The organism is Agrobacterium sp. CGMCC 11546 (assembly GCF_013365515.1).
Classification (GTDB): Bacteria; Pseudomonadota; Alphaproteobacteria; order Rhizobiales; family Rhizobiaceae; genus Agrobacterium; species Agrobacterium fabrum.
The window spans coordinates 1,356,511-1,580,333 of the sequence record NZ_CP047387.1 but is presented as its reverse complement, the minus strand read 5'-3'; the positions used below and the strand labels follow the sequence as shown (position 1 = coordinate 1,580,333).

The window sequence follows — 223,823 nt, the reverse complement described above, 5'->3', positions numbered from 1 at the left end:
GGTATCGGCTGCCGCCTTCAATGCCTTTTGGTGGACTGAAGTCGAGCCGCGCAACGCGTGCTGGATCCTGGTCGCCAGTTGTCCGCTAATGACGTTCGGCAGGTCAGACGGCGCTTGCGTCACATAAATCAGGCCGACTCCCTTAGATCGAATAAGCCGCGTGATTTGCTCGATACGTTGCACAATGGCAGGGCTTGCGCCGTCGAAAACCAAATGCGCCTCGTCGATCATGACCATAAGACCAGGCGTGCCAGCGTCGCCAATTTCACCTAGGCCGCGATAGAGCGACTCCAGCACATGCGCGACAAACGCGCCATAGAGGCCGGGCAGGCGGGTTAGGTCTGAGACCGCATAAACGGTTATGCCTGCCGTGTCCCTTGGATCATGCCGGGCGCTGCCGAAAGCCCACGCTGCGCCGCGCTCGAGCCGCAACATGGCACGTTGAACGGCAGAAACGGAAACAGGCGATATCAGGCCATAGGAATCGGAAAGGTTCGCCCGCGTGGCGTCGTTCAAGAGCTGTCGCAAGTCCTGCAGCGTGGCGACGGCGCGACCGGTATCTTCAGCCCATGCAAGAGCAATGGCCAATGCGCCCGCTTGCGCTTCGGATAGATTCAAGGCGCGTGCGATCAAGTCCGCCCCCAAATCATCGATGCGCATTTGCGGGTATATCAGAGTCGAGCCTAGCGACTCCAAGTCGCCTTTTGCATCCAGCACCAAAACCGGACACGGGCAGCGTTCCGCGATTGCTCCTAGCGTCGTGGTTTTACCCGTGCCCGTGGCGCCGAAAATGCCGACATGGCGCGACAGATAGCGATAGGGAATCTGTGCGCCCGGTCCGATGGAAAGGGAATAGGTCATTTGCCGAAAGCCATATAGAGCATGGCGAGAAATCCGCCCAAACCAAGACCCGTCACAACTGCAAGGGCAAAACCGTTAAAGGCGAAACGGTCTTTCTGATAATCATTCTTTTCCGCCACGTATGCCGCATGGTTTTTAATCAATGCGATGACAGCGGGAAAACCGATTGCGCCAAACATGGCAGCGACAAAAAGCAAGGGGCCGGTATTAGACATTGGATAACTCCTCTTGAATCCGTCGCAACCGGCTTATTCATACAGCCGGTTGAAAGAGACTCAAGCCGTGGCGTAGTCGCTCATGCTTTGATGAAGGAAAGCGGGCAGGGTGGTTTCATCGCTCGACTCGTCCGCCGCGTCATATTGGTCGCGCCACGTGCTGGCGTCGTCTCCCTGCAGAAAGAATTCCCGCCCGTCGGTTTCATTGACGACGGCATAGGCAAGCCCGTTGCCATATGAGGTGATAGAAAACGCGTCGATTTTCCAAGTTACCTGTTTCATGGCTCAATCCTTATCTTCCCGGTATTCCTGCCGGGCCATATCAAGCGCCATTTCGATTTGAGCGGTCGCACCTTCAGGCGTCATGCCGCATTCGAGCCGCAAGAAGTGCCAGACGTTGCCGATAAGGTCGCGGGCTTGTGCTGCCGGGTCTTCGCTTTGCGAGCGCGTCGCGAATGCGTGAGTTTGAATGCATCCGCTTGCCCATGCCGCCCGTGTAGAATTATTAATATCCATGGCAGAATTCCTCTTTAAACGTGAAATATTAGGCGTAGCGAATGCGAATGATTTTGGTGCTAACCTTGGCCGTGGCGAACGTATCGGACGGCAATGTTTCCAAGGTTTCAGCGTCGGCATGACTGAACGTGACAGGCACAAGCGCAACCAGGGTTGCGGATTCGGAATGCCCGTTTCTGCCCATGAGTGAGACCGCCGCCGCGATATGCTTTCGAACTTGGCTAAAGGGCGGGTTCATGATGATACGCGGGAATTCTACCTTCCCGCACGCATCCGCCGCATATTCGAGAAAGCAGCGGTTGATAACCGGACCGAGTGAGTGAAGACCTTGCGCCAGCTTAATGTGACGTTCAACCATGGTCATTTCAAACCGGCTATGACCGGCCGCATAAAGCGCCCGCACCAATTGCCCGGTTCCCGCGCTCGGTTCCAAGGTCAGATAGTCACCTTGTGGACCTAGATATTCAACCATGCGCGCCGCCACGTCGTCGGGCGTCACGTGGCATTCGGTGGCTGCGTCTACGGCGAGGGGCTCGGGAATGGATCCCGGCTTGATTTCTGCAAAATCGGTTCGGCTTTGAACCGGAACAAACATAGGCTTTGCCGGGCGGGAATAAATTGAAGGCCGCGCCATTACACGGACTCCTTTGACTGCATTTCAGTGTAACTCTCCGGGCGGGCGTGCTCTTTCGAATCTGTCAGAAACACGGCGACCCATGGGCGGGAATAACCCGGACCCTCATGAAAGGGATTGGGGCAAATCTTGAAACGATATTCGCCACAAATCGACGTGCGCGTGCCACGGCAATCTGAACTGATTTTACCGTACTGCGCTTTGGTCATTTCGACCTGTTGGAATTCCCGCAATTCCTTGCCGTTCCACCCGGCATAGCAATAGAATTTCGGTGCCCGGAAATTGAGAATAGGCGGCAGGGCGTCTTTCTTCGCTGGCACTTCATAGCCAACGGAATGCATAAGGTCCCGCCATTCGTCTGCCGTCATTTCGAGCGATGCGCCGTCCGCCAAATGAAGCGGCAAAGCAACTTTGCTTTCAAGCTGGAACGAGTCGCCGTCAACCTTCGTTGCTTGCGGTTTATGGGCGCCATGTTCACGGGCGAACGCCTGAATGATGACCGGCGTAACGTCACCTTCAAAGCGCTGGACGGTGCCTAACAATTCCCGCTCATAGCTCAAACGGTTCAAAATATGTTCGATCCAGCGACGGCGCTTGGCACTGTTAACGACGCGTTCCGCGCCCGCGATGCAGGCGGCGCGGGCTTCCTGCATGGTCCAGCCTTTTTCACGAATGGTGCTGTGAAGGCTGTACGGCGCAAGAGCGCCGGTTTCGAGCACACCCATATCAATGGCGGCCTGAATTTGTAAGTCTTCGGTGATTTTCGCCCAAACCTTCAGGCACAGATTTGCATGGTTGATATCGCGCTGCAGGTCGCGCAATTCGGCCAGCAATGTTTTGATGCGGTTCGCCCGGACTCGCGGGTCGTTTTTCATGTTGGCGTGGCACTCAACGCCTGTAGCGCGATAGAGCCAATAATTGGCAGCCTTGGACGCTTTAACTGCATTCGTCATTGCAGAATGCATCCGCTCTTGCGTCTTACGCGCCTTCCGTTCGGAATGATGACCGACAAGGATAGGCTGCCCCATATAGAACGCTTCTGATAGCTCATTTGCAGCCGCCTGAAATGCGTTTGCCTGTTGCGCCCGCTTGTGAGCGATACCGTCCAGGCGATCCGCCTTCAGTTGCGCGCGCTCGGCAAGCGTCATCTCTTCAGGTTCAATTTCGCCCGCCAGTTCAAGCGCCAAATCTTCCCGGTCTGGCGTCCACTTAGGTGCAACAAAAAGTTCCTGTTTTGGAGCCCACGAAAAACCGGCAGCTTTAACACGTGCATAGGTTTCCGCATCAAGGCGGGTCGACGCGTACAGGCGCAATTTGTTGTCTTCGGGGCTGTAGGTGGCGGAAATTGTCATATCTCGAATTCCTCTTAAAACGTGAAAGTTAGCGCAAAACGACGCGGTCGGCGCCATCGTTGAAAGCAGCCTGAAGGCGTTCGTCGCCCGCCCAGAAATAGAGCGTGTCCGCTTCGCCACTTTTGAGGCGTTCCATGCGCTGGAAAATGGTTTCCCGTTCGCTCAATTCCGCTTTGATGGACGAACGCAGCCGGGCTTTCAGGCTATCGGGCAGGGCGCGCAACGTGGCGCATGCGCCTTTCATGTCGCGGATGGTCTGGCGAACTGACTCACGGATTGCGGCCAAGTCCTGAAGGCAACCGGCATATTGAGAACCGGCCTGCCATGCGGTTTGATATTCGCGTTCCTTTTCAGCTTCCGATTCTGCGAAATCATTCGCGGCGCGTGCGGCTTCTTTCTTTGCCGTCTCATGCGCGGATTCAGCCCAATAACCGGGTTTCAGCATGGCGGGCGTCTGATAACGCTTGCTGATAGTTTCTAGCGCTGTGAACATTTCGTGTTTGAAATTGGACCGGTAAACCGTGGAAAAGTCGACATATGCAGGACCGCCGCAATCTGCCGCGCCGTTATCCTCATTGTCATGTGCGGCCACAAAGCGCGCCTTACCGCCACGGCCGGGCAACTGATACACGCAGCCGCGAATCTTGCCGTCTTGATGCGGGTCTGTGAACCATCCCGTATGACGGATGGAGTCGCTGATAACGTCGCAATATCCGACGAAACGGAGTCCCATTGCGGCGGGATTCTCGATCCACCTGCAACCGCTTTCCGTGCTGCCGTTGGTGACGGGCTTTGCCCATGGGCTGGATGCATACCGGCGTACCGAATTCACAGCGTCACGGCGGGCCTTATCAAGGGCAGCAACTGCAAACGTCGTCGGAATACCCTTAAGCCCGTCACGGGTAGGGTTCCAACGCGAAAGCGCCGTGGCGCGATGATAGCGATACGCCGATAATAATAACTCGTTCATGGTTGAATTCCTCTTTTAAGTTGAAAGTGTGCTTACAGAAAAAGCGGCGCTATGAGCTGGCCGAATTGGAGACCGGCTAACAGAACTGCAGGGAGGGCGACGGGTAATAAAAGCGGGTGGATCATGGCGACACCTAAGCGAAGAATTCAGCCGCCTTGGCAATCTGCCATGCGTCATTCCAGAGGGCCAAATCTGCCGCTTCTTCGGGATTGGTAAGGAATGCCGGTTCCCGCTCGAAAGTGACTTTGAAAGCGTCAAGCATCACCATGTTGGCGTCGCAAAAGTCATGTGTGTGGCAGGCGGCGGAGTCGTTCCGGTTCAATTCCAGAACGGCGCGAAAGTCCGCACGGCTCAATTCCTCTTGCACCTTGCTACCGAATTCGCGGGCAAGGCGGATTTTATCCATGGTGACAACGTCCGTTGCATCCAAAGACGGAATGCGTTTCTGCAGGTCGACACGATCAAGCACAGCCTGCCAATCGTTCGTATCCACCAATGTGAAGAACTCGCCGTCTGCCCGGACCGCTTGCAGAGAGAAACGCGTGGGCGAGTCGGGGAATTCCCGAAGCACTGTATCAGCGTAGTCTACATACACGTGCCATTGCGGCAGCACTTCAAAGGAAGGGCACGTATCATTGTGCCATGAAATATCCTGCCAATCGTCGGGAATGGCGGGCAGGGTGGAAAGGTCAAAGTCGGGGAATTCCCGTGCCAAATTGCTGAAGCGTTCCACGTGGTGCGTCTCCTTATTCAAACTCGGGGAATATGCCGATTGCGGGGCATTCCCGTTCCACAAACCATTTGCGTGCCGTCTCTGCCGCCACCACGTCAAAATCACTGACTGTCATCGGCGCTGTGCTAGATTGGACGCGTTTGAAACCGGGCAGGCGATAGTAGAAATCAGCGCCGTCTTGCTGGACAATCGTCTTTTTCATTCGCCCGTTCTCCGTTTCGATAATTCCAATCTAAACGTGAAATATGCGAAGCGCAAGAGATATTCACATTAAAAGTGAAAGTTAGTCTGTTCGGCCTGGTTTCGTGCAGGCGGATATAATGAGGGCCATTGCTGCCCGCCTTCCTGCTTACATCATCGACGATACATGTTGCTGCGTCTCAATGCGTCCGTGCGTGTGTTGAGCTGGCATCACTGTCTCTATGCGTCTCGTGGCACTGCTACGGGGCAACACGTCTCTATGCGTCTCGATAAGGTGCAAATGGGCTGTATCGCATCATGCGATAGGATCAATTATCGCTAAAAGATAAACTAAAACAATAACATAGTGGCTTTGGGTCCTTCCTGGGGGTGGCCTGCGGGGGGCGGGAGACACCGACCGCGATTCACGCGCAATTTGAAAATTTCGGCAACGAAACGACTTTTGAGGCGTAATACTGTAACGTTTGGCAGAGAAAATGGGATACAATCGAACAGGGAAACGGCTGATACAGTTGGATTTAGACTGTATCGGGCAACTGTATCGGAAATTTCCCTTTAAAATCAATGCTTGATACAGTGAGTCAGTCAATACAGTAGGATTCTATATAGTTGTTTATAGAGAGGTATAAGCAGTGCGGAGCACGAACCAGTGGGAAACGCAAAAAGGGGTAAATAAGGAAAAGATATAGGAATCCGTATGTATTGACTGTATCAACTGTATCGGACGGGATAAGCTACTGATTTTTAATATGTATTTGCGATACAGTTGCCCGATACAGTTGCCTTACCCCCTACTGTATCGGTCGTTTCAGGATGCAATACAGCGTATTTTCGGAGTAAATAGGATACAGCGCATCTCAGCAAAAACCCCGCCGTAGCGGGGTCAAATGCGATACAATCCAAGATCGATCCTAGTCGATTTCGTCAGGTCGCGTATAAACGCGGCATTTTCCGTATTTTTTATTGATCTCCAGACCTGTGACCATGCCCTTTGATCTGTCCCACCCGACGATCTGCATAGCGCGGCCGATCTTGATGGTTTCGGTGTGAGGAACGGAACCGTCTCGCCCCATCATCTCTCGCCATATCTGAGCGATGCAGGTATCTTCGCGGTAAATCTTCGGTAGATCGTCGTCCAGGTCATCGAATTCAGCCCCTAGCGGAGTGTCCAGCCACGCGGCTATTTCGCCAGCCAGTGTCTCTTCAGAAGTCTCGACACGACGGCTTTCCTGCATCTCGTGGGCTATCTGAGCAGCTTCGTCCTGCATGTAGAGCGGCAGGGCTGGTAGATGTGCGTAATCCTTCGACATCTGCTGATAGATCGACACCGCCTCGGCCCAAATCTGCATGACGTTGGCCCGGAATTTCAGATTGTCGATCTGCCTGTCGCCGGGAAGGTTGCAGACGATAGGCCAGAAGCGCCGGCCACCGGTCTGGTCTCGCAGGTACTCGCGGTCGTTGGTCGATCCGATGAAGATGCACTGGCGACCGAACTCTTTCGCGCGCTTCTCCCACGCCAAGCGGGCTTTGTCGTGCGTGCGGCTAACGAATGCCTTCAGGTCGTTGACCTCGGATCGCTGCATGGCGGAAAGCTCACCCAGTTCAAGGATCCATTTGCCCTGCATCACCTCGATCATCTGCTTTGGGTCACCGACATCACCCGTCAGTTCGCCATACCATTGGAGCCCGAGGACTTCGATGAAGGTGGATTTACCCTTGCCCTGAACACCTTCCAGGATCGGGACGAAATCAAACTTGTGACCGGGCTGGAAGATGCGCGCCACGGCGCCGACGAGAGTGAGAAGGGCGGCTTGTCGGTTGTAGGTGTTGTCCTCGCAGCCGAGATAGTCGACGAACATCGTCTCTGCGCGGGGAACCCCGTCCCACTCGACGGACGTGATGACTTCCTTGACCGGGTGAAACGTCCGCTTGTGGGCGGCCATGTCGATCGCGCCGTGTAAATCGCGGTCGGAAACCTTGATGCCGTAGCCTTGAAGCTGCGTTTTTGTCTCGATCAGCGATCTGATGGCGATATCGTGGCTGTCGGTCCAGTTATCACCGTTCAGTTCGTCTTTCACCTTCCAGATCGAACTGTCGAGGTTGACCGGCTCGTAAGCAGCGTCGCGCTTCTTTTTCGCCCGCTTAGGTGCTGCTCGAAGCACCACTTCCTGTGCAAATTCGTTGAAATGGGCGATCCCGCGGACGCGCAGATCGTTTTCGACGATGAGATTGATATTCGGAAGGGTGGTTTTTAACTCGCCTTCCTCGTTGCGATGAAATCGCTGCATCCAGTTGGGGTCGATCTCGTCGACAATCTCCGCTTTCGCGGGAACTGGGGAGGGCGCATCGCCTAAAAGGTCGGAGAGATCAACGACCGGTTTGTCAAAGTCAGTTTCGATGTCGAGATCGAGATCCTGCGACATGCGATTGCTGTTTGCGGCCTGGATCAGCGTGCGGAAGGTGACCGGGTGCGGCTTGCCCTTGAAGGAATTCCACCTGACCTCGGAATATTTACGGTCAAACTTGGCAGATTGCTCGGACCAATCGCACCAGGCCTCGAAGCCTTCATCCTCGCCACGGAACTGGTGATGGAAGGCCATGCCGACGGTCAGCCAGTAATCGCGATCTTCGACCCAGTCTTCCGGCAGGTCGTCGAGGATGGCTTGAATTTCTTCTTCGTCGATGTCGAGTGGGTCGGCGCGGACGATTGCAAAAAGGTCGTCATCGTCAGGCTCGGCAGCCGCTGCGCGGGCGCCGCTGATCTTTGCGACCATCAGTTCTGTGAAATCCAGATCGAGCGGGCGCTCCCACCGATAGGGTTTACCGGTGTCGGGATGGATTGAAGGTGGAATGGCGACTTGGGTTCCGGTTCCCTTGAGGTCGATTTCCCAGTCGTTCTTTTTTACATCACGACCCTTTTTCGGGTCGAATACCATCTCGAAGCCGTCAGACTTCCGCAGCTTTTTGCTGGCGAGAGGCTCGGTCGAGAGAAAGTAGATGTGGCGGCTCTCTCCGCCCGAGCCTGAGATAACCCGAGGCAGGTTTTTCGCTGCCGGCATCATTTCTAACAAGGCTGACCATGCCTCGTTTGCTTTGGCAGGTTTGCGGATATCGAGGTCGATGACATGGAGATATAATCCGTCGATTTTTGACGGTTCTCCGGTTCTCAGGCCGACATTGTTGCCCTGACGATATGAGCCTCGAAGCTGCTCGGCCGAGTAGCGCGGTGCGGTAGACCAATAGTCTTCGATCGGCATCTTGTCGCGAGGTCGCAGCCAATGCAGCGCGGCACCCGCGTCGACGAGAGCGAGGTTTTCGGTGAGCATGGATTACTATCCCGTTCGATCAGGGAATGGGGAGGAACGGAATCAGGTCGGTTTTAGTGAGTCGGTCCTTTTCGTCCGGTCGATCGGCATTGGCTGAAACCTCCAGAAGCGACGAAATTGCCTTCGGAGATAACTTGTTCTCATGGAACCAGCGATAGATCGTGAAACGAGCGTTTTCAGTGGCTTCGCTTAACAGGCGCGTATTCACCTTCCCATCGTGAACGTACTCCGATGGGAGCTTGTCGCGCAGGAGGCTGTAAAGCGCACCTTCGTACAGCTCCTTGGTATTCGTAGGCTGATCCATATTCAAACCCCTAATGAAACATGGTGGCACCTTAGTCGTGCGAATTCAAAATTTCAACATAGGTGAGAAATAATTCCAACAGAGTGTTGCAACTTACGTCGGCTCGTGCCATAAAAATTGAAATTGCACGAGAGAAGTGTAATTCAACGCCGACCCATGGAGACATCAATGAGCTTAGAAGCCGCCGTTACCGAACTGACTTCGTCCATCAACAAGCTGATCAATATTACCCAGGCGCTGCACGATCTCCGCGCCGACGCCATTGAGAAGACCACGGCAGCCGCCGCGACCGGGTCCAAGTCCACGACGAAAGCCGACAAGACTGACAAGACTGCCGCCGACAAGGGTGCAATCAGCGACAATCCTGACAACCGCGTCAATCCGATCGACGCGCTGACCGACGCCGCCAGCGATTACATCGGCGCCAGCGATCGCGAAGAAGAGCGCGCTGCTCGTAAGGAGAAGGTCAAAGCTCTTCTCAATCACGAAAAAATCCGCGATCCCAAGGTTGAAGCCGGCAAGGGCCTATTCAGCACGATCCAGCCCGAAGCCCACGATCTTTTCAAGTCGCAGATCGCGAAGCTCAAGGAAAAGGGCGACATCACGACGCCGAAAAAGGCTGACGACGACCTCCTTGACTGATCCGGCCCCAACGCTCTCCGACTTCGGTCGGGGGCGTTTCGGCGGGAAGCGCAGAGCAGGACTGCAATGTTCTCCTCCTCCCGACAGAGTGGTCCAGGTTCCACCGCCTCCCATCTCTGCGCTTCCTCCCCAAACGCCTTCAGGAGAATGACATGCCTTCCCCGATTATGAAGTATTTCACGTTCGAGCACCTCCGCGACCCCGGTCTCAAGGAAGTCTCTCGTCAGTGCTCGTCGTTGGCGCGTGCGATGGAAGAAGAACTGCCCGACGGCCCGGAAAAATCGGCCGGCCTGCGGCTCCTGTTGCAGGCGAAGGATTGCTTCGTCCGCGCCAAGATGGACTGATCCATGAAGGCGCACGCTCGATTATCACCCTCATCGGCAGATCGGTGGATGACCTGCACGGCCTCGGTCGCGCTGATCGACCACCTGGTTAGCAAGGGAGAGCTGAGCGAAAGTGACCTCGATGAGGATTGCAATGCGCCGGCCGTCGAGGATGAAGATGAGCAGGATTACTCCGCCTATGAAGGCGAGACGCTCGATCTAAACAGGGATTCCACCGCCTATTCGGCGGAAGGAACCGTTATGCATGAGATCAGGGAACACTGCCTTGATCTCGGATGCGATCCGCATCACTTCGTCGGAGCCACGCTGACCGCCGACGGTCATTCGTTCGAGATTGACGACCATATGGCCGATCGTCTGGTTGCCGGCATCGACTGGATCCGCCAGCACACCAGCAATCCGCTGGTTGAGATACGCGTTGACCTGTCACGCTGGCTGCCCGGTCAGTTCGGAACCTGCGACACGGCGTTCCTGTATCGAAAGATGCTCGGGGTCAGCGACTATAAAGATGGGGCAGGGGAGCCGGTTGAGGTTGTCGGCACAAGGCAACTCCGTCTCTACGCCCTCGGCGCTTGGGAACATCTTGGTCGGCCGGAAGTTGAGGATGTCGTTCTCAATATCGACCAGCCTCGCGCGGGCGGGATGAAGTTTTGGGAAATCACGCTCGATGAGCTGCTGGAGTTCGGCGAGGAAGTGAAGCGGGTATTCTCGCGGATCGAGCGCGGCGACGTGGAATTCGTTCCCTCGACAAAGGGCTGCCGCTGGTGCCCCGTGCGCAAGACGAAGCGTGGTTGCGCGGCGCGCAATCAGTGGCTCATGCAGATGTTCGGCAGTGCGCTGCTCGACCCGAGCGAGCCTGAGCCGAAGTTCAAGGACCCTGCGCAGATGCCGCGTGCGCTGCGCTTCTACATCGTCAATCATTCCAAAGCCGCACGTGCCTGGCTTACCGAACTGCACCAGCAGTCGCTTCAGGCGGCGCTGGATGGCGACCCTGATCCCGGTTCCAAGGCGATCGATGGCGGGCTCGGAAATAGGTATTTCACCGCGCCTGCGGAGGCGGAGGCCATTCTGGTCGGCGCGTTGGGGGAGAAGGCTTACAAGCCTAAACAGCTTATCGGGTTCACCGATATCGACAAGCTCATGAAGCCGGGCAAGCGAAAAAAGGGCATGCCCGAACCGTGGGATGCTCTGCAGGAACTGGTCGACCGACCAGACGGGAAACCGAAACTGGTTCCCGTAGACCATCCAAAGCCGGCGTTAGAGGTCACGCCGATTGCGGATCAATTTGACGACCTCGACTAACCACAGCCGCTGCAACCGAACTACCGTGAAAAAGGAAACCGACAAATGGCAATCGAAGAAAAGTCCGACGGTCGCACCGTCCAGTTGAAGCGCGTTCGCCTCTCCTTCACCGACTCCCTGAAGGACAAAAAGAAGACGAGCGACGATCCCAAGGCCCTTCCGAAACACGGCTTGAACGTGATCAACGAGAAGGATTCGCCCTATTTTGATGAGAACAACAAGAAGATCATCGCTGCGATGAAGGCTGCTGGCGAAAAGGAATTCAAAAATCCTGACGCCTATAAGACCATCGCTGAAGATAACCCCAAGCGTGTTTGCTTTAAAAAGGGTGAGCGATTCAAGAACAAGGAAGGCAAGGTTTATGCGGGTTACGAAGGTAACACTGCATTTTCCGCATCAGGCCCGTCGGGCGGCCAGAAGCGGCCAAAACTTCTGGATCGTCGGAAGCGGATTCTCCGTGAACAGGCTGCAAAAGAGCAGTTGCAGGCGGGGAAGGTGTTCGAAGAAGCCGAAATCCTCGATATCTTCTACGGTGGCGTCATTGCCGACGTGATTGTTTCGTTCTTCGGCACGAAAAAGGGTTCGAACGGCATCTTCGCTTCTGCCGAAGCTATTCGCTCTCACGAGGAAGGCGAACGCATGGGCGGCGGTATCTACGTCGACGCAGACGACTTCGACGATCTCGAAGAAGATGACAGCTTCGACAGCGGTCCATCGACCTCCTCGGAAAAAGAGACCAAGTCCTCTGACGACGACTTCGACTTCTGATCCAGCGGAACTGGCGACGCAGAAACGTCGCCAGTTTCAACTTTCGAGAGGAATTTCTTGAGCCATGGGTGCGAAGCCATATGCCCTCTACAACGAGAACGACGAACACGCCGCAGATTGGCTCGAAAACCTTATTGCCCTTGGAGTCATTGCGCCGGGCATTGTCGATCGACGAAGCGTCGAAGATTTGCGTGGGGATGACCTTAGAGGATTTCGACAGGTTCATCTTTTCGCTGGCATCGGAGTGTGGAGTTACTCCCTCCGTCGCGCTGGCATCTCGGATGATACTGCAGTTTGGACTGGAAGCTGCCCCTGCCAACCTTTCTCCGCGGCAGGCAAAGGAGCAGGGATGGATGACGAGCGGCATTTATGGCCTGCGGTCCTCCATCTCCTCGGAGAGTGCCGCCCTGACATCTTTCTTGGAGAACAGGTTGCAAGCGCTGACGGCCTCGGTTGGCTCGACCTTGTACAAACTGACCTGGAAGCGGCGAGCTACGCCATCGGGTCGGTTGATACCTGCTCTGCGGGCAGTGGCGCACCGCACATCCGGCAAAGACTCCGTTTCAGTGCCTACGATATTCGATCTGCCTCAAGTCGGCGATCCGACCTGTCGATCCTCAGACGGGACTTCGGGTCCGGATTACGCGGGAGGATTATCGCTTCCGACAACAGCACAATTGTCGAACTGGGGAACTCCCACGGCGACGGAACCGGGCGGAACGGCCGAGGCGTATGTCGCTCGCTCAATCGAAAAAACGGGGAACCTGGCGCCGACGATGCTAGCGCATCAAGCGCCATTGGCGGGATGGACTACAGCTTCAGCGAGGGACTGGAAGGATTCCGGAGCGGACATATCTCCGAGACCGGACAACGGCAAAGAGCGACTGGATCAACTCCCACGACAGGCGAATTTGGCCGGTTGGCCGACGACAGATGCAAACATGGGATCGGGAGGCCGGAAGCCGAAAGACCAACTCAAACTCGTTCGGGAGAATGGCAGCAAAGTCCAGTTTACGATCAATCATGCTGCATTGTTGAGCGGCTGGCCCACGTCGACGACGACCAACAACGGCAAGGGCGAGACACCGGAGGCGCGTCAGGCGAAGGGATTTGGTCTGAACCTCGCGGACGCGACGAGTTTGACGGGATGGTCGACACCCACCGTGGCGGAGAGGGAGCGACGACCGGAAGTGATCGAGAAGATTGCACGGGATCGCCTCGAGAAACACGGTCAGACGACAGTGCCGCTCTATCACTGCGAACAGGCTCAATTGGCCGCGTGGCAGACGCCGACACTGGACAATTTCCGGAAGAGGGGCGGGGATCGCAGCGACGAGTTGGGGCCGCAGGAACTGGTCGACTGGACGAAGGTGTCTTTGTTGGCCGAATTGAACGGCCCGGCCCGACTAACGGCTTTTGGCGAGATGCTGATTGGCTCTTTTGCCGAGATGGAAAGTGGCGGCCAGTTGAGCCCTGCACATTCCCGTTGGTTGATGGGGCTGCCTTCCGTTTGGGATCTGGCAGCGCCTTTGAAGGCAAGTCGCGCCAAGGGATGCTCAAAGGTTACGGGAACGCCGTCGACGCGGAAGCGACGCGCGTCTTCATTGAGGCTTGTGCCGACTTCTTTGCTGATTTGGATGCTCGCCGCGTGAAGGCGGAATTGATTGGAGACCTGCTATGAAATTCACCGACCTCATGATCGACTTGGAAACCCTCGGAACTGCTGTGAACGCGCCCGTGGTTGCAATCGGCGCCGTTTTCTTCAATCCCGAAACCGGTGAACTCGGTGAGACCTTTGATGCCGCGATCGATGTTGAAGACGCAATGCGCTACGGCAAGGCTTCAGGGTCAACGATTCGCTGGTGGCTCGGGCAGGGCGACGCGGCGCGCCAGAAGGTCGTGCGCGGCAAGCATCCGTCGCACCTCGTTTTCACGAAATTCCACGAGTTCTGCCTGAAGCACGGCGACAACGTTAAGCCTTGGGGCAATGGTGCTTCGTTCGACATCTCGATCCTCGAATATGCGTTCGGGCGGATTATTGAGAAATCGGCCCCATGGAAATTTTGGAACGTCTGCGACTGTCGGACGATCAAGCGTCTCGCCGACGGGATTGTTACTTTCGATGAAAAGCTCGAGGGAACGGCACATACGGCACTCGATGATGCCAAACACCAAGCTAAGTGGGTTTCCGTATACTGGAGGGGGTTACGTCGTCGAGTTCATCCAACACATGAGGAGAGGCAGGCTGCGCCTATGCCTGTCGTCAAGACATCATCGGACCTGCTTGACGGTCTCTGATGTTCCTTCGTACCCGCTCAGCCTTGCGTGCCGGCCAACAGGCAATCAGTCGCATCGTCCGCACTGAAAAGGCGAAGCTGATCATCAGCGGCATGGGTTCGGGCAAGACCGGAGCCACGCTGGACGGATTAACCTATCTGCTGAATCGCTTCGACGTGGAGCACGTCCTCGTGATAGCGCCGCGCTATGTTGCCTTGAACACATGGCACGACGAGGTGAAGGCGTGGGCACACACACAGGCGATTTCCTGTGCAGTCGCCGTGGGCGACGCCTCCGAGCGTGCCGCCGCTATCGCGCAGCGCGCCGAGATTACCACCATCAATCCCGAGAACCTTCCATGGCTGGCGAAGCATATCCGCACGGTTGAGAACTGGATTTGGGATACAGTCATCATCGACGAGTCCAGCCGCTTCAAGGCGGGTGAGGCCCGCACAAAAGCGACCAAGACGAAGCGCGCCGACGGAACTGTCCGTGCTTCGAAAGGTGGCAACATGACCCGGTTTGGTATCATAACGACGGCGCGCAGGAAGATCGAGCGCATATTCCTGTTGACCGGTACGCCAGCGCCGCAAGGTGTCATCGACCTGTGGGCGCAGTCATATCTTCTGGACCAGGGGAAGGCCCTCGGCCGCAGCAAGTCGGATTTCGAGAAAGAGTATTTTGACCGGGATCGCTACACGCATGCCGTGACGATAAAGCCGGGGGCGGAAGCAAAAATCCTGTCGAAGATTGAGCATCTCATCGTCACGATCCCGCAGGAGAAAGTGGCCGATGAACCTCAGTTCATTCCGATGCCGGTCGATCTGCCAGCGAAAGCATTCGAGGAATACAAAGACTTCGAGCGCACGCTTTACACCGAGCCTTACGACGTGGAGGCGGTTTCGAGTGGCGTCCTTGCGAACAAGCTCTTGCAATTTGCGAATGGCAGTCTTTACCGGGAAGATCGAAGCGTTGTTGAAATTCATGACGCCAAGCTGGCGGCATTGGAAGAACTCGTCGACACCGCACACGGCGAAAACCTGCTCATTTTCTACAGCTTCAAATTCGACAAGGATAAAATCAAGACCCGGTATCCCGATGCTGTGGTCGCAAACGATTATAAGGGTGATCTTGTCGGCGACTGGAACAAGGGAAAGATCAGAAAGCTGCTGGCACACCCGGCATCGATCGGACATGGCACCAATCTTCAATACGGCGGACATATTGCCGCCTGGTATGGTCTGACGTTCTCCCTCGAGCTTTGGCAACAGGCGAACATGCGGCTACCACGACCAGGACAGACGAATCAGGTCTTGATTTACCCTATAATTGCTCGCGGAACTTACGATGAAAGGGCGCTCTCAGTCCTCAATCGTAAGGAGGCGACGCAGGATCACATCATTCGAACCTTTGCAATGAAACCTTGACTTTCACATTAGATGTGACATTTCATGACGGTGAATCGGGCCCCTTGGGGTCTTGATATTCCGTTTTGAAAGGATTCATCGTGAGCGTTCCCTTCCGGACACCTGAGAAACAGGTGCATCCTGAGTTTGCCCGACGCCTGCTGCAGGCTGCCGACAGCAATCCCCAGGTGCCGGCGCCAAATGAAGGTCGGCTCCGCTGGTTTGTTGAACAGCTTGATCGCCGCGGCTACAAAACTTCGCTGGAGACCGTGCGAAAATGGCTTTCGGGCATGACAGTGCCACGGCAGAAGATGTACGTACCCCTCGCTGAGATCCTCAAGGTTGACGCCGGCTGGCTTGCTGCCGGCACACCAGCGAAGGCGACCGGTGCGCAACAGCGTGCAAACATCATGTCTGAGCAGGGTGCCGCTAACGTAGTTGCTGGCTTTATACAGATGGACGGTGGGCAGGTCGCGGTTCCTCAACCCGACGACCGTGCAGCGCACGATAAGTCTGTCGACATGCATGCAATCATCCGCGGTGCAAAATACGACCTCACGATAACGACTCTCGTTCAGGGTCAGTTTAGAATCCCCGTCAACGCATCTGAGAACATCATTCTTGCCGTCGCACGCGACCCAGACTCAAGCTTCGGCGTAAAGGTGCTGGAGATCGAGTGGGATCGAGCACTGGAAGCCGGAAAACTCGAAAACGGAGCAATCGTTTTGAGCGATGATCTTTCCCCTTGGAAGGAAATCAAGTCGTTCACGGAGAGGCTGTGATAGTGACTGTGGTATCGTCATTTTGATACCATGAAACATACCACAATCTTTGCGAGATTTAACGATCCGCTCCGAGACGCATAGATACGCACACCACCTGAGAATGCAGAGTTTCCCGGCTTTCTGAGACGCATACAGATGTTTGGAGAGGAAAAGTGGCGACCCCTGCAGGACTCGAACCTGCGACCTACTGCTTAGAAGGCAGTTGCTCTATCCAGTTGAGCTAAGGGGCCGTCATGCCGGGCAGCGATGCTGCCGGCGAAAACTGTAGTGTTTCAGTGCGTCCAAGGGTGGGTGCGGTTGAAACGGAAATTGTCGGTGTAGGAAACCACCTTGCGGGTTGCTTCCTTCGGCAGGATGACGCGGTATTCGATGCCCTTGCGCTGTGCATAGGCTTCGGCCTGTTCCTGCGTCTCGAATGTCAGCTTGACCTGCTGCTTCATGTCGGAGCTGGAGGTGTAGCCCATGATCGGATCGATCTTGCGCGGAACTTCGGCGTCGAATTCCAGAACCCAGACATTGGTCTTCGCCGTGCCGGATTGCATGGCGGTTTTTGCAGGGCGGTAAATCTTCGCAGACATGTCGAAACTGCTCCGGTTGGACAGTGGGGCGTTTACATCCCCGAATTATTCTTCACGTACCTGAATAGAATAACCAAATCGTGTCAGGAACGTTGAATTTGAAATGGACTGACTTCATGTGAGAGTCAAGACGATTATCCCGCGCTTTCCTTATCCCACCGCTGCCACCCCGGCCGTGGATTTTGCCGATCTAGGCCATGACTGAACAAAGATGAATTTCCCTGTTGCGGACTTCAGGTGAACCGTGTATTCCCCAGCCATCGCCTCGGCGGAGTGTAGCGCAGTCTGGTAGCGCATCTGGTTTGGGACCAGAGGGTCGGGAGTTCGAATCTCTCCACTCCGACCATTTTAAAGCTGAACATCAGCTTTCCGGCGTAACTCCCAGGAAATATTCTCAATTATTCCGCAGGCGGACCGGCCAGAGTGCTCTCCGCCGTCCCGATCGTCATGACATTGCCGCGCCATGCCACCGCGCTGCCGATCCAGCTGCGCGCCCAGACGACGGGCATGATCAGGTCGCGGGCGATCATGGCCGGCAGCGTATAGAGCGATACCGGCCAGCCATTGAGGGCAGCGAGCGCCAGTTCCGGGCCGAACATGAGGGCGAGGACGACAGAGGCGGTCGCGGCGAGGTTCACATCCATCATGGCGGCGGCGGTAAGCGCGAAAAGAAGCGGCGGCAGCGCGCCGGTCAGGATTTCCGGTGCGAAATATTGCGGAAAGGTCACGCGTCTCAGCCGCGCCCAGCGGGTCTGGCGTGACCAGATTTCGCCGGCATGGCGCTGGCCGAGCGGTTGCTCGAATGGGGCGGAGACCAGATGCACCTTGCGGCGGGCGCTCCGCACCAGCTTCGTGGACGCGGCGTCCTCGGCGATTTCGGCGGCGAGTGCGCGAATGCCGCCACGGTCCTCTAGGAACGGCTTGTTCCACAACATCGATTTGCCCTGTGCGAAACCGATGCCGATCGCTTCCGCCGCATATTGCCAGCGGCCCTGCGAGCCATTGAGGAAGGCGCATTCCACATTGGCCCAGAACCCCACAGGGCGGGAACCGAGCGGCGGAGAGCAGACCAGCCCGCTATCCGGCCGCCAGGCCGACATCATGGTGGCTATGTAGGACTTTGGCATCAGCACGTTCGAATCGGCGAGAATCACCCATTCATATTTGGCGGCGCGCCAGCCCTTGACGCAATTGTTCAGCTTCGGATTGGCGCTGACGCGGTCGTCACCGATCAGCAATTGCATGGAGACCGAGGGAAATGCGGCGGCGGCTTTGCGGACTTCCGCGATCACGGGATCGAATTCGTCCGCGACGCAGAACAGCAGCTCATAATCCGGCCAGTCGAGCCCGAAGGCGCGCGAGAGCGTCAGCGGCGTGAAGTTTTCGACGCCGCGTAGCGGCACCACCAGCGAGACCGGCGGCTTTTGCCGGACAAGATCGTTTTCCGCGTCCCGTCTCGTCAGTCGCCAGCCGGCGAGAACAATGCCGAGAAGATTGAAGGCGAGGAGCATAATTGCGCAAAGGGCAAAGACGGTTTCCATGCTGGCCAGTTCCACTCCCAAGCTTTCGGCGGTTCACCCGCCAATCGATTCCATGGAATTCGTCTCTGCCGATTATAACGTTTGCGTGACAGTTACATGTCATGATCGGCAGGCGCGAGGCTGCGCCGTGCATGAAAGCGCTGCGGAAGCCTCGCGCAAAGAAAAGCCCTTCATGAAGAAGGGCTCAATCATCATGACGGTCAGTGACTTTTAGTGGACGTTCAGGATATGGGCATGACTGCTTGCAACGAGAAACGATTCCCGTGCTATCTCGATGTCACATTTGCCGGCAATGGCATTGAGGCAGTTTCTGCGCGCTTCTTCATATTCAGGCCCATGTTCCTCGGGCCAGCGGTACATCAGCATGTCGAGCGCCACCAGCGGGCTGTAGATCTCCACGGCGACGCAAAGCGGCAGGTGGATGGCCACCGGTTTCATCCACGAGGCGTGGTGACACGGCTCTGTTCTGTTGATCAGCATGTCATTTTCCTCCCTGTTTCACGCGCCTTCATGGCGGTGTTTGCTCCCATGCGCGAAATGCTTGCCTCACGAAATGGTTCCCGATCACCTAAAATGTGATCGATCAGGGGGTTCCAATTTTCCAAGATGAATGGAAGATGAACAAATAGATGAACCGGAGATGAACAAAACCGCCCTTGAGGCGTTGTTGTGTCCATAAGAAGGAGAACGCATATGTTCAATTTGTCAGGCATTCAGGAAAGCTTCTTCGGAGACCGCATGGCCGGCGTATGCCAGGCGATTACCTCGGCGCTGGCCTTCGAATCGGGTCTCGAAAAGTCGCGCATTTCCGCAACCGTCGAAAATGACGTGATCTATCTGGAAGGCACGGCCGATTCGGTCGAGGCGATCGACATCGCCATCAATCTTGCCGCTTCCATCTCCAATTGCCGGATTTTGAGCCATATCGAGCCGGTTTACTGATTATTGCGCCAGCCGGGCGACAGGTCGTCCGGCTCATTCAGACACAATAACGCGGCAATGTTATTTCCGGTTGCCGATCTGCGCGCTGCGGACCATGTCGCCAGGCTTGATGCCATAACGTTTCGCGGCGCCGCCATTCAGCTCAAGCACAAATTTCACGGGCCCGCGGGAGCTGATGATCGCTTCCGAATGGGGAACCGCGTTTTCATGGATATGGGTGATTCGGCCGTCACCGGCGATGAACAGCATATCGAGCGGGATGAGGGTGTTGCGCATCCACATGGCGACGGCGCGTGTTTCACCAAAATCGAAAAGCATGCCGTTTTCTGGCGGCATGGACTTGCGGAACATCAGGCCCTGGGAGCGCTGGGCGTCGTCCAGTGCCAGTTCGGCAACGAAGTCCTGGGTTTTACCCGAGGTCGTCTCGATGGTCAGCGGCTCGGAGGTGAATTTCTGGCGTTCCTGAGAGTGTGCGGCGCCGGCTAGCGTGAAAAAAACAAGCGCCATGACGGCGCTTTTCAGCATGGGACGCAGGCCGGACATCAATGCGACATCCCGATGGAAACCGGGTTATCGGGATGGATTTCCGCCGCCATCAGGCCCTTGTCGCCATCGCCGTAACGCACCAGCACCACCTGGCCGGGGCGTAGCTCCGTCAGGCCGAAACGGCGCAGCGTTTCCATATGCACGAAAATATCTTCCGTTCCTTCGCCACGCGTCAGGAAACCGAAACCCTTGGTGCGGTTGAACCACTTGACGATGGCACGCTCAAGCCCGCTATGCGGCGTCACCTGCACATGGGTGCGCACCGGCGGCAGCTGCGACGGGTGAACGGCGGTCGACTGATCCATGGACAGGATGCGGAAAACCTGGAAACCGCGGTCGCGCCGCTGGATGAGGGCGACGATGCGCGTGCCTTCAAGGATGGTCTGATAGCCGTCGCGGCGCAGGCACGAGACGTGCAGCAGCACATCCTGTGTGCCGTTATCGGGCACGATGAAGCCGAAACCCTTGGCGACGTCGAACCATTTCACGACGCCGGTGATTTCGGTCAGGTCGACGGCATCGCCCGAAAGGTCCTCGACATCGACTATCGTTTTCGATGACATCCTATCAGCCATATCCTGCCAACCCCTCGATTACGCGCCATACACCGGTCAACTGATTCCTGTGCGCCAGATTAACATCTTGGTAACGGTTTCACGCAAGCCCTAGTTTTTGATTTACGCACCTGCTTTTATGTCGCCGTCCTTGTCCGGGGCTTGCCATCGTGCGTTTAAAGGCTTCGGACCCGTGTAATGGAGAGGAATAAAATGCGGTATCTGCACACGATGGTTCGCGTCAAAGACCTTGGCGAATCACTTAAATTCTACGTCGACCTTCTGGGTCTCACGGAAATACGCCGAATCGAGAATGAAAAAGGCCGGTTTACGCTGGTGTTTCTTGCCGCGCGCGACGACATTGCTGCGGCGAAGGAAAACAAGGCGCCGTGCCTGGAGCTGACCTATAACTGGGATACCGAGGATTATACTGGCGGCCGCAATTTCGGCCACCTCGCTTATGAAGTCGACAATATCTACGACTTCTGCGCGCGTCTTCAGCAGAGCGGCATCGTCATTAACCGGCCGCCGCGCGACGGGCACATGGCTTTTGTGCGCTCACCGGATGGTATTTCATTCGAAATTTTGCAGAAAGGCGAAAGCCTCGCACCAGCCGAACCGTGGATATCTATGCAGAATACCGGTTCCTGGTAGGGTTTTTTGAGCGAATACGGGCGGTTTTTCGCGCACTTGCCTTGTCCCGAGGGGATGAGGCATAGTCCGCGAATCAAAAACGGCCTGTTCCGTTTCGGGGAAGCGCACGATTCCGTTGCCGTGCTGCTGGTGAAAATGCAAGATACGGAGGCCATCCATGAAAACTGCAGAGAATGCGAAAGGACGCCTTTCCTGTAAGCGTTTTGTCGTCGCGGTTTCGCTGCTCGGGCTTTCCGGTTGCGTTTCGGCGGTGACGGATGACGAGATGGCCGCCACGACAAAGAAGCCGGAAATCGCCGCACAGCACAAGCCGCAGACGGCCGCAGCAGCCGTTGCTTCGCCGGCGACCGGCGCGCAGCCGGGGCATTATGTGGATCCCGCCGTCGCATCGGCGGCCGGCGTAAACAACGTTCCGGCCCAGCACCAGGCGCCCGGTAGTCCCGCACAGGGTTATGGTGCAGCCGCCGATATAGGCGGACTGACGACGCAGCCGACGGCGATTTCCGCCGGAACGTCCAGCATCTATTCAACAGCGACGCATTCCGGCTCTGCAGCCGCTCAAGGCATGGCCGCAGCCCAGGGCGGTTCCGCCCAGAAAATCATTCCCGCCGTCAGCAGCGTCTATTCCGCGCCGATACAGCCGTCCCAGCCGCAGCCCGTTGCCGCGCCGGTCGCTGTTCCGGTAGCCGCTCAGGTGCCGCCGGAACAGCATAGCGAAAATCGTCAGCCCGCTGCCGTGCCGGTGCCGCAGCCGGACCAGCGCGCGGCTGCGCAGCCTGCCACCAATGCCGGAGCGACGGTTGAGGGGCGGGAAGGCGAGGGCAGGAGCCTGACGCTTGCGGCGTTTTTCGCCGGTGCTGCCAAGAAGCGTCTGCCAAAGATGATCGAAAGCGGCACGGCCGGTAACACCGAGGTTGCCGCCTTGTCCGGAGCGGCTGACGGGTCGATGGGTATTGCGCTTTCCGGCCGCTCGATGATGTCCGAGGAATTCGACGACGCTCACCTCGATGAAGAGGATGACCAGCCCACCGGCCTGATGAAGCTTGCCTCCCTCTCGGGTCTCACCCGCGTTTCCCCGAACGGGCTTTTCCTGCAGACGGACCACGTCGAAGTCGGCTGTTTCAAGCCGGAACTGTTACGGATGATCAAGGATGTGGAGCGTCACTATAACAGTCCGGCGATCGTCACCTCCGGTTATCGCCCGCCGAAGGGAATTAGGCAGGGCTCCAAGCACTACACTTGCGATGCCGCCGACATCCAGATCAAGGGTGTTTCCAAATGGGAACTCGCCACCTATCTGCGTTCCCTGCCGGATCGTGGCGGCGTGGGCACCTATTGCCACACTGAGTCAGTGCATATGGATACCGGCGAAGCGCGGGACTGGAACTGGCGCTGCCGCCGAACCGCCGCGCGCAAATAAGCCCGCTCGTTTTTTCGGCATCACGGCCATTCGGCGCACCTTCCGATAAGACTGGAGATCGCAGCCGCATGGACGGATGGCCCGGCTTGCTATAGGAGGCGGTTCGTTATGTCCCGCTTATGGTGCCTTGCGAATGCAGCCTGTCTCGACTTTCCCGATCTATATCGTTTCGATTGCGCGCGCACGGGCGCGGCTGGAGAAGATGCTGGAAGGCGCCTCCGGCCTCGGTCTCGACCTGCGGCCAGTAGAGGGGGTGGACGGCAAGACCATTTCCCCTGATGACTGGCGGGATTTCGACCGGCGCGGCTTTGAGCTGCGCAATGGCCGCCACGCCCTGCCGGGAGAATATGGCTGTTACGCCAGCCATATCAAAGCGCTTGAAATCTTCCTCGCGACCGATGCGCCTGTCGCCGTGATCGTCGAAGATGACGTTGCCTTCACGCCGGATTTCTCGGAACGGGTCAAGGCCATGGTTGCGGTGATGCCTGACGACGCCATCGTGAAACTGACCAACCACCGTCGAAAGGGCTTCAAGGGCCGCAAAACCAGTGCCATTGGTGATACGTTCGGCCGGTGCATCTATGGCCCGCAGGGCTCAGCTGCCTGCTACATCATCTCTCGTAGCGCCGCGGAGCATTTCCTAAAGGTGGCACGAAGGATGACGCTGCCCTTCGACCGGGCTCTTGAATGCGGCTGGGGTTACGGCACCAAGGTTTACATCACCGACAAGGATTTCTTGCCATTCCGCGACCCGGATACTCTGATCGGCACGCGCGACGAATATAGGGGCAGCAAGTTCGCCCGTTTCAGCCGGGTTCCTGCTTATCTTTCCAGCTTTTACGACAATATCGCCCGGTACATCTACGCCTATCGGTAGGGATGGTCGTCCTGAGCCGGCAGGGCCGAAACATAGCGCAACCAATCGCGCGCTCTGATGGGAATGTTATGACCTGTCCGCGTCAAAATGCCTGATGTTGCGTGAGATAATTCTCCGTTACGATATACGCAGTTAAATCACAGCCTGGAAGTGTCCGAAATGTGGGATTTTTTCCCGATAGTCTTCTTGCCGTTCAAGCTTCTCGTGTTAGGCATCGGCATGTTTTTCGCCATCAAGTGGCATCACGATCAAGCCAAAAACAAGTAGAAAATCAGCGGACCCCAGCGCCCGTTGATCAGTAAAACACAACGCGTTCACTCCGGGTGGGGGCGTGCCGGCATGTTGAATTTATCGGCTGACAAAGACCGGAACCTGAACTAGACATAATATATTAGACGGCGATACTCATAACGTTGGATCGCAATGCTACTGCGCTGGTCTCTCATCGTCCTGCTAACTTTCGGACTTTCCCTCGATTCCGCCGCTGCGACGGAAACCGACGTGGTGGGCGCCTTCCACCACGCCGTTCAGGTGGGCGATGTCCAAACCATTCGAACCATGATTGCGGCTGACCCCGGTTTGGCCACGTCAAGGGACAAGTTCGGTTTCCAGCCGATCCATCTTCTCGACATGTACCCCGAAGAGGAGGTGCTCAACCTTCTGCTTAAAAATGGTGCCGACATCAACGCAGCGAACGACGAAGGCGTCACCATTCTCCATATCATCACCGATCCAGACACCGTTTCCCTGCTTGTAAAGCGCGGTGCGAATATCGAGGCCCGCGATGAGAGGGGATGGACGCCATTGATCATGCAGGCGAATAATCAGCAGAACGGTCCTGATGTGGTGGCTGCGCTTCTGGCCCAAGGCGCAGACCCGAATGCCGCGGGCTCCGCGGGTGAGACTGCTCTCTCATTTGCAAAACAAACTGGCGACGCGGCTCTTGTCCGTATGCTGATCGCAAGTGGTGCAAAGAAATAGCGCTGGCGGTTTAGAGAGTGTCTGTGCCGCCGCTACAAAGAAGCGAGGCTATGCATCACGTCGGTTACAGCAATGTCCGCAGCTCTGACAGGATCATTAGCTGCGACACATATGTGAGGATGATCTTACCGGCGTGAAGAGTATTTTCAACGGTAAGTGCTTGATTCCCTTGGTGAGAGCGCAGGGATTCGAACCCTGGACCTACTGATTAAAAGTCAGTTGCTCTACCGGCTGAGCTACGCTCTCCCATGTCCGGGCTTGGTTGCCCTTCGGAAGTGCGCGGAACATAGGTAGAGCGATCCGTTCGGTCAACCCAAAAAAAGCGGTTTCGACACGCAATACGGTTTTTTTTGTCGCACCCCCAAAAAGGTGATTGGAGAGAGGGGGCGGCTAGGGATAAAACCGGCTTCAGACGTGTCGGGCAGACGGGTGAAATCGTTTTGCAGCAATGACATGCACGAAAATGAAGCGTGAAGCATCGGCGATTATTGAGAATCGCCGGTCTTTGCGGGCTGCGGAGTTCTTTCTTGTCGATTGCCGATATTTCCCTGTTCAGCGCGCTTCTGGCTGGCGCTCTTTCATTTCTCTCGCCCTGCGTCCTGCCGCTGGTGCCGCCTTATCTCTGTTATATGGCGGGTGTTTCGGTCGAGCAGTTCAGGACGGAAGAGACTGCGCCGCGGCCGGAGGTTCGCAGGGCCGTGCTGTTTTCGGCTTTCTGCTTCACGCTGGGTTTCGCCACGGTGTTTGTGGCGCTGGGGGCCGGTGCCTCGACGATCGGTACGCTGCTGCGCCAGAATCTCGATATTCTCGCCAAAATCGGCGGTTTCATCATTATCCTCATGGGCCTGAATTTCCTCGGTGTTTTCCGCATCGGCCTGTTTTCGCGCGAGGCGCGGTTTCAGGGGGCGGGCAAGCCCGCCACGCTGTCCGGGGCCTATGTCATGGGTCTTGCTTTCGCCTTTGGCTGGACGCCCTGCATTGGCCCGGTTCTGGGGGCTATCCTCGGGGTTGCCGCGTCGCGTGATACGGTGGGGGATGGCGCGATGCTGCTTGCGGTCTATTCGCTTGGCCTTGCGGTGCCGTTCTGGATCGCGGCGGCGTTTTCCGGGTCGTTCATGCGTTTCCTCGTCCGTTTTCGCCGCCATCTTGGGCTGGTGGAAAAGCTGCTCGGTGTGCTGCTGGTGCTCACCGGTCTCGCTTTCATGTCCGGTTTCATCACCAATGTCGCGATCTGGTTCCAGGAGACCTTTCCGATCCTGATGCAAATCGGCTAAGCCTCTCGCGGATGTGAGGGAACGACCGTGGCTGATATCATTGGACTGCTGTTGCCGTTTTTTGGCCTGATCTTCATCGGCTACGGTGCAGCGCGCATAACAAAACAGCCGGTCGAGGCGATGGGCTGGCTGAATACCTTCATTATCTATGCCGCTCTGCCGGCGCTGTTTTTCAAGCTTGTCTCCAAGACGCCGGTGGAAGAGCTGGCGCGGATGGATTTTGTTGCCGCCAGCCTTGCCTGCACCTACGGCATTTTCTTGGCTGTGTTCGTGATCGGCCGATTCGTGCGCCGGAACAGCCTCGCCGAAACCACCATCCAGAGTTTCGCGGCCAGCTATGGCAATATCGGTTATATGGGGCCGGGGCTTGCGCTCCTGGCGCTTGGCGAGAAGGCGGCGGTGCCGGTGGCGCTGATCGTCTGCCTTGAAAACGCCGCCCATTTCATCGTCGCGCCGGCGATGATGGCGGTTGCGGGCGGGGACAAGCGCTCAGCCGGCAAGCTCGCGCTGGATGTGGCGCGCAAGGTCATCACCCATCCGTTCATCGTCTCGGTCATCGCCGGATTTCTCGCTGCGTCGCTGTCATGGCAGCCACCGGAGGCGGTGCAGCGGCTGGTGGATTATCTGGCGCAGTCGGCGGCACCCTGTGCGCTGTTTGCCATGGGGGTGACGCTGGCGCTGCGGCCGATGAAACGCGTTCCGGTGGAGATCAGCTATATCGTGCCGGCCAAGCTGATATTGCATCCGCTCGCCGCCTATCTGGTCCTGTCGTCGCTCGGGCGGTTCGAACCGGTGTGGATTTACTCCGCGGTGTTGCTGGCGGCGCTGCCGACCGCGACGAATGTCTTCGTCATCGGCCAGCAATATCATGTCTGGCAGGAGAGGGCGTCAGCCACGATCCTGATTTCGACGGTGCTGTCGGTCTTCACGCTGACTGGCGTGGTTTATTTCATCCAGCCTTTTTGAAGCTGCCGAACAGCAATGATGGCAAGGCCTTCAATCCGCGCCCCGGCTCGATGCCTTCGCGCATCACCATGCTTCTGAGCGTGCCGATGCCGGAGAGTACATGCAGACCGGCCGCGCGCGCCATCTGCACCGGCAGGAAATCGGAAAGCAGCGAGCGGTTCAGGAGATCAACGCTCAGCGTGCGGCTATAAACATCCGCCCGCCGTTTGCGGTCGAAGCTGCTGCCGGCGTCCGCCGCGATCGGCCGGTCGGAGACGGCGCCAAGCAGTTCCGTCAGTGCAATGATGTCGCGCAGGCTGAGGTTCAGCCCCTGCGCGCCGATGGGAGGGAAGCCATGCGCAGCTTCACCGATCAGGGCGACGCGGCCCTTGCCGAAGCGGTGCGCCGTCATGGAGGAGAGCGGCCATGCCTGCACGCTGTTTTCCACGGTAACCGCGCCGAGCATGGATTGCATGCGTTCCTCGACCTTCAGGCTCAAGGTTTCCAGCGGCAGCGCCGTCAGTTCTTCCGCCTGCTGTGGGGTGACGACCCAGACGAGGCTGGAGCGGTCATCCGGCAGGGGAACCTGGGTGAAAGGCCCCGTCGGTGTGTGGAATTCCGTGGACACATTGCCATGCGGACGGCTGTGGGAAAAATTCAAAACCACGGCGGTCTGCGGATAGGACCAGGATTTGACGCCGATGCCGGCCGCTTCCCGCACCATCGATTTCCTGCCGTCGGCACCGATCAGAAAATCGGCGGAAAGCACTTCACCATCCGCGATCGTGACCGAAATCCGGTCATTGCCGATGTCGATCGTCTCGGCGGTTGTGTCGAGGCGGGTAATATTGTGTTCCTGTTCCACTGCTTCGCCGAGAACGCCGAGCAGCGCCTCGTTCGGGATATTCCAGCCAAAAGCATCGAGGCCGATTTCGGAGGAGCGGAACTGCACGGTCGGCGCGCGCAGCAGGCGGTCGGTGCCGTCGATGATCTGCATGGTGGAAAGGCGTGCGGCGGACGGCGCGATGCGTGACCAGAGGCCGAGACGGTCCATGAAGCGAATGGACTGGTCCATCAACGCCGTGGTGCGCTGATCCTTCTTTTCGCTTGAAGGTGCGATGAGCGCCACATGGCGGCCGGCCCGCGCCAGTGCGATGGCCGCGATCTGGCCCGCAAGTCCCGCACCTGTTATGGCGATATCGAAGTGTCTCATGGTCGTGATCCATTGTTATTTCCAAAACATCATAGAGGCTTTGGGCGGGTAAATCCACTTTCGCGCCGAAACATCCGCACACAAACATTCGTTGGTTGCGACGCTATATTAGTCTTAGGATAAGCGGATTGAGCCGGTTGCAAAGCGTGGTGAATGGCCGCATACCGGAATGAACAGGGCGGATGGAAAAACGGGGCGCAGGCGCTGACCATGAAAATTTTCAACTATAAGCGTGTTCCCTATGCGGAAATCCGCGCCTTTTCCGTTCATATCTTGACTGCGTCCGGGTCGTTTCTGGCTTTTCTTGGTGTCGTCGCCGCGTCTGAGCACCGTTTCGTCGACATGTTCTGGTGGCTGGGGCTTGCGCTTCTGGTTGATGGTATCGACGGCCCGATTGCCCGCAAGGTGCGGGTGAAGGAAGTGCTGCCCAACTGGTCCGGCGATACGCTCGACAATATCATCGACTACGTTACCTATGTGCTCTTGCCCGCCTTTGCGCTGTACCAGAGCGGCATGATCGGCGAGCCTTTGTCCTTCGTGGCGGCCGGCATGATCGTGGTATCGAGTGCGATTTATTATGCCGATATGGGCATGAAGACGGATGAATATTTCTTCTCCGGCTTTCCGGTGGTGTGGAACATGGTGGTTTTCACCCTGTTCGTGATGGATGCCAGTGCAACCACGGCCATGACCGTCGTCACCGTTTCGGTGTTCCTGACATTTCTGCCGATCAACTTCCTGCATCCGGTGCGGGTGAAGCGGTTGCGGCCGCTTAATCTCTTCGTCGTGGCCATCTGGTGCGCGCTTGGCGGTTATGCGCTGCTGATGCATTTCGAAACGCCGACATGGGCGGTGATCGCCTTCGTGGCGAGCGGCATCTATCTTTATTGCATCGGTGGAATTTTGCAGTTTTTCCCCTCGCTCGGCGCGAAATAAGAAAAAGTTAAAGCCGTTTATTGCTTGTGCAAATTGCATTTAAGCAGCGTCTTTTTCAGTTGTGCGCAGCAGCAAAACAGTTATCAATACATCATGATGGCGCGGCATTGCATACGACTTGCGGCGCTATTGGGAACAATGACCGCGGCCGTTGAAACGCCTCGCAGAAGGCATGGACGTCCGGTGAGAGAGGGAACTCGTGACTGGAACTTTGGCACCGGAGGCCATGCCTCTCCTGTCCGTTCGCAAGCTGACCAAGCTGTTCGGCAATTTCGCCGCCTGCAACGGTATCGATCTCGATATAGCGCCGGGCGAAATCCATGCGCTTCTGGGTGAGAACGGTGCCGGCAAGTCGACGCTGGTCAAAATGCTATTCGGCGTGCTCTCGCCGACCGAGGGCGACATCATCTGGCAGGGCCAGCCGGTTTCGGTGGGCTCGCCCAGCGAGGCCCGCAGGCTTGGCATCGGCATGGTGTTCCAGCATTTTTCGCTGTTCGAGGCACTGACGGTTGCTGAAAACATTGCCCTTTCGCTGGACCCGAAAATTTCATTGAAGGAAATCGCCAGGGAAGCGGAACAGCTTTCGCGCGCCTACGGTCTGCCGCTCGACCCCAATGCGCATGTGGCCGATCTGTCGGTCGGCGAACGCCAGCGCATCGAGATCGTTCGCGCCCTGTTGCAGAACCCGCGCCTCATCATTTTGGACGAGCCGACCTCGGTCTTGACGCCGCAGGAGGCCGACAAACTGTTCGAGACGCTGGCAAAATTGAAGGCCGAAGGCCGCTCGGTGCTTTATATCAGCCATCGTCTCGAAGAGGTGCAGCGCATCTGCGACCGCGCCACCGTGCTGCGGCATGGCAAGGTGACGGGCGCCTGCGATCCGCGCAAGGAAACCCCCGCATCTTTGGCGCGCATGATGGTGGGCAGCGATGTCGCAAGCGTTTCGCGACCGACAGGCGATGCACTCGGTGCGCCGCAGATCGAGGTCATGGGGCTGTCGGTTGCGCCGCGCACGCCCTTTGCCGTGGCGCTTAAGTCGATTTCGATGAATGTCCGCTCCGGCGAGGTGCTGGCGATTGCCGGTGTGGCCGGCAACGGGCAGGGCGAGCTGTTCGATGCGCTTTCCGGCGAATATCCCGTCTACAATAATGATGCCATCCATCTGCGCGGCAAGCCGGTCGGTCGTCTCGGCATCAATGGCCGGCGGCTGATGGGCGCCGGTTTCGTGCCGGAAGAGCGGCACGGCCATGCTGCCGTTCCCGGCATGAGCCTTTCCGACAATCTGTTGCTGGCGCGGGCGCGGTCCGACCGCAAGGTGTTTCTGACCGGCGGTTTCCTGCGCATTGTAAGGGGCTCGACAATTAAGGCGGCGGCGCGGCGTATTTCTGAAACCATGGATGTGCGCAAAAGCGGGGCCGATCCGCTGGCGGGTTCGCTTTCCGGCGGCAACCTGCAGAAATTCATCGTCGGGCGCGAACTTGACCGTCAGCCTTCCGTGCTTGTCGTCAACCAGCCGACCTGGGGTGTGGATGCGGGTGCCGCAAGCCGCATCCGTCAGGCGCTGGTCGATCTTGCCAAGGCCGGTTCGGCGGTCATCGTTATCAGTCAGGATCTCGATGAAATCTTCGAGGTCGCCACCAATATCGCAGTCATTTCCGACGGCATGCTTTCCGAGGCCCATCCCGTGGAAGAGATGACGCTTGAAAAGATCGGCCTGTTGATGGGCGGCATTCACACGCCACAGTCGGGAGCCGCCCAGCATGCGCATTGAGCTTGAAAAACGGGCGGGGGTCTCCCGGCTTTTCACCCTGCTTTCGCCGCTTCTGGCGCTGGTTTTGACGCTGCTTGTCGGCGCCGTCATGTTCGCCATGCTCGGCAAGAACCCGCTCGATGCGCTTTACGCCTTTTTTGTCGAGCCGCTGCTCGAGGTCTGGTCGCTGCACGAGCTGGCGATCAAGGCAGCACCGCTGATCCTGATCGGCGTTGGTCTCTCGATCTGTTATCGCTCCAATAACTGGAATATCGGCGCGGAGGGGCAATTCACCATCGGTGCGATTACCGGATCCATCCTGCCGGTGCTTTATCCCGACTGGCACTCGCCGCTCATCCTGCCACTGATGATGGTGATGGGCGCCATCGGCGGCGCGCTTTATGCCGGTATTCCGGCGCTGTTGAAGACGAAGTTCAACACCAATGAAATCCTCGTCAGCCTGATGCTGGTCTATGTCGCGCAACTTTTCCTCGACTGGCTGACGCGCGGCATCTGGCGCGATCCCGGCGGTTATAACTTCCCGCAGACGAAACCCTTCAACGACAGCGCGGTGCTGCCGGAAATGCTGGCATCGGGCCGGGCGCATTGGGGTTTCGTGTTCGCCATCGTCGCCGCCATCGCGCTGTGGTTCATGATGCGCTACATGCTGAAGGGCTTTGAAGTCACCGTGCTTGGCCAGTCGGCAAGGGCAGGGCGTTTTGCAGGTTTCTCATCAAGCCGCATGGTGTGGTTTTCGCTGCTGCTGTCAGGCGCGCTGGCAGGGCTTGCCGGCATTTCGGAAGCCTCCGGTTCCATCGGTCATCTCCAGCCCAGCATTTCGCCGGGTTACGGCTTTACCGCCATCATCGTTGCTTTTCTCGGTCGTCTCAATCCGCTCGGAATCATCCTTTCCGGGCTGGTGCTGGCGCTGACCTATCTCGGCGGCGAGGCGGCGCAGCTCTCCATCGGCGTGTCAGACAAGGTGACGCGGGTGTTTCAGGGGCTGATGCTGTTCTTCGTCCTCTCCTGCGACACGCTGATCTTTTACCGCATCCGGGTCGTCTTCACCGGCAAGGCACATCGTAAAGAAGGAGCGGCATGATGGATATGCTTCAGGCCATTCTTCTCACCGTCATCACCGCCGCCACGCCGCTGGTCATCGCCGCCTCCGGCGAGCTTGTGGCGGAGCGCTCCGGCGTGCTCAATCTCGGCGTCGAGGGCATGATGATCATGGGCGCGGTCTGCGCCTTCGCCGCTACGCATATGACGGGGTCTCCCTATCTCGGCATTCTGGCCGGCATTGCGTCGGGCGCGGTCTTCTCGCTGCTGTTCGGTTTCCTGACGCTGACGCTTGTCACCAATCAGGTGGCAACGGGCCTTGCACTCACCATTCTCGGGCTTGGTGTTTCCGGCATGCTGGGCGAAAGTTTCGTCGGCCTGCCGGGCATCAAGCTGCAGCCGATCGTCTTTCCGGTTCTGTCGGAAATTCCCTTCATCGGGCCATTGCTGTTCCGGCAGGACCTGATCTTCTACATGTCCATCGCGCTGGTCTTCGGCATCAGCTGGTTCCTGTTCAAGAGCCGCGCGGGCCTGAAAATCCGCGCTATCGGCGATAACCACGCCTCGGCCCATGCGCTCGGCATCAATGTCATCCGCACGCGGTATCTGGCGGTCATGTTCGGCGGCGCCTGTGCGGGTCTTGCAGGAGCTCAGCTGTCGCTGGTCTATACGCCGCAATGGGTGGAAAACATGTCGGCCGGGCGCGGCTGGATTGCGCTCGCACTTGTCGTTTTCGCCTCTTGGCGTCCGTGGCGCCTGCTGGCCGGCGGTTATCTGTTCGGTGCCGTCACCATCGGCCAATTACATGCGCAGGCCTTCGGCATTGGCGTACCGTCGCAGCTGCTTTCGGCACTACCTTACCTTGCAACTATTGTCGTGCTCGTGATCATCTCGCATAATCGCCGCACGACCTTGATCAACACACCGGCATCGCTGGGCAAATCCTTCGTGCCGGACAGGTGAAGAAAAATCCTCAAGTCTCCAAACCAACAGGGGTAAAAATGAAAAAACTGGTCATCGCACTTGCCGCGTCCGTCGCGGCGCTCGGAGGCGTCGTTTCCTCCGCTGAAGCCGCCGACGCCAAGAAGGTCTGCTTCATCTATGTCGGCAGCCGCACCGATGGCGGCTGGACGCAGGCGCATGAAATCGGTCGCGAAGAGCTGCAGAAGCATTTCGGCGACAAGATCGAAACGCCGTTCCTCGAAAGCGTTCCGGAAGGCCCGGATGCCGAGCGCGCCATCGAGCGTATGGCCCGTTCCGGTTGCGAACTGGTGTTCACCACCTCCTTCGGCTTCATGGATGCGACCGTGAAGGTGGCCCAGAAGTTCCCCAAGGTGAAGTTCGAGCACGCCACCGGCTTCAAGACGGCTGAAAACGTTGCGACCTATAATTCGCGTTTCTATGAAGGCCGCTACATTCAGGGCCAGATCGCTGCGAAGATGTCCAAAAAGGGTCTTGCCGGTTACATCGCCTCCTTCCCGATCCCGGAAGTGGTGATGGGCATCGACGCCTTCGTTCTCGGCGCGCAGTCGGTGAACCCGGACTTCAAGCTCAAGGTCGTCTGGGCCAATACCTGGTTCGACCCCGGCAAGGAAGCCGATGCTGCCAAGGCGCTGATCGACCAGGGCGTCGATATCCTGACGCAGCACACCGACACGACGGCACCGATGCAGGTTGCAGCGGAACGCGGCATCAAGGCTTTCGGTCAGGCTTCCGACATGATCGCGGCCGGCCCGCAGACGCAGCTGACCGCCATCAAGGACACCTGGGGCGCCTATTACATCAAGCGCACGCAGGCGCTTCTCGATGGTACCTGGAAGTCCGAATCCGTCTGGGACGGCCTGAAGGACGGCATCCTGACCATGGCGCCCTACACCAACATGCCTGACGACGTGAAAAAGATGGCCGAGGAAACCGAAGCCAAGATCAAGTCGGGCGAGCTGCACCCCTTCACTGGCCCGGTGAAGAAGCAGGACGGCTCGGAATGGCTGAAGGCGGGTGAAAAGGCCGAAGACAAGGTTCTGCTCGGCCTCAACTTCTACGTTGCCGGCGTGGACGACAAGCTGCCGCAATAATGCGGATTCTCTTCCATTACTGATGAAAGGCCGCACATGAAACTCATGTGCGGCCTTGCTTATTTTCATACGTTTTATTGTGCGGATGAAGTTTGTCTTTGCTTTTCACGCCACTTGATGTTTTTCACTATAATCTGACTTGAGATACACACGTCAGGCGCGATTTTTTGAAATCGCCAGCCGAACGGAAGGAAATGACATTTGCAGCGCGGAATGCTCGATGCGGCGATCGGTTTTCGAAAGCTGCGGACAAATCATGCACAGGTCGTTCACAAGCTCGGTCTCGATATCGTCTCCGGCACCTTCAAGACGGGTGACATCCTGCCGGGTGATGCCGATTTGATGGAACGGCTGAAAGTATCCCGCACGGTGCTTCGCGAGGCGATGAAGACGCTCACCGCCAAGGGCATGATCTCCCCCAAGGCGCGCATCGGCACTCGGGTAACGGAGCGAGAAAGCTGGAACATGTTCGACAGCGAAGTGCTGCTCTGGCACTTCGAGGCGGGTGTCAGCGAGGAATTCCTGCTGCATCTCTACGATATCCGCCAGGCTTTCGAACCCTATGGCGCGGGTCTTGCAGCCACCAGAGCAAAAGATGCCGATATTGCGAGGCTCGTCGCTTACGCCAACGAGATGGGCAACACTGCCTATTCCAAGGAAAAGCGGGCGATTGCGGACATGAATTTTCATGTCCTTATTACCGAAATGTCCGGCAATCCGTTCATGCGCACCGTTGGTTCGTTGATCAAGGCGGCGCTGGCGGGCATTTTCCGGATGAGCAACCCGGAAGCCGATCCCAACGAGATTTCCGACGTGTCTGCCTCTCACCTGCGGCTCGTCGAAGCGTTTCGCCTGCGCGATGAGGTTGCGGCCCGGCGCGAGATGGAAAGGCTGATTGAAAACGGCCGTCAACAGATACTAGAATTCACGGCCCGAAACTCCTGCAGATAGATCATGCCAGCCTGCCGCCGATCACGTTTGATGAAAATCGGCGTGGAAATTTGGTGGAGATTTGCATGGTTTCTTAAGTGGGGCGCCGTTATAGCAGTGCCGGAAAGAAATCACCCATACGCCTGTCCGCGATACCGGCCGGCGTAAAGTCAAACATTGCCCCTGTCCGGGCCGCCTGTGGCCGGTGACGGGGTGTTGGAGGTCTTATGGAGCGTAGCTCTCTAGCCGTTATTCTCGCAGCGGGCGATAGCACGCGCATGAAGTCTTCGAAGTCCAAGGTACTGCATCCGGTCGCGGGACGTCCGATGATCGGGCACGTGGTGGAGGCGGTTGCTGGAGCGGGCGTCGGCGCGGTGGCGCTGGTCGTCGGGCGCGATGCCGACAATGTCGCTGCCGCTGCAAGTCTCAAGGGCCTCCAGGTGGAGGCCTTCCTGCAGAAGGAACGCAAGGGCACCGGCCATGCGGTTCTCGCCGCACGCGAAGCGATCGAACGCGGCTTTGACGACGTCATCGTTGCTTATGGCGATGTACCGCTCATCACCTCGGCCACGCTCGACAGGGCGCGCGAGGCGATTGCCGCCGGTGCCGATGTGGCTGTCATCGGTTTTCATACCGATCGCCCCACGGGTTATGGTCGACTTCTGGTCGAGAATGGCGAGCTGGTCGCGATCCGCGAGGAGAAGGACGCCACCGACGAGGAACGCAAGGTCACCTGGTGCAACAGCGGATTGATGGCCATTAACGGCCGCAATGCGCTGGATCTGCTGGACCGGATCGGCAATAGCAATGTGAAGGGCGAATATTATCTGACTGACGTCGTCGAGATCGCCCGTTCTCTCGGCCGCCGCGCCATCGCCATCGATGCACCGGAAAAGGAACTGACCGGCTGCAACAACCGCGCTGAGCTCGCCTTTATCGAGAGGCTCTGGCAGGAGCGGCGCCGTCACGAATTGATGGTCGACGGCGTTTCGATGATTGCGCCAGAGACCGTGTTCCTTTCCTTCGATACAAAGATCGGTCAGGATGTCCTGATCGAGCCCAACGTCGTTTTCGGTCCCGGCGTGACGATCGAGCCGGGTGCAACCGTTCATGCGTTTTCGCATCTTGAAGGCGCTCACCTGGCCGAAGGTGCGGTTGTCGGTCCGTTTGCGCGGTTGCGTCCGGGGGCAAACCTGCACGCCAATGCCAAGGTCGGTAATTTCTGCGAGGTCAAGAAGTCCGAGATCGGCGAGGGCGCCAAGGTCAACCATCTGACCTATATCGGCGATGCTTTCGTGGGTGCAGGCAGCAATATAGGCGCGGGTGCCATCACCTGTAATTATGATGGTTACAACAAGTCCGAAACGCGGATCGGGGCCAACAGCTTCATCGGCTCGAATTCGTCGCTGGTCGCTCCCGTCACCATTGGAGAGCGGGCCTATATCGCCTCCGGCAGCGTGATTACCGATGACGTGCCGGCCGATGCGCTGGCTTTCGGGCGCGCGCGCCAGGAGGTGAAGCCGGGCAGGGCGGTCGCCCTGCGTGAGCGGGCGAAAGCGCAGAAGGAAGCGAAGAAAAAGTCCTCTTGAGAGACGTTACCGAGCGATACTGAAAGTGACCGGCGGCATAATTGCCGATTTCAGAGAAACGGTTAAAGCATTTCCAGTAAAAGTGCGCAGCGGTTTTACGTCCGGAAATGCGTCAGAATAAAAAGGTGGAGTATTTTCGCATTTCAGGGAAAGGCGGAAATACTCTGGAAGTTTCGGCGAAGAGATCGCCGTCTGGAGAAATATATGTGCGGAATTGTCGGAATTGTCGGAACCCAGCCCGTTGCTGAACGGCTTGTCGATGCGCTGAAGCGCCTCGAATATCGCGGTTACGATTCGGCGGGTGTCGCCACCATCGACAATGGCGCGATGGACCGGCGCCGGGCGGAAGGCAAGCTGTTCAATCTGGAAAAGCTGGTTTCGGAAAAGCCGCTGCCGGGTGTCGTTGGCATTGCGCATACGCGCTGGGCGACCCACGGCGTGCCGAACGAAATCAACGCCCACCCGCATTTCGTTGATGGCGTTGCCGTCGTGCATAACGGCATCATCGAAAACTTCTCCGAATTGCGCGAGGAACTGAGCGCCGAGGGTGCAACCTTTACCACCCAGACCGATACCGAAGTGGTGGCGCAGCTTCTGGCGAAATACACCCGCGAGGGGCTTGGCCATCGCGAAGCAATGTTGAAGATGCTGAACCACGTAACGGGCGCCTATGCGCTGGTCGTGATGTTTCAGGACGATCCCGGTACGCTGCTTTCGGCGCGTTCCGGCCCGCCGCTTGCCGTTGGTTACGGCAGGGGCGAAATGTTCCTGGGGTCCGACGCGATCGCGCTTTCGCCCTTCACCAACGAGATCACCTATCTGGTCGATGGCGACTGCGCCATCGTGACCCGGGACGGCGCGGAAATCATCGATTTCTCCGGCAAGCCGGTGAAACGCGAGCGCCAGATTTCGCAGGCGACGGCTTTTGTGGTCGACAAGGGCAATCACCGCCATTTCATGGAAAAGGAAATCTATGAGCAGCCGGAAGTCATTTCCCACGCGCTCAGCCACTATGTGGATTTCGCCACCAGGACCGTGAAGGACGCCGATAAGGCGATTGATTTTGCCAGCCTTTCCGGCCTTGCCATCTCCGCCTGCGGCACGGCCTATCTGTCAGGCCTGATCGGCAAATACTGGTTCGAGCGTTATGCCCGCCTGCCGGTGGAAATCGATGTTGCCTCGGAGTTCCGTTACCGCGAAATCCCGCTTGTTCCCACGCAGGCGGCGCTGTTCATTTCGCAATCTGGCGAAACCGCCGATACGCTGGCGGCCCTGCGTTATTGCCAGCAGGAGGGGCTGAAGATCGGCGCGGTGGTCAATACACGCGAATCGACCATGGCGCGCGAATCCGATGCGATCTTTCCGATCCTCGCCGGGCCGGAAATCGGCGTTGCCTCCACCAAGGCCTTTACCTGCCAGCTTGCGGTGCTTGCTTCGCTGGCCGTTGCCGCCGGCAAGGCGCGCGGCACGCTGAAACCGGGTGAAGAAAAGCAGCTGGTGCAGCAGCTGATCGAGATGCCGCGCATCATGAGCAAGGTGTTGAACGTCATCCAGCCGCAGATCGAGGCGCTGTCGCGTGACCTGTCGCGCTTCAAGGATGTGCTTTATCTCGGCCGTGGCACCAGCTTCCCGCTGGCGCTGGAAGGCGCGCTGAAACTCAAGGAAATTTCCTATATCCACGCCGAGGGTTATGCCGCCGGCGAGCTGAAGCATGGGCCTATCGCGCTGATCGACGAGAATATGCCGGTTATCGTCATTGCCCCGCACGACCGCTTCTTCGAAAAGACCGTGTCGAACATGCAGGAGGTCGCCGCGCGCGGCGGCCGTATCATCTTCATCACCGATGAGAAGGGCGCCGCTGCCTCCAAGCTCGACACCATGGCGACGATCACGCTGCCCAATGTCGACGAACTGATCGCGCCGATGGTCTTTTCGCTGCCAATCCAGCTGCTCGCCTATCACACCGCCGTCTTCATGGGCACGGATGTGGACCAGCCGCGCAATCTGGCGAAATCGGTGACCGTGGAATGATCATCCGGCCGGAGCGGCAGGGTGATGAAGAGGCGATTGCTCGCGTTACGGAAGATGCCTTCCGTAACGTCGAACACCGTAGCGGGACAGAACAATTGATCGTCGCGCGACTGCGGGACGCCGGCGCTCTGACGGTTTCACTGGTTGCGGAAGACAGCGAAGGCATCATCGGCCATGTCGGTTTCTCGCCGGTGACGCTGTCGAGTGGCGAGACCGGCTGGTTCTGCCTTGCGCCGCTCTCCGTTACACCGGAAAGGCAGGGCGAAGGTGTCGGTTCGAGGCTGGCGCGTGACGGGCTTGCCGCGTTGGAGCGGCTGAGCGCTGCCGGCTGCGTCGTTGTCGGCGACCCCGCCTATTACGGCCGCTTCGGTTTTCACCCTGTCGCGGGCCTGAGTGCCGAGGGGATTCCTGACGAATATTTCACAGTTCTTCGCTTGCATGGCGGAACTCCATCCGGCATTGTCGGTTTTCATCCGGGTTTCGATGGCGACAACGCTTAATTCCGAACGGTAAATGACCGATATTCCAGTCAAAATTTCATTCGCAGCCCGTCTGCGCAACAGCTTCCTGACGGGTGTTCTGATCCTCGCACCTGTCACCATCACCATGTGGCTGGTGTGGAGTTTCTTGCAATGGGCAGATAGCTGGGTCAAACCCTATATTCCCGCCCGTTACGATCCCGAGCAATATTTCGATGTGGCGATCCCCGGTTTCGGGCTCTTGATTGCCGTCATCGGTATCACGCTCATCGGCTTTCTCGGCAATAACCTGATCGGCAAATGGATCGTCGGCGTCGGCGAATCCGTTCTCAACCGCATGCCGCTGGTGCGGCCGATTTATAAAAGCATCAAGCAGCTGTTTGAATCCGTGCTGAAGGAGCATTCGAACTCCTTCAAGAAAGTCGGCCTGATCGAATTTCCTTCTTCCGGCACCTGGGCGATGGTTTTCGTATCCTCAGAAGTCAAGGGTGAGCTTGCACACCGTTTCAATGAGATGGGCCAGCAGATGGTCGCGGTCTTCCTGCCGCCGACCCCGGTGCCGACGGCCGGTTTCCTGCTGTTCGTGCCGAAAGACAAGATCGTGATGCTGGACATGACGCCGGAGGACGCGGCGAAACTGTTGATATCAGGTGGTCTGGTGGCCCCGGACTTCACGCCGCCGAAGGTGATCGCGCCGGTTTGAGGCTTAAAGAACGCTGGCGATGTCGGTTTGAGAAAAGTCATTGCCGACATAAAGTAAAGGGCAGCCCTCTGTTTTCGCCAGTTCGTAGGCGAAACAGTCACCGAAATTCAGCCCTGCGGGGTGAACGCCCTTGCCCCACATACTATAAGCTTCGGAAATGCCATGCACTGATTTGGGGGTGACGTGTCTGATTTCGACGCTCAGCGCTTCGATCAGCATTTCGAACGCCCGGCTCCGGTTGCGCCGTTGCGCGACGGTCATGGCTTCCGCAAGCGTACCGGCGGAAATGAGCAGAGGCTCGTCCGTTGCGAGCGCTGCGGCACAGGCGTTTGCTCCGGGTTCTTCAAGCAGGATCGCCATCAAAGCCGACGTGTCGATGACGATCATTTAGGGAGGCCGTCGTCGTCGTAGAGAAAATCCTGACTATGTGCGGCGTCAGGGCCGTCATCGGCTTTGGTTGCTATCGCCGCACGCACTTTTGCAAGTGCGGCCCTGCGGGATGCCGCATTTCCCGCTGTAGCCACCGGAACCAGTCGCACGGCTGGATGACCATGCCGGGTGAGAATGATCTCATCTCCCGCTTCGGCGCGGCGTACCAATTCTGTAAGCTGACCTTTTGCCTCAGTCACGGATATCTGCATGGCTAACCTCAAGCGTAAAAGCCTGACATAAGTTAGACTATTCAGTGGACCAAATCAGTCTTCGTCATCCAGATCGTCCACCTCTGTCCCCGTGGTAGTCGCGTGGAAAACCGGAACGAAAAGCCGCATATAGACCAGCCGCACGGTCCAGCCTTCTTCCATCGCCTGCGCCCAGGCGCTCTTGCGGCCGGGTTTCTTGAATTGTTTGCCGATTGCCTTCTTCTGGCTTTTGGCGAAGGTGTCAGGTTGCAGGATATTCTGCGGCGAGCAGAGCGCATAACCCTTGCGGAAGGCGGGCGGTGGGCGGCGTGGGTCGATCATGTTCATGATTGTTCACTTTCAGCCGGCATGCAGGAAGCGGATCGCTTCGTCGCGGCGGTGCAGATAGAGCAGGGTGCGCAGGCTTTCCCCGCGCGGACCGGTCAATTCGGGGTCGCGCTCGATGACATAGGCCGCGTCCTTGCGGGCGATTTCCAAGAGATCGGCATGGGCTTCGAGGCTGGCGATACGGAAGCCCGGCGTGCCGGACTGGCGGGTGCCGAGCAGTTCGCCTTCTCCGCGCAGCTTCAGATCCTCTTCCGCGATCAGGAAGCCGTCCTCGCTGTCACGCAGGATGGAGAGCCGCGCGCGGCCGTTTTCGCTGAGCGGCCCCTTATAGAGCAGGATGCAGGTGGAGGCCTCATCGCCACGCCCGACCCGGCCGCGCAGCTGGTGCAGCTGGGCAAGGCCGAACCGTTCGGCATGCTCGATGACCATGATCGTCGCATCCGGAACGTCGACGCCCACTTCCACCACCGTCGTTGCCACCAGCAGCCGGGTTTCGCCACTCTTGAAAGCGAGCATGGCGGCGTCCTTCTCCGGGCCGCTCATGCGGCCATGGATGAGGCCGATATTTGCGCCGAGCACCTGCGAGAGAACCGCATGGCGCTCCTCTGCCGACATCAGGTCGGACTCTTCCGTTTCCTCAACCAGCGGGCAGATCCAGTAGGCCTTTTTGCCGTCCTTCAGCGCCGCACGCAGACGCTCGACAATATCGCCGATGCGTTCGGTGGGGATTGTGACCGTCTGGATGGGTTTGCGGCCAGCCGGTTTTTCGGTGAGTTTCGACACATCCATGTCGCCGAAGGCGGCCAGAACCAGCGTGCGCGGAATGGGGGTGGCGGTCATGACCAGCATATGCGGCGTGATGCCCTTGGCGGTGAGGCGCAGGCGCTGGTGCACGCCGAAACGGTGCTGTTCGTCCACCACGGCCAGCACGAGGTTTTTGTAACTCACGCTGTCCTGAAACAGTGCGTGCGTGCCGATGACGATCTGTCCTTCCCCTGATGCGACGCGCTCCTCGATTTCGCGGCGTTCCTTGCCCTTGGTGCGTCCGGTAAGCACCTCGACCGTGATGCCTGCGGCATTGGCGAGTTTCGAGATGGTGGCGAAGTGCTGGCGGGCAAGGATTTCAGTCGGCGCCATCAGTACCGCCTGTCCGCCGGCCTCCACCGCCGTCGCCATGGCCATCAGCGCTACCAGCGTCTTGCCGGCGCCGACGTCGCCCTGCAGCAGCCGCAACATGCGGTCTTCGCCGGCCATATCGGTCAGGATATCTTTCACCGCCGCGCTTTGGCTTGCCGTCAGCGAGAAGGGCAGCTGCGACAGGATTTTTGCGGCGATATCACCCTTGGTGCGGATCGGCTGGCCCGCCACCTTGCGCAGTCTTTGGCGCACCAGCGCCAGTGATAGCTGCCCGGCGAGGAATTCGTCATAGGCGAGCCGTCTGCGCGCCGGGGCCTGCGGGTCGATATCTGCGCTGTCGCGCGGGTCATGCAGCTCGCGGAAGCTCGATGCGACATCGCCGAAACCCTGTCGGGTCTTGAGCGTCTCGTCGATCCACTCCGGGAAGACCGGCAGCTTCGACAGCCCACCTTCGATCGCCCGCCGCAGCACTTTCGGGGAGAGCCCGGCCGTCATGGGATAAACCGCTTCCACCAAGGGCAGGTTTTCCGCCTCGGAAAGCTTCACCATGAAATCCGGGTGTACCATGGAGGCGCGGCCGTTGAACCAGTCCACCTTGCCGCTAACGAGAACCTCTTCATCGACGGGCAGGGCCTTGGACAGCCAGTCGCCCTTGGCGCGGAAGAAGGTCAGCGCCAGTTCGCCGGTCTCGTCATGCAGGAACACGCGATAGGGGGCGGAGCGATTGCCTGCGGGTGGCGGTTGGTGCCGGTCGACGCGTCCCTGAATGGTGACAATGGCGCCGGGGGCGGCAAGCGCGATGCCCGGGCGGTTACGCCGGTCAATGACGTTTGATGGCGCGTGGAACAGGAGGTCGATCACGCGGGTGTCGTCGGCGCTTTCCCGGCTCAGCAGTTTTGCCAAAAGGTCGGCAAGCTTCGGCCCCACGCCGGCAAGGGTGGAGACGGAAGCAAACAGCGGATCGAGAATGGCCGGGCGCATGGTCAGCAAAATCGGGGAAGGGGACGCGTTATGCAAGACGCGGGCCTCGACAAACGCGGTTTATCACCGGCAGATTTTAGCCGCCGTGGCATTATTTCGATAAAAACCGGTTTCAAGCGTTCGCCTCCTGTTCTATAGGAGGTCGCAATCAACATCCTGTTGAATAGCCAACCGAAAGGTGAATGCGATGACTGGACTGGTGCGCACGAGCGCTGACCTCGATCCGAGGCGCAGGCGGATACTTTACCGCTGCTGGCACCGGGGCATTCGCGAGATGGATCTTGTGCTCGGGCAATTTGCGGAAGACAATATTGCCGGGCTTTCCGACGAGCAGCTCGACGAGCTGGAAATCATCATGGCGGGAGAGGATAACGACCTTGTCCAGATGGTGACGGGCGCGCAGCCGGTGCCGGAAAAATTCCAGACGCCGCTGTTTGAGAAGATCGCCTCCTACCGTCCCGATTTCGATCTCGTCACCGCCGAAACCCTGAAGGCCTGAAACATGATAGCCGGATTCGATGCAAAGCTGGTGGCGTCGGCCGATACGCCGCTGACCATCGGAAACGTACCATCAGGCATGGAAGCCCTGCTGCTCGCCGACATGGCGCGGGCGGGGACATCGGTGGCTTACGTGATGTCGGACGGCCAGCGGGTCGCCGATCTCGAACAGATCCTTGGTTTTGTCGCGCCGGATATTCCAGTGCTGACGCTGCCGGCCTGGGACTGTCTGCCCTATGACCGCGTATCACCGAGTGCAGACACATCGGCGCGCCGGCTGGCAGCGCTTGCCGGCCTCATCAACCACGCCAAGAAGCCGCATCCGGCCATCGTTCTCGTTACTGTCAACGCCATGCTGCAGAAGATGGCGCCGCGCGACGTCATCGAAAGCCTCGGATTTTCGGCCAGGCCCGGCAACCAGATCCGCATGGAGGACATCGCCGCGCGGCTGGAGCGCAACGGTTTCGACCGGGTGGCGACGGTACGCGAAGTTGGCGAATTTGCCGTGCGCGGCGGCATTCTCGATGTCTTCGTGCCGGGCACCGAAGAGCCGGTGCGGTTGGATTTCTTCGGCGATACGCTGGAAAGCATCCGCACCTTCGATCCGGCCAGCCAGCGCACCATCGCGCAGGCGCGCTCGCTTGATCTCAATCCGATGAGCGAAGTGACGCTGACGCCGGATACGATCGGGCGTTTCCGCAAGAACTACCTGTCGCTGTTTGGCGCTGCGACCCGCGACGACGCGCTTTACCAAGCCGTGTCCGAGGGTCGCCGTTACGCCGGCATGGAGCACTGGCTGCCGCTGTTTTACGAGCAACTGGAGACCGCCTTCGACTATTTGAAGGGTTTTCGTATCGTCACCGATCATACAGCGAAGGAGGCGGCGAAAGAGCGCTCCAAGCTGGTGCTTGATTATTACGAGGCTCGCCGCGCCTCTGGCGAAACCAAGGGTTCGACACAGGGCGCGCCTTACAAGCCGGTGTCACCGGGGCAAATCTATCTCGACGGCAAGAGCTTCGAGGCGGCGCTTGCGAGCGTCAATGCGGTGCGGCTGACGCCCTTTAACGAACACGACAGCGAAGGCCGCCTGGTCGCGACGCTCGACGCCCATGTCGGTCCGCGCTGGGCACGCCCACCGACAGAGGGCGATAGCGAAGAGCGGGTCAATGTTTTCGATCTGGCGGTAAAGCACATTGCCGAGCGCCGCGCCAAGGGCTGGAAGGTGCTGATAACAGGCTGGTCGGAAGGTTCGCTTGACCGGCTGTTGCAGGTGCTGAACGAGCACGGGCTTGAGAAGATCAAGCCGGTGACATCGCTGAAAGAGGTGGAAAAACTCGGAAAGGGGGAGGCGGCTTGCGCGGTTCTCAGCCTCGAAGCCGGGTTTGAGACCGGAACGCTCGCTGTCATCGGCGAGCAGGATATTCTCGGCGATCGCATGGTCCGCCGTTCCAAGCGCCGCAAGCGCGGCGCGGATTTCATCGCGGAAGTGGCGGGACTGGACGAAGGTTCGCTCGTTGTTCATGCCGAACACGGTATCGGCCGTTTCGTCGGCCTGCAGACCATTGAGGCGGCGGGTGCGCCACGCGCCTGTCTTGAACTGCATTATGCCGACGACGCCAAGCTGTTCCTGCCGGTCGAGAACATCGATCTTCTCTCGCGTTACGGTTCTGACGCTGCAGAAGCCACGCTCGACAAGCTCGGTGGCGGCGCATGGCAGATGCGCAAGGCCAAGCTCAAGAAGCGCCTGCTCGATATGGCCGACGAGCTTATCCGCATTGCAGCCGCGCGTCTGGTGCGCCATGCGCCAGCGCTTATTGCACCGGACGGGCTTTACGACGAATTTGCCGCGCGTTTCCCCTACGACGAAACCGAGGATCAGTTGAACGCCATCGAAGCGGTCCGCGACGATCTCGGTGCAGGTCGGCCGATGGATCGCCTCATCTGCGGCGATGTCGGTTTCGGCAAGACCGAAGTGGCCTTGCGCGCCGCCTTCCTTGCCGCCATGAACGGCGTGCAGGTGGCGGTCGTCGTGCCGACGACGCTTCTGGCGCGGCAGCATTTCCGCACATTTTCGGAGCGCTTCCGTGGGTTGCCGATCCGGGTGCAGCAGGCCTCGCGGCTTGTGGGTTCCAAGGAGCTGGCGCTTACCAAAAAGGAAGTGGCGGAAGGAAAGACCGATATCGTCGTCGGCACCCATGCGCTGCTCGGCGCGGGCATCAGCTTTGCCAATCTCGGTCTTCTCATCATCGATGAGGAGCAGCATTTCGGTGTGAAGCACAAGGAGCGGCTGAAGGAGCTGAAGAGCGACGTGCACGTGCTGACGCTTTCGGCCACCCCCATTCCGCGCACGCTGCAACTGGCCATGACCGGGGTGCGCGAGCTGTCGCTCATCACCACGCCGCCTGTTGATCGCATGGCGGTGCGCACCTTCATTTCGCCCTTCGATCCGCTGGTGATCCGCGAGACGCTGATGCGCGAACATTATCGCGGTGGCCAGAGTTTCTATGTCTGCCCGCGCCTTGCCGATCTCGCCGATATCCATGCCTTCCTTCAATCGGATGTGCCGGAGCTGAAGGTGGCGGTGGCGCATGGCCAGATGGCGGCGGGCGAACTGGAAGACATCATGAACGCCTTCTATGACGGCAAATATGATGTGCTGCTGTCCACCACCATCGTCGAATCCGGCCTCGACGTGCCGACCGCCAATACGCTGATCGTGCATCGTGCCGACATGTTCGGTCTCGCCCAGCTTTACCAGCTGCGCGGTCGTGTCGGTCGTTCCAAGGTCCGCGCCTTCGCGCTGTTCACCCTTCCAGTCAACAAGGTGTTGACGACGATGGCGGAGCGGCGGTTGAAAGTGCTGCAATCGCTCGACACACTCGGCGCCGGTTTCCAGCTTGCCAGCCACGATCTCGATATTCGCGGCGCGGGTAATCTGCTCGGCGAAGAGCAGTCCGGCCACATCAAGGAAGTCGGCTTCGAGCTTTACCAGCAAATGCTGGAGGAGGCCGTGGCCGAAGTGAAGGGCGACGAAGAGGTGCGCGACAGCGGCTGGTCGCCGCAAATCTCGGTTGGCACCTCCGTCATGATCCCGGAAGATTACGTGCCGGACCTGCACCTGCGCATGGGCCTTTATCGCCGTCTCGGCGAGCTTGCCGATATCAGCGAGATCGACGGTTTCGGTGCAGAAATGATCGACCGCTTCGGCCCGCTGCCGAAGGAAGTGCAGCATCTGCTCAAGATCGTCTATATCAAGTCGCTCTGCCGCACCGCCAATGTCGAGAAGGTAGATGCCGGGCCGAAGGGCGTCGTCGTGCAGTTCCGCAACAAGGAATTCCCCAATCCGGCAGCGCTTGTCGGTTACATCGGCAAGCAGGGATCCATGGCGAAAATCCGCCCGGACCACAGCCTGTTCCTGAACCGCGATCTGCCGACGCCGGAAAAACGGCTGACGGGTGCGGCGATGGTCATGACGCAGCTTGCGGAACTGGCGCGGTCGTAAATTTGAGCTTCGGGGGTTGCCCGTTCGACAACTGACCGAAGGTGGGTGTGGCTTACCCCCCCTCTGCCCTGCCGGGCATCTCCCCCACAGGTGGGGAGATCGATATGCGGCGAAGTTTTGCCCATCTTGACGTTGGAGAATGAAGCGGTGACAGCGCGTCTTGCCGATCTCCCTCCTTGTGGGGGAGATGCCCGGCAGGGCAGAGGGGGGTAAGCCACACCCTCCTTCGGCTCATTATCCATTGGCCAATCCTCGGAAAACCCAGCCCGCAAGGCTCAGCGACATTACGGCGATGTAACGAAACGGACATGTCTCGGTAGTCTCCGCGGGCGTAATCTTTCCCTCATACCCGGTGCGGCGGATCAGTGGATGCCGCCGGTTATGAAGGAGCAGGACGATGTGGACCAATATCAACAGGTTTGCCACCGCTGGTCTGGTTGCTTTGACAATTGCGGGCACCACAATTGCCACCACCAGCCAGGCGGAAGCGCGCAATAATTTCGGCCGCGGCCTTGCCGCCGGTATTGCCGGCACGATCATCGGCGGAGCGCTTATCGCCGGGGCAAGACATCCCGGTTATGCTTATGGGCCCGCGTATTACGCTCCGGCCTATGGTCCGCCAACCTATGCTGCGCCCGTCTACGGTCCGCCGGTTGTGTACCAGCCAGTTTATCCGCGCTGCCACATTGCCTGGAGGCAGAATGCCTGGGGCGACATGTATCGGGTCAGGGTTTGTGATTGATCGAATGCCATTCCGGCGACGTGAATACGCGTCGCCGGTTCTAATGCATTCTTAAGGCGTCAGTGCCCATCTTCCGGTGTAATGCCGACAGCCACGTTCTGGTCGGTCGCGGCAATGGAGGCGGGCAGCGGCACTTTTCGCTGCTTTTCGCGGATAAGCGTCAGCAGGCCGGAGCCGACGATGAGAGCGATGCCTATGAGCATCCATCCGTCGATGCGGTCACCGAAAATCAGATAACCGAACAGGATGGCCCAGAGCATCTGGCTATATTGCGTCGGGCCGATCATGGCGGCGGGCGCATATTGGGCGGCATACATGACCAGTACGTTGCCGAGAGCGCCGAGCAGGCCGTATCCTGCCAGGAGCAACCATTGCTCGCCGCCGGGCATGACAAAGGTCGGGATCATGGCGACACCCGATATGGCAAGACAGCCGAGAACGCCGGCGCCGTAGAGTGATACGTTTTTTTCCGATGGGCCCATGGCGCGGAAGATGACGATGCTGAGTGCACCGCCGAAGCCAGCGACGATGGCGCCAAGATGGCCGACACCCAATTCGCGGAAACCCGGGCGCAGAATGATGAGCACGCCAAGGAAACCGATGATGACCGCAGACCAGCGGCGGATGCCTACCTGTTCCTTCAAAAACACAACGGACATGATGGTCACGAAGGAAGGCAGCAGGAAGATCAGCGCGAAGGCCTCGGCCATGGAAAGATGAGTGAAGGCGGTGACGCTGCCCACCGCGCCGATACCGGCGGAAAAAAAGCGGATGATCCACAAGGGGCGGTTCGTCGTCTTGACGATGTCCACCCAGCGGTCGTTGCGCTTGCGGATGAGGGGCAGTGCGACAAGCCCGAACATTGCGCCAAAGAAGGCCGATTCGATCGGCGAAATCTGGCCTTCTATGAGTTTAACGCTCGCGTCGCTCCATGCGTAGGCAGCGAAGGCGGCAAAGGCAAGCAGAATGCCTTTCAGGGTCTGGTCGGACACGGGAAAACACCAACAGTTTATCGATCAGGGCAAGCTGCCGGTGTTCGACCGTCAGTTCATCGACTTATGCTCGTCCGACTTGATTTTTGCAATATCCCGCAGTGCAGCAATCAATACATCAGGTGTTTGTGCACCGCTGATGGCGTATTTCTGGTCAACGATGAAGAACGGTACGCCGGAAACACCCATCTGCTGCGCCGCGTCAATTTCGGCGATGACCGTGTCCTTGTCGGCGTCGGAGGCGAGAAGCCGTGCCACCACCTTGGCATCCATGCCTGCCTTCCCGGCGATATCGGTCAGAACAGCGTGATCGCCAATATTGCGGCCTTCCTCGAAATTCGCCTTGAACAAAGCGGTGACGATCCTTTCCTGGACGTCGCGGCCTTCGGCATGGGCCCAGAGCGACAGGCGGTGGGCGTCGAGCGTGTTCGGGCCGATCTTGATCGCATCGAAATCGTAATGGATGCCGACCTGCTTGCCGAGTTCAACCAGCGAGGCATGGGCCTGTTCGAGACGCTCCTTGCCGAGCTTTTCCTCAAGCGCGGCTTTCTGATCAACGCCTTCAGGCGGATAGTCCGGGTTGAGGCGATAGGGGCGCCAATTCACATCGACGCTGATTTCATCCTGCACCTCGGCAATGGCGAGATCGAGCCTTGCCTTGCCGAGATAACACCAGGGGCAGACCATATCCGATACGACGTCGACAACGATGCGTTCCATGGTTTCATCTTCCCTTGTCTGGACCGGGCGGCGGCGGGTTATTGCACCCTTGCATCCCACCAGGTCTGTTTCTGATTTCCTGATATTGGGGTCATATCCGGACGGTCGATATATTTCCAGCGCGCAACCCATTGCGCGCCGATGTAATAGAGCGGAATAATGTAGTGGCCGGCAACGAGCAGACGGTCATAGGCGCGCACCGCCGCCTGGAAATCTTCCGTAGAGCGCGCCTGCAGCAGTGCCTCTATCATCCGGTCGATATCGGGATTGGCAACGCCCGCATAGTTGAAGCTGCCCTGCGCATCGCGGGAGAGCGAGTTCCAGCGGTTCAGCTGCTCCATGCCCGGCGAAAGCGAGGAGGGCAGGGAGCGGATGATCATGTCGTAATCGAAGCTGTTCGAACGGGCCTGATATTGCCCGTCATCCACCGAGCGGATGCCCATGGCGACGCCGATCAGGTTGAGCGAGCGCTGATAGGCAAGCGCGATGCGCTCCTGCGCCGGGTTCTGGGTCATGATCTCGAAGGCGAGCTGACGGCCATTGGCGTCGGACATTTTGCCATTCTTGATGCTGTATCCAGCCTCTTTCAGCTTGTCGACGGCCAGTTTCAATACCTTGCGGTCAGCACCCGTGCCATCGGTGGTCGGCATGGCATAGGTGCCCGCCAGTAGTTCCGCAGGCATGGTTTTCGCAGCGTCACCCAGCAGCGCAAGCTCGCGCGCATCTGCGGCATTGCCATAGGCTCCGAGCGGGGAATTCTGCCAATAGCTCTGGGTGCGCTTGAAGGAGCCACCGAGGATGTTCCTGTTCAGCCACTCGAAATCGAGCGCATAGGACAGGCCTTCACGCACTTTTTCATCGGCAAAGATGGCCCGGCGTGTGTTGAAGACGAGGCCGAACATGCCGGTCGGCAGGCGCGGCTGGAAGACGTCCTTGACGATATCGCCGCGATGGACGGCCGGGAAATTATAGGCCTGTCCCCAATGCGAGGTATCGGAGGTGCCGTTGATGGCGTCACCTTCGGGATAGATGTCGATATCGCCCTTCTTGAAGGCTTCGAACATGGTGGTGACCTGAAGGAAATAGGTCACGCTGATCTCGTCGTAATTGTCGAAGCCGACCTTGCCGGGAATGTCCTTGCCCCAATAATCCGGATTGCGTTCCCAGATGATTCGCTCGCCCGGCCGCAGGGTCTTGATTCGGTATGGACCCGAGCCGACGACTGGCCCAAGGCCTGCCTGCTCGAATTTTTCCGGGTCGATCGCATGTTTCGGCAGGATCGGTGTGGAGGAGGCGAGAATGAGCGGCGTTTCGCGGTTCGCCTTGTCATTAAAGGTGAAGCGCACGCCGCGATCACCGACCTTTTCCATTTTTGCCACGCCGTCCAGACGGCTGTTGAAGGGCGGGCGGCCTTTTTCCTTCAAGAGGCTGAAGGTGAAGATCACATCATCAGGCGTCACTGGCTTGCCGTCAGACCATTTTGCCCTGGGGTTGATGTTGAACTGGATGAAGCTGCGCTCGTCGTCCCATTCCACGGTTTCGGCCAAGAGGCCATAAAGGCTGAAAGGCTCGTCACTGGAGCGCAGCATCAGCGATTCGTAGAGGAGATTGCCGAATTCCGGATCCCAGACGCCGCGTGCGGTGGTGCGCATTCCCTTGAGCACGAAGGGATTGAGGCTGTCGAAGGTGCCAACGACTCCATAGGACATGCGGCCGCCCTTCTTCACGTCGGGATTGACATAAGGGAAGTGGCGGAAGTCTGCGGGAAGCTCCGGCGTGCCATGCATGGATATGCCGTGGAGCGGTTGCGCCAGGGCCGTCCCGGCGGGAAGCAGGGATGATCCCAAAAGGAACAATGCGGGGAGGAGGGCCGCAAGGTTGCGCATGTCACTATCCTGTCTAACTGTCCGTCCGGTTTGCGTCACAACCGGTTTATCGTCATGATTCTGGCAGATATGTAGCATACGGATATCGCATGACCCATGCGGGGGCGGGAAATCTTGGGCCAGCTCAAGAAAAAGTTAAAGAAGTGCTGGATATCGCCGCGAACGGCATGTAACAGGGTGGCCGGAAGAGACGGGTCACGCATTTGCCTCATTTAAACGACAGTTGAACGGGCAGAAGGATACCGCCATCGGCGGACAGGGCCTTGAAGGGTTCTGTTCTGGCAGACATTCAGGAGACGGAACTCTTATGATGCAAAAGGCAAACACATTCACCCGGACGGCTCTGTCCGCTCTGGTCCTCTCTCTGGGCGCGGTTTCCGCTCCGGCCATCTCGCAGGCGCAGGATGCTGCCCCGGCCGCTCAGGGCGGCGCTGGCGCTCCGCCGCTCGGCTGGTTCAAGACCTGCTCCAAGCAGGAAGACAACGATGTCTGCGTCGTGCAGAACGTGGTTCTCGCCCAGAACGGCCAGATGATCACCGCTGTCGGCCTCATCACCGTTGAAGGCAAGGTCAACCGCAAGCTGCTGCAGGTTTCCGTTCCGACAGCGCGCCTCATTCCCCCGGGTGTGATGATGCAGATCGATGGCGGCAAGGGCCAGAAGCTCGATTACGCCGTTTGCCTTCCCGACAAGTGCACGGCCGAAGTTCCTCTGACGGATGCCATGATTGCTTCGCTGAAGAAGGGTAGCGAGGTGGTCTTCACCTCCATCAACTTCCGCCGCGCGCCTAACCCCATCAAGATCGCGCTCTCCGGTTTCACCGGTGCTTACGACGGTGCTGCCATCACCCAGTCGCAGCTGGCCGAAAGCCAGCGCAGCCTGCAGGAAGGCATGCAGAAGAAGGCTGAAGAGGCCCGCAAGAAGCTGGAAGCCGCTCAGGACGCTGCCAAGGCGCCCAAGCCCTGATCGCTACAAAGCATCAAGAATGACAAAACCGGTCTGGCGACAGACCGGTTTTTTTATGCGCGCTTTATGTCCCTGGGAGGGGGAGATGGTTGGCAGGCGTCAATGCGCCGTCGATATCTTCGGACGCCATTCGCCGTTCGGCGCCTTGTCGAAGATGCGGCCGATATTGGGGTTTCTCAGCGGCGTATCGTTTTCGTCGTGCACGAGGTTCTGTTCGGAAACATAGGCGACATATTCCGTCTCCTCGTTTTCGGCCAGCAGATGATAAAAGGGCTGGTCGCGCTCCGGCCTGATTTCCGCGGGGATGGCGTTCCACCATTCCTCGGTATTGGCATATTCCGGGTCCACGTCGATGACCACGCCGCGGAACGGAAACACCTTGTGGCGGACGATCTCGCCAAGCGTGAATTTTGCGTCTCTTTGTTTCATGGCATGAATTTCCTTTCCCAATACTAGTTGGTGTCGGAATGCGAAATATCAAGACCTAGCGGTCCCAGTGCCGGTCTGCCGCAAAGCTCAGCGCTTTCTGCCAATCGGCGCGGTGGCGAGGATGACGCCGCCGGTGACCAACACGATGCCGATGGCGTGATAGGTCTCGAAGGTCTCTCCCAAGAATATCGTCGCCATGAGGATCGAGACCGGCGGCATCATGTAAAGCGTGATGCCGGCCGTGGCCGGGCCGAAAACGCGCACCGTATGGGTGAAGCAATAAAACGCCAGAAGCGAGGCGAAGAGGATGATGCCGCCGATCTTCGCCCAGGCCGCGCCGGTGGCAGGCAGCATGCCGCCCTGCGCCAGTTCCAGTGTAGCCGGCGGCAGAAGCACCAGCGCGCCGGAAAATGCGATCAGGCCGAAAAGGCTGAAGGATGCCATCTGCCGCGCCGCGGGATCGCGCAGCAACAGCGAATAGATGGCAAAGGCGATCGCCGCCGTCAAAATCGCGAAATCGCCGATGTTGAAATTCATATGCCGGAGAGCGGAGATATCTCCCTTGAGAACGATGGCCGCGACACCGGCAAAGGCGATGACCATGCCGGCCACTTCAAGCTTTCGGATCTGCCGGCCCTGAAAGATGCGCTGGAACAGGATGATGAACAGCGACGAGGTGGTGTAGATCAGCGTGCCGTTGGCAGCCGTCGTCATGGTGAGGCCCCAATAGACCACGCCGCCGCAGATGCCCATGCCGAGAATGCCGAGCACCAGCCAGAGCAGCGTTTTGTCGCGCACGAAGGCGAGGCAGTTCCGCCAGTCGGCAATCATGAAAGGGGCGATGATGAGCGTCGATCCCATCCAGCGGATAAAGGCGGCGATAAAAGGCGAGACTTCGCCAACGACGCCGCGGCCAAAAATGACATTGCTGGAGAAAAAGAACGGCACTGCCAGAAAAATGAGCCAGTCCGTAAGGCGTGTGTGCTGAGAGGCTGGCTTGATCGCATTGTTTACGTCACATTCGGCAGAATAGAAAACGGCGGCTTTCCGTGGAAAACCGCCGAGAGGGAGGAGCGCCGAAAGGACGGCGCTCCGAAGGCCGATCAGGCCGAGTAGTACATGTCGAATTCGACCGGATGCGGGGTCATTTCGAAACGCATGACTTCCTGCATCTTCAGCTCGATGAAGGAGTCGATCTGGTCGTCGTCGAACACGCCGCCGGCGGTCAGGAACTTGCGATCCTTGTCGAGGCTTTCCAGCGCTTCACGCAGCGAGCCGCAGACGGTCGGGATCTTCTTCAGTTCCTTGGCAGGAAGGTCGTAAAGGTCCTTGTCCATCGGCTTGCCGGGGTGGATCTTGTTCTTGATGCCGTCGAGGCCGGCCATCAGCATGGCCGCAAAACCGAGATAGGGGTTCTGGGTCGGATCCGGGAAGCGGACTTCGACGCGCTTTGCCTTGGGGTTGGAGCCGAAGGGAATACGGCACGATGCGGAGCGGTTGCGCGCGGAGTAGGCGAGCAGAACCGGCGCTTCATAACCCGGCACCAGACGCTTGTAGGAGTTGGTGGTGGGGTTGGTGAAGGCGTTGATTGCCTTGGCATGCTTGATGATGCCGCCGATGTAGTAGAGGCAATTTTCAGACAGGCCAGCATATTCGTCGCCAGCGAAGGTCGGCTTGCCGCCCTTCCAGATCGACTGGTGAACGTGCATGCCCGAGCCATTATCGCCGAAGATCGGCTTCGGCATGAAGGTTGCCGTCTTGCCATAGGCATTGGCGACCTGGTGCACGACGTACTTGTAGATCTGCATCTTGTCGGCGCTGGAAACCAGCGTGTCGAACTTCACGCCCAGCTCGTGCTGTGCGGCAGCCACTTCGTGGTGGTGCTTTTCAACGACGACGCCCATTTCGGCCAGAACCGTCAGCATTTCAGAACGCATGTCCTGCAGGCTGTCGATCGGCGGAACCGGGAAGTAGCCGCCCTTGACGCGCGGACGGTGGCCGAGGTTGCCGGTTTCGTAATCCGTGTCGTCGTTGGACGGCAGTTCGGACGAATCAAGCTTGAAGCCGGTGTTGTAGGGGTCTGCCTTGTACTTCACGTCGTCGAAGACGAAGAATTCCGGCTCGGGGCCGACGAAAACGGTGTCGCCGATACCAGAGGCCTTGAGGTAGGCTTCGGCTTTCTTCGCGGTGCCGCGCGGGTCGCGGTTATAGGCTTCGCCCGAAACCGGGTCGAGAATGTCGCAAAGGACGACCAGGGTAGACTGGGCAAAGAACGGGTCGATGTGGGCGGTGGCCGGATCGGGCATCAGCACCATGTCGGACTCGTTGATGGCCTTCCAGCCGGCGATCGAGGAGCCGTCGAACATGACGCCATCGGCGAACATGTCTTCGTCCACACAGACAACATCCATGGTGACGTGCTGCAGCTTACCCTTGGGATCGGTAAAGCGCAGGTCCACGAACTTGATGTCGTTATCCTTGATCTGCTTCAAGATATCGTTTGCGGTCGTCATTTAAACGTTTTCCTTGAGTGTGATGATGACGAGGTGAAACCCAAGCCTCCCCGGCTTGAGACCTGGTTCTGATTATATGGCGTCCACGCCTGTTTCACCGGTACGGATGCGGATGACTTCCTCGATATTGGAAACGAAAATCTTTCCGTCGCCGATACGTCCGGTCTGCGCCGCATTACGGATCGCCTCGATGACGGCTTCCGCGTTCTCGTCCGCCAAGACGACTTCGACTTTCACTTTCGGCAGAAAGTCCACAACGTACTCTGCTCCGCGGTAGAGTTCCGTGTGGCCCTTCTGACGACCAAAGCCTTTTGCTTCCGTGACCGTGATGCCCTGAAGTCCGACTTCCTGAAGGGCTTCCTTCACTTCATCGAGCTTGAAGGGCTTAATGATCGCTTCGATCTTTTTCATGAGAAAATATCTCTCCGCTTCTCCCGTTAAAGCAGGTAATTCCCGCTCTGCCACAAGAATGCACGTATTGTGCCAGATCGGAAGCGGGCGTGAAGAAAAAACTTCGCTCGCCCGGCTTTCTGGCACAAAATGCATTCGGTTTTGGCGATTTTCCAGCCAATTTCTATCGGTAAGCCGAAAAATCCATCAGCATTTCTGCGAAATCTTACTATTTTAGATATCTTGAATATTTGATTATGCGTAAGCTCGGTGAAAGCCGTCTGTTTATATTTTGTGCATTTGACTATTATTTGGTCTTGGAGTTTTGCTTATTTTTGTATCGATTGCCTTTCCGGCGTTTTGAAGGGATGATCGCGGCATGATATTCCTCTCTCAGCTTTCCCTTTTCGACCCTGCGGCGATGGCCCGCATCGATGCGGCGGCCGGGCAATCCGGCATTTCGCTTTATGATCTGATGGAGCGGGCGGGGCACGCGGTTGCCGCTTCTGGGCTGCGGCACTATCCACAGGCGCTGCGTTTCGTCGTGCTCTGTGGCGGCGGCAATAATGGTGGTGATGGTTATGTGGCGGCGCGGGCGCTTGTGCAAAGCGGTGCGACGGTTACGGTTCATCATCTAGGCGATGCCGGCACACTGAGGGGTGATGCCCGGGTGGCATTCGAACGGAGCGGGCTCGTGCCGCTGCCGCTTGGCGACTATACGCCTCTTGCTGGCGATGTGGTGATCGATGCGGTTTTCGGGGCCGGATTGTCCCGCGATGTGCCCCAGGAACTGGCCCGGATAATCGAAGCGGTGACCAGCGCCAGGGTGCCGGTGCTCGCCGTCGATCTGCCCTCCGGCCTCTGCGGCCGGCGGGGCGTGCCGCTCGGCGCGTCGTTCAGGGCCGAGCGGACGGTGACCTTCATGGCACGCAAGCCCGGCCATCTGCTGATGCCGGGACGGGAACTTTGCGGGGCGCTAGAGGTGTTCGATATCGGCATTCCCTTGCGCATCCTTGCCGATCACGCGGGCTCGGTTGCGGAAAACCATCCGCTTGTCTGGCGTGATGCCTTGCCCGCCAGCGATATCGAGACGCATAAGTTCCGCCGCGGACATCTCACCGTCTTTTCCGGACCCGCCCATGCGACCGGGGCAAGCCGCATGACGGCGCTTGCGGCGCTGAAGGCGGGGGCGGGCATCGTCACCGTCGCTGCGCCGAAAGAGGCGCTTGACCTGCTTTCCGTGACACTGACGGCTGTGATGAATGCGCCGATGGACAATGCCGATGATCTGCGGCTCTGGCTGGACGACCGGCGCCACGGCACCTTCGTTCTCGGCCCGGGTTTTGGTGATCTCGAAAAGGCGCGGCAATTCGTGTCTCTGCTCGGAGACAAAGCGGCCGTGCTGGATGCCGATGCGATCACCGCTTTCAAGGATCATACGGCGGCCCTGTTCGAGCGCATCACATCCGGTGCGGGCAAATTCGTGCTGACACCGCATGAGGGCGAGTTTGCCCGGCTGTTTCCCGATCTCGCTGCGGACAGGACGCTCAGCAAGATCGAGAAAGCGCAGGTCGCTTCGGCCCGCAGCGGCGCGGCGTTGGTTTATAAGGGTGCGGACACGGTGATCGCCGCACCTGACGGCCGGGCGCTGGTCAACACCAATGCGCCGGCGAGCCTTGCGACGGCCGGATCGGGCGATGTGCTGGCCGGCATCATCGGCGCGCTGCTGGCACAGGGCACGCCCGCTTTCGAGGCGGCTGCGGCGGGTGTCTGGCTGCACGGCGAGGCGGGCCACAGGGCAGGCGACGGCATGACGGCGGAGGACCTTGCCCATGCGGTTCGACCGTTTGGGTGATCTTGCGCGCCGCCTCCCGAACTAGCCGGTATGACGGAGGAGGTGTTTTCGTCGCTGAAAAGCCCCAGATGCCAAAGCCACGCGTCAATGCGCGGCCTTACCTCCCTGGCTCGCCATGGCCATCCGCGAAGCACTGATCAGCAGCTTGCGTTCGGCGCGCTCCTGCTGCGGCGTGCGATTGTAGATTTCGCGATAACACTTGGAAAAATGCGAGGCCGAGACGAAGCCGCAGGCGACCGCGACTTCCACCACCGGCATGGCCGACTGCACGAGCAGGTGGCGAGCACGGTCGAGGCGGATTTCGAGATAATAGCGGGCGGGGGAGCGGCCCATTTCCTGCCGGAAAAGACGCTCCACCTGCCGGCGCGAGAGATCGGCGGCGTCGGCTATGTCGAGCAGCGACAGCGGTTCGGAAAGGTTGCCTTCCATCAGCTCGATGATCGACAGAACCTTGCTGTTCTGCACGCCGAGGCGGGCGCGCAGCGGCAGGCGCTGGCGGTCGTTGGGGCTGCGGACCCGATCGGTCAATTGCTGCTCGCAGACGCGGTTGACGAGGTTTTCGCCGAAATCCTGGCCGATCAGGCTCAGCATCATGTCCAGCGAGGCCGTGCCGCCGGCGCAGGTGTAGATGTTGCTGTCGACTTCGAAGAGATCGGCATAGACTTCCACCTGCGGGAAGGCCTCGGAGAAGCCCGGCAGGTTTTCCCAGTGGATCGCGCAGCGCTTGCCATTGAGGAGGCCCGCCTGTGCGAGGATATGGGCGGCGGTACAGAGGCTGCCGATGGCGATGCCGCGATTATAGGCTTCGCGCAGCCAGGCATTGACGGACTTGTTGACGTGTTGATCCACATCGATGCCCGAACAGATGATCGCCATTTCCGGGCGGTTTTCGCCGCTGACGTATCGCCGCTCATCGGCAAGACAGGTATCGACTTCAAGACAGATGCCGCTTGACGACATGACCTTCTGGCCGTCGAGTGAGGAGAGGCGCCATTCATAGGCGGCATAACCCAACATTCGGTTGGCGATGCGAAGCGTTTCAACCGCTGCGGCGAACGGCAGCATGGTAAATTGCGGAATGAGAAAAAAGACGATTGAGCGTTTCTTCTGGGAGTTTCTGCTCATTTGCCCGTGCTCCGTTGCGAATACGCAATTCCTCCCTTGGAATTGGTCTTCTGGATGTCCTGATTACGACATCTTTAACGAAAAATACGCCTCGGAATCGGAGCTGTCAAAAAATAGCTTTTGAAATATGCAAATTTTGCGACAAGCCCTTAAAACGGGCGGTGTGTCGCATGCAAAACAGGCAGGTATATTTGCGCCTTTCATCATGTAATTCAGGGTCGGCGGTAGTGGCTCGCAACACATGCACTGGTTGCGAGCCATCGGTCGGCCATCATTTGCGGACGGCGTGTATGCGGGTGGTGTCGGTTGTCGGCCATCCGATATCCTTCAATGTTTCGGGTGGCAATGCCTCCAGTGCACGAAGCATCCTTTCGCGGCGCCATTCCGCGTAACGGGCAGACAAATGGCTGGACAGGCGATCAAGCCAGCCGCTGGGCGACGGGCGGAGTGAAGAGCGGTTTGTCACCGGCAGATAATGTATCATGGTCATGTCTTTGATCCTTTCGTGAACCACGATCCTGTTTATGACTTCGGTATGTGCTCGCCTTTATCATCAGGCAAGCGAATGAATCTTATGTCATTCATCAACGTCTGGAATGAATTGACGGCTGCTGCTGTGGGGGCGTTTCAGTCCGTGCCACGTTGTTTCATTTCCCGCAGGGCTAATTCACCCCGTTTGTCTATGTCACGGATGGTGCGCGCTTGTTGACATTCAATCAAACGAAATGATATCCATCTATAAATCAAAATATTTGAAGGTGCGTGCCATGACCGTGACTTTCCGCCAACCGCTGCCGTTGCTGGATAACGACATATTGAGAACCTTCGTCGCCATTGCCGAAACGGGGAATTTTTCCACCGCAGCGGAAGTGGTGTTCAGAACGCCCTCGGCCGTTTCCATGCAGATCAAGAAGCTGGAGGAGCAGTTGAAGACGACGCTTTTCCTGCGCGATGCCCGCTCGGTGACATTGACGGCGCATGGCGAGACGCTTCTGACCTATGCGCGGCGCATGATCGCGCTCTCCAACGAGGCGGTGTCGCGTTTCGTCATGCCGGAGCTTTCAGGCGTGGTGCGGCTCGGGGCGCCCGAGGATATTGGCGAGCGCGGTCTGCTGCCTGGCATTCTCAAGCGTTTTGCAGATGTTTTCCCCGGCATCATGATCGATGTCACCATCGATTCCAGTTCCAACCTCTACAAGCGCATGGATGAGCAGCGGCTTGACCTAGCCCTCGTCAACTGTGCCTCGCATCCGCTGCGGGACACGGGCGAGGTGCTGATGCGCGAACGTCTCGTCTGGGCCGGCGCCAAATGCGGCACGGCTTATCTGCGTGATCCGCTGCCGATCTCGATCTGGGAAGAGGGTTGCATCTGGCGCTCGGAGGCAATCGTTTCGCTGGAACGGCGCGGGCGCAATTTCCGAGTCGCCTATCTCAGCGGCCATACCATGGCACAGCGCGCGGCGATCGCGGCCGATCTCGCCATCGCCCCGCTGCCGCGCTCCTATGTGCAGAACGATCTCGTCATTCTCGGCGACAAGGAAGGCCTGCCGGAGCTGGGCTCTTTCGATATTCGCCTGATCATGGGCGACAAGGCGTCGCGCCCTGTTCTTGCGGTGGCAGAGAGCATCCGCAATGCCTTTGTCGAGGTCGCAAAGGCAGCGTAAAGTCTGGGTAGCGCCGTGTGGAAGGCGGCTTTTAGCCAGCCATTGAATCCGCCGGCGCCGGACGGCCTGCGTCGCGGGTTTGCCAGCTTCCGCGGCTGACCAGCCAGTCGGCGGAATTCTGCAATCCGCCAAAGGGGAAGACGTGAATTTGCCGGATCGGCCCCTGCGGATTGGCCTGCCAGTGCCGCTCGATCGGCCCGACGATGCTGTCAGGCGAATGGCCCCTGGCGAGCGTGGTCAGGGAAAGCGCGTTTTTCTTGAGATAGGCGATGGAATTGCCGACACCGCAGAGTGCTGCATATTTCAGCAGCGTCGTGATTTTGGCCGGGCCGGAAACGCCGATATGCACGGGCAGATCGATGCCTGACGCTGCAAGGCCTTCCGCCCAGGCGATGAAGCGCGCGGGATCGAAACCGAACTGGGTGACGATGCGCATGGCCGCATCGCTTCTTTCGCCAAAATCGCGTTTCAGCCTCAGGGCAGCGATCGCCGTCTCTTCGCTGAAATCGGGGCTGCCTTCGGGATGGCCGGCGATTGCGATCTTTTTTATGCCGTAACGGTCGAAAATGCCTGACGACAGCATGTCCATGCTGGAGGCGAAGGGACCAGCCGGCCTGTCGACACCTCCGCCGACGACCAGAACATCGGTAACATCCGCTTCTCCTGCCAGCCGCTTGACCTGCTCCTCAAATTCCACGCGCGAAGGGATGCGGCGCGCTGCAAGATGCGGCACCGGTTCATAACCGAGATTGCGCAGATGTGTGGCGGCATCCACCAGCTTTTCCTGCGAGGCTGCTCCGGTGTCCGTCAGATAGACGCGGACACCCCGAGGAAATATCCCGGCGAGGCTTGCCGGACCGAGTACCTGCGCGGGTGAGGCTTCGATGGAGGCGGGAATGAGGGAGGCGGCGGAAATATCTGGCAATTTGAGCATGATCCTTTTTGTTACCATGCACCGTTTTTCCGCCGAAGTCTGTGTCTGTTGCGGCAAGACAGGCTTGCATCTGCGACGAGGCTTGGTTGCAAGTGCCTGCGTGCGTTTTACCAGATCCGTTTTGTCAGGCCGTTCCACAGCCATGTCCAGATCGGTGGCGGAAAGCGCAGCACCGATTTTCCGGGCGAGGGCGGCTGCGGCGCGAGGCTGCCGGACAGGGCGTCCTCGATGGCGCTGACGGCGATATCCACCGAGGCGGCGGTCAAAAGCAGCGGATAGGTGGCGATGGTGTCGGAAGGCGAGGGTTTCAGCCGTTTTTCATAAAGCGTGGCGCCGGTATCCACGCCCTTGTCGACCAGATGCACGGTCGCGCCGAAATTGCCGCGGTCCTTTTCCACCAGCGCCCAATAACCGCCCATCTGGCCGCGATAGGCGGGATTGATACCGGCGTGGAAATTGATGACCGGACATTGCAGGGTCCGCAGCGTCGCCGGCGTTAACAGGCGGCAGGAAATGGTGAAGATTACCGCCGGTTTCAGCAGATTGGCGGCCTTCTGGCATTCTTCGTCGTTCAGTGAGGTAAATTGCGTGATGGGAAGACCGTGGTGGAGATCGGAAGACAGACCGTGTTCGGCGATGATTTCGTGGCTTCTTCGGGCCGTGAAGCGTTTGCCGAGGCGGGATGCAACCATTGTCGCCATCTGGCCCGCGGCGGCAAACCAGCCGAGCCGCCGTGCCCGGCGTTTGAGAATGGCCGACTTGCTTTCCGGCTGCTCCATGAAGACGTGGATATCCGGAAAACGGGCGGCCAATGCATTGATCATGACATTGGGGTTTGCGCCACCTGCCGTCATCACGAGAAGCCGATTGTTGATGTCAGTCATATCACCCACGGAAATTTCCTAAGCCACGATCCTGGCACCTAGTTTCTCTTGGGAACTTCAAAACCCTGTTAATTTTCATCGACAGGATTTTTTGAAATGCAGCGGGAACTGTTTTTGGGGACTCACGTTATTGTGACGCATATCACATCGGCGCTTGCCGTTGGACGGCAAGTCATAGGGGAGTAGTTTCACATGATCACACGTATTCTTTCGACCGTTTTTGTTGCTTTGCTGACTGTCGTCACCCTCAGTTCCTGCGGTAACACCATTCGCGGCGTGGGCCGGGATACGGCGAACGCCGTTGACGCGACCCAGGATGCCGGCCGCAGCGTGGACCGCGCCGCACGCCGCTAATCAAGGCTCCCCTCCCTTAAAGGCGTTACCCAAAAACCCGGGTAGCGCCTTTTCTTTGTCCGAATTTCCCTGCGAATGTTCGCCTGACGAGAATCAGAGGGGCGGGCATGATCGTATCGATGAAGAAACTGGCGCAGTTGCTGCTACCATTGCTGTTGCCGTTTTCGGCTGAGGCCGGCGGGCAGCCGGATTTCTGCAAGAGCATCAACCATGCCGGCGGCCGCTATACCGTCTGCAGTTTCGACCCGGCAAAAAACACCATCCGCATCTATGATCAGGATCATGTCTCCGGACAGGGATACCGTAATTTTGCCGATCTATCTTCGGCTTTGTGGCGGCAGCACATGTTCAGCGTCTTCGCCATGAATGGCGGCATGTATCATTCCGACTATTCGCCCGTTGGCCTCTTCGTCGAAAATGGCGTGGAGCGTTCGCCGGTCAGCACGCGGGGCGGCTGGGGAAATTTCCACCTTCTGCCGAATGGCGTATTTTATCTTGATGGCAACGCGGCCGGGGTGCTGGAGACCGAGGCCTATCTGGCCGCGGACCCGAAGCCCGATTTCGCCACCCAGTCCGGGCCGATGCTGGTGATCGACGGCAAGCTGCATCCGCGCTTCCTGCCCGATAGTGACAGCCTGAAACGCCGCAACGGCGTCGGTGTCTCCCGCGACGGCATGGTGCATTTCGCCATTTCGGAAACGACCGTCCGCTTCTATGATTTCGGTACGCTGTTCAGGGATGTGCTGGATGCGCCGAATGCGCTTTATCTGGACGGCACGATATCCAGCGTCGATATTCCCGCGATGAACCGGCGGGACCAGCTGTTTTCCATGGGGCCGATCATCGCCGTCGTCGACAGGGTGCCGGATTAGCCTGAAAAATCAGATAGGCGCTTTGGGATAGGCTTTTTCGAGACCGGCCGATGCCGTCAGCCCCTTGCGGAAGGCGAGATAGGCGGGATGCTGGCTGGCCTTGGCAATTTCCGCAATGCGGATCTGCAGGCGGGCAGGGGCATTGCCGCCCAGCCAGTCGCCGACAGCTTCCAGTTTCAGGCTATTGAGGAAGCGGGCGCTTGTCTGCTGGTCGAGATAAAGATTGAGGCCAGTCAGCAGATTTTCATCCTGCATGGCGTTTTCCATCAACAGCAGCACCCAGGCCTTGTCCTCGCTTGTCAGCGAGGTGAGTTTCGATGCGACCGTGTCGCGGTCGGGAAAAGAGGATGCCTGCTGCATGGAAAGACTCGCACCGTTGTCATTGCCATCGTCGATAAAGCAGCGCCCGTGGCCTTTCAAGACGCGGTGCTTCACCGCAGGAAATTCGACCGTAACGTGCCGGCGGTGATGGTTTTCAACAGGGGTTTGTAGGAAAGCTTTAAAAAACGGTTACACTTTAGCCTAAATTGCGGCGGAGCCCCAAACGGTGCCTTTTCAATCCTGCTGCTAACACCTTGTTTTTTCACAGACCTATGCATGGGGCGAATGGCAGCTTATCGAAAACGCCTTCATTTAGCCGCTTTTTGCATTTGCGTTCGCCGCCGGATTTTAATAAATGCTTGCCTCAACGGGCCGGGTCTTGAAGATCCCCCGGAGAGTGAATAGCTGGAGTAATCATGGAAGAAACCGCTCAGAAATCCTGCTGGGGCGTCACCATACGCGCACTTGCAGGCTTTGCCGCTTTTCTCGCATTGACGTACATTTTTGGCAGCCCATAAGCTTCTCTCCTGAATGACGGGTTTTGAAACGGCGCGGTTTTCCTCTGGAAACCGTGCTGTTTTCGTTTCCGGCACCTTCATGTCGCAGTTGCAAAAGCCGGTGCCGCTCTTTTGTGGCGATCCGCTGCAGCTTTGGATATGATGGGCAGAAATCCATTATGCAGGGTATATTTCATGTTTCTTTCGGTCTTCGACGTCTTCAAGATCGGTATCGGTCCTTCCAGCTCCCATACGATGGGGCCGATGACGGCTGCAAACCGCTTTCTGGCGCTGATCCTCAGTGATGAGTGGCCGCGGCCGGCCGGTGCTGCCGTGGCGCAGCTGAAAGTCAGCCTGCACGGATCTCTCGCCTTTACGGGCATCGGCCATGGCACCGGGCGTGCCGTCGTTCTCGGTCTCACCGGCGAGCGGCCTGATCTTGTCGATCCCGATGCGATGGACGCCATCATCGAGACCGTGGAAAAGGCAGGCACGGTCACGCCGTCCGGCCACCCGTCCTATATGTTCCGCCCGGCCGAAGATCTGGTTTTTGACAAGAAGAACCCGCTGCCCGGCCATGCCAACGGCATGATCTTTTCCGCCTTCGACAATCAGGGCAGGCTGCTCATCAAGCGCATCTATTATTCCGTCGGCGGCGGTTTCGTCGTGACCGATACGGAACTGGAGGCGATCAAGCAGCGCGGAAAGACCATCGATAATGGTCCGCGTGTGCCTTATCCCTTTGCGTCCGCGCGGGAAATGCTCGATATGGCTACCCGTTCTGGCCGCACCATCGCCCAGATGAAGCGCGCCAACGAGGAAACGGTCGTCTCACGCGACGAGCTGAACGAGCGGCTCGATCAAATCTGGGAGGCAATGAACGGTTGCATCGAACGTGGTCTGAAGGTGGATGGTATCATGCCCGGAGGCCTCAAGGTGCGCCGCCGTGCCCGTTCCATCTATGAGAAATTCAATGAGGAGTGGCGCAGCAACCGGCTCAACCCCGTCATGGCGAATGACTGGCTCAGTGTTTACGCCATGGCCGTGAACGAAGAGAACGCCGCCGGCGGGCGTGTCGTCACGGCGCCGACCAATGGTGCGGCGGGCGTCGTGCCTGCCACTGTCAGGTATTTCCGGCATTTTCACGAGGATGCGACTGTCGACGACGTGCGTGACTTCCTGCTGACGGCGGCGGCCATCGGCGGCATCATCAAGCATAATGCTTCCATTTCGGGCGCAGAGGTGGGCTGTCAGGGCGAGGTGGGTTCGGCTGCTGCGATGGCAGCGGCGGGGCTTGCTGCCGTCATGGGCGGATCACCTGAACAGATCGAAAATGCTGCCGAAATCGCGCTTGAACATCACCTTGGCATGACCTGCGATCCGATTGCGGGACTGGTGCAGGTGCCCTGCATCGAGCGTAATGCGCTCGGCGCCGTCAAGGCAGTGACAGCGGCCTCGCTGGCATTGAAGGGCGACGGGCAACATTTCGTGCCGCTCGATGCCTGTATCGAGATCATGCGCCAGACCGGCAACGACATGAGTGAAAAATACAAGGAAACCTCCACCGGCGGCCTCGCCGTCAACGTTGTGGAGTGCTGAGCGGGCAGGGCGTGAGGCACCGTCCAGATGCTTGACGCCCGTCGCAAAAAGGCATTGATAGGGGCATGCCTCTACATCTCATTAAACTTTGCGTCGGTGCGGACTCCCTTCAGGATTTGAGGGAGTGGGTGGCGCATCGATCCCTGACGGCCATTGCCGCCGGCCTTGAGCCGCATAGCGTCCACACCACCCGGATGATCCCGAAACGGGTCGAGGAACTGCTGGAAGGCGGTTCGCTTTACTGGGTCATCAAGGGTCAGGTGCAGGCGCGGCAGAATCTGCTCGATATCCGCTCCTTCAAGGGGGATGACGGTATTACCCGCTGCGACCTCATTCTCGGCCCCGAGGTGATCGAGACCTCGCCAGCGCCAAAGCGGCCGTTCCAGGGCTGGCGTTACCTGAAGGATGACGAGGCGCCACGCGATCTCGGTGGCGGCGGAGGCGGGGAAGACATGCCCTCGGACCTCAGGCGGGAACTGGCCGAGCTTGGCTTGCTCTGACGTTCCATGGATGAAAATGAAATCTTTGTGTCGCCGGCCGAGTCGATGGTGTCCTGAAAGCTGTCCTCCGTCATGCTCGGGCCTGTCCCGAGCATCTGCGACGTCTCGATTGAGTTGGACGTGATCAGATCCTCGGGACAGGCCCGAGGATGACGTCGAGTGTCGGGCGTTCATCGGCAAATGAAAAGCCGGCCCCTTGCGGAGCCGGCTTTTTATCCGGGGAGACGGAAACGTATGCTGTCGGGCTTGCCGTGACTTACCGGATGCCGCCGACCGCCGCGGTGGCGCGGCCATCCTGAATTTTCACCCAGCGGCCCGGATTGGCCGTGTCCTGGCGCTTCAGGTAGGTGTATTCGGTTTCCGACCAGTTCATGACCTTGTTGCGCATGTTGTCGAGAACGAAATCGCCACGGTCGGTGCGGACGGTCAGAACGGCGTGGCCTTCGCCATTCGGCTGCAGAACGACGGTGATCAGCAGGTTGGAGGGAGAGAAGCCCTTGTTCATCAGCATCTTGCGCTTCAGAAGCACGAAATCTTCGCAATCGCCGACGGTGGTGGGATAGGCCCAGCGCTCTTCAACGCCATAGATTTCCATGTCGGTCATCGGCGTGATCGTGGTGTTGACGGTGTAGTTGACGTCGAGCATCGTCTTCCAGCGCTCTTCGGTCAGCTGCAACGGGCCATTGTCCAGCGAGGTCGGTTGGCATTCGCTCTGATAGGTCTGGCAGAATTCATAGTGACCAATCGGCGGATTGGCCTTGCCGATCACACGCATGACGGCGGCCGGCGAAGCGCTTGCCTGATGGGCGAAGGCGCTGACGATGAATGCGATCAGAGTGAATACGAAACGGTTGTTCTTGTTCATTGCTTGTCTCCCCGTGGTGAGGAGACATTCGCAGTTATATTTTGAGCCGACGGAAATTTAGGTGGGGCAATTTGAGCTTAAATTTCAGCAAATTAGCGGCTATTTTGAACTGTATTTGAGTGAGTTTTTACGCGTTTTTGAGGCAAATTTTATTACAATTTTACGCATTCCCGTCTTAGGCTTTTGGTAGTCATCTAGACCGCTGGATTTAAAGCGGTTTTCCACGCCCCGCAATTTTTGTGGTGGCATGTGGTCGGCTCGCAGGGCTTGGCGAAGACGTGGATTTCCCGTTTTGGGATGAGTGTTTCAGGCTGGAACAGTCCGAAAAGGGCGGCGAAAAAACTTCAAAAAAATCGCATTTTTCTTGGAAAAATCTTTGAAGACCGGCTTTTGCGGCCGCCCAAGGCGATAATCTGGGCCGATCTGGTGTGCAGCTGGCCCTCATCATCGCATTCTCCGATCCGCGCGCCTCACAGGCGCGGGATGGCGTAGGCGTCACGGCATGGCCATGGGCGTTTTGCAGCGAGAATGGGAGAATGAAGGCTTCCGAGGTGAAGCGGTGCTTGCGGGAAGGCAATCTTTGCATCCTGCCCTGGCGCAGGGGAAGAGATAACCCAGCCTGGAATACTCTCAACTATGAGGCCATGGCGAAGCGCACAGCGCGCTCAAAATGCCGCACGCAGCTTAACGGCGCAAAGCCGCACCTTATCCGTTGGACGATCTTAAATGAACTCGATCAGCGCGTCGGGCGATTGCACCCGGTCGAACTCGACCGCGACGCCTTCCATGAAGTGGCGCACGATCTTGCCGCTCATGTTCTTGCCGAGCTGGACCCGGCTGCCGAGCGGCGGGCGGTTTTCGATCTCGATGGCCGCACCCGACAGGGAAAGGTCGATCAGCCGGCAGGCGACGAGCACGCCGTCTTCCAGAACGAGCTGCGCTTTTGCGTTACGCGGCGTCAGACGGTCGTGGCGGCGGTCTTCCGGCAGGCCGAGCAGCTGGCGTTTGGCGATCCATGCCAGCTGGGCGGCGAGTTTTTCCCGCTTGCGCTCCGGTGCGTTGATGGCGATGAGGAAACCCGCTGGGGTCAGGGCCGTCACCGTTCCTTCGATCCGGCCAATATGCTGGAGATAGGCGATGACGCGGTCACCATTGCGGGCCATGCCCGAGCAGGTGAACTGCGCCCGTTCGGCGGTCATCTCGGTCGCGGTGCAATCATATTCTTCATGGTCGGGCAACATCAGGCGGCCGGTGAAGGACACACGGACGGCGTCGTCGAGGTGGGCTTCCTCAACCGGGCGCATAATTTGGGCGGTGTTGACCGAGCGGGACGAAAACATGAGCAGCGCAATTATAATGAATGATGACGGTAGGTTTCTACATTGCGCGAGTTAACAGACTGTATTCTTTAATCTCTACAATTCTTCTGATCGGTAAAATCGTTACAGCTTTGACCTATTTTTCTTAAAAATCAGCGACAACGGTAACCCTGCGGCCTGGGCATGCGTAGCGGGACAGGTCGTCAGAAGCGTCCCGCAAATGGCGTAGAGGCGGTTTCCATGTCTGCCCGATGCTCTGACGGCGCGATGTCCATGCGCAGCAGGCGGCTGCTTTTCATCGACAGGCAGCGGATCGGCGCGGCGAATTCGTGGCGCGGCCGTTCGGGAAGCAGCGCGCCAAGCAGCCGCGGGGCGACGTCAGCATCCGTGCGCAGCGGCAAAAGCAGCATTTCGAATGCCAATGGTGCCGCACCATACTCGTCTTCCGCTTCGACATCGAAGACAACGGGCAATTGATGGTGCAGGATGCCGCGCGCCACCCGGCAGGGGAAAGTGGCATTTGCCGGTCGCCACAGCTCCGAAAACGGCCGGTCGCGCAATTCCCGGCCGAACAGGTCGCAGAGACGCGTGCCCGCAAGGCGGAAGAAAGGGGTGGCCTCTCCTTTGTCCGTGAGGATGAAAAGATCGCCAAGATGAGTTTTGAGTTTTGCGGGATTGATATCCTCGCGACGCGGCGCGGATCTGCTGCCGCGCAATTCATCCCAATAGGCATATATGTCCAGTCCGGCCATGCTTTTCATAGCATTTCTCCTTGTTCGTTTTTGGGACATCATGTCCATCCGAACGTCTGTAATTCTATGTGTAGCGATTTTCGTGCCAACCGGATTTGTTAAGGTTAACAAATGGTTGAGATTGTCTGGCGACCACAGTCATGGCATCCGTTCCGCCATGTCGGGGGAACTCTCCCTTCAGCACAATTGATGGCGCCGCCCGTGATTCCAAGGGCGTGCCGGCAAGCCGGATCGCCCGTGGCTCGGCGCTCGAACCGGTTGCAGTTCGGCGTCGCGTACTACAAACGCGGGACGGCTTTTTTTTCGTTCGGGCTTCCTATATTGCTCGGGGAACACCAATTTCGACCAAAACAGGGATGGGATCATGTCCTATGAGGACGGCGAACAGCCGCCGGTTTCGGAAACGCCGGAACCGAAAGACGACACGAACAATCCCATCTTCAACCTGCCGGGGCTGCTCGTCGGCATATTGGCAGCGCTGGCCGTCGCTTATGTCGTTCCTGCGTACCTCCTTTCCGAGGAAGGCAATGGCTGGTTCATCTTCACCTTCGGATTCATTCCGCTGCGTTATGCGGTGCCTTTTTCTCAGCAGGGGCTGGAATGGCTCTGGACGCCGGTGACTTATTCTTTCCTGCATGGCGGCATCGAGCATATTCTCTTTAACGGCCTGTGGCTGATGGCCTTCGGCGCGCCGGTTCTGCGCCGGATCGGAACAGTGCGCTTCGTGCTGTTATGGTGCATTTCCGCCGCCGTTTCGGCCTTTGGTCATGCGGCTTTGAACTGGGGTGATGTCACGGTGCTGATCGGCGCATCCGGCGTCGTTTCGGCGCTGATGGGGGCGGCCTGTCGTTTCGCCTTTCCCGTACGCGGTGGCTACAGCGCCTCCTTCGGCCATCTGATGCCGCGGCAGAGCATTCTTGCGGCGCTTTCCAACCGCACCGTGCTGATCTTCACGCTGATGTGGCTGTTCGGCAATGTGCTGATTGCAGTCGGCGTGCCGTTGTTCGGTGATGTCGGCGGGCAAATCGCCTGGGATGCACATGTCTTCGGCTTCCTGCTCGGCTTCCTGTTCTTTAGCCTTTTCGATCGCCCGTCACGTTAAGCCGATCACGCTCCTTGTCGGCTTCGGCGCAAATTTGCTTGTGCGCGTCCCATCCGGGATTGCATTCACGCGGGCCTCAGCGCACCATACCGCATGATTTGCAACCGCCGGGGGAGACTGCGGCACTGCAAATCGCTGCAAAGAGGAGGAAGGCATGGCAACATTCGTAAAGGATCTTCTCGACCGCAAGGGCCGGGATGTCGTGACTGTCGGTCCCGACGTCAGCATCGGTGAGGCGGCGGGCACGCTACATGCGCACAAGATCGGTTCCGTCGTCGTGACAGACGCGGATGGTGTGGTTCTCGGCATCTTCACCGAGCGCGATCTCGTGAAGGCCGTTGCAGGCCAGGGTGCGGCTTCCCTTCAGCAGTCCGTCTCCGTCGCCATGACCAAAAATGTGGTGCGCTGCCAGCACAATTCCACCACCGATCAGCTGATGGAAATCATGACGGGCGGACGCTTCAGGCATGTCCCGGTTGAAGAAAATGGCCGCCTTGCCGGCATCATTTCCATCGGTGACGTGGTGAAGGCGCGGATCGGCGAAATCGAGGCCGAGGCCGAGCATATCAAGGCCTATATTGCCGGATGATCCCATTTGTCATGCAAGGTGGGTTCTGGCGGGGCATTCCGACGAGGAACTGACACGGTGAGGAGGCGAGGGTCTCGCCTTCAGCGCCGGAATGCCTGCTGCATGCGCTCGAGTTCGGGAATACGCGCGCGCGTTTCCTGATATCCGCGGTCAATGGCTTCGCTGGCGCGATGGAATTCCGACAGGCCGATATCGTTGATGCGCGGATGCAGCATGAGGTCGGGCGGATCGCCCGCCAGGCGCGAGCGCGAAATCCTGTCCTGAATGATGTTGAATGCCTGCACCATGACGCCCGGCAGGCCGGGACGCGGCGCCGTTTCCGCGGGCGGTGTGCCGCCGCCCTGTGGTGAGGCCGCGTGCTTGACCACGGCGGAACGGCCGAAAAGATCGTAATTGAGGTTTACCGCAACGACCAGCGCCTGCTCATAGGCCCGGCAGACGGAAACGGGCACGGGATTGACGAGCGCGCCGTCGATCAGGGTGCGGCCGTTGCATTGCACGGGCTCGAAGATGCCGGGCAGCGCATAGGAGGAGCGCAGCGCGGTGACGAGATCACCTTGATGGATCCAGACCTCGTGGCCGGTGCGCAGTTCCGTGGCGACAGCGATGAAGGGGTGCTCGAGGTTCTCGACGCGCAGGCCTTCCAGATGCTCCTGCATGCGCTTGGTCAGCCGCATGCCGCCGAAGAGGCCGCCGCCGCCGATCGTCAGGTCGAGCAGGCCGGCAATGCGGCGCATCGTCAGCGACCTGGCGAATTCCTCCAGCTCGTCGAGCTTGCCGGCGAGATAACAACCGCCGACCAGTGCGCCGATCGAGGTGCCGGCGATCATGCCGATCTTCACGCCTGCTTCATCCAGCGCCCGAAGCACGCCGATATGGGCCCAGCCGCGGGCCGCCCCGCCGCCAAGCGCAAGCGCGATGCGGTGCTTGTCAACGATCTGGGTGACGGGCGGCTCATTGCCGGTGGTTTCGGGATTTCTAGCCGCAAGCTGATTGTGACGATTTCCCCATCCCAACATTTGTCGCACTCCCTGCCTGCCTTTCAGGTTCCGCCCTTACCCCCGGAGCCTGCTATATTGGTAGCAAATTGGTGCGGCCGATGGAAGGTGGCCGATTATGTATTGGAGTAGGTTGTGGCCGGGTCGAAATGGCGGGTGTCGTCGGTGATTTTCGTCACAGCATCGCCGTTTGATAGCTCGACAGTGCGGTAAAAGCATGAGCGGCGGCCGGTATGGCAGGTCGCATCATGGCCGGCAACGGAGACCTTCAGCCATACGGCATCCTGATCGCAATCGGTGCGGAATTCCTTCACCGTCTGCAGGTTGCCGGAGGTTTCGCCCTTTTTCCAGATCTTGTCGCGGGAGCGGCTGTAATAATGCGCGATGCCGGTCTCGAGCGTCAGCGACAAAGCTTCCGCATTCATATGGGCGACCATCAGCAATTCGCCATCGCGCGCATCGGTAACCACGGCGGTGACGAGGCCGTGGGCATCGAATTTCGGCGAAAAGAGACCTGCGTTTTCGAGCGCTTCCTTGTCCGCAGGCGCGGACGGAAAGGGAATGGACATGGCTACCCCGGGGAGAAAAGCGGAAGGTTTCAAAGCGGCGGAGGACATGGGATCAGTCCGCCACTCCAAAATTTTGTCTGAGCAGCGGGTTTCAGGAAACCCGCGCTACAGTTTCCGGTCCGATGTTCAGCGGTTCCGCACCATGGTCATGAAGCGCACCTGCTCGGCCGGATCGTTCTTGAACGTGCCGGTGAAGCTGGTGGTCAGCGTCGTGGACCCTTGCTTGTTTACGCCGCGCATGGACATGCACATATGTTCCGCGTCGATCATGACGGCTACGCCACGCGGTTTCAGCGTTTCTTCGATCGATCTTGCGATCTGCGCCGTCATGTTTTCCTGCGTCTGCAGGCGGCGGCCGAAGATTTCGACGACGCGGGCGATCTTCGACAGGCCAAGCACACGGCCGGCCGGAAGATAGGCGACATGCGCCTTGCCGACGATCGGCACCATATGGTGCTCGCAATGGGAGAAGAAGGGGATGTCGCGCACCAGCACCACATCGTCATAACCGCCGACTTCCTCGAAGGTCGTGCCAAGCACGTCCTGAACATTCAGCTCATAACCGGCAAAAAGCTCGCGATAGGCCTTGGCGACGCGCTTCGGCGTATCCAGAAGTCCTTCGCGGGCGGGATTTTCTCCTGCCCAGCGCAGGAGAACGCGCACGGCTTCTTTCGCTTCGGCCTGGCTTGGGCGAGCTTCGGCCACGTCTGGTTTTGCGCCAGCGCCGGGGAAATTCTTCACGATCGCATCCATTCCGTCTCTCCCGATGCGGGTAAAGGCCGCACCTGAATTCGTTTTTCATCGCGAACTCATGTTCGCAGCTGCTGCTATCTGGTTGTTTTACAGCATTTTGGCAAGACCGATGCTGTTTTTTCGGTATCGGAGCCGTTAATTTGATCACGGCTTGATGTCCAGAAAGCTCGTTAGCATATAATGAGAACGAAGGGCAGAAAAGCATCACTGCGACAAACGCTGTGTTTGAAAAATCTGACCTGTCCCGTTTTGGGCATTTTTGAGCGCGCCGGACACTTCGATGGACGATATCTACAATAATCGCATTCTGGAATTTGCCGGGAATATCCCATTGACGGGAGTTCTCGATGATGCCGATGCCAGCGCTGAAAAACACTCGCGGTTATGCGGCTCTAAGCTCAAGGTCTATCTGAAGGTCGAGGACGGCACCGTGACGGCTTTTTCGCATGAAGTCCGTGCATGCGCACTGGGGCAGGCCTCGGCCTCCATCATGGCGCATCACATTGTTGGCGCTTCCAGCGGCGAAATCCGGCAGGCGCGGGAAGACATGCTCGCCATGCTGAAACAAGATGGCGAGGGACCGACGGGCCGTTTTGAGGATATGCGGGTACTTTTGCCGGTCAGAGACTTCAAGGCACGCCACGCGTCCACCATGCTGACCTTCGAGGCGGTGGTCGATGCGCTCGACCAGATCGAAGGCCGGCCGGCTCTCAACGTCGCGGGTTAGCCGATGTGCGGCGAACCGGGCTGCCGGCATGAGCAGACAGCGGTGAAAGCCGGGCGATCCCGCAATTGGGCGGGCAGCTTTGCGAAGACACCGGGACGGCTTTTCGGCGTCGGCTTCATCAGGCTTTATCAGCTGACGCTATCGGGCTTTGTCGGCAATTCCTGTCGCCACATCCCCACCTGTTCCGAATATGGCTATGAGGCGATTGCCCGCCATGGGCTCTGGGCCGGCGGCTGGATGGCGCTGTTTCGTGTGGCGCGCTGCGGCCCTGGTGGCACCAGCGGGCTGGACCCGGTTCCGGAAGAACTCGATGGCAGCAAACGCTGGTGGACGCCGTGGCGTTACTGGAGCCGGCATCGATGAATGACTATGTGGCCCTGCTGCACAGCATCGTGCTCGGCCCCGGCAAGCGGCTCATCATGGCCGATCTCAGGGCCCTGGCGGAAGAGCTGGGATTTGCAGAATGCAAGACACTTGTCGCGACCGGAAATCTGGTTTTTTGCGCTGAAGCGGCACCTGTTCGCGAGATTGAAGACAGGCTGGAGCGTGCCTTTGAGACCCGTTTCGGCAGACATGTCGATATTCTCGTTCGTTCTGGCAGAGATTGGCTGAAACTGGCGGCGGACAATCCGTTTCCGCATGGCAATCCGCCTGACGTCTGCGTTCGGGTCATGCGGGAGCCGCTTGACGAGAACGTTCTCGGATTATTCGATAAGTCCCGTCAGCGGGAAGAGGTTGCCGTGGTCGGCGGCGACCTGTGGATCGATTTTCGGGGCAAACTTAGCGAGAGCAGACTGCTGTCGGTCCTGACCACCAAAAGGCTCGGTATCGGCACGACCCGCAACGCCAATACGGTCAATGGTCTCGCGGAAATGCTTCGCTGACCTGCCCTTCACCTTTGACTGGAATGGCAAAAGCCTTTATCAGCCTGCCTGTTCGCTTATCGCGGGCAGATCATTATTCCAACACCACCCGCATTCGTTGGCGGGACTGGACAGGAGCACGAGACGATGTCTGAAGCCATTTCCCTTACATTTCCCGATGGATCCGTGCGCAGCTACCCCGCCGGTACGACCGGCCGCGAGGTCGCCGAATCCATCTTCAAATCGCTTGCCAAGAAAGCCGTCGCCATTGCGCTTGACGGCACCGTGCGCGATTTGTCCGAGACCATCACCGATGGCAAAATAGAGATCGTCACGCGTGAAGACGGCCGTGCGCTGGAGCTCATCCGCCACGACGCTGCTCACGTCATGGCTGAAGCCGTGCAGGAACTGTGGCCCGGCACGCAGGTGACGATCGGTCCGGTCATCGAGAACGGTTTTTATTACGACTTCGCCAAGAACGAGCCTTTCACGCCGGAAGATCTGCCGAAGATCGAAAAGCGGATGAAGGAGATCATTCAGCGCAACAAGCCGTTTACCCGCGAAATCTGGTCGCGCGAGAAGGCCAAGGAAGTTTTTGCCGCCAAGGGTGAGAACTACAAGGTCGAGCTGGTCGATGCCATTCCTGAAGGTCAGGACCTTAAGATCTATTATCAGGGCGACTGGTTCGATCTCTGCCGTGGTCCGCATATGGCCTCGACGGGTCAGATCGGTACGGCCTTCAAGCTGATGAAGGTGGCGGGCGCCTATTGGCGTGGTGATAGCAACAATGCGATGCTGTCGCGCATCTACGGCACCGCTTGGGCGACGCAGGAAGAGCTGGACAATTATCTGCACGTGCTGGCCGAAGCTGAAAAGCGCGACCACCGCCGCCTCGGCCGCGAAATGGACCTGTTCCATTTCCAGGAAGAAGGTCCGGGCGTGGTGTTCTGGCACGGCAAGGGCTGGCGCATGTTCCAGACGCTGACGGCCTATATGCGCCGGCGTCTCGCCAATACCTATCAGGAAGTCAATGCGCCGCAGGTGCTGGACAAATCGCTGTGGGAAACCTCCGGTCACTGGGGCTGGTATCAGGAAAACATGTTCGCGGTGAAATCCGCCCATGCCTTTACCCATCCCGATGACAAGGAAGCCGATCAGCGCGTCTTTGCCTTGAAGCCGATGAACTGCCCCGGTCACGTTCAGATCTTCAAGCATGGCTTGAAGTCTTACCGCGAAATGCCCGTGCGTCTTGCGGAATTCGGCAACGTGCATCGTTATGAGGCGTCGGGTGCACTGCACGGCCTTATGCGCGTTCGCGGCTTTACGCAGGACGATGCGCATGTCTTCTGCACGGAAGAGCAGATGGCAGCGGAATGCCTGCGCATCAACGACCTGATCCTCTCAGTCTATGAGGATTTCGGCTTTAGCGAGATCGTCGTCAAGCTCTCGACCCGTCCGGAAAAGCGCGTCGGTTCCGACGATCTCTGGGATCGCGCCGAAAGCGTGATGCTGGAGGTTCTGAAAACCATCGAGGAGCAGTCCGGCGGCCGCATCAAGACCGGCATCCTGCCGGGCGAGGGTGCTTTCTACGGGCCGAAATTCGAATATACGCTGAAGGACGCCATCGGCCGTGAATGGCAATGCGGCACGACGCAGGTGGACTTCAATCTGCCGGAACGTTTTGGCGCCTTCTACATCGACCAGAACTCGGAAAAGACGCAGCCGGTGATGATCCATCGCGCCATCTGCGGCTCCATGGAGCGCTTCCTCGGTATCCTGATCGAGAACTTTGCCGGTCACATGCCGTTGTGGTTCGCACCGCTTCAGGTCGTGGTCGCGACGATCACCTCGGATGCGGACGATTACGGCCGCGAGGTTGCCGAAGCGCTGCGGGAGGCGGGCATGGCGGTGGAAACCGACTTCCGCAACGAGAAGATCAACTACAAGGTTCGCGAGCATTCGGTGACCAAGGTTCCGGTCATCATTGTCTGCGGCCGCAAGGAAGCGGAAGAGCGCACCGTCAACATTCGCCGTCTCGGTTCGCAGAACCAGACGTCGATGTCGCTCGAAGAGGCGATCACCAGCCTCGTGGACGAGGCGACGCCGCCGGATGTCAAGCGCAAGCTTGCGGCGAAGAAGCAGCTTGCCTGATAAATGACGACGGCCCCTTCGGGGGCCGTTTTTTGTTTTCGATAACGTGCTGAAAGCTCTCTTCCGTCATGCTCTGGCCTGTCCCGAGCATCTGCAACGTCTCGATTTGATTGGGCGTGATTAGGGGAGGACGTCGAGCGTAAATGTAGGAAAACGATCCTTCAAGCACCGTGGCTGTAGTGGAAACCTACTCAAAATCCCCGGTCATGTCTTCCGGCGCCTGGTCTTTCATCAGCACTTCCACATCCGAATCCCGGCCCGACGTGACCTTGAAGTTGCGCTGATACACCTTGTCCTTGTTGCGGGCGATGGCGGTATATTCGCCTTCGGCCAGCACCATGGTCGAAAAGGCGCTGACGCTTTCATTGACCACGTCGCCGCCGCCGTTCAGCACCGACCAGGCCGTATCGGCAATGGCCTCGCCGCCCTGTTCGGACACGAGTTTCAGGGTGATCTGTGCCGCCTGATGCTGCAGCGTCGCTTCGGTCAGCTTGCCGGCTTCGACCTGGATATCGGCACGCACCACCGCGTTGACGTTGCCATATTCGGAAACCACATGATAGGTGCCGGCATTCAGCCGCACGATGGTGTTGGGCTTGATATCGGCCATCACGAGGCCGCGTTCGCCATCCGGACGGGCGTCGGAGGAATAGACGGAGAATTTCAGCTGGTTGCCGGAAATCTGCTTGTCGGAGCCTGCAATCGCATTCAGCACGAAGCCGCCGGCATCGAGGATCAGCACCTGTTTCTGGACATTGCCGGAGGCCGGTACGTTGAGCTTCTTGGTAACGCCCGCACGGCCGAAGGCAACGTTGACGAAATATTCGCCAGGCACGAGATGAAACTGCGCCGAACCGCCCTCGGAGCTTGCCAGCATCGGCAGCTTGCCGTCAGTGCCCGGAATGGGGCTGAAGACACGCCAGGAGAGGCCTTCCTTCACCGCTTCGCCTTCGCTCGTCAACTTCGCTTCCATGGCGATATCGCGGGCGGTGCTCGTCGGGGCATTGGGGGCGGAAGGGGCAGTGAAAGCGTTGAGTTTGGGCATTTTCGGCGTGCCGCCGAGCTGCTTGAAGTCTTTAAAGGCATCCTGCGAAAAGGCTGCTTGCGATAAAACGCCAATCGCGGCGAACGCAATGGCCAGACGTGCCGCGATTTTGATTGCCGACATTTTCGATACCGATTGACTTCTTGTTTTTCCCGGATCACTTCAAAACCAATGCCATGGCTATTTCAAGGCCCTAGTTTCGCGATGACAGCAGAATGGAAGATTTTTGATCATGACCAGCGATATCAAACTCCTCGATTACCTCAGGGTTCGCCGCTCCACGCCGGCCCTGCAACTCAGCGAACCCGGCCCTTCGAAAGGGGAAATCGAGGAAATCCTTCGCCTTGCCGTGCGCGTGCCCGACCATGGCAAGCTCGCCCCCTGGCGTTTCGTCGTTTATCGCGGCGAGGAGCGGGTACGTCTTAGTGAGGCGGCGCTCAGGATCGCGCTCGAGAAGAACCCCGATCTCGATCTGCAGCAGCAGGAGGCGGAGCGTACGCGCTTTACCCGCGCGCCCGTCGTCATCGCCGTCATCAGCACCGCAAAACCGCATTTCAAAATCCCGGAATGGGAACAGGTCATGTCCGCCGGTGCCGTTTGCCTCAACGTCATCTTCGCGGCCAATGCCAGCGGTTTTGCAGCGAACTGGCTGACGGAGTGGCTTGCTTTCGACCCGGCCTTCCTTGCGGAGATCGGCGTCAGCGGAGAAGAGAAGGTCGCGGGTTATATCCACATCGGCTCGACGACATTCCCGCCGGTGGAGCGGCCACGCCCCGAGTTGGCGGATGTCGTTACCTGGGTTGGTGACGTCTGATGTTCTACACGACCGACACCAACCAGCACGGCCTGCCACATGATCCATTCAAGGCGATCGTCGCGCCGCGGCCGATTGGCTGGATCGGTTCGAAGGGCAGGGAGGGTGTCTTGAACCTCTCTCCCTATTCCTTCTTCAACGCGATTTCGGACCGGCCGAAGCTCGTCATGTTTTCCTCGAGCGGCCGCAAGGACAGCCTGCGCAACGTCGAGGAGACCGGCGTCTTTACCGCCAATCTCGTCAGCCGCCATCTTGTCGACCGGATGAATGCGTCTTCCGCGCCGGTTGCGTATGATGTCGATGAGTTCGCCCTTGCCGGTCTTACCGCCGTTGACGGGCGGGTGGTTGATGCACCCTTCGTGCGCGAAGCTCTGGCGGTTCTGGAGTGCCGCGCAACCCAGATCCAGCAACTGACCGATATCGACGGCAAACCGACCGATTCGTGGATGGTGATCGGACAGGTGATGGCGATCCATATCGATGAGACGATCATTCGGGATGGTCGCATCGACATGGGGCTAGCGCGTCCGGTGGCGCGCATGGGCTATATGGATTATTGCGATGGCGGCAGCGATGTATTCCAGCTACAGCGCCCCTCTGCTGCGCCATCAGTATAATCCTTCGCCGGCAAGGGTTAAATTTTATGGTGAACCAAACGTAAACCATTTGCGCCTAGAGTTTTATACATGGTGGCGGTGATGATGCCGTCATCCGTTGTATGAATGTGTTTCGAGGCTCAGGTGATCGTACAGGCATTTCTTCGCTGGTCTGAAAAGGCCGGATCGGGCGAGCGGGCAAAAGCCGCCAATGCGCTCGGCCGTGCCTATCTGCAGGCCGACATGGCGCGGGAAAACCGTGATGCCGCCTATATGGCGATGACCTATCTGCTGGATGATCCTTCACCGCGTGTGCGGCTGGCGCTTGCCGAGGCGCTGGCGGATGCCCATGATGCACCGCGCGCCATTCTCGTTTCGCTTGCCGAAGACCAGCCGGAAATCGCCTGCACGGTGATTGCCCGTTCGCCGGTTCTCGGTGAGGCCGATCTGGTTGATCTCGCCGGGCGGGGCGAAAGCCTGACGCGCTCCCTGATCGCCGCAAGGCCGGGCCTGCCGCGCGGTGTCTGCGCCGCACTCGCCGAAGTTGGCGATCTGCCGGAAACCCTCATCCTGCTCGAAAATGACGATGCCTTCATCACGCCGTTTTCGCTTCGGCGCATTGCCGAGCGTCATGGTTCGGATGCCGATATTCGCGATCTGCTGCTTCGCCGCGACGCGCTGCCTGCCGATGCGCGCCACCTGCTGGTGGGCCGCATCAGCGAGGCGCTCGCCGGGTCTGGGCTGGTTCATGCGATGATTGCCCGCAACCGCGCCGACAATCTGTTTCGGGAAGCGGAAGATTCCGCCACGATCCTCATCGCCGCTGGCGTTTCCTCACCGGAATTGCCGGCGCTGGTGGAGCATCTTCGCCAGCGGCTGGAGCTGACGCCGGCGCTGCTCATCCATGCCGTCTGTTCGGGCCGGCTGGAGTTCTTCACGGCAGCGATGGTCAATCTCTCCGGTCTCGATGACCGCAAGGTGCGGGCCATTCTGGCAACCGGGCGGCCGCATGCGCTGAAGGCCCTGTTCCAGTCGATCGGCCTTTCAGGTGATGTCGTTGACGTCTTCATCGCGGCGACACTGATGTGGCGCCGCGCCGCCCGTTCGCAGCTTTCGGAAGCAGCGGCATCCGTCTCGGCCGAATTGCTGGCGCATTTCCGTGATGTGAGCGGCTCGGAAACGTTGTTTGAACTACTGCATGCGGTGCGCAAGCTCGCCATTGCGGAAGAGCGGCAAAAGGCCCGCTATTACGCGGAAGCGCTTTCGGTCGAGGCGGCGTAAGGGCTGGTTATTCTTCGGTTGATGCAAATCCCATGAGTGCCCTAATTTTCCCGACGAAGTGCATCCTCTCACCCTCATTCCTGTGCTTGTCACAGGAATCCAGCCAGACCAAGTCCTTGGGCTGAAAAGACTCCTCCCGTCGCGCAGACGCGCGTCGACTGGATTCCTGTGACGAGCACAGGAATGAGGGCGGTGCGCGCTTTCCTCTTAGAGGAAAACTCTGCGTCGCAGCGGCAAAGAAACTGGCGTGGAATTTCCCGCAATCACTTGTCGAACCGCTTGGCAATCCACGAATAGCTGTTTTCAACCATCCTCACCGGCGTTCCCAGGAAGTGCTTTATGCCTTCGGTGGAAGGAAGGATGCGGCTGACGCGGCCGATCGCCTGTTTGGTGAGGCTTTCCTCTTCCTTCGGCGTAACCTCTGCGGTTGCCTGTTGTGTGTCGGCGGGTGCGGCAGCAGGCGTGCCGGCCGTCTGTGGGGTCTGCTCACCCGGTGTCTGGCACACGGCCACCACGACCGGATAGGAGGCGTTGGCGAAGCGTTCCAGCTCCTTTTCCGACACGGCGTCGCACAGTTCGATGCTCGTCCAGCGCTGCTGTGAAGTAGCGAGGTAATGGCAATCGGTGGCGCTGTCGTCGCAGCCAAGGAAGGTCATGAGAACGAGGGCTGTTTTCATGGGGTGTGGTTGCCTCTGTCGGGAATAATGCTCTAGAAACTCATCTATCCCGATTGCAGTGACATTACGACGAAATACGCATTTTTTGAAAGAAAGCAGGCATCGCATTGGCCATCGAAATCAAGCTTGAAACGCCGCGCCAGGAAGCCGTTCTGCGCCTCATCGATCTCTCCAACACCTACATGGCCTCGCTTTATCCCGCGGAGAGCAATCACCTGGTCGATATCGGCGCGCTGGAGAAGGACAATGTCTCGTTTTTCGTGGCCCGGCACGATGGCCGAGTTGTCGGCTGCGGCGCGCTGGTGGAGGCGGGGGAAGGCACGGCGGAGGTTAAGCGCATGTTCGTTGATCCCGAGGCACGGGGTTTGCGGATCGGCAAGCTGATCATGGATACGCTTGTTGCGCGTGGCACGGAGCTTGGTCTTTCCGCCATACGGCTCGAAACCGGCATCAGCCAGCCGGAGGCGATCGGCCTTTACCGCAAGGCGGGATTTGTGGAGATCGAGGCCTTTGCGCCTTATAAGCCCGATCCGCTGAGCCTGTTCATGGAGAGGGCGCTTTAAGTCTACGGCACAGGTTCGCCTCTACCTTGCAGTGTCCGAAACGAAGGAATTGACACGACATGAAAAGTAGAGCGGACGACGGACAACAGATCGCGTCAAGCACTCCAACGTCAGCCTCGGGCTTGTCCCTGTTATCTGCAACAGATTGATTTTATTCGACGTGATTAGATCCTCGGCACATGGCCGAGGATGACGCCGATGGTGTATTTACCGTTCCCAACCCGTTTCAGACTTCAATGAAAACTTAAACTTGAGGCTGACGGCAACGTACCGAAAATCAAATCCTGTACCGGAGAACCGATAAATCTTAGATACGCGAAATGAGCCCGAGCATGGACGGATGCAAGGTTCGCGGATTATCTATCTTTACCAGAGCCGCGGCATCTGCCTCAGGCTTCACCAATCAAAACGCCGCTTTCCGAAACGCGGTCGTTTCGTCGTTGTCGTCCTCATGCGAAACAGCCTCTGCGGCCGGATCGGTCTGCGTGGGTGGCGGCGGCGGAAGCTCGGCGCTGACGGCAGCGGAAATTTCCACTTCACGCACCCATTCGCGCCAGATCGCGACCAGCAGCGCCATCAGCACCGGGCCAATGAAGAGGCCGAGGAAACCCATGGTCTTGACGCCGCCGACGAGGCCGAAAAAGGTCGGCAGGAAGGGCAGCTTGATCGGGCCGCCGACGAGCTTCGGGCGGATGGTCTTGTCGACGATGAAGAGTTCGACAGAACCCCAGACGAACAGCGCCAGCCCGTGGGCGGGAGAGCCGCTGGCGACCAGATAGATCGACACCAGCGTGAAGGAAAGCGGCGCGCCGCCCGGAATGAGGGCCATGACGCCGGTGAGCACACCGAGTGTTACGGGCGAGGGCACGCCGGCGATCCAGTAGGCGATGCCGAGGATGATGCCTTCGCCGATGGCGATCAGCGTCATGCCGGTCACGGTGGAGCTGATGGTGGCGGGCACGACGCGGGAGATGCGTTCCCAGCGCGTCGGCAGGATACGCTCCCCCACGAGATCGATCTGGCGGGTGAAGCCGGCGCCGTTGCGATACACGAAAAACAGCGCGATCAGCATGAACAGCAGGGTCAGCACCAGATGGAACGCGCCGTTGCCGGCGGCGAGGATGGCCCGATAGATATTGCCGATATTGGCACCGCTGACGAGCTGGATCACTTCGCCGATCGCGCCCGGCGTGCCGATATATTTCACCCATTGCTCGCCGAGCCAGGGGCCGATGCCCGGCAGAGCCGCGATCCAGTCCGGCACGGGAGCGCCCGCCTTGTTGACATGCACCGCCCAGCCGAACCATTCGCGGATTTCGGTTGCCGTATAGGAGGCGGCGATGAAGATAGGCACCACGAGGAAGGCGATGATGAGGATGATGGCGATGGTGGCACCGAGCGTGGTGTTGCCGCCCACCTGCCGCAAAAGCCGCGTATAGACCGGCCAGCTGGCGAAACCGATGACGAGGGCGGCGAGAACCGGAACCAGAAAGCCGTTGAAGAAATAGATGCCCGCAAGGACGACCAGAAGGAGAAGCCAGCGCGCAGCCGAGATGGGCGGTATCAGGGCGATCCGCGTCGGGCTGGCGGGACCAAGCCATCTCGGTTCGCCATTCTGCTTACGGCTGTCAATGTTACTCACGGCAGGCTCTTTCTCGCATTCTCCCCTCAAAGGGGTGCATTCACTTTGTCACACCGATACATATAAGTGCAATATAACCGGATCACATTACCGTTGTGTGTTTATTGCGGAAGCTATTGAACGATTTTGGTAAAAATAGAACATCGGTCTTGGCGCGCGCATTGAAATATGACAATTAAACTCCCGTTTTCCGCGGCGTCAGATTGCCGCGCCCGATCTCCAGGTCATGCCATGCTTCGCCGTTTCTTCGCCTATTACCGTCCCTATCGCGGTCTGTTCATTCTCGATTTTTCCTGCGCGGTCCTGTCGGGCGTGCTCGAACTCGGTTTTCCGATGGCGGTGAAGGCCTTTGTCGACGTGCTTCTGCCGGGCGGCCAATGGGGGATCATCCTCGCCGCCTCGGTGGGTCTGCTGGTCATTTATGTGCTGAATACCGGGCTGATGGCGACCGTCACCTACTGGGGACACATGCTCGGCATCAATATCGAGACCGACATGCGGCGTCTGGCCTTCGATCACCTGCAAAAACTCTCGTTCCGTTATTTCGACAACCAGAAGACCGGCCATCTGGTCGGGCGGCTGACCAAGGATCTGGAAGAGATCGGCGAGGTGGCCCATCACGGCCCCGAGGATTTGTTCATCGCCATCATGACCTTCATCGGCGCTTTCCTGCTGATGATGTCGGTCAATGTGCAACTGGCGCTCGTCACCGCCGCCGTCGTGCCGGTCACCGCCTGGGTAACCAGCCGTTATGGCGGCCGCATGACGCAGAATTTTCGCGCGCTTTATGGCCGGGTGGGGGATTTCAACGCCCGTATCGAGGAAAATGTCGGCGGCATGCGGGTGGTGCAGGCCTTCGCCAACGAGGACCACGAACGCTCGCTGTTCGAGAAGGACAACCAGAAATATCGCCGCACCAAGCTCGATGCCTACAAGATCATGGCGGCCAGCACCTCGCTCAGCTATATGAGCATGCGTCTGACGCAGATGATCGTGATGATCTGCGGTGCCTGGTTCGTCCTCAATGGCAGCCTGACGGAAGGCGGCTTCGTCGGTTTCCTGCTGCTGGTCGGCGTGTTTTTCCGGCCGGTGGAAAAGATCAATTCGGTCATTGAGACGTATCCGAAGGGCATTGCCGGTTTCCGCCGCTTCACCGAGCTTCTGGATACTGCGCCCGATATCGTCGACGCGCCTGACGCCATCGACGCGCCGGCTCTGTCAGGCGCCATCGAATATCGCCATGTCGGTTTCGGTTATGCCGAGGGCAAACGGGTTCTCAGCGATATTGACCTGAAGATCAGCGCCGGCGAGACCGTGGCCTTTGTCGGCCCCTCCGGTGCGGGCAAGACGACGCTCTGCTCGCTGCTGCCGCGCTTTTACGATGTCACCAGCGGTTCGATCACCATCGATGGCATCGACATCAGGAAAATGAAGCTCGCCTCGCTGCGCAACCAGATCGGCATCGTGCAGCAGGATGTCTTCCTGTTCGGCGGCACGATCCGCGAGAATATCGAATATGGCCGGCTTGGCGCGTCCGATGAGGAGATCATGGATGCGGCGCGGCGTGCGCGTCTGGATGGCGTCATCGAGGCCATGCCGCTCGGGCTTGATACCGTCATCGGTGAGCGCGGCGTGAAGTTGTCGGGCGGGCAGAAGCAGCGTCTTGCCATTGCCCGTATGTTCCTCAAGAACCCGCCGATCCTCATTCTCGACGAGGCGACCTCGGCGCTCGACACGGAAACCGAACGCGCCATCCAGCAATCGCTGACGGAGCTTGCCAAGGGTCGCACCACGCTCGTCATCGCTCACCGGCTGGCGACGATCCGCGATGCTTCGCGCATCGTGGTGGTGGACCAGACCGGTATTGCCGAAACCGGCGCCCATGCCGAGCTTCTGGCTGCCAAGGGCCATTACAGCCGGCTGCATGAGGCGCAGTTCAGCGGGCATCTGGCGGGCCTCAGTTGACGGCCGCGCTGGCGCTTATCCGCCGTTTTCCGCAGCCTGTTCCTCCACGATGCCGGGGTTCGGCTCCGGCTTGCCGGGATGGCTGGTGACGAGGTAACCCATGGCCACCGCCGCGGCGACGATGAACAGCAGCACGATGCCACTGATCGTCATCAGCCAGTCGCGTGGCCTTCGGTGCGCCATGATATATCTGGGCCATCGGCTCGGATGGTTCGCCAGGCTGAATTTATGGCCGTGTCGCATGAACTTCCCCGGTTATCGAATTGCTGCCTGATCATTCAACGCGGGCGGGTTCGCAGCTGTTCCGAAATGGCGGGGCAGGGGTGATGACAAGGCCGTGAGGCGTGGAAGCCCCGGCTTCCTATAGCTCCCATTCTCCACTGGTCCGCGCGTAGTGATTCCTGCATCTGCCGTTGCGCGTCCGACTCCGCTTTTCGTCATGCGGACCTTGAGCCGCAGTTCCGGCAATGCGCTTTGGCGTGGCGAGAGGAGCCATTTTCACCTCCAGGCCCCTCGGCCGGCTGGCCTCCGGCTTGGAGTGAGGACGACGGGGAGGGGAAGAACCGGCAGTCCTCCGTGAAACTCCGCTTGCCAGTTCGTGCTCTTTATGAGAATGATTTGCAATTGCATTAATTCGATTTCCATGAAAGCACAGAAAATGGACAAGCCAGTCTTTGGATGGCGGCGGAACGGCGATGATCTCTCGCTGTCTGACGTTCACAGTTCGGTCCGCATCAAACCGGATGCCAGCACGTTTCGCCGGGCGATGGCCTTTTTTGGCCCCGGCTATCTCGTTGCGGTCGGTTATATGGATCCCGGGAACTGGGCGACGTCGCTCGCCGGCGGCTCCAAATTCGGCTACACGCTGCTGACAGTCGCGCTGGTTTCCAACATCATGGCGATTGTGCTGCAGTCGCTCTGTGCCCGTCTTGCGATCGCCTCAGGCCGCGATCTCGCCCAGGCCTGCCGTGATGCCTATCCGAAACCCGTGGCCATGGTGCTGTGGCTGCTCGCGGAAATCGCCATCATCGCCACCGACATTGCCGAGGTGATCGGCACGGCCATCGGCCTCAACCTGATCTTCGGCATTCCGCTGGAACTTGGCGTCCTCATTACCGCGCTCGATGTGTTCCTGATCCTCTATCTGCAAAAGCTCGGTTTTCGCTGGGTGGAGGCACTGGTCATCACGCTGCTCGGCGTCATCGCCGTGTGTTTCGCCATTCAGCTGGCGCTGGCCGATCCTGACTGGGGGCAGGTGATCCTCGGTTTTGCGCCGACGACGGAGATTGTCACCAATCCGGACATGCTTTATCTGGCGCTCGGCATTCTGGGTGCGACTGTCATGCCGCATAATCTCTATCTGCATTCGGGCATCGTGCAGACCCGCGAAATCGGCGAGACGCTACCCGAAAAGCGTGAGGCATTGAAATTCGCCACGCTCGATTCCACCATCGCGCTGATGTTCGCTTTGCTCATCAACGCCTCGATCCTCATTCTCGCGGCGGCGACCTTCAACAAAACGGGGCAGACCAATGTCGCCGAACTCGGGGAAGCGCATAGTCTGCTTGCGCCGCTGCTCGGCCTTGCCATAGCGCCGACGCTGTTCGGCGTGGCGCTTCTGTGCTGCGGTATCAATTCCACCGTCACGGCAACGCTCGCCGGCCAGATCGTGATGGAAGGTTTCCTCAAGATGCGGCTCGCCCCGTGGCTGCGCCGCCTCATCACCCGCGCCATCGCCATCGTTCCCGCCGCCGGCGTCACCATCTTTTATGGCGACAGCGGCACGGGCCAGCTGCTGATCCTGACGCAGGTGGTCTTAAGCCTGCAACTCTCCTTCGCCGTCTTCCCGCTTGTGATGTTCACCTCCGACAAGGCAAAGATGGGCGAGCTGAAAGCGCCGCTCTGGCTCTCGGCTTTTGCGTGGCTGATCGCGGTGGTGATCGCGGCGCTGAATGTGAAGCTGTTGTTGGATTTTATGGGGTGAGGCGGGTCAGGCCGCCCCTCTTCGGAGCGCGGCTGCCGTGCCTTCGGGGTCAACTGCAATGACTTTCAGATAGGCGCGGGCCGGTTGATCCGGCTCGCTGCGGCCCTGTTCCCAATCACGCAGGGTGCCGAGCGGGATATGATAGCGCGCAGAAAACTCTTCCTGCGTCAGCTTCAGCGCCCGGCGGATGATCTTGATGCGTGGCATTCTGGGGGGCGAGGCGAGCTGTTCGGCGGAAAGCGGCGGGTTGTCGGGATCGGCAAGTGCATTTGCTTCCGAGTCTTCGTCGGTCATGGCGTGAAGACGGGCCCATTTTACTAGATCGATTTTACCCGATTATTCGCTCTGCACTCAACTTTCATTGCTCTCATCCTTAACTCTAAAGCCCGTTAAATGAAATGTGACGTCGGGAAAAGACGGATTCTTGCCAAGTAAGCTTCCTCTCCCAAGGCTTTCGCCAGACATCTGTGCCAGTAAAGCACTGCCTACATAAAATCCGAACCAGACAGGAAAGAAAAAATACATGAATAATGGAAAAAATAAGTAGAATAAACCGCTTACGTTGTCTGTCAAATAAGCAATTACGGTGGCAGGAGCCGCAGTGTATAAGCATAGCTTTATAGTATGAATAATTAGTTTTAATATATTTTTCTGCTTGTATAAATCATATGCCTTACGGGCCTGTGCCGTTTTTTTCATTTTAAACCAGTCCAATTTTACGAACACTTATTAGTGATCGAAAGAAGTTAAAATACTGGTTTACTGATTTTAGGTTTCGAGCTGGCCAATATTTTTATTGGCCAGTTCTTAGTTATTTCTTCGTGTGAATCTGACGAAGACCTCTTATTTCTCTCAAGAGCAACCGCTCGTCGCACCGCAAGTATCGCACTTCTCACAAGTACCATTCCGCACCATCGTGAAGTTCTGGCATTCCGAGCACATATTGCCCGTATAGCCCTGCGCGATCGAGCGCATGCGGCGTTCGTTTTCCTTCTTCTTGGCTTCCGCCTTGGCCGATGCCGCGTCGGCGGCGGCCTTGTCGGAGAAGAGGGCGGTGGCGGTCTGCTGGGCTTCCTGAACCACCTCGTCGATCACTTCTTCCGCGATCTCTACCGCCAGTTCCTTGGCACGCTCTTCATAATCACGCTTGAAGGAGACGATTTCCGATGTGGAGATCGCGACTGTCGGTTCCAGCTTGCGGGCGGCGGAGCCGGCAAAGGAGGTGACGTTGGCGGAGCCGCGGGCAGGGGCTGCCGTTGCCGAACCCTTGGGCTCGGAAGCGGCGCGGTCACCTTCGTTGCTGGAAACCAGCGTCGGCTTGTAACCGCGTGTCCAGCCGGTGGAGAGCAGGTTGGTCTTGCCTTCCTGAATACCCTTGCCGAGCGCCGTGTTGGAGAAGTCGGACGTATCGACATGGGCGAGATCGTGGCGGCCGAGATAGGAGACGGCGAGTTCGCGGAACACGTAGTCGAGGATCGAGGTTGCGTTCTTGATCGCGTCGTTGCCCTGCACCATGCCGGCCGGTTCGAACTTGGTGAAGGTGAAGGCCTCCACATATTCTTCCAGCGGCACGCCATATTGCAGGCCGAGCGAAATGGCGATGGCGAAGTTGTTCATCATCGCCCGGAAGGCAGCGCCTTCCTTGTGCATGTCGATGAAGATTTCGCCGATGCGGCCATCACCGAATTCGCCGGTGCGCAGATAGACCTTGTGACCGCCGACGGTTGCCTTCTGGGTGTAACCCTGACGGCGGTTCGGCAGCTTTTCACGCTCGCGCGATACACGCTCGATGACGCGCTCGACGATCTTCTCGGTGATCGTCACGGCCTGCTGGGCAAGCGGCTGCTGGATCAGTTCTTCAACGAAGTCTTCGTCGTCCTCATCTTCCACCAGCGAGGCGTTGAGCGGCTGGGAAAGCTTGGAACCGTCGCGGTAAAGGGCGTTGGCCTTCAGCGCCAGCTTCCAGGAGAGCATGTAGGCGGCGCCGCAATCTTCCACCGTCGCATCATTCGGCATGTTGATCGTCTTGGAGATCGCGCCGGAGATGAACGGTTGTGCCGCTGCCATCATGCGGATATGCGATTCGACCGAGAGGTAACGCTTGCCGATCTTGCCGCAGGGGTTGGCGCAATCGAAGACCGCCAGGTGTTCGTTCTTCAGGAACGGCGCGCCTTCCAGCGTCATCGCGCCGCAGACGTGAACGTTTGCCGCTTCGATGTCCTTCTTCGCAAAACCGAGATGGTCGAGCAGGTTGAAGCTCATGTCGGAGAGCTGCTCGTCGGAAACCTTCAGCGTGCCCTTGAGGAAGTCAGCGCCGAGCGTCCACTGGTTGAAGACGAACTTGATGTCGAAGGCGCTTTTCAGTGCAGCATTGACGGCTTCGATCTTCTCATCGGTGAAGCCCTTGGCCTTCAGCGTCGAGGGATTGATGGCCGGCGCCTGGTTGAGATTGCCATGGCCGACGGCATAGGCCTCGATCTCGGCGATCTGGCTTTCGGAATAACCGAGCGAACGCAGGGATTCCGGCACAGCGCGGTTGATGATCTTGAAGTAACCGCCGCCGGCGAGCTTCTTGAACTTCACCAGCGCGAAATCGGGCTCGATGCCGGTCGTGTCGCAGTCCATCACGAGGCCGATCGTGCCTGTCGGCGCGATGACGGTCGTCTGGGCGTTGCGGTAACCGTGCTTTTCGCCAAGTTCCAGCGCCTTGTCCCAGGCGGCCGTGGCGTGGGCGACAAGGTCCTGATCCGTGCAATCGGCATGGATGAGGGCAACCGGGTTCACCGACAGGCCCTCGTAACCTTCCGATTGGCCATGGGCGGCGCGGCGGTGGTTGCGGATGACGCGCAGCATGTTGTCGCGGTTCGGCGCAAAGCTCGGGAAGGGGCCAAGCTCGCCGGCCATTTCAGCCGAGGTGGCATAGGAAACGCCGGTCATGATGGCGGTCAGCGCACCTGCAATGGCGCGGCCTTCGTCGCTGTCATAGGGAATGCCCGAGGACATCAGCAGGCCGCCGATATTGGCGTAACCGAGGCCGAGCGTGCGGTATTCGTAGGAACGTTCGGCAATCTGGCGGGACGGGAACTGCGCCATCATGACCGAGACTTCGAGAACGACGGTCCACAGGCGCACGGCATGTTCGTAATCGGCGATATCGATGCGCTTCGTCTTGGCATCCTTGAACTGCAGCAGGTTCAGCGAGGCAAGGTTGCAGGCCGTGTCATCAAGGAACATATATTCCGAGCACGGGTTGGAAGCGCGGATCGGGCCTTCGGCCGGCGAGGTGTGCCAGTCATTCATGGTGGTGTTGAAGTGCAGGCCCGGATCGGCCGATGCCCAGGCGGCGTGGGAAATCTTTTCCCAGAGATCGCGGGCCTTCAGCGTTTTCATGACCTTGCCGTCCTTGCGGGCGGTGAGGTTCCAGTCGCCGTCATTTTCGACAGCGCGCAGGAAGTCATCTTTGAGCGATACGGAGTTGTTGGAGTTCTGGCCTGACACCGTGAGATAGGCTTCGGAATCCCAATCCGTATCGTAGGTCTTGAACTGGATGTCCTTGTAACCCTGTTCGGCGAACTGGATGACGCGCTTGACGTAGTTTTCCGGCACCATGTCCTTCTTGGCAGCGCGGATTTCGCGCTTCAGGGCAGGGTTCTTGGCGGGGTCGAAGCAATCACCATTGTCGGCCTCGCAATTGACGCAGGCCTTCATGATGGCCTTGAGGTGCTTGGCAACGATCTTGGAACCGGTCACGAGAGCGGCAACCTTCTGCTCTTCGTTCACCTTCCAGTCGATATAGGCTTCGATATCGGGATGGTCGGCATCAACGACGACCATCTTCGCCGCACGGCGGGTCGTGCCGCCGGACTTGATGGCGCCGGCTGCGCGGTCGCCGATCTTGAGGAAGCTCATCAGGCCCGAGGACTTGCCGCCGCCGGAGAGCTTTTCGCCTTCGCCGCGCAGGTAGGAGAAGTTGGAGCCGGTGCCGGAGCCATATTTGAACAGACGGGCTTCACGCACCCACAGGTCCATGATGCCGCCTTCATTGACCAGATCGTCTTCGACGGACTGGATGAAGCAGGCATGCGGCTGCGGATGTTCGTAAGCGGATTTGGACTTGGTCAGCTTGCCCGTGAAGGGGTCGACATAGAAGTGCCCCTGGCCGGGGCCATCGATGCCATAGGCCCAGTGCAGGCCGGTGTTGAACCATTGCGGGCTGTTCGGTGCAACGCGCTGGGTTGCGAGCATGTAGGCAAGCTCATCCTTGAAGGCGGACGCATCTTCTTCGGTTGAGAAATACTTGCCCTTCCAGCCCCAATAGGCCCAGGTGCCGGCCAGACGGTCGAAAACCTGGCGCGCATCGGTCTCGGAGCCATAACGTTCGGCTTCGGGCAGTTCCTTCAATGCCTTCTCGTCGGCAACCGAACGCCAGAGGAAGGAAGGAACATCGTTTTCCTCAACCTTCTTCAGCAGCTTCGGCACACCGGCCTTGCGGAAGTATTTCTGCGCCAGAACGTCGGTCGCAACCTGGCTGAACTGCGCGGGAACGTCGATATCCGCCAGACGGAACACGACGGAACCATCCGGGTTCTTGATTTCACTGACGGCCTTGCGGAATTCGATTTCCGCGTAAGACGATTGGCCGGGCTTCGTGAAGCGGCGTTCGATGCGCATGGTTTCGTGTCCTCGTCCATTGGGCGCCCGGCAAAGGGCGCAAAAATCTGTTCCAGCCGTGCGAACTGTGCGCACAGCCGGTTGTTGCCGATCTGTAAGGGATGTTCATCCTTGGATGTGATCCCTGTATCTCGTGTTTAAGATGGCTGCAAGCCTACTATATATAGTGTTAACACATTCTTGCTGCCAGTCCCCGCTTTATGTTTTCGGCGGCTCCATAGGCGCAGAAAAGCCACCGGCGAACCGCCCCCTCATGGTCGGGACGCCGCTCTGGATCTGCGCGCTGAATATGGAGAAGAACCGGCCTCGTTACTTTCCGGTCCGTTGCCGCCGCAACATAAGTGTCACTTTCCTCCCGTGACATAGATTCGTCAAGACATAGATTGAAACGCATTTTTAACCACAAGATATTGTGTGGAGTGCCTGTGGAAAACGGGGATAGGAAAAGCGATTAGAAAAATCAGTGACTTGGCAGGAAAATTTGAAGCTTGTGCGAGGCCGGTTTCCGCAACGGAAAGGCAAAACCCCGCATTTCCGGGGTGAGGCATAATGGCGACACTGCGGTTTTTCCGTGTTTTTCGCAGCTTTAAAAAAAGACGTTTCTCCACAAAAAACCGCCCTCGAGGGGCGGCCTTTAAGAGCTGATTTCAGCGGAGAAAGGCAATCAGCCGCGCGATCCCTTGGCGATCGGCTCCTGATAGGTGAAGCCCATGTCCCAGGGAAAATAAATCCAGGTGTCCTGGCTGACTTCAGTGACAAACGTGTCAATGGTCGGCACGCCCTTCGGCTTGGCGTAAACACAGGCGAAATGCGCCTTCGGCAACATTTCGCGCACTTCCAGCGCCGTCTTGCCGGTATCGGTCAGATCGTCGACGACAAGCACGCCTTCACCGGCGTCGGTCATCAGTTCCGGGGCCACGCCCTTCAGGAGAACCGTGTCGCCCTGGTTGACATAGTCATGACGCGTGGCGATGCAGACCGTGTCGATCATGCGGATGTTCAGTTCGCGGGAAATAATCGCCGCCGGAACGAGGCCGCCGCGGGTAATACAGACGATCGCCCGGAACTCCTTGTCGAGACCGGCAAGACGCCAGGCAAGCGCACGGACATCACGGTGGAACTGGTCCCAGGAGACGGGAAAGGCTTTATCGGGAAGGGACATGTCGTCTACCATCTGGTCAAAATTGTCGATGGCTTTGGCTAATAGCCGCAAGACCGGCAAAAAGGCAAGCGTTCCGCGTAAAGGCGAGAGTGGGAGATTGCGGCGCTGTTTGCGCCGCATCCGTTTTTAACGCGACAGCAACGTCATCGCCGTCATGGAATCGAGCAGCGTGCGCGTCACGCCGCCGAACAGCAGTTCCCACCAGCGGGAATGGCCATAGGCACCCATGACCAGAAGGTCGATGCTGTTGTCGGACAGGCGGTTCTCGATGGCGGCCTGCGGCGAAAGCCCGGCGATCTTTTCCTGTGAGGTGACCGTGACGTTCACGCCGTGGCGGGCAAGCGTGGCGGCGAGTTCCGCACCGGCAAGGCCCGCAGACTGCGTTTCGCTTTCGGACTGGTCGACGGAGAAAATCTCGACGCTGTCGGCCGCCTTCAGGAAGGGCAGGGCGTCGAAGGTGGCGCGGGTCGCCTCGCGGGAGCCGTTCCAGGCGATCAGGACGCGCTTGATCGGTTTGGCGACGGTCAGCACATGCGGCACGAGGAGAACGGGGCGGCCGCTTTCATAAAGAAAACCGTCAATATCCGAGCGGCTGTCGGAAAGCGCCGACGAGCTGCTCTGGCGCGCGACGATGAGGTCGGCGCAGCGGGCGCTGTCAATGGTGGAGGCGGAGGCGTAACCGACCGACGTGACGAAGCTGCGCCATTCGTGCGAGATGCCGTTGGTCGAGAGCGTGCGCTCGAAAAGCGTGCCGACGTCGGTAGTTTCCTTGTGCGCCACGTCCTGCAGCGCCTGCACGGTGGCGGGATCGGGAATTTCCATCGGCGCGACAAGCGGGACGGCGGCAAGCGTTTCCATATGCAGGCCGATCACATGCGAGGAAAACTGATCGGCAAGGCTCACCACGAATTCGCCGAGCTTCTGCGTGTTCGAAACATTGTCGACCACTGCCAGTATCGTTTTGTAACCCATTTCTTTCTCCTCGGTGACATCTGTTGCTGTGGGGAGAATGGCCGTCTTTGCCGATGGCCACCTTGATTTTGGTCAACTCCGCGCCTCTCAGGCGGTTGCATCGCCCTTGCTTGCGGCCAGCTGCTTCTCCTGGCCTATCGCTTCAATCATCGCCGCAACCGCCTCGGTTGCCGCCTTCAGCAGGCCGGCGTCGCGGGCGCGCACGACGATCTCTGTCGAGAAGCGCTGCCCGTCATATTTCGGATAGGAGCCGATGCTGGTTTCGGGATGCGCCTTCTGGATGGCGGTCAGCGGCGTGCCGATATCGCCTTCGCCATAGGGCGAGCGCACAGCCTGCGACATGACCTTTGCGCCGGTGCGCAGGGTCGGCATGACATTGTCGAGCATCGCCTGAAAAACCTGCGGCACGCCGGCCATTACATAGACATTGCCGATGACGAAGCCGGGAGCGACGGAAACGGGGTTGGTGATATGAGCAGCACCTTTCGGCATACGCGCCATGCGCTTGCGAGCCTCGGTGAACTCCATCTCACGGACGCGATACATGTCGCCCAGGAGGCGCAGCGCCTCGGCATCGTGTTCGCAGGGCAGGCCGAATGCCGCAGAGATCGCGTCCGCGGTGATGTCGTCATGGGTCGGGCCGATGCCGCCCGAGGTAAAGACATAATCATAACGGCTGCGCAGCGCGTTCAGCGCCTCGACAATCGATTCCTCCTCGTCGGCGACGATGCGGACTTCCTTGAGGTCAATGCCGGACATGGTGAGCACATCCGCGAGGTGGCCGATATTCTTGTCCTTGGTGCGGCCGGACAGCAGTTCGTCGCCGATGGCGAGCATGGCAGCAGTCACGACGGAGGAGGTGGAGGAGGGATTGGACATGGGTGCACTCGTCATCTGTTTTGTCAGACGTTAGCCCTGCGCCCGGGGAATGCAAAGCGGTTTTGGCAAAATGTCTTTTTGTAAATGGTTGACGTTCCGGTTTTCCGTTCACTCATGGTGAACAGTGCGTATGCCAATCCCCGCTGGCGGTATCGGGGTCTGTCAGCTACCCTGCCTTCAAATTGAGTTGACGGGTCAACACCGATGATCATCGAGTTTTTGAAGAAGCTTCTGGCCGGTACGCCGGAAACAGTTCCAGCAAAGGAAACGAAGAGAATGACGAAGGTTCTGGTACTTTATTACTCCTCTTACGGCCATATCGAGACAATGGCCTATGCGGTTGCCGAAGGCGTGAAGTCCACCGGCGCGGAAGCCGTGGTCAAGCGCGTTCCCGAACTGGTCCCGGAAGAGGTCGCCAAGTCCTCGCACTTCAAGATGGATCAGCCGGCACCGGTGGCGACGGTGGACGAACTGGCCGAATACGATGCCATCATCGTCGGCGCCGGCACGCGTTTCGGCACGGTCGCCTCGCAGATGCGCAATTTCTGGGACCAGACCGGCGGCCTGTGGTTCAGCGGCAAGCTGGTGGGCAAGGTCGGCTCGGCCTTTACCTCGTCCGCCACGCAGCACGGCGGTCAGGAATCGACCATTCTCGGTTTCATTCCCACCTTCCTGCACCATGGCATGGCCGTCGTCGGTCTGCCCTATGCCTTCCAGGGCCAGATGGGTGTCGATGAAATCAAGGGCGGTTCGCCCTATGGCGCTTCCACCATCACCGATGGCGACGGCTCGCGTCAGCCTTCCGCAATCGAGCTGGACGCCGCTCGTTATCAGGGCGCGCATGTCGCCAAGCTGGCCGCCAAGCTTTCCGCTTGAGCCAGGTTTGATTGAAAAAGAAATGCGGCCCAGAAGGCCGCATTTTCTTTGCGCCGGCATTTGAGACGCCGGGCCTGTGGAACTTATGGATTTTTAAGGCTGGTCAGATCGGCGGGTTGACCATGAAAAAGCAGCTTGCGATCACGAAGCCGAGCATCGAAATTTCGAGAAAACCGTTCAATCCGTCACGCATTTCAATCCTCCTTATGGTGAGCGAAAAGAGAACGGACAGAGCCTATCGCGGTTCCATAACAGAAACGTAAAATTCAGGAAATTTTAGCGCGTGCCTCTCAGTTCTCGGACCGAGGGGATATTGGCGCTTCAGCCGGTAACGACGAAGGCGACCACGAGGTGGCCGAGAAGGCCGATGGCGAGGCAGGAGAGGAGGAAAATGAACAGGGCTTTTTTCATGTTTGCGGAAGCTTCCATCTGTTTTTACCCTTCGAACCCTTTGTCTTGACGTTTTCGCGCCGCATGGCGCACTTCCCGGCCAAATGACCCGATGCCGTCAGGCCTTGATGTCGAGACCGGCCTCGATTGCGGCGGCGATGAAGGCCTTGCGCGCATCCTCCGGCTTTTTTTTGCCGGCATCGACGGCTGCGCAGACCAGCAGCGCCTTGTCCAGTGCATCGCCGTCTTCTATCGGCCAATCCTCGATCAAGGCCCAGGATGCCGCCTGCGTGGTCTCGATGCTTGTGTAGTCGCCCGGCGTTTCAAACGCGATCAGGACGGGTTTTTGCCAGCGCGTGTTCATCGCCTATCCATATTGGTTGTTGCGCCCGGCTCTAAACGAAGCGGCCAGGATGCGCAATCCCGCTCCCGGCCCGTTTCTCGCCGTTGCGGTGCGGTCAGTCGTCGCGCCCGAACAGCCATTCGCGAATGATGCGCCGGTCGATGAGTTCCAGCGAACGGTCAGGCGCGATGCGATAGGTCTCCACCGCCCTGGTGCTGCCATCGATGCGGAAATCATGGGTGAAGGTGCTGCCGATCGGCGATTTCGTCAGCTTGGTGCGCGGCTGGCTCCTATAGATGATGCTGCCGGGGATGGGTTCGACATAGGGCGCAGGTCCGGAATAGTTGCCCGGTCCGGCGGTCGTGCATCCAGAAAGTGCCAGTGAAAGCGTGATAGCGGCCGATGATAGGAGCGTTTTCATCCTGTCCTCCGAAGTGCGTCTTTAAAAACGAAATGGAGGCGCAGCGGTTCCTCGCGGGCAAGAAAATAGGGAACAATTCGTCCCGCCTATTTGCCTTTCGGATTCTGAATGTCGCGCGCGACCCAGCGGAAGAAAACGTAGACGAGGAAGGCGAAGATGAAAAGCGGGATGAGGTTCGCAAAACCGGACATATGATTCTCGTTTCTTCCTCCTGGTCCGGGGTCTAGCCGGAGTGAAACCGGCAAGGCAAGGGGAGCGCATATCACCATCGGTAAAATATCCGTGTGACTGCTCAGTGGGTTTAGGAGGGGTCAGAGGATTTGGGAGGGGCGGGAGAGATCCGGCGCACTGCCAGTAATGCCAGATCTCTCCGTCTCCCGCCGGTTTCAGGGTACGGGGGACTGTTTTTACTATGACGGACAACGGCCAATCGACATAGGCCGAGAAATCACCTCGAATAATTCGCTGCCATGACCGTTCCGGCCGGTCGGGGTGCGTGCAGCGAAATCTGCGAGGACTAGGCCATCGGACGCCGAAGATTCTTATCCGGCAAATTACCTTATGGGGCAGGCGGTGGCGGCGGGATCCGCCAGTCCATGTGCGGCTATGGCCTAACCCTTTGAAACCGCTGGGAAGCACTCCGAGAGACATGATGAGGCGAGGGAGAGTCCATGGGAACTTTTTTCAGGCTGTATCATTGAAGCAGACAGACACATGCCAACAGCGGAGGGTTATACATGCTCGGCACCATCCTTGTCATCCTGCTCATCCTGTTCCTGATCGGCGCGCTGCCGAGCTGGGGATATCATAATTACGGTTATGGCCCGTCGGGCGGCCTCGGACTGGTTCTTGTCATCGTCCTGATCCTCGTCCTTCTCGGGCGGATCTGATCGATAACCCCAAGGGAATATGTCATGCCCGCATTGCCGCAGACGCGCGCTATGCGGGCATTGTTTCTTCTGAAATATGAGGAAGATACAAAAAACAACGTAATCTTAATTGCTTAGGGGATTGGCTCATCCGTTGCGCCCTTACGGCTCGAAAAAACACCACATTCAGAACGAAGCCTCTTGCGCCCAAAATGGATTCGTTCTAAATGCCCGCCATCGCTTGAATAAAAGAGCGTGTGAGGCCTCGTGGCGGAGTGGTGACGCAGAGGACTGCAAATCCTTGTACCCCGGTTCAATTCCGGGCGAGGCCTCCAAATTTCTCTCACCATCGGCATTATATAATATGTGCGCTCCGTAGATGATGCGGACGCGCGCCGTTTTCGGCCAGAATGCAGGAGGAGAGCGTGGATCAGGATCAGCGGGACGGCGCGGGCAACAAGAAGCGAAGGCTGTGGCCATGGCTGCTTCTCGGTGTCGTTACCATTCTGGCGATCTATGCGTATGTGACGACGATCGAGATGATCGAGGATATGGCACGGCTGTGGAGCGATCTCGTTCAGCTTTTCTGGTGGATCATGCCGGATATTCCCGCCTCCTGACGACGTATTTCCTGGCAATCGCGAGAAATTTGCATCACCCTCCAGTGCTTTTTGGGAGCGCAGCCAATGAGCGCGCTTGAAAGCGCGGCTTCTGGCAATTATGAGATTGTTTTAACGGTCGGCTGCATCTTCCGACTTCGGGCTGGTTTCCAGCCTCTATCCTTGAAATTGAGGCGATAAGGACATGATGGATTTCGAAACCGCACGCGCCAATATGGTCGACAGCCAGTTGCGCACGACCGACGTGACGTCGCATTCCGTGCTGAAGGCGTTTTTGAGCGTGCCGCGCGAGGCATTCGTGCCGGCGGGTGTGCGGCAGATTGCCTATGCGGACGAGGATCTGCAGATCTGTTCGGCGCTTGACGGTCGCCCGGCCCGTTATGTCATGAAGGCATCGCCGCTGGCCAAGCTTTTGCAGCTGGCTGCCGTCTCCAAGGACGATGTGGTGCTGGAAGTCGGTGGTGGCTCCGGTTACGCGGCTGCCATCCTGTCCCAGCTTGCCGGTTCGGTGGTTTCGCTTGAAAGCGACGAAGCGCTGGCCGCACAGGCGACCGAGACGCTCGCTTCGCTCGGTTATGACAATGTCGCTGTCGTGACCGGCGATCTTGCCAAGGGTTATGCGGGTGAAGCGCCCTATGACCTGATTTTCATCAACGGTTCGGTCGAGGAAGTGCCGGCGGCGCTGACCGACCAGTTGCGCGATGGCGGACGTCTTGTCGTCGTTGTCGGATATGGCAATGCTGCCAAGGCAACTGTCTATCGCCGTGATGGCAACAGCACGTCTGCTGCGAGCTTTTTCAACGCCTCCGTCAAGCCTGTACCGGGTTTTGCCAAGGCGGCCGAGTTCGTTTTCTGATCCCTACGCGATCGTTTTTTGCAGGGCCGGGGTGGATTTTTCACCCCGGCTTTTTTGTGGCCGGTGTCTCGGAAAATTGTGTCGTCGCCTGCCGTTTTCACAAAGCTGTGCATCACCGCGAAACTTGTCGAATCAGTGATTTAGTTCCTGACTATGCTGCCCTAGACTAGGGGTGATTCGGGGTGTGCGTATTTCTGCCCCGCATGACCCTGCAACAGGGACGGCAAAAACGCCCGGCGGTTTTGACCCAACTGTTTCAGAGCATCGGCACGGCGATCTGCTTTGGTTGTCATGGGCGCGATGTATAAATTGAACAGGTGCAAAGCGCCATGTCCGGTATCCCAAAGGGGATGCGGCAAGCGTGCTTAAGAGTAGAAACCGGGGATTGATATGGCTCAGCCAAGTGTCGCGCGTGAACCGTCCATGGAAGAGATTCTGGCGTCGATACGCCGGATCATCGAAAGCAACGAGCCTGGACCTGCCGGTGCGTTTTCCGGGCAGTTGCCGCCGGTCTATGACGATGAGGACGAGGCTTCCGGCGAAGCTGCCTTCGCCGCGGAGCCTGTGAGCCCGCCGGCCCGCGTTCCCCCCGCCGCAAACCAGGCCTATGCCGCGCGCCCGGTGCATGATTTTTCACCGGCATTTGACGCGCCGTTGGTTGAACGGCAGGAAAGCCAGGCCGAAAAGACCATGTCGCTTGCCGATGTCGCTGCCCGTGTGCGTGCCGCCGCAGACCGCAACGCCGCCATGGGGCCGCAGGCCTTCGCCGCACAGGCGCAACAGCGCGCGGCCGAGACCGCTGCACCGGCTTCCGCCGTATCGAATGTTTCGCAACCTTCGGCAGTGCCGTCGCCTGAACGCGCCGCGCCGCAACGCCCAACGGATGTTCGCCCGCTGATGGCCGCCGTGGCTGCCACAAGCGCGGTTGAGCAACCGGCATCCTTCGCCGCCGAGGATCGTGCCGCTGCTGCTGCCATCGAAAATGCGCCCTTGGCCGAGAGCCGTTTCGAGCAGCTTTCGCTGCGCGGTGCCATCGATACGCCGGTGACGGCGGAACGGTTCGACATCGCGCTCGAACCTGTCTCCGAAAAGTCGATCTTCGATCTGCGGGAGCCGGAAGCGCCGGGTGAGACAGACGTGAAAGAAACTGCGCACATTGCGGATGGCCTGTCGCTCAATCTCCTTTCCGCCGCCGCCGGTGCGCAGATCGCCCGGTCCTTCAGCGAGCTGGCGGAGGTTTTCGACGGCGTCGAGCGGCGTTCGATCGAGGATATGGCTGCCGATATGCTGCGCCCGATGCTGCAGGACTGGCTGGAAGACAATCTTCCGACGCTGGTGGAGCGCCTCGTGCGCGAGGAAATCGAGCGTGTGGCGCGCGGCTCGCGCCGCTAAGGCCGGCCCGTCCGCAGGCTGTAATCGCTGCCGATGCGATGAAACGGGAGCCGCTCCGGCATGGGAGCGGCTTTTTTGTTGAAGATGAAGGTGTTATCGGGGCATAGTCTCCCGTGGGTCCACGCAATGGTTGGCACCCGGGCTGGTTTCTGTTGACTCTCTCCCATCCATCCTTATTTAAAAAATCCACACAAGAACTCTAAAATTCAGGCCAGGAAATGCTCGAAAAGACCTACGATTCCGCATCCGTCGAACCGAAGATCGCGAAAGCCTGGGACGAGGCGAACGCTTTTCGTGCCGGCGCCAACGCCAAGCCGGGCGCGGAAACCTTCACCATCGTCATCCCGCCGCCGAATGTGACCGGCTCCCTGCATATGGGCCACGCGCTCAACAACACGTTGCAGGATATATTGGTCCGCTTCGAGCGCATGCGCGGCAAGGACGTGCTTTGGCAGCCGGGCATGGACCATGCCGGCATCGCCACGCAGATGGTCGTCGAGCGCAAGCTGATGGAGAACCAGCTGCCGGGCCGCCGTGAGATGGGCCGCGAGGCCTTCGTGGAGAAGGTCTGGGAATGGAAAGCCGAGTCCGGCGGCCTGATCTTCAACCAGCTGAAACGTCTCGGCGCCTCCTGCGACTGGTCGCGTGAGCGCTTCACCATGGATGAAGGTCTCTCCGAGGCCGTCCTCGAAGTCTTCGTCACGCTTTACAAGCAGAACCTGATCTACAAAGCCAAGCGCCTCGTCAACTGGGACCCGAAGCTCCAGACTGCGATTTCCGACATGGAAGTCGAACAGATCGAGGTCAAGGGTAACCTCTGGCACTTCCGCTATCCGCTGGAAAAGGGCGTGACCTATGAATACCCCGTCGCGTTTGACGCCGACGGCACGCCCACCGAGTTCGAAACGCGCGATTACATCGTCGTCGCCACCACGCGTCCGGAAACCATGCTCGGTGATACCGGCGTTGCGGTGAACCCGGAGGACGAGCGTTACAAGGGCATCGTCGGCAAGCACGTCATCCTGCCGATCGTCGGCCGCAAGATCCCGATCGTTGCCGATGATTATGCTGATCCGACGGCCGGTACGGGCGCGGTGAAGATCACGCCTGCGCATGACTTCAACGATTTCGAAGTCGGCAAGCGTTGCGGCCTGCGCGCCATCAACGTCATGAACATCGATGGTACGATCTCCATCAAGGAAAACGAAGATTTCCTCGAGGGCCTCAGCCATCCCGCAGCCCTGCATGGCGCCTGGGATCGTCTGGAGGGGCAGGACCGCTTTACCGCCCGCAAGATCATCGTCGAAATCTTCGAGGAAGCCGGTCTGCTCGACAAGATCGAGCCGCACAAGCATGTGGTCCCGCATGGCGACCGCGGCGGCGTGCCGATCGAGCCGCGCCTGACCGACCAGTGGTGGGTGGACAACAAGACGCTCGCGCAGCCGGCAATCGCCTCGGTGCGCGAAGGCCGCACCAATTTCGTGCCGAAGAACTGGGAAAACACTTACTTCCAGTGGATGGAAAACATCCAGCCCTGGTGCATCTCACGGCAATTGTGGTGGGGACACCAGATTCCGGCATGGTACGGCCCGGACGGGCAGGTCTTCGTTGAAAAGACCGAGGAAGAGGCGCTGCAGGCGGCCATCCAGCACTATATCGCCCATGAAGGCCCGTGGAAGGCCTGGGTTGAAGAGAAGCTTGAGAACTTTGCGCCGGGCGAAATCCTGACGCGTGACGAAGACGTGCTCGACACCTGGTTCTCGTCGGCGCTCTGGCCGTTCTCGACACTCGGCTGGCCCGAGCAGACGCCGGAACTGGCGCGTTATTATCCGACCAATGTGCTGGTCACCGGCTTCGACATCATCCCGTTCTGGGTGGTGCGGATGATGCAGATGGGCCTGCATTTCATGAAGGACGATGCGGGCAATCCGGTCGAACCCTTCAGCACGGTCTATATCCATGCGCTGGTTCGCGACAAGAACGGCCAGAAGATGTCGAAGTCCAAGGGCAACGTCATCGATCCGCTGGAGCTGATCGACGAATATGGTGCGGATGCGCTGCGTTTCACGCTCGCCATCATGGCGGCGCAGGGGCGCGACGTGAAGCTCGATCCGGCGCGTATCGCCGGTTACCGCAACTTCGGCACCAAGCTCTGGAACGCCACGCGTTTTGCCGAGATGAACGGTGTGAAGCGCGATCCGCATTTCCTGGCCGAAACCGCGTCACTGACCATCAACCGCTGGATTCTGACCGAGCTTGCCAATACGGCGCGCGATGTGACGGCAGCACTTGAGAATTTCCGCTTCAACGATGCCTCCGGCATCCTCTATCGTTTCGTCTGGAACCAGTTCTGCGACTGGTATCTGGAACTGCTGAAGCCCGTCTTCAGCGGCGAAGATGAAGAAGCGAAGCGGGAATCCCAGGCCTGCGCGGCCTATGTTCTGGAGGAGATCTACAAGCTCCTGCATCCCTTCATGCCCTTCATGACCGAAGAGCTGTGGGCGCATACGGCCGGCGAGGGAGAAGAGCGGGATGACCTGCTTTGCCTCACCGACTGGCCGGAGCCGGAATTCCGCGACGATGCGGCGGCGGCCGAAATCAACTGGCTGATCGATCTCGTCTCCGGCATCCGCTCCGCGCGCGCCGAGATGAACGTGCCGCCGGGCGCCACCGCCTCGCTGGTCGTCGTTGGCGCCAACACCTCCACCGAAGCGCGGCTCGACCGCCACGCCGCCGCCATCCGGCGCCTGGCGCGGGCGGATGAAATTCGTGGCGGTGATGTTGCGCCGAAGGGTTCCGCGCAGATCATCGTCGGCGAGGCGACGGTCTGCCTGCCGCTCGGCAATCTTGTCGATCTCGCAGCCGAACAGGCTCGGCTCGAAAAGGCGATCGGCAAGGTGGATGCGGAAATGGAACGCATCGACAAGAAGCTGTCGAACGAGAAGTTCGTGGCCAATGCCGATCCGGAAGTCGTGGCTGCCGAGCGCGAGCGCAAGGCGGAGCTGGACGTTCAGCTGGCAAGTCTGAGAACGGCTCTCACGCGGGTGAGTGAAGCCGGTTAATCCGCGCAATCATCCATGGTCAGGATAAACGAAAGCGCTCCGTACCAACGGGGCGCTTTTATGTTTTGTCCGTTCCGGAATGTTGCGCTGCAACGTCGAATCGCTTTGGGTGTGCGGCAGGGCGATTTCAAGGGTGAAGCGGTGAAAATGATCGCCGAAGATCGAAAAAAACCAATAAAAACGGCCCGATAAGCCCGTTTTTCCCGGAAACTATCCACTGTGGTTATTTGGCGACAATTCCTGTCAGCCGTAGGCGTTTGTTTCGTTTTATGACGGATACGCCCGTAGTGATTAGAAAAATAACCTAAAATGACTATTTAAGGGCACACCCATAAAATTCTTACGTAAAAAATGGAGAAGTGTCGCAGAACTGTGCCAGTGTGCGGCAGATTGTCATTTGCCGCGAACCACTTCACTCTTTTGATGATCACATTGCCTTGATTGGGGAGAGAGATGGCAAAAACTGCAATTTTTCGCGGCGCGGTATGTTTCGCAGTCAGCATCGCGGCGGTAACGCCCTCACTGGCCGGCGGCCTGGAGCGTGGCGGCTACAATATCGACCTGCTGTTCGATCCATCCGATTATGTTCTCGACAGTTCTGCAACCTTCGTCGCACCGCAGCGCAAGGTGGAGAATGCGCGGGATAATCCGGTTAAAAGTGGTGGTCCGTTACCTGCATCCTGGTCTACCACCGCTGATGATTCCGAAAACTACTGGTCGACACGCGTTGGCGCGAAGGCCGCCATTGGCGACTTCGGCGACTGCATGTTCGATTATTCGCAGCCTTGGGGGGCGGACCTTAACCCGGGTATATGGCAGGGTTCGAGCTACAATATCGAGACAAAGGTCAAATCGCACAATTACGCAACGACGTGCCGCGTCAAGTTCGATCTCGGCAAGGGCGACTTCTCGATCATTGGCGGTGGTTTCTACCAGGAACTCAGTGGCTACAAATATCGTCAGGTCCTGTCGCCAACCTTTTTGACGAGTATTAATGTGCCGACGTCGATCTACAATGGCACTGGCAAGCTGGATATGGAAGGCGATGGTTGGGGCTGGCGCGCCGGTTTGGCTTACGAGATTCCCGAAATCGCTTTCCGCACGAGCCTTGTGTATAATAGCGCCGTCGATGTTGATCTGACCGGTAACGTCACCCTGACAAACCTGCCGGTTGGCCTAAATCAGATTTCCGGCCGTGTCACGCCTGTTTACGGTAACGTCTCCATGCCTGACAGCATCGAGTGGAAGGTGCAGTCTGGTATTGCGCCCGGCTGGCTCGCCTTCGGCTCGGTGAAGTGGACCGACTGGAGCCAGATCCAGACCATTCCCTTCTGCGCCGTTGGTTCGCCGACCTGCGTGGCGGGAACGCAAAGTGCAATCAACACGCTCGACCTTTTCTATCGGGATGGCTGGACCATTTCCGGCGGTATCGGCCACAAGTTCAATGAGCAGTGGAGCGGCGCCGTCAGCCTGACATGGGATCGCGGCACATCGACCGTCATCGGGACACAGACGGATACCTGGATGGTTGGCACACAGCTAGTCTATTCGCCCAACAAGAACCTCGAGTTCAAGATTGCCGGCGCACTCGGCCTTCTGACCTCGGGCAGTTCGTCCATCGGTGGCGCCCCGTGCGGCCCGCTTGGTGCACGTTGCGGTGACGAGGCCGGTTACACCTTCGGCAACGACCTCGTGGCAGCGATCTCTACCGGTGTGAAGGTCAAGTTCTGATCCCATCCTTTCGCTTGTTCTAAAATAAAGGTCCGGTTTACCAACCGGGCCTTTTTTCATGCGCGACTATGATTCCTGCTCGATAAAAATTTCCAGCCCGAAAGTTTTGTGACGATTTGGCAACACTTTTCTGCAAGCGTGTGGTCGCGTTGGAATGTGGGCATATTTGTCCATTTCCCGCCACAAACAGAGTGCTTGGCTTATGTTTAAGAGCGCGGGAATGGAAGAACATGCAGGCGTTTGATGTGGGCCTGCGGAGTTGCAGAAAGTGAAAACGGGTTTGGATTCAGCGTTTAAGCAAGTAATACGGGAATTTCGCCCGGCTTTCTTGTTTGGCGCTGACCGGCAGATAACGGAATGCCGTTATGTTGCCGGAAATTATGCCTATATCTGTCTCACTGGAAAATTAGGGCAATCGCCGCAAAAGACCACCGGTGGTGCGCTGAAAAGTGCTGCCGGAAAGACGCAGTGTGTTCGAAAAATCGCGACCCGGCGGGGTTCGGCTTTGCAGTATTCCGCAAGTATTGGCTATATGCCGGGAAGAGTGAGAGAAGTTCGCCGAAATGCTGAAATGTGAAGCCAACGTTTTAAAGCCGCTCCTTATGGGCATGTTGCTTGCGTCGCTCGCAATGCCAGTGCTGGCTTTTGACATCAATGCGGGCGTGACCAAGGAATCCGGCCCCTTCGACCTGTTCAAGTTTGGCTTCAAGGCCTACAAGAACGGCAACAAGGACGAAGCCGTCGAGGCCTATCGTTATGCGGCGGAAAAGGGCCATACCGGCTCGCGCTGGGCGCTTGCCAATATGTATGCCTATGGCGACGGTGTCGCCAAGAACGATCTGGAAGCTTTCAAGATCTACAGCGAAATCGCCAGTCAGGGTGTGGAGCCGGGTTCGGAAGATACCGGCTTTTTCGTCAACGCCCTTCTTTCCCTTGCAGATTATTACCGTCACGGCATTCCCGGCAGCCCCGTGAAAATGGACCTTTCACAGGCCCGCCAGCTTTATTTTCAGGTGGCCTCCACCTTTGGCGTGGCTGAAGCGCAGTTCCGGCTGGCGGAGATGATCCTCGCGGGCGAGGGTGGCCGCGCCGATGTGCAGCAGGCCAAGAAGTGGCTCAACCAGGCCCGCAAGCACGGCCATGCCGGCGCCATGTCGATTTTCGGCAACCTGATATTCCAGGAAGGCCAGACGACGCAGGGGCTGGCCTTCATGACGGCGGCACTCGACAAGTGCACGGTGGCCGACTGTACCTGGATCCAGAACCTGCAGGAGCAGGCCTTTTCTCTCGCCGGTGAAAACGACCGCCGCGCCGCCATCGCCATGGCGCAGAACATGCAGTTCAACGATCCGGATTGAGAATGCCGGTCGGGACGGTTTCAGCCGCCCGACAGAAACGGTTCAGCCGATCGGACTGAAATCGAAATAACCGCAGACCGGCACATGGTCGGACGGTTTTTCCCAGGCTCGCACATGTTTTTCGATGTCGACCGATTGCAGCCTGTCGGCTGCTTCCGCTGACAGCATCAGATGATCGATGCGGATGCCGTTGTTTTTCGGCCAGGCGCCGGCCTGATAATCCCAGAAGGAATAAAGTCCTGCCGCGTCGGTCGTCGCACGCGCGGCGTCAGTGAAGCCCAGATTTTCCAGTTTGCGGAAGGCCGCCCGGGTCTTCGGCAGGAACAATGCGTCGCCTTCCCACACGCGTGGGTCGTGGCAATCGAAGGGCTCGGGGATGACGTTGTAATCGCCGGCGAGGATCAGCGGCTCTTCCATTGCAAGGCGATCTTCCGCAAAGCGCCGCAGGCGCTCCATCCAGGCAAGCTTGTAGGGATATTTGACCGGATCGTCAGGCGGATTGCCGTTTGGCAGGTAAAGCGAGCAGACGCGGATCGCGCCGCCTTCCACGGAAAACACGCCTTCGATGAAACGGGCCTGCTCATCGGCATCATCGCCCGGCAGGCCACGATTGACCTCGTCCGGCTTCACCTTCGAGAGCAGGGCGACGCCATTGAAGCCCTTCTGGCCGTGGGTTTCGATGTGATAACCGAGCGCCTCGATCTCAAGGCGGGGAAAACCCTCGTCGACCGACTTGATTTCCTGAAGGCAGACGATGTCAGGCGAGGAATCCTTCAGCCACTGGCAGAGGTTTTCGATACGCGCCTTGACGCCATTAATGTTCCAGGTGGCAATCTTCATCGGAGTTTCCCTTTTGTGGGGGTACTTTTACCCGATGCAAATGCGATTGCCACCGTTTTTGGAAAGTGGTGGTGCGTATGTGGTGGAAAGAGATGAGAATGGCGGAGTTCTCTCTTCCTTCATTCCTGTGCTTGTCACAGGAATCCAGCCAGCCCAAGTCCTTGGGCTGGAAAAGACTCTCTCGCCGCGCAGACGCGCGTCGGCTGGATCCCTGTGACGAGCACAGGGATGAGGGAGGGGAAGGATGGCGAGCGACTTAATACCGGAAGCGTTTGACGCACGGTCCGCGCGTCATTCCTAGTCAAATCGAAAAGCTCGTGCCGCAGCCACAGCTTGCCACCGCATTCGGGTTCTTGATCTGGAAAGACTGGCCCAGAAGATTGTCGACGAAGTCGATTTCGGAGCCGGCCATGTAGATGACCGACATGCTGTCGATCAGCACCCTGGCGTCGCCACGGGCGATCACGATGTCGTCATCGGCCGGGTTTTCGGCCAGATCGAATTTGTAGGAGAAGCCCGAGCAGCCGCCGCCTTCGACGGAGACGCGCAGCGCCTGTTTGCCGGCATCGGCGGCGACGATCTGCGCGATTCGCTTCGCCGCTGCTTCCGAAAGGGTAATGTCGCTGTTTTCCATGTCGTTTCTCCTGCCGGGGTCAAGAACCGGAGAGCAATAATCTCGTTGCCACCATTATAAACCGGTCAAATTAACGGTCTATAGCCTGTTGAAGGCGGTCCACGCGGCGATGATGCTTTGCGCTGACCTCTGCGATAGGTATGAAGGGTGAATGAAAAGGTCAATGGCCGAGCCCAAAAGGAAGTCCCGGCCGGAGAAGACGACAGGTGAATGCATGATCATAGACCAGCGCGCATTGGGTTTCGGAAGTGGGGAGAGGGCGGTGTTCGCCTCGGATCCATGGACGACGCGCGGGCGTCTTTTTCCCGAGGCCGGAAGCCTCACCCGCTCGGAATTCCAGCGGGACCGGGATCGCATCGTCCACACGACAGCCTTTCGCCGCCTGAAGCACAAGACGCAGGTGTTCATCAGCCCTGACGGCGACCACTATCGCACGCGGCTTACCCACACCATCGAGGTGGCGCAGATCGCCCGGGCGCTCGCCCGCGCGCTGAAGCTGGACGAGGATCTGGCCGAAGGCGTGGCGCTGGTACATGATTTCGGCCACACGCCATTTGGTCATACCGGGGAAGATGCGCTGGATGCGGTGCTGTTGCCCTATGGCGGCTTCGACCACAATGCCCAGTCGCTGCGCATCGTCACCAAGCTGGAGCGCCGTTATGCCGAATATGACGGTATCAACCTGACCTGGGAGACGCTGGAAGGCCTCGTCAAGCACAATGGCCCGCTGGTGAATGCCAATGGCGAGGGGATAAAGGGGCCGGTTCCGCTGCCCATCCTCGAATATTGCGAGTTGCAGGATCTCGAGATCGGCAGTTATGCCAGCCTTGAGGCGCAGGTGGCGGCGATTGCCGACGACATCGCTTATAATACCCACGATATAGATGATGGTCTGCGCGCCGGTTATCTCACCTTCGAGATGCTGGAGGAAGTGCCGTTCCTGAGTGGGCTGATGGCCGAGGTGCGGGGTAAATATCCCGTGCTCGACAAGGAGCGTTTCGCCAACGAAATCATGCGCCGGCAGATCACCCATATGGTGGAAGACGTGATTGGTGTCGCGCAGCAGAATCTCGCCCGGCTGAAGCCGCAGAGTGCTGCCGATATCCGCGCCGCCGATTTCACCGTCGCGACATTTTCGCCCGAGATGGCTGAAACCGACCGGCAGATCAAGAAGCTGCTGTTCGGCCATATCTACCGCCATCCGGAAATCATGCGCATCCGCGCCGGCGCTACACAGATCGTCACTGATCTTTTCCACCGTTATATGGAAACGCCGGCAGAGATGCAGAGCCACTACTGGGTGGACAGCATTTCCGGCATGAGCGTGGCCGCCAAGGCCCGGCATGTGGGCGATTATCTGGCGGGCATGACCGACAGTTATGCACTGCGCGCCCACCAGCGGCTGTTTGACCACACTCCCGATTTGCGATAGGGCAGCGGGCGATCGCGAAGCCACCCGGTTATGACGACCGAGACAAACAGAAGCCCTTCGCGCAGGTTGGAACGATGAACATTTTTGCCGATTTCGATACCAGGATCAAAAACGCGCTCGAGACCCTCGATCTCGTGAAAGAGAACCGCGAAAAGGTCGATTTCAGTCGAATTACCGTCGAATCTCCGCGCGATCTCAGCCACGGCGATGTCGCAACCAATGCAGCCATGGTGCTGGCGAAGCCGCTCGGCACCAATCCGCGCGCGCTTGCCGAACTCATCGTGCCTGCACTCCAGGCGGATGGCGATGTCGACGACGTCAATGTCGCGGGTCCCGGCTTCATCAACCTCAAGGTTTCCGTCGGTTACTGGCAGCGTCTGTTGGCCGACATGATCGGGCAGGGCGTCGATTTCGGCCGCTCCACCGTCGGCGCCGGCCAGAAGATCAATGTCGAATATGTCTCCGCCAACCCGACCGGCCCGATGCATGTCGGCCATTGCCGTGGTGCTGTCGTGGGTGACACACTGGCGAACCTGCTTGCATTCGCAGGTTACGGCGTCACCAAGGAATATTACATCAACGATGCCGGCTCGCAGATCGACGTGCTGGCCCGTTCCGTCTTCCTGCGTTACCGCGAGGCGCTGGGCGAGGATATCGGCTCCATTCCGTCCGGTCTCTACCCCGGTGATTATCTCGTTCCGGTCGGCCAGGCGCTGGCGGATGAATTTGGCATCAAGCTGCGCGCCATGCCCGAAGAAAAGTGGATGCCTATCGTCAAGGACAAGGCGATCGACGCGATGATGGTGATGATCCGCGAGGATCTGGCGCTGCTCAATGTGCGGCACGACGTGTTCTTCTCGGAGCGCACGCTGCATGAGGGTAATGGCGGCCCGATCCTTTCGGCGATCAACGATCTCACCTTCAAGGGCCATGTCTACAAGGGCACGCTGCCACCGCCGAAGGGCGAATTGCCTGACGACTGGGAAGACCGCGAGCAGACGCTGTTCCGCTCCACGGAAGTGGGCGACGACATGGATCGCGCGCTGATGAAGTCGGATGGTTCCTACACCTATTTCGCCGCCGACGTCGCCTATTTCAAGAACAAGTTCGATCGCGGTTTTTCCGAGATGATCTATGTGCTCGGCGCCGACCATGGCGGTTACGTCAAGCGGCTGGAAGCCGTCGCGCGCGCCGTCTCCGAAGGCAAGTCGAAGCTGACGGTGCTGCTCTGCCAGCTCGTCAAGCTGTTCCGTGATGGCGAGCCGGTGAAGATGTCGAAACGCTCCGGCGACTTCGTCACGCTGCGCGATGTTGTCGACGAAGTGGGTCGCGATCCCGTGCGATTCATGATGCTCTATCGGAAGAATTCCGAGCCGCTGGACTTCGATTTCGCGAAAGTGACCGAACAATCGAAGGATAATCCGGTCTTTTACGTGCAATATGCGCATGCCCGCTGCAAGTCGATCTTCCGCCAGGCGCAGGAGGCGTTTCCGGGCCTTGCACCGTCTGCAGAAGACATGGCGGCGTCTGTTGCTTTGATTAGCGATATCAACGAGTTGCAGCTGGTTGCGAAGCTCGCCGAATATCCGCGTCTGATCGAATCCGCGGCCCTTTCGCACGAGCCGCACAGGCTTGCTTTTTACCTCTATGATCTCGCCGGTTCCTTCCATGGACACTGGAACAAAGGCAAAGACCAGCAGGAATTACGTTTTATTAACGATAAAAACCGAGAATTGAGCATTGCCAGACTCGGGCTGGTGAATGCTGTCGCGAATGTTTTGAAGTCCGGCCTTACGCTTTTAGGAGCGGACGCACCTGACGAAATGCGATAACATATCACCATTATTTGCTCACAATACGCTGGCAAGAGCTGCAATGCGTAGATGGTGGAACACGTAATGGTCGAAAAAAATGTCGCGTATAACCGGGACGCCCGGTCCGAGGGCTTCGCTGACAACGATCCTCTGGCAGAACTGGCGCGTATCGTCGGCTTTGACGATCGTCCTTCGCATGCGGGTTCCGAGGTCCAGCCACGCGCTGCGTCGCCGGTCGTTCGCCGCGAACCCGAATTCAATCTCGAAGACGAGCTGCTTCGTGAATTCGAGGTTTACGATGCGCCGCACGCCGATCCGGTTGTTCTTGATCCGGCGAACGATGTTCGTGCCGGCATCCACCCCACCGACTTCATGCAGCGCGTCGAAGAGGTTTTCGCCCGTCGCGAGCCCGAGCTTGCGCCGATGGCCGAACCCGCGCCGCAGGTGAGGCAGGAGCCGCTTCCCGAGGTCGATCAGGCCTATATCCACAATTACGTCGAAACATCCGGACAGCAGGATATTCGCGCGGATTTCCGTGACGACGCCGGTGCGGTGGCGGAAGTTTTCGATGTGCATTCGCGCCAGCCGCGCGCCGCCGAGCCGGTTGTCTACCAGCAGGCCGCCCCGCAGGTCGCCCCCCAGCTTGCATGGGAAGAGCCGCAGGCCATCGAGCCGTCCCAGCCTGAATGGCATGCCATGCCGGAACTCCCGGCCGATGTTTCCAGCAATATTTCTGCCGATGCTCACGCCTATGCACCGGAGCCGCACGCTTTCGATCTCGCTGACGAGGTGGAGAGTGCCGTTGCGGAAGCAGCGCCCGCGCCGGTTTCGGTTCGTCCTCCGTCGCATGGCGGCCGTTCCTCGCTCGAATTTTCCAGCCTGAGGCTGCCGCTCGCCAATTTCGGCGCGCGCCGTGATGTTTCGGCCGTCGATCCGCGACGGGTCGAGCCGCGATCCGAACTTTACCCCGCTGCGTCGCGGATTGAGCCGCAGGTCGAGCCCGCTCCTGCCGTTGTTCACGCCGAAGAGACCGCACCATCCTTTGCCCAGCCGGTCGCCGAGGTGTTCACGCCTGCCGCAGAACCGCTGGCGCCGGCAATTGCCGAGAGGCCGGCAGCGAAAAATCTCTCGCCGATGGATGAGCTGATTTACGGTGTTGCGCAATATTCCATTCCCGAGCGCGGTGAGGCACAGCCCGTCAAGACCGAACCCGTGGCTCAGGCTGCGAAAGTCGAGCCGCCTGCGGTTGCCGCCGCGCCGGCGAAGGCAGCACCGGTTGCTGCCGCCGCGCCCGCGTCGCCCATCGAGGAACCGGATTTCACGGATTTTGCCGGCTTCAATGATGATGATTTCGAGCTTGCGCTCGATGATCTCGACCTTGATCTGGATCTGTCGGAAATCGCCGAAGCTGAGGTTGCACCCGCGCCGCAACCCGTGCGTCCGCAGCCTGCCACGCCGATTGCCGCTGTTGCGCCGCAGCCGGTGAGGCACGAGCCTGCGCCGCAGCCACGCCCCGCGCCCGTTGTTGCGGCCGCTCCGATCGCCGCAGCGCCGGTCGTTGCCGCTCCGGTTCAGCCGCGCCCTGTTGCTGCGCAGCCGGCCGTGCCGCAGACGCTGGAAAGCCTGCCATTCGATCCTTCGCAGATCGGCGAGACCGAAGAACATCCGGAAACCATCATAGAGATGGATGTGCCGGAACTGCCGGTCGGGGTTTTTGAGCCCAAGCCTGCCGCTCGCCGTCACGAGGAAGACCTCGATATCGATACCGAGCTTGCGACGTTGTTTGCGCCTGCCGTCGCCGGTGGTCTCGACCGTCACAAACATGCGGAAAACCGCGGTGCCGCCCAGGCGCGCCCTGCGCCGGCTCCGGAAGAAGCCGATGAGTTCGAGCGGGCGCTGGAAGAGGATTTCCGCCGCTCCATGCAGGAGGCTGCCGCTTCCCGTGGCAATGCGCCCCGCGATGCCGAAACCTATGTCGATCATCAGGCCGCCTATCGCGATGAGGATGAACGCGGTGGTCGCCGCTGGATCATGCCGGTGGCAGCTGCAATCGGTTTGGTGCTGATCGGCGGCGGCGTTTATGCGCTGGTGTCAGGTGGTTCGTCGAGCACCGGCTCGAATGGCGCACCGGTCATCATCTCGGCTGACAATGATCCGATGAAGGTCGTGCCGGAAAATCCGGGCGGTCGCGTCGTGCCAAATCAGGACAAGGCGGTTTATGACCGCGTGGCCGGGGGCGCCGCTGCCGATCCGAAGCAGCCGGCGCTGATCTCCAGCAACGAAAAGCCGGTCGATGTGGTTCAGCGCACGCTGATCCCCGAACAATTGCCGCTGGAAGGCGAGAACGACGCGGATATGGAAGCAGCCGGCACGCCGGTTGGTGAGACCGAAGATCCGCGCCTGCTTTCGCCGGAAGAAAAGGCCGCCCACAATGAAGGTGCCGGTGCGACGGGCGTTTCGCCGCGCAAGGTCCGCACCATGATCGTCAAGCCTGACGGTACGCTGGTGGCGCAGGAAGTCGATGCACCGGCTGCCCAGCCGCCAAAGGCCGACAAGGTCGCGGAGCTTGCAGCACCCCAGACCGCCAAGCCGGGTGAGGGCGCTCCCGCCGTCATCGCCGCTTCGCGGGTTCCGGTGGCGCCGGAGCAGGCTCAGCCGCAGGCCAACACGCCTGCCGCCGCCAAGCCGTCTACGCAATCGGCAGCACCGCTTCCGGCGGCACGCCCGTCCTCGCAGCCTGCCAATGTGGTGGCAACGGTGACCAACCAGGGTAATGTCCGCCCGGCGACGACTGCTCCTGCCCAGGCTGCACAGCAGCAGACGGCAGCGGCAACACCGGCTGCGACCAGCACGCCGTCCGCGGGTGGGTATTACATCCAGATCGCCTCGCTGCCGAGCCAGGCCGAAGCCCAGAAGTCCTACCAGAACATGTCCGCCAAGTTCGGCTCGGTCATCGGTGGGCGCGGCGTCGACATCAAGGCCGCCGAAATTGCCGGCAAGGGCACGTTCTACCGCGTCCGTATCCCGGCCGGCGACAAGAACGAAGCCGTGGCGCTGTGCGAAAAGTTCCGCTCAGCCGGTGGCAGCTGCCTCGTCGCGCGGTGATAACGGCCAATACGGTTCGTAAGATTGGGGTTGCCGTCTAAGGCAACCTTCGGGGCGGGGATGGATTTTCCCCACTCGCGACGCATCCTCGGCCTTGTGCCGAGGATCTGCCGACGTTTCGCCAGCCGATCGGTTGCAGATGCTCGGGGCAGGCCCGAGCGTGACGGCGGAGGGGTTGCCGACCTCTCTCCGACGCCTTGCGGTATAAGGCCATTTCCCATTCTATTTCCCGAGAGCGTGACACCATGACTGATTGCAAAGCTATGATCCTCGGATGCAGCGGGCTTTCGCTGACTGCCGACGAGATCGCCCTTTACCGCGACGAGCAGCCCTGGGGTTTCATCCTGTTCGGTCGCAATATCGGCGAGGAGCAGCAGATCACCGATCTCGTCGCCGCGATGCGCGATGCCGTTGGGCGGCCGGACGCGCCAGTGCTGATCGATCAGGAAGGCGGACGCGTTCAGCGCATCAAGCCGCCGATCCTGCAAGCCTATCCGAATGCCCGCATTCTCGGGGAAATCTATGAACGCGACCGGAGTGCCGGTCTGCGCGCTGCCTGGCTGATGTCGCGCCTGCACGCTTTCGATCTCACGAAATTCGGCATCAATGTCGATTGCCTGCCAGTGCTCGATGTGCCGGTGGAAGGTGCCAGCAATGTCATCGGTAACCGTGCCTACGGTTACACGCCGACCATGGTCGCCGAGATGGGGCAGGCGGCGGCCGACGGGCTGAAGGCGGGTGGCATGCTGCCTATCATGAAGCATATGCCGGGTCACGGTCGTGGCATGGTGGATTCGCACCACGAACTGCCTGTAGTCGATGTGCCGCTCGATGAGCTTGACGCCCATGATTTCGTGCCGTTCCGGGCCCTGAAGCATGAATTGATGGCGATGAGCGCGCACCTCGTCTTCAACGCCGTCGACCGCGAGCGGCCGGCGACGACGTCGAAGAAGGTGATCGAGGAGATCATTCGCGGCCGCATCGGCTTTGACGGTCTGCTGATGTCCGACGACAGCTCCATGAATGCGCTGAAGGGCACGCTGGGCGAGCGTGCTGCGAATATTGTTGCGGGTGGCTGCGATATAGTCTTGCATTGCAATGGCGTGATGGGTGAAATGCTTGAAGTCGTGAAGGAGGTTCCCGTTCTTTCCGGCCGTTCGCTGGAGCGGGTGCGGGCCGTGGAAGCGGGTTTTCTCGCCGCCGACCCGTCTGACGAGGCGGAACTGAGAGCCGAATTCAACGCCATGTGGGCCGTTTCCTGACAGTCGGGCGGCGGTCGCCCACTCGGGATCACAGGCCGGACATCCGGCGGATGGAACAATGGCCGCAGACAAGTCTCGCAATTCAACGCCGATGGATAAGCTCTGGCAGGATGTGACGCCGGAGCGGCTGACGGGCGAGGCCGGGCTGGTCATCGATGTCGCGGGTTTCGAAGGCCCGCTCGATCTGCTGCTGCACCTTGCACGCACGCAGAAGGTCGATCTGTCGCGCATTTCGGTACTGGCGCTTGCCGAGCAATATCTGCAATTCGTGGAAAGCGCGCGCCGCGTGCGCATCGAGCTTGCGGCCGATTATCTGGTCATGGCGGCCTGGCTCGCTTTCCTCAAATCCAAACTGCTCATTCCGCAGCAGGCGAAGGACGACGGCCCGTCGGGCGAGGAAATGGCGGCGACGCTGGCCTTCCGGCTCAAACGCCTGGAAGCGATGCGTGAGGCGGCGGAACGCCTCGTCAACCGCGCGCAGCTTGGCCGTGATGTCTTTGCCCGCGGTGCCCCGGAGCATATTCCGCATATCAACCGTTCGGCTTACGAGGCCAATCTCTACGATCTTCTGAGCGCCTATGCCAATCTGCGGCAGAGGCAGGCCATCACCCAGGTCACGATCGAAAAACGGCAGGTCTGGTCGCTGGTGGAAGCGCGCGAGCTTCTCAACAGTCTCCTCGGTGATGTCGGTGAATGGACGGTGCTCGATCAATATCTGCTGCAATATGTGCCCGATCCCGCCATGCGGGTGACGGCGATCGCCAGCGCCTTTGCCGCCTCGCTGGAGCTGGTGCGCGAGGGATCGCTGCAAATCCGGCAGGAGGGCGCTTTCCAGCCCATTTATATGCGCCGTGGCACAAGGGACGACCGTGCGGTGAATGCCGAGAGGGCTGACAGTGATTGATAACGATGAGACAGCCGAAGCAACGATCGTGACAGATGGGGTGGGATTAGAACCCACGGTGTTTTCCGAACGCCAGCTGAAGGAGGCCGAGCGGATCACCGAAGCGCTGGTTTTCGCCTCGGCCGAGCCGGTTTCCGTTGCTTTTATTGCCGAGCGACTGCCGCGCGGCATGGATATTGTCGCCATCCTGCACCGGCTCAAAGCTGCCTATGGCGAGCGTGGTGTCAATCTCGTGCAGGTGGGCGGGCAATGGGCATTCCGCACGGCGGGTGATCTTTCCTTCGTCATCCGCACGGAGGAAAAGGAACCGAAGAAGTTGTCACGCGCGGCGCTGGAGGTTTTGGCGATTATCGCGTATCATCAGCCGGTGACACGCGCTGAAATCGAGGAAATCCGTGGTGTGCAGACCTCGCGCGGTACGCTCGACGTGCTGATGGAGGCGGGCTGGGTGCGTTTCCGCGGTCGCAGGCGCACGCCGGGCCGGCCGGTGACGATCGGCACCACGGTGGAGTTTCTCGACCATTTCGGCCTTGAGGAATTGCGCGATCTGCCCGGCCTTGAGGAGCTGAAGGGAGCGGGGCTGCTTTCGGGCCGTATTCCGTCCAATTTCGGCGTGCCTCTGCCGATGATGAGCGACGAGCTGCGCGAGGACGAAGACCCGATCACCCAACTCGATCTCGAAGAGCTGGGCCTGCTTGCGCCCAGTGGCGGCGATGGCGACGATTGATATCGCCGCATGTGGCCAAGGCCACGAAAACTTTATGCGTACTCACTGTTGAAGCGATGATTTGTCGTTTGAAAAAGCCTTTCAAACGTCTTACATCGTCTGAAAGCGAAATTCAGGAGTTGCAGTTATGGGTTCTTTTAGTGTGTGGCATTGGCTCATCGTGCTGGTGATCGTTCTCGTCCTCTTTGGACGCGGCAAGATTCCGGAATTGATGGGTGATGTCGCCAAAGGCATCAAGAGCTTCAAGAAGGGCATGGCTGACGAAGACCAGACGCCGCCGCCGGCCGATGCCAACGCGAATGCCAAGACTGTCGACCACAAGGCTGACGAGATCAAGTAAGCGGCTTGTGTCGTTTGTTTTGAGACCGGCGCTAGGGTCTCGGGAGCGTATTGATGTTTGATATCGGCTGGAGCGAGCTTCTGGTGATTGCGGTCGTGCTGATCGTCGTCGTCGGACCGAAAGACTTGCCGCCTATGATCCGCGCCTTCGGCAAGACGATGGCCGGCCTTCGCAAGATGGCGGGGGATTTCCGCACCCAGTTCGATGAGGCCTTGAAAGAGGCCGACATGGACGATGTGCGCCAGACCATCTCCGATGTCCGCAATCTCAACCCGACCAACTCGCTGCGCGATGCGATGAACCCGCTTCGCCAGCTCGGCAACGAGATCAAGTCCGATTTGCAGAAGGCGACGAGCCCTTCCGATGGGCTGTCGTCCACCGCAGCACCAGCCACGAGTGAACCTGTTGCGCCGCTGGTCAACGTGCCCGAGCCGGACATGAAGCTTCCAGATTCGCCGCCAGTCGTCGCCGCAGCACCTGCTCCGGTTGCCGCGACCGCGGTCACGGCAGAGAAACCGAAGCGTGCACGGGCGAAATCGATTGCGACCGTCGAGGCCGAAGCGGTTGCCGCCAAGCCGAAACGTGTGAGCCGCAGCAAGGCCGTGGCAACGCCGGAAACCACCGTCGCCACCAATGCCAGTGAACCGGCTTCTCCGAAGCCGACCGTCAAGACCATCGCCAAAAAGGCGACTGTCAAGAAGATCGCGGCCGAAAAATCCGTGGCTGTGGCTGATGCAAAGCCGGTAAAAGCGGCGAGAACCAAGGCTGCAAAGCCCAAAAAGGATGAAGCATGAGCGGGGATACCGAGGACAAGCCGCAGCCGCTTATCGAACACCTGATGGAACTGCGCACACGGCTGATCTGGTCGCTCGGCGCGTTTTTTATCGCCTTCATCGCCTGTTTCGCCGTCGCCAAGCACCTCTTCAACCTGCTCGTCATCCCCTATAAATGGGCGGTGATCTGGGCCGGGCTGGATGTGGCGAAATCGTCGCTGATCTATACCGCGCCGCAGGAATTCTTCTTCACGCAGATCAAGGTCGCCATGTTCGGCGCGATGGTCATCTCCTTTCCGGTGATCGCCTCGCAGCTTTATAAATTCGTGGCGCCGGGTCTCTACAAGAATGAACGCGCCGCCTTTCTGCCGTTCCTGATCGCGTCGCCGATCCTGTTCCTCATCGGTGCGGCACTCGTCTATTTCTTCTTCACGCCTATGGTCATGTGGTTCTTCCTCGCCATGCAGCAATTGCCTGTGGATGGTGAAGTGGCGATTTCGCTGATGCCCAAGGTGTCGGAATATCTCAGCCTCATCATGACGCTGGTCCTGTCCTTCGGCCTGGTGTTCCAGTTGCCCGTCGTCACCACGCTTCTGGCTCGTGTCGGAATTCTGACCAGCGACTGGCTAAGGGAAAAGCGCAAATTCGCCATCGTCATGGCCTTTGTGGTCGCGGCCGTGCTGACGCCGCCGGACCCCATGTCCCAGATCGGTCTTGCGCTGCCTGCGATCATTCTCTACGAGATTTCCATCTACATGGCTCGACTCGTGGAGAGGAAACGTGCGGCGGAATCCAAAAGCACGGAGCTGGAAGAGACCTGATTTTTCTGAAGGTCTCACCGCTCAAAAAATCCTCGCGCCGGGTTCATGCCCGGCGTTTTGCTGTAAAACGCGACGATGCAACAACGGTCTGGAACGACGATGCACGACATTAAATGGATACGCGAAAACCCCGAAGCTTTTGATGCGGCCCTTGCACGGCGCAGCGTAGAGCCCGCTGCCGCAGGTCTGATCGCTCTCGATGAAAAGCGCCGTTCCGTCATCCAGTCCCTGCAGGACATGCAGTCGCGTCGCAATGCCGCCTCCAAGGAAATCGGCGCCGCCATGGCGCAGAAGAACATGGAACTGGCGGAAAAGCTGAAAGCCGAAGTCGCTGATATCAAGGAAAACATGCCGCGCGCCGAGGAGGAGGACCGTCAGGTCTCCGCCGAGTTGAACGACGCCCTGTCGCGCCTGCCGAACATGCCCTTCGACGATGTGCCTGACGGCAAGGACGAGCACGACAATGTGGTGACCCGCGTCACCGGCCAGAAGCCCGGCTGGAACCACGCGGCAAAGGAGCACTTCGAGATTGGCGAAGCGCTCGGTTATATGGATTTCGAGCGGGCTGCCAAGCTCTCCGGTTCGCGTTTCACGGTGCTGACCAGCCAGCTGGCGCGTCTGGAACGGGCGCTCGGCCAGTTCATGATCGACCTGCACACCTCGGAACATGGTTATACCGAAGTCTCTTCGCCGCTGATGGTGCGTGACGAGGCGATGTTCGGCACGGGGCAATTGCCGAAATTCGCCGAGGACCTGTTCAGGACCACCGATGGCCGCTGGTTGATCCCGACGGCGGAAGTGACGTTGACCAACCTCGTTTCCGGCGAAATTCTCGAGCAGGAAAAACTGCCGTTGCGCTTCACGGCGCTCACACCTTCCTTCCGTTCGGAAGCGGGCTCGGCCGGGCGCGACACGCGCGGCATGCTGCGCCAGCACCAGTTCTGGAAGTGCGAGCTTGTCTCCATCACCGATGCGGAAAGTGCCGTTGCCGAGCATGAGCGCATGACGGCCTGCGCCGAAGAAGTGCTGAAGCGTCTGGGCTTACATTTCCGCACCCTGACGCTCTGCACCGGCGATATGGGCTTCAGCGCCCGCAAGACCTATGATCTGGAAGTGTGGCTGCCCGGCCAGAACACCTATCGTGAAATTTCCTCCTGCTCGGTCTGCGGCGATTTCCAGGCGCGGCGCATGAATGCGCGTTATCGCGGCAAGGACGACAAGGCGACGAAGTTCGTGCACACGCTGAACGGCTCCGGCACGGCTGTCGGCCGCTGCCTGATCGCGGTTCTTGAAAATTACCTGAACGACGATGGTTCCGTCACAATTCCGGACGTGCTGCTGCCGTATATGGGCGGTCTGACGCGGATCGAGAAGGCGGCTTGAGAGAGCGTGGCGTCGTGCTGTTGGAAGGTGAGTCTGCCAATTGCGCCGATGTCATCCTCGGGCTTGTCCCGAGGATCTGCAACCTATCGATTTATTTGAACGTGATTAGATCCTCGGGACAGGCCCGAGGATGACGTTGAGAGAACTGCACACTTCACCGCCGGAGGAGAGGATGCTCCGTCCCTGAAGACATAAAGAGCGGAGAGAGAAACATGCGGATTTTGCTGACCAATGACGACGGTATTCATGCCGAAGGACTGGCGGTGCTGGAGCGTATTGCTCGCACGCTGTCCGACGACGTCTGGATCGTTGCGCCGGAAACCGACCAGAGCGGTCTCGCGCACTCGCTCACGCTTTCCGAGCCACTCAGGCTGCGTAAGGTTTCCGACAAACATTTCGCGCTGCGTGGCACGCCGACCGATTGCGTCATCATGGGTGTTCGCGAAGTCCTGCCGGAAAAGCCCGATCTCGTGCTCTCAGGCGTCAATGCCGGCGCCAACATGGCCGATGACGTGACCTATTCCGGCACGATTGCCGGTGCCATCGAAGGCACGCTGCAGGGCGTGCGCTCCTTCGCGCTCAGCCAGGCCTTCAGCCACGGCGAAGGCCGCGTCGTGCCGTGGGAGGTTGCCGAGACCTATGCGCCGGATCTTCTGCGCAAGCTGATGAATGTCGATCTGCCTGACGGCACCTTCCTCAACCTCAATTTCCCCAATTGTGCGCCAAAGGATATGCAGGGCGTTTCCGTCACCGGGCAGGGCAAGCTCGATTTCGGCCTGACGGTGGAAGAACGCCAGGATGGTCGTGGTCTTCCTTATTACTGGTTACGCTTCGGCGAACGCCTTGGCACCTTCCGCGAGGGCACGGATATCCACGCCTTGAAACACGGCAAGATTTCGGTCACACCGCTTAAGCTTGACCTGACGGACTACACGGTCAAGGATCGGGTTGCGCAAGCGCTTGGATTCGGAGTCGCCGATTGAAATCTGCCATGGTCGAAAAGGAAGGTTTTGCCGCTCTCGTTCTCCGTCTGCGGGGCGAGGGGATTTCCGATCTCGACCTGTTGACGGCGGTTGAGCAGACGCCGCGTTCCAAATTCGTGCCGCCGCAATTTGCGGCCGACGCCTATTCCAGCCGCACGATCCCGATCGACTGCGGTTCCTTCATGGAAGGCGCGGACATGGCGGTGAAAATCCTTGCCCGCCTGCAGCTGAAACCCGGCCAGCGCGTGCTTGAGATCGGCACCGGCAGCGGTTTTATGACGGCGATCATCGCGCGCCGGGTGGAGCGGGTGTTTTCGCTGGAGCGTTACAAGACGCTGGTGCAGCAGGCGCAGAACTGTCTCGACGATCTGTCCATCCGCAACGTCGTCATCCGCCAGGCGGATGGCAGCAATGGTCTGGTGGGCGAGGGCACCTTCGACCGGATTGTTTCCACCGCCGCCTTTACCACCATGCCCCGCTTCTTCGCCGAGCAGATCGTTTCCGGCGGCATGATGATCGCGCCGATCATCCTGGAAGATGAGCGTTGCGTTATGACCCGCTTCTCCAAGACCGGCAGCCGCTTCGAGAAGGAAGAGCTGTTCGAGACGCCGTATCTGCCACTCGGCAGCCATATTGCGCGGCATTTGTGACGACATGAAAATTTTGAAGGCAATTCATTTTTGTCTTCTAATGTTATAAATTGTCGCAACTATCTGATTTTCAATATCATTATTGTCTCGACATGACGCGTCCAGTTTTCGTCATGGTTATCGAAGTGTCAAAAAAGCGCTGAACGGCTTAACGTTTTAACGGCGTGGTAACACTAACGCGCTTTAATCATAAACATCGACGCATGGTTTTCCCCACCTCGGGAAATGGGCCTTGCAAGAAGTGAAATTTGTGCCGGATCGATCTCGATGCGGCGGGTTGGCGTCAGTGTAGATCGAGTCATGCGTATGAGACATTCGTCTAAAATCGGAAAATCAGTCGCAAAAATGTTCGCAGCGGCATTGCTGGCAAGCGTCGCAACGGGCTGTAGCTCGGATGCAACGCGGTTCAGCGGCCTCTTTTCCAGTGGACCGGATCGGATGACAACGGCGTCAATTCCAGCCCGTCAGGGCGGCGGTGCTTATGGGCAGGCCCCGGTTCCGCAGGGCGACATGAATGGCGGCTATGCCTCTGCCGCGCCGCAGGGAGGATATGCCAATCAGAACATGGCGGGCAATTCCTATCCGCAGCAGTCGGGTGGTTATGGCGGCGTTCAGCCTTCCACGGCCCGCGCTTCGGCCTCGCCGGTGCAGCGTTCCGAGTTGTCGGCGCCGACGGCGGTGGCAAGCCGCGATCCGTCGACCCGCAACGAAGCCATGGCCCAGCCTTTCCCGTCCGCCCAGCGCCCAGCCGCTCCGTCTCTCGCCGCACCTGCCCGGCAGGCCGCCGCGCCAAGCGACAATCTGACGACCGCGACGGTTCGTTCCGACAAGAACGGCTGGCACACGGACGGCGCGTCTTCGGTAACGTTGCGCCCCGGCGAAAGCATTGCCACCATTTCCAACCGCTACGGCGTGCCGGAAAAGGAACTGCTGCGGGTCAATGGCCTGAAAACCGCGTCTTCGGCGCAGGCTGGCCAGTCGATCCTCATTCCGAAATTCGGTCAGGCCCGCAACGCCGCCAAGGATGCCGCCGGCAATATTGCTCTCAACCGCAATGGCGACCAGCCGACACCGCTGCGTGCCCCGGATGGGAATGTGGCCGTGCTGCCGTCGCAGGCTGCCGCCCGTGACAAACTTTCTTCCGAAGCCGGCAAGCTGACGCCTCCGGGCGGCAAGCCGCTGCCACCGAGCGGTGGTTACAAGGTTCAGCCGGGCGACAGCCTGGCGAAGATCGCCCGTGCAAACGGTGTCTCGGTTGCCGCGCTCAAGGCCGCCAACGGCATTTCCAACGAAAGCATTCGTGTCGGCCAGACGCTTGCCATGCCGGGTGCTTCGACCGATGCCATCAAGACCGCCTCGGTTCCGGCCAAGGAAGCAGCTGCGGCCAAGCCGGTCGAAACCGCATCCATCAAGCCTGAGCCCTACAAGGCGCCTGCTGCCGCCGCCACCACGGCGGCGCCTGCCACACCGGCAACCGCAAGTGTCAGTGATATCGAGAAAAAGGCCGACATGGCCTCCATCGCGCCGGAATCCACCGGCATCGGCAAATATCGCTGGCCGGTTCGCGGCGCCGTCATCAACAATTTCGGTGACAATGTCGAAGGCAGCCGCAATGACGGCATCAACATTTCGGTTCCCGAGGGCACGCCGATCAAGGCCGCCGAAAACGGCGTGGTCATCTATGCCGGCAACGGCCTGAAGCAGCTCGGCAACACGGTGCTGGTCCGCCACGACGACGGCAAGGTCACGGTTTACGGCAACGCCGCCAATCTCGACGTCCAGCGCGGCCAGAAGGTTCAGCGCGGCCAGACCATCGCCACTTCTGGCATGACCGGCAGCGCCAAGCGTCCACAGGTTCACTTCGAAGTTCGCAAGGATGCGACACCGGTGAACCCCTCCAGTTTCCTTGAATAGGTATTGCGTCTCAAGGAATGATAAAGCCGGGTGATGAGCCCGGCTTTTTCATTTTTGGGGGGTATGCGCAGGATAAGTACCACACGTTTGGCGGTGGTCGTCGGCTTAGGCACTTCGTCCTCCGTCATGCCGGACTTGATCCGGCATCCAGCCGACGCGCGTCTGCGCGTCGAGAAGGACTCCTTTCAGCCCAAGGACTTGGGCTGGCTGGATACCGGCTCAGGGGCCGGTATGACGGAAGTGGGGATGCGGTCTTCACCAGCTAAACCGCCCCTATGTTACTCTGTCAGTTACCGTCTCACCAACCCTACCGTCCTCTGGATAAAATCGGCAATCGCACCCGTATCATCGAGATCGAAAACGGGCAGAGCATTGTCCGCCACCTCATGATCTGCGGCAATCGCGATGATGTGCGGATCGAGCGGCGCGAGCGGTTCGGTCTTGGCCGCTTCCAGCCGGCGCGCCTCGATCTTCGGCACGGGTTCGTATTTATAACCTTCGATCAGCACGAGATCGCATGGCGCGAGGCGGGAGAGGATGTCCTCGAATGAGGGCTCCGGTTCACCGCGCAACTCGTGCATGATGGCGAAACGGGTGCCGGAGACGATGGTGACCTCGTGTGCGCCGGCCTGTCGGTGACGCCAGCTATCGGCGCCGACCTTGTCGATATCGAAATCATGATGGGCATGCTTGATGGTGGAAACGCGGTAGCCGCGCGCGGTCAATTCGGTGACGATGCGCACCGCAAGCCCGGTCTTGCCCGAATTTTTCCAGCCGGCAATGCCGAAAACCTTCTGTTCGCTCATGTTTCCATATTCTCCAGATGGCTACGCGCCAGAGCCAGTTCATCCGGCGTATTGATGTTGAAGAACGGATCAAGACTGCCCCTGGCCGTTTCCAGCGGTGGGAATGCCACGCCGATGGTGACGTGGCGGGCGAGGAAGGCGCGGATGCGGCGATTTGCATCATTCTTCAGCCAATCCTCGAGGTCGTCGGCGAGCGCCACCGGCCACAGCGCGAAGACGGGGTGAAGCTGGCCGCTGGAGGCGGCGACGACAATCGTATCGTCCGACAGGTGCTCCCAAAGCCGCGCCACGAGATCGTCGGGGAAAAACGGGCTGTCGGCGGGCGCTGTCAGGAAATGGCTGCCGGTGGTGTCGCGATTGCGGTAGTGCCGCATACCGGCGAGAACGCCCGCGAGCGGCCCGGCATGGCCATTCAGCGTATCGGGGAGAAGTGGCAGGCCGAAACCCTCTGCCCAACTGCCCTTGTCGGTCGTGGCGGCATTGATGGTGACGTCGCAGACCTGCGGCGTGATGCGGCGGATGACATGGGACAGCATCGGCGCATCGCCCAGCGTCACCATTGCCTTGTTGCTGCCCATGCGCCGCGAGAGCCCGCCGGCCAATATGAGACCAGGGGGCACGAGACCGGGTATTTTTCGGGGAGGGGCGCTCATTGCCGCTTTTCCTGCAGCCTTACGATATAGGTGGTGAGAAGGGCGACAAGGCCGGTCGCCAGCATCACCAGAAGAAGCGGCCAGGTTCCGTCCTCCCTGGACAGGACCGACGAGGCGAGTACCGAAAGGGCAGCACCACCGCCGATGGTCATGGCGCCGCCGAGACCGGAGGCGGAGCCGGCCAGATGCGGCTGGACGCTGACCATGCCGGCATTGGCGCTGGGCAGCGTGACACCGTTGCCAACGCCGATCAGCGCAAGCGGTACGAAAAACGCATAGGCGCTTTCCACCCCGGCCAATATCAGCCCGATGGCGGTGACGATACCGGTGATGGCGATGACATTGCCCGAGAGCATCATTCTGCTGATGCCGATCTGGCTGGCATAACGGCCGGAGACAAAGTTGCCGAGCATGTAACCGCTGGCCATGAAAAAGAACTGCAGGCCGAGCATGGCGGGTGTCAGCCCGTAAAGCACGCTGCCGACGAAGGGCGCGCCGCCGAGGAAAGAAAAGAACATGCCCGACGAGAAGGTCGAGGTCAGCGCATAACCCCAGAACAGCGGCGAGCGCAGAAGCTCCGGCCAGGCATGGAACTGCTGCGAAAAGCTCGCCGACTTGCTTTGATTGGTTTCGCCGAGATCGAACCAGGCGAGCACCAGAATGCCGGCGCCGAGAAGCGCAAGCAGCGCAAAGCTGGACTGCCAGCCGGAGAAGTCGTTCAGCAACCCGCCGACCGTTGGGCCAACCATCGGCACCACGGACATGCCCATGGTCACATAGCCGATCATCGAGGCTGCCTGCTCCATGGGCACCATGTCGCGCACGATGGCGCGGGCGAGCACGAAGCCGGAAACGACAGCCGCCTGCGCCACGCGCCCGATCATGAAGACGGTAATATCGGACGCCAGCATGCAGACCATCGTGGCGGCGATCATGATCGTGATGCTGGCCAGCATCACCGGACGGCGGCCGAAAAGATCCGAGAGCGGGCCGATGACCAGTTGCAGCAAGGCGGTGGCGGCAAGATAACCCGACACGGCGAACTGCATCACGGCGTAATCGATCTCGAAATAGAGCGCCATGGCCGAAAGCGAAGGCAGGAACAGGTTCATGCACAGCGCCGCGACGCCGGCGATGACCACAAGCGTGATGATATGGGGCGGGGTGGTTCGGTCGAGGAAACGGCTGCTCTTCATGTTATTCTCCCGCCTCTTCCGTTACGGTAGCTTTCGTAACGGAAGCCGGTCGTACTGTGGTTGCGGCCGTGGGTGTCGCGGCCGCGCGCTTGGCCATTTGCGAGCGTTTGCGCAGGCTTTCGCGATAGAAGGTATAAAGGCCCGAACCGATGACGATCATGGCGCCGATGATCGTGTAGCTGTCGATCTTTTCGTTGAAGAAGAACACGCCGATCATGAAACCCCAGAGCAGGCCGGTGTAACGGAAGGGTGCGACGAAGGAAATCTCGCCCGTACGCATCGACAGGATGATGGCCTGATAACCGACCAGCACCAGAATGGCCGAACCGGCCAGATGCGATACGATGGTGAAATTCATCGGCTGCCAGCCGCCGAAAGGCACGATCAGAAGCCCACCCACCGCCATGTTGACGAAGGCGGTAATGACGGTGATGGCGAGTGAGGGCACATCGGCATACATTTTCCGGGTCAGGAGATCACGCGCGGCGGTGACGGCGAGCGAGGCGACGACCAGCAGCGCGCCCGGCGTGAAACCTTCAGGGCCGGGCCTGATGATGACGAGCACCCCAATGAAACCGACGATGATGGCTACCCAGCGCCGCCAGCCGACCGGCTCGCGCAGGAAAAGTGCGGCCCCCAGCGTCACCACCAGCGGCAGGGATTGCAGGATGGCCGATGCGTTGGAGAATTCAATGAGGCCGAGCGCCGTCAGATAAAGCACGGCGGCTGTCACCTCGCAGAGACAGCGCAGGATGATGATGGGCCGCAGCAGGGTCTTCAGCGGCCGCAGCGCGCCGAAATGCCGGGCGGCGATATAGATCAGCACCACGGTCATGATGCCGCGCACGAACATGATCTGGCCGGTATTGATGTAGGGGGTGACGGACTTCGTCAGCGCATCGTTGGCCGTGAAGCTTGCCATTGCGAGCGCCATGAAAAGTGCGCCGCGCGTATTGTCCGTCAATGCCATTCCAAATATCCCAGACCATGCGCAGTATCCCGCCGCCCTTGCCGGGCGAAGTGGGCAGCCTCCCAGGCACGACCACGCATTCCTCCATGCATAGAGAGGTGGCACGGTAGAGCTGGCAATTCAACCGTTTATATGGGTGGGTGGACGAGAAAGAAGTTCAGCCGGCCTCAGCCGCCAGTCACGCTCATATGGCGGGAGACGGCGGGGCGGTTATGGGTGCGATCAATGATGAAATCATGCCCCTTCGGCTTGCGCAGCAGCGCTTCATCGATGGCGGCGGAAAGATAGGCGTCGCTGTCGGAGGCGCGCAGCGCCGTGCGCAGATCGGCGGCATCATCCTGTCCGAGACACATATAAAGCGTGCCGGTGCAAGTGAGGCGGACGCGGTTGCAACTTTCGCAGAAATTATGGGTCATCGGCGTGATGAAGCCGAGCCTGCCGCCGGTTTCCTTCACCGTCACGTAACGGGCGGGGCCGCCGGTCTGGTAATCGCTGTCGACAAGGGTGAAATTCCGTTCGAGATCGGCGCGCAGCTTTGAGAGCGGCAGGTAGCGGTCGGTGCGGTCTTCCTCGATTTCGCCCATCGGCATGGTTTCGATCACCGTCAGGTCCATGCCGCGGCCATGGGCAAAGCGCATCAGTTCCGGCATTTCGGCGTCGTTGAAATCCTTCAGAGCCACGGCGTTGAGCTTGACCTTGATGCCCGCTGCCTGCGCGGCATCAAGCCCTTCCATGACCCGATCGATATCGCCCCAGCGGGTGATCTGGCGGAATTTCTGGGCGTCGAGCGTATCGAGCGAGACATTGATGCGACGCACCCCGCAATCGGCAAGTTCGGCTGCGAATTTCGCAAGCTGCGAGCCGTTGGTGGTCAGCGTCAGTTCGTCAAGCGTGCCGCTTTGGACATGCCGACCAAGGTTCCTCACCAGCGACATGATGTTCTTGCGCACCAGCGGCTCGCCGCCGGTCAGCCGCAATTTGCGCACGCCGCGCGTTATGAAGACGGAACAGAGCCGGTCGAGTTCTTCGAGCGTCAGCAGATCCTTCTTCGGCAGGAAGGTCATGTGCTCGGACATACAGTAGGTGCAGCGAAAATCACAGCGGTCGGTCACGGAGACGCGCAGATAGGTGATGGCGCGGCCGAAGGGGTCCACCATCGGGGCGTTGTTTTCCGTCAGGGTTTTCGCTTTTTCAAGCGAGCCGGAAAAACTGTTCACGTCTCCATCCTCACCGCGTCACGCGCCGGACACACGGGGCCGACTATGTGGCTTATAGCTGATGTAGTGGCTTGCCTATCCTGAGGCAAGTCCGTAATTCTGACGCATATGACGAGCGTGCGGAAATGAAAAATGAGTGATGCTTGGCCGACCGAGCTGCTTGTGTCGAAAGACCGGCGGGAATTGACCGTTTCCTTCGACGATGGAAGCATTTACCGGCTTGGCGCCGAGATGTTGCGCGTGCTTTCGCCCTCGGCGGAAGTGCAGGGCCACGGGCCGGGACAAAAGGTCACGGTGCCCGGCAAACGCGATGTCACGATCCGTTCGATGGTCGCCACCGGCAATTACGCGGTTCGCATCGTTTTCGACGATGGCCACGATAGCGGCATCTACACCTGGAAATATCTGAAGGAGCTGGGTGAAACCGGCGACGCGCTGTTTGCCGATTATGAGCGGCAGCTTGCGGAGAAGGGCCTGAACAGGGAGCCGCGCTTCCGGTAGCTGCGCGCCACTCCCTTATTCCTGTGCTTGTCACAGGAATCCAGCCGACGCACGTCCGTGCGGCGAAAAAGAGTGTTCTCCAGCCCAAGGACTTGGGCTGACTGGATTCCTGTGACAAGCACAGGAATGAGGGAGGGAGCGCAGGACATCTGAAGCACCATGTCCCTGTAGCAACTAACCCGTTGAATCCTCGCTCTGTCCCCGACGAAAATCGTTTTCGCTTTTCACGCCGATGCGCTAGGAAGTGAGGGAGGGAGCACCCTCGTCTTATTGATTTTCAGCGGGGTGGCGTGTGGCTGTAGAAGCGAACGGAAATGATCTGGCCCAGGTGGTCGTGCTGTTGGCGGCGGGCGTTATCGCCGCGCCGATCTTCAAGCGCATCGGTCTCGGCTCGGTGCTGGGTTATCTGGCCGCCGGCCTCGTGATCGGGCCTTATGGTCTCGGTTTCTTTTCCGATTCGCAGGCCATCCTGCATGTCGCCGAACTGGGCGTGGTGATGTTCCTGTTCATCATCGGCCTTGAAATGCAGCCGTCGCGATTGTGGTCGATGCGGCAGGATATTTTCGGGCTCGGCGCATTGCAGGTGCTTGTCTGCATGGGCGGCCTGACGCTGGTGGGTGTCAGCCTCGGTTTTCCCGTCATCATGTCCTTCGTTGCCGGCACCGGTTTTGTGCTGACCTCGACGGCGATCGTCATGCAGATGCTGCAGGAACGAAACAGCATGTCGAGCCTGAAAGGGCAGCGCATCATCGCCATCCTGCTGTTCGAGGACCTCGCCATCGTGCCGCTCTTGGCGCTCGTCGCCTTTCTCGGTTCGGGTGGGGAGCATGTTACGGCCTCCGAGCGCTGGCTTTCGATCGGGATTGCGCTTGCCGCCGTCGGTGCACTCATCCTCGCCGGCCGTTATCTGCTCAACCCTTTCTTTCGTCTGCTGGCGGCCTCCGGCGCGCGCGAGGTGATGACAGCCGCGGCGTTGCTGGTGGTGCTAGGGTCGGCACTGCTAATGCAGGTCAGCGGCCTTTCCATGGCCATGGGGGCGTTTCTGGCCGGCGTGCTTTTGTCGGAATCATCCTTCCGTCATCAGCTGGAGGCGGATATCGAGCCGTTTCGCGGCATTCTGCTCGGCCTGTTCTTCCTTGGCGTCGGCATGGCGATCGACCTTGCCGTCATCGCCGCCAACTGGCAGCTCGTGGTCGTCAGCGTCGCGGGCTACATGCTGCTGAAAGCCTTCCTGATCTATGGCGTGGCGCGGGCGCTCGGCACCACGCGGCGTGAAAGCCTTGAGCGGGCGGTGCTGATGGCGCAGGGCGGCGAATTCGCCTTCGTGCTTTATTCTGCCGCCGTCAGCGCCGGCATTCTCGACCGGGAGGCCAACGCCATCCTGACGGCGACCATCATCATCTCCATGGTGCTGACGCCGCTGATGGTCATTCTGCATGACCGCCTGGTGCCGGCGGCAGTTCCCAATACCGACGATCTCGATGTGCCTGAGAATGTCGAGGGCAGCATTCTGCTGATCGGCTTCGGGCGTTTCGGCCAGATCGTCAGCCAGCCGCTTCTGGCGCGCGGTTATACGCTGTCGCTGATCGACAAGGATGCCGACTTTGTGCGCGATGCGGCTGAGTTCGGCTTCAAGGTCTATTATGGCGACGGATCGCGGGCGGAAATCCTGCACGCGGCGGGCGCCAGCACGGCGCGAGCGGTGTTGATCTGCGTTGACGACAAGGACGCGGCCGTGCGGATCGCGGAAATCGTCAAGCATGAATTCCCGCTGGTTCCCGTCCTTGCCCGTGCCTATGATCGTGGCCATGCGATCGATCTTCTGAAGGCTGGCGTCGATTACCAGATTCGCGAGACGCTGGAATCGGCCTTAAATTTCAGCGAGGAAGTGCTTGGTGCCATGGGTGAGGAGCGGGAAGATGCCGCCCGCCTGGTGGAGGAATTCCGTGACCGCGATGAGGAGCGTTTCGCCATGGAAGTCGTCGGCGGCATCTATGCCGGCCGTTCGCTGATCCGCGGCAATGCCCAGCCTGCCGATCTCGTCGCTGCGCGCACCGCGCGCGAGCGGGCGGAGCGGGAAAAGGCGGAAGCGGAAGAATAAGGGATTGCGCCTTTCGGCGGCGCGGGGTGATTTCGAGGGATTGGAACTGACATGACCATCATTCGCACGGTTGAGGAACTGAAGGCCATTTATGACGGCACGAGCGAAGCCTCGGTCGCCAAGGTGACGGCCACGCTGACGGCGGAATACCGGCAGATGATCGAGGCATCGCCCTTCCTCGCGCTGGCGACGGTGGGGCCTGAGGGCATGGACTGTTCGCCGCGCGGCGACAAGGGTGGCGTGGTGCGGGTGGCCGATGACAGGACCGTGCTGTTGCCAGACTGGCGCGGCAACAACCGCGTCGATTCGCTTCTGAACATCGTGCGTGATCCGCGGGTGGCGCTGATGTTCCTGATCCCCGGTTCGAATACGACCATGCGCATCAATGGCCGCGCCGTGGTTTCCGTCGAAGCCGAGTTGCTGCAGAGCTTCGAGATGGATGGCAAACATCCGCGCACCGTCATCGTGGTGACGATTGACGAGGTCTATTTCCAGTGTGCACGGGCGTTGATGCGCTCGGAACTGTGGAACCCCGCCAATTTCGTCGACCCTGCCTCGCTTCCGACACCCGGCCTGCTGCTCAAGGCGGCGAAGGCGGAGTTCGATCAGGAGACTTATGATCGGGAATGGGCGGTTCGGGCGGCGAAGACCATGTGGTGAGGCATCAATTGCCGCAGCAACGGGTTGGCACTTAAAGGGCATGCACTTGTGTCACCCCGCCCTCATTCCTGTGCTTGTCACAGGAATCCAGTCGACGCGCGTCTGCGCGGCGGGGAAAGTCTTCTCAGCCCAAGGACTTGGTCTGGCTGGATTCCTGTGACGAGCACAGGAATGAGGGCGTCAACGGAACGGCTGCTGCCCTCTAATTTTCACGTCCGATAAATCAGCCAGTTCTTACCGGTATAATTGTTCTGCATGCCGTCCTCGTAAAAGACGGAACGGTTCCGGCCGGTTTCCTTGGCGTGGTAGAGCGCCGTATCGGCATGGCCGTAAAGCTCACTGGGATTGCTGGCGCGTGCGGCAGAGGCGAAGCCTATCGAGATAGTGACCGTGCCGTAATCGGCACCTGATCTCGAATTGCGGAAGGGCGTGCTTTCCAGCGACAGGCGGATGCGTTCGCACATCACCATCACCTCTTCCGGCGTGTTGCCATCGAGAATGATGGCGAATTCCTCGCCGCCGCTTCGGGCGACGAAACCATCCTTGCGCACATTGGCGCGGATGACGGAGGCGACGGTGGCGAGAATCTTGTCGCCGACCGGATGGCCGAACGTATCGTTGATACGCTTGAAGTGATCGATATCCAGGAGGACGAGCGTGGTATATTGCAGGCCGATGGAGCTGTCATAAACCGAGGCCAGCCGGTCGTCGAAAGCGCGCCGGTTAGAGAGGCGCGTCAGCGAATCCGTGTTGGCGATGCGCTTATATTCATCGAGCTCGAGGCGCACCTGATGCATTTCCTCGGCATGGCGGTTGACGTCGTTGAACGTCTTTTCGCCATCGATGATTTTCGAGCCGGTGGCATCGGCCAGCAGTGAAATCGCATTTCTCAGAATATTGTTGCTGGCGGCGTTCTTGTCATCGATGCGCTGGCGCGTTTCGCCGAGAATGCGGTTGTAATTCTCGATGGAGGATTGTTCGCGCTTCAGCGTGCCCAGCAGCGCCTCCAGCTCGCGCCGCAGTTTGTCCTGCGCGTCGTCGATGGAGCGATTGGGATTGCCTTCGCCGTAACGCGACGACAGTTCGTCCAGATCCTCCTGCGTGACCCGGTTGCCAAGCGCCGCCAGATCTTTCGTGAGCGCCGGGTTCGAGCCGATATAGGCTTCGTAAAACAGACTATAATTACGAGGGATCGGCGAAACACCCATGCTTCGCATGGCATAGGCAATCTGCCCGGCAATGTCGGGCCCCGTGGTTTTGGGCGTGGATGCCGTGTTCATCAAGAAACTCCAGTGAGTCTGCTTATCGACTATGATTATTATTATACGAGCTGTTTTGGAAAGCTTAATTTATGGAAAACTAAATTTTGTTCCCTGAAACTTATTTTTCGTCTACTTTTATCTTATTTAATTGATAATCATCAGTAATTTTCATTTTGTAGGATTTCCGTAGTTTTTGCCTCTACTGTTCGTCTTGGTGCCAGCATCGCATTTATTCTGTCAATCCCAATAACGGGATTCATCTGATTTATTTTGGCACAACAATGTGGAGAAGTGTCCCGCTAAGGGATAGGGATAGCGCCGTCGAGACTCCGCTTTAAGGCGGTTATTTTTATCCCTCGTGTCGATATACAGGGATGCTACAGTTTTATCCCTGTTTGCCGCGGCTGGCGCTGGCACCATTTGGTGAAGGCGAGGCGACCAATCGGCAAGATTGGGAAAGGGCCTGCTCATTGCGGGCCCAAATCCGGCCCGCTGCCTGTCAGGGCTTCAGCCTTATAACCGGGCATATCGCCCCGGGCGCTGCCTCCGGCGCGTGTGGCGGGCGCACGATCAGGCCATCAGAATGGGCCAATATCTTCATCATGGATGAATCCTGCTTCGCATAGGCTTCCGCCACCAGCGCACCGTTTTCGTCCGCGCTGAAACGGGCGCGCAGATAGTCCTGCCGCTGGTCATTGGCTTTCAGCGGCGTTGCGGTGCGGGCCGATGTGCCGCGCTGCAGCGGCGCACGACGGGCGATCCTGCGGATCAGCGGCTCCAGGAAGAGCAGGCCGCAGACGAGGCTTGCGACCGGGTTTCCGGGCAGGCCGAGAACCTGCGTGCTGCCGATCGCGCCGACCATCAGCGGTTTTCCCGGACGCATGGCGATGCGCCAGAAATCGAGCTGCATGCCTTCCGCCTTCAGGGCCGCCTGCACGAGATCATGGTCGCCGACCGAGGCGCCGCCAAGCGTCACCAACACGTCCACCCCGGCCGCAACGGCCCTGCGGATGGCGGCGCGGATGAGGCTGTCATCATCGGCGATGATACCGAGATCGATAACCTCGGCGCCTGCCTGCCGGGCCAGTGCGGCAACGCCAAATGTGTTGGAGGCGATGATCTGCGCGGGTTCAGGCGCGCTCCCCGGCGGCAGCAATTCGTCACCGGTGGCGAGAATGGCGATGCGTGGCCTGCGATAGACGGAGAGTGCCGCGTGGTTCATCGCCGCCGCCAGCGTCAGGTCGGTGAAGCCGAGTTCGCGGCCGGCTTCCAGAGCCGTTTCGCCTTCAGTGAAATCCTGCCCGCGCGGGCGGATGTGTCGCCCGGCGGTGACAGCGAAGGTGGTGCGGATTTTTCCGTCGTCCAGCAGTTCGGCGTCTTCCTGAATGAGGATCGTATCGGCGCCATCAGGCACGGGTGCGCCGGTGAAGATGCGTACGGCTTCGCCTTTGCCCACCGTGCCCGCGAAAGCATGGCCGGCAGCCGCCTGACCGATGAGGGTAAGGATCGAGCCGATCTCCGGCGCGTCGGCGCTGCGCAGCGCATAACCATCCATGGCCGAGGCATCGAAGGGGGGCTGGGTAAGGCGCGCGGCCAGATCGGCCGCGAGAACGCGGCCGTCACAGTCGGCAAGCGGCAGGGTCTCGCTGTCCGTTACCGGAACTGCTGCATACAGAAGGCGCGTAATGGCCTCGTCCACGGGCAGCAGCGGTTTCATTCAGTTCTCCTGTCGCCCGAAATCGCTGGCTTTGAAATCACCGGATTTGCCGCCGCTCTTTTCGAGAAGGCGGATATTGACGATTTCCATCGCCTTGTCGGCGGCTTTCGCCATGTCATAGATCGTCAGGCAGGCGATGGAGACGGCGGTCAGCGCTTCCATTTCCACGCCAGTCTTGCCCGACAGTTTCACCATGGCCTCGACCCGCAGGCCGGGCAGGGTGACCTCTTCGGTAATATCCACTGCCACCTTGGTCAGCATCAACGGATGGCAAAGCGGGATGAGATTGGCAGTCTGCTTGGCGGCCATGATGCCGGCGAGCCGGGCGGTGCCGATGACATCGCCCTTCTTGGCATTGCCGTCGCGGATGAGCGCCAGCGTCTCCGGCTTCATCTTCACGAAACCTTCGGCCACGGCGACACGGATCGTCTCGGCCTTGTCGCCGACATCGACCATATGCGCTTCGCCGCTGGCATCGATATGGGTGAGCTTCTGGCCATCGCTCATCGGGAATTTACTCCGCTGCCAGAATGCCGGAGTGGCCGGTCAGCAGGGCTTTGGTGGCCGCCGTCACATCATCCTTGCGCATCAGGCTTTCGCCGACGAGGAAGGTACTGATGCCGCTTTTCTCGAGGCGCTGGCAATCCTCGAAGGTGAAGATGCCGCTTTCGCCGACCAGCAGCTTGTCGGCCGGCACGAGGCCTGCGAGCTTCTCGCTGGTTTCGAGGCCGACTTCGAAGGTGCGCAGATTGCGGTTGTTGATACCGAGAAGCGGGGAAGTGAGTTTCAGCGCCCGTTCGGTTTCCTCCGCATCATGAACTTCGATCAGTACGTCCATGCCAAGCGCAAAAGCCTCGTCCTCGAGCCGCTTCGCCTCGTCGTCGGAAAGCGATGCCATGATCAGCAGGATGCAATCCGCACCCCAGGCGCGGGCCTCATGCACCTGATAGGTATCGAACATGAAATCCTTGCGCAGCGCCGGCAGAGCGCAGGCATTGCGGGCGGCGGTCAGGAATTCCGGCGCGCCCTGAAAGCTCGGCGTATCCGTCAGGACCGAGAGGCAGGCGGCACCACCCGCCTCATAGGCAGCGGCCAGCGCCGGCGGGTCGAAATCCGGGCGGATGAGGCCCTTGGAGGGGCTGGCCTTCTTGATTTCGGCGATGAGGCCGAACTTGCCTGCGGCCTGCTTTGCGCGCAGCGCCTTATAGAAACCGCGCGGTGCGCTCTGGTCTGCGGCCATGGCCTTCAGATCGGCCAGCGAAACCTTGGCCTTGGCGGCGGCGATTTCCTCCAGCTTGTAGGTCTCGATCTTTTTGAGAATGTCGCTCATGGTCTCGCTCTCATTCCTGCCCTGAATTGGCTTCGTTGGATACGGCGACCAGACGGTCGAGCGCCGCGGCGGCCTTGCCGCTGTCGAGCGCATCGCTGGCAATCGTCATCGCCTGGCTCAGCGTCTCCGCCTTGCCGGCAATGACCAGCGCCGCAGCCGCGTTGCACAGCGATATGTCGCGATAGGCGTTGCGCTTGCCGGAGAGAACCTCGCGCAGCGCCGCTGCATTGGCGATGCCATCGCCGCCCTTGAGATCGTTCATCAGGGCCGGCTCGACACCGAAATCTTTCGGTGTCAGATCGAAGGTGCGGATCTTGCCGTCTTCCAGTGCGGCCACATGGGTGACGCCCGTGGTGGTGACTTCATCCATGCCGTCGCCGTGGACGACCCAGATGCTCTCTGAACCCAAATCCCGCAGCACTTCGGCAAGCGGCACCAGCCAGCGTGGCGAAAAGACGCCGAGCAATTGTCGTTTTGCGCCGGCCGGGTTGGAGAGCGGGCCGAGCAGGTTGAAGATGGTCCGGGTGCCAAGTTCGACGCGGCTCGGGCCGACATGGCGCATGGCGGAATGGTGCATCTGCGCGAACATGAAACCGAGGCCAGCCTCAGCGATGCAGCGGGCGATGAGATCGGGGCCGATATCGAGCCTCACGCCGAGCGCGGAGAGCGCATCCGCCGTGCCGGATTTAGAGCTCAGCGCCCGGTTGCCGTGCTTGGCGACCGGGAGGCCCGTGCCGGCGGTGATGATCGAGGCCAGCGTTGAGATATTGTAGGTGCCGATGCCATCACCGCCGGTACCGACGATATCGATGGCATTGGCGGGGGCCGAAACCGGCAGCATGCGGGTACGCATGGAAGAAACCGCGCCGACGATTTCGTCGACCGTTTCGCCGCGCACACGCAGCGCCATCAGGAAACCGCCGATCTGCGACGGGGTGGCTTCGCCCGACATCAGAATATCGAAAGCCGTGCGCGCATCCTCGCGGTTCAGGCTTTCTCCGTTCGCGACCTTGGCGATCAGCGGCTTCAGTTCGGCCATGTCTCGCCCCCCGGTTAGAAACCGACCATCGCCTGATCGGCGAGGGCCTGATTGATGGTCACACCATAATCATTCTGCAGACGGTTGACCATCTGATCCAGCATGTCATCGCCGGCCGCGCGGGCAATGGCGGTAAACTGCTGGTCGTCATTGGCAAGCGCATCGGCAGGGGCATTGGTGTCAACGGAGGTGACCTTGAAGAGGATACGGCTGGAACCGTCGGCATCGGCCGCGGTGCCGACCACGCCTTCGGCGCCCGAGAAGACGGCGGCGATGGTCTGTCGGCCGAAAATCGCATCCTCGCTGGTGCGGCGCAGGCCGGATTTCTGCTCGACGGCAAGGCTTAGCTCACCGGCGACGGCTTCCAGCGTTTCGCCCTTTTCAACGCGGGCCTTCAGCTCGTCGGCCTTCGCTGCAAGCGCGGTGCGCTGCTGCTCTGCCGTCCAGTCGGCCACGACATCGTCGCGGACTTCGGCAAGCGTGCGGTCGCGGGCAGGGATGATCTGCTCGACGTCGAACCAGATATAACCTTCACGGCCGAGATTGATCGGCAGGGCGTCAGTGCCGGGTTCGGTCTTGAACACGTCCTGCGCCAGTTGCGGCGATGGCAGGCCCTCGATCGCATCGCCCTTTTCATCGAGGCCGGCGGCATCGATGGCGTCAATGGTGACGGGCTTCAGGTTGAGCTGCTTGGCGGCATCGGCGAGCGAAGAGCCACCGGCGCGCAGATCCTCGTAGCGATCATGCACATTGGTGATTTCTTCCGCAGCGGCGGCAGTGGCGAGGTCCTTGCGGATATCTTCCTTGGCTTCATCAAGCGTGCGGGTGGTTTCCGGCTTGATGCCGGTGACGCGCAGAAGGATCGGGCCGAAGGAACCATCAACCACCGGCGATACGCCGCCATCCTTCTGGATGGCGAAGGCGGCATCGGCAATCGACTGGTCGGGGATGGTATCCTTGGTGAATTCGCCGAGGGTAACATCGGAGGCAGTCTTGCCCTGGTCCTTCACCACCTGGTCATAGGTGGTGTTGCCGAGCCTGATCTGCTCGGCGGCAGCGGCGGCCATTTCCTTGTCCGGGAAGGTCAGCTGCTCTACGGTGCGGCGACCGGCGGTGCGGAAGCTGTCCTTGTGGCTGTTATAATAATCGGCGATCTGCGCGTCCGTTACCGAGGCTGGCTCGGCGATATCGGACGGTTCCAGCTTCACATAGGTGAACTTGCGGAACTCAGGCGCGCGGTACTTCGACTTGTTGGTTTCGAACCAGGGTGTGAGCACGTCGTCGCCCGGTGCCTTGACCGGCGGGATGACGGCGTTGGACAGAATGACGTAATCGACGGCGCGCTGTTCGTTGCGATACTGCTTCAGCGCATCCACCAGCACCTGCGGTGCGGCAAAACCATCGGAGACGGCTTCGACGATCTGGCTGCGGACGGCAACCTTGCTGCGCTCCTTGATATAGTCGTCTTCACGGAAGCCGGAATTGCGCAGGCGCTCGCTGAAGAGATTACGGTCGAACTGACCGTTGACCGACTTGAAGGCCGGGTCCTCGGCGATGAGGTTGGCGAGGCGGTTTTCCGAAAGGCCGAGATTCATCTTCGAAGCCAGTTCGTCAAGCGCCGCACCGGCCGCAAGCTGGCTGAACACCTGACGATCGATGCCGAAGGCCTTGGCCTGTTCGGTCGTCAGCCTCGTGCCGAACTGGCGGCTGAGATCGGAAACCTGGCGCTGATAGGCAAGGCGGAATTCCTGCGGGCTGACCGTCTGGTCGCCCACCGTCATGACGGCATGGGAATTGGCGGTGACAAGCGATGCGGAGACGCCCCAGACGCCGAACGAAACAACAAGCAGGAGAAGCAGCAGCTTGGCTGCCATGGTTCGAGAAGCATTTCTCAGGGAATCGAGCATCGTTATGCAAACCTCACAGGAACGTCATCGCGGTCGCCAGCCTTCCGGCCCGCAACGTATCGGCGTTCCTTAAATCAATCCAAAGGGAAATTGAAGGGAATTTGCCTTGGAAAAACGGGGTTTTGAAAACGCTTGTGTGATTGGAGGGCGGTTTTTCCGCCGTCATCTTCTCCGTATTGCCCTGTGAGACGGCAAAACAAAACCGCCCGGAGGGTCCAGGCGGTTGCGAAGAATCGTTTTAAAAAGCGCTGAGGCCGATCCGCCGCGCTCAGAAAGCGCGGTTTCGACGGATCGTCGCCTTGAATTCCTCATCCTCACGCCGCATCTCGGCGACGACGGAGATCATCGACGTCACGAACATTACGCTGATCAGGGCCAGAAGCATCGTCAGAAATGTGAACATGATATCGTCTCCTAGAGTTTTGAGGAAATTCTCCCCGATACTCAGTAATAATTCATATACTGATAACGGGCAGTCAGCTGCGGGTAGTCCGGTCCCTGGGCTTCAGGCTTCTGATCATAAAGGCTAAACGTCGTTGCTACCATTGCGATAACCAGAACTGTCCAGGCGGTGCTGATGACACTGATTTTCGCCGAAGTTGACTGTTTTTCTCTTACAAACATCTGTCTGTTCCTTTGGTTTTTTATTAACGCACCATGTTTCAACATGTTCCGCGTTAACCGTAAAAATCGATTAGCATCGCCCCGGTGAAACTTCCTTGAATGGCTCGTTCATCTGGCGTTCAGAAAACTGGCGAGGGGCGTCATTCGAGAAAAAGATACTCAGCTGCGAATGATGCGATGACCGAAAGGACGATCATGAAGGCCAGCATTTTCAATTCTCCGGGTGATTAACGGGTGAGGGGCGTTTCGGTTTCCCGATGCTGTGCATTTAAACAAAATAGCTGTGAAACCGCACTGAACGGCCCGTTCATGCGCGGTTCACGCCACCCTTCCGGTTGTGGTGCGTGGTTATAAAGTCTTGCGCCGCGTGGCTCTCCATGACAAAAGGCGGGCACATGAATATCCAGCATCGAAGCGCGCCCACCATCTGAGAGCGATATGACGATTGCCTTTTATCCAGGATCATTCGATCCGATGACCAACGGACATCTGGATGTGCTTATCCAGGCGCTGAACGTGGCGTCCAAAGTCATCGTCGCCGTTGGCATCCATCCCGGAAAAGCACCACTGTTCAGCTTCGACGAGCGGGCGGCACTGATAAGCCGGGCGCTTTCCGAAACCCTGCCGGGCGAGGCGGCGCGCGTGGAAGTCGTGTCCTTCGACAATCTGGTTGTCGATGCAGCCCGCCAGCATGGCGCGCGCCTTCTTTTGCGCGGCCTTCGCGATGGCACCGATCTCGATTATGAAATGCAGATGGCCGGCATGAACCGCCAGATGGCGCCTGATATTCAGACCGTGTTCCTGCCCGCCGGCACCTCGTCGCGACCCATTACAGCCACATTGGTCCGGCAGATCGCCGCCATGGGCGGCAATGTCGATGCCTTCGTGCCGAAAGCCGTGCTTGAAGCCCTCAACGCCAAGCTGAAGCGCTGACTTCAGCCTTACATTCTGGAGCCAATCCGATGAAACTCGTTCGATTTGCCTTTGCCGGCGCCCTGTTTGCCGGTGCGCTTGCCGCCAGCACTTTCGCTTCGGCTGCTGAACTTCTGACCGTCCAGCTGAAGGACGGCCCTGTTGTCATCGAACTGATGCCTCAGGTTGCGCCCAAGCATGTGGCGCAGATCGAGGCGCTGGCGAAAAAGGGCGCTTACGACAACGTTGCCTTCCACCGCGTCATCGACGGGTTCATGGCGCAGACCGGTGACGTGCAGTATGGCAACATGGAGAAGGGCTTCAATGCCCAGCGCGCCGGCACCGGCGGTTCCGACATGGCCGATATTCCGGCTGAATTCTCCAAGACGCCGTTCACGCGCGGCGTGGTCGGCATGGCCCGTTCCAGCGATCCGAATTCCGCCAATTCGCAGTTCTTCATCATGTTTGCCGACGGTCCGTTCCTGAACGGTCAGTACACCGTGGTCGGCAAGGTCGTGTCCGGCATGGAAGCCGTGGACAAGATCAAGCGCGGCGCCGGCGGCAACGGCGAAGTTTCCAACCCCGACCGGATGATCAAGGTCACCGTCGGCAAGAAGTAAGGTAGGGCAATAGAGCCCGAAAAGAGGAGAATAACCATGGCCGAGATCAAGGATCCGGAAAACACCATCATCATGGAAACGACGACCGGCAAGGTCGTGATCCAGCTGCTTCCGGAAGTTGCGCCGGGCCACGTTGCCCGCATCAAGGAACTGGTATCGGAAGGTGCTTATGACGGCGTCGTGTTCCACCGCGTCATCGAAGACTTCATGGCCCAGACGGGCGACGTGAAGTTCGGCAAGAAGGGTTCTGAGAGCTTCAACCCGGCCCGCGCCGGCATGGGCGGCTCCGAGAAGGAAGACCTGAAGGCTGAATTCTCCGCCATTCCGCACGTTCGCGGCACCTGCTCCATGGCCCGTTCGCAGAGCCCGAACTCCGCCAACTCGCAGTTCTTCATCTGCTTCACGGATTCCCCGTGGCTGAACAAGCAATACACGGTCTGGGGCCAGGTCATCGAAGGCATGGAAGCCATCGACAAGATCAAGCGCGGCGAGCCGGTGAAGGATCCCGATTCGATCGTTTCCATGAAGCTTGCTTCTGCGGCTTAAGAGATATTGCATCACGCCGCTCCGCAGGCGACTGCGGGGCGGTTCGAATGTGAGAAGTGTTCGAATCTCTCCGTCGTCATCCTCGGGCTTGTCCCGAGGATCTAACCACGTTGACGTCGTGGATCGTTAGATCCTCGGGACAAGCCCGAGGATGACGTCGAGCGTAGAAGCACCCTGTCACCACCTTCCACCCGCCCCATGCAATGCAGGGCGGGTTTTGATATTTTCGAGAGCCCTTGCAATGCGTGTAGACCTGTTCGATTTCGACCTGCCCGAGGAGAATATCGCCCTTCGCCCGGCGAACCCGCGCGATAGCGCGCGCCTGCTGGTGGTCGATCCGAATGAAAACCGCATGGAAGACCATCGCGTCTTCGACCTGCCGTCGTTCCTGAGGCCCGGTGATGCGCTTGTCTTCAACGACACCCGTGTCATTCCCGCCCAACTGGAAGGCGTGCGCCTGCGCGACGGTGCGCCGGAGACGGCCGTTTCGGCCACGCTGCACATGCGTGCTGATCAATCCCGCTGGAAAGCCTTCGCCCGCCCCGGCAAGCGCATTAAGCAGGGTGATCGCATCCGCTTCGGTTACGAGCGCGACAATGCCTGCGGTCTTGCCCATCTCGAAGCCACCGTCGAGGAAAAGGGCGAGGAGGGCGAGATCACGCTGCTTTTCGACGTTTCCGGCCCGGTGCTGGATGAGGCGATAGCCTCTGTTGGCCATATTCCTTTGCCGCCTTACATCGCCGCCAAGCGGCCCGAGGACCAGCAGGACCAGACCGACTATCAGACCATTTACGCCCGCGAGAAGGGCGCCGTTGCCGCCCCCACCGCCGGGCTGCATTTCACCCCCGATCTGTTCGAAGCGCTCGACAGTGCCGGCATCGAACGGCATTTCGTGACGCTTCACGTTGGGGCAGGTACCTTCCTCCCGGTGAAGGCCGATGATACCGACGATCACAAGATGCATTTCGAGATCGGGTATGTGTCGCAAGAGACTGCTGACCGGCTGAATGCGGTGAAGGCGCGGGGCGGGCGCATCGTCTGCGTCGGTACCACCTCGCTGCGCCTGATCGAGAGTGCGGCCACCGAAGATGGCACCATCCACCCATGGTCCGATGCCACCGGCATCTTCATCACGCCCGGTTACCGTTTCCGGGCCGTCGATATGCTGATGACCAATTTCCACCTGCCGAAATCCACGCTGTTCATGCTGGTTTCGGCTTTCTGCGGTCTCGAAACGATGCGTGACGCTTATAAGCACGCCATCGAAACCGGATACCGCTTCTATTCCTATGGCGATTCCAGCCTGTTGTTCCGGAAAAACTGATGCACGAGAAATTCACCTTCACCTTGAAAGCCACGAGCGGCGGCGCGCGCCTTGGCGAAGTCGCCATGCCGCGCGGCGTCATCCGCACGCCCGCCTTCATGCCGGTTGGCACCGTTGGCACCGTCAAGGCCATGTATCTCGACCAGGTGCGCGAGCTGGGGGCCGATATCATTCTCGGCAATACCTATCACCTGATGCTGCGGCCCGGCCCGGAGCGCGTGGCACGGCTTGGCGGTCTGCATGAGCTGATCCGCTGGCCGCACCCGATCCTCACCGACAGCGGCGGCTTTCAGGTGATGTCGCTTTCCGGCCTGCGCAAGCTCGACGAGAAGGGCGTGACCTTCAAGAGCCATGTGGACGGTTCGCTGCACCACATGTCGCCGGAACGCTCGATCGAAATTCAGGGCATGCTCGATTCGGACATTCAGATGCAGCTCGACGAGTGCATCGCGCTGCCGGCCGAGCGCAAGGAAATCGAACGCGCCATGGAAATGTCGCTGCGTTGGGCCGAGCGCTGCCGCGTCGCCTTCGGCGAGCAGCCCGGCAAGGCCATGTTCGGTATCGTGCAGGGCGGCGACCAGCCGGACCTGCGCATCCGTTCCGCCGAAGGTCTGAAAGAGCTTGATCTCAAGGGTTATGCCGTTGGCGGTCTTGCCGTCGGCGAGCCGCAGGATGTGATGCTCGGCATGCTCGATATCACCCTGCCGGTGCTGCCCACCGAAAAGCCGCGTTACCTGATGGGCGTCGGCACGCCTGACGATATTCTGAAATCGGTGGCGCGCGGCATCGACATGTTCGACTGCGTGATGCCGACCCGTTCGGGCCGTCATGGCCTCGCCTTCACCCGCCGTGGCCGCGTCAACATCCGCAACGCCCGTCATGCCGAGGATATGCGCCCGCTCGACGAGCAGTCCAACTGCCCGGCCTCGCGCGATTATTCCCGCGCCTATCTGCATCACCTCACGCGCTCCAACGAAGCGCTGGGCGGCATGCTGCTCTCCTGGCACAATCTTGCCTATTATCAGGAGCTGATGCAGGGTATCCGCAAATCCATCGAGGAAGGCCGTTTCGCCGATTTTTATGCGGAAACCATCGAAATGTGGGCGCGGGGCGACATAGACCCGGTTTAGTGGAGTTGGCGAACCTTTCTTCCACACTCGACGTCATCCTCGGCCTTGTGCCGAGGATCTGCCGAGATAGCTAAAGTCGACGGGCGGCAAATCCTCGGGACATCCTCGGACTTGATCCGGGGACCGAGGATGACGGCGGAGAGGTTTCTTCCCGACGCCCTGAAGTTCCCAGTTTCACCTTCTACGGATTTTTTCCTTGGCACATGCGCCTTACGTTCTTTTCCGGGATGACACGACCGGCACGGTGACAGCCTTCACCGAGCCGGAAGAGATTATCGTCGCGGACGAGCCGGAGGCATTTTTTGCGGCGCTGAAGCGCATGGAAGAACTGCGCCGCGCCGGGAAATATCTTGCTGGCACCATGTCCTACGAGGCGGGTTTCCTGTTCGAGCCGAAGCTTGCGCCGTTTGCGGCCGAACCCCGCAACGTGCCGTTTCTGCGTTTCGGCGTTTTTTCCGGTCCCCAGCCGGATGCGGGGCGGTTTGCACGGCCCGCGAGCCTGCCGGAAGCGGATGCGTTTCTCTCCGATCCCGTGCCGGCATGGAGCCTTGAGGACTATTGCCAGCGCTTCGAGCGGCTGCACGCGCATCTGCGCCGCGGCGACTGTTATCAGGGCAATCTGACCATGCCCGTTCACGCGGGCTGGAGCGGCGATCCGCTCACCGCCTTCTGGTCGCTGGTCGCGCGCCAGCCGGTCAAATATGGCGCCCTTGTCGATCTCGGCGGACCCGTCATCCTGTCGCGCTCACCGGAACTGTTTTTCTCGGTGGATGAGCAAGGGTTCATCGAAACCCATCCCATGAAGGGAACGACGCCGCGCGGCGCGAATGCGCAAGAGGATCGGGCGATCATCGCGGCGATGCTTGAGGATGACAAGACGCTTGCCGAAAACCGCATGATCGTCGATCTCCTGCGCAACGATATTTCCCGCATCACCAAGGTCGGCAGTCTCGATGTGCCGCGCCTGTTCGACATCGAGACCTATCCCACCGTGCACCAGATGGTCAGCCATGTCAGGGCGAAGCTTCTGCCTGACGTCACGGTGGAGGATATTTTCGCGGCGCTGTTCCCCTGCGGTTCGGTAACCGGCGCGCCGAAAATGTGGGCAATGAAGATTCTGCGCGAACTGGAGCAGACCCCGCGCGACGCCTATTGCGGCGCAATCGGCTTCATATCTCCAAATGGTGAAATGCGCTTTTCGGTGGCGATCCGCACGCTCACCCTGTTCGACGACGGCCGCGCCGTCTTCAACGTCGGCGGCGGTATCGTGTTCGATTCGGAAGCCGAGGCGGAGTATGATGAATGTCTGCTGAAATCGAAATTCGCAGTGGGTGACAGGTTGTTGCGGGCCTCTTGATGATGATCTGCTACTTTCCTCCTCCATCTAGACCTAAGAGAAAGGCAACGAGATCAGCCTGGTCGTTGATGTCAGTTTTGGCAAACACGTTGCGAAGATGAGTTCTTGCCGTCTCATAAGAAATCGCCATAGCGCGGGAGATTTCGCGCAGGCTTTCGCCGCGCGATATCCTTCCAGCCAGAACTGCCTCGGTGCGTGTCAGGCCGAAAAGTTCTTGTAAGGTTGAAGCCGCAGGCATGCCTCGCTGGTATGGATCAACCAATATAATGTAGGTTTGGCAGGGTGAAAAAATATCTTTTGCGACACCTCTTGCCGGAGAAACAAAGGCGACGAGCGGCGTCGAGTTCCACCTTTTTAAAAGCACGGGACTGTTGAAGCATTCCTGTGGGCGGATGCATGAAATACCGGTGGCACGATCCAGTCTCACCGCTGACTGCCGACAAGCCGGAACTAAGCGTTTATCGCGAATACGAAGATCGTCGTCGAACATCTGTTCAGCAGCAGCATTGATGCGGACAACCTCGCCAAATCGGTTTAGCATCACCACCGCCTTACCACTAAAGGTAAACGCTTCAAGGGCCGAATCAGCTCGCGAGAGGCCCAATGCATTGGCGAGGACAGCGCTGGCGGACAGACTGCGGGACAGTGGCAAAAGCAGACTGGCTTCGGTCTCGCTGAACGAACCCTGCCTTTCCGATCTTTGGAAAGATAGTGCCCATTCTTCTCCTAAGCCAACAAACCTCAGCCCGGCGAACCACCTGAGACCGAAGGAACGTAGCAACTCCTGATAATAAGGGCTCCGGTTCATTTCCTCGATAGTCAAACAATCCAGATCAGTAGCGTAACCCCTGCGGTTCATTAATGGGATGGAGCGAAACCTGGGATCAATCTTTATCCACTCATCCTTGAGATAAATTGCTGCGATTTCCGCGCAACTGGAACTCGCCGGAACATCAAGAGCGGCCTGTTTAAGGGGGAGGATCACCGCCCCGGCAGCTCCAAAGCCCTCGCTCATGGTATCCAGAGCACTGTTCCAGTTGTTGTGTCCCCAAATTGCGTCCGAAAATGCGTCTGCAATCTGATTGATGTTCCAACCGGCAACCATGTTGAATAACCTTGCTAAAAAATATCGCTAGTTGAAGTTTTCATTAAGCGGTCATTTCTTTCCAGTGGGGTGAAATAACACTGGTAAGTTTGCCACTTATACTCCAACTGGGTGAGGGAAGGTTTTGCTTTATTGAAATAGTATTTAGAAACCATCTGTTTCATAGAGTATAATTGAACAGAATGTGAATTATATTTCAGTAAAATTGGAGTATTTGATATGATTATTAAGCATTTCACAAACCGATCGACAATAGCGTCGTCATTTGTAATTTTCGCTGCGGTAGTTTTTTCTTCATCTCAGGCGTTCGCGACAAAAGGCATCGAGTATCGTGGGGGTGGTGGCGGTGGTAGTAGCACTATTAACCGGTCCACCTCTGGAGGCTCTGCTGCAACAGGTGCCCTAATAGGGCTAGGCTTAGGTTTACTTCTTGAAGGATTGGCAAATGCCCCAACAGCGCGGGCGGAGACCTTTGAACAGGAAAAATCAAGTGAGCAACTCAATCGCGAATCTCGCGAGCGGTGGCGCAGGGCTATGGAGGCGAAAAAAAGGCGAGCTGAGAATGTCAGCGCTAATGCTTGTGTTACGTTCGATAGTCGCAGCAACTTAAACGACTTCATCGTCAACAACTGCAACGTTCCGATTGTTGTCAGGTGGCGTGACAGCGGCTCCTGCAAAACTGGATGCATGAGTGGCGCGCCCGCCGGAGGACGCTCCACCATTACGAAAATGAAGGGCTCCTCCACATATACGTCATGCCAGGGTCGCTCCTGCACGCCGGGTAGGTTGTGATCCGCGAACTCTTTCGCGCCGGCGCAAATGGTAATGCGTCGGCGCATCGGCATTTACCAAGATAATGGTATAATGTGGCTAGAATGTTGGATAATATATAGAAATGACCTTCGTATAATATCTGCACAAGCAGTTCTTTTTTGCGCCCTCCACCCTTCACCGCACGATCACCTCAACCGCACCATCCTCCACCAGCACTTCCGTCGCCGCTGGGTGGCTGAGAAAGCCCGATGGGCTGGCGCTTGCGCCATAGGCGCCCGATTGCAGGATGGCCACGAGATCGCCGGCTTTCAGTTTTGGTAGGGCCGCATTGCGGGCGAGCGTATCGAGCGGGGTGCAGAGCGGGCCGACGATGGTGGCTGTCTCATCGTGTGCCGCCTGCATCATGGCCGGTGCGACGATGGGGTAGTTGCGTTTGACGATCTGGCCGAGATTGCCGGAGGCTGCCAGGTGGTGGTGCATGCCGCCATCCGTGACCACGAAGGTGGTGCCGCGCGAGGTCTTTACCGAGTTGACCTCTACCACATAGAGGCCGCCAGGGCCGGCGAGGAAGCGGCCGGGTTCGACGATGACATGGGCATCGGCGATCAGCGGATGCGCCTTTAGAAGCGCCTTGAGATCGGGAATGGCGGCAGCCACCTTGGCGAGATCGAGCGGTGTTTCCCCGGTGAAATAGGGGATGCCGAGGCCGCCGCCGAGATCGATGGTTTCGAGCGGTTTGCCGAGCATTTGCGCCATGCGACCTGCAAGAGCGATGGCGTGTCGCCATTGGGAGACAAGCATGTCTGCATCGAGGATCTGCGTGCCGCCGTAAATATGGATACCAACGAGATCGATATGTCTGACGTTCGCAAAGAGCTTCAGGACGTTTTCCAGCTCTTCCTCGTCGAACCCGAAGGCGGTGGCCTTGCCGCCCATGCGCATGGCGCCCGCCTGCGCATCCGGCACCGGATTGATGCGGATCGACGCCTTGACCGACCTGCCAATCGCCTCGATGCGGGCGATTTCTTCCGCACTCTCGATGTGGATTTCGCCGATACCGCCCTCGATCACCTCGCGCAATTCGGTCATGCCCTTGCCGGGGCCGGCGAAGATGATGTTATCAGGCGCGACACCGGCCTTCACGGCAGCGCGATATTCACCGACGGAGGCGATTTCAGCGCCGGCGCCTTCCTGCCGGAAGAGTGAGATTATTGCGGGCAGGGGATTGGCCTTCACCGAATAATAGATATCGGCAAAACCGGAAAGCGCTGTTTCGAGATCGCGATAGGCGCGGCGCATGGCGCTGTTATCATAGAGAAAACACGGGGTTCCCGTCTCGGCAACGATATCGCGCACCGAAAGTCCGCCGATCAATAGATCGTTTTCGTTGATATCGAATAGTCCGGCGGCAAGGGCCGGGCCGTGGTTCTGGGATTTATCCGTGGGCGCCATTGTCCGTCCGTTCGCGCACCAACGCGCGGTAATCCACCTTGCCATTGGCGGTGATCGGCAGCCGCTCGACCAGTTCGATGGCGCGCGGGATCATGAAGGGGGCGAGCATTTCGGCGGCTTTCTTCAGCGCTGCCGAAACATCGATAGTCTCATTGGCCGCGGTTGCCACGGCGTGTACTTTTTCGCCGGCAAAGGGGTCTGGCAGGCCGATAACGGCGACCTCACGGAACAGCCCCGTCGACATCAGGCTTTCCTCGACTTCGGTCGGGCTGATGCGATAGCCCGAGGATTTGATCATCGCATCGTTGCGGGCAACGAAGCTGAAGAAACCGTCTTCGTCCTCTACCGCCAGATCACCGGAATAACACACCGTCTCACCGCCGAGCGTTGCCGGAATGAAGGGATGCGGGCGCAGCACCTTTGCCGTGTCTTCCGGCCGGTTCCAGTAGCCGAGAGAGACTGTCGGGCCACGATGCACGAGAATGCCGGGCTCGCCCGGTTTCGCCCTTTGTCCCTTATCGGTGACGATGAAGATTTCACATTCGGGAATGGCCTTGCCGATGGAGGTCGGGCGGCGGTCGATTTCGTCCGGCGGCAGGAAGGTGGAGCGGAAGGCCTCGGTCAGGCCATACATCAGATAGATTTTCGTGTCCGGCAGCTTTTCGCGCAGCGCCTTCACGGTTTCCTGCGGCACACGCCCGCCGGAATTGGTGATGTAACGCAGATGCGGCAAAGGCGTTTTAGCAAGCAAAGGGGCTGCCCGCGTCAGGATCGCCCAGATTGTCGGTACACCGGCAAGACCGGTCACGGCCTGGTCGCGCAGATCGCGGACGATCTCGTCGCCCAGCCGGAAGGTGGAGATGATAGTGGTCGCGCCCTGTTCCACCGCCGTCAGCAGCTGGTTGAGGCCATAATCGAAGCTGAAGGGCAGGAGGGAGAGAATACGGTCCTTGCCGGTAATATCGAGATAGGTACGCACGATCCGCGCACCGGCCAGAAGATTGCGGTGCGACAGCATCACACCCTTGGGCGAGCCGGTGGAGCCGGATGTATAAAGGATGGCCGCGAGGTCTTCACCGATTGCCGCCGAAGGGCGGGCGGCAGTGTTTTTGCGTGCCGTGATCTCTTCCACCGGCAGGATCGTGACATGCGGAAGGTCAGTCAACGCCGTCTTCAGCTCATCCATCATTGCCGTGCTGCTAATGACGATCTTCGCGCCGCAGTCGCTGACGATATGGCGAATTTGCTGCGCCTTCAGCAGCGCATTGACTGGAACGAAAACGCCCGATGCCATGCTGACGCCGAAGATCGACCAGCATTCCTCGATGCCGCGTGGCAGGTAGATGACGACGCGATCGCCGCGCTCTGCGCCTGCTTCCTGCAATGCCGCTGCACAATGTGCTGCTGCCTCCGCGAATTCGCGATAAGTCAGCAATTGTTCCTTATGCACAAGCGCCTGATCCTCGCTTGCCGCACGGGCAGCCAGAAGATGGTGCAGCAGGAAATGCGGTGTCATTTCCTCCGTTCCCTCAGAACGAAGGTGATGAGATCGGCGGGCGTGCCGAGATTGTCAGGGGTGAAATGCTCGTCATTCAGAATGATGCCGAAACTTTCGCCGAGAAAGACCATCAGTTCCAGAAAGCCGAGCGAATCGATCACGCCGCCTTCGAGAAGCTCGGTGTCGGCGGAGAAAGGCGCGTAGGCGGGAAAACGGTCAGCAAGGTAGGAATAAATGGTGTCGGCAACGTCGATTTCATTTTCTTTCGCCACGAGCATGCTTGTTCTCCAATTCCCCGTTTGATCCCCATGGACCCGCTCCGGAACGACGCTTTGCCTGTAAAGGCCAGGATTCCATCAGGTCACGCAGGATTCACTAGAATACCTAGGGTGGCAATAACACCAACTCTGAGTATGTTTCGTTAATAAATTGTGGGTTCCATGCGCCTTTTACTTGTATTGGCGCGAATTTATGTGCGGCAAAGCCACCGGCGCGACGGTCTTTTTCGCAAGCCGCCATGGTCAGGGCAAGCCGGCCTTTGCCAAGCAGGTGGCGGGCAATGGCGGGCAGGTGCCGTTGTGCGATCTGCCGGTCCTCGCAATAGATCAGACGGGCGGAGGGCAGTTTTTTCGTCGTGGTTTTCAGGAATACCAGCGGGTGGCGTCGGCCTTCCGCCTCCAGGATGGCCACGATGCAGCCGAGACGGGCGTGGTCTTCCAGCATCTCGCGTATTTCAGAAGACAGGGTTTCCGCCGTTGTCTGCGTCAGCGGATGGAGCCGCGCGCCTGCCGGACGAAATGCCGTCAGCGGCAGGGGATAAAACAATGTGCAATCCGTCACCGTGTGAAAACCCAGCCGCTCGTTCAGCTTGCTGGCTTCGGGCGAGGCGGTGAGATCGGTGAAGAGTTCGTTTTCGTCCGATGACGCCATCTGCAGCATGCGCGGCGCGAACCAGCGGCAGGACGGTTCGACATACCAGCTTGAAAGATTGACGATAACCCGGCCGGTATCGGGCAGGCGGCTTCTGATCGTCAGCAGCACACCTGCGGCATCGTCGCCCTTCATCAGCAACTGGCCGATCGGGCCGAGATGACGCCGCTCGTGATGTTCACCGATAAGCGACAGGCCACGCGCCCAGAAGGCCTCGCTTTTTTCCGAGAAACCTTTCGCCAGAAGTCCAACGGCGGCGGCGCGGTTTCCGTTGTCTATCGGTACGATTTTCAGGGGTCGCTCTCCGCTCACTGGCCTTGCTCTGGCCGGGGAGAGATTTTCAACTCCGCCGCGCAGTATTGGCTTACGACGATAGATTTACCGTGCCGTTAATCGCCATGGCTGCAGGAGGCCGGCGGCGATCACATTTACATGAATGGCGGGCGCACCGTCAGGCGCGCCCGCCTTCGCACGGAATCAATAAACAACGACGCCGCGGATCGATTCACCCTTGTGCATCAGCTCAAAGCCCTTGTTGATGTCTTCGAGCGGCATGGTGTGAGTGATCATCGGGTCGATCTGGATCTTGCCTTCCATGTACCAGTCGACGATCTTCGGCACATCGGTGCGGCCGCGCGCGCCGCCGAAGGCGGTGCCCATCCAGTTGCGGCCGGTGACCAGCTGGAACGGACGCGTGGAGATTTCCTGGCCGGCACCGGCGACGCCGATGATGACCGACTTGCCCCAGCCGCGATGCGAGGCTTCCAGCGCCTGGCGCATGACCTTGGTGTTGCCGGTGCAGTCGAACGTATAGTCTGCGCCGCCGATCAGGTCGCCATTACGCTTCGTCATGTTGACGAGATAGGGCACGATGTCGTCGCCGACTTCCTTCGGATTGACGAAGTGGGTCATGCCGAATTTTTCGCCCCAGGCCTTGCGGTCGTTGTTGATATCGACGCCGATGATCATGTCCGCACCGGCAAGACGCAGGCCCTGCAGCACGTTGAGACCGATGCCGCCGAGACCGAAGACGATCGCCGTGGAGCCAATCTCGACCTTGGCGGTGTTGATGACGGCGCCGATACCGGTCGTGACGCCGCAGCCGATGTAGCAGACCTTGTCGAAGGGCGCGTCCGGGTTGATCTTGGCCAGCGCGATTTCCGGCAGGACGGTGAAATTCGAGAAGGTCGAGCAACCCATATAGTGGTGGATCTTGTCCTTGCCGATCGAGAAGCGCGAGGTGCCGTCAGGCATCACGCCCTGGCCCTGGGTGGCGCGGATGGAGGTGCAGAGATTGGTCTTGCGCGAGGTGCAGGAGTAGCATTCGCGGCATTCCGGCGTGTAGAGCGGAATGACGTGGTCGCCCTTCTTGACCGAGGTGACGCCGGGGCCGACATCCACGACGATGCCCGCACCTTCATGGCCGAGGATTGCCGGGAACAGGCCTTCCGGGTCAGCGCCAGAGAGGGTGAAATCGTCGGTGTGGCAGATGCCGGTGGCCTTAACCTCGATCAGCACTTCACCGGCGCGGGGACCTTCAAGCTGAACGGTCATGACCTCGAGCGGTTTTCCTGCCTGAATAGCAACGGCGGCGCGAACGTCCATATTCGATCTCCTCAGTCTTTAATATCAAAGTAAAAAGGTTTTGCCCGAGCGCGGCTGGCCGGGCAAGGCAAAATCCGGTGACCCGGAATGGAAAAAGGGCATGTGCGGTCACACGCCCCTTTATTCTGGCTGATAGATGCGGGCAGGGCCTATGGCGTTGCGTCGCTCTCTTGTTTCGTTGCGACGCGTTCCACGCCAAGCCACGCCGCACAATCCTTCAGCGCCCGCGCTGCGACGAGCTGGCGTTTCATGATCGTCTTGTCCTTGCCGCGAAAACGTTTCACACCATCAGGCTTGACGATGGAGCCCGGCTCCAGTTCCGGGAACAGGCCGAAATTGATGTTCATGGGCTGAAAGGAACGCTTGCCCGGCTCATCATCGGATGAGAGGTGGCCGCCGGTGATGTGGTTGAGGAGCGAGCCCAGCGCCGTGGTGGCCGGCGGCAGGCTCGGGGCCTCGCCCTTGCGCTCCGCAGCGGCGAAGCGGCCGGCGAGCAGCCCGACGGAGGCGCTTTCCACATACCCTTCGCAGCCGGTGATCTGGCCGGCAAAACGCAGGTCGGGCCGCGATTTCAGCCTCAGCGAGCGGTCGAGCAGGATGGGAGAATCGATATAGGTATTGCGGTGCAGGCCGCCTAGGCGCGCGAATTCCGCATTTTCCAGACCCGGAATCATGCGGAACACGTCCGCCTGCACACCGTATTTCAGCTTGGTCTGGAAACCGACCATGTTGTAGAGCGTGCCGAGCGCATTGTCCTGCCGCAACTGGACGACCGCATAGGCTTTAACGGTCGGGTTATGGGCGTTGGTGAGGCCCATCGGCTTCATCGGGCCGTGGCGCAGCGTCTGGCGGCCGCGCTCCGCCATGATCTCGATCGGCAGGCAGCCGTCGAAATAGGGCGTGCCTTCCCATTCCTTAAAACCGACCGTATCGCCGGCGATCAGCGCGTCGATGAAGGCGTTATATTGCTCCTCGTCCATCGGGCAGTTGATGTAATCCTTGCCCGTGCCGCCAGGGCCGACCTTGTCGTAACGCGACTGGTACCAGCAGATATCCATGTTGATGCTGTCGCGGTGCAGGATGGGGGCAATGGCGTCAAAGAATGCCAGCGCATCTTCGCCCGTCTCAGCCTGAACCGCTGCTGCCAGATCCGGTGAGGTGAGCGGGCCGGTGGCGATGATGGTGCTGCCCCATTCCTTCGGGGGCAGGCCTGTTACTTCTTCGCGGACAATTGTCACCAATGGGTGATTTTCAAGCATATCCGTTACGGCCTGCGAAAACCCGTCACGGTCGACGGCCAGTGCGCCGCCGGCCGGCACCTGGTGTTTGTCGGCGCAGGCGATGATCAGCGAGCCGGCAAGCCGCATTTCCGCATGGATGACGCCGACCGCATTGGCCGTCGCGTCGTCGGAGCGGAAGGAGTTGGAACAGACCAGTTCCGCCAGCGTATCGCCCTTATGCGCATCCGTGCCGCGCACGCCGCGCATTTCGTGCAGGATGACGGGCACACCGCTCTCAGCAATCTGCCATGCGGCTTCCGAGCCGGCCAGTCCGCCGCCCACGACGTGAATGGGAGAATGGGTCTTGTCTTGCATACTGGCGTCCATGAACCGCACGCGGGGCAAAGCTCCCGTCCGGCGGCTGTCATTCGAGTGATGGTTTCGCTCGGGTCCCTTGAGGACGCGGCATTGTTGCGGGATGCACTAGCATGCATGGCCGGGGCAGCCAAATGTTTTTGCGGGGGGAATAAGCGCGGGAATAGCCGATTGGCGTTATGGATCGAGCGCATGCCGCTGGTTTCTTCTCCTCGCCGGGGAGAAGAAACATGCTGCGATGCCGGGCGCTTTTCCAAAGGCTGGTTTCTCCAGCCGAACCCCCGGAATCAAAAACGGCGCCAGAGGCGCCGTTTTCTTAAAACCTGTCGCTCGATCGTCGCGCCCTGGAGGTCGGGCAGCGGGACGATCTTTTACGCCTTAGCGGAACGAACGGGAAGCAACGTTACGGATGTCGTAACGTGTCAGGCCGATGTCGCTCAGGGCCTGGTTGGACAGGCTGCCGAGTTCGTTGATCGTGCGGCGGTAGGAGATCCAGTTCTTTGCGATGCGGATAGGGTTCATGATCGTTTCCTCAATCTTTCTTTGATTTCGTCGGCCGGCTCAGTGTTTCTGTGCTCTCGGCTGTTGAGGTTTTATATATAGACATTGAGCCATGTTGTGCAGTGCAGAATTTAGGCTACTGCCATGCATTTGTGCACTATGTCGGCTAAATTTGCGGCTTCAAGCGGCACCTGAGCAAAATATGGGCGGAAGTGCCTGCGTTTCGGGCGCTTTTGCTGGATTCGGCTGATGCGGAGGGTTTTGGCGGGTGTTTCGGGCGGGCGGAGGAGGCCGGAGGGCCTGCCGGCGCTGCTTTGACGCATGCGTTTTGATGCGTCATGCCCTGAAGATGCACGACGATGCATTTGGGTGTTCGGAGCCCAAACGAAAAAAGGCCAGAGGCGGGAGCCTCAGGCCTTTTTGGGGAAATCGTCTGCGCATCCGCCGCAATGAGCGGCGGCGCGTTTTATTATTAGAAGCCGACGGCGGTCTTGGCGACGCGGCGGATGTCCTGACGGCCGATGCCGAGGTCATTCAGTTCGCGGTCGCTCATGCGGCCGAGTTCGGTTACGGTCTGACGATACTTGCGCCAGTTGGTCAGCGAGCGTGCAATGTTCATTTTCATCTTCCTCTTCGTGCTGTTCAGTCTCTGCGGCCAGTCTTGGGAGGCTTTGGTCCGGGGCTGAACTGATCTCTGTATGACCATGAATATAATCGGTTTAAGCGAAACAAAAACAGACAAAGCAAGATGTCACCTATGCACGAAACGCAAGGCAAGCCGGTAAATTGACCCGATTGCGGTGATTCATGCATAATTTGTGACCAATTTATGAGCTTTTGGTGGCTATAGAGGGTTCTGCGATGCGAAGACGTGCGGCGGAGCCGGTGCAAGCCCGGTGCGGGGCGGTGTGCGAAGGCGGAAGGCTGGATTGCGGGTTTGACAGCGGGCAACCCTTCGGCACTGCCAGCCGCAAGCGGTGCTATATATAATGTCAGCATAGCCGCATAAATATTGCCGCCTTGCCGGATGCGCTTCCCTTGCAGGCGCGGGGCTGCATTGAGAACGAAGAGTGGAGATGCGGGTGGTTTTCCTGTTCGGGACAAGGCCTGCCTGATTGCCTGTTCATTTCCGTCCCGCGCTGGTGGCAAGCAGCGGAAGAGGGCTCGCCGCCTTCCAGCAATTCGGTGCGGTCAATAAAAGTCCGGAGGAAACGAAAGGCGGCCATACGGCGTGCTTGACCCTTTCAGAACATTGTGACATACCGCCGCCCAACGTGCGGGTATGGCGGAATTGGTAGACGCATTGGTTTTAGGTACCAACGCTTCGGCGTGGGAGTTCGAGTCTCTCTACCCGCACCACAAGCAAAGCATGGCTGTGCCACGCTTGTGCCAGAGTGCATCTTTATAAGATGCGGGGAGCTTCGGGGTTCATTTCTCCCCTTTGGTCTTTTTCTCCGGTGCAGGCGAAACGGTGTCCGGCAGGCGCTTGTGTAAAGAAATAAGGGAAGCCACGGCCGGGGAACGATGTTTCCGGCGCAGTGCTCGAAAGTAAACCAACGGCTGTCTGAGCACCGCCGCCATGATGTGAAGGTTAGGAAAATGCAGGTTATCGAAACGCTCGCTGATGGGCTGAAGCGCGAACTCAAAATCGTTATCCCGGCTGCCGACATGAAGGCCCGTCTGGATGAGCGCCTGGTTGACGCCAAGGACAAGGTTCGCATCAACGGTTTCCGTCCGGGCAAGGTGCCGATGGGTCACCTGAAGAAGATGTACGGCAAGTCCATCATGGCCGACCTCGTCAACGAGCTGGTTCGTGAGAAGCCTTCCGAAATCCTTTCCAGCCGCGGTGAGAAGTCTGCAACGCAGCCGGCCATCTCCATGACCGAAGACGAGCAGGAAGCCGAAAAGATCCTGTCGGCCGAATCCGATTTCGAATTCACCGTTGCCTACGAAATCATTCCGGCCATCGAACTGAAGGCCAATGACGGCATCAAGGTTACCCGCGAAGTTGTTGAAGTCTCCGAAGACGAAATCAACGAGCAGATCCTCAAGATCGCCGAAAGCGCCCGTACCTACGAGACCAAGAAGGGCAAGGCCGCTGATGGCGACCGCGTCACCATGAACTATCTCGGCAAGGTTGACGGCGTTGCCTTCGATGGCGGCACTGCTGAAGACGCTGAACTGGTTCTCGGTTCGGGCCGCTTCATCCCCGGCTTCGAAGATCAGCTCGTTGGCGTTAAGGCCGGCGACGAAAAGACCATCACTGTGACCTTCCCGGCCGACTACCCGGCTGCGAACCTCGCAGGCAAGGACGCCACCTTCGACGTCACCGTCAAGGAAGTTGCTGCCGCTGCTGCTGTCGAAATCAACGACGAACTGGCTGAAAAGCTCGGTCTCGAATCGGCTGAAAAGCTGAAGGAAATCGTCAAGGGCCAGATCGAAAGCCAGTTCGGCAACGTCACCCGCCAGAAGGTCAAGCGTCAGATCCTCGACCAGCTGGACGAGATGTACAAGTTCGACACGCCGGCTGGCCTCGTCGACGCCGAGTTCGACAACATCTGGCGCCAGATCAACACCGATCTCGCCCAGTCCGGCAAGACCTTCGCTGACGAAGACACGACCGAAGAAGAAGCACGCGAAGAATATCGCAAGCTTGCTGAACGCCGCGTCCGTCTCGGCCTCGTTCTTTCTGAAATCGGCGAAAAGGCCGGCGTCGAAGTGACCGAAGAAGAAATGCAGCGCGCGCTGTTCCAGCAGCTGCAGCAGTTCCCGGGCCAGCAGAAGGAAATCCTCGATTTCTTCCGCAACACGCCAGGCGCTTCCGCTTCGCTGCGCGCTCCGATCTTCGAAGAGAAGGTCATCGACAAGCTGCTCACCGAAATCTCGGTAACGGACAAGACCGTTTCCAAGGAAGAGCTGCTGGCTGACGACGGCGAAGAAGAAACGGAAACCAAGAAGAAGGCTCCGGCCAAGAAAAAGGCTGCTGCCAAGTCTGACGACGCCGCTGAAGGCGAAGAAGCCGCTCCGAAGAAGAAGGCTCCGGCCAAGAAGAAGGCCACTGAGGCCGACGCCGAATAATCTTCTTCAGTGCAAGCTGATTGAATGGAAGGGCCGTGGCGAAAGCTGCGGCCTTTTTGTTATTTTGGTGATGGTAGGATACCGGGTTTGGGCTCTTAGCGGTGATCCACAGTCTGCCAAATTTCATCATTTGGCAGTCCATGAACCGCCAGATCACTTCAAAACATTATGAAGAACCGCGACTTGTTCTGGTAATTCGCTCCCTCACGACGGTAGAAACGAACGGCTTGATCGTTCCAGATTGGCGTCTGCCATTCCATTCGATCGACACCTTCCTGCATCGCAACAATCTTCGCTGCAGCAAACAGGCGTCCACCGATGCCTCCTCCGCGATTAAGTTCGGAAACGAACAGGCAATCCAGATGAGCGTAACGTCGCGCTCGCCAGACTGACCAATCGAAAGTCACCGCTGCATAGCCGAGGAGCGTTTGCCCCTCGGCCGCGACAAGAAATCGAATGGCTTCATGCTGACCCTGGAGTAAGCCGAGGTCCATCTCTGTCAGAGATGCGACGCTCTTCTCGAACGCCGCGTGTTCCTTGACCAATCGGTATAGAGCCGAAGCGTCGGACAGGGTGGGCGTCTGGATCGTGTAATTCACGCTTCAGGACCCTTGGCGAGTTCGAATCCTTCATCAATCCAACCAGTGACGCCGCCAGCCATGATTTTTACCGGGCGACCGAGTTCGGCGAGGCGAAGTGCTCCACGTGCCGCTCCATTGCAATGAGGACCTGCGCAATAGGTTACGAAGAGAGTGTCCGCAGGCCAGCGGTCCATTTTGGAACGAGTCATCTTACCATGAGGCAGATGAATAGCTCCAGGTACATGGCCCTCGGCAAACATTGCTGGTCCGCGCACATCCAGAAGGACGAAACCTTGCTGTTCTGCGAGTGCAGCATGAACGTCCCAGCAATCCGTCTCGAACGTGAATTCAGCGGCAAAATGCTCGCGAGCAATGTTGCTCGGGGCGGCGGGGATGGAAATGACGGCGTTAGGCATTTTCGGCTCCTTGACGTTTGAGCCTCATTTTTGCTTAAGGGTGTTTGTGCTTGCAATTGGCATGAATGACATTATACGGGCACATCATGCCAAACTTAAACGGGCCCCTAGTTGTCGCTGTTCTCTATGATGGTCTCTGCACCTTCGAGTTCGGTATCGTCGCCGAGATATTCGGGCTTCCCAGACCTGAGATGGGAGATGCCTGGTACAGGTTTGCGAGCTGCGCAGTCGAAGAGGGACCGCTTCGCGCTCATGGCGGGTTTCTGTTGACACCTGATTGTGGGCCTGAGTTAATCGATAAGGCCGACATCGTCATAGTACCTGGATGGAGAGGCATAGACGAGGCTGTTCCGCAGAGCCTTATCGATCTGCTCCGCAGGGCGTATGAGCGCGGAGCGCGATTGGCATCGATCTGTTCTGGTGCGTTCGTGCTTGCGGCCACAGGCCTTCTCGATGGCGCGACCGCGACCACGCATTGGCGCTATGCTGACGCTCTCCGGTCGCGCCACGCGGCAGTCCGAGTTGACGAAGTGTCACTTTATCGCTCTCACGAGCGCATCTACACATCGGCCGGAAGCGCGGCAGGAATCGATCTCTTGATTGAGATCGTCCGTCAGGACTACGGCGCTGAGGCCGCGAACTCGGTCGCACGGCGCCTCGTCATGCCCGCCCATCGCACAGGCGGACAGGCGCAATTTCTAGAGCGCCCCGTTCCGGCAGCGCACCAGTCAGCGGTCGCTCCACTCTTGGATAAGATGCGCGCGGACCTTCGTGGGTCATGGACGTTAGAACGAATGGCATCCGAATGCGGAATGAGCCTGCGGACCTTCGTCCGCCGCTTTACCGAAGCAACGGGTCGGCCACCTGGTGAATGGCTCGTTGGTGAAAGGATTGAGGCGGCCAAATCTCTCCTGATCGCGCGACGTCATAGCATCGACGAGATCGCAGCAGCCGTAGGGATTGGATCGTCTGATACCTTTAGGCACCACTTCCGAAAACGAGCGGGCGTAAGTCCAACGGCTTACCAGAATCAGTTCGGCGGGTTGGTGTTGTGATACCAGGTTCCAATGGTATGACCGCAGTTGGTGAAATGAGGCCACGAGGGGCAGCGCTCCATTCCATCTTGATCGCACCGCACATAATTTTGCTGCATGTGCGCTTGTTCATCTCCAGTTCATCTGGCACAATAGCCACCATGATTTCCCGGCTGCTCCGTGCTGCCGTTCTGGGAAAACGGGTCATCCTGATGGAGGGCCCTCGTCGCCGACAATGTCGTTGGACTCGACTTTTACCGTGCATGACCGGGTCTCCCGGCATGCCCTTAAATGGCTTGGGAACAAGATATGCCATCACGCACATCCATTTTCATCTTCGGCCTGCAGCTTATGGCGTTCGTGGGGATCTCAACATCTGCTCTTGGCGATGACGCCGGGTTGATCTGGAAGCCGGTCAAGAATTCCGACCGATCTTATACCGCGCGCATCGGCGCGAAGCTGCCGGTCGATACGCCGATCCGGGCCGGGCTGGAAATGGGCATGAGTGCTTCGAAGGCGGGGCAGGTGGTGGATACGCCGGTGAGGCTATGGGGTAATGTCACGCTGCTGGCCGAGCAGCTTCCCGGTGTTTCGCTCGCGCGTGACGTGGGCGTCATGGTCAACGCGCTGACGGGGTCGAGCAGCGTTTCCATGACCTCGCAGCAGAAGCGTATCGTCACGCCGGAACTTGATATCGAGGCGAACCGTAATTTTACCGTGCGTTACGACGGCACGGCGCAGCAATGGAACGGGCTTGATGTATCACAGTCGCTGCGCCTGTCCCGCTCCGAAACCGGCACCGCCTTTGTGCTGACGGGGGCTAGCCGCAACAGCTTCAACGAGTTCAGCAGCGGTGTGGCGGTGGAGCAGAAACTGGGCGATCATCTGACGGTGCGGGGTACGCTTGATCAGGGATATGCGGATCATTTCCGGCCAGGGGTGAGTGCGCGGTATAGCATTCGGTGGTGAGGGTGCGCGTCACCCATCATCGAATGAATGCGAGGTGATAGGCATCCTCGTTCCATACGCGGCGTCATTCTTGGGCTTGTCCCAAGAATCTAATCACGTCGCATAAAGCGAAACGTTGCAGATGCTCGGGACAGGCCCGAGCGTGATGGGCAGGAGAGTTTTTGCACATCGCAGATGATCTCTTACCTGCAACAAAACCTCAATCCTTCTTCAACTCACCCATGCGGTTCCACGCATCCAGCCCGGCGATCTTGTAGGCTTCTGCCAGCGTCGGATAGTTGAACGTATTCTCCACGAAATATTCCACCGTGCCTTTGAGGTTTAGCACCGCCTGTCCGATATGCACCAGTTCTGTCGCGCCTTCGCCGACGATGTGGACGCCGAGCAGGCGGCGGGTTTTCAGCGAGAAGATCATCTTCAACAGGCCGCTGTCGAGGCCCATGATGTGGCCGCGCGAGGTTTCGCGGAAATGGGCGATGCCGCATTCATAGGGAATGCCGCGTTCAACAACTTCCTCTTCCGTCAGGCCGCAGGTGGAGATCTCAGGCACGGCATAGATGCCGTAGGGGAAGAATTGCGGCGGTTCGCCGGCCGGTGCGCCGACGGCATGGCGGGCGGCGATGCGGCCCTGTTCCATTGACGTGGAGGCAAGGCTCGGGAAACCGATGATATCGCCGGCGGCATAGATGTTCGGCACCGAGGTCTGAAAAGTCTCGGGATCGACCTTCATGCGGCCACGGCTGTCGGCCTCCAGCCCGCAGGCGGAAAGATTGAGCGTATCGGTGGCGCCGACGCGGCCGGCGGCGAAGAGTACGGTCTCGGCTTTCAGGACGCGGCCGTTGCTGAGCGAAACGAGGCATTTGCCGCTTTCGTCCCGCTCCACCTTTTCCGCCTTCTGGCCGAAGATCAGCTTCATATTGCGGTCGCGCAGCTGATAGGTGAAATCCTCGACGATTTCCTTATCGATGAATTCCAGCATGGTCTCGCGTGGTTCCACCACCGTTACCTGCGTATCGAGCGCGCTGAAGATCGTCGCATATTCGATGCCGATGACGCCGGCACCGACGACGACCATGGAGCGCGGCAATTCCTTGATCTCGAGAATCTCATCCGAATCGAGCACCGCCTGGCCATCGAAGGGAATATGCGGCGGCCGGTAGGGCCGGGTGCCGATGGTGAGCAGAATGGAGGTGGCAGTGACGGTCATGACTTCACCGTCGCTCTTCACGACTTTCATCGTGTTGGCGTCGATGAAGCTTGCCGTGCCGCGAATGTGCTGCACGCGGTTGCGGGCGAACTGATGCTCCAGCACCTCGACTTCATGATCGAGCGTGATGAGCAGACGGCGGCGCAGATCGTCGGCGTCGATCTCCTGCTTGACGCGATAGGCACGGCCGTAAAAACCGCGCTCGCGCCAGCCGGTGAGATTGAGCGCGGTTTCGCGCAGGGTCTTGGACGGGATGGTGCCGGTATGCACGGAAACACCGCCGACACGGCTGCCTTTCTCGATGACCAGAACCTTCTTTTCGAGCTTGGCGGCCTGGATGGCGGCTCGTCTTCCCGCCGGACCGCTGCCGACAACAATCAGATCGAACTGGTACATGAAAAACCCCGGAACAGAATGTATTTCGATACCGGATGTCGCATCCGGCGTGGCGTCGTCGCGAAATGGTCGTGATGCCATTTGGACGATGGGGAGTGATTCCCGTATCAGCCTTGCCCGCAAGTGTGCAATGCAACAAACGCCTGCGTCAATCTGTAGCGTAAGAATCTGACGGATTCGTAACTGGGATGGATTTTTAGGAGGGTTGTCCGATTTGTATCGGAGGGACGGTGGGTGGGACTTTACCCCCCTCTGCCCTGCCGGGCATCTCCCCCTCAAGGGGGGAGATCAGCAGGAGGCCCTTTTGTCGCTTCATCTTCAAACGTTGAGAGGGGCGAAACCTCGCCGCAGATCGATCTCCCCCCTTGAGGGGGAGATGCCCGGCAGGGCAGAGGGGGGTAAAGCCCCGCGCACTTCCTGAACCCCCCAAAAAACCAACAGCTTCATCCCGCACAGCGCTGCCATGCGGGGTATGGATGGAGAGCACCGGGCGATCCCCGGCTGCGCTTCAGGTGAGGTTGGTGTGGGTCGGATGCGTTGCGCAGCCGGGTCTTTCACCATGCCGTATCTCGCAAGGGCCGTGCACGGCGCTTTGCGAAATGGTCCTTTCCACGAACGTTGCCAGCGTTCCACCACCAGGACCGTCCTCTAGTTTCCGCCACGTCTGGCGTTCACCCGGCAGGACTGCGTTCACTCTAACAGTGCGGCGCGGGGTGGGGAAAAGCGGGGAAGATGTTTTTTCGCGTCAGTCGTCTTTGCGGGTGACGTGGTGGTGGATGGCGGCGATGTCCTGGCGCAGTGCCGCCAGTTCGGCGAGCACCTTCACATCGATCTTTTCATGCAGCGACAGAACCTCCAGCTCGGCCTTCAGGTTCACCTCATAGTCCTTGGCGGCCTCGAAACGGTCGCGGGCGGCCTGGCGGTTTTGCGACATCATGATGATCGGCGCCTGGATGGCGGCCAGCATCGAGAGAAGCAGATTGAGGAAGATGAAGGGGTAGGGGTCGAAGGCGCGGGTGGTCAGCACGATGGTGTTGATGATGGCCCAGAAGATCAGGAAAAAGCAGAAGCTGAGAATGAACCCCCAGGAGCCGCCGACCTTGGCGATATTATCCGCCAGCCTGTCGCCCAAGCTGGCGCCGGCGGAAAATTCCGCATTGATGTCGCTCGAAACCAGCTTCTTCTGGTGCGACAGTTCCAGGATGCGCCGTTCCACCTCGCCGATTTCACGGGAGGAGCGCTTGAAATGCGAGACGATATAGTCGGAGATATCTGACACGGTGTGTCTCCGGTTCTGATGGGGGTGCCTGTGCGTTTTCCCGAGATAAACCCGCATGGTGGCGGAATTCAAACGATTTCCACCGCCATATGGTTCAGGCGCCCTAGCCAGAACCATCAGACCGCCGGTGCGCCCTCATGCAGCCAGTTAAAGCCGGGGAAGAAACGCTCGCGGCCATATTGCGCGCCGAACATCATATCGAATTGCAGCAGGCGATAATCGCGCACCACATCGGGAACGGCGTTCGGCGCGATCGACCAGTCGGGCAGGGCCTTGCCGTCCGTCGCCACCAGCATGTGCCGGTCGATGACGGAGAATTCCTGCTGAACGTCACCCAGCGTGCCGGTGTAGAAAGGATCGGAGAAGCCTGCGGTCTTCAGCACATGATAGGGCAGGAGCGCCGGGCTGATGGTGCCGATATTCTTGCGCACGCCTTTCTTGGAGGACCAGACGACGAGCGGCGTTTCATGTTCCTTCTTCATCACATCAAGCGGCGCGCGGCGGCTGGCCACCATGCCCGGCATGTAACCGCTTTCCACGAAGGTCTGGCCGAGCGGCGGCAGGTGATCGCCGAAGAGGACGATGATGGTTTCGCGGTCGCGTTTTTTTGCCCAGCGCATCAGCTTCAGCAGTGCTTCGTCTGCTTCCACGACACCCTGCGAATAGGTGGCGAGCGCCTCTGAGGCTGAGGTGGAAAGACCGCCCGTCACGCCAATGGTGTTTTCGGCATAACGGTTCGTTTCGTAAGGGCCGTGTCCCTGCAGGGTGACGGCAAACAGGAAGAGCGGGTTCGTTGCCGTATCAGCGGTCGCCATGATTTCATCCATCAGCGCATCGTCGGAGGCGAAGTTGCCGCGTTTTTCCATCGCCGGTAGCGTCTCTTCAGAGCGGAATTCTTCAAAGCCGAAATTCTTGTAGACCTGCTTGCGGTTCCAGAACCATTCCTGGAACGGATGCATGGCGATGGCGGAATATCCTTCGCCCCGGAAGAAGCTCGCAAGCGAGGGCACCGGACGGCGGATATATTGCTGATAGGGAATACTGCCATAGGGCAGGAAGGCGTTGGAAAAGCCGGTCAGCGCCTCAAATTCCACATTGGCCGTCATGCCGCCGAACTCAGGCGAAAACACATTGCCGGACTGTTTGGCGCGGATGGTCGGCATGGGATCGGCCGAAAGTTCGACATTCTCCAGCCGGGCCGGATCCCATAGCGATTCGCTCATCAGCATGATGACATCAGGGTAATCGCCCTTGTTGGCGGCGAAGGAGGCGGATTTCGAGGTGAGGTCGGCGATGCTGTTGTCGCCATAACCCTCGGGTGCCGCGACATTGGCCATGGGGATATTAAAGGCGAAGGCCATCAGGAAGCCATTATGGCGGTAGTTCTCCTGCTGGTCCCACATCATGGGAATGATGTTGAGGCGATCGCGCACCCAGGAATAATGCGAATAGTCCATCAGCGAGGCGAGGCCTGCGAGAAGCGGCAGCGCCAGAACGAGGCCCGCAACGCGTTCACGCCAGCTCAAGCCCGGCGAATGGCGGCGCGCCAGCAGCCATAGCGCCACAAGGGCTGCGATGGCGGCGCAGAGGCCGAGGCCCACCAGTGCTGCCGTCAGGGGCTGGGCCTTCAGCATGGTCGGCAGAAGCTCGAGGATCTGCCGGCCGAATAAAAGGTCGGAAGGATAAAGTGGATCGGAGAGATAAGTCTGTTTCTGGGCGGAAATCAGTCCCGTCAGCGCGCAGAGCGGCGCGACGGCAATCAGCGAGAGATAACGCCGGCCAAGGATCGCATCCAGCGCCACCAGAAGGGCGAGTACGGCGGCGATGGTGGTTACGCCCGGGCGGGCCGGGGAGGTGAGGAAAGCGCCGACATCACGGGGCGAACCGCGGGCGATCCATTCCAGCGCCACGACAAGCACAATGGATGCGATCGTCAGATTGGCAAGCGTATAGGCCGTACCCGAAAGCTTCGAAAGGCTCCTCAGTCCCGCAGGCGAAAAGACAAGACCAGCCTTTTCGGAAGCCGTTGTTTTTGGCGCCGAATCTCTCAAACTCATACTCCGGTATTTCAGGCGGCAGCGCCGATCCGGGGAGGTGAATCGGACGTCGCAAAATTGTCATGTAACTGTCACATAAGCGCGATGAACGCGACATGAACTTTGCGGAGGATGGTTGGGGCGGTGATAACCTTAGCGTGAACGCAGCCGTGGCGTCTTGCCCCAAGCGACCGCATGCAATTGCCGCGTTGCGGAGCGGCCACGGGCGCGGTATTGAAATGGCATGAGCGACAGACACGATATCCAGAACCATCTTCGAATTGCCGTCGGGCAGTTCAATCCGACTGTTGGCGACGTGGCGGGTAACCTCGCCAGGGCGCGTGAGGCGCGGGCCGATGCGGCAACGCAGGGCGCCGATCTCCTGCTTCTGACCGAGCTGTTCATTTCAGGCTATCCGCCGGAGGATCTGGTGCTTAAGCCGGCTTTTCTGAAGGCCTGCGTGAAGGCGGTGGAAGAATTGGCGGCGGAGACCGCCGATGGCGGGCCGGGCGTCGTCATCGGTTTTCCGCGTCAGGGCGAGACGGGCCGGCACAATTCGGTTGCGCTTCTGGATGGTGGCAAGATCATCGCGTTGCGTGACAAGATCGATCTGCCGAATTACGGCGAGTTCGACGAAAAACGTGTTTTCGAAGAAGGGTCGATTTCCGGGCCCTATAATTTCCGCGGTGTGCGGATCGGCATTCCGATCTGCGAGGAAATCTGGAACGACATGGGCGTGTGCGAGACGCTGGCCGAAAGCGGGGCGGAAATCCTGCTGGTGCCGAATGGGTCGCCCTATTATCGCGGCAAGCTGGATGTGCGCCATCAGGTGGCGCTCAGGCAGGTGATTGAAAGCGGCCTGCCGCTGGTTTTCGCCAATCAGCTGGGCGGACAGGATGAGCTGGTATTTGATGGTGCGAGCTTCGGCTTTAATGCCGACAAGACGCTGGCCTTTCAGATGAGCCAGTTCGAGGCCACACTTGCCGTCACCGACTGGAAACGCACCGCAGATGGCTGGCATTGCGACAGCGGGCCTTTCTCGAAAATCCCTGAGGGCGAGGAGGCGGATTACCGCGCCTGCATGCTGGGCTTTAGGGATTACGTCAACAAGAACGGCTTCAAGAGCGTGGTGCTTGGCCTTTCCGGCGGCATCGATTCGGCGATCTGCGCAGCCCTTGCCGTCGATGCGCTGGGTGAGGAGCGGGTACGCTGCATCATGCTGCCCTACCGCTACACCTCGGAAGAATCGCTGAAGGACGCCGCCGATTGTGCGAGAGCGCTCGGCTGCCGTTACGATATCGTGCCGATCGTCGAGCCGGTGGAAGGCTTTCTCTCGGCACTTTCAGAACTCTTCGAGGGCACGGAAGAGGGCATTACCGAAGAAAACCTGCAGAGCCGCACGCGTGGCACCATTTTGATGGCCGTGTCCAACAAGTTCGGCTCGATGGTGGTAACGACCGGCAACAAGTCGGAAATGTCGGTGGGTTATGCGACGCTTTATGGCGACATGAATGGCGGTTTCAATCCGATCAAGGACCTCTACAAGATGCAGGTCTACGCCATTTCCAGCTGGCGCAACGCCCATGTGCCGCCGGGCGCGCTCGGCCCTTCCGGTGAGGTGATCCCCGCCAATATCATCGCCAAGGCGCCATCGGCCGAACTGCGCCCCAACCAGACCGACCAGGATTCGCTGCCACCCTATCCGGTGCTGGATGATATTCTCGAATGCCTTGTCGAGAAGGAAATGTCGGTCGAGGAAATCCTGGCGCGCGGCCATGATGTGGCCACTGTGCACCGGGTCGAGCATCTGCTTTATCTGGCCGAATATAAGCGCCGGCAATCGGCTCCGGGTGTGAAGATCACCAAGAAGAATTTCGGGCGGGACCGGCGTTATCCGATTACCAACCGGTTCCGGGATCGGTAAGGTGCGCAAACGGAATGTCTGCGCCAGTCGACGCTCCACACCAGACTATCGACAGGCCCGGGAGGCAGCATGCGCAGTTCCATCGAAATCTTCAACATCCGGACCCGGAAGATGCGGGTGGTCTGGCAGACGCCGGAGCTGTTTGAAGCGCCGAACTGGTCGCCGGACGGGAAATATCTGCTGTTGAACTGCGACGGCCTGCTTTATCGCCTGTCACTTGCCGGCGACCCTTCGCCGGAAAAGGTCGACACCGGCTTTGCGACAATCTGCAATAACGACCACGGCATTTCGCCCGATGGTGCGCTCTATGCCATTTCCGACAAGGTGGAGTTCGGCAAGAGCGCGATCTACCTTTTGCCGTCGACGGGCGGCACACCGCGGCTGATGACGAAGAACCTTCCCTCCTACTGGCATGGCTGGTCGCCGGACGGGAAGAGTTTTACCTATTGCGGCATTCGCGATCAGGTTTTCGATATTTATTCCATGGACATAGACAGCGGCGTTGAAACGCGCCTCACCCATGGTGAAGGCCGCAACGACGGCCCGGATTATTCGCAGGATGGACGATGGATCTATTTCAACTCCAGCCGAACCGGCCAGATGCAGATTTGGCGCGTGCGGGTGGATGGTTCCAGCGTCGAGCGCATCACCGACAGCGCCTATGGCGACTGGTTCCCGCATCCGTCTCCTTCGGGTGACAAGGTGGTGTTCGTTTCTTATGACGGCGATGTCTTCGACCATCCGCGTGATCTCGATGTGCGGGTGCGGCTGATGGATATGGATGGCGACAATGTCGAAACGCTGTTCGACCTGTTTGGCGGGCAAGGAACGATGAATTCGCCCAACTGGTCGCCGGATGGCGATGAGTTTGCTTATGTCAGGTATTTCCCGGTGGAATGATGACGGTAAGGTGCGGCAGGCCACATTGCCGCACCACCCGTGGGACACTTGTGCTTGCAAGCTTTTTTGCCCATAGCTTCTCCGGTCAGGTGCCCGCCCTTGCGGCGGGAGAATCGGGAATCCGGTGAAAGACCGGAACGTGCCCAACGCTGTAAGGCGGATGCTCTTTTTCTCATGCCACTGAAGCAATTCGGGAAGGCGAAAGGGGCGGATGAAGCTTAGTCAGAAGACCGGCCTGGCAGGATAGACCGAACCGCGCGGACGGCGGCAGGTTGCTGAAGAGGCGCGTCATCGCTGCAAAACCGGCATGGTTTCTGCACCGGCGCGCCCGCATTGTTGGGGTTAAACGATGCCGACCGATCCGTCCGCTGGCAATCCATTGCAAGCCAATCCATTCGATCACGCGCTTTCACCCGCCCGCCCGTTTTCCGGTGCGGAACGCGAAGCGATCTACCGCGCCATCGAGACGCGGCGTGATGTGCGCGACCAGTTCCTGCCCGATCCCTTGCCGGAGGAGCTGGTGGAACGCCTGCTGAAAGCGGCGCATTCCGCGCCCTCGGTCGGTTTCATGCAGCCGTGGAACTTCACCCTCGTCACCGATGGAGGGGTGCGCCAGGCCGCATGGGTGGCCTTCAGCCGCGCCAATGAGGAGGCGGCGGCGATGTTTGAGGGTGAGAAGCAGGCGCTTTATCGCAGCCTGAAACTAGAGGGTATCCGCAAGGCACCGCTCAGCATCTGCGTCACCTGCGATCCCACCCGCGGCGGCAAGGTGGTGCTGGGCCGCACCCACAATCCGCGCACGGATGTTTATTCCACCGTCTGCGCTATCCAGAACCTCTGGCTTGCCGCCCGCGCCGAAGGCATCGGCGTCGGCTGGGTCAGCATTTTCCACGATAGTGATGTTCGCGCCATTCTCGATATCCCCGAGCATATCGAAATCGTCGCCTGGCTGTGCCTCGGGCGCGTCGATGCGCTCTATACCGAGCCGGAGCTGGCGGTGAAGGGCTGGCGGCAGCGCGTGCCGCTGGAGGAGCTGGTGTTTCGCAATCGCTGGGGTGGGCGGTAAGGCAGTTAGAACGGCGTGCGGATGAGGTGCAGCGTCGCCGCATCTTTCTTCTCCCGGCGAGGAGAAGAAACAAGGGCATTCGCTCGCTCCACAACGGGCCGCCCGAAGCGACCTATCGGCCGTCCGCTATTGCTGCGGCTGAATGCCCTTCAGCGCCGGGTTCTTCAGGTCTATCCGGCCTGTCTGATCCGGCAGGAATTTGGGGCCGATGACGCGTACCCTGGTGTCGTTCGGGTCATAATCGCGTTCGGGAACGGGTTGTTCCGGCGGCTTTGCGGCCTGTTGCTGCTCGGCGGGTTTTTGCGGCCTGTCACCATTCTTGTCACCCTGGGGTGATGGAATGGTGGTGATGCTGGAATAGGGCTTTTCGGCTTGCGGCCGGGCGGCCTCTTCCTGTTTCTGCATGTCCTGGTGGTAGGCGGCCATGTTGCAGGCGCAGCCCGGCGCTTTCGGTGAGGAATTGCGATAGGCGAAGGCGGTCGGCAGGTCCTTGTAGGGTTTGCCGGTTTCGGCGGAAACCATGTCTGCTGTTTCCTGATCCGCCATGGAATGGAAATAAAGCTCCGTCTCGGTTCCCGGGCACATTTTCTGGCATTGTTCGGCCTGGGCGCGAAAATCGAGCGGCGAGGCGTTGGAGGCGATCGGGAAAAACGAACCGTCGCAGGTGCGCACGCAGAGTGTGCGAAGCCCGCCCTCGGCAGCTGCGTTGGGGTAAGGCGACAGGCCCGCTTGCCCCGGCTCATTTTCCTGCTGACGGAAGGCATCGGGATAACGGGTCACATCGGGAGCCTGCGGCAGTTGCGTGTCCGTCTCCGGCGCAGGGCTGCAACCGTTGGCATCGAGGGCGGCGAGAATGCGCTGGCGCCTGACGTCGCCGTCGTCACTGCGTGCGGCCGCCATGGCGTCGTCGCGGTCGCGGATGATGGCGTCACGCTCGGCTTCAGCATCCACCAGCGCATCGCCGATCTCGGCGCAGAGGCCGGCATTGGGATTGCCATAAACGATGACGCTGCCCGAGGAGCAGCCGTAGCTGCGCATATCGTTCCTGATCTTGCGGATGGCGATGTTCTGGCGGGCGAGTGCATTGGCGTAACGCCGCACCTCGGCCGTATTGCCGATGACACGGGGCGGCTCGCGTAATTGCGCATAAAGCGTATCGCAGACCTGATCCGCGAAAGCGGCGGCCGGAGCGATCAAAACAAGGGGAAGCAGGAGGCCGATGATGCGACTGCGGCGCCGGGTCAATTGTGCGATCCGTTCGATGTCCCCGGCCGGTGGCAGGGGTGTTATACTTCACGAAATCCGTGTTTCAGGAAGATAACATAAGCTGTTGCCGCATTGCGGCAACAGCATGTTCAAAATTGCGTTAATGCGCTTTCATCACACCGAAGGGTGCGAAGCCTGCACCACGGCAAAGGCCGCCATGTTGACGACGCCGCGCGAGGTGACGCTGGGCGACAGGATATGCGCCGGTAGCGCCGTGCCGAGCAGGATCGGGCCGACATGCAGGCCCTCCGTCAGCGTGCGGGTGACGCCGAGCGTGATGTTGGCGGCATCGAGGTTCGGGAAGACCAAAAGGTTCGCTTCGCCGGTCAGCACGCTGTTGGGCATGGCGCGCTTGCGCAACGCTTCCGAAAGTGCGGAACCGCCCTGCATTTCGCCGTCCACTTCCAGTTCAGGCGCTGCCGCCTGCACGATCTTCAGCGCGCGGCGCATCTTGCGGGCGCTTTCGGAATCGCGTGAACCGAAGTTGGAATGGCTGGCGAGCGCGATCTTCGGCGTGATGCCGAAGCGACGGATTTCCCTGGCCGCGAGAATGGCCATTTCAGCCACTTCCTCGGAGGTCGGATCGTTGTTCACGAAAGTATCGGTGAGGAACAGTGCGCCCTGCTGGGTGATGAGCAGGCTGAGACCCGCAAAGGACCGCACGCCTTCCTGCTTGCCGATGATCTGGTTCACGTCGCGCAGATGGCGGTCGTAACGGCCTTCGAGGCCGCAGATCAGCGCATCTGCCTCGCCACGCTTCACCGACAGCGCGCCGATGACGGTGGAGTTGGTGCGCACGATGGTGCGCGCTGCCTCCGGGTTGATGCCGGCGCGGCCGACGAGGGCGAAGTAATCATCGACATAATCGCGGTAACGCGGATCGTCTTCCGGATTGACCACGGCGAAATCCGTATGCGGGCGAATGCGCAGGCCGAAACGCTTCAGGCGCGTCTCGATGATCTGCGGACGGCCGATCAGGATCGGAATGCCGGTGCCTTCTTCCAAAAGCACCTGGGCGGCGCGCAGCACGCGCTCGTCTTCGCCTTCGGCAAAGATGATGCGCTTCTTTTCGGCGGCCTTGGCGGCATTGAAGACCGGCTTCATGATGAAGCCGGAGCGCCAGACGAAACGGTTCAGCTGGTCGAAATAGGCCTCGAAATCGGTGATCGGCCGGGTGGCGACGCCGCTTGCCGCCGCAGCGCGGGCAACGGCGGGAGCGATGCGCAGGATAAGGCGCGGATCGAACGGCGAGGGAATGAGATAATTCGGGCCGAAGATCGGCGTTTCGCCGCTATAGGCTCTGGCGGCGACTTCCGAGACTTCCTCGCGGGCAAGCTCTGCGATGGCCTGCACGGCCGCCATCTTCATTTCCTCGTTGATCGTGGTTGCGCCGCAATCCAGCGCGCCGCGGAAGATATAGGGGAAGCAGAGAACATTATTGACCTGGTTCGGGAAATCCGAACGGCCGGTGCAGATCATCGCATCCGGGCGGGCGGCACGGGCCGCCTCCGGCATGATTTCCGGATTGGGGTTGGCAAGCGCCAGAATCAGCGGATTTTCCGCCATGCGCTCCAAAAGTTCCGGCTTCAGCACGCCTGCGGCAGAAAGCCCGAGGAAGACGTCGGCGCCGTCGATCGAATCCGCCAGCACGCGCTTGTCGGTCTTCTGGGCGTAGACTTCCTTCCACTCGTCCATCAGCGTGTTGCGGCCGTCATAAACGAGGCCCTCGATATCGTGGACCCAGATGTTTTCCTTGTTGGCACCCATGGCGACCAGCAGGTTGAGGCAGGCAAGGGCCGCCGCACCGGCGCCTGACGCAACGATCTTGACGCTGGAGAGCGATTTTCCGGCCAGTTCCAGCGCGTTGGTGACGGCGGCGGCGACGATGATCGCCGTGCCGTGCTGGTCGTCGTGGAAAACCGGAATGTTCATCTTTTCGCGCAGCTGGCGTTCCACCTCGAAACATTCCGGCGCCTTGATGTCCTCGAGGTTGATGCCGCCGAAGGTGGGTTCCAGCGCCGCGATGGTCGAGACCATGTCGTTGATGCCGGGCGCATCGATCTCGATATCGAACACGTCGATACCGGCGAATTTCTTGAAGAGGACGGCCTTGCCTTCCATGACAGGCTTGGAGGCAAGCGGGCCGATATTGCCGAGGCCGAGCACCGCCGTACCGTTGGAAATGACGGCGACGAGATTGGCGCGGGCGGTATATTCCGCTGCCATTTCCGGGTTCTCATGGATGGCGAGGCAGGGGGCGGCAACACCCGGCGAATAGGCAAGCGCCAGATCCCGCTGGTTGCCGAGTGGCTTGGTGGCCTGGATTTCCAGCTTGCCGGGGCGCGGGTAGCGGTGGAAAAAGAGCGCCTGTTCCTCGATGTCGGCCTTTGCCGTGTTGGCGGGCGTGTTGTTCTTATCGTGAGAGGTCATGTCTTCCACCGTCATATCTGGTTCAATTCCGGCCCCCTGAATACAACAAACTTCCCCACGGTACAGCCGTTATTTACCGCCTTCTCATGCAAATGCAGGCATGGCTGATACCAACCCCCAACGCGTTCTAATCATTGGCGTTGGTGTCAGAGATGTCGTCCCTGCGCATCTAAGTGCTGCCCCAATGGCTAATCTCGCTTCGTGGCGCTGAATTATGATTTTCTAATGGAATCCTGTGAGTCCAAATCATTGGGCGTTGATATGAATGGACCTACACCATTCACAAAGCACTGTGTCTTTGTGTCGTAGAGCAGGAATGTTGTGACTTTCTGGCAGTCATCTTATTGTGTATATAATATTCAAAAGTCACCTTGCGGTAATAAATTATAAATAGACGCCAATTTTATTTATTGCAAAAATGTATTATTTAATATCTATGTAGATGTATTATATTTCGGTATTTTATTATATTTGTCGTTTTTGTTTTGGTACTGAAGTTAATTAATTAATTTCGTATTTATATCCAGAAAATAAATCGTTTTTTTAAGGCTATATATTTATTCATTGCTGAAGCCTGTCAGCGGATTTTTATCACGATTTAGATTGGGGATTGGAGTGAAAAGTTTTCGGTCACTGGAATCGCTTAGAGCGTGGATGGCTTGGTGGATTGTTCTCGGTCATGCACTGCAACTCGTGGGCGCTGGGACAAACGGTTTTCTGTCATTCGTGCCTTCGAAGATCATGAACTTAATTCTCGACGGCGGGCCGCCGGTTGACGTTTTCATCATCATCAGTGGCTTTGTCATCACCCACCTAATGATCAACAAGCAGGAATCTTACGTTCCATATATTACGCGGCGGGCGTTCCGCATATTCCCAATCTACCTCGTTACATTATTTATCGCGATTGCGACAATTGATCTCTACCAGGCGGCATGGGTTGAATACCCGTTTGCTCTTAACCGTGATATGCGCATTGCTCGTTTCGACGAGCAACAAGGCCAATTCTGGACTCATCTCGGCCTTCACCTGACGATGCTGCACGGGATAGTTCCTGATAACCTACTGCCGTTCTCCAGTACATCGATCCTTTCCCCAGCCTGGAGCCTCAGTCTTGAATGGCAGTTCTATCTGGTCGCGCCCTTCCTCATTACGCTGCTTATTCGAAACATGAATTTTGCACTCTTAGGCGCGTTACTTTTGCTCGGCATGCAGTGGTTGGTCGCGCACCAGCAGGTCTTCGAATGGCAATACAATGGGTTCTTGCCCAAGATAATTAGCTACTTCGTTATCGGCATCCTGTCCCGTCTTGTTCTGGAAAAGATGTACCGAAAACAGGTCTATTTGGATGTTGTGTTGATTACGGCCTTCTTGCTCTTGTTTGTGCCGACTTGGGTTGCTTTGATTTGGATAGTGTTTTTCGCGCTGGCAGCATACGAAAGCAAGCTTACAGATCTCAACATCCCTATTTTGCGACATTTCGGTGCTCTTGTCGCGTTTAATGGCGTGGTCGCAAAAATGGGCAGTTGGTCCTACTCTACTTACCTTATTCATATTCCTGTTTTTAGCGTCGTGCTGGGTCTCTATGTGCGAACCGTTGGTGTCGAGAATGTATTGCAGACCTACGCTCTTCTTTTATTGCTTGCCAGCTTTCCAGTGATCGTTCTGCTTTCTTGGACACTCTATAACACAATCGAGGACCCCTTTCGAAAGCTTGGCTCTCAGATCGCCAAAAGGAAAGCTCCACCATCAGCGGCGGTAACGGAACCGCGGGCATAGTGTAGTGGCCCCCTAAATCTCCGGACACGATCTCCCACTTGTTAAGTGTTAGGAGTAATGTGCCCATTATGACCAGTCACATACCTAAGATAGAAGTGCTGTCCGGCCCTGAGCGCCGCCGTCGCTGGTCGACAGCGGAGAAGCTCGCGATAGTCCAGGAGACCTACGAGCCTGACGTCACGGTTAGCATCGTTGCTCGACGGCATGGCATTCAGCCGAACCAGTTGTTCGCCTGGCGTAAATTGGCGGCGCAAGGTGCGCTGACGGCGACGGCATCGCAGGAAGAGGTCGTCCCGGCATCCGAATACAGAGCGCTTCAGAACCAGGTAAAAGAACTGCAGCGCCTCCTCGGCAAAAAGACGATGGAAGGCGAAATCCTCAAGGAAGCGCTTGAGATAGCATCAGGGTCAAAAAAACACCTGTTGCGCTCGCTCTCGTTGCCGAAGGACGGTTCGCGATGACGGCGGTGTGCGAGACCCTGGGTGTCGCCCGATCCAACATAGCGGAACGTGTGAGGCAACGTCCTTCTCGAGCCAGAGGGCGGCCGCCGCTCGCTGATCAGAAACTGTTGGAAGAGATCAAGTCGATCATCGATGACATGCCGACCTACGGATACCGCCGGGTTCACGCGATCCTGCGCCGTAAAGCCCGCAGCGAAAACCGTCCATGGCCAAATGCCAAACGCGTCTACCGGGTGATGAAGGTCCACGGCATGCTTCTTCAGCGCCACACCGGTGCAAGTGACACTCGTCGCCACGATGGCCGTGTCGCCGTCGAGCAATCCAATCTGCGCTGGTGTTCAGACGGGTTTGAAATCGGCTGCGAAAACAAGGAGAAGGTGCGCGTTGCTTTCGCTCTCGATTGCTGTGATCGCGAGGCCATCGCCCATGTCGCGACAACCGGGGGCATCAAGAGCGAGGACGTCCAGGACCTTGTCATCACGGCTGTTGAGAACCGTTTCGGTCTCATCAACACCCTTCCAAAGCCAATCGAATGGCTGACGGACAACGGCTCCTGCTTCATCGCAAAGGACACCAGATCGCTGCTCATCGATATCGGCATGGAGCCGTGTTCAACGCCCGTTCGAAGCCCCCAATCCAACGGAATGGCCGAAGCCTTCGTCAAAACCTTCAAGCGCGATTACGTCTCGGTGAACCCCTTGCCGGACGCCATGACCGTCATCGCGCAACTGCCCTCATGGTTCGAACACTACAACACCCTTCACCCGCATAAGGCATTGGGTTATTGCTCGCCTCGTGAGTTCTTAAACCGTCAAACCGAAACCTGATCCTGTCCGGTTTTTAAGGGGCAACTCCACATAGTACTTTCGGCGTGGCTTACCGGGGCGCTGTATGCGTTAGAAAAATTTGTGGTGCAGCCAAGACGCCGTTGGTTGTGAAGTATGTGAAAACATTCGGAGCAATCTTTGGGCGTTATTCGCGTTTTCGTGAGGCCGTCAGTCATATTCCATACAAAAACCCGCCGCTGTCATGTTGCTGAAACACGAGTCTGGTTCTGAGAGGTAAGAAAGCCGCAGGGACGCAACCGAACAGGGGGAATAAATCCGTGGCCGGTCAAATCGAAACCAGACAGTTCAGAACGCTTTTCATTTCGGATGTTCATCTTGGCTCCAAGGCGGCCAAGACGGATTTCCTGCTCGACTTCCTGAAATACCACGAGGCCGAGACGATCATCATGGTCGGCGACATCGTCGACGGCTGGCGGCTGCGCCGTAGCTGGTACTGGCCGCAGGGCTGCAACGACGTGGTGCAGAAGCTGCTGCGCAAGGCCCGCAAGGGAACGCGCATCGTCTATATTCCTGGCAACCACGACGAATTCCTGCGGGAATTTCCGGGCATGCATTTCGGCGGCATCGAAGTGGCCGAGCGCATGATCCACGAGGCGGCCGACGGCAAGAAATATCTCGTCATCCATGGCGACGAGTTCGACGTCGTGGTGCGTAATGCCCGCCTGCTCGCCTATCTCGGCGACTGGGCCTATGACGCGGCAATCGCCATCAACATCGCCATTGCCGCCGTGCGCCGCCGCATCGGCCTGCCTTACTGGTCGTTTTCGGCCTGGGCCAAGCTGCAGGTGAAACACGCCGTCAACTTCATCGGCGAGTTCCAGCGCGTGGTGGCCGATGAGGCGCGTCGCAACAATGTCGATGGCGTGATCTGTGGCCATATCCACCATGCTGTCATGGAAGACATGGACGGCATTCGCTACATCAACACCGGCGACTGGGTGGAGAGCTGCACGGCGATTGCCGAAAATGCCGATGGCAGCTTCGAGCTGATCACCTGGATGCAGACAAGTGAAGCCACCGCTGAACATGCTTCGGATGAAATGGAGCCGGTGAATATTCCGGGGCTGATCGGGAAGCACGCGGCCTGAGTTGGTACTGCTTACTGGCCGGCGCTCTCTGAGCTCTATCCGATTCTCCGCCGTCATCCTCGGGCTTGTCCCGAGGATCTGCAACGGATCGATTTCACGCGATGTGGATAGAGCCCCGGCATAGGGTGGAGGATGACGACAAGTCTGCGGCAAAGCGGATGGTTGTCTTTATGCGATGGTGCGAAGACCACTTCAACGGTCGGCGCAGTGCATTCACGTAAACCAGAACGTCAATCGCTATCAAGGCAATCCTGCTGAATGGTCTAGTGGCATTCCATAAACGAGACTCGGTTAGCTCATATGGAGCGAGTGGGCGCATCCTGCTTCCTCTCCCGCCGGGGAGAAGAAGCCAGCAGCGGTGTTGCGCCTCATCTGGCTTTAATTTCAGTGGCTTACCCCCACAGTTCCGGCCGCGCCGGATAAACCAGCGAACCCTCATAAACCAGCCCCGGCTCACGATCCTCAGCCAACAACAGCGGCCCGTCGAGATCGGCAAAGGCCGTGCCCTGGGCGACCAGCACGGCGGGGGCCATACCGAGCGAGGTGCCGAGCATGCAGCCGACCATGATGGTGAAACCGAGCCGTTCGGCTTCCGCCTTCATGACGAGCGCTTCCGTCAGGCCACCGGTCTTGTCGAGCTTGATGTTGATTGCATCGTAACGGTCGCGAAGGCCGGCGAGGTCTTCAGTGGAATGCACGCTTTCATCGGCGCAGATCAGTACCGGGTGGTCGATGCGGGCGAGGATGGCGTCCTTGCCGGCGGGCAGGGGCTGTTCGATCAGCGATATCTTCAGCTCCGCCGCAAGCTTCAGATAATATTCGATATTGTCGTCGTTCCAGCCTTCGTTGGCATCGATGATGATACGCGCCTCCGGTGCTGCGGCGCGCACGGCTCGCAGACGGGCCTCGTCATCGGCGGTGCCGGTCTTGATCTTCAGGAGCGGGCGGCCGGCATTCTCCGCGGTCTTTGCGGCCATGGTGTCCGGGTCGGCGAGCGAGATCGTATAGGCGGTGACGAGCGGTTGTGCCGGCTGTCCGAGAACCTGTTCGGCGGTGCTCTTGCCGCTCATCTTCGCTTCGAGGTCCCAGAGCGCGCAATCGACCGCATTGCGGGCGGCCCCCGGTTTCATCACCTGCTGCAATTCCTGCCGTGTCAGGCCGGCTGCTACTCGATCCGCCATCGCTTCGATATCGGCGGTGACGCCTTCGATGCTTTCGCCATAACGCGGATAGGGCACACATTCGCCAATTCCGGTGAAGGAACCATCGCGGATGGTGCACGTTACGACATCCGCATGCGTCCGGGTGCCGCGTGAAATGGTGAAGCTGCCAGCAACGGCGAAACGTTCAGTTGTGGCTTGAAGGTAACGGGGCATGTTTTTTCACTTCCTAATAGGCGTCAAAAGACACATGACGCCAAATTTATCGCGAATTGTCGGCCGTCACTGTGGCTTGCCGAAGGCCAAACCGTTATGAAACCATTAAGAATCTCGTGACGGCTGCACTCGCTCGGAGCATTATGCAAGAACAGGACACACGGCAACAGGCGAACCCGGCCGCAATCACCGAAGACGATGCCGTCTCCGGCGGCGGCTCGCGTTATGTCTTGAGCGGCTCCTGGCGCAACAGCAATCTCTCCGGCATTTTCGAAAGCCTCGACAGGATTGAAAAAAGCAGACCTGCCAGTCCTGTGGATATCGATCTCTCCGCCGTGGAGGCGATCGATACGACGGGCGCGTGGATCATTCAGCGCCTGCGCAAGGACCTTGAGGCGAGTGGCGCAACCGTCACGCTCACCGGCAATGACCGGATCGAGGACGTGATTGGCCAATTGCCCGACAAGGCCGAGATGGAGGTCGAACCCGTTGCCCGCGAAGGGCTGGTGGAACGTATTTTTGCGCCCATCGGTCAGGCCGTGGTTCAGAACGGGGCGGATTTCCTGGCGGGCATGTATATTCTCGGCTCGGCCGTGCGTGGCGCGCAGATGAAGCTCGGGCGCGGGCGCGGCGTATCGCCGGCGGCGATCGTCAACCAGATCGACCATATGGGCGTGCGCGCCGTGCCGATCATCATGCTGATGTCGTTCCTGATCGGCGCCATCATCGCCCAGCAGGGCGCGTTCCAGCTCAGATATTTCGGTGCGGAAGTCTTCGTCGTCGATCTCGTCGGCATTCTGCAATTGCGTGAAATCGGTGTGCTGCTGACCGCGATCATGATCGCCGGCCGGTCCGGCAGCGCGATCACGGCCGAAATCGGCTCGATGAAGATGCGCGAGGAAATCGACGCGCTGAAGGTGATCGGGCTCAATCCTGTTGGCGTGCTGGTGTTTCCGCGGTTGGTTGCACTGACAATTGCGCTGCCGCTTTTGACCATCCTTGCCAATTTCGCTGCACTTTTCGGCGCGGCCATCGTGGCGCTGGCCTATTCCGGCATTACCTTCGAGGTGTTCCTATCGCGCCTGCATGGCGCAGTCGAGGAATCGACCATCGCCGCCGGCATGATCAAGGCGCCGTTCATGGCGCTGATCATCGGCATCGTTGCGGCGGTCGAGGGCATGAAGGTGGGCGGTTCGGCGGAATCGCTCGGCAAACACGTCACCTCGTCGGTGGTGAAGTCTATCTTCGTCGTCATTCTGGTGGATGGTCTTTTTGCCATCTTCTACGCAGCCATCGATTTTTAGGGAGGGCGCGTTGGAAACACTGGACCAGAAACCGCAAGAGACGAAAACGGCGAAGGACGACCGCGAGGCGGTGCTTTCCGTCGAGGGCGTGACTGTCGGCTTCAACGGCCGCAACGTGCTCGAAGACCTCAATCTCGATGTCTATCGCGGTGAAATCCTCGGCTTCATCGGTCCATCAGGCGCGGGCAAATCCGTCTTGATGCGCGCGATCCTGCGGCTCCTGCCCAGGCAGGCGGGTGCGATCCGCATTCTCGGCACCGATTACGACAAGGCAAGTGAAGACGACCGCATGATGCTCGACCAGCGGCTCGGCGTGCTGTTCCAGCAGGGGGCGCTGTTTTCCGGCCTGACGGTGAAGGAAAACATCCAGCTGCCGATGCGGGAATATCTCGATCTGCCGAAAAAGCTGATGGACGAGCTTGCCTATCTGAAGATCGAGATGGTGGGCCTGAAGCCCGATGCCGGCGACAAATACCCGTCCGAACTCTCGGGCGGCATGATCAAGCGTGCGGCCCTTGCCCGGGCTTTGTCGCTCGATCCCGATCTCGTTTTCCTCGATGAGCCGACATCCGGCCTCGATCCCATCGGGGCGGCGGAATTTGATATGCTGATCGCGCGGTTGCGCGATTCGCTCGGCCTGACCGTTTATATGGTTACGCACGACCTCGACAGTCTGTTTTCCGTCTGTGACCGCATTGCGGTCCTCGGCGACAAGCGGGTTCTGGTGGAAGGGACATTGCAGGACATGTTCGCCTGCGACGACCCGTGGGTGCAATCTTATTTCCGCGGCAAACGGGCGCGCTCTGTCGTTCTTCCGGACGGCAAACATGAAAATCCGGTGGAGTAACGGGAAGCATGGAAACCAAGGCGAACTACACCATAGTCGGAATTTTCACGCTGATCGTGATCGCGGCCGCATTCGGCTTCGTTTACTGGATGGCGGAATTCGGCCGTGGCGGCCCGACGGCGCAGCTCGTGGTGCGTATTCCCGGCTCCGCCAACGGTCTTTCCGTCGGCTCGCCGGTGCGCTTCAACGGCATTCCGGTCGGCACCGTACGCGGCCTTGCCATCGACCGCGACGACCCAGCCTATTCCATCGCCTTTACCGAAGTGCAGGCGGATGCGCCGGTTTTCCCTTCCACACGCGCCGTGCTTGAAATTCAGGGCCTGACGGGTGCCGCCTATATCGAGCTTTCCGGTGGCAACAAGGATGGCGAGCGCATTCTCCAGAAGTCCGTCGAAAGCGGTGTTCCCGCCGAGTTGACGGCCGATCTTTCCAGCGTCACCAACCTGCTTGCCACGGCTGACAAGATCCTGAAGCGCGCCGATGGCGCGATCGGCGAATTGCAGGGTTTCGTGCAGGATGCGCGCGGACCGCTGACGCAGACGGTGCGCAATGCCGAAAAATTCTCCGATGCGCTCGCGGCCAATTCCGACGGTATCAAGAATTTTATAGCAAGCCTCAGCTCGCTTTCCACCACCGTGCAGTCGGTCTCGGTGCGCCTCGACGGCACGCTGACCGCCGTCGAGAATCTGGTGAAGGCGGTGGATGCCGGCAAGATCGACTCCATCCTGTCGAATGTCGACAAGGTGACGAAGGATGTTGCCTCGGCTTCCAGCGATATCCAGGGCATCATGGAGACGGTGCAGAGCACGGCGCGCAATTTCGAGGCGGCGAGCACGGAGGTGCAGACGGTCGTGAAGCGCGCGGATGAGCTTCTGGCCTCCGTCGATCCCGCCAAGGTCAGCACCGTGGTGGGCGACGTTTCCGCAGCGACCGCCGATGCGCGTGACGCCGTGGCGAATTTCAAGCGGATCGCCGATGACGTCGGTGCCCGTCGCGCCGATATCGACCAGGCGGTTTCCGATTTCACCGAGATGGGCCGCAAGCTGAACCTCGCCTCCAGCCGCGTCGACGGCATTCTCGCCAAGGTGGATGGCATGCTCGGCACCGACGACGCCAACTCGCTGTTTGCCAAGGCGCGCGAGACGCTTACCTCGTTCAAGGCGGTCGCGGACAATCTCAATGCCCGCATCGGGCCGATCGCCGACAATCTGACCCGCTTTTCCAGCTCGGGCTTGAAAGATTTCCAGGCGCTGATCGGCAGCACGCGACAGACGGTCGACAATCTCAACAATGCCATCACCAATATCGACCGCGATCCGCAGCGGTTGATTTTCGGCGGCGAAACCGTGAAACAATATGATGGCAGAACAAGGCGCTAAGAGGGGTATAGGCCAATGAGACTATCTATAAACGGCCAAAAGCGCCGCGCCCTCTTTCTGGCTCCGCTGTTTGCCGCCTTGATGGCAGGCTGTGCGGGTGCGCCGAATAACGACACCTTCGATCTCTCCGTCTCTTCGGCGGCCGTTACTCAGGGTCCCTCGCTGAAAAGCCGGCAATTGCTGATTGCCGATCCGACGGCGTTGAAGGCACTGGATAGCGAAAACATCGTGGTGCGGCTTTCCGGCTCGGAAGTGCAATATCTCGGCAATTCGCAATGGAGCGACCGCCTGCCGCGTATGGTGCAATCCAAGCTCGTGGAAGCCTTCGAGGATACCGGTAAGCTCGGCGGCGTCGGGCGTCCGGGGCAGGGGCTGGCGATCGACTATCAGGTCGTGAGCGACATCCGCGCCTTCGAGATCGATACGGCAAGAAATGTTGCCAATATCGAGATATCGGTGAAGCTGCTGAACGACCGCAACGGCACGGTAAAGGCGCAGGAAGTGTTCCGCGCCAGCGCCCGTGTCAGCGGTTCCGGCAACGCCAATTTCGTGAAGGCGCTGGATCAGGCCTTCGCCGCTGCCACGCGGGAGATCGTGGCCTGGACGCTGAAGTCACTTTAAGCGCCACGGCAGTCATTTCCGCGACAAGAAATCGTTCTAGCATCGGGCCAGGGGCGGTGGCTGACGGCCCTCGCACATCATGTTTCGGGCCTGTGAGTTTGCGATGCGATTTTTGCTGCTGTTCTGCCTTTTCGTGTTTTCCAGCCTGTCCGGAACAGGCGGCGCCATGGCGGCCGGCCTGCGGCTGATCGAGATTGCATCCGCTGCCGGAGAGCCGCCCTTGAAGGCTGCGGTGTGGTCGCCCTGCGCGGCGGCACCGGAAGAGGTCCGGATCGGTCCCTTCTTTCTGCCTGCGGTGCGCGATTGCCCGATCCCTGACGGGAAGTACCCGCTGGTGGTGATCTCCCACGGCTTTGCCGGGACATATTTCAGCCATCGCGACACTGCGACGGCGCTGGCGGATGCGGGGTTCATCGTTGTGGCGATCAATCATCCCGGTGACAACGCGCTCGACATGAAGCGGGCGGGCGATCTCTCGGCGTTGACGGACCGGCCGGCCGATATCATCCGCCTACTCGATCATCTGCTTGCAGGTTGGGGTGAAGCCCGTTCGGTCGATGCCGACCGGGTCGGCGTCTTCGGCTTTTCGCGCGGCGGTTATGCGGCTTTGGTGCTTGCCGGCGGCGTTCCCGATTTTGCCAATGCGGGGCTCGCCTGTCCGGACCCGCAGGCGCCGATCTGCATGCAGATGCGCCAGAAGACGGCATTGCCGCAACACCGAGGCCAGGATGCGCGGGTGAAAGCTGTCGTTCTTACGGATCCGCTCAATGCCTTCCCGAGCTCAGGCGATGTGAAGACGGTCAAAATCCCCGTGCAGCTCTGGAGTTCCGAGCACGGCGGCGATGGCGTCATGCCGCAGGATATTGTGAGGCTGCGCGACGATCTGCCGGTGAAACCGGATTATCGGATGGTGAAGGGGGCAGGGCATTTTTCCTTCATCGCGCCTTGCCCGGCGGAGATGGCAAAAGCCGCGCCCCAGATTTGCAGCGACGCGGCGGGCTTCGACCGGGCGGAGTTCCATCGCGGATTCAATGCCGATGTCGTGAGCTTCTTCAAGGCGTCGCTGCTCTGAACCGTCTTTGCCGGCTGTGGCCGCCGTCAATCAGACGGCGTCCTGCGGCGACTTCCATTCCGGCAGCGGGAAAATCCGGTCGTAGCTCCAGTTGAAGACAAAAGCATAGACCACGTAAAACAGCGCAAAGGAGATATCCATCACCAGCGCGTGGGCAAGGCTGATATTCAGATACCAGGCGATGAACGGCATCAGCACGATCAGCAGGCCGAGTTCGAACAGCACGGCGTGGGCGACCCGTATCGCCGGCGTCTTCAGCGTCGTGCCCTTCAGCCGTTGCATGGCATGGTCGAAGCCGAGATTGTAGACATAGTTCCAGACCGTGGCGAGCGTGGCGCTGACGAGGCCGACGATGCCGATATCTTCCATGGGCATGCCGAAAAGCAGCGCGCCCAGGGGAATGACAAGCATGAGGCCGATGATTTCAAAACTGAGCGCATGGCGGATACGATCTTGCAGGGAACGCATTTCATTCTCCGGTATATGACCGGGCCGTCCCGCATGCTGTCGCCGATTTGGCCGAGGTCGTCCTCGCGCTTGACCATATAGAGCTTTCGGGTGGATTTTTCAAGCGTTGGGTGCTGCTGGCAATCTGGGGCGGTGCGTTCGTTCTCGTGCGCACCAACGGAACTGTGATCGGAACAAGACCTGCGCATTTTCGTTATCGCTCATGGAAGGAGGCGTGCCATGCAACAGAAACCCTCTGAGGGAAGAACGATCAAGGCCGCCAATACGGCGACGGTTTCGACTTATACGCCCAGTCTCATTTCCCTGAAGGGAAGTTACGTGGCGATGATATTTCGCAGGCCGCTTTGCCGAAATCCGCTGGATGTGCGGAGCAAATAGGGTGATGCAATCGCCCTTAGACTTGTTCGCAAATCGAAACGACGACTGCCGACATGATGATGAGCTTTAGATGTCTCTAAAGTGTGATTTTCAATCCGGCTCGTCTCCACCTAGACTGGAGATTGCCATAAAAGCGAAGGGAGAATGACATGAAATCAGTTCTCATTATCGCCGCTGTCTTTGGTTTTTCCGCCAGTGCAGCGCTTGCGGAATGCGCAGGTCATGAAAAGATCAACGCTTCCGTTCCTGCCGTCGACCGTGAATTCAAAACCGCAAGCATTGTTCCGCCGACGGACCCGGTGGACAAGCCCATCGTCGTCCTGAAAAAGACTGACCGACTTCCGGCAGCAGTTGCGACGACCGGTGAGCCCGAAGCCGCAATGCAGCGCATGCAATAGACAAGAACAATAACTTCTTCATTCAGAAAATCCCGTGCGTGAGATGATCCGCACGGGATTTCGTTTTTGGAGACGAGGGGGAAGCAGGGGTATTGCAGTCAAGGCCTGCTTCGCGAGCCTCCCGAGCATGTCCATGGCGACTAGCTATCGAGTTTAAGCGACAGCTGCTTCGGCCCTTCGTTCTTTTTGAGAACGTAAAGCGGCCGGGTGATGATGACTTCCGTGCGGCGTTGCAGTTCGCGGCGCCGTTCAAGCGCGCGCTCACGCATGTCGCGGGAGCGGGCGACGACGGAAAGGGCATTTTCTATGGCTGCGTCTGACGTATTCATCGCTGACCTCCATAATGTTCACTTTATGTTCTCATTATTGGTGGCTTGTGTCAACACTATGGCACGGTTTCTGACGGGCCAACGATATGTGTTTGAGGATGAGCATGGCCTGAAACAGGGCAGCCGGCCGCGAGGTCATACGAGACCGACTCCAGCTGCGTGGCGGCTTCCACGACGCGAGCCAGCGTTCCGGCAGTGTCGGTCGGGACACTCCGGGTCTGCAGGGTCGATTTTCGTTATGATGTCTCGATATGACGGGGCGCTGATCCGCCCGGCATCAGAAGGGGATCAGGAGAGGGGGCGTTGGTCCGGCGCGGGGAGGCTGCCGGCGGTCAGGAGATCGGTGAGATGCTCGCTGGCGAGCGCGACGATGGCAAGGGCGGCCTGCTGGCGGTTCCAGCCGGCATGTTCCGCTTTTTCGATCAGCCCTTGAATGGAAGGCTCCAGTGCGAATTGGCACTCGGCCTGATAGTCCATGGTGTCGATCGAAAGCGACGGGGAATTAATTGCGGCCCGCATCCTTTGGTCTCCCTGTTTTCCGACATGCTCTTCCTACGCAAAACGCAAATCGGAACATGCACATTCAGAGGCCCGTGATATCGCGCACGTTTAAGAGCACCGCATATCACTGGCAGCGAATCCCCCAGCAGGCGGACGTTAACGGTAAGTCTCGATCGCTGTCAACGAACGTTCGGTAGCGATGCTGCCGCCATGCTCTTTTTCAGAGCCTTCCGTTCCGGAACGGTTTTCGCCGCCAGATCAAAAGCGCCATGACATAAAGCGCAAAAAGCACGAACCATGTGACGGGCAGCACCATGAAAAGTGCCGCATAGGCACAGTTTCCCTCAAAACAGGAGCCGAGAAAGCCGGAATCGGCCAAGGCTGCCGACAATAAAAACGCGCATATGCCGCTCCCGACAGCGCCGAGAATGAAAAGCGATATGTTGATGAGTAATCTCATGGCCCCGATCATAGGGATGATTGAGACAGCTTTGGGGAGAAGGTGCTGCGGCAACGCTGATAATCATCGTTCCGGCAGTTTTCTGCTGCTCTGTCGTCGCTGGCGGTCGAAACCGAGGGGCAATATCTTATGGTGTTGCTAGCCCCGCCAGAACCAGGCAGGGCTGCATGGACGCTGACTTATTCGGTAATGGTGTATTCGCCGAGTTCGCAAAGATCCTGCGTGTCTTCCAGGTCTTCCAGCGCATCGCCCTGGAACTCGAAGCGCATGTCGTATTTGCAGACTTTGCGGCCATCGGCGATTGTGATTTCTATTGTTTCGCCCGGACCAAGCGCGTTCTTTCCGAAGACGTCGTCTTCCCACTCGCCAACGCCGACGGGTGAGGTGTAGAAGGCGTTGAGAACGGAACCCGTTCCATTCTTCAGCGTGAACACAAGGTCCTCCGCCTGTGCCGCACCGGCAGTCGCCATCGTGGCGCCAAAAAATGCTGCCATAATCCATTTTGATGTCATGATATCCCCTTTGCCCCTTGTTCTGGCAGGTAATCCATACAGCTAAATCAGAGACTTGCAATATAAACTGCTGCCGTTGGTTAAGAGGCGAGGGGATAGGCTTGTTTGTATGTTATTATGCATTTATTAGTTTCGCATATGTGATTTAAAATTATTATATTAATTAATATCATGTATTAAATTATTTTGTAATTTTTGCATAAATTATTTTGCTTCATTTTTTTTTATATTTTTGCTTATGGTATATACGGTTATTATTTATTTTAAGCTATTGATATCCAAAGTATTATTTTAAAATCAGGATTGTTGAATGACCGGCTACCTGTCCTTGTGCCGTTGTTTCAAGCTGCCCTTTCTTGTGGCTTTGAGCATTCTGCTCGCAGCTGCCATGACGCAGGTTTCAGCTCAGTCACGTATCTGCCGGGATCCGACCCCGGCCCGCAATCTCAAGGAAATGTTTGATGCGATCTATGCCTGCTGGGTACCGCCGGAGGATACGGAGGGGCTGGTGGTGACACTGCGGTTTATTCTCCACAAGGATGGGCAGATAAGGGGAAAAGTGGTCGTCATTGCCGCGCGTCCGCAGGAAGAGAGCCCGAGACGACAGGCCTTTATCGAATCCGCCATCAATGCGGTAAAGCAGGCAGCGCCGGTAGCTTTCACGGAGGAATTCGGAAGCCGCATTGCTGGCCGCCCACTGGAGACGCGTTTCATGGGGACAAAAAATTCTTCGGAAACGGCTTTGTAGCTATCTCGTACCGCAATTTTTGCAAGAGTAGCTGTTGAGGTCTGCGGCGCCGGTAATGATCGCTGTCTGTCACTGCCGAGGTGGACTATACAGGCAGACGCCAAAATGAAACGTCAATACGATGCTTTAAGCAAGCATCGCAACATCATGCCATTAAAGGAGAATTTGGTGGGTGATGTAGGGCTCGAACCTACGACCCGCTGATTAAGAGTCAGCTGCTCTACCAACTGAGCTAATCACCCGACCGGCACCGTGTGGCGGTGTGAGGGGGGCTATAAAGGGGAAGTTTGGGCTTGTCCAGCGCGGAAATGAAATTTCTTCGATTTTTGTGACGAAAAAATTTCAGTCGCGCTGGAAAAGCCTGAAAATCCGGGGTTTTACGGATTTTTCCTTTATTCACCCGCGTCTGAGAGCTCTGCCGATGGCGATGAGGATGCAGGCGCCGACGAAGCCGGCGATGAGATAACCGAGCCAGCCGGTCAAAACGATTCCAAATACTGCAAGAATGGCGTTGGCGACGATCGCGCCGACGATTCCAAGAAGGATGTTCATGAAAACACCCATATTGCTTTTCATGAATTGTTCGGCGAGCCAACCGGCGACACCACCGATGATGATAGCTGCAATCCAGCCAATGCCAGCAGATTCCATGATTTCCTCCCATGTTGCTGCATCATCAAAGGTGATGATTCCTGTGGTGAAAAGCAAGCAAACTCCTGAAAACCTCGCCTGATGCGGGTGGTTTTCCGCGCCACAGGCGCTAAATAGCCTGAAGCGGCGCAAAGAGACGAAAGGCATGGATGTGCGATTGATGTTCGGCGGATGGATGAATGGCGGGCGGGTGTTGCGCGGGCGAGCGGCCGCTGGTCGGCGAGGTAGCGGTCTGACCCCGATTCTGGCCGTTCTTTTTGCCCTCCTCAGCAGCCTCTGGGTAATGCCGGCCCTCGCGCAGGAAACAACGACGCCGGCAGCGCCGGGCGCCATCCAGGCCTCGACGGTCGAGCAGACGAGATCAGATCTCGAAAAATGGAAGACGGATATCGCATTCATCTCGGGGCAGGTGGAGGCGGGTGGACGCGACGACGTCCAGCTCGTCGACCTCAAGGGGCGGGCCGATGGTATCGCTGCCGATGCCGCAGCTGCCAATACCAAACTTCGGGCGCGGCTGGACCAGATCAAGACCCGGCTGGATGCGTTGGGTGCGGCGCCAGGCGAAGGTCAGCCGCCTGAAGCGAGCCTCGTCACGGAAGAGCGAAACCGGCTGACGGCGGAGCGCGGCGAGGTGAATGCCATGGCGGGCGAAGTGGAGGCCACCGCCAACAATGCCGCGCAGATTTCCAACAATATCACGGCGGTTCGCCGGGCGCTTTTTGCCGCCACCCTGTTCAAGCGCACGGAAGTTTCCGCCCAGACGCTGGGCGACGCATCCTCCGCCTTTCTGGCCGAGCTTACCAATCTCAACAATGCCTTCAGCAACTGGACGGCCTATGTCTGGAACTACAAGCGGTTGCCGATGTTCGGGGCCGTGATGCTGTCGATCATGGCGGCGCTGTTGTTTCTGGTCGGCGGTTACCGCTTTTTCGGCAGCCGCATGGACCGGCGTGCCTTTACGGGCGAGCCTTCTTATCTCAGGAGGCTTTCGGTGGCCTTCTGGTCGACCATGGTGCAATCGCTGTCGCTGTTCCTGTTTCTCGTCACCTCGGCCTTCTTCCTCGATAATTTCAACGTATTGCGGTCCGACATAGCGCCGATCCTGTTCGGCGCGATGGCGATCACCGGTTTTGTTTATTTCGTCTCGCGACTGAGCTATGCGATCTTTGCGCCGACGCAGCCGGAATGGCGCCTGCTGAAGGTATCCAACAAGGGCGCGCATACGCTGTCTTCGGCGGTGTTGCTGATGGCGCTCGTCAACGGTCTCGATTATTTGTTCGGCACGATCAGCGAGACGCTTTATTCGCCGCTGATCGTCACCGTCGCCAAGAGTTTCATCGCGTCCATCATCATCGGGCTCATTCTGCTCACCGTATCGTTCCTGCGGCCGATGATCGGTGAGGGGCAGGATTACGACACCGGCAATCAGCGCCTGCCGCGCTGGCTCGTCATTCTGCTGCGGGTGGGTGGCCTCATCCTCATCGGCGCTTGCCTGACCGGTTATGTCGGGCTTGCGCGTTTCCTCGCCACTCAAATCGTCGCGACCGGTGCGGTGCTGGCGACCATGTATATCGGCATTCTCTCCGGCAAGGCGATTTCGCGGCAGGGTGCCTTTGGCGAATCCCTTGCCGGGCGTTATCTCGCGCGGCGTTTCAGCCTCGGCCCGGTTGCGCTCGATCAGGCCGGCCTTGCTGCGGGGCTCGGCATCTATGTCGTGGCGCTTGCTTTCGGCGTGCCGCTCATCCTGTTTTCCTGGGGTTTCCAGCCGGGCGATATCGAAAGCTGGGCCTATCGCCTGCTGACCGGCATCACCGTCGGCAATGCCTCCATTTCGCTCATCGGCCTGTTCGGCGGCGTCCTCGTCTTCGCCATCGGCTATATCATCACCCGCTGGTTCCAGAAGTGGCTGGACAATAACGTCATGGCGCGGGGCCAGGTGGATGCCGGGGTGCGCAACTCGGTCAAAACCGGCATCGGTTATCTCGGCATCGCCGTTGCGGCCATCTTTGGCGTCTCCTCCGCCGGGCTCAATCTTTCGAGCCTGGCGCTGGTCGCTTCCGCGCTTTCGGTCGGTATCGGTTTTGGCCTGCAGAACATCGTCTCGAATTTCGTTTCGGGCCTGATCCTTCTGGTCGAACGCCCCTTCAAGGTGGGAGACTGGGTGGTGACCGGCACGACGGAGGGAACCGTCAAGCGGCTTTCCGTGCGCGCCACCGAAATCGAAACTTTTCGTGGCCAGTCGATCATCGTGCCGAATTCGGAATTCATCAATTCTTCTGTCGGGAACTGGACGCACCGCAACCGCATCATGCGGGCGGAAATTCCGGTTTCCGTGGCTTATGATTCCGATCCGCAGCAGGTGATGGATATTTTGCTGGAGCTGGTGCGCGCCCAGCCGCCGGTGCTGCGCAACCCCGAGCCGCATGTGGAATTCCTGCGTTTCGGCGATTTTTCGCTGGATTTCGAATTGCGTTTCCACCTTGCCGATCTTTCGAACGGGCTGGCTGTAAAAAATGCGCTGCGGATCGCCATCCTTCACCGTTTCCGTGAAGAGGGCATCGCCATCCCGTTCCCGCAGCGCAACCTCAACATCCATGTGGAAGGCGACGCCAATCCGCAGATGCTGGCGGCGCTGCTTTCGGAAGAGGGCGACAAGGCCGTGGTGGGCCATACAGGAGCGGCTGCCGCGCCGACTAGCAGCGCGACGCTCCCAAAAGACGGTCCTGAGACCGACGATGAGGCGGCTCCCGCAAACGCTGCAACCGCCAAGACCCCCGGCAAGGCCAAATGATGATCACCGACATGGTCGTGTCTGCGACAGCAATTTCCTCCCTGTCGCAGCACCCCTTGGCCATGTCGCAATCAGGCGGCTGAACGGCAGGCAAGCGCTTCATATTCCTCCCATCCAATGTCGGCGGAATAAGGCGAGGCCGGCGCTTTTCAGGGGTTCTGTAAATGAAGACACATGCACGGGCGGTGGTGATCGGTGGCGGCGTTGTCGGCGTCTCGACGCTTTATCATCTTGCCAAAAAGGGCTGGAGCGACAGCGTTCTCATCGAGCGCAAGGAGCTGACCTCCGGTTCCACCTGGCATGCGGCAGGCCTCTTGCCGCTGTTCAACATGAGCTATTCGGTTGGCCAGATCCACAAATATTCCGTGAAGTTCTACGAGGAGCTTCAGGAAGAGACCGGCATGAATGTCGGCTTCTCCAAGGTTTCGAATATCCGTCTCGCCCGTACCAAGGATCGCTGGGACGAATATATGTATTATGCCGGCATTGCCGAGACCATCGGTGTGCGCGTCAACATGCTGACGCCGGAGCAGGTGAAGGAAATCTGGCCGCTCTGCGAGACCGACGGTCTGCTCGGCGCCATCCAGCATCCTGACGACGGTTATATCCAGCCCGCCGACCTGACACAGGCTCTCGCCAAGGGTGCGCGTGACCGTGGAGCGACGATCTATCGCAACACGACAGTTACCGCCATCGAGCAGCTGGAAGACGGTCACTGGAAGGTGACGACGGACAAGGGCGAGATCATTGCCGAACATATCATCTCCTGCACCGGCAACTTCGCGCGCAAGACGGGCGAGATGGTCGGCATCGATATTCCGGTCATTCCCGTCGAGCATCAATATATCGTCACCGAGCCGCATCCGGCCATTCTGGAGCGCCGCCGTCAGGGTCTACCGGAAATGGGCGTCCTGCGTGAATCGGACTCTGCCTGGTACATGCGCGAGGAAGCGGGCGGCCTGATCCTCGGTCCTTATGAAGTCGGCGCGCCGGTCTGTTATGTCGATGGTCCCTCCGACGACAGCGAATATGAGCTGTTCCAGGAAGAACTCGACCGCTTGATGCCGCATATCGAAACGGCAATGGTGCGCGTTCCGGCCTTTGGCGAAGTGGGCATCAAGAAGGTTTATAATGGCGCGATCGCCTATACGCCTGACGGTAACCCGATCGTCGGCCCTGCGCCGGGCCTCAAGAATTTCTGGCTGAACGAGGGCCATTCCTTCGGCATCACCGCCGCCGGCGGCGCCGGCTGGCAGCTGGCCGAATGGATCGTCGATGGCGAACCGACGCTCGACCTGATGGGTGTCGATCCGCGTCGTTTCGGACCGCACGCTACGGAAGGTTACCTCATTGCCAAGAACGAGGAAGCTTATGCCAACGTCTTCACCATGCATTATCCCGATGAGGAGCGTTCCGCCGCTCGTCCCTTGAAGACGACGCCGGTTTACGACCGCCTGAAAAAGCTCGGCGGCGTGTTCGGTTCGGTCTACGGTTGGGAGCGTGCCAACTGGTATGCGCCGGAAGGTTATGCGCTGCGGGAAGAAGACCTCGGCGTCGGCGCCGATGTGATCACCAGCCACAATTACGCGCCGCCGCTGGACGATGGCCGTATCGTTGAGAAATGGTCGTTCCGCCGCTCTAACTATTTCGAACATGTCGGCAACGAGGTGAAGAACGTCACGAACAACGTCGGCGTGCTTGATATGTCGGCCTTCGCCAAGATGGAGGTTTCCGGCCCCGGCGCGCGTGCCTGGCTGGACAGTATTCTGGCCAATATCGTGCCGAAGAAGCGCGGTCGTATTGCGCTGACACATCTTCTGACGCCGAATGGCGGTGTGAAGGTTGAGTTCACTGTTTATGAATGGGCGCCTGGCCGGTTCTACATGGTTTCGGCAGGCGGTCTTGAGGCACATGACCATGACGTTCTGCGCCGTCTTGCACCCACCGACGGTTCCGTGGTGCTGCAGCCGATCACCCAGAAATACGGCGTGCTGGTGCTGGCCGGTCCGAAGTCGCGCGATCTCCTGAAGAAGCTGACCCGCACCAGCCTCGAGAACAAGGATTTCCCCTGGCTCACCGGCAAGCAGATTTCCGTTGGCGTGGCGACAGCGCATGCGCTACGCGTCAACTTCGTGGGCGAGTTGGGCTGGGAGCTGCACCATCCGATCGAGATGCAGAATTACATCTTCGACCGGCTGATGGAAGCGGGTGCGGAATTCGGCATCAAGCCGTTCGGCATCCGGGCCATGGTGTCGATGTCGCTCGAAAAGTCCTATCGCAACATGGGCCGCGAGCTTTCGGTGGAATATAACGCCTATGAATCCGGTCTCGACCGCTTCCTGCGGCCGGAAAAATCCTTCATCGGCCGCGATGCGCTGGTAGCCTATAAGGAAGCCGGGCTGAAGTCGGTGTTTTCGACGCTGACCGTGTCGGGCAATACGGATGTCGATGCCCGCGGGTCGGAAGCGATTTCGGATGAAAACGGCGTTCTTGCCGGTCGTGTCACCAGCGGCGGCTTCGGTTGGCGCATCGGCAAGTCGATTGCGCTTGCCATGCTCAAACCGGAATATGCGGCGGTTGGCACGAAGCTGAAGATCCGCATTCTCGGTACGCTTTATGATGCCGAAGTGGTGGAAGAAAGCCCGTTCGACACGGAAAATGCGCTGCTGCGCGCATAAGATCATTCCCTCCCAAAGCTGGAATACGGCCCTCGCGGGCCGTATTTCCGTTTAGGTAAGCATATGCCCGCATTCCTTGCTGGCAAAAGTGCTATTAATGATTCTGAAAAATGAGCCTGATATGTTTTCCTCACATACGATTGGGGATCGGGGCAGAATGAATTTCCTGGGCATTACGGGCATGCAATATTCGGGCGTGCCTTTTACCAACAACCGCATTTTACTGGCGGAAGACAGCAATGTGTTCACCCAGATGGTGAGCATGCGGCTCAATGAAATGCTGGGCGTTTCCGTGGAGGTGTGCCGCTCGTTCGAAGAGTTGCAGGCCTGTTACGAACATTCACCCGAGCCGGTGACACTCGCCATTTCCAACATCAACCTGCCGGGGGCGGAAAAGGGTGAGGCGCTGGAATATCTGATCGATCTTTCGATCCCGACCATCGTTTTCACCAGCACCTTCCATGAGGCGACGCGCGAAACGCTGATCGCCAAGGATGTGGTGGATTATATCCTGAAGGACAATATCTTCGCCGTGGACATGCTGACGGAATCCGTCTGTCGCTTCCTCACCAACCACCGCCACCATGTGCTGATCGTCGACGATAGCCCGACGGCACGGGCGCTGCTGTCCAGCCGGCTCAAACGCTATAATTTTCGTGTCAGTCTTGCTGACAGTGGTGCCAAGGCGCTCGAAATCCTCAAGGCCAATCCCGATATCGGTCTCGTCGTGACCGACTATAATATGCCCGATATTGACGGTTTCGAACTGACGCGGCGCATCCGCACCGTGCGCGGGTCGCATGAGCTGCGCATTATCGGCGTGTCGTCCTCGACCAACCGTCTTCTCTCGGCGCTATTCCTGAAGGCGGGCGGCAATGACTTCATGCTGCGGCCCTTCATCGACGAGGAATTTTATTGCCGCGTCAACCAGAACCTCGATACGCTGGTGCAGATACAGCTGGCAAAAGCGGGGATAAGGCCGGCGGCCTGAACCGGGTTTTCCCCGTCAAAGCTGAGACTCAAGCGGCAGGACACGCATGATGCCGGCGATGATCCGGCGGCTGATCGCCGCGTCGGGTTCGCGCCGGTAGATCTTTGGCTGCCCCCGTTCTTCCGTCATCCAGACGATGCGGTTGGCGCTGTCGATATCAAGTTCGAAGCTCATCGTGCGGCGGATTTCTTCGGCGAATATCTCGTCCATGCGGGCCACCAGCGGGGCTGAATTGAACACCACGCCCATTTCCGTATTGAGCGAGGCGGAGCGGGGATCGAAACTGAGCGAGCCAATATAGCCGGTCTCGCCATCGCGGGTGAAGGCCTTGGTGTGCAGGCTTGCCTGTCCCGAACCGCGCAGGGTGAAGCTGCCCTGATCCGCCTGCGAACGCAATTCATGCAAACGTATACCGCCGGAGAGAAGCGGCTTCCGGTAACGCGCATAACCGGCATGAACGGCGGCGACGTCCGTTGCGGCCAGCGAATTGGTGAGGATGGCGAGCGACACGCCGCGTTCGACGAGATCGAGAAAAATCTCCACACCCTGTTTACCGGGAATGAAATAGGGGGACGTGATGTGCAGGCTTTCGCCCGCCGCCTGCATCAGCGGCAACAGGCTTTCCATCAGGAAATTATGGCCCTTGCGGCGTTTTCCCGCCGCTTTTTCGGGCGGATCGGCAAGCACATCTGCCGTATCGACCCAGTGCAGGCGGTCCGACATCAGGAAATGATCACGGCCATATTGGCTCTCCACCCGCTCCAGATAGGGTCTCGCGGCTTCGCTTTGCGGCAGGGCGTCCAGTTCGCGCCGCAGTTTGGCAAGTTTGTTCGGTCGGCGCGCCAGCAGCGAGCGTACCGGCACGGAAACGGCGCTGTTCCAGTAATCGTCGAAGATTTCGGTGGCGTCGGCAACGATCCCGCCGAAACCGAGAATGTCGAAATCGTGGAAATTCGCCCGTTCGGCGGCGTCGAAGTAAGCGTCGCCAATATTTCGGCCGCCGACGATCACGGCGCGGCCATCGGCAATCCATGCCTTGTTGTGCATGCGCCGGTTGACGCTTCGAAAGCGCAGCACCAGTTCGAGGCTGCGATGCAGGATGTTTTCCCGTGCCCGGGTGGGATTGAACAGGCGAAGTTCGATATTGGGATGGCTGTCGATGGCATGGAAGATGCGGTCTGACATGGAGACGCCGAGATCATCGAGCAGCAGCCGCACCCGCACGCCGCGATCAGCGGCGGCGATGACCTCGCGCATCATCAGCCGCCCGGTCAGGTCGGCATTCCACATGTAATACATGAGATCGAGGCTGCGCCCGGCGGCCCGCGCCGCCGCCACACGCACGGCAAAGGCATCGAGGTTGGAATGTAAGAGGCAGAGTGCATTCTTCTCGTTCCAGCCGTTTCTGATCGATTGCCAGTGCCGGTCCAGCGCCGTTTCGTCTTCGGTAACCGGCAGAGCGGTGGAGGGGCGTTTGGGAATGGCTTTTTCCCGCTGTTTGCCGATGACGACGAACAGGCTCGGCCCAATAAGCATGAGAAGAATGATGATGAAGACCGTAAATGCAGTCACTGTTTTTTGTCACTCCCGGCCCGAAGATTATCAGGCGGGATACAAACGCGCGAGGGGGATAAAGCGTTCACCACAGCAGATGCTGGAGTGACAAAAAAATCCGGCTTCAGCATCAGAGGACTTGTGAATGACATAAGTACGTGCTTATGTATTGTCATGACAGAGAATGATATTTTCCGGGCGTTGGCTGATCCCACGCGCCGTGCCATTTTTGAGAAGCTGGCGGATGGCGCCATGAACGCTTCCGCCCTGCGTGAAGGGATTGAGATCAGCCAGCCGGCCATGTCGCAGCATCTTTCGGTACTGCGCGGGGCGGGGCTCGTGGTGGAGAGGCGGCAAGGCCGTTTTGTCAATTACGAGGTTGATCCGGACGGGCTGACGCGTATCGCGGCATGGCTCGGCAAATATCGCGCCTACTGGCCGCAGCGTATCGACGCACTCAAGCTCTTGCTGAAGGATATGGATCAATGAACAGGCAGATACCCAAAGTGCCGGATGCCATCGAGCTTGAATATGATCTGGACGAGCCGCCGCAGAAGGTGTGGCGGGCGATCAGCATTCCCGCCTTTCGGGAACACTGGTTGCCGAAGGAAGCCTTGGCGCAGCCCGAAGCGATCAAGGTCACGCCTGGACAGGAAGTCTGCTATAGGCTGCGGGAGGACACGCCGCCATTCCTGGAAAGCACAGTGACGTTCCAGATCGCGTCGAATGACCGTGGCGGCACCAGTCTGCGTATTATTCACGACCTGCCCGCCATCAAGTCCGGCCGGATGACGAAGGCTGCTGCAAACCACAACGGTTCGCCGATCAAGCTCGCGGCCTGATCCGGCACGTTTCCCAACATTTTCAAACGACAGGAGTTCGCCGATGCGCGAAACGATGCAACTCGTCCCTATGGTCGTCGAACAATCCTCAAGGGGAGAACGGTCTTTCGACATTTATTCCCGCCTGCTGCGGGAAAGGATTATCTTTCTCAACGGGGAGGTCAACGATACGGTCTCAGCGCTGGTGTGCGCGCAATTGCTGTTTCTCGAAGCGGAAAACCCGAAGAAGCCGATCCACCTCTATATCAACTCGCCGGGTGGCATGGTGACCAGCGGTTTCGCCATGTATGACACCATGCGTTACATTCGTGCGCCGGTGCATACGCTCTGCATGGGTACGGCCCGTTCGATGGGGTCATTCCTGCTGATGGCAGGTGAACCGGGCACGCGGGCGGCGTTGCCCAATGCCAGCATCCTCATTCACCAGCCTTCCGGTGGCTTTCAGGGGCAGGCGTCTGACATGCTCATCCATGCCGAAGAGATCAGGCAGACGAAACATCGCATGACGCGGCTTTATGCCGAGCATTGCGGGCGCAGCTACGAAGAATTCGAAACCGCGATGGATCGCGACCGCTTCATGACGGTGCAGGAGGCTCTGGAATGGGGGCTGATCGACCGCATTCTGGAAGTGCGAGAGGATCAGGCGGCATAGGGCTGGCCTATTCGGATTTCCTGCTGATATTGGCGCCGGCCGGCAGCACTTCCAGGCTGCGCCGGGCAAGCTGGGCCAGCACTTCATCGAAGCCGAAGCGGGATGTCCAGCCAAGCCCCTCTACGGCGCGGGTGGGTGAATAGACGCGGTCGATGGTCGTCGGCAGCGCCCACCCTTTCTGTGTGAAAGCGTCTGCGAGGCCCGGCGTCCGCTGCCGGAGAACGGAGGGCGCATCCTTGGCGAGGACGTCGCGGTCATCAGCGAAAAGCGGAATGGACGCCGATATGATATAGCGCTGGAAGTCTTCTCCCGCATTGCCCAGCGCCAGCACATGAGCGTCGGCGACATCACGGATATCGACGCCGCGATGTTGCCGATATGCTGCCATCACGTCGGCAGGCTCCAGGAAACTGCGTGACATGCGGAGCACGCGCACAGCGAAGTGCGAGCCGGCCATTTCTTCCAGCAGATGCTCGGCTTCTAGCTTCGTGCGGTGATAGATACTTTTTGGCTGGGGCGGTGTGTCCTCATCGATGAAGGCGCAGGCCCCTGCGGACACCGCGTGTCCGTAGAGTGCCGTGGTGCTGGTGAATACCAGCCGTGGCACGCCGCCCGCCATCGCCGCTTCCGCTACCATGCGGGCTCCATCGACACGAAACGATTGTGGAGGAGCCGCGGTTTACCTGGCCATGGCTGCCGAGTAGGCAACCTGCTGTGCAAGGGAGACAGCACAATCATATCGGCCATGCCTGCGAGAATAACGTTGTTCCCAGCCATGGTCCGCTTATTTATCGTCGTGACGCCAATTGTCTCCGAGAGACCCGCGCCGCATTCTGCCTGCCGACTGTTAATCCCTGTCAGCTTGCGGGATTGCGCGCGGTGACGATCCATGTCGCGCCGTTGATCATCACCGACCGCTCACCGGGGCATCCCGACAAAGCGGCACGAACCGCAACCGAGGCGCGGTCGCGTATGTCGTCGGGCTGATCAGCGAGCACCCGCGACAACGGGCCGACCTCAAGTGTCATGTTCACTGCGTCATCGAGCGCCGCGTCCCGAGTTGCGCCCTCGCCAAACGAGACTGAAGCATCGAAAGGCTCGATAGCGATATCGGTGAACCCTGCCTTCGTCAGGATGCGCTCCACACGCTCCTGGTCGCCAAACGAGAACGGGCCGGGGGCTTCCGGACCAGGCGGCGTCATCGATGGGAGGATGCCCTTCATCGCGCCCATCGGCAAACGCATCCAATCGTTCTCAGTCACGCCGCGCCAGCAGACAAAAGCGGCCCGCCCGCCGGGCTTGAGCGCACGGCGCATATGGGCGAACGCCCTTGTCGGATCGTCGAAGAACATCACCCCGAAACGTGAGAACAGGATGTCGAACGCGCCGTTGGGCAACTCGGCCCTGCTGGCGTCGGTTACCCGGAACACGACCGACATATCCTGTGGCGCGAGGGCGCGGGCTCTCTCGATCAACGGTTCGGATATGTCCACGCCCAGCACATGGCCCTCCGCGCCGACGCGAGCGGCCAGATCTCGGCTGGACGCCCCCGCGCCGCAGCCGACGTCCAGTACGCGTTCGCCGGTAGTGGGCGCGGCGGCTTCGATCGCAGCGTGGCCGAATGGCGCCATCATGGCATCGAGCCGGGCCTGGTAGGCGGCCCAGCGCTCCCCGCTTTGGCCTCTCCAGTCGGCAATCTGCTCCGCATTTTGTTGTGCCATGTCCACATCCTTTCTTTTCCGATCCGTTCTTAACCAGGCTGTGCGCACACGCGGTCGTTGCCACCGTGCGCGGCCATGAACATGGCGACGGCCGACCGGCAATAGGATTCGATTTCGTTGTCGTCCTCTGCTCTCGCCTCATCGAAGCGTGCAATAATCAGGAGATCAGAGCCTTTGAAAAGCGCGGCAAACAGGCGGGCGGACTGGACAGGATCAGGCACATTCAGAAGCGCCTTCGCGTGCAACTGACGCAGCAGGGCCTCGATTTGGGCAATCATATGGGCGGGACCGGCTTCGTAATGAATCTTGCTCAACGACTTTTGACTTGTAACATCGGCCGTGACCATGGCTTCGACACTGCGAACGTCCGGGCGCAACAGCGTCCGAAGCAGGGACGATCCCACCGCCATGAGCTGATCTTCGGCCGAACCGTCGACGCCTTCAAAAAGGACCTGTGGTATTAACTGATGGCAGCGGGCCGCAAAGGCTGCGCCAAACAGCGCCTCTTTATTCTCGAAGTGACGATAGATGCTGAGTTTGGATATCTTCGCCCGCTGAGCGACCTTGTCCAATGTCGTCGCTTGAAAACCCAGCTCCGCAAAGAGTTCGCCTGCAGTGTCGACGATCGTTTGACCAAGTGCTTCGTTGACGGGCCGGCCGCGCCGGCTCCGACTATTTTCAGTCACCATAATTACAGTCCTTGACAGTATCGTTATTGTGGAATTAGGATACCATGGAGTTTCTGAAATAAGCAAGTCGAAGAATTAAGCGAAACACGAGGGCGCCATGCAACGACGAACACTGCTGAAGCTGGCCGCGCTTTCAACCATCGGCGTCCCTTGTACCAAGGCCACCGCCAGCCCCAGCCTGCTACCCTCCGTCCACAACAAGGAATCCATCACCATGAATGATGTCATCATCATCGGCGGCAGCTTTGCTGGCCTCGCCGCCGCTCTGCAGCTTGGCCGTGCTCGCCGAAAGGTCATCGTTCTCGATACCGGCCTGCAGCGCAACCGCTTCGCTGGCCGCTCGCACGGTATGCTGGGCCACGATGACAAGCCACCGTCCGCAATCCTGGCCGAGGCGCGGCAGCAACTCGCGCGCTACCCTGCCATCAGGATGGTCAATGCCCGCGCCGACAGCATCTCCGGTACCATCGACAATTTCTCCGTCCTTACTGGCGATGGTGAAACCCTAAGCGCGCGCCGCCTGATCCTGAGCTATGGCGTTGTTGACCAAATGCCTGATGTTTCGGGTTTTGCCGAGAACTGGGGCACATCCGTTATCCCATGCCCCTATTGCGACGGCTTCGAAGTTGCTGACCAGCACTGGGGCCTCGTCTGGTCTGGCCCGCAGTCGATGAATCAGGTCAGGCTGTTTCACGATTGGACCGACAGGTTGACTGTTTTCGGCAATGGTCACGACATCACCCCCGACATACGGGCCGATCTGGAAAGCCGAAAGGTACCTGTCGTTGATGGTCGGATCACCGAAATCGCACGTCACGGGAGCCACGGCGCCACTATCAAGCTCGATACCGGCCCTGATGTCGAAGTCGACATTCTGTTCGCGCATCCGCGCAACAAGCCATCCGCAAGCCTGCATGACGCACTGGGCCTCGCCACGGTCAACACGCCAACCGGCATCGCCCTCAAGACCGACGAGCGCCGCGAAACCAGCATGCCAGGCATTTACGCCGCCGGTGACCTTGCTAACCCCGGCATCCCCTCGGTCACCACGGCAACATGGCAAGGAGCGATGGCAGGTATCTTCGCCCAGCAGTCTATGCTGGTTTGAGAAGACAAGTTGAAGGATGAGCATAGCCGTTGAGCCGGACAGGGTGGAGTGTGACCTTGACAGCGCCCTTCGTCTGTCTGGGAACGCTGCTGTGAAGCGCAGCAGCGTTTTGTCTAGTTCCGGTCTATGGCATACTCTACGCTCAGGAATTCACGCAGGTCGATTGTGTGGGCGACGTTCGCCGAGCCGAACCGTCCCAGCGGGTCTCGATTTGCCAAAGTCGGCCGCAAGATCGTGTCTCAAGGGAAACGCAGAGCGTCGACCATCATTGCTGGTCGTTTCCAGGGGTGACCGAACCGCACGGTCCGGCGCCAGCGAGCCTGGGAAGAGACTTCTCATGTGGGTCGAGTTCGTCCGCGTCGAAATCGGGAAGCGGGACATTGAAGCCGGGCTCGATGTGCCATTGCCCCTCCATCGGGTGGTATACGCCGGGCAGCGGGAAATGCTCGTTGATCTCAACAAAATCGTCGACGTTCGCGGTAAGTATCGGCGTCCGGTGCACGATGGCGACGGCGGATATCATCAAATCGTGTCCGAGCCGGTTGCTTTTTTGTCCGCGCTGAACGGTCCACATGTGCCGCAAGGCAGGGACAGATGTCATTCCGGCGTAGACAGTTGCCACTTCGGCCGTCATTTCCGGAAACGGAAAGTCCATAGAGATAAGCTCATCGACCCAGTTGGTGATAAGAAGCGCTCTCTGTGGATCATCCTTCACCTTGAGATGGGCTCCGCGTAGCAGTTCTGCTATGACTGGATAGCAGAGTGCGAGACGACGTATGCCGACACGTAGGAGCCATGGACGCAGTCCGGGCGGAGGCTTCACGCGCCCCATTAGGCTGACGATGTCCGTATCCAGTAAAAGAATAGGGTCTGTCCGCACTTTAACATCTTTCTGTGGTCAGAAACTTTCTTCTTGAAAAATTCGAGGTGCGATCCAATTCGTATCGCTATACTGCGCAGGCTAGTATGATGTCGTCCGAGAGAGGCCCAGATGACGCGTGATTCCGATTGGCAGAGACACGAGGCCGAGGCCCGCATCCAGGAAGTTCTGGACGCAGCTAAAGCGCGCGGCACTCAGAGACTGATCGACACCGACGGCAGTTTTGACGTGACGTTCGTACCCGGAAAGAAAACACTGGAAGAGTTGTTCTCCCGCCCTGGTCCTATCCCCGACGATGACGATCCCAATCCCTGATCGAGATTTCTGCAGCTACGGTGAGAAACCGTAACCGGCGATGGCAAAACCAACAAGATATGACGTGTCGAATTTCGGTTACTTCCGACTACTGCACTGATTGATATAGCTTAATCATCGAGGCCATCAGGCCCGAAATCCACGAAAGTCTTTGTTTCTCACGGCATAAGGGCCTTGGTGGTTCCTGGCTTGTAAAACTCGCTCTCACCTTGGAGCCGAATTCTAGTTGACGTCGAGAATCGTGTTCACTAAATGTTCTTGCATGAGCAAGACGTTTACGCACACCTTCCGAATACGCTGACGGAGCCCGGGACCGTTCCCGGTGCCGCCCAGATTGCTATTCGTCGGAGGTGAGGTCATGAAGACCGAGTCCACTCATGTCGCGGGTGATGAAGCCTGCGTTTTTGCGAAATACCGCCCGTTCTTTCCGTCTGCGACGCTCAAGTGCGTCGGGCGCCCTCTCTATCGTTCGCGGGAGGCGCGTGATTATGCTTGCCTGCTGGATCTGGATCCGAAGGTGTCCGCCTGGCGCTGCATGCCGCAGCCGATCATCAATGATTCCGGGGCACGAAACCCACGACACCACTATGTTGATTTCGCTGTCGAGGCGGAGAACGAAGCCTTGCTCGTGGACATCCGGCAACGAGATGCCGGCACCGTCGGCTGGATCGCCAGCTTAGCCGAAAAACAGGGCTACCGCTATCTGGCGGTGTCCTTCGCCGAGTTCGTCGGCGTGCCCCGGATTCAGAATGCCAAGGATCTCATTCGCTACGCCGGATATGATGCACCGCTGGGCGACCGTATCCGAATTCTCGCGGCTTTGGAGGAAATGGGGACGTTAACGCTTGCGGAATGCCTGTCTGTCGTTCGCGAAAGCAAGCCGATGCCAACAATCGCAACGATGATCCTCAAGAACATCCTTGAAGTCGACCTCGATGAAGCTTTGCTGGGACCGGAAACGGTCGTCAGGCGCGTAGCGAAGTAAGGGGCCGAAGATGTCAAACAGATCTGCCGAGCGGGAACCCTCGCTCGAAGCGGCTACCTATGCCGTCGCTCTCAAGAATGCTTTGAGGTTGTGTGGGGTCTACCTAAGCGAAGGACAGATTGATCATGCAGTCGGTCTCGTACTGCCACCTGAGGCCGACATGGAAGCTTATCGGGAGGCGGCTAAACTGGTCCTGCGAGAGACGAGCGTTTTGACCCGTTACGCAGTTACGACAATCGAATTGGGCAGGAGGGGAGAGACATATCATGAGGACGCTGGGAAAGTCCTGGCGCAAAAATCGGCCGTTGTCGTCCTGATCGAGAAAGGAGCCAAGCTTTCGCCTGAGATTGCAATCACCTTGGACCGCACCGTTGACGTCGAACCCATCAAGCCGAACCACCTGATTTCGGCCGCAAAAAATGTATGGCAGATCGATATTGCAAGCGATGCGGCCAGCCGATTCTGCCAACATACTTCGAGCCTCTTGTTCCGCGCGTTGCGAAAAGGACGTCCGATCGAAGCTGTCTTGGAAAAGCTTGCTGATGCATCGAAGGCTCCTGCGACCTTGGCTTGGGAGCCTTTGGTGGAGGAGCTCGAAGGGTACGGCGAGGCGCGTGACTGGGCGGAGAATCTGATCGTTGATCTCGCTGACTGGAAGACTGGCAAGATTGGTTGGCGTGACGTGGACGCGGGGCTTCTTCTCAGCGGTCCTCCCGGTACCGGCAAGACGCTCTTCGCATCCGCGCTTGCTCGTTCCTGCGGGGCGACGTTTATCGGCACGTCGAGCGCTCAATGGCAGTCCAAGGGACATCTCGGTGACATGCTGGGCGCAATGCGGAAGAGTTTCCGCGACGCGGCCGACGCAGCTCCGTCGGTGCTGCTCATTGATGAGCTCGACAGCATCGGCGACAGGCGGACATTCAGAGGAGACAATGCAAATTACAGCCTTCAGGTGGTGAACGCCTTGCTTGAGCTGCTCGATGGATCCACAAACAGGGAGGGTGTGATCGTCATCGCCGCATCGAACTTCCCGAGCAATATCGATCCGGCATTGCGTCGACCTGGCCGTCTTGACCGTCACATCGCGATTGAGCCTCCCGATCAAGCGGCTCGCGAGCAAATGCTTGCGATGCATCTGGGCACTGCCAGCGCTTCGGAAGACCTCAACAAAGCTGCTTTGGCAACAAGGGGGTATTCCGGCGCAGACATTGCGCAGGTGGCGAAGGATGCTCGTCGCTTGGCCCGTCGCCAGGGTAGGGAAGTCCGAATGTCGGATGTGCTCGCAGTCGTGCCAGCAATTGCCCCGGTTGGCGACGATGAGCTTTGGTCAGCATCTGTACATGAAGCCGGACACGCGATCGTCGGCACCGTTCTATCCGTGGCGGAGATCGAGATGATTGTAGTGGCGAGGGCGGTCAGCCACCGAGATGCGAGAGTCGGGCACGTGCAATGGCGGCGAAGGTATCATCTAAATCGAAGCCGCCAGTCCTATTTGGACGAGGTTGCGGTGTTGCTAGGTGGAATGGCCGCTGAAGAAGTCATCCTCGGTGATGTCTTCGATGGCTCCGGCGGTATCGCCGGGTCCGATCTTCAGCGAGCGTCGGATATTGCTACGGTCATGCTCGCAAATCTTGGACTGGAGTCACTCCTGTACTGCGACGTCTCAAGTTCCAAGGATCTTGAAGAACTGCGGCGCGACGATCCTGTTCTGCGGCGCCGGGTCGAACGTTTGTTGGAGGCGGAGCTACAGCGAGCGACGAGGATCATCGAAGCCCGTAGGCCGGAGGCGGAAGAGATTGCACAAGCCGTTTTGAATCGCGGTGTAGTCTCGGGACGCGAGGTGCTGGATATTGTCTTCAGACCATCCCCCTGGGCGTAGCATGCGCGGTTCTGTTCGAACGTTTGCTCCTATGCTCGGGTACCGGAACAGACTGAGGACGGCCTGTGGTTGGGAATTGGCGATCTGAAGACTTTGGATCGCGAGCTGCTGTTGCGTTTGCAGAGCATTCATGCGCGCTGATGCGTCCTCCATGTCGGTGTCGATCATCGATGATGGCGATCAACGGACGGATCCAGCGGGAAGGGGAGGTCGTACACTTGGTCGCCCAGCAGCTATTCGACTTTTCTGCGGATCTCTCTGGTCTTGCTGACATGGATGTCGTGTTCAAGTCTCCTTCGGGACGCGGTGACGAGTTTGCTCACGGCTCGGCTGGTGGTGGTGATTCTCGAGATCGACCGAAACCGCTGCCTGAGGCGCGGGACATCTTTATCGCAGACCTGCATATCGACAGGTTGAAGGTGAAATCGAGGAATTTTAATTAGTTATGGAAGCAAGACTGCTGTCGGCCAGAGACGACACGGAAGCAACTTCAGGTTCGGCACAATCTGTCACGTCAGCGGACCTGCGGAGCACAAGGCGATCGTGCGCGACCTACAGGCTGCCAATACTAACCGTCTCGAAAATGAGTTCATTAAGGCAACGCGACTCAACCATGACAATGAGCCTGCATTCAGCGTTTACCGTCTGCTAGCGTCTGTTTGCAGTCGACACTTTCGTTTGCATCACAAGGCGGGTGTTTTCGGCGCGAAAATGCCGTTCCGAAAGCTATGAGGGTCATTCCGCCCGCACTTTGCTATCAATTCCCGGGATTCTCGGTGTCGCTTCGGTGAGAGGCTTGGTCTCGGACGAATCCTTTGAACGTGTTGGGAGGTTTCCACCGCCCTTTTTTGTCGCTTGAACGGGCGTTTCCTTGTGCAATTTGTCTTAAATCGATCCCTGTCGATACTGTCTTACTGTTACCGACTCTACCGTGACATCCACGCAAAATAACTGCATATATCTCGTAAGTTGCAGCGATGGAGAATCGCAGACGGGACCGGGGAAATGATACTAGAGACTCCACATGATATATAAGCAGACCCACCTCTGGATTGCGGCCTTTGAAAAGAGGCGCAAAGATTCGACAGTTCAAGAGCAAGCGAAGCTCGCCGAATGCTATGATGCGATGCGCGAACGCGCCAGCGCTTTGGTAGCAAAGATCTCAAAAGACCTCCCGCATCTTACAATTCACGATGTGACCCACCTCGACGCTCTATGGGAAATGGCCTCGATCGCGAGCAGTGACAGCGTGGATCTCAATCCGGCCGAGGCTTTCTTGTTTGGTGGAGCTGTGCTTCTGCATGATGCTGCAATGACGCTCGCCGCGTTTCCTGGCGGTATGACGGAGTTGCGGCAGCAAACCGAGTGGCAAGATCTCCACGCTCGCTATGCGTCAGTCTTACCTCCTAAAGATGAGGAGGCTGCCAGGGAAGCCGAAAACCGCGCTACCGCGGATGCTCTGCGACTTCTTCACGCGAAGCAAGCGGAAAGCTTGCCCTCAGCGTCTTGGATCGGACCGCAAAAACAGCCGATGTTCCTGATCGAGAATCAGCAAATTCGTAACTTCTACGGACCGAAGATCGGCAAGGTCGCATATAGTCATTGGTGGCCGATCGCGAGGCTCGAAGAGGAGCTGTCAGGAACCTTGGGAGCACTGCCAGGTGTCACGAGTTGCACAATCGATCTCTTGAAGGTTGCGTGTCTTCTGCGCGTGGCCGACGCCATGCACCTCGATCAGCGACGCGCACGGGCTTTCGACTTCGCACTTGTTCAGCCATCTGGCGTTTCTGCCGATCACTGGAAGTTCCAGGAGCGCATGGCCAAACCATTTGTTCAGGGCGACGCGTTGATCTACACTGCTCAGCCACCGTTCGAAGCGGACATTGCGGACGCGTGGTGGACAGCATTCGACGCGCTGCAGATGGTGGATCGTGAGCTACATGATGTTGATCGTCTGCTTCGCGATCGGCAAAAACCGCCACTCGCCGTTCGGCGGGTTGATGGTGTCCAAACACCCAGTGACCTCGCGCGCACGGTAGAAACCGTTGGCTGGACGCCAGTCGATAGCACTGTCCGAGTGACTGACGTTCCCAACATTGTCGCGACTCTTGGCGGTAGTAAGCTATACGGCAGTGAAATGGCAGCGCCGGTACGGGAACTGATCCAAAATGGCCTGGACGCGATAACGGCGCGGCGCAGGCTGCAAAGCCGACCCAGTAAATGGGGAGAGTTGATGATTAATCTTCGGAAGCGAGAAGATGGGTATTGGCTATCCTTCGAGGATAACGGGGTCGGGATGTCGCATACAGTTCTGACGGGACCATTGATCGACTTTGGAAACTCATTCTGGAAATCTTCGCTCGCAATCCAGGAGTTTCCGGGCTTGGTCTCGTCCGGCATGAAAGCTCGCGGCAAGTACGGTATTGGCTTCTTCTCCGTTTTCATGCTTGGCGATCACGTGCGGGTAGTCACAAGGCGCTATGACCGAGATGCGCGATCGGCCAGGGTTTTAGAATTCCGCCACGGCCTTGGCTCCCGTCCCAATATGCGCGACGCCGATCCGAAGGAGGTACCTTTGGATGGCGGGACGCGGGTCGAGGTCCGATTGAGAAATGACCCCAGGGAGCCTGAGGGACTGCTTTATAGAAAGATGTACTATCGCGAGAGTGCCCTAAAGCTGAGCGACATGGTCGCGTCAATTGCGCCGGCGTGCGACGTTACAATTAGCGTGTCTGAGGATGAGGAGACGATTGGAACCACGGCGGCGAACGATTGGCTCGAAGTCGACAGCAGCATCCTTCTACGGCGTATTACGGGCGAAAACGCCGCCGCAAAGCAGGAGTGGGAGAAGTTAGTGGAACTGCGGGACGAGGAGGGGAGGATATATGGTCGTGCCCGCATCGACCCATACCCTATCGCTTCGCGAGGTCTTTTGACGGTCGATGGTCTCGCTGCGAGCAAAGTCAGTTCGATCGCAGGCATCTTGATTGGGACTGAGATCACCGCATCGAGAAATTCTGCGATCCCGATTGTTCCGGCGCACGTTCTTGCGGCGTGGGCTTCGGAACAGGCCATTGCCTTTGGGACAGCCGCGATCCCGGACGAGGAGAAGGCTAGGGTCGCTGCAATCGTCGCCAGTTTCGGCGGGGATGTCGCAGAACTTCCCGTCGTAAGGTGGGAAGGTGAATGGATGAATTCGAAGCGCTTTTCCGAGGCAATGCAACTCGAGGAGGAAGTCACTCTTCATACTGACACGATCACTCACGAGGAAGATGATGTCGTCACGAAGCGCGAGTTCGAGGCATCTTTCGAAGTTTACGGCAAGGTTGCGCAAACGGTTGGAGGATCGTTGGCCTACGAATGGGTTTCCAAGGTCACCCAAGGGAAAGGCGCGACCCCAGCTCGGATCATCGAGAGACTTCTTGTGGCAGTCTGGGGAGAAGTCGAAGAAGACGATGATACTATGGTTGTAGGCGATGTAAACGGATCGGAGATATATCGAACCGTGACAGTCTACAAACGAGGAGAAGCCGAAGAGCTGCTATCCGGAGACGAGATGTGAAGTCCAATAGTGATTAAGCGTCGAACAGGTCGACGGCAACACGAACTTCGGCCGCCAAACAGGCGGACTTTCGTATTCGTATTCAGTTACTTTACTCGACCGGTACTGTGTAGTTCAGGCGCGAGACGTCCGTCGTCCGGGTAATTGTTCTGGCCGGTGATGTAGGAGCTGTCATCGGTCGCGAGGAAGACCGCGTCGCCAGCAACCCCCTCTGTGGTCCGAATCGGCGGATCGGGAAAAGCCGTGGCGCCAACGAAAAAGCATCCTGGCGCTTGAGGACGTCGCATTATTAGGGTCTGTAGCTACAAACTGAAAGTTGGGCGGCCGAAAACAGGCAACGAACTTTCAAGTCGTTTGGTCGCTGGTAGTCGAACTGGAAGTGCTTGAGGTGCACCGGCTTTTCTTTCCTAAACAGGAACGAGCAAGCATCATAGTACGTCACAGCACCGACCTTGATCTTCAAACCCGGCCAAACCTTCCGCAGACCGCTTCCGAAGGCATCGGCCTGATAGGACAGCCTGCATGGTTTACAAAAAAAGGTATGTCCTAAGAAGGCGCGCAGGTCGTAAGGAATTATGGATGAACCCTGTCAGAAAGGCGCGTCGTCGTCATCCCCATGGTAATATTCTTCATGGGGAACAGAGTGGAATGTCGCGCCCTGCACCCTATGCTCCGCAACACTTGCGTTCTTGAACCGCATGCGCGGAGTGAGGCTCGGAGAGCGGAAGCGGGGGAGGGACGACAGGAGACTATCGAACGGCTCACCGTATGATGTTGTCTTTGACTTGCTTTGAACAGGCATGGCTTCAATGGCGCAAGCGTCTCCAAGAATGACGATGTTCTTGCCCTCCGGGTGTTGTGCTGAACGGTAGATGATCGCCTCGATGCGGTGTTTGGCACCGCCAACGTTAAAGTCGTGATGGTTCAGCAGATATTCAGCAACGGCTTGAGTGGGGATATAGTCCAAGTGCTCATCGTTCCGGGATATCGGACGTGCAATCTCAACCATGAAGCGCTGCATGAAGCGCCATTGCGCTGTGCGTCTCAGATGATCCTTGGAGAAGAGATTAGGCTCCTTGAAGCCTCCCGAAAATCGGGTCGTGTCGAGAACCCACAAAGGTTCAATAATGTCGAATTGAGCCGATACAATCACGTCTCCGACAGTGGGACGCATCTCCGCGACGCAGGTCTCAAGGTCGAAGCCAGCATAGAGCGCTCCGATGCCGGAAGGATTCATCCGCCCGGGACGGCGAAGCCGCGAGGGCGGCGGCCCCATGTTCGCGGGCACATCTTCCCGGATCTTCATCCGAGCCTCCAGGTCACCAACATTCCGCACGCGGTAAACGGTTGCCTGTTCCGATCCGGGGGTGATGGCGTATACGGGATTGGCTCGCTGAAGGTCGCGCTGGAGGTGTATGCGATCGAAAATCTTGAAGAGGAGCTCTTTAGCTTTTGAATTGAAGAAGCGTTGCCCGTGCACGATGCTCTTGCAGAACTCGTCCCAAAGGTAACTGTGCCCGTTGAACGCGTCGTAGCTGCGTTGATAGGCGGCATCGCTGGAATAGAATGGATCTTCTCCGTCGGGTGGCCAGTAAGAGTCGTCTTCGATCAATTGGTCTGCGATTGCCGAAACGACGTCATCGAGATCGGCACCTGTCAGTTCATACAACACTCCCTGCAGATCTTCGCCCTCTTGCTCGTCATGGAACATGTTGTACCGGCCAGGGCCGTAGTTATTGCGGAAGACGTCATCGATGATCCGGGCGACGGCCTTGACTGGAATCCCCTTGAGATTCGGATGGAACGTGCACCGATCGTCCGGGAAACTAGGCCGGATCTCTATGAGGCGCTGCTGGAGTCCGTTGTTGGAGAAGCAATGGGGGCACAAAAGGGTCAATGGTGGACCTCGTTCAAGTTAAAGAAATGGATGACCGTGAGCCACCGTGACCACCCAGCGTGACCATGCTGCCAAAACGAGGTGTGACCACGGCCGCGGCGATGCTCCCGATTTCCCTCAAGACCAGACCTGCTCTTCGGTGTTCGCCGAACCGATGTCGAAGTTCGCGACCAATGCGTGGCCATCTCACGTTCGCAGCCACCAACGGATTCCCATTCGAGGTTATCGGCTTCGATTTCGTGGATCGCACCTCGTTCCGAATGGGAATCCGTGCGGTGTCGATGGTTTCGATCTGCATGCTGCGCGTGATCCACGAAAGGATGGCGTTGATTCGGAAGAACTGGCAGGAAATGTGCCCCCTGACGCGCCTGATCTCAATCGAAATCGCCACCCGATTTCGGACGTGCATAAGACTCAATCCTATAACGGCCCCTGCTATCGCCTCGGCAGGCGGACGGCCGCCGGTCGCCGTCATGGTAATCTGACCCGGGATGGCCGATTTTTTGAATATTTCCGAGCGGTTATGTCGGAGGGTTACGTCTCACAGTTGTGCCGAACGGAAAAATGAAACAGGATTCTCTTCGGTCAGCGATTCGGAGGACGGTTAGGTCGATGGGAATTCTTACAAGCGTTGTCAACACAGCCAGTGACGAGGCCGCCCGGGATGCCGGACACCGCCTCGCCAGCCTCCTTGATCCGGCTCGGATCTGCGGCGACCTCATCAATGTTGACTACAGCTCTGCACTTGTCCTCGTTCACGACAGACTGCGCTCGAACGTAGGCGGAGTTCCGAAGGGTTGCTTTCTTGTTGCCTCCAGACTTGCGCCTGGAGCTACACCGAACGCAATGCTGGAAGACACCTCGCTTATCCTACTGAGGGTGCTCGACAAAGCTCCGCTTCCGAATTCGTCGGAGACCGACAGAATGCGTTACGAGGCGGGGCAGCGTGTCTCGGCGTCAGATAACATCAACTGGGACGACGAGCAGACCCTGGACAAGTTCACGGCGAACTTCCTGCGGTTCGCAGGCGTCGAATGTCGCGTGATCGGCACATTCATGATGAGAATGAGCCAGAAGGGGGGGTGGGCTGTGCAGTTCGGTGCAGACCTGTCGAACATCTATTCCGGACGGGGAATGAAGGTCTATAAACCGGATGGCGAGCTGCTGAAACTGATCGCTAACTTCGTGCGGCCGCTTCCAAAAGCGGACAAGCATCCTCTCGCCGATAGGCGCATCAAGATCGGACGGGTCCGGTATGCCGCCAGCGAGAGGCAAGGTGATACGACCGATCTGGTTGATGTCACCCTCGACCCAACAGACCTTATCGCCCGCCGTACGGCTCTCTTCGGCATGAGCCGGACGGGCAAGTCCAATACGGTCAAGAAGATCGCCTCATCAGTATTCATGCTTCGTGCGGAGGATGCGGTGCGGGGGCGCGTCGGCCAGCTTATTTTGGACGCGAACGGCGAATATGCCAACGACAATCCGATCGACAAGGGCGCGTTGCGCAGTGTGTTCAATGGATGCCCAAACTCCGGCCCGGAAGATGTGGTTACTTACGGGCTTCATCCGCATCCCAGAGATCCGAACCGTCGGCTCGTGAAGCTCAACTTCTTTGGCAGCGAGCCTAAGAGCTGGTTCGATCGTGACGCAGTCGTCGCGGCTATGACCCCGATGATCCAGGCGAAGGCCGTCGTGGATGCTGCCTTGGCCTCTCAGGGGTCGGCGCAGTACAAGACGGCATTCATGAACGTCGATCTCACGGTGCCCGATGATTGGGAACCGAAGGATGTGACCCGCTACCGCCGTATCGTCACGGCCTATCGCGCCATACTAGCCAAGGCCGGACTGGCGAGGTCGACCTCGATGCAGAAGGTCAGTGTCGACCGTCTCACCAACGACAAGCTGCGGAAGGCGCTCAGTTCCTCCGAAACCTACGCAAGAGCTGCGGTCATCTTTGGCAAAGACATCGTGTCCTGGGACGAAGCCTATGAAGCATTCAATCTCCTCAGGCAGGCCATTGGAGACAAGGAATCGCCCTACGTCGAATACAACCGGGAATCTCGAAAAGGCGACGAGGAGAAGGATTGGCACGACTCCGCCCTCATGGGAATCCTCGCGCTGATGGAGCATCAGGGCGGTATCCGTCTGATCGGGAAGGTTGCCCTACAGCATTCCCCTGACACGACGCAGGATTTCGCAGACCAGATCGTCGCCGACCTTTCTGAAGGAAAACTGGTCATCGTTGATCAGTCCACCGGAGATCCAGAACTTAACGAGGCAGCCTCGCGGCGACTGATGTGGCGGGTGTTCGACCACCAGAAGGCCGCGTTCACAAACCCCCGTCTCGATGAAAATCAGGAGATGATCCTTCCACCGGACGTCATCGTCTACGTCGAGGAGGCGCACAACCTTCTGCCCAAGGACGGCGACGACCTGAAGGACATCTGGCCACGCGTTGCCAAGGAAGGTTCAAAGTACAGGATCGGCCTGGTGTACGCCACGCAGGAACCGAGTTCGATCATGAGCAATATCCTGTCAAACACCGACAACTGGTTCGTGGCCCACCTGAACAGGGCAGGCGAGGTGAAGCAGGTCCGGGACTTCTACGACTTTGGTGATTTCGAACAGCAGATCCTGAACGTCGCCCTACCGGGCTTTATACGCATGCGGACCCTGTCCAATCCCTATGTCGTCCCGGTGCAGATCGACCCTTACGTCGCAAACGCACCCGCGGATCATGGCGGAAGGACTTAGGCATGCCGTTTGAGATGGAGAGAGCCTCAGGCGAGTCATTGCTCACACTGGAAGCAAGCGAGGCCATGCGACGTTTCCGGGCCGAGATAAAAGCTCCGCAAGACCAGGGCCACATGCCGCCTCAGGTCGCCGTCGTCGAGCGGAACTCTTGGGTTCCTCGCCGAGTGATCGCGATCGACGGCTCGACGATCACGACGCCATTGCGGCTTGGCGCGCCGGGAGCGGATGCCTCGCTCCTGAAGGTGTCTGTCCTTCTTATTGACCTCAAGGAGATAATGGCGGTCAAACCCGACGAGATTCCGTCTCCGGCGCTGTTCAGGGAGATGGAACAGGTGGAGACGCTAGACGCGGTCCTGCCTGGGGCCAACGTCGTCCGAAAGGACAGGGTAGACGACACGCCATCCGCGTTCTTCAGAGAGTCCGTCCACGAGATCCTGTCAGCCAAGATCGATCAGAGTTGGGAGACGCTTGCGGACACGTTGTCGGCGATCACGGAGAACAGGACGACAAGCCGCAGCGAGTGCCCCATCGATGGCTGCGAGGAAACGATGAGACCCGGCAAGGGACGTTATTCCTGCCACTGCCATCGAGCGGAGCAATTGTTCGAGAGCGACGCTCTGCGTTTTGTGGAACGCTTCAATCCCGCTGGCAGCAATGGTGAAGCTCACGGCGAGGTCCGACACCTGCTCGAGGTACTTGCGCTGTTCAACATCCTCCGATTTTTCGCGACCGACGCAGAGCGCATTGGACTATTGCGCGACAATGTCTTCATCCTTGACGGGCCTCTGGCGATGTTCGGCCATGCGGCGTGGCTCGCTCCCTATCTTCGAACCGAACTCGGTCGGATAAATGACCTCTGTAGGAACGAGGGGTTTGATCTTGCGCTATTCGGCTATGAGAAGTCCGGCCAGTTCGTGACGCACTTCGACGCCATCGACTTCGACGAGGAACTCGGCCCCAGGAAGGTCTTTGCCGCCCGCACCGTAATCACCCCTGACGCGACCTATATCAACCGCCGCATCACGTTGCGGCCGGAAGGCGCGAAGGTGCACGGTGACATCACCTACTTCGGTCGGAAGGTCTTCTACAAGACTAAATCCAGCGACCACGCCGTAATCACCACAGCGATGGTGGACGATGCGTCACGTAATTTCCGCCGCAACGATGCAGCCTGTTATCCTCGTCTCGGCGACTGCCTTAATGTCCTCGACGAACTCTCCACGTATCTGTATCGGGATGGCTTCATGCCGCTCGTCCGCGCGCACGCACACGCCGCGATCCCTCTGCAGCGCGGCACAAACATCCTTCGCAAGCTGTTCGCGGATGGGAACAAGCCTCCGATCGTTTCCGAAGGCCCGGCATCCTCACGAGCAGTGGTGGCTGGCAGACAATGAAGAATGATGTGAAGTGGACCCCTTCGATACCCGAGGGCCGGTGGGCGACGCTGGGACCCTACTATGCCATGTTTCCTACGGACTTCGTCCGGGACGCCATCGCTCGCTTCTCAAAGGTTGGAGACGGCGTCATCGACCCATTCTGCGGTCGTGGCACGGTGCCATTCGTCGCGTCCTCGACAGGCAGGTTCGCCGTCGGCATGGATGTCAATCCCGTGGCCTGGGTTTACGCGTCGGCAAAGACCTCGCCTGAACCGGACGTGCAGAAAGTCCTGCGTAGAATTCGGGAAATTGGCGAGGCAGTCCGCCCGGGGGACGAGGATCCGGTCAACGAGTTCCAGGAATGGGCATGGGCTCCGAGGACTCTCGCATTCCTGAATGCCGCCCGGCGCGAGCTTTGCTGGAAGAGCGAACGAACCGACTGGACGCTGGCCGCGATCATCCTGATTTACCTGCACGGCAAGGAGGGGGGAGCTGTCAGCAACCAGATGCGCCAGTCAAAGGCGATGGCTCCCAACTATTCCGTTCAGTGGTGGAAGGCCCGTGGATCACGCCCCCCTGAAATAGATCCCGTCGAGTATTTCGAGGGGAAGGTCGCATGGCGGTACGCAAAAGGGCTGCCGAGGATGTCGGGCTGGTCGGAGATCGAGCTCGGCGACGCACGTCAGAAGCTGTCCTCTTGGAAGGGCTCGAAGTTCAATCTTCTGGTTACCTCGCCACCCTACTGTGGCGTCACCAACTACCGCCTCGACAACTGGATCAGGCTCTGGCTGCTTGGCGATCTGCCGCTCCCCGACAACAAGTCGTCGGAGAAGTACGCTGATCGCGAGAGTTACAGGAGCATGTTGATGGACGTATTCTCATCGGCGAAGATGTCCATGACCGAGAGTGCAACGGTTCTCGTTCGAACCGACTCGCGTCTGTTCACGCGCGATGTCACTGCCGCGACGCTTCGTGCACTGTGGCCCGACCATCGAATGCTGGCCAAGAGCGAGCGGCCGGAAAAAACCCAGACCCAGCTCTTCGGTGACCGGACGGAAAAACCCGGGGAGACCGACATGCTTCTTCTTCCTCTGGGAGATCGTCGACGACCGTCGGGATACGGCCTCGTGCGCGATCATGAGATGGCGAGCGTTCCCGCTGCCTCCTCGACATCCGGCGAACGAAGTGACCAGGCGGTCGCTGCTCGGGCATGAACATTCGTCTCGCGCTAGACTGGTGGCCAGTCGGACAAGGCTTGTTCTCCTCCGGGCGGCTTCACCGCGATAATCAGGTTGTGAGCTGGGTGTATGACTGCGGAACGGCGTCTGCGGATCGTCATCTGCTAGATTCCCTGCACGATTTCGGTCAGGAGCATACCGCTGCGGGGGCGGACGGGATCGACTTCGCAGTTCTCTCCCACTTTGATCGGGATCACGTCAGCGGGTTCGAACGACTCGTTGCGAGGCATCCTATCCACATGGTGCTTCTGCCATACATTCCTCTCTGGCAGCGTCTAGTGATTGCCGCGCAGCAGGGCGTCGCCGCCGAAGACGTCCTATTTCGCTTCTTCGTGAATCCTGCAGGCTACCTTTTCAGCATCCCTGGCCAGCAGATAGGGGAGGTGGTCTTCGTTCCGCCTGCGGGATCCGAAGGCGGAGGAGACGGCGAGTTTCCTTCAGCTCCAGCTCCCGCAGGCCCACGCCCAAGCGCACTCAAGGCCGAGTATGGCGGGCCGCCCGACAGCGAGAGGCCGACCTGGACCGCGAACCCCTTCGATGATCCCCGCGTCCGCTATCTGGCTAAGGGAGGCAGGCTGCTTCTGCCCTTCTGGGAGTTCGTCCCCTACAACGACGCAGATCTTTCGGCGCGTGCAGACGCCGCATTCCGCGCGGCAGCCGCCCCCTTGATCCAGAAGCTTGTCAGACCAAGCCGTGGCTCGCCCGCAGTCGCCCTAAAAAAACTGAGGTCACTTTACGACAAGACGTTCGGCAAGACCTCCTCCAGACGCAACCAGATCTCCCTGTTCCTGTACTCGGGGCCACTCGACCATTCCTCGCGCGCTGATGTAGACGGGTGGGATCCCCGGTTCGAGCCCGGCGTGTGGGAGCGTTTTGCGCAGCTCAGTACGGGTGATGGCATGCTTGAGACTCCCGAACGTCTGACTGCGATGATCAGGCACTACGGTTCATCGACGCGGATGACGAAGATGGGGATTTTTCAGGTGATGCATCATGGCGCCAAAAGCAGTTGGCATCCGGGCGTTGCGGAACGCCTCTGCCCGGTGGCAAGCATCATAAGCTCGGAGCCGAGCGACAAGCGCTACAGACATCCCCATGCCGAAGTCCTCCGGGACTTCTGGTCTCACGGCGCCGTCCAGGTTGACAGCGTTGAGAGGATGCGGATGGATTTGGACATCTACATCTAGCGCGTTCAGGGGAACGCCTCGCGGATACAGTCCTTTAGATCTTCGCATCTATCGTCTGATGTGGGAAAGCTACTTTAAGGTGTGGACTTCACAGGATTCAAGGCTAGTCTCTCTAGCACGAATCCTTGGAGCTTGAAGTATGGACGTGCCGGTGTCGGATGTGTTGGAGAGTCTTCGCGAAAGGGCGCCGTGGCCCGTGGGGCGCCGGATATTCGCCGACATCGGGATCGCTCGTGGGAAGGGATGGCAAAACACGCTCCAGAAGATTAGCGAAAGCCCCAAGAAGAGCGAGGAAAAGATCGATGAACTGGTCGAGGCCCTCAAGTCGCATCAGATGTGCGGAGAGAAGCTGGTAAGCTTCTATAAGCTTGATACTGCGGACAATGCGGCCGTTCGGAAGAAGCTTGCTGCAATCCAGGTGCCGGAGACGGTGTTCTCGAAGCGTTATCCTGCGACCCTGTCGGAGACGGCGCTTAAGGCCGCGCCCGGTGGTCTCGTGCTGACGTCGATCGAGGAGAACGAAGAAGGCATCGGTCTTGTCTTCTCTTCGGCCAGAGTGGCCACGATACGTGAGCACATCGACGTGGACTCCCTTTTCGACGGTGGCGATGCGGCGTTCGAGGGCTACGAGGAGATTATCGGCGTCAAAACGGTCCGCTTCCACGCCTTCGACGTCATCTGGATACCAGCGAACGGAGACACACTGGACATCCGCATCGACTTCCCGGAGGGTACGCTCTCGGAAATTGCCGTTGCGGCGAGAAAGCTGACTCTCACGCAGTTCACGAAACTGACTGGCGTCGCCATGCCGGAACCCGTAAACGTGTTCCCATTGATCGACAAGATGTACAGCGATGGCACCGAGGGGACGGTTGTAGAACTCGGATTCGGCACGACGACGGCGTCGCTTAAGAATGAGAAGATGAGGCGGCGGAAGATGGACCTTCGCGGCGAGACCTACCACAAAGGCGGGAAGGCGGCGCTGGACACTCCAATCGAACCCTTCAAACTCAGCATCCGCTGGCACCGGGTCATCGGAAAGAAGCTGAACTCGGAGCCGGAGTTGAGCGTAAACAGCACTTCAAGGGCAGCCGGTTCCGCCAACCCCGTGTTAGATCGCGTTGTAATCCGTAAATGCATGGGGCATGAGGATTACGAGTATGTCAGATCCAGGATCGCGCATCATCTCGGCAGCTAGTCATCGGAGAATGGCGTGAAGCTTGATGAAATCAGGGAGGAATACCGCACGCGCTGGGGCGAGCTCCCGGTCGGAGTGGTATGCCTCGACATCATCGACTTCATTGCATCGAAGCCTGTGGATCAGCTTCGGTTCCTGACGTTCACAACCCTTTGCCAAGCGGCCGGACGTGAGAGCATCGACTTGGAGGTGCTTGCCGCGATCAATTTGCTGACGTCCTCGAAGTTGGCAATCTTTGAATCCCACGCGATGCTTGTCGACGAAGACGATACGGAGCATGAACTATCAGCGGAGGAGTTCGCCGAAGCGAGAAAGACGGGCACGCTCATTCATCCGGAAACCGGAGAACCCGTACCCGACTTCGAGACGCACTTGATCCCGTTCTTCGCCCCCACGGAAGAACTGCAGCGCGAGCTTGCTGATGGCTGATCAGGATACGCTGGCATTCATCAGGGGCGTCCTCGCGAACAACACTCCTGGCATGATCTCGCTGGAGATGATCCTTGCGAAGTCTCATGAGGAGCGGCTCGCACTGGTCGAACGCGCCATCGACTGGAGTGCCCAGGAGCTTGTGAAGAACCGCCATGTCAAACAGGAGATGACGGAAGACGGGCTCTCCATCGAGATTGTCGGCCTCTTGAAAGCAATGGGGTTCGACGCTGGCCACGACACCCAGTATGGCGGTCACTGCGACATCGTTGTCCTGGCCTCAGGCGACTTCCTATGGATCGCCGAGGCCAAGAAGCACAAGGACTACGACTGGCTCCTAGGCGGTTTCGAACAGCTTGATCGTCGCTATAGCACGGGTTTAGCTGGGCAGGATGTCGGCGAGATGATTATCTACTGCTTCGGGGCGCGGGCCGATCTCGTTCTAGCGGAATACCAGACGAGGCTCGAATCCGCCCGAAAGGATGTTGTGTTCGACGGTGCAATCGCTGGAGGTTTATTCAGGAGGTCAAAACATACGCATATGAACACCGGCGGCGACTTCCGAGTCCGACATACGATTGTCCCCCTTTTCTTTAAGCCGACAAAGTGACGAATGCCAAACGACGGCGCTCATCCAGAACGCCGGTGTTGATTATGGGATGGCAACTCTTCACGTTCAAAGCAATCCGTCATCTGCACTGACCAGTGAGGTGGTCGCTCAAAAACGAAAGTTTGTGTTTTGCAGGCACACGCATTGTCATGCCTTGGCGGACACGACGACGCGGGGGTGGAGTGCGAACAAGCCGCCAAATGACAAGGTATGGAATTTGTGTTAAGGGATCGGCATTAGGAGAGCCATATGGCCAGACCGGGATACATCGACGGTGTAGATGACATGTTGGCGGATGCTGAGAGGTTGGACGCCGAGCAGACTGATGAGCTGAATCAGGTGCAAGTAGACATGATCGAGATGCTCTTTCGCGACCTTGACTTTTCCGTTGAAGACATTGCTGGGCATCTGGCGATCGAAGCAGACGATGTACAGGAAATTCTCAGAGCCAGGGGGCATTCCCCAGGATATACCGGTTGAATCTTTTGTGCTGCTGCTCGTGATATTCGTGGTCGTCGTACTCTAGGGTGCCTTTCCAAGTTGTTCCGCTTTCAGCGAGTAACGCGCGACCGAGGCTTATGTTGTGGCCTGGGTAAATGTGGGAAGCAACCAATGTGGGTTCGTCAGCGATTGCCCAGAGTGAAATTGGCTTGTCGCTGTCGACAAGTTTTTTAATTCGTGCGCGAACCGGGCGTGTGATCGTCTCGAGTCTATCTAGCTTGCATCGGATGAATTCCTTGCAATTGCCTCGGTTCCAACTCTCCTCCGAAGGGAGAAAGCCAGCTCTTGCCCAGAAGTAAGCACCTCCGTCTACTGCCGTTACATGCAAACGAGTGAGGCCGAGCATCAGGGCAACGTTGTGGCAGTTCTGGGCAAATATCGTTCCATATCCGTTATTATGGAGGTCTTTTCGTATCTCGAGGTAACCTTGAAACAGGCAGCCGGAATTCAGGTCGAATGCTCTTGAGATCTCGTACGGCGGCTGACCGTACGCGTCATGACCCAGAATCTCGAATTCGGTATATCTCTGTCCCGTTATCTTTTCGAGTTTACAATCGAAGTCATAAGGAACGTGCTCGACCAGCTTTCTGCAGAAGTCATATGGTTTGAATTCTATTCTCCCAAAACGACTAAGCCACCATTCAGCCCCTTTTTCAAGTTCGTGTCCGAACAGTGGAACCTTGACGCCTAAGAACAGATCTGAAGTTTTCATGCTAATTCCGCGAAATGCCATTTCGGCAAAGTTACCGCGGTCACCTCCTACAAATCGTGAAGAAACCCGCTTAATTTTCAGCCCAAACAGGCTGCCGGACCGTTGACCAAGGCACTGAAACGCTGGCAGGAAGTCACCGGCGAACTGTAAACGGCGAATTTTTCTGGTCGATAGGAATGATTCCTTGACGAGTATCCCGATCATGTTGTGCGCTTGTTGGGGACTAGGGTAATCGGCGAGCGGTCGTGTGCGTTGCTTTGTGGCGCCGGGGCCGGTCTCGGCCTGATAAGCTCACCGGTCTCCAGTACACTTACCGAAACGCGCATGGATTTCCCCGACGTCCCCGCGATGACCGTGATCGGTTTCGGGCACCTGTAGCTTGGGTCGATCGAGATCGAATGCATTTTCCGGACGTCGTTACCGCTGGGGTCCGGGGCACCGCCGGGGTGTGAGTGGCATTCGCCTTGGGTCCATCGTGCGCGAAGTTTGGCCGTCAGTCCGTTGATGCCCCTCTGGAACCAAGCTCTTCCAGAGAGGGAATCAACAGGGCGCTCTGTCGCTGCGGTGACAACCGCCACGTTGCCATCATCGTTTGCGCCAACAAAGCCCACAACGGGGAAGCCTGTCTTCCTAGCGGCTTAAATCAACCCGCAAATCGAGCCGGAAACTCCAGTCCGCCAAAGCCCAAAAAGTGTAAAATCATTCGACGACGGACACTCGAACACCGCGCCTGTTTAGTTAATTCCTGTTTTGGTCTTTCAGCTATTTTCCGGGCACTTTTCAGCACCCGGAAACAGTTAAAAGTGGTTTGGCCAGATTCAGCTTCAAAAATGGCCAGATCTGACGCCTTTTGGCCAATATTGAGGTCGGTTTCTCATCAAATATCCAGATTATCCGCGAAAGCCGCCCGTTCCTGAATGAAACGGAAGCGAGCATCCGCCTTGGTGCCCATCAGATTGTCCACCGCCTCGCGGGTGCCTTCGAAATCCACGTCATCGATCTCGACGCGCAGCAGGGTGCGCTTTTCGGGATCCATGGTGGTTTCCTTCAGCTGTGCGGCCATCATTTCACCGAGGCCCTTGAAGCGGCCGATTTCGACCTTCTTGCCCTTAAAGACGGTTTCCATCAGCTCTGCGCGATGGGCGTCGTCGCGGGCATAGGCTGATTTTGCGCCCTGGCGGATGACGTAGAGCGGCGGCACCGCCAGATAGAGATGGTTGCCGCGGATGAGTTCCGGCATTTCCTGATAGAAAAAGGTGATGAGCAGCGAGGCGATGTGGGCGCCGTCGACATCGGCATCGGTCATAATGATGATGCGTTCGTAACGCAGATCCTCTTCGCGGTACTTGGTGCGCGTGCCGCAGCCGAGTGCCTGGATGAGATCGGCGATCTGCTGGTTGGCCGATAGCTTTTCGCGGCTGGCGCTGCCGACGTTCAAAATCTTGCCACGCAGCGGCAGGATGGCCTGATTGGCGCGGTTGCGCGCCTGCTTGGCCGAGCCGCCAGCCGAGTCACCCTCGACGATGAAAAGTTCCGCATTCTCAGCCGTGTTCTGCGAGCAGTCCGCCAGCTTGCCCGGCAGGCGCAGCTTGCGCACCGCTGTCTTGCGGTTGACTTCCTTTTCCTTGCGGCGGCGAAGGCGTTCTTCGGCGCGCTCG

Annotated in this window: 211 protein-coding genes, 6 tRNA genes, 5 pseudogenes and 1 riboswitch (2 of these 223 only partly in view); of the genes and pseudogenes, 119 read left to right on the top strand and 103 right to left on the bottom strand. The window is 58.8% G+C overall.

Annotated elements, in window-relative coordinates:
* From GSF67_RS07915 to GSF67_RS07865, 11 genes are all read right to left on the bottom strand, one after another.
* Positions 1–861 carry the 5' portion of a helicase HerA-like domain-containing protein gene (locus GSF67_RS07915; RefSeq protein WP_006314256.1) on the bottom strand. Its footprint begins 315 nt before the window's first position, so the window shows 861 of its 1,176 coding nt (coding positions 1–861); the start codon lies at positions 859–861; its stop codon lies off the left edge, out of view.
* Positions 858–1,076: a hypothetical protein gene (locus GSF67_RS07910; RefSeq protein WP_006314257.1), complete on the bottom strand. Its 219-nt coding sequence runs from the start codon at positions 1,074–1,076 to the stop codon at positions 858–860. Before GSF67_RS07910 ends, GSF67_RS07915 begins: the two co-directional genes overlap by 4 nt.
* A 60-nt stretch (positions 1,077–1,136) precedes the next feature.
* A complete protein-coding gene (locus GSF67_RS07905; protein ID WP_006314258.1) occupies positions 1,137–1,358 on the bottom strand; it encodes a hypothetical protein in 222 nt (73 codons plus the stop codon).
* 3 nt (positions 1,359–1,361) lie between these two features.
* Entirely contained in the window at positions 1,362–1,592 is a 231-nt protein-coding gene (locus GSF67_RS07900; RefSeq protein WP_006314259.1) for a hypothetical protein, read from the bottom strand.
* Between the two features lie 28 nt (positions 1,593–1,620).
* Positions 1,621–2,226, bottom strand: coding sequence for a hypothetical protein (locus tag GSF67_RS07895; protein ID WP_006314260.1), 606 nt, complete (start codon positions 2,224–2,226; stop codon positions 1,621–1,623).
* A complete protein-coding gene (locus GSF67_RS07890; RefSeq protein ID WP_006314261.1) occupies positions 2,226–3,578 on the bottom strand; it encodes a DUF3560 domain-containing protein in 1,353 nt (450 codons plus the stop codon). Before GSF67_RS07890 ends, GSF67_RS07895 begins: the two co-directional genes overlap by 1 nt.
* A 28-nt stretch (positions 3,579–3,606) precedes the next feature.
* Entirely contained in the window at positions 3,607–4,548 is a 942-nt protein-coding gene (locus tag GSF67_RS07885) for a hypothetical protein (RefSeq protein WP_128822011.1), read from the bottom strand.
* Between the two features lie 133 nt (positions 4,549–4,681).
* Positions 4,682–5,281, bottom strand: a complete 600-nt coding sequence (locus GSF67_RS07880; protein ID WP_006314263.1) for a hypothetical protein — start codon at positions 5,279–5,281, stop codon at positions 4,682–4,684.
* Positions 5,282–5,294: 13 nt separating this feature from the next.
* Complete coding sequence (locus GSF67_RS07875) at positions 5,295–5,483, bottom strand: hypothetical protein (RefSeq protein WP_006314264.1); 189 nt, start codon at positions 5,481–5,483, stop codon at positions 5,295–5,297.
* A 910-nt stretch (positions 5,484–6,393) separates the two neighbouring features.
* Positions 6,394–8,808, bottom strand: a complete 2,415-nt coding sequence (locus tag GSF67_RS07870; protein ID WP_006314265.1) for a VapE domain-containing protein — start codon at positions 8,806–8,808, stop codon at positions 6,394–6,396.
* Positions 8,809–8,827: 19 nt separating this feature from the next.
* Positions 8,828–9,112, bottom strand: a complete 285-nt coding sequence (locus GSF67_RS07865; RefSeq protein ID WP_006314266.1) for a hypothetical protein — start codon at positions 9,110–9,112, stop codon at positions 8,828–8,830.
* A gap of 168 nt (positions 9,113–9,280) precedes the next feature.
* Between GSF67_RS07865 and GSF67_RS07860 the strand changes: the two genes are divergently transcribed.
* The 9 genes and pseudogenes from GSF67_RS07860 (at position 9,281) to GSF67_RS07815 (ending at position 16,633) form a co-directional block, all read left to right on the top strand.
* Positions 9,281–9,754, top strand: a complete 474-nt coding sequence (locus GSF67_RS07860; protein ID WP_006314267.1) for a hypothetical protein — start codon at positions 9,281–9,283, stop codon at positions 9,752–9,754.
* A gap of 152 nt (positions 9,755–9,906) precedes the next feature.
* A complete protein-coding gene (locus GSF67_RS07855) occupies positions 9,907–10,098 on the top strand; it encodes a hypothetical protein (RefSeq protein ID WP_006314268.1) in 192 nt (63 codons plus the stop codon).
* A 3-nt stretch (positions 10,099–10,101) separates the two neighbouring features.
* A complete protein-coding gene (locus GSF67_RS07845) occupies positions 10,102–11,400 on the top strand; it encodes a DUF2800 domain-containing protein (protein WP_083815937.1) in 1,299 nt (432 codons plus the stop codon).
* A gap of 45 nt (positions 11,401–11,445) precedes the next feature.
* A complete protein-coding gene (locus tag GSF67_RS07840; protein ID WP_006314270.1) occupies positions 11,446–12,168 on the top strand; it encodes an ssDNA-binding protein in 723 nt (240 codons plus the stop codon).
* 64 nt (positions 12,169–12,232) lie between these two features.
* Positions 12,233–12,658, top strand: a pseudogene (locus tag GSF67_RS26225) (DNA cytosine methyltransferase); the annotation flags it as partial.
* A 451-nt stretch (positions 12,659–13,109) separates the two neighbouring features.
* Positions 13,110–13,820, top strand: coding sequence for a hypothetical protein (locus GSF67_RS07830; RefSeq protein ID WP_176072002.1), 711 nt, complete (start codon positions 13,110–13,112; stop codon positions 13,818–13,820).
* A 25-nt stretch (positions 13,821–13,845) separates the two neighbouring features.
* Positions 13,846–14,466, top strand: coding sequence for a 3'-5' exonuclease (locus GSF67_RS07825; RefSeq protein WP_006314272.1), 621 nt, complete (start codon positions 13,846–13,848; stop codon positions 14,464–14,466).
* Complete coding sequence (locus GSF67_RS07820; protein WP_006314273.1) at positions 14,466–15,872, top strand: SNF2-related protein; 1,407 nt, start codon at positions 14,466–14,468, stop codon at positions 15,870–15,872. Before GSF67_RS07825 ends, GSF67_RS07820 begins: the two co-directional genes overlap by 1 nt.
* An 80-nt stretch (positions 15,873–15,952) precedes the next feature.
* Positions 15,953–16,633, top strand: coding sequence for a hypothetical protein (locus GSF67_RS07815; protein ID WP_006314274.1), 681 nt, complete (start codon positions 15,953–15,955; stop codon positions 16,631–16,633).
* A gap of 156 nt (positions 16,634–16,789) precedes the next feature.
* Here the strand turns inward: GSF67_RS07815 and GSF67_RS07810 are convergent.
* Positions 16,790–16,866: transfer RNA gene (locus GSF67_RS07810), tRNA-Arg, on the bottom strand.
* A gap of 42 nt (positions 16,867–16,908) precedes the next feature.
* A complete protein-coding gene (locus tag GSF67_RS07805; RefSeq protein ID WP_006314275.1) occupies positions 16,909–17,214 on the bottom strand; it encodes an ETC complex I subunit in 306 nt (101 codons plus the stop codon).
* 269 nt (positions 17,215–17,483) lie between these two features.
* Between GSF67_RS07805 and GSF67_RS07800 the strand changes: the two genes are divergently transcribed.
* A tRNA-Pro gene (locus GSF67_RS07800) sits at positions 17,484–17,560 on the top strand.
* A gap of 52 nt (positions 17,561–17,612) precedes the next feature.
* On the opposite strand, the gene GSF67_RS07795 is transcribed toward GSF67_RS07800, so the two are convergent.
* Positions 17,613–18,755 (bottom strand): ceramide glucosyltransferase, encoded by a 1,143-nt coding sequence (locus GSF67_RS07795; RefSeq protein ID WP_006314277.1) that lies wholly within the window; start codon positions 18,753–18,755, stop codon positions 17,613–17,615.
* 210 nt (positions 18,756–18,965) lie between these two features.
* Complete coding sequence (locus tag GSF67_RS07790) at positions 18,966–19,235, bottom strand: DUF982 domain-containing protein (RefSeq protein WP_006314278.1); 270 nt, start codon at positions 19,233–19,235, stop codon at positions 18,966–18,968.
* Positions 19,236–19,448: 213 nt separating this feature from the next.
* Here GSF67_RS07790 and GSF67_RS07785 point away from each other — a divergent pair, with 213 nt between their 5' ends.
* Complete coding sequence (locus GSF67_RS07785; RefSeq protein ID WP_003522642.1) at positions 19,449–19,697, top strand: BON domain-containing protein; 249 nt, start codon at positions 19,449–19,451, stop codon at positions 19,695–19,697.
* 60 nt (positions 19,698–19,757) lie between these two features.
* Here the strand turns inward: GSF67_RS07785 and GSF67_RS07780 are convergent, their stop codons facing one another.
* Complete coding sequence (locus GSF67_RS07780; protein WP_006314279.1) at positions 19,758–20,240, bottom strand: DUF192 domain-containing protein; 483 nt, start codon at positions 20,238–20,240, stop codon at positions 19,758–19,760.
* Positions 20,240–20,818, bottom strand: a complete 579-nt coding sequence (locus GSF67_RS07775; RefSeq protein WP_010971879.1) for a cold-shock protein — start codon at positions 20,816–20,818, stop codon at positions 20,240–20,242. The genes GSF67_RS07780 and GSF67_RS07775 overlap by 1 nt, the downstream gene beginning before the upstream one ends.
* A 192-nt stretch (positions 20,819–21,010) precedes the next feature.
* On the opposite strand from GSF67_RS07775, the gene GSF67_RS07770 reads away from it, so the two are divergent.
* From GSF67_RS07770 to GSF67_RS07755, 4 genes are all read left to right on the top strand, one after another.
* On the top strand, positions 21,011–21,451 hold the full coding sequence (locus GSF67_RS07770; protein WP_006314281.1) for a VOC family protein: 441 nt from the start codon (positions 21,011–21,013) through the stop codon (positions 21,449–21,451).
* Positions 21,452–21,608: 157 nt separating this feature from the next.
* Entirely contained in the window at positions 21,609–22,871 is a 1,263-nt protein-coding gene (locus GSF67_RS07765) for a YcbK family protein (RefSeq protein ID WP_006314282.1), read from the top strand.
* Positions 22,872–23,004: 133 nt separating this feature from the next.
* A complete protein-coding gene (locus GSF67_RS07760; RefSeq protein WP_006314283.1) occupies positions 23,005–23,748 on the top strand; it encodes a glycosyltransferase family 25 protein in 744 nt (247 codons plus the stop codon).
* A gap of 501 nt (positions 23,749–24,249) precedes the next feature.
* A complete protein-coding gene (locus GSF67_RS07755; RefSeq protein WP_246706515.1) occupies positions 24,250–24,729 on the top strand; it encodes an ankyrin repeat domain-containing protein in 480 nt (159 codons plus the stop codon).
* A 170-nt stretch (positions 24,730–24,899) separates the two neighbouring features.
* Here the strand turns inward: GSF67_RS07755 and GSF67_RS07750 are convergent.
* Positions 24,900–24,975: transfer RNA gene (locus tag GSF67_RS07750), tRNA-Lys, on the bottom strand.
* Positions 24,976–25,256: 281 nt separating this feature from the next.
* Between GSF67_RS07750 and GSF67_RS07745 the strand changes: the two genes are divergently transcribed.
* Complete coding sequence (locus GSF67_RS07745; RefSeq protein ID WP_006314286.1) at positions 25,257–26,003, top strand: cytochrome c biogenesis CcdA family protein; 747 nt, start codon at positions 25,257–25,259, stop codon at positions 26,001–26,003.
* 27 nt (positions 26,004–26,030) lie between these two features.
* Positions 26,031–26,969, top strand: coding sequence for an AEC family transporter (locus GSF67_RS07740; RefSeq protein WP_006314287.1), 939 nt, complete (start codon positions 26,031–26,033; stop codon positions 26,967–26,969).
* Here the strand turns inward: GSF67_RS07740 and GSF67_RS07735 are convergent.
* Complete coding sequence (locus tag GSF67_RS07735) at positions 26,953–28,161, bottom strand: UbiH/UbiF family hydroxylase (RefSeq protein ID WP_006314288.1); 1,209 nt, start codon at positions 28,159–28,161, stop codon at positions 26,953–26,955. The genes GSF67_RS07740 and GSF67_RS07735 overlap by 17 nt on opposite strands.
* A 210-nt stretch (positions 28,162–28,371) precedes the next feature.
* Between GSF67_RS07735 and pcsA the strand changes: the two genes are divergently transcribed.
* From pcsA to GSF67_RS07685, 10 genes are all read left to right on the top strand, one after another.
* Positions 28,372–29,097, top strand: coding sequence for a phosphatidylcholine synthase (gene pcsA, locus GSF67_RS07730; protein WP_035216007.1), 726 nt, complete (start codon positions 28,372–28,374; stop codon positions 29,095–29,097).
* A gap of 211 nt (positions 29,098–29,308) precedes the next feature.
* A complete protein-coding gene (locus GSF67_RS07725) occupies positions 29,309–30,868 on the top strand; it encodes an ABC transporter ATP-binding protein (RefSeq protein WP_035215876.1) in 1,560 nt (519 codons plus the stop codon).
* Positions 30,858–31,949 carry an ABC transporter permease gene (locus GSF67_RS07720; protein WP_006314291.1) on the top strand — a complete coding sequence of 364 codons (1,092 nt, stop codon included), beginning with the start codon at positions 30,858–30,860 and terminating at the stop codon, positions 31,947–31,949. Before GSF67_RS07725 ends, GSF67_RS07720 begins: the two co-directional genes overlap by 11 nt.
* Entirely contained in the window at positions 31,949–32,869 is a 921-nt protein-coding gene (locus GSF67_RS07715; protein ID WP_035215879.1) for an ABC transporter permease, read from the top strand. The genes GSF67_RS07720 and GSF67_RS07715 overlap by 1 nt, the downstream gene beginning before the upstream one ends.
* 38 nt (positions 32,870–32,907) lie before the next feature.
* Positions 32,908–33,981, top strand: coding sequence for a BMP family ABC transporter substrate-binding protein (locus GSF67_RS07710; RefSeq protein ID WP_006314293.1), 1,074 nt, complete (start codon positions 32,908–32,910; stop codon positions 33,979–33,981).
* Positions 33,982–34,194: 213 nt separating this feature from the next.
* Positions 34,195–34,932 (top strand): FadR/GntR family transcriptional regulator, encoded by a 738-nt coding sequence (locus GSF67_RS07705; protein WP_035215880.1) that lies wholly within the window; start codon positions 34,195–34,197, stop codon positions 34,930–34,932.
* Positions 34,933–35,138: 206 nt separating this feature from the next.
* Entirely contained in the window at positions 35,139–36,500 is a 1,362-nt protein-coding gene (gene glmU, locus GSF67_RS07700) for a bifunctional UDP-N-acetylglucosamine diphosphorylase/glucosamine-1-phosphate N-acetyltransferase GlmU (RefSeq protein ID WP_035215883.1), read from the top strand.
* A 204-nt stretch (positions 36,501–36,704) separates the two neighbouring features.
* Complete coding sequence (gene glmS, locus GSF67_RS07695) at positions 36,705–38,531, top strand: glutamine--fructose-6-phosphate transaminase (isomerizing) (protein WP_006314296.1); 1,827 nt, start codon at positions 36,705–36,707, stop codon at positions 38,529–38,531.
* Positions 38,528–39,031: a GNAT family N-acetyltransferase gene (locus tag GSF67_RS07690; protein WP_006314297.1), complete on the top strand. Its 504-nt coding sequence runs from the start codon at positions 38,528–38,530 to the stop codon at positions 39,029–39,031. Before glmS ends, GSF67_RS07690 begins: the two co-directional genes overlap by 4 nt.
* A 13-nt stretch (positions 39,032–39,044) precedes the next feature.
* Complete coding sequence (locus tag GSF67_RS07685) at positions 39,045–39,713, top strand: DUF502 domain-containing protein (RefSeq protein ID WP_006314298.1); 669 nt, start codon at positions 39,045–39,047, stop codon at positions 39,711–39,713.
* Positions 39,714–39,716: 3 nt separating this feature from the next.
* Here the strand turns inward: GSF67_RS07685 and GSF67_RS07680 are convergent, their stop codons facing one another.
* Genes GSF67_RS07680 through recG form a run of 4 tightly spaced genes read right to left on the bottom strand, consistent with a single transcriptional unit; the run spans position 39,717 to position 42,799 of the window.
* Positions 39,717–40,100, bottom strand: coding sequence for a type II toxin-antitoxin system VapC family toxin (locus GSF67_RS07680; protein WP_006314299.1), 384 nt, complete (start codon positions 40,098–40,100; stop codon positions 39,717–39,719).
* Positions 40,097–40,354, bottom strand: coding sequence for a type II toxin-antitoxin system Phd/YefM family antitoxin (locus GSF67_RS07675; RefSeq protein ID WP_006314300.1), 258 nt, complete (start codon positions 40,352–40,354; stop codon positions 40,097–40,099). Before GSF67_RS07675 ends, GSF67_RS07680 begins: the two co-directional genes overlap by 4 nt.
* 54 nt (positions 40,355–40,408) lie before the next feature.
* Entirely contained in the window at positions 40,409–40,681 is a 273-nt protein-coding gene (locus GSF67_RS07670; RefSeq protein WP_006314301.1) for a hypothetical protein, read from the bottom strand.
* A gap of 12 nt (positions 40,682–40,693) precedes the next feature.
* Complete coding sequence (gene recG, locus GSF67_RS07665; RefSeq protein WP_035215884.1) at positions 40,694–42,799, bottom strand: ATP-dependent DNA helicase RecG; 2,106 nt, start codon at positions 42,797–42,799, stop codon at positions 40,694–40,696.
* Positions 42,800–42,986: 187 nt separating this feature from the next.
* Here recG and GSF67_RS07660 point away from each other — a divergent pair, with 187 nt between their 5' ends.
* The 3 genes from GSF67_RS07660 to GSF67_RS07650 all read left to right on the top strand — a co-directional run bounded on the left by GSF67_RS07660 (position 42,987) and on the right by GSF67_RS07650 (position 47,541).
* Positions 42,987–43,298 carry a succinate dehydrogenase assembly factor 2 gene (locus GSF67_RS07660; RefSeq protein ID WP_035215887.1) on the top strand — a complete coding sequence of 104 codons (312 nt, stop codon included), beginning with the start codon at positions 42,987–42,989 and terminating at the stop codon, positions 43,296–43,298.
* 3 nt (positions 43,299–43,301) lie between these two features.
* Complete coding sequence (mfd, locus tag GSF67_RS07655) at positions 43,302–46,799, top strand: transcription-repair coupling factor (protein WP_006314304.1); 3,498 nt, start codon at positions 43,302–43,304, stop codon at positions 46,797–46,799.
* A 397-nt stretch (positions 46,800–47,196) separates the two neighbouring features.
* Positions 47,197–47,541, top strand: coding sequence for a hypothetical protein (locus GSF67_RS07650; protein ID WP_006314305.1), 345 nt, complete (start codon positions 47,197–47,199; stop codon positions 47,539–47,541).
* A gap of 59 nt (positions 47,542–47,600) precedes the next feature.
* On the opposite strand, the gene GSF67_RS07645 is transcribed toward GSF67_RS07650, so the two are convergent.
* The 3 genes from GSF67_RS07645 to GSF67_RS07635 are packed head-to-tail and all read right to left on the bottom strand — an operon-like array spanning position 47,601 to position 51,139.
* A complete protein-coding gene (locus tag GSF67_RS07645) occupies positions 47,601–48,533 on the bottom strand; it encodes a DMT family transporter (protein WP_006314306.1) in 933 nt (310 codons plus the stop codon).
* Between the two features lie 51 nt (positions 48,534–48,584).
* Positions 48,585–49,253 carry a DsbA family oxidoreductase gene (locus GSF67_RS07640; RefSeq protein ID WP_006314307.1) on the bottom strand — a complete coding sequence of 223 codons (669 nt, stop codon included), beginning with the start codon at positions 49,251–49,253 and terminating at the stop codon, positions 48,585–48,587.
* Positions 49,254–49,291: 38 nt separating this feature from the next.
* The gene (locus GSF67_RS07635) at positions 49,292–51,139 is read right to left on the bottom strand and encodes an extracellular solute-binding protein (protein WP_006314308.1); all 1,848 of its coding nucleotides are present in this window, start codon (positions 51,137–51,139) and stop codon (positions 49,292–49,294) included.
* A 307-nt stretch (positions 51,140–51,446) separates the two neighbouring features.
* On the opposite strand from GSF67_RS07635, the gene GSF67_RS07630 reads away from it, so the two are divergent.
* Positions 51,447–52,103 carry an invasion associated locus B family protein gene (locus GSF67_RS07630; protein ID WP_006314309.1) on the top strand — a complete coding sequence of 219 codons (657 nt, stop codon included), beginning with the start codon at positions 51,447–51,449 and terminating at the stop codon, positions 52,101–52,103.
* A gap of 99 nt (positions 52,104–52,202) precedes the next feature.
* On the opposite strand, the gene hspQ is transcribed toward GSF67_RS07630, so the two are convergent.
* From hspQ to GSF67_RS07610, 4 genes are all read right to left on the bottom strand, one after another.
* The gene (gene hspQ, locus GSF67_RS07625; protein ID WP_006314310.1) at positions 52,203–52,532 is read right to left on the bottom strand and encodes a heat shock protein HspQ; all 330 of its coding nucleotides are present in this window, start codon (positions 52,530–52,532) and stop codon (positions 52,203–52,205) included.
* Between the two features lie 87 nt (positions 52,533–52,619).
* Positions 52,620–53,534, bottom strand: a complete 915-nt coding sequence (locus tag GSF67_RS07620; protein ID WP_035215891.1) for a DMT family transporter — start codon at positions 53,532–53,534, stop codon at positions 52,620–52,622.
* A 101-nt stretch (positions 53,535–53,635) separates the two neighbouring features.
* On the bottom strand, positions 53,636–55,045 hold the full coding sequence (gene glnA / locus GSF67_RS07615; RefSeq protein WP_003508040.1) for a type I glutamate--ammonia ligase: 1,410 nt from the start codon (positions 55,043–55,045) through the stop codon (positions 53,636–53,638).
* A 72-nt stretch (positions 55,046–55,117) separates the two neighbouring features.
* The gene (locus tag GSF67_RS07610) at positions 55,118–55,456 is read right to left on the bottom strand and encodes a P-II family nitrogen regulator (protein ID WP_003508042.1); all 339 of its coding nucleotides are present in this window, start codon (positions 55,454–55,456) and stop codon (positions 55,118–55,120) included.
* 358 nt (positions 55,457–55,814) lie between these two features.
* Between GSF67_RS07610 and GSF67_RS07605 the strand changes: the two genes are divergently transcribed.
* Positions 55,815–57,290 carry a bifunctional ADP-dependent NAD(P)H-hydrate dehydratase/NAD(P)H-hydrate epimerase gene (locus tag GSF67_RS07605; protein WP_006314315.1) on the top strand — a complete coding sequence of 492 codons (1,476 nt, stop codon included), beginning with the start codon at positions 55,815–55,817 and terminating at the stop codon, positions 57,288–57,290.
* Positions 57,291–57,374: 84 nt separating this feature from the next.
* On the opposite strand, the gene GSF67_RS07600 is transcribed toward GSF67_RS07605, so the two are convergent.
* Together GSF67_RS07600 and GSF67_RS07595 are read right to left on the bottom strand one after the other, a co-directional pair.
* Complete coding sequence (locus GSF67_RS07600; protein ID WP_006314316.1) at positions 57,375–58,415, bottom strand: GlxA family transcriptional regulator; 1,041 nt, start codon at positions 58,413–58,415, stop codon at positions 57,375–57,377.
* 271 nt (positions 58,416–58,686) lie between these two features.
* Positions 58,687–58,905: a hypothetical protein gene (locus GSF67_RS07595; protein ID WP_006314317.1), complete on the bottom strand. Its 219-nt coding sequence runs from the start codon at positions 58,903–58,905 to the stop codon at positions 58,687–58,689.
* 235 nt (positions 58,906–59,140) lie between these two features.
* Here GSF67_RS07595 and GSF67_RS07590 point away from each other — a divergent pair, with 235 nt between their 5' ends.
* Positions 59,141–60,079 carry a LysR family transcriptional regulator gene (locus GSF67_RS07590; protein ID WP_006314318.1) on the top strand — a complete coding sequence of 313 codons (939 nt, stop codon included), beginning with the start codon at positions 59,141–59,143 and terminating at the stop codon, positions 60,077–60,079.
* Positions 60,080–60,110: 31 nt separating this feature from the next.
* Here the strand turns inward: GSF67_RS07590 and GSF67_RS07585 are convergent, their stop codons facing one another.
* Together GSF67_RS07585 and GSF67_RS07580 are read right to left on the bottom strand one after the other, a co-directional pair.
* Complete coding sequence (locus tag GSF67_RS07585) at positions 60,111–61,031, bottom strand: methylenetetrahydrofolate reductase (protein ID WP_006314319.1); 921 nt, start codon at positions 61,029–61,031, stop codon at positions 60,111–60,113.
* Positions 61,032–61,120: 89 nt separating this feature from the next.
* The gene (locus GSF67_RS07580) at positions 61,121–61,897 is read right to left on the bottom strand and encodes a formyl transferase (RefSeq protein WP_035215895.1); all 777 of its coding nucleotides are present in this window, start codon (positions 61,895–61,897) and stop codon (positions 61,121–61,123) included.
* A 192-nt stretch (positions 61,898–62,089) separates the two neighbouring features.
* Between GSF67_RS07580 and GSF67_RS07575 the strand changes: the two genes are divergently transcribed.
* Both GSF67_RS07575 and GSF67_RS07570 read left to right on the top strand, forming a co-directional pair.
* Positions 62,090–62,251, top strand: a complete 162-nt coding sequence (locus tag GSF67_RS07575) for an entericidin A/B family lipoprotein (protein WP_003515706.1) — start codon at positions 62,090–62,092, stop codon at positions 62,249–62,251.
* Between the two features lie 107 nt (positions 62,252–62,358).
* Positions 62,359–63,123, top strand: coding sequence for a phosphodiester glycosidase family protein (locus GSF67_RS07570; protein WP_006314331.1), 765 nt, complete (start codon positions 62,359–62,361; stop codon positions 63,121–63,123).
* Positions 63,124–63,132: 9 nt separating this feature from the next.
* Here the strand turns inward: GSF67_RS07570 and GSF67_RS07565 are convergent, their stop codons facing one another.
* Both GSF67_RS07565 and GSF67_RS07560 read right to left on the bottom strand, forming a co-directional pair.
* Positions 63,133–63,483: a hypothetical protein gene (locus GSF67_RS07565; RefSeq protein ID WP_035216009.1), complete on the bottom strand. Its 351-nt coding sequence runs from the start codon at positions 63,481–63,483 to the stop codon at positions 63,133–63,135.
* 269 nt (positions 63,484–63,752) lie between these two features.
* The gene (locus GSF67_RS07560; RefSeq protein ID WP_010971848.1) at positions 63,753–64,043 is read right to left on the bottom strand and encodes a hypothetical protein; all 291 of its coding nucleotides are present in this window, start codon (positions 64,041–64,043) and stop codon (positions 63,753–63,755) included.
* A gap of 93 nt (positions 64,044–64,136) precedes the next feature.
* Here GSF67_RS07560 and GSF67_RS07555 point away from each other — a divergent pair, with 93 nt between their 5' ends.
* A complete protein-coding gene (locus GSF67_RS07555) occupies positions 64,137–65,540 on the top strand; it encodes an L-serine ammonia-lyase (RefSeq protein ID WP_176072020.1) in 1,404 nt (467 codons plus the stop codon).
* Between the two features lie 65 nt (positions 65,541–65,605).
* Positions 65,606–66,040: a DUF1489 family protein gene (locus GSF67_RS07550; RefSeq protein WP_010971846.1), complete on the top strand. Its 435-nt coding sequence runs from the start codon at positions 65,606–65,608 to the stop codon at positions 66,038–66,040.
* Positions 66,041–66,296: 256 nt separating this feature from the next.
* Here the strand turns inward: GSF67_RS07550 and GSF67_RS07545 are convergent, their stop codons facing one another.
* The 3 genes from GSF67_RS07545 to GSF67_RS07535 form a co-directional block, all read right to left on the bottom strand.
* Positions 66,297–66,905: a transglutaminase-like cysteine peptidase gene (locus tag GSF67_RS07545; protein ID WP_006314336.1), complete on the bottom strand. Its 609-nt coding sequence runs from the start codon at positions 66,903–66,905 to the stop codon at positions 66,297–66,299.
* Positions 66,906–67,627: 722 nt separating this feature from the next.
* Positions 67,628–68,245, bottom strand: coding sequence for a PilZ domain-containing protein (locus GSF67_RS07540; RefSeq protein ID WP_006314338.1), 618 nt, complete (start codon positions 68,243–68,245; stop codon positions 67,628–67,630).
* A 182-nt stretch (positions 68,246–68,427) separates the two neighbouring features.
* Positions 68,428–68,985 (bottom strand): PAS domain-containing protein, encoded by a 558-nt coding sequence (locus GSF67_RS07535; protein ID WP_006314339.1) that lies wholly within the window; start codon positions 68,983–68,985, stop codon positions 68,428–68,430.
* Between the two features lie 355 nt (positions 68,986–69,340).
* Here GSF67_RS07535 and GSF67_RS07530 point away from each other — a divergent pair, with 355 nt between their 5' ends.
* Both GSF67_RS07530 and GSF67_RS07525 read left to right on the top strand, forming a co-directional pair.
* Positions 69,341–70,078 carry a rhomboid family intramembrane serine protease gene (locus tag GSF67_RS07530; RefSeq protein WP_006314340.1) on the top strand — a complete coding sequence of 246 codons (738 nt, stop codon included), beginning with the start codon at positions 69,341–69,343 and terminating at the stop codon, positions 70,076–70,078.
* A 154-nt stretch (positions 70,079–70,232) separates the two neighbouring features.
* Positions 70,233–70,667: a CBS domain-containing protein gene (locus GSF67_RS07525; RefSeq protein ID WP_006314341.1), complete on the top strand. Its 435-nt coding sequence runs from the start codon at positions 70,233–70,235 to the stop codon at positions 70,665–70,667.
* A gap of 80 nt (positions 70,668–70,747) precedes the next feature.
* Here the strand turns inward: GSF67_RS07525 and GSF67_RS07520 are convergent, their stop codons facing one another.
* The 3 genes from GSF67_RS07520 to folE form a co-directional block, all read right to left on the bottom strand.
* On the bottom strand, positions 70,748–71,686 hold the full coding sequence (locus tag GSF67_RS07520; RefSeq protein WP_006314342.1) for a patatin-like phospholipase family protein: 939 nt from the start codon (positions 71,684–71,686) through the stop codon (positions 70,748–70,750).
* A 95-nt stretch (positions 71,687–71,781) separates the two neighbouring features.
* Positions 71,782–72,234 (bottom strand): phosphoribosyl-AMP cyclohydrolase, encoded by a 453-nt coding sequence (hisI, locus tag GSF67_RS07515; RefSeq protein WP_010971841.1) that lies wholly within the window; start codon positions 72,232–72,234, stop codon positions 71,782–71,784.
* 126 nt (positions 72,235–72,360) lie between these two features.
* Positions 72,361–72,987: a GTP cyclohydrolase I FolE gene (gene folE, locus GSF67_RS07510; RefSeq protein ID WP_176072019.1), complete on the bottom strand. Its 627-nt coding sequence runs from the start codon at positions 72,985–72,987 to the stop codon at positions 72,361–72,363.
* 280 nt (positions 72,988–73,267) lie between these two features.
* Here folE and GSF67_RS07505 point away from each other — a divergent pair, with 280 nt between their 5' ends.
* From GSF67_RS07505 to thrS, 4 genes are all read left to right on the top strand, one after another.
* Positions 73,268–73,714, top strand: coding sequence for an iron-sulfur cluster assembly scaffold protein (locus GSF67_RS07505; protein ID WP_006314345.1), 447 nt, complete (start codon positions 73,268–73,270; stop codon positions 73,712–73,714).
* A 3-nt stretch (positions 73,715–73,717) separates the two neighbouring features.
* Positions 73,718–74,077 (top strand): membrane protein insertion efficiency factor YidD, encoded by a 360-nt coding sequence (gene yidD, locus GSF67_RS07500; RefSeq protein ID WP_006314346.1) that lies wholly within the window; start codon positions 73,718–73,720, stop codon positions 74,075–74,077.
* Entirely contained in the window at positions 74,074–74,598 is a 525-nt protein-coding gene (locus GSF67_RS07495; protein WP_176072018.1) for a DUF1697 domain-containing protein, read from the top strand. Before yidD ends, GSF67_RS07495 begins: the two co-directional genes overlap by 4 nt.
* Before the next feature lie 126 nt (positions 74,599–74,724).
* Entirely contained in the window at positions 74,725–76,728 is a 2,004-nt protein-coding gene (gene thrS / locus GSF67_RS07490; RefSeq protein WP_176072017.1) for a threonine--tRNA ligase, read from the top strand.
* A gap of 187 nt (positions 76,729–76,915) precedes the next feature.
* Here thrS and GSF67_RS07485 read toward each other — a convergent pair whose 3' ends face one another.
* Positions 76,916–77,896, bottom strand: coding sequence for a hypothetical protein (locus GSF67_RS07485; RefSeq protein ID WP_006314350.1), 981 nt, complete (start codon positions 77,894–77,896; stop codon positions 76,916–76,918).
* Between the two features lie 109 nt (positions 77,897–78,005).
* Here GSF67_RS07485 and GSF67_RS07480 point away from each other — a divergent pair, with 109 nt between their 5' ends.
* The 3 genes from GSF67_RS07480 (at position 78,006) to GSF67_RS07470 (ending at position 80,464) form a co-directional block, all read left to right on the top strand.
* Entirely contained in the window at positions 78,006–78,587 is a 582-nt protein-coding gene (locus GSF67_RS07480) for a nitroreductase (protein WP_006314351.1), read from the top strand.
* The gene (locus tag GSF67_RS07475) at positions 78,587–79,204 is read left to right on the top strand and encodes a flavin reductase family protein (RefSeq protein WP_006314352.1); all 618 of its coding nucleotides are present in this window, start codon (positions 78,587–78,589) and stop codon (positions 79,202–79,204) included. Before GSF67_RS07480 ends, GSF67_RS07475 begins: the two co-directional genes overlap by 1 nt.
* A gap of 105 nt (positions 79,205–79,309) precedes the next feature.
* Positions 79,310–80,464, top strand: coding sequence for a DUF2336 domain-containing protein (locus GSF67_RS07470; RefSeq protein ID WP_006314353.1), 1,155 nt, complete (start codon positions 79,310–79,312; stop codon positions 80,462–80,464).
* Between the two features lie 263 nt (positions 80,465–80,727).
* Here GSF67_RS07470 and GSF67_RS07465 read toward each other — a convergent pair whose 3' ends face one another.
* Positions 80,728–81,141, bottom strand: a complete 414-nt coding sequence (locus tag GSF67_RS07465; protein WP_006314354.1) for a hypothetical protein — start codon at positions 81,139–81,141, stop codon at positions 80,728–80,730.
* A gap of 107 nt (positions 81,142–81,248) precedes the next feature.
* On the opposite strand from GSF67_RS07465, the gene GSF67_RS07460 reads away from it, so the two are divergent.
* Positions 81,249–81,704, top strand: coding sequence for a GNAT family N-acetyltransferase (locus tag GSF67_RS07460; RefSeq protein ID WP_006314355.1), 456 nt, complete (start codon positions 81,249–81,251; stop codon positions 81,702–81,704).
* 403 nt (positions 81,705–82,107) lie between these two features.
* On the opposite strand, the gene GSF67_RS07455 is transcribed toward GSF67_RS07460, so the two are convergent.
* Positions 82,108–83,346, bottom strand: a complete 1,239-nt coding sequence (locus tag GSF67_RS07455) for an AI-2E family transporter (RefSeq protein ID WP_006314356.1) — start codon at positions 83,344–83,346, stop codon at positions 82,108–82,110.
* Between the two features lie 231 nt (positions 83,347–83,577).
* Here GSF67_RS07455 and GSF67_RS07450 point away from each other — a divergent pair, with 231 nt between their 5' ends.
* Complete coding sequence (locus tag GSF67_RS07450) at positions 83,578–85,311, top strand: ABC transporter ATP-binding protein (protein ID WP_006314357.1); 1,734 nt, start codon at positions 83,578–83,580, stop codon at positions 85,309–85,311.
* 15 nt (positions 85,312–85,326) lie between these two features.
* Here GSF67_RS07450 and GSF67_RS07445 read toward each other — a convergent pair whose 3' ends face one another.
* A complete protein-coding gene (locus GSF67_RS07445; protein WP_006314358.1) occupies positions 85,327–85,554 on the bottom strand; it encodes a hypothetical protein in 228 nt (75 codons plus the stop codon).
* A gap of 415 nt (positions 85,555–85,969) precedes the next feature.
* Here GSF67_RS07445 and GSF67_RS07440 point away from each other — a divergent pair, with 415 nt between their 5' ends.
* Positions 85,970–87,295, top strand: coding sequence for an Nramp family divalent metal transporter (locus GSF67_RS07440; protein ID WP_006314359.1), 1,326 nt, complete (start codon positions 85,970–85,972; stop codon positions 87,293–87,295).
* Positions 87,296–87,301: 6 nt separating this feature from the next.
* Here the strand turns inward: GSF67_RS07440 and GSF67_RS07435 are convergent, their stop codons facing one another.
* The 6 genes from GSF67_RS07435 to GSF67_RS07410 form a co-directional block, all read right to left on the bottom strand.
* Positions 87,302–87,589: a DNA-binding transcriptional regulator gene (locus GSF67_RS07435; protein ID WP_006314360.1), complete on the bottom strand. Its 288-nt coding sequence runs from the start codon at positions 87,587–87,589 to the stop codon at positions 87,302–87,304.
* A 57-nt stretch (positions 87,590–87,646) separates the two neighbouring features.
* Positions 87,647–87,994 (bottom strand): hypothetical protein, encoded by a 348-nt coding sequence (locus tag GSF67_RS07430; RefSeq protein ID WP_010971831.1) that lies wholly within the window; start codon positions 87,992–87,994, stop codon positions 87,647–87,649.
* Between the two features lie 153 nt (positions 87,995–88,147).
* Entirely contained in the window at positions 88,148–91,966 is a 3,819-nt protein-coding gene (locus tag GSF67_RS07425; protein ID WP_006314361.1) for a vitamin B12-dependent ribonucleotide reductase, read from the bottom strand.
* Between the two features lie 664 nt (positions 91,967–92,630).
* Complete coding sequence (gene gpt, locus GSF67_RS07420; RefSeq protein ID WP_176072016.1) at positions 92,631–93,128, bottom strand: xanthine phosphoribosyltransferase; 498 nt, start codon at positions 93,126–93,128, stop codon at positions 92,631–92,633.
* Between the two features lie 126 nt (positions 93,129–93,254).
* On the bottom strand, positions 93,255–94,100 hold the full coding sequence (locus tag GSF67_RS07415) for a universal stress protein (RefSeq protein WP_176072015.1): 846 nt from the start codon (positions 94,098–94,100) through the stop codon (positions 93,255–93,257).
* A gap of 87 nt (positions 94,101–94,187) precedes the next feature.
* On the bottom strand, positions 94,188–94,979 hold the full coding sequence (locus GSF67_RS07410) for a competence/damage-inducible protein A (protein WP_176072014.1): 792 nt from the start codon (positions 94,977–94,979) through the stop codon (positions 94,188–94,190).
* A 276-nt stretch (positions 94,980–95,255) separates the two neighbouring features.
* Here GSF67_RS07410 and wrbA point away from each other — a divergent pair, with 276 nt between their 5' ends.
* Entirely contained in the window at positions 95,256–95,855 is a 600-nt protein-coding gene (gene wrbA / locus GSF67_RS07405; RefSeq protein ID WP_035216015.1) for an NAD(P)H:quinone oxidoreductase type IV, read from the top strand.
* 508 nt (positions 95,856–96,363) lie between these two features.
* Here wrbA and GSF67_RS07400 read toward each other — a convergent pair.
* Together GSF67_RS07400 and GSF67_RS07395 are read right to left on the bottom strand one after the other, a co-directional pair.
* On the bottom strand, positions 96,364–96,609 hold the full coding sequence (locus GSF67_RS07400; RefSeq protein WP_003495620.1) for a DUF982 domain-containing protein: 246 nt from the start codon (positions 96,607–96,609) through the stop codon (positions 96,364–96,366).
* A 94-nt stretch (positions 96,610–96,703) separates the two neighbouring features.
* Positions 96,704–97,009 (bottom strand): hypothetical protein, encoded by a 306-nt coding sequence (locus GSF67_RS07395; RefSeq protein WP_006314369.1) that lies wholly within the window; start codon positions 97,007–97,009, stop codon positions 96,704–96,706.
* Positions 97,010–97,746: 737 nt separating this feature from the next.
* On the opposite strand from GSF67_RS07395, the gene GSF67_RS07390 reads away from it, so the two are divergent.
* The 9 genes from GSF67_RS07390 to exoR all read left to right on the top strand — a co-directional run bounded on the left by GSF67_RS07390 (position 97,747) and on the right by exoR (position 106,897).
* A complete protein-coding gene (locus tag GSF67_RS07390; RefSeq protein WP_003495626.1) occupies positions 97,747–97,899 on the top strand; it encodes a DUF3309 family protein in 153 nt (50 codons plus the stop codon).
* Positions 97,900–98,139: 240 nt separating this feature from the next.
* A tRNA-Cys gene (locus GSF67_RS07385) sits at positions 98,140–98,213 on the top strand.
* 75 nt (positions 98,214–98,288) lie between these two features.
* The gene (locus tag GSF67_RS07380; protein WP_006314371.1) at positions 98,289–98,498 is read left to right on the top strand and encodes a hypothetical protein; all 210 of its coding nucleotides are present in this window, start codon (positions 98,289–98,291) and stop codon (positions 98,496–98,498) included.
* A 184-nt stretch (positions 98,499–98,682) separates the two neighbouring features.
* Entirely contained in the window at positions 98,683–99,354 is a 672-nt protein-coding gene (locus GSF67_RS07375; RefSeq protein ID WP_176072013.1) for a protein-L-isoaspartate O-methyltransferase, read from the top strand.
* A gap of 390 nt (positions 99,355–99,744) precedes the next feature.
* The gene (popZ, locus tag GSF67_RS07370) at positions 99,745–100,746 is read left to right on the top strand and encodes a cell division protein PopZ (RefSeq protein WP_035215904.1); all 1,002 of its coding nucleotides are present in this window, start codon (positions 99,745–99,747) and stop codon (positions 100,744–100,746) included.
* Positions 100,747–100,964: 218 nt separating this feature from the next.
* Entirely contained in the window at positions 100,965–103,808 is a 2,844-nt protein-coding gene (locus tag GSF67_RS07365; protein WP_006314374.1) for a valine--tRNA ligase, read from the top strand.
* A gap of 453 nt (positions 103,809–104,261) precedes the next feature.
* The gene (locus GSF67_RS07360; protein WP_006314375.1) at positions 104,262–105,539 is read left to right on the top strand and encodes an outer membrane protein transport protein; all 1,278 of its coding nucleotides are present in this window, start codon (positions 104,262–104,264) and stop codon (positions 105,537–105,539) included.
* 268 nt (positions 105,540–105,807) lie between these two features.
* Positions 105,808–106,116 (top strand): hypothetical protein, encoded by a 309-nt coding sequence (locus GSF67_RS07355; protein ID WP_236762267.1) that lies wholly within the window; start codon positions 105,808–105,810, stop codon positions 106,114–106,116.
* The gene (gene exoR / locus GSF67_RS07350; RefSeq protein WP_006314377.1) at positions 106,103–106,897 is read left to right on the top strand and encodes an exopolysaccharide production regulator ExoR; all 795 of its coding nucleotides are present in this window, start codon (positions 106,103–106,105) and stop codon (positions 106,895–106,897) included. The genes GSF67_RS07355 and exoR overlap by 14 nt, the downstream gene beginning before the upstream one ends.
* A gap of 42 nt (positions 106,898–106,939) precedes the next feature.
* Here the strand turns inward: exoR and xth are convergent, their stop codons facing one another.
* A complete protein-coding gene (gene xth / locus GSF67_RS07345; RefSeq protein WP_006314378.1) occupies positions 106,940–107,737 on the bottom strand; it encodes an exodeoxyribonuclease III in 798 nt (265 codons plus the stop codon).
* A 301-nt stretch (positions 107,738–108,038) separates the two neighbouring features.
* On the bottom strand, positions 108,039–108,371 hold the full coding sequence (erpA, locus tag GSF67_RS07340) for an iron-sulfur cluster insertion protein ErpA (protein WP_006314379.1): 333 nt from the start codon (positions 108,369–108,371) through the stop codon (positions 108,039–108,041).
* Between the two features lie 214 nt (positions 108,372–108,585).
* On the opposite strand from erpA, the gene GSF67_RS07335 reads away from it, so the two are divergent.
* From GSF67_RS07335 to GSF67_RS07275, 13 genes are all read left to right on the top strand, one after another.
* Positions 108,586–109,803 carry a deoxyguanosinetriphosphate triphosphohydrolase gene (locus GSF67_RS07335; RefSeq protein WP_035216018.1) on the top strand — a complete coding sequence of 406 codons (1,218 nt, stop codon included), beginning with the start codon at positions 108,586–108,588 and terminating at the stop codon, positions 109,801–109,803.
* A gap of 74 nt (positions 109,804–109,877) precedes the next feature.
* Positions 109,878–111,635, top strand: coding sequence for an arginine--tRNA ligase (gene argS, locus GSF67_RS07330; RefSeq protein ID WP_006314382.1), 1,758 nt, complete (start codon positions 109,878–109,880; stop codon positions 111,633–111,635).
* Positions 111,636–111,701: 66 nt separating this feature from the next.
* Positions 111,702–114,722: an SPOR domain-containing protein gene (locus GSF67_RS07325; RefSeq protein WP_006314383.1), complete on the top strand. Its 3,021-nt coding sequence runs from the start codon at positions 111,702–111,704 to the stop codon at positions 114,720–114,722.
* Between the two features lie 245 nt (positions 114,723–114,967).
* Positions 114,968–115,984: a beta-N-acetylhexosaminidase gene (nagZ, locus tag GSF67_RS07320; protein ID WP_035215907.1), complete on the top strand. Its 1,017-nt coding sequence runs from the start codon at positions 114,968–114,970 to the stop codon at positions 115,982–115,984.
* 58 nt (positions 115,985–116,042) lie between these two features.
* Positions 116,043–116,888 carry a ScpA family protein gene (locus GSF67_RS07315; RefSeq protein ID WP_006314385.1) on the top strand — a complete coding sequence of 282 codons (846 nt, stop codon included), beginning with the start codon at positions 116,043–116,045 and terminating at the stop codon, positions 116,886–116,888.
* A complete protein-coding gene (gene scpB / locus GSF67_RS07310) occupies positions 116,881–117,615 on the top strand; it encodes an SMC-Scp complex subunit ScpB (protein ID WP_006314387.1) in 735 nt (244 codons plus the stop codon). Before GSF67_RS07315 ends, scpB begins: the two co-directional genes overlap by 8 nt.
* Positions 117,616–117,742: 127 nt before the next feature.
* Positions 117,743–117,955 carry a twin-arginine translocase TatA/TatE family subunit gene (locus tag GSF67_RS07305; protein WP_006314389.1) on the top strand — a complete coding sequence of 71 codons (213 nt, stop codon included), beginning with the start codon at positions 117,743–117,745 and terminating at the stop codon, positions 117,953–117,955.
* Positions 117,956–118,008: 53 nt separating this feature from the next.
* Positions 118,009–118,749, top strand: a complete 741-nt coding sequence (tatB, locus tag GSF67_RS07300; RefSeq protein ID WP_006314394.1) for a Sec-independent protein translocase protein TatB — start codon at positions 118,009–118,011, stop codon at positions 118,747–118,749.
* Positions 118,746–119,549, top strand: coding sequence for a twin-arginine translocase subunit TatC (tatC, locus tag GSF67_RS07295; RefSeq protein WP_006314395.1), 804 nt, complete (start codon positions 118,746–118,748; stop codon positions 119,547–119,549). Before tatB ends, tatC begins: the two co-directional genes overlap by 4 nt.
* 99 nt (positions 119,550–119,648) lie before the next feature.
* Positions 119,649–120,932: a serine--tRNA ligase gene (serS, locus tag GSF67_RS07290; RefSeq protein WP_006314397.1), complete on the top strand. Its 1,284-nt coding sequence runs from the start codon at positions 119,649–119,651 to the stop codon at positions 120,930–120,932.
* A gap of 212 nt (positions 120,933–121,144) precedes the next feature.
* The gene (surE, locus tag GSF67_RS07285) at positions 121,145–121,915 is read left to right on the top strand and encodes a 5'/3'-nucleotidase SurE (RefSeq protein WP_006314398.1); all 771 of its coding nucleotides are present in this window, start codon (positions 121,145–121,147) and stop codon (positions 121,913–121,915) included.
* Positions 121,912–122,565 carry a protein-L-isoaspartate(D-aspartate) O-methyltransferase gene (locus GSF67_RS07280; RefSeq protein ID WP_035215918.1) on the top strand — a complete coding sequence of 218 codons (654 nt, stop codon included), beginning with the start codon at positions 121,912–121,914 and terminating at the stop codon, positions 122,563–122,565. The genes surE and GSF67_RS07280 overlap by 4 nt, the downstream gene beginning before the upstream one ends.
* A gap of 345 nt (positions 122,566–122,910) precedes the next feature.
* Positions 122,911–124,479, top strand: coding sequence for a peptidoglycan DD-metalloendopeptidase family protein (locus GSF67_RS07275; protein ID WP_006314402.1), 1,569 nt, complete (start codon positions 122,911–122,913; stop codon positions 124,477–124,479).
* A 290-nt stretch (positions 124,480–124,769) separates the two neighbouring features.
* On the opposite strand, the gene mobB is transcribed toward GSF67_RS07275, so the two are convergent.
* From mobB to moaA, 5 genes are all read right to left on the bottom strand, one after another.
* Positions 124,770–125,285, bottom strand: coding sequence for a molybdopterin-guanine dinucleotide biosynthesis protein B (gene mobB / locus GSF67_RS07270; protein ID WP_006314404.1), 516 nt, complete (start codon positions 125,283–125,285; stop codon positions 124,770–124,772).
* Entirely contained in the window at positions 125,282–125,938 is a 657-nt protein-coding gene (mobA, locus tag GSF67_RS07265; RefSeq protein ID WP_050813492.1) for a molybdenum cofactor guanylyltransferase MobA, read from the bottom strand. Before mobA ends, mobB begins: the two co-directional genes overlap by 4 nt.
* Positions 125,935–127,134 carry a multidrug effflux MFS transporter gene (locus GSF67_RS07260; protein WP_006314408.1) on the bottom strand — a complete coding sequence of 400 codons (1,200 nt, stop codon included), beginning with the start codon at positions 127,132–127,134 and terminating at the stop codon, positions 125,935–125,937. The genes mobA and GSF67_RS07260 overlap by 4 nt, the downstream gene beginning before the upstream one ends.
* Before the next feature lies 1 nt (position 127,135).
* On the bottom strand, positions 127,136–128,104 hold the full coding sequence (locus GSF67_RS07255; RefSeq protein ID WP_006314410.1) for a DMT family transporter: 969 nt from the start codon (positions 128,102–128,104) through the stop codon (positions 127,136–127,138).
* Positions 128,105–128,271: 167 nt separating this feature from the next.
* Complete coding sequence (gene moaA, locus GSF67_RS07250) at positions 128,272–129,321, bottom strand: GTP 3',8-cyclase MoaA (RefSeq protein WP_006314411.1); 1,050 nt, start codon at positions 129,319–129,321, stop codon at positions 128,272–128,274.
* 132 nt (positions 129,322–129,453) lie between these two features.
* Between moaA and GSF67_RS07245 the strand changes: the two genes are divergently transcribed.
* From GSF67_RS07245 to GSF67_RS07235, 3 genes are all read left to right on the top strand, one after another.
* Positions 129,454–129,822 carry a gamma-butyrobetaine hydroxylase-like domain-containing protein gene (locus GSF67_RS07245; protein WP_006314414.1) on the top strand — a complete coding sequence of 123 codons (369 nt, stop codon included), beginning with the start codon at positions 129,454–129,456 and terminating at the stop codon, positions 129,820–129,822.
* Between the two features lie 292 nt (positions 129,823–130,114).
* Positions 130,115–131,923, top strand: coding sequence for a monovalent cation:proton antiporter-2 (CPA2) family protein (locus GSF67_RS07240; protein ID WP_006314416.1), 1,809 nt, complete (start codon positions 130,115–130,117; stop codon positions 131,921–131,923).
* A gap of 51 nt (positions 131,924–131,974) precedes the next feature.
* Complete coding sequence (locus GSF67_RS07235) at positions 131,975–132,583, top strand: pyridoxamine 5'-phosphate oxidase family protein (RefSeq protein ID WP_006314418.1); 609 nt, start codon at positions 131,975–131,977, stop codon at positions 132,581–132,583.
* A 209-nt stretch (positions 132,584–132,792) separates the two neighbouring features.
* On the opposite strand, the gene GSF67_RS07230 is transcribed toward GSF67_RS07235, so the two are convergent.
* From GSF67_RS07230 to GSF67_RS07200, 8 genes are all read right to left on the bottom strand, one after another.
* The gene (locus GSF67_RS07230) at positions 132,793–133,863 is read right to left on the bottom strand and encodes a GGDEF domain-containing protein (protein WP_006314420.1); all 1,071 of its coding nucleotides are present in this window, start codon (positions 133,861–133,863) and stop codon (positions 132,793–132,795) included.
* A 481-nt stretch (positions 133,864–134,344) separates the two neighbouring features.
* On the bottom strand, positions 134,345–135,562 hold the full coding sequence (glp, locus tag GSF67_RS07225; RefSeq protein WP_006314422.1) for a gephyrin-like molybdotransferase Glp: 1,218 nt from the start codon (positions 135,560–135,562) through the stop codon (positions 134,345–134,347).
* The gene (gene moaC, locus GSF67_RS07220) at positions 135,563–136,069 is read right to left on the bottom strand and encodes a cyclic pyranopterin monophosphate synthase MoaC (RefSeq protein WP_006314424.1); all 507 of its coding nucleotides are present in this window, start codon (positions 136,067–136,069) and stop codon (positions 135,563–135,565) included.
* Positions 136,070–136,076: 7 nt separating this feature from the next.
* The gene (gene trpC, locus GSF67_RS07215) at positions 136,077–136,892 is read right to left on the bottom strand and encodes an indole-3-glycerol phosphate synthase TrpC (protein ID WP_006314425.1); all 816 of its coding nucleotides are present in this window, start codon (positions 136,890–136,892) and stop codon (positions 136,077–136,079) included.
* A gap of 10 nt (positions 136,893–136,902) precedes the next feature.
* Positions 136,903–137,931: an anthranilate phosphoribosyltransferase gene (gene trpD, locus GSF67_RS07210; RefSeq protein WP_006314426.1), complete on the bottom strand. Its 1,029-nt coding sequence runs from the start codon at positions 137,929–137,931 to the stop codon at positions 136,903–136,905.
* A gap of 14 nt (positions 137,932–137,945) precedes the next feature.
* Positions 137,946–139,838, bottom strand: coding sequence for a peptidyl-prolyl cis-trans isomerase (locus GSF67_RS07205; RefSeq protein WP_006314427.1), 1,893 nt, complete (start codon positions 139,836–139,838; stop codon positions 137,946–137,948).
* Between the two features lie 268 nt (positions 139,839–140,106).
* Complete coding sequence (locus tag GSF67_RS26220; protein WP_006314429.1) at positions 140,107–140,241, bottom strand: hypothetical protein; 135 nt, start codon at positions 140,239–140,241, stop codon at positions 140,107–140,109.
* Between the two features lie 41 nt (positions 140,242–140,282).
* Entirely contained in the window at positions 140,283–140,462 is a 180-nt protein-coding gene (locus GSF67_RS07200; RefSeq protein ID WP_006314430.1) for a hypothetical protein, read from the bottom strand.
* Positions 140,463–140,900: 438 nt separating this feature from the next.
* Here GSF67_RS07200 and coaD point away from each other — a divergent pair, with 438 nt between their 5' ends.
* The 6 genes from coaD to GSF67_RS07170 all read left to right on the top strand — a co-directional run bounded on the left by coaD (position 140,901) and on the right by GSF67_RS07170 (position 146,351).
* Positions 140,901–141,395 (top strand): pantetheine-phosphate adenylyltransferase, encoded by a 495-nt coding sequence (gene coaD, locus GSF67_RS07195; protein ID WP_006314432.1) that lies wholly within the window; start codon positions 140,901–140,903, stop codon positions 141,393–141,395.
* Between the two features lie 29 nt (positions 141,396–141,424).
* A complete protein-coding gene (locus tag GSF67_RS07190) occupies positions 141,425–141,994 on the top strand; it encodes a peptidylprolyl isomerase (RefSeq protein ID WP_006314433.1) in 570 nt (189 codons plus the stop codon).
* Positions 141,995–142,030: 36 nt separating this feature from the next.
* Positions 142,031–142,540: a peptidylprolyl isomerase gene (locus GSF67_RS07185; protein ID WP_006314434.1), complete on the top strand. Its 510-nt coding sequence runs from the start codon at positions 142,031–142,033 to the stop codon at positions 142,538–142,540.
* A gap of 241 nt (positions 142,541–142,781) precedes the next feature.
* Complete coding sequence (gene queA, locus GSF67_RS07180; protein WP_006314435.1) at positions 142,782–143,864, top strand: tRNA preQ1(34) S-adenosylmethionine ribosyltransferase-isomerase QueA; 1,083 nt, start codon at positions 142,782–142,784, stop codon at positions 143,862–143,864.
* The gene (gene tgt, locus GSF67_RS07175) at positions 143,864–144,994 is read left to right on the top strand and encodes a tRNA guanosine(34) transglycosylase Tgt (protein ID WP_006314436.1); all 1,131 of its coding nucleotides are present in this window, start codon (positions 143,864–143,866) and stop codon (positions 144,992–144,994) included. Before queA ends, tgt begins: the two co-directional genes overlap by 1 nt.
* 196 nt (positions 144,995–145,190) lie before the next feature.
* A complete protein-coding gene (locus tag GSF67_RS07170) occupies positions 145,191–146,351 on the top strand; it encodes an aminodeoxychorismate synthase component I (protein WP_006314437.1) in 1,161 nt (386 codons plus the stop codon).
* Positions 146,352–146,361: 10 nt separating this feature from the next.
* Here the strand turns inward: GSF67_RS07170 and GSF67_RS07165 are convergent, their stop codons facing one another.
* The 9 genes from GSF67_RS07165 to GSF67_RS07125 form a co-directional block, all read right to left on the bottom strand.
* Positions 146,362–147,456, bottom strand: coding sequence for a helix-turn-helix transcriptional regulator (locus tag GSF67_RS07165; RefSeq protein WP_006314438.1), 1,095 nt, complete (start codon positions 147,454–147,456; stop codon positions 146,362–146,364).
* A gap of 948 nt (positions 147,457–148,404) precedes the next feature.
* The gene (locus GSF67_RS07160; protein WP_006314439.1) at positions 148,405–149,682 is read right to left on the bottom strand and encodes a type III PLP-dependent enzyme; all 1,278 of its coding nucleotides are present in this window, start codon (positions 149,680–149,682) and stop codon (positions 148,405–148,407) included.
* Positions 149,666–151,198 carry an AMP-binding protein gene (locus GSF67_RS07155; protein ID WP_006314440.1) on the bottom strand — a complete coding sequence of 511 codons (1,533 nt, stop codon included), beginning with the start codon at positions 151,196–151,198 and terminating at the stop codon, positions 149,666–149,668. The genes GSF67_RS07160 and GSF67_RS07155 overlap by 17 nt, the downstream gene beginning before the upstream one ends.
* Complete coding sequence (locus GSF67_RS07150) at positions 151,195–151,458, bottom strand: acyl carrier protein (RefSeq protein WP_006314441.1); 264 nt, start codon at positions 151,456–151,458, stop codon at positions 151,195–151,197. The genes GSF67_RS07155 and GSF67_RS07150 overlap by 4 nt, the downstream gene beginning before the upstream one ends.
* A gap of 106 nt (positions 151,459–151,564) precedes the next feature.
* Positions 151,565–152,305 (bottom strand): hypothetical protein, encoded by a 741-nt coding sequence (locus tag GSF67_RS07145; RefSeq protein ID WP_035216023.1) that lies wholly within the window; start codon positions 152,303–152,305, stop codon positions 151,565–151,567.
* Between the two features lie 282 nt (positions 152,306–152,587).
* On the bottom strand, positions 152,588–153,715 hold the full coding sequence (locus GSF67_RS07140) for an S-(hydroxymethyl)glutathione dehydrogenase/class III alcohol dehydrogenase (protein ID WP_006314443.1): 1,128 nt from the start codon (positions 153,713–153,715) through the stop codon (positions 152,588–152,590).
* A 149-nt stretch (positions 153,716–153,864) separates the two neighbouring features.
* Positions 153,865–155,322, bottom strand: a complete 1,458-nt coding sequence (gene trmFO / locus GSF67_RS07135; protein ID WP_006314445.1) for a methylenetetrahydrofolate--tRNA-(uracil(54)-C(5))-methyltransferase (FADH(2)-oxidizing) TrmFO — start codon at positions 155,320–155,322, stop codon at positions 153,865–153,867.
* A gap of 366 nt (positions 155,323–155,688) precedes the next feature.
* Entirely contained in the window at positions 155,689–155,832 is a 144-nt protein-coding gene (locus tag GSF67_RS07130) for a DUF1127 domain-containing protein (protein ID WP_003515516.1), read from the bottom strand.
* Positions 155,833–156,283: 451 nt separating this feature from the next.
* Positions 156,284–156,430: a DUF1127 domain-containing protein gene (locus GSF67_RS07125; RefSeq protein WP_006314448.1), complete on the bottom strand. Its 147-nt coding sequence runs from the start codon at positions 156,428–156,430 to the stop codon at positions 156,284–156,286.
* Between the two features lie 657 nt (positions 156,431–157,087).
* Between GSF67_RS07125 and GSF67_RS07120 the strand changes: the two genes are divergently transcribed.
* Positions 157,088–157,170 (top strand) — tRNA-Leu (locus GSF67_RS07120).
* A 240-nt stretch (positions 157,171–157,410) separates the two neighbouring features.
* Positions 157,411–158,889: a trigger factor gene (tig, locus tag GSF67_RS07115; protein ID WP_035215923.1), complete on the top strand. Its 1,479-nt coding sequence runs from the start codon at positions 157,411–157,413 to the stop codon at positions 158,887–158,889.
* 158 nt (positions 158,890–159,047) lie between these two features.
* On the opposite strand, the gene GSF67_RS07110 is transcribed toward tig, so the two are convergent.
* Positions 159,048–159,488: a GNAT family N-acetyltransferase gene (locus GSF67_RS07110; protein WP_006314451.1), complete on the bottom strand. Its 441-nt coding sequence runs from the start codon at positions 159,486–159,488 to the stop codon at positions 159,048–159,050.
* Complete coding sequence (locus GSF67_RS07105) at positions 159,485–159,886, bottom strand: rhodanese-like domain-containing protein (protein ID WP_006314452.1); 402 nt, start codon at positions 159,884–159,886, stop codon at positions 159,485–159,487. Before GSF67_RS07105 ends, GSF67_RS07110 begins: the two co-directional genes overlap by 4 nt.
* 65 nt (positions 159,887–159,951) lie before the next feature.
* On the opposite strand from GSF67_RS07105, the gene ftrA reads away from it, so the two are divergent.
* Together ftrA and GSF67_RS07095 are read left to right on the top strand one after the other, a co-directional pair.
* Complete coding sequence (ftrA, locus tag GSF67_RS07100; protein WP_006314453.1) at positions 159,952–160,941, top strand: transcriptional regulator FtrA; 990 nt, start codon at positions 159,952–159,954, stop codon at positions 160,939–160,941.
* A 330-nt stretch (positions 160,942–161,271) separates the two neighbouring features.
* Positions 161,272–161,889: a hypothetical protein gene (locus GSF67_RS07095; RefSeq protein WP_085944120.1), complete on the top strand. Its 618-nt coding sequence runs from the start codon at positions 161,272–161,274 to the stop codon at positions 161,887–161,889.
* A 199-nt stretch (positions 161,890–162,088) separates the two neighbouring features.
* Here GSF67_RS07095 and sthA read toward each other — a convergent pair whose 3' ends face one another.
* The 3 genes from sthA to GSF67_RS07080 all read right to left on the bottom strand — a co-directional run bounded on the left by sthA (position 162,089) and on the right by GSF67_RS07080 (position 166,828).
* Positions 162,089–163,492, bottom strand: coding sequence for a Si-specific NAD(P)(+) transhydrogenase (gene sthA, locus GSF67_RS07090; protein WP_035215927.1), 1,404 nt, complete (start codon positions 163,490–163,492; stop codon positions 162,089–162,091).
* Positions 163,493–164,237: 745 nt separating this feature from the next.
* On the bottom strand, positions 164,238–164,771 hold the full coding sequence (locus tag GSF67_RS07085) for a DUF1003 domain-containing protein (RefSeq protein WP_006316675.1): 534 nt from the start codon (positions 164,769–164,771) through the stop codon (positions 164,238–164,240).
* 116 nt (positions 164,772–164,887) lie between these two features.
* The gene (locus GSF67_RS07080) at positions 164,888–166,828 is read right to left on the bottom strand and encodes an LTA synthase family protein (protein WP_006316676.1); all 1,941 of its coding nucleotides are present in this window, start codon (positions 166,826–166,828) and stop codon (positions 164,888–164,890) included.
* Between the two features lie 223 nt (positions 166,829–167,051).
* On the opposite strand from GSF67_RS07080, the gene GSF67_RS07075 reads away from it, so the two are divergent.
* From GSF67_RS07075 to bluB, 3 genes are all read left to right on the top strand, one after another.
* Positions 167,052–168,731 (top strand): NAD+ synthase, encoded by a 1,680-nt coding sequence (locus tag GSF67_RS07075; protein WP_006316677.1) that lies wholly within the window; start codon positions 167,052–167,054, stop codon positions 168,729–168,731.
* 69 nt (positions 168,732–168,800) lie between these two features.
* Complete coding sequence (locus GSF67_RS07070) at positions 168,801–169,631, top strand: TolB family protein (protein ID WP_006316678.1); 831 nt, start codon at positions 168,801–168,803, stop codon at positions 169,629–169,631.
* Between the two features lie 70 nt (positions 169,632–169,701).
* Positions 169,702–169,885: riboswitch (cobalamin riboswitch) on the top strand.
* A 95-nt stretch (positions 169,886–169,980) separates the two neighbouring features.
* On the top strand, positions 169,981–170,697 hold the full coding sequence (bluB, locus tag GSF67_RS07065) for a 5,6-dimethylbenzimidazole synthase (protein ID WP_006316679.1): 717 nt from the start codon (positions 169,981–169,983) through the stop codon (positions 170,695–170,697).
* A gap of 126 nt (positions 170,698–170,823) precedes the next feature.
* Here bluB and GSF67_RS07060 read toward each other — a convergent pair whose 3' ends face one another.
* A complete protein-coding gene (locus tag GSF67_RS07060; protein ID WP_006316680.1) occupies positions 170,824–171,942 on the bottom strand; it encodes a DUF2865 domain-containing protein in 1,119 nt (372 codons plus the stop codon).
* 135 nt (positions 171,943–172,077) lie between these two features.
* Positions 172,078–174,393: an NADP-dependent malic enzyme gene (locus tag GSF67_RS07055; RefSeq protein WP_035216939.1), complete on the bottom strand. Its 2,316-nt coding sequence runs from the start codon at positions 174,391–174,393 to the stop codon at positions 172,078–172,080.
* Positions 174,394–175,008: 615 nt separating this feature from the next.
* On the opposite strand from GSF67_RS07055, the gene GSF67_RS07050 reads away from it, so the two are divergent.
* The 3 genes from GSF67_RS07050 to GSF67_RS07040 all read left to right on the top strand — a co-directional run bounded on the left by GSF67_RS07050 (position 175,009) and on the right by GSF67_RS07040 (position 178,569).
* A complete protein-coding gene (locus tag GSF67_RS07050; RefSeq protein ID WP_256435163.1) occupies positions 175,009–176,172 on the top strand; it encodes an acyltransferase in 1,164 nt (387 codons plus the stop codon).
* A gap of 68 nt (positions 176,173–176,240) precedes the next feature.
* Positions 176,241–177,460, top strand: a protein-coding gene (locus tag GSF67_RS07045; RefSeq protein WP_085944109.1) for an IS3 family transposase whose coding sequence is annotated in 2 segments (ribosomal slippage) — positions 176,241–176,580 and positions 176,580–177,460 — 1,221 coding nt in all. Because the reading frame shifts where the segments join, the coding sequence is not laid out codon by codon here.
* Positions 177,461–177,738: 278 nt separating this feature from the next.
* A complete protein-coding gene (locus GSF67_RS07040; RefSeq protein ID WP_006316684.1) occupies positions 177,739–178,569 on the top strand; it encodes a UDP-2,3-diacylglucosamine diphosphatase in 831 nt (276 codons plus the stop codon).
* A 392-nt stretch (positions 178,570–178,961) separates the two neighbouring features.
* Here the strand turns inward: GSF67_RS07040 and dgcA are convergent, their stop codons facing one another.
* A complete protein-coding gene (gene dgcA, locus GSF67_RS07035; protein ID WP_006316685.1) occupies positions 178,962–179,945 on the bottom strand; it encodes an N-acetyl-D-Glu racemase DgcA in 984 nt (327 codons plus the stop codon).
* Positions 179,946–180,088: 143 nt separating this feature from the next.
* Between dgcA and GSF67_RS07030 the strand changes: the two genes are divergently transcribed.
* The 5 genes from GSF67_RS07030 to GSF67_RS07010 all read left to right on the top strand — a co-directional run bounded on the left by GSF67_RS07030 (position 180,089) and on the right by GSF67_RS07010 (position 185,168).
* Positions 180,089–181,249, top strand: a complete 1,161-nt coding sequence (locus tag GSF67_RS07030) for an ABC transporter permease (protein ID WP_128822005.1) — start codon at positions 180,089–180,091, stop codon at positions 181,247–181,249.
* Between the two features lie 10 nt (positions 181,250–181,259).
* Positions 181,260–182,096 (top strand): ABC transporter ATP-binding protein, encoded by an 837-nt coding sequence (locus GSF67_RS07025; RefSeq protein ID WP_006315370.1) that lies wholly within the window; start codon positions 181,260–181,262, stop codon positions 182,094–182,096.
* A gap of 8 nt (positions 182,097–182,104) precedes the next feature.
* Positions 182,105–183,475 (top strand): MlaD family protein, encoded by a 1,371-nt coding sequence (locus GSF67_RS07020; RefSeq protein WP_006315371.1) that lies wholly within the window; start codon positions 182,105–182,107, stop codon positions 183,473–183,475.
* A gap of 15 nt (positions 183,476–183,490) precedes the next feature.
* A complete protein-coding gene (locus GSF67_RS07015; RefSeq protein WP_006315372.1) occupies positions 183,491–184,096 on the top strand; it encodes an ABC-type transport auxiliary lipoprotein family protein in 606 nt (201 codons plus the stop codon).
* Between the two features lie 103 nt (positions 184,097–184,199).
* Positions 184,200–185,168 (top strand): dienelactone hydrolase family protein, encoded by a 969-nt coding sequence (locus tag GSF67_RS07010; RefSeq protein WP_006315373.1) that lies wholly within the window; start codon positions 184,200–184,202, stop codon positions 185,166–185,168.
* Between the two features lie 30 nt (positions 185,169–185,198).
* Here GSF67_RS07010 and GSF67_RS07005 read toward each other — a convergent pair whose 3' ends face one another.
* Positions 185,199–185,636 (bottom strand): PACE efflux transporter, encoded by a 438-nt coding sequence (locus GSF67_RS07005; protein WP_006315374.1) that lies wholly within the window; start codon positions 185,634–185,636, stop codon positions 185,199–185,201.
* A 527-nt stretch (positions 185,637–186,163) separates the two neighbouring features.
* Here GSF67_RS07005 and GSF67_RS07000 point away from each other — a divergent pair.
* Positions 186,164–186,412, top strand: a complete 249-nt coding sequence (locus tag GSF67_RS07000; protein WP_006315377.1) for a hypothetical protein — start codon at positions 186,164–186,166, stop codon at positions 186,410–186,412.
* A 140-nt stretch (positions 186,413–186,552) separates the two neighbouring features.
* Here GSF67_RS07000 and GSF67_RS06995 read toward each other — a convergent pair whose 3' ends face one another.
* From GSF67_RS06995 to GSF67_RS06980, 4 genes are all read right to left on the bottom strand, one after another.
* Positions 186,553–186,741: a hypothetical protein gene (locus GSF67_RS06995; RefSeq protein WP_006315378.1), complete on the bottom strand. Its 189-nt coding sequence runs from the start codon at positions 186,739–186,741 to the stop codon at positions 186,553–186,555.
* A 288-nt stretch (positions 186,742–187,029) separates the two neighbouring features.
* Positions 187,030–187,260 (bottom strand): hypothetical protein, encoded by a 231-nt coding sequence (locus tag GSF67_RS06990; protein ID WP_006315379.1) that lies wholly within the window; start codon positions 187,258–187,260, stop codon positions 187,030–187,032.
* Positions 187,261–187,462: 202 nt separating this feature from the next.
* Positions 187,463–187,714 carry a hypothetical protein gene (locus GSF67_RS06985; protein WP_006315380.1) on the bottom strand — a complete coding sequence of 84 codons (252 nt, stop codon included), beginning with the start codon at positions 187,712–187,714 and terminating at the stop codon, positions 187,463–187,465.
* A gap of 167 nt (positions 187,715–187,881) precedes the next feature.
* Positions 187,882–188,214 (bottom strand): hypothetical protein, encoded by a 333-nt coding sequence (locus GSF67_RS06980; protein WP_035216365.1) that lies wholly within the window; start codon positions 188,212–188,214, stop codon positions 187,882–187,884.
* Between the two features lie 310 nt (positions 188,215–188,524).
* On the opposite strand from GSF67_RS06980, the gene GSF67_RS06975 reads away from it, so the two are divergent.
* Positions 188,525–188,962, top strand: coding sequence for a hypothetical protein (locus GSF67_RS06975; protein WP_006315383.1), 438 nt, complete (start codon positions 188,525–188,527; stop codon positions 188,960–188,962).
* 166 nt (positions 188,963–189,128) lie between these two features.
* Here the strand turns inward: GSF67_RS06975 and GSF67_RS06970 are convergent.
* A tRNA-Lys gene (locus tag GSF67_RS06970) sits at positions 189,129–189,204 on the bottom strand.
* Positions 189,205–189,358: 154 nt separating this feature from the next.
* Positions 189,359–189,613 (bottom strand): GlsB/YeaQ/YmgE family stress response membrane protein, encoded by a 255-nt coding sequence (locus tag GSF67_RS06965; protein ID WP_035216385.1) that lies wholly within the window; start codon positions 189,611–189,613, stop codon positions 189,359–189,361.
* A gap of 145 nt (positions 189,614–189,758) precedes the next feature.
* Here GSF67_RS06965 and GSF67_RS06960 point away from each other — a divergent pair, with 145 nt between their 5' ends.
* From GSF67_RS06960 to GSF67_RS06950, 3 genes are all read left to right on the top strand, one after another.
* Positions 189,759–192,404: a mechanosensitive ion channel family protein gene (locus tag GSF67_RS06960; RefSeq protein ID WP_006315385.1), complete on the top strand. Its 2,646-nt coding sequence runs from the start codon at positions 189,759–189,761 to the stop codon at positions 192,402–192,404.
* Between the two features lie 164 nt (positions 192,405–192,568).
* Positions 192,569–195,082, top strand: a complete 2,514-nt coding sequence (locus GSF67_RS06955; RefSeq protein WP_006315386.1) for an FAD-dependent oxidoreductase — start codon at positions 192,569–192,571, stop codon at positions 195,080–195,082.
* A 157-nt stretch (positions 195,083–195,239) separates the two neighbouring features.
* On the top strand, positions 195,240–196,073 hold the full coding sequence (locus tag GSF67_RS06950) for a response regulator (protein ID WP_035216389.1): 834 nt from the start codon (positions 195,240–195,242) through the stop codon (positions 196,071–196,073).
* 15 nt (positions 196,074–196,088) lie between these two features.
* On the opposite strand, the gene GSF67_RS06945 is transcribed toward GSF67_RS06950, so the two are convergent.
* Positions 196,089–197,645, bottom strand: coding sequence for a phospholipase D family protein (locus GSF67_RS06945; RefSeq protein WP_006315388.1), 1,557 nt, complete (start codon positions 197,643–197,645; stop codon positions 196,089–196,091).
* 156 nt (positions 197,646–197,801) lie between these two features.
* On the opposite strand from GSF67_RS06945, the gene GSF67_RS06940 reads away from it, so the two are divergent.
* From GSF67_RS06940 to GSF67_RS06930, 3 genes are read left to right on the top strand one after another with little or no spacing between them, the layout of a single operon-like run.
* Complete coding sequence (locus GSF67_RS06940) at positions 197,802–198,116, top strand: helix-turn-helix transcriptional regulator (RefSeq protein ID WP_006315389.1); 315 nt, start codon at positions 197,802–197,804, stop codon at positions 198,114–198,116.
* Positions 198,113–198,469 (top strand): SRPBCC domain-containing protein, encoded by a 357-nt coding sequence (locus GSF67_RS06935; RefSeq protein ID WP_006315391.1) that lies wholly within the window; start codon positions 198,113–198,115, stop codon positions 198,467–198,469. Before GSF67_RS06940 ends, GSF67_RS06935 begins: the two co-directional genes overlap by 4 nt.
* Positions 198,470–198,512: 43 nt before the next feature.
* The gene (locus GSF67_RS06930; RefSeq protein WP_006315392.1) at positions 198,513–199,121 is read left to right on the top strand and encodes an ATP-dependent Clp protease proteolytic subunit; all 609 of its coding nucleotides are present in this window, start codon (positions 198,513–198,515) and stop codon (positions 199,119–199,121) included.
* Positions 199,122–199,128: 7 nt separating this feature from the next.
* Here the strand turns inward: GSF67_RS06930 and GSF67_RS06925 are convergent.
* The 3 genes and pseudogenes from GSF67_RS06925 to GSF67_RS06915 all read right to left on the bottom strand — a co-directional run.
* Positions 199,129–199,764 (bottom strand): annotated as a pseudogene (locus GSF67_RS06925) (NAD-dependent epimerase/dehydratase family protein); the annotation flags it as partial.
* Positions 199,765–199,978: 214 nt separating this feature from the next.
* The gene (locus tag GSF67_RS06920; protein ID WP_035216368.1) at positions 199,979–200,842 is read right to left on the bottom strand and encodes a class I SAM-dependent methyltransferase; all 864 of its coding nucleotides are present in this window, start codon (positions 200,840–200,842) and stop codon (positions 199,979–199,981) included.
* Positions 200,843–200,871: 29 nt separating this feature from the next.
* Positions 200,872–201,531, bottom strand: a complete 660-nt coding sequence (locus GSF67_RS06915) for a TetR/AcrR family transcriptional regulator (RefSeq protein WP_006315395.1) — start codon at positions 201,529–201,531, stop codon at positions 200,872–200,874.
* A gap of 214 nt (positions 201,532–201,745) precedes the next feature.
* Here GSF67_RS06915 and GSF67_RS06910 point away from each other — a divergent pair, with 214 nt between their 5' ends.
* Positions 201,746–202,639: an NAD(P)/FAD-dependent oxidoreductase gene (locus GSF67_RS06910; RefSeq protein WP_035216396.1), complete on the top strand. Its 894-nt coding sequence runs from the start codon at positions 201,746–201,748 to the stop codon at positions 202,637–202,639.
* A gap of 265 nt (positions 202,640–202,904) precedes the next feature.
* On the opposite strand, the gene GSF67_RS06905 is transcribed toward GSF67_RS06910, so the two are convergent.
* Positions 202,905–203,354, bottom strand: coding sequence for a type II toxin-antitoxin system VapC family toxin (locus GSF67_RS06905; RefSeq protein ID WP_244399892.1), 450 nt, complete (start codon positions 203,352–203,354; stop codon positions 202,905–202,907).
* A 276-nt stretch (positions 203,355–203,630) separates the two neighbouring features.
* Here GSF67_RS06905 and GSF67_RS06900 point away from each other — a divergent pair, with 276 nt between their 5' ends.
* The 3 genes from GSF67_RS06900 (at position 203,631) to GSF67_RS06890 (ending at position 206,698) form a co-directional block, all read left to right on the top strand.
* Positions 203,631–203,834 (top strand): hypothetical protein, encoded by a 204-nt coding sequence (locus tag GSF67_RS06900; protein WP_006315402.1) that lies wholly within the window; start codon positions 203,631–203,633, stop codon positions 203,832–203,834.
* 358 nt (positions 203,835–204,192) lie between these two features.
* Positions 204,193–204,819, top strand: a complete 627-nt coding sequence (locus GSF67_RS06895) for a hypothetical protein (protein WP_006315403.1) — start codon at positions 204,193–204,195, stop codon at positions 204,817–204,819.
* 10 nt (positions 204,820–204,829) lie between these two features.
* On the top strand, positions 204,830–206,698 hold the full coding sequence (locus GSF67_RS06890; RefSeq protein WP_006315404.1) for an AAA family ATPase: 1,869 nt from the start codon (positions 204,830–204,832) through the stop codon (positions 206,696–206,698).
* Positions 206,699–206,740: 42 nt separating this feature from the next.
* On the opposite strand, the pseudogene GSF67_RS26005 reads toward GSF67_RS06890, so the two are convergent.
* Positions 206,741–206,866 (bottom strand): annotated as a pseudogene (locus GSF67_RS26005) (flagellin); the annotation flags it as partial.
* On the opposite strand from GSF67_RS26005, the pseudogene GSF67_RS06885 reads away from it, so the two are divergent.
* Together GSF67_RS06885 and GSF67_RS06880 are read left to right on the top strand one after the other, a co-directional pair.
* Positions 206,863–207,141: pseudogene (locus GSF67_RS06885) on the top strand (hypothetical protein); the annotation flags it as partial. The pseudogenes GSF67_RS26005 and GSF67_RS06885 overlap by 4 nt on opposite strands.
* Positions 207,142–207,722: 581 nt before the next feature.
* Positions 207,723–210,260 carry an ATP-binding protein gene (locus GSF67_RS06880; protein WP_006315406.1) on the top strand — a complete coding sequence of 846 codons (2,538 nt, stop codon included), beginning with the start codon at positions 207,723–207,725 and terminating at the stop codon, positions 210,258–210,260.
* 91 nt (positions 210,261–210,351) lie between these two features.
* Here GSF67_RS06880 and GSF67_RS26295 read toward each other — a convergent pair.
* Positions 210,352–210,466, bottom strand: a pseudogene (locus GSF67_RS26295) (dehydrogenase); the annotation flags it as partial.
* Between the two features lie 383 nt (positions 210,467–210,849).
* Positions 210,850–212,157 (bottom strand): RES domain-containing protein, encoded by a 1,308-nt coding sequence (locus GSF67_RS06875; protein WP_006315411.1) that lies wholly within the window; start codon positions 212,155–212,157, stop codon positions 210,850–210,852.
* Between the two features lie 173 nt (positions 212,158–212,330).
* Between GSF67_RS06875 and GSF67_RS06870 the strand changes: the two genes are divergently transcribed.
* The 9 genes from GSF67_RS06870 to GSF67_RS06830 all read left to right on the top strand — a co-directional run bounded on the left by GSF67_RS06870 (position 212,331) and on the right by GSF67_RS06830 (position 221,432).
* Complete coding sequence (locus tag GSF67_RS06870; RefSeq protein ID WP_006315412.1) at positions 212,331–212,642, top strand: hypothetical protein; 312 nt, start codon at positions 212,331–212,333, stop codon at positions 212,640–212,642.
* A gap of 439 nt (positions 212,643–213,081) precedes the next feature.
* A complete protein-coding gene (locus GSF67_RS06865) occupies positions 213,082–214,914 on the top strand; it encodes an ATP-binding protein (RefSeq protein ID WP_244399894.1) in 1,833 nt (610 codons plus the stop codon).
* 2 nt (positions 214,915–214,916) lie between these two features.
* Positions 214,917–216,308 carry a DNA double-strand break repair nuclease NurA gene (locus GSF67_RS06860; RefSeq protein ID WP_006315414.1) on the top strand — a complete coding sequence of 464 codons (1,392 nt, stop codon included), beginning with the start codon at positions 214,917–214,919 and terminating at the stop codon, positions 216,306–216,308.
* Positions 216,305–217,504 (top strand): DNA methyltransferase, encoded by a 1,200-nt coding sequence (locus tag GSF67_RS06855; RefSeq protein ID WP_006315415.1) that lies wholly within the window; start codon positions 216,305–216,307, stop codon positions 217,502–217,504. Before GSF67_RS06860 ends, GSF67_RS06855 begins: the two co-directional genes overlap by 4 nt.
* The gene (locus GSF67_RS06850; RefSeq protein WP_006315416.1) at positions 217,501–218,715 is read left to right on the top strand and encodes a hypothetical protein; all 1,215 of its coding nucleotides are present in this window, start codon (positions 217,501–217,503) and stop codon (positions 218,713–218,715) included. Before GSF67_RS06855 ends, GSF67_RS06850 begins: the two co-directional genes overlap by 4 nt.
* A gap of 139 nt (positions 218,716–218,854) precedes the next feature.
* A complete protein-coding gene (locus GSF67_RS06845; protein WP_006315417.1) occupies positions 218,855–219,913 on the top strand; it encodes a hypothetical protein in 1,059 nt (352 codons plus the stop codon).
* Positions 219,914–219,928: 15 nt separating this feature from the next.
* Entirely contained in the window at positions 219,929–220,342 is a 414-nt protein-coding gene (locus GSF67_RS06840) for a hypothetical protein (RefSeq protein WP_006315418.1), read from the top strand.
* Positions 220,335–220,952, top strand: a complete 618-nt coding sequence (locus GSF67_RS06835) for a hypothetical protein (RefSeq protein ID WP_006315419.1) — start codon at positions 220,335–220,337, stop codon at positions 220,950–220,952. The genes GSF67_RS06840 and GSF67_RS06835 overlap by 8 nt, the downstream gene beginning before the upstream one ends.
* A gap of 249 nt (positions 220,953–221,201) precedes the next feature.
* Positions 221,202–221,432, top strand: a complete 231-nt coding sequence (locus GSF67_RS06830; RefSeq protein WP_035216374.1) for a hypothetical protein — start codon at positions 221,202–221,204, stop codon at positions 221,430–221,432.
* Here the strand turns inward: GSF67_RS06830 and GSF67_RS06825 are convergent.
* Both GSF67_RS06825 and parE read right to left on the bottom strand, forming a co-directional pair.
* Positions 221,395–222,369, bottom strand: a complete 975-nt coding sequence (locus tag GSF67_RS06825) for a hypothetical protein (protein WP_006315423.1) — start codon at positions 222,367–222,369, stop codon at positions 221,395–221,397. The genes GSF67_RS06830 and GSF67_RS06825 overlap by 38 nt on opposite strands.
* A gap of 673 nt (positions 222,370–223,042) precedes the next feature.
* On the bottom strand, positions 223,043–223,823 hold the final stretch of the coding sequence (gene parE, locus GSF67_RS06815) for a DNA topoisomerase IV subunit B (protein WP_006315425.1). 1,352 nt of this gene lie beyond the right edge of the window; the window shows 781 of its 2,133 coding nt (coding positions 1,353–2,133); its start codon lies off the right edge, out of view; it ends in the stop codon at positions 223,043–223,045.

What these genes read in the sequence shown, in the direction of transcription:
- GSF67_RS07435 (WP_006314360.1), bottom strand. Translation starts at nt 87,589, where the DNA reads ATGACCGACGAAGACTCGGAAGCAAATGCACTTGCCGATCCCGACAAC.
- erpA (WP_006314379.1), bottom strand. Translation starts at nt 108,371, where the DNA reads ATGGAAAACAGCGACATTACCCTTTCGGAAGCAGCGGCGAAGCGAATC.
- GSF67_RS07720 (WP_006314291.1), top strand. Translation starts at nt 30,858, where the DNA reads ATGCGCATTGAGCTTGAAAAACGGGCGGGGGTCTCCCGGCTTTTCACC.
- tig (WP_035215923.1), top strand. Translation starts at nt 157,411, where the DNA reads ATGCAGGTTATCGAAACGCTCGCTGATGGGCTGAAGCGCGAACTCAAA.
- GSF67_RS07325 (WP_006314383.1), top strand. Translation starts at nt 111,702, where the DNA reads ATGGTCGAAAAAAATGTCGCGTATAACCGGGACGCCCGGTCCGAGGGC.
- GSF67_RS07235 (WP_006314418.1), top strand. Translation starts at nt 131,975, where the DNA reads ATGACCATCATTCGCACGGTTGAGGAACTGAAGGCCATTTATGACGGC.
- popZ (WP_035215904.1), top strand. Translation starts at nt 99,745, where the DNA reads ATGGCTCAGCCAAGTGTCGCGCGTGAACCGTCCATGGAAGAGATTCTG.
- GSF67_RS07480 (WP_006314351.1), top strand. Translation starts at nt 78,006, where the DNA reads ATGACCAGCGATATCAAACTCCTCGATTACCTCAGGGTTCGCCGCTCC.
- GSF67_RS07020 (WP_006315371.1), top strand. Translation starts at nt 182,105, where the DNA reads ATGGAAACCAAGGCGAACTACACCATAGTCGGAATTTTCACGCTGATC.
- GSF67_RS06850 (WP_006315416.1), top strand. Translation starts at nt 217,501, where the DNA reads ATGAACATTCGTCTCGCGCTAGACTGGTGGCCAGTCGGACAAGGCTTG.
- trpD (WP_006314426.1), bottom strand. Translation starts at nt 137,931, where the DNA reads ATGGCCGAACTGAAGCCGCTGATCGCCAAGGTCGCGAACGGAGAAAGC.
- GSF67_RS07070 (WP_006316678.1), top strand. Translation starts at nt 168,801, where the DNA reads ATGCGCAGTTCCATCGAAATCTTCAACATCCGGACCCGGAAGATGCGG.
- GSF67_RS07445 (WP_006314358.1), bottom strand. Translation starts at nt 85,554, where the DNA reads ATGCGACACGGCCATAAATTCAGCCTGGCGAACCATCCGAGCCGATGG.
- GSF67_RS07380 (WP_006314371.1), top strand. Translation starts at nt 98,289, where the DNA reads ATGCAGGAGGAGAGCGTGGATCAGGATCAGCGGGACGGCGCGGGCAAC.
- GSF67_RS06975 (WP_006315383.1), top strand. Translation starts at nt 188,525, where the DNA reads ATGACCGGCTACCTGTCCTTGTGCCGTTGTTTCAAGCTGCCCTTTCTT.
- GSF67_RS07080 (WP_006316676.1), bottom strand. Translation starts at nt 166,828, where the DNA reads ATGAGTTTGAGAGATTCGGCGCCAAAAACAACGGCTTCCGAAAAGGCT.
- GSF67_RS06860 (WP_006315414.1), top strand. Translation starts at nt 214,917, where the DNA reads ATGCCGTTTGAGATGGAGAGAGCCTCAGGCGAGTCATTGCTCACACTG.
- GSF67_RS07360 (WP_006314375.1), top strand. Translation starts at nt 104,262, where the DNA reads ATGGCAAAAACTGCAATTTTTCGCGGCGCGGTATGTTTCGCAGTCAGC.
- tatC (WP_006314395.1), top strand. Translation starts at nt 118,746, where the DNA reads ATGAGCGGGGATACCGAGGACAAGCCGCAGCCGCTTATCGAACACCTG.
- GSF67_RS07275 (WP_006314402.1), top strand. Translation starts at nt 122,911, where the DNA reads ATGTTCGCAGCGGCATTGCTGGCAAGCGTCGCAACGGGCTGTAGCTCG.
- GSF67_RS07395 (WP_006314369.1), bottom strand. Translation starts at nt 97,009, where the DNA reads ATGAAAACGCTCCTATCATCGGCCGCTATCACGCTTTCACTGGCACTT.
- GSF67_RS07495 (WP_176072018.1), top strand. Translation starts at nt 74,074, where the DNA reads ATGAATGACTATGTGGCCCTGCTGCACAGCATCGTGCTCGGCCCCGGC.
- mfd (WP_006314304.1), top strand. Translation starts at nt 43,302, where the DNA reads ATGATAGCCGGATTCGATGCAAAGCTGGTGGCGTCGGCCGATACGCCG.
- GSF67_RS07570 (WP_006314331.1), top strand. Translation starts at nt 62,359, where the DNA reads ATGATCGTATCGATGAAGAAACTGGCGCAGTTGCTGCTACCATTGCTG.
- GSF67_RS07230 (WP_006314420.1), bottom strand. Translation starts at nt 133,863, where the DNA reads ATGAACACGGCATCCACGCCCAAAACCACGGGGCCCGACATTGCCGGG.
- GSF67_RS07520 (WP_006314342.1), bottom strand. Translation starts at nt 71,686, where the DNA reads ATGTTGGGATGGGGAAATCGTCACAATCAGCTTGCGGCTAGAAATCCC.
- GSF67_RS07555 (WP_176072020.1), top strand. Translation starts at nt 64,137, where the DNA reads ATGTTTCTTTCGGTCTTCGACGTCTTCAAGATCGGTATCGGTCCTTCC.
- GSF67_RS07165 (WP_006314438.1), bottom strand. Translation starts at nt 147,456, where the DNA reads ATGGTTGCCGGTTGGAACATCAATCAGATTGCAGACGCATTTTCGGAC.
- GSF67_RS07860 (WP_006314267.1), top strand. Translation starts at nt 9,281, where the DNA reads ATGAGCTTAGAAGCCGCCGTTACCGAACTGACTTCGTCCATCAACAAG.
- GSF67_RS07415 (WP_176072015.1), bottom strand. Translation starts at nt 94,100, where the DNA reads ATGGGTTACAAAACGATACTGGCAGTGGTCGACAATGTTTCGAACACG.
- glmU (WP_035215883.1), top strand. Translation starts at nt 35,139, where the DNA reads ATGGAGCGTAGCTCTCTAGCCGTTATTCTCGCAGCGGGCGATAGCACG.
- GSF67_RS07575 (WP_003515706.1), top strand. Translation starts at nt 62,090, where the DNA reads ATGATCACACGTATTCTTTCGACCGTTTTTGTTGCTTTGCTGACTGTC.
- GSF67_RS07160 (WP_006314439.1), bottom strand. Translation starts at nt 149,682, where the DNA reads ATGGCGCCCACGGATAAATCCCAGAACCACGGCCCGGCCCTTGCCGCC.
- GSF67_RS07185 (WP_006314434.1), top strand. Translation starts at nt 142,031, where the DNA reads ATGGCCGAGATCAAGGATCCGGAAAACACCATCATCATGGAAACGACG.
- GSF67_RS07680 (WP_006314299.1), bottom strand. Translation starts at nt 40,100, where the DNA reads ATGATCGTCATCGACACGTCGGCTTTGATGGCGATCCTGCTTGAAGAA.
- moaC (WP_006314424.1), bottom strand. Translation starts at nt 136,069, where the DNA reads ATGAGCGATGGCCAGAAGCTCACCCATATCGATGCCAGCGGCGAAGCG.
- GSF67_RS07475 (WP_006314352.1), top strand. Translation starts at nt 78,587, where the DNA reads ATGTTCTACACGACCGACACCAACCAGCACGGCCTGCCACATGATCCA.
- GSF67_RS07845 (WP_083815937.1), top strand. Translation starts at nt 10,102, where the DNA reads ATGAAGGCGCACGCTCGATTATCACCCTCATCGGCAGATCGGTGGATG.
- GSF67_RS06855 (WP_006315415.1), top strand. Translation starts at nt 216,305, where the DNA reads ATGAAGAATGATGTGAAGTGGACCCCTTCGATACCCGAGGGCCGGTGG.
- tatB (WP_006314394.1), top strand. Translation starts at nt 118,009, where the DNA reads ATGTTTGATATCGGCTGGAGCGAGCTTCTGGTGATTGCGGTCGTGCTG.
- GSF67_RS06955 (WP_006315386.1), top strand. Translation starts at nt 192,569, where the DNA reads ATGAAGACACATGCACGGGCGGTGGTGATCGGTGGCGGCGTTGTCGGC.
- GSF67_RS07595 (WP_006314317.1), bottom strand. Translation starts at nt 58,905, where the DNA reads ATGACCATGATACATTATCTGCCGGTGACAAACCGCTCTTCACTCCGC.
- GSF67_RS07605 (WP_006314315.1), top strand. Translation starts at nt 55,815, where the DNA reads ATGATATTCCTCTCTCAGCTTTCCCTTTTCGACCCTGCGGCGATGGCC.
- GSF67_RS06920 (WP_035216368.1), bottom strand. Translation starts at nt 200,842, where the DNA reads ATGGCACAACAAAATGCGGAGCAGATTGCCGACTGGAGAGGCCAAAGC.
- GSF67_RS07715 (WP_035215879.1), top strand. Translation starts at nt 31,949, where the DNA reads ATGGATATGCTTCAGGCCATTCTTCTCACCGTCATCACCGCCGCCACG.
- glmS (WP_006314296.1), top strand. Translation starts at nt 36,705, where the DNA reads ATGTGCGGAATTGTCGGAATTGTCGGAACCCAGCCCGTTGCTGAACGG.
- GSF67_RS07105 (WP_006314452.1), bottom strand. Translation starts at nt 159,886, where the DNA reads ATGCCTAACGCCGTCATTTCCATCCCCGCCGCCCCGAGCAACATTGCT.
- GSF67_RS07030 (WP_128822005.1), top strand. Translation starts at nt 180,089, where the DNA reads ATGCAAGAACAGGACACACGGCAACAGGCGAACCCGGCCGCAATCACC.
- GSF67_RS07600 (WP_006314316.1), bottom strand. Translation starts at nt 58,415, where the DNA reads ATGAGCAGAAACTCCCAGAAGAAACGCTCAATCGTCTTTTTTCTCATT.
- GSF67_RS07055 (WP_035216939.1), bottom strand. Translation starts at nt 174,393, where the DNA reads ATGACCTCTCACGATAAGAACAACACGCCCGCCAACACGGCAAAGGCC.
- GSF67_RS07000 (WP_006315377.1), top strand. Translation starts at nt 186,164, where the DNA reads ATGAAATCAGTTCTCATTATCGCCGCTGTCTTTGGTTTTTCCGCCAGT.
- GSF67_RS07540 (WP_006314338.1), bottom strand. Translation starts at nt 68,245, where the DNA reads ATGTTTTCGTCCCGCTCGGTCAACACCGCCCAAATTATGCGCCCGGTT.
- GSF67_RS06880 (WP_006315406.1), top strand. Translation starts at nt 207,723, where the DNA reads ATGATATATAAGCAGACCCACCTCTGGATTGCGGCCTTTGAAAAGAGG.
- GSF67_RS07840 (WP_006314270.1), top strand. Translation starts at nt 11,446, where the DNA reads ATGGCAATCGAAGAAAAGTCCGACGGTCGCACCGTCCAGTTGAAGCGC.
- wrbA (WP_035216015.1), top strand. Translation starts at nt 95,256, where the DNA reads ATGACGAAGGTTCTGGTACTTTATTACTCCTCTTACGGCCATATCGAG.
- GSF67_RS07130 (WP_003515516.1), bottom strand. Translation starts at nt 155,832, where the DNA reads ATGAACCCTATCCGCATCGCAAAGAACTGGATCTCCTACCGCCGCACG.
- GSF67_RS07525 (WP_006314341.1), top strand. Translation starts at nt 70,233, where the DNA reads ATGGCAACATTCGTAAAGGATCTTCTCGACCGCAAGGGCCGGGATGTC.
- queA (WP_006314435.1), top strand. Translation starts at nt 142,782, where the DNA reads ATGCGTGTAGACCTGTTCGATTTCGACCTGCCCGAGGAGAATATCGCC.
- GSF67_RS06825 (WP_006315423.1), bottom strand. Translation starts at nt 222,369, where the DNA reads ATGATCGGGATACTCGTCAAGGAATCATTCCTATCGACCAGAAAAATT.
- hisI (WP_010971841.1), bottom strand. Translation starts at nt 72,234, where the DNA reads ATGTCCATTCCCTTTCCGTCCGCGCCTGCGGACAAGGAAGCGCTCGAA.
- GSF67_RS06980 (WP_035216365.1), bottom strand. Translation starts at nt 188,214, where the DNA reads ATGACATCAAAATGGATTATGGCAGCATTTTTTGGCGCCACGATGGCG.
- GSF67_RS07830 (WP_176072002.1), top strand. Translation starts at nt 13,110, where the DNA reads ATGGGATCGGGAGGCCGGAAGCCGAAAGACCAACTCAAACTCGTTCGG.
- GSF67_RS07900 (WP_006314259.1), bottom strand. Translation starts at nt 1,592, where the DNA reads ATGGATATTAATAATTCTACACGGGCGGCATGGGCAAGCGGATGCATT.
- GSF67_RS06915 (WP_006315395.1), bottom strand. Translation starts at nt 201,531, where the DNA reads ATGGTGACTGAAAATAGTCGGAGCCGGCGCGGCCGGCCCGTCAACGAA.
- GSF67_RS07375 (WP_176072013.1), top strand. Translation starts at nt 98,683, where the DNA reads ATGATGGATTTCGAAACCGCACGCGCCAATATGGTCGACAGCCAGTTG.
- GSF67_RS06965 (WP_035216385.1), bottom strand. Translation starts at nt 189,613, where the DNA reads ATGGAATCTGCTGGCATTGGCTGGATTGCAGCTATCATCATCGGTGGT.
- GSF67_RS07400 (WP_003495620.1), bottom strand. Translation starts at nt 96,609, where the DNA reads ATGAACACGCGCTGGCAAAAACCCGTCCTGATCGCGTTTGAAACGCCG.
- glnA (WP_003508040.1), bottom strand. Translation starts at nt 55,045, where the DNA reads ATGACGACCGCAAACGATATCTTGAAGCAGATCAAGGATAACGACATC.
- GSF67_RS07875 (WP_006314264.1), bottom strand. Translation starts at nt 5,483, where the DNA reads ATGAAAAAGACGATTGTCCAGCAAGACGGCGCTGATTTCTACTATCGC.
- thrS (WP_176072017.1), top strand. Translation starts at nt 74,725, where the DNA reads ATGTCTGAAGCCATTTCCCTTACATTTCCCGATGGATCCGTGCGCAGC.
- GSF67_RS07630 (WP_006314309.1), top strand. Translation starts at nt 51,447, where the DNA reads ATGATGCAAAAGGCAAACACATTCACCCGGACGGCTCTGTCCGCTCTG.
- GSF67_RS07535 (WP_006314339.1), bottom strand. Translation starts at nt 68,985, where the DNA reads ATGAAAAGCATGGCCGGACTGGACATATATGCCTATTGGGATGAATTG.
- GSF67_RS07590 (WP_006314318.1), top strand. Translation starts at nt 59,141, where the DNA reads ATGATATCCATCTATAAATCAAAATATTTGAAGGTGCGTGCCATGACC.
- GSF67_RS07200 (WP_006314430.1), bottom strand. Translation starts at nt 140,462, where the DNA reads ATGTTTGTAAGAGAAAAACAGTCAACTTCGGCGAAAATCAGTGTCATC.
- GSF67_RS07765 (WP_006314282.1), top strand. Translation starts at nt 21,609, where the DNA reads ATGAAAACTGCAGAGAATGCGAAAGGACGCCTTTCCTGTAAGCGTTTT.
- GSF67_RS07640 (WP_006314307.1), bottom strand. Translation starts at nt 49,253, where the DNA reads ATGGAACGCATCGTTGTCGACGTCGTATCGGATATGGTCTGCCCCTGG.
- glp (WP_006314422.1), bottom strand. Translation starts at nt 135,562, where the DNA reads ATGAAACCGCTGCTGCCCGTGGACGAGGCCATTACGCGCCTTCTGTAT.
- GSF67_RS07820 (WP_006314273.1), top strand. Translation starts at nt 14,466, where the DNA reads ATGTTCCTTCGTACCCGCTCAGCCTTGCGTGCCGGCCAACAGGCAATC.
- GSF67_RS07775 (WP_010971879.1), bottom strand. Translation starts at nt 20,818, where the DNA reads ATGGCTGATAGGATGTCATCGAAAACGATAGTCGATGTCGAGGACCTT.
- GSF67_RS07440 (WP_006314359.1), top strand. Translation starts at nt 85,970, where the DNA reads ATGGACAAGCCAGTCTTTGGATGGCGGCGGAACGGCGATGATCTCTCG.
- GSF67_RS07685 (WP_006314298.1), top strand. Translation starts at nt 39,045, where the DNA reads ATGACCGATATTCCAGTCAAAATTTCATTCGCAGCCCGTCTGCGCAAC.
- GSF67_RS07710 (WP_006314293.1), top strand. Translation starts at nt 32,908, where the DNA reads ATGAAAAAACTGGTCATCGCACTTGCCGCGTCCGTCGCGGCGCTCGGA.
- GSF67_RS06940 (WP_006315389.1), top strand. Translation starts at nt 197,802, where the DNA reads ATGACAGAGAATGATATTTTCCGGGCGTTGGCTGATCCCACGCGCCGT.
- GSF67_RS07015 (WP_006315372.1), top strand. Translation starts at nt 183,491, where the DNA reads ATGAGACTATCTATAAACGGCCAAAAGCGCCGCGCCCTCTTTCTGGCT.
- recG (WP_035215884.1), bottom strand. Translation starts at nt 42,799, where the DNA reads ATGCGCCCGGCCATTCTCGATCCGCTGTTTGCTTCCGTCTCCACCCTT.
- GSF67_RS07705 (WP_035215880.1), top strand. Translation starts at nt 34,195, where the DNA reads ATGCTCGATGCGGCGATCGGTTTTCGAAAGCTGCGGACAAATCATGCA.
- GSF67_RS07670 (WP_006314301.1), bottom strand. Translation starts at nt 40,681, where the DNA reads ATGAACATGATCGACCCACGCCGCCCACCGCCCGCCTTCCGCAAGGGT.
- GSF67_RS06950 (WP_035216389.1), top strand. Translation starts at nt 195,240, where the DNA reads ATGAATTTCCTGGGCATTACGGGCATGCAATATTCGGGCGTGCCTTTT.
- GSF67_RS07885 (WP_128822011.1), bottom strand. Translation starts at nt 4,548, where the DNA reads ATGAACGAGTTATTATTATCGGCGTATCGCTATCATCGCGCCACGGCG.
- tgt (WP_006314436.1), top strand. Translation starts at nt 143,864, where the DNA reads ATGCACGAGAAATTCACCTTCACCTTGAAAGCCACGAGCGGCGGCGCG.
- GSF67_RS07770 (WP_006314281.1), top strand. Translation starts at nt 21,011, where the DNA reads ATGCGGTATCTGCACACGATGGTTCGCGTCAAAGACCTTGGCGAATCA.
- GSF67_RS07450 (WP_006314357.1), top strand. Translation starts at nt 83,578, where the DNA reads ATGCTTCGCCGTTTCTTCGCCTATTACCGTCCCTATCGCGGTCTGTTC.
- GSF67_RS07550 (WP_010971846.1), top strand. Translation starts at nt 65,606, where the DNA reads ATGCCTCTACATCTCATTAAACTTTGCGTCGGTGCGGACTCCCTTCAG.
- GSF67_RS07425 (WP_006314361.1), bottom strand. Translation starts at nt 91,966, where the DNA reads ATGCGCATCGAACGCCGCTTCACGAAGCCCGGCCAATCGTCTTACGCG.
- GSF67_RS07785 (WP_003522642.1), top strand. Translation starts at nt 19,449, where the DNA reads ATGTTCAATTTGTCAGGCATTCAGGAAAGCTTCTTCGGAGACCGCATG.
- GSF67_RS07305 (WP_006314389.1), top strand. Translation starts at nt 117,743, where the DNA reads ATGGGTTCTTTTAGTGTGTGGCATTGGCTCATCGTGCTGGTGATCGTT.
- GSF67_RS07870 (WP_006314265.1), bottom strand. Translation starts at nt 8,808, where the DNA reads ATGCTCACCGAAAACCTCGCTCTCGTCGACGCGGGTGCCGCGCTGCAT.
- mobB (WP_006314404.1), bottom strand. Translation starts at nt 125,285, where the DNA reads ATGAGCGAACAGAAGGTTTTCGGCATTGCCGGCTGGAAAAATTCGGGC.
- GSF67_RS07010 (WP_006315373.1), top strand. Translation starts at nt 184,200, where the DNA reads ATGCGATTTTTGCTGCTGTTCTGCCTTTTCGTGTTTTCCAGCCTGTCC.
- GSF67_RS07795 (WP_006314277.1), bottom strand. Translation starts at nt 18,755, where the DNA reads ATGGAAACCGTCTTTGCCCTTTGCGCAATTATGCTCCTCGCCTTCAAT.
- GSF67_RS07095 (WP_085944120.1), top strand. Translation starts at nt 161,272, where the DNA reads ATGGCGTTCGTGGGGATCTCAACATCTGCTCTTGGCGATGACGCCGGG.
- GSF67_RS07690 (WP_006314297.1), top strand. Translation starts at nt 38,528, where the DNA reads ATGATCATCCGGCCGGAGCGGCAGGGTGATGAAGAGGCGATTGCTCGC.
- GSF67_RS07895 (WP_006314260.1), bottom strand. Translation starts at nt 2,226, where the DNA reads ATGGCGCGGCCTTCAATTTATTCCCGCCCGGCAAAGCCTATGTTTGTT.
- GSF67_RS06830 (WP_035216374.1), top strand. Translation starts at nt 221,202, where the DNA reads ATGGCCAGACCGGGATACATCGACGGTGTAGATGACATGTTGGCGGAT.
- GSF67_RS06865 (WP_244399894.1), top strand. Translation starts at nt 213,082, where the DNA reads ATGCGTTACGAGGCGGGGCAGCGTGTCTCGGCGTCAGATAACATCAAC.
- GSF67_RS07465 (WP_006314354.1), bottom strand. Translation starts at nt 81,141, where the DNA reads ATGAAAACAGCCCTCGTTCTCATGACCTTCCTTGGCTGCGACGACAGC.
- gpt (WP_176072016.1), bottom strand. Translation starts at nt 93,128, where the DNA reads ATGTCCCTTCCCGATAAAGCCTTTCCCGTCTCCTGGGACCAGTTCCAC.
- mobA (WP_050813492.1), bottom strand. Translation starts at nt 125,938, where the DNA reads ATGAGCGCCCCTCCCCGAAAAATACCCGGTCTCGTGCCCCCTGGTCTC.
- GSF67_RS07580 (WP_035215895.1), bottom strand. Translation starts at nt 61,897, where the DNA reads ATGACTGACATCAACAATCGGCTTCTCGTGATGACGGCAGGTGGCGCA.
- exoR (WP_006314377.1), top strand. Translation starts at nt 106,103, where the DNA reads ATGCTGAAATGTGAAGCCAACGTTTTAAAGCCGCTCCTTATGGGCATG.
- xth (WP_006314378.1), bottom strand. Translation starts at nt 107,737, where the DNA reads ATGAAGATTGCCACCTGGAACATTAATGGCGTCAAGGCGCGTATCGAA.
- bluB (WP_006316679.1), top strand. Translation starts at nt 169,981, where the DNA reads ATGCCGACCGATCCGTCCGCTGGCAATCCATTGCAAGCCAATCCATTC.
- GSF67_RS07260 (WP_006314408.1), bottom strand. Translation starts at nt 127,134, where the DNA reads ATGAAGAGCAGCCGTTTCCTCGACCGAACCACCCCGCCCCATATCATC.
- GSF67_RS07650 (WP_006314305.1), top strand. Translation starts at nt 47,197, where the DNA reads ATGTGGACCAATATCAACAGGTTTGCCACCGCTGGTCTGGTTGCTTTG.
- GSF67_RS07505 (WP_006314345.1), top strand. Translation starts at nt 73,268, where the DNA reads ATGGACGATATCTACAATAATCGCATTCTGGAATTTGCCGGGAATATC.
- GSF67_RS07430 (WP_010971831.1), bottom strand. Translation starts at nt 87,994, where the DNA reads ATGAAAAAAACGGCACAGGCCCGTAAGGCATATGATTTATACAAGCAG.
- GSF67_RS06890 (WP_006315404.1), top strand. Translation starts at nt 204,830, where the DNA reads ATGTCAAACAGATCTGCCGAGCGGGAACCCTCGCTCGAAGCGGCTACC.
- yidD (WP_006314346.1), top strand. Translation starts at nt 73,718, where the DNA reads ATGTGCGGCGAACCGGGCTGCCGGCATGAGCAGACAGCGGTGAAAGCC.
- GSF67_RS07675 (WP_006314300.1), bottom strand. Translation starts at nt 40,354, where the DNA reads ATGCAGATATCCGTGACTGAGGCAAAAGGTCAGCTTACAGAATTGGTA.
- GSF67_RS07805 (WP_006314275.1), bottom strand. Translation starts at nt 17,214, where the DNA reads ATGTCTGCGAAGATTTACCGCCCTGCAAAAACCGCCATGCAATCCGGC.
- GSF67_RS07855 (WP_006314268.1), top strand. Translation starts at nt 9,907, where the DNA reads ATGCCTTCCCCGATTATGAAGTATTTCACGTTCGAGCACCTCCGCGAC.
- GSF67_RS07610 (WP_003508042.1), bottom strand. Translation starts at nt 55,456, where the DNA reads ATGAAAAAGATCGAAGCGATCATTAAGCCCTTCAAGCTCGATGAAGTG.
- GSF67_RS07205 (WP_006314427.1), bottom strand. Translation starts at nt 139,838, where the DNA reads ATGCTCGATTCCCTGAGAAATGCTTCTCGAACCATGGCAGCCAAGCTG.
- trpC (WP_006314425.1), bottom strand. Translation starts at nt 136,892, where the DNA reads ATGAGCGACATTCTCAAAAAGATCGAGACCTACAAGCTGGAGGAAATC.
- GSF67_RS07735 (WP_006314288.1), bottom strand. Translation starts at nt 28,161, where the DNA reads ATGAGACACTTCGATATCGCCATAACAGGTGCGGGACTTGCGGGCCAG.
- GSF67_RS07390 (WP_003495626.1), top strand. Translation starts at nt 97,747, where the DNA reads ATGCTCGGCACCATCCTTGTCATCCTGCTCATCCTGTTCCTGATCGGC.
- GSF67_RS07005 (WP_006315374.1), bottom strand. Translation starts at nt 185,636, where the DNA reads ATGCGTTCCCTGCAAGATCGTATCCGCCATGCGCTCAGTTTTGAAATC.
- GSF67_RS07245 (WP_006314414.1), top strand. Translation starts at nt 129,454, where the DNA reads ATGAGTGATGCTTGGCCGACCGAGCTGCTTGTGTCGAAAGACCGGCGG.
- GSF67_RS07150 (WP_006314441.1), bottom strand. Translation starts at nt 151,458, where the DNA reads ATGCTCGTGGCGAAAGAAAATGAAATCGACGTTGCCGACACCATTTAT.
- GSF67_RS06895 (WP_006315403.1), top strand. Translation starts at nt 204,193, where the DNA reads ATGAAGACCGAGTCCACTCATGTCGCGGGTGATGAAGCCTGCGTTTTT.
- surE (WP_006314398.1), top strand. Translation starts at nt 121,145, where the DNA reads ATGCGGATTTTGCTGACCAATGACGACGGTATTCATGCCGAAGGACTG.
- GSF67_RS07890 (WP_006314261.1), bottom strand. Translation starts at nt 3,578, where the DNA reads ATGACAATTTCCGCCACCTACAGCCCCGAAGACAACAAATTGCGCCTG.
- GSF67_RS06910 (WP_035216396.1), top strand. Translation starts at nt 201,746, where the DNA reads ATGAATGATGTCATCATCATCGGCGGCAGCTTTGCTGGCCTCGCCGCC.
- GSF67_RS07565 (WP_035216009.1), bottom strand. Translation starts at nt 63,483, where the DNA reads ATGCAGCAGGCATCCTCTTTTCCCGACCGCGACACGGTCGCATCGAAA.
- GSF67_RS07255 (WP_006314410.1), bottom strand. Translation starts at nt 128,104, where the DNA reads ATGGCATTGACGGACAATACGCGCGGCGCACTTTTCATGGCGCTCGCA.
- serS (WP_006314397.1), top strand. Translation starts at nt 119,649, where the DNA reads ATGCACGACATTAAATGGATACGCGAAAACCCCGAAGCTTTTGATGCG.
- sthA (WP_035215927.1), bottom strand. Translation starts at nt 163,492, where the DNA reads ATGTACCAGTTCGATCTGATTGTTGTCGGCAGCGGTCCGGCGGGAAGA.
- GSF67_RS07530 (WP_006314340.1), top strand. Translation starts at nt 69,341, where the DNA reads ATGTCCTATGAGGACGGCGAACAGCCGCCGGTTTCGGAAACGCCGGAA.
- GSF67_RS07790 (WP_006314278.1), bottom strand. Translation starts at nt 19,235, where the DNA reads ATGCTGATCAACAGAACAGAGCCGTGTCACCACGCCTCGTGGATGAAA.
- folE (WP_176072019.1), bottom strand. Translation starts at nt 72,987, where the DNA reads ATGGATGCGATCGTGAAGAATTTCCCCGGCGCTGGCGCAAAACCAGAC.
- GSF67_RS07780 (WP_006314279.1), bottom strand. Translation starts at nt 20,240, where the DNA reads ATGTCCGGCCTGCGTCCCATGCTGAAAAGCGCCGTCATGGCGCTTGTT.
- GSF67_RS07905 (WP_006314258.1), bottom strand. Translation starts at nt 1,358, where the DNA reads ATGAAACAGGTAACTTGGAAAATCGACGCGTTTTCTATCACCTCATAT.
- GSF67_RS06935 (WP_006315391.1), top strand. Translation starts at nt 198,113, where the DNA reads ATGAACAGGCAGATACCCAAAGTGCCGGATGCCATCGAGCTTGAATAT.
- GSF67_RS06870 (WP_006315412.1), top strand. Translation starts at nt 212,331, where the DNA reads ATGCGTGGCCATCTCACGTTCGCAGCCACCAACGGATTCCCATTCGAG.
- GSF67_RS06900 (WP_006315402.1), top strand. Translation starts at nt 203,631, where the DNA reads ATGACGCGTGATTCCGATTGGCAGAGACACGAGGCCGAGGCCCGCATC.
- dgcA (WP_006316685.1), bottom strand. Translation starts at nt 179,945, where the DNA reads ATGCCCCGTTACCTTCAAGCCACAACTGAACGTTTCGCCGTTGCTGGC.
- GSF67_RS26220 (WP_006314429.1), bottom strand. Translation starts at nt 140,241, where the DNA reads ATGTTCACATTTCTGACGATGCTTCTGGCCCTGATCAGCGTAATGTTC.
- GSF67_RS06930 (WP_006315392.1), top strand. Translation starts at nt 198,513, where the DNA reads ATGCGCGAAACGATGCAACTCGTCCCTATGGTCGTCGAACAATCCTCA.
- GSF67_RS06960 (WP_006315385.1), top strand. Translation starts at nt 189,759, where the DNA reads ATGGATGTGCGATTGATGTTCGGCGGATGGATGAATGGCGGGCGGGTG.
- GSF67_RS07910 (WP_006314257.1), bottom strand. Translation starts at nt 1,076, where the DNA reads ATGTCTAATACCGGCCCCTTGCTTTTTGTCGCTGCCATGTTTGGCGCA.
- GSF67_RS07660 (WP_035215887.1), top strand. Translation starts at nt 42,987, where the DNA reads ATGACTGGACTGGTGCGCACGAGCGCTGACCTCGATCCGAGGCGCAGG.
- coaD (WP_006314432.1), top strand. Translation starts at nt 140,901, where the DNA reads ATGACGATTGCCTTTTATCCAGGATCATTCGATCCGATGACCAACGGA.
- argS (WP_006314382.1), top strand. Translation starts at nt 109,878, where the DNA reads ATGAACATTTTTGCCGATTTCGATACCAGGATCAAAAACGCGCTCGAG.
- ftrA (WP_006314453.1), top strand. Translation starts at nt 159,952, where the DNA reads ATGACATTATACGGGCACATCATGCCAAACTTAAACGGGCCCCTAGTT.
- GSF67_RS07545 (WP_006314336.1), bottom strand. Translation starts at nt 66,905, where the DNA reads ATGAACAAGAACAACCGTTTCGTATTCACTCTGATCGCATTCATCGTC.
- GSF67_RS06990 (WP_006315379.1), bottom strand. Translation starts at nt 187,260, where the DNA reads ATGCGGGCCGCAATTAATTCCCCGTCGCTTTCGATCGACACCATGGAC.
- pcsA (WP_035216007.1), top strand. Translation starts at nt 28,372, where the DNA reads ATGAAAATTTTCAACTATAAGCGTGTTCCCTATGCGGAAATCCGCGCC.
- GSF67_RS07140 (WP_006314443.1), bottom strand. Translation starts at nt 153,715, where the DNA reads ATGGACGTTCGCGCCGCCGTTGCTATTCAGGCAGGAAAACCGCTCGAG.
- GSF67_RS07335 (WP_035216018.1), top strand. Translation starts at nt 108,586, where the DNA reads ATGATCATAGACCAGCGCGCATTGGGTTTCGGAAGTGGGGAGAGGGCG.
- GSF67_RS06985 (WP_006315380.1), bottom strand. Translation starts at nt 187,714, where the DNA reads ATGATCGGGGCCATGAGATTACTCATCAACATATCGCTTTTCATTCTC.
- GSF67_RS06995 (WP_006315378.1), bottom strand. Translation starts at nt 186,741, where the DNA reads ATGAATACGTCAGACGCAGCCATAGAAAATGCCCTTTCCGTCGTCGCC.
- GSF67_RS07155 (WP_006314440.1), bottom strand. Translation starts at nt 151,198, where the DNA reads ATGACACCGCATTTCCTGCTGCACCATCTTCTGGCTGCCCGTGCGGCA.
- GSF67_RS07365 (WP_006314374.1), top strand. Translation starts at nt 100,965, where the DNA reads ATGCTCGAAAAGACCTACGATTCCGCATCCGTCGAACCGAAGATCGCG.
- nagZ (WP_035215907.1), top strand. Translation starts at nt 114,968, where the DNA reads ATGACTGATTGCAAAGCTATGATCCTCGGATGCAGCGGGCTTTCGCTG.
- GSF67_RS07125 (WP_006314448.1), bottom strand. Translation starts at nt 156,430, where the DNA reads ATGAACATTGCACGCTCGCTGACCAACTGGCGCAAGTATCGTCAGACC.
- GSF67_RS07865 (WP_006314266.1), bottom strand. Translation starts at nt 9,112, where the DNA reads ATGGATCAGCCTACGAATACCAAGGAGCTGTACGAAGGTGCGCTTTAC.
- GSF67_RS07760 (WP_006314283.1), top strand. Translation starts at nt 23,005, where the DNA reads ATGCAGCCTGTCTCGACTTTCCCGATCTATATCGTTTCGATTGCGCGC.
- GSF67_RS07315 (WP_006314385.1), top strand. Translation starts at nt 116,043, where the DNA reads ATGGCCGCAGACAAGTCTCGCAATTCAACGCCGATGGATAAGCTCTGG.
- GSF67_RS06835 (WP_006315419.1), top strand. Translation starts at nt 220,335, where the DNA reads ATGGCTGATCAGGATACGCTGGCATTCATCAGGGGCGTCCTCGCGAAC.
- GSF67_RS07470 (WP_006314353.1), top strand. Translation starts at nt 79,310, where the DNA reads ATGTGTTTCGAGGCTCAGGTGATCGTACAGGCATTTCTTCGCTGGTCT.
- GSF67_RS07190 (WP_006314433.1), top strand. Translation starts at nt 141,425, where the DNA reads ATGAAACTCGTTCGATTTGCCTTTGCCGGCGCCCTGTTTGCCGGTGCG.
- GSF67_RS07585 (WP_006314319.1), bottom strand. Translation starts at nt 61,031, where the DNA reads ATGGTAACAAAAAGGATCATGCTCAAATTGCCAGATATTTCCGCCGCC.
- GSF67_RS07485 (WP_006314350.1), bottom strand. Translation starts at nt 77,896, where the DNA reads ATGTCGGCAATCAAAATCGCGGCACGTCTGGCCATTGCGTTCGCCGCG.
- hspQ (WP_006314310.1), bottom strand. Translation starts at nt 52,532, where the DNA reads ATGAAACAAAGAGACGCAAAATTCACGCTTGGCGAGATCGTCCGCCAC.
- trmFO (WP_006314445.1), bottom strand. Translation starts at nt 155,322, where the DNA reads ATGGACGCCAGTATGCAAGACAAGACCCATTCTCCCATTCACGTCGTG.
- GSF67_RS06845 (WP_006315417.1), top strand. Translation starts at nt 218,855, where the DNA reads ATGGACGTGCCGGTGTCGGATGTGTTGGAGAGTCTTCGCGAAAGGGCG.
- GSF67_RS07075 (WP_006316677.1), top strand. Translation starts at nt 167,052, where the DNA reads ATGAGCGACAGACACGATATCCAGAACCATCTTCGAATTGCCGTCGGG.
- GSF67_RS07825 (WP_006314272.1), top strand. Translation starts at nt 13,846, where the DNA reads ATGAAATTCACCGACCTCATGATCGACTTGGAAACCCTCGGAACTGCT.
- GSF67_RS07410 (WP_176072014.1), bottom strand. Translation starts at nt 94,979, where the DNA reads ATGTCCAATCCCTCCTCCACCTCCTCCGTCGTGACTGCTGCCATGCTC.
- GSF67_RS07635 (WP_006314308.1), bottom strand. Translation starts at nt 51,139, where the DNA reads ATGCGCAACCTTGCGGCCCTCCTCCCCGCATTGTTCCTTTTGGGATCA.
- GSF67_RS07560 (WP_010971848.1), bottom strand. Translation starts at nt 64,043, where the DNA reads ATGAAGGTGCCGGAAACGAAAACAGCACGGTTTCCAGAGGAAAACCGC.